The sequence below is a fragment of the Paenibacillus sp. 2TAB23 genome (assembly GCF_052115165.1).
Lineage (GTDB): Bacteria > Bacillota > Bacilli > Paenibacillales > Paenibacillaceae > Pristimantibacillus.
This window is the reverse complement of the sequence record NZ_JBFRGD010000018.1, coordinates 1-166,136: the sequence shown is the minus strand read 5'-3', so window position 1 is coordinate 166,136 and position 166,136 is coordinate 1. Positions and strand designations below refer to the sequence as shown.

Genomic DNA, 166,136 nt, shown 5'->3' with positions numbered 1-166,136 from the left:
TTCGGTGGTTCATCCGAGTGCTCAGTTATCTTTTGCCGAATTCGATCGGTTATTGAGTGTGAACCACTTGCAGCCAGAATGGATCGTCTTTTTGACGAGCGTCTTAAACTTTCCCTAAAACCAAAAATTGGTTAATCAACAGACCTGCACAAAGTGCAATGTACGCCTCAGTGGGTTATTGGTCGATGATTTAACTGGTTACTCAGACTCCCTCTAACCGGCGAACCTAGCTATGTTGCACTTTTAACACTCTAATCGTCGTTTAACTAACCACGCTCTTGCTACGTTGCAGTTTCTGCAACAGATTGGTACTGTTTCATCCCATTAACCACTTTCCAGGGGGATTCTGCTGTACTATCTGCAACGTAGACTCGCGAATTGCCTTTTATGTGTGTTTCTATTGCACAGAGTGCAATGTACGCTGCGTTGGTTGATTGGTTGTGGGTTGGTGGGTTGGCTGGTTACTGGTGGCTGGTGGTGACTAGTTGGTCGTTGGCTGGTAGTTGGCTGATTGGTTGGCTGGTTACTGGTGGCTGGTGGTGACTAGTTGGTCGTTGGCTGGTCGTTTGCTGGTTGTTGGTGGCTTGGCGGCTTGGTGGTTGGTTGGCTGCTGGCTTGGCCGATTGGTCACTGTAAACGATAAAGTTGGTTGGAATCGCTTGGCGCAGCTCTGCCTACGAAAAACAAAAAGACTTTGCATCCTGCCGCGTGACAGTGTACAAAGCCGTATAATACATATCGTGCTAACTGACTGAGGAGTTGATCCTGCCTAACTCATTTTCCACCAATGTCGTTAATTCATCCTCGTAGCCTCCGGTAATCCGGTACTTGCGAATATATTCTTTAACAAACTTACGCGGGTCCTTGGGTTGAAAAATTCTCGTGAGTTCCTTCAGGCTTTCCTTGACTTCATTCTGGCTATGTTTCGCCATGAAATCTCCTCCCCTTTACGTTGGATGGTCGTCCTAAACAGCATTATACGAGACCGCATGCGGCGAGTACTCCGCAAGAACCCCCACTCGGTGCAGGCAACTCCATGGCCAATGAGTCACAATGTTCACATTTTTCTTACTATTATAACATTTTGATTTCGATTATGAAAGTGAACATTTCTTAATCTTGCTGCGTGGCTTGTTCGGGTTTGGCTTCCTTTTTGTGCCCGCCATCCGTTGATTTTGCTGATATAAATACGTTTGGAGGCGAGACATCGTCAGCCTGGTGAGACGTAGAAGATAGCCGATCTTTACGAAACATTCTTAAATATGCGATCACGCCAACGACGGCAACCGCAATTCCGAAACCTAATACCAGTGTCGTTACCCAGCCTTGAACCATGTCCTCGCCTCCTTCCCTATTACATTTATCGGAATATTTCCGTCATTCATTAATCCCTTTGCTAGCTATTAAACTTTCCATATATTAGGTTTTATTATAACGAATCAGAAGCAGGCAAGCAAATGACCAACATCCTCCGCCTATATAATGCGATAAGCACCGATGCCAAGACCAAGCAGCTTCCCGCTTTCATCCTTCACCTGCGCTTCAAGCGTCAACGTCCTTGCCGTACGATGAACCAGCACCGCCTCGCACAGCAGCACCCCACCCTTGCTGCTCGCTAGAAACTGTGTGTTCAAATTCGCTGTTACCGTACGCTGCTCAGGTGCTGCCAGCATCACGCAAAGTCCCATTGCATTGTCTAAAAGCGACATCAAAACGCCGCCGTGAACGATGCCGAGTAAGTTGAGATGCCGCTCTGACGCATCTAGGCAGATCGTCGCTTTGCTGGCGTTTGCCTGCACGACCTCACAGCCGAGCACTCCCCAAAATGTCGCTTGAGCGCGCTCCGCGAGCCTAGTCAGGTGACCGGCCTGATCAGCCTCCTGTACAAACCAGTCCTCATCCAATCCGATCACTCTCCCTTGTCCTCAGCAGCGGCCTTCTGTCCCGTCTCTTCCTCATGAAGCTTGCGGCGAAGCACCTTACCAACCATCGTCTTTGGAAGCGTTTCCCTAATCGCATAATGATGAGGTACCTTGTATGCTGCCAGCCGCTCCCTGCACCAGCGATCGAGCTGACTGCTCGATACTTGCCAGCCCTCTTTGAACACGATAAACGCTTTTACCGTTTCTCCGCGGTACTCATCCTTAATGCCGATAACGGCCGCTTCCCTGACGGCAGGGTGCTCGAACAGCACCTCCTCCACCTCTCGTGGATAAATATTAAACCCGCCGGCAATAATAACGTCCTTAATACGATCCATGATCGTAAAATAACCGTCCTCGTCCATTGTGGCCAAATCGCCCGTATATAACCACCCGTCGCGCAGCACTTGAGCCGTTTCCGCCGGCTTGTTCCAGTAGCCCTTCATTACCTGCGGCCCGCGGACGATAAGCTCTCCAAGCTCCCCGACAGGCAGCCGCTCGCCTGTTTCCTGATGAATGACAACCGCTTCCGTATCCGGAAACGGGACGCCGATCGTACCAATTTTGCGCCGCCCCCATATCGGATTGGCATGCGTGACAGGCGAAGCCTCGGATAGCCCGTAGCCCTCGATGAGCCGGCCTCCCGTCAGCGCTTCGAACTTCTCCTGTACCTCAAGCGGCAATGCCGCGGATCCGCTAATACACACATTAATGGACGAAAGATCTGTTTTGGAAGCCGCCTTGTGGTGTATGAGCGCTACATACATCGTCGGAGCGCCTGGGAAAATGGTCGGCTTCTGCTGGCCGATCGTCTGCAGTACGGTCTCAACCTCGAAACGGGGCAGCAAAATAAGCGTGCCTGCGCGCAGCACCGACATATTCATTAATACCGTTAATCCAAATACATGAAACAGCGGCAGCGCCGCAAGGAAACGCTCTTTCGCATCCTCTGCCTTGTAGCACCACGCTGAGGTTTGCATCGTGTTCGCCACCAGATTAAGGTGAGTCAGCATAACTCCCTTTGGCGTTCCGGTTGTGCCGCCTGTATATTGCAGCGCCGCGAGCTCCGCTCCCTTAGCCGGCTCCGGCAGCTTGGCAGAAGCGTGCTTCCCTGCCAGAAGCTTCTTGTAATTGACCACGCCAAGGCTTCCATATGGAATTTCTGCGCGAAAGCCTTCTTTCCGCTGCTTGAGCGGGTATAGCAAGCTTTTGGGAAACGGCAGCCCATCCTTAATGGATGTGACTATCGCATGCTTCAGCTGCGGCAGAGGACCTTTCTCCGGCTGCTCCCCCCGCACCCGAGACAACCGAGGATAAAGCAAATCTACCGTAATGATGGCGACCGCCCCGCTATCCGCCAGCTGATGCTCCAGCTCCCGCTCCACATATAGCGGATTCGTCTGGACGACTACGCCTCCTGCAAGCAGCACCCCGTAATAGGCAATGACTGCCTGCGGGCAATTGGGAAGCATCACCGCCACTCGGTCACCTTTAGCGACGCCAAGAGAGACAAGTCCCAGAGCAAGCCTGGTGGCCGAGTCATGCAGCTCGCGATACGTTACGATTTTGCCAAGGAAATGAATAGCAGTATGATCCGGATGCTTATTAACCGCATTAACTAAGAATTGAACGATGCTCTGGTCGGGATAGCTCTGCGAAGGAGAAACCTCCTCCGGATAGTGACGAAGCCATGGATACGCATGCTGCTGTGCTTCAATGGACGGCTGGTCTTGCAAAGACGGGTCTTCCGGTCCGAGCGGCTCCATTCATGCTCTCCCCCTTCACACGACATAATGCTCACCGCGAATGACGCGGGCAGCAATCGTTCGTTTCAAAGCAACCGTATCCGACAGCGGCGCACGCATTAGCTTCTTCAGAATGGACAGCTGCATCTGCAGACCGTCTCCTTGCTCAAGCGCGGCAAGCGCAAGCTTAGCCAGTGACTCCACGCGCTCCATCGCTTCCTGTACGAATACAGTCGTCATCGCAATGACGTTTTCTACTTTCTCCGATCCGGCCCCGCCGCTTGCCTTAACGATCTTTTGAGAACGCAGCAGCGCGCTTTCCATAGCAAAAATTTGGATCATTAGATCGGCAAGCGAGCACAGCACCTCCTGCTCCTGTTCAAGCCGAAGGCCCAGCTTCTGGACGGCCAGCCCCCCAATGGCAAGAAAAGCCTTCTTAGCCTGCCCGAGGCGGAACGCCTCTTTGCTGAGCGGCTTCTCAAGCGGCGGTATCGGCATCGGCTGCACGAGCTCGGTTTGAAGCGACCGCACTTTGCGGAGCAGCGGAAGCTCGCCCTTTAGTGCTTTTTTCATCAGCGTTCCGGGTATAAGCATTCGGTTGATTTCATTCGTCCCTTCAAAAATCCGGTTAATCCGCGAATCCCGGTATATCCGCTCCACTTTGTATTCATGGATATAGCCGTATCCGCCATGAATCTGCACCCCTTCGTCAGCTACGAAATCAAGCGCCTCGGATGCGAATACTTTAATAATCGAGCACTCAATGGCATACTCTCCGATCGCCTTCGCAACGGACACGCCGTCCGCAGACTCCGTTGTCCGCAGCATCGCGTCAATCCATCCGGCTGTCCGGTACACCATGCTTTCAAGCACATAAGTACGAATGTTCATATCGGCCAGCTTCGCGCCAATGAGCGGGTAGGAGGAAATTGCCCGGCCGAACTGTTTGCGCGTATTCGCATACGAAGATGCCAGCTCAATCGTTTCCTTCGATGACCCGAGACAAGCCGCCCCAAGCTTGAACCTGCCAATGTTCAAAATATTAAAGGCAATCTGATGCCCTTTTCCGACCTCCCCCAGCACATTCTCGACCGGTACGGACACATCCTCGAAAAATAAAGGGCGCGTTGAAGAGCCCTTGATGCCCATCTTATGCTCCTCCGGACCAATACTGAACCCCGCCATGCCCCTCTCCACAATAAACGCCGTAAAATATTCACCATCGACTTTGGCATACACGATGAACAGATCCGCAAAACCGGCATTCGTGATATACAGCTTGGAGCCGTTCAATACGTAATGCTTGCCATCCGGCGTCAGCCTGGCCGTCGTTCTCGCGCCGAGCGCATCCGAGCCCGATGCCGGCTCCGTCAAGCAATAAGCGGCAATCCGCTCGCCGGTTGCAAGCGCAGGCAGGTAGGCTTGTTTTTGCGCTGGCGTTCCGAAGAATACGATGGGCAACGTACCGATGCCGGTATGCGCTCCGACCGAAAGCGCGAACGACGAAGCGCGGGCCAGCGTCTCCGCAAGCAATGTCGTGCTAACCTTATCCAGGCCAAGACCGCCGTATGCTTCCGGCACATCGGCCCCGAGCAAGCCAAGCTCTCCTGCTTTCCGCATCAGCTCTACCGTCAGATCATAATTCAGCGCCTCCAGCTCCGCATCGCGAGGCGCAATCTCCGTATCTAAAAACTGCCGCGCCGCATCGCCCATCATCCGCTGCTCTTCCGTGAAGTCCTCGGGTGTCACCACCGAATCCGGCGTGCTGTCCTCCATGACAAACCGGCCGCCAAAACGTATCGCTTCCGTCATGCTGCAGGTCTCCCTTCAGTCATTCGTTTATTAGCGCTGTTAATTGTACTCAACCTAAATTATTGACCCCGTCCGTATCGTAACGATCCTCTTGCGCTTGCCCGGTTACCTCGATTACTTCAGCCGCACCGAGTCCTCCTCATTCACCGTAAACTTCGATCACTCCAGCCGCTCCCATCCCGCCGCCTACGCACATCGTAACAACGCCAATTCCGCCTCCGCGCCTGCCTAGCTCATGAATAAGCGACACCGTCAGCTTCGTTCCCGTACACCCAAGCGGATGCCCAAGCGCAATGGCTCCTCCGTTAACATTCACCCGATCAGGCTGAATGCCCAGCTCTCTAATAATTGGAACGCACTGGGCGGCAAAAGCTTCGTTCAACTCGAACAAATCAACCTGCTCAAGCGTAATTCCCGCTCTCCGAAGCGCTTTGGGTACCGCCTCTATAGGTCCTATGCCCATCACTTCAGGAGCGACACCTGCTACGCTGAAGCTTCGGAATACAGCGAGCGGCCGCAGTCCAAGCTCCTCGGCTCGCGCTCTGCTCATTACAATGACAGCAGCTGCGCCGTCGCTCATTTGCGAGGTATTGCCAGCCGTAACCGTTCCTTCTCTGGCAAAAGAAGGCTTAAGCGGCGCCAACGTTTGTACGCTCGTCTCCGGCCGTACGCCCTCATCGGTATCGAACTGAAATGCTTTCGACCAAGGCCTTCCCGCATCATTCACCCCAGAACGACTCGCCGTGATCGGAACGATCTCCGCTTGGAAGCGACCTGCCTCAATTGCCGCTGCCGCCTTGCGATGGCTGGATGCCGCGTACGCATCCTGTTCGCCCCGCGATACGCCGTAGCGGCGGGCAACCTCCTCGGCTGTATGCCCCATGCCCATGTAAACCTCCGGCCGCGAATCCACAATTGCCGGATGCGGCGACAGCTTAAAACCGGTCATCGGCACATGGCTCATGCTCTCCACGCCGCCCGCCGCTATAACATCCGCATCGCCAAGCCGAATACGCTCCGCCGCATACGCAATCGCTTGCAAGCCGGATGCACAGAACCGGTTTATCGTAACGGCTGGCGTCGTTACCGGCAGACCTGCATATAGCGAAATAGTGCGCGCCATGTTAAGCCCCTGCTCGCCTTCCGGCATCGCACAGCCGATAATCACATCCTCAATAAGGTCCGGCGACAGAGCCGGCACTCGCTTGAGTGCGCCTTCCAGCACCGCTCTGCCCAAATCCTCCGCCCTCGTCTCGGCCAGGCTGCCCTTGGATGCTTTGCCGACTGCCGTCCTCACCGCAGCTACGATAACAGCGTCTCGACCGTGATTCTCAAACGGTGATGAAGCTGACATTTCGCCCTCCTCCTTCTGCTTCAAAAGCATTTAATTGCGCAGCGGCTTGCCTGTAGCCAGCATGTGGCTCATACGCTCCTGCGTCTTCCGCTCTCCGCATAAGCTAAGGAATGCTTCGCATTCCAAATCGAGCAAATATTGCTCGCTTACCTCCGCGCCTGGCTGAATATCGCCGCCGGCAAGCACAGACCCAAGCTTGCCGGCGATAAGCGCGTCATGCTTGCTAATATGGCCGCTTAACCGCATCGCCTGCACCGCGACCTTCAGCACCGCGCCGCCCTCGCGCCCGGCAACGCGGATACGCTCCTCCGCTGGCGGCGAATAGCCTGCGCGGTCAAGCGCCAGCACCGCCCGCTTCGCCTCGGCAATTCGCGCTTCCTGGCGCATGATGACGCGGTCCTGCGGCCGCATCAGTCCGATGCGGCTCACCTCGAAGCCGCTGGATGACGTTTTTGCAAGCGCAATCGTCTCGAACAGCGTATTCAAATGCGGCTGCAGGTCGCCTCCAGGCTTGCCGCTGCTCGCGGCCAATGCGCGCTGCGCAGCCATCGCTGCCGCTTCCTTGCAGCCGCCGCCAGCTGGAATGAGACCTACTCCCGTCTCTACGAGTCCGAAGTAGGTTTCCGGGGAATATATGATTTGATCCGCAGGCAAGCACGCTTCAACCCCGCCGCCAAGCGTCATACGGTGCGGAGCCGCTACGACAGGACGATCGAGCCGCTTCAGCTGCAGCATGCTGCTTTGGAAGAAGCGAATAATCTCCTCTACCTCATCCCAGTCTCCGCTCTGCGCTTCCATCAGCAGCAGCAGCAAATTCGCGCCTACGCAGAAATGACGGCCTTCATTCGCAAGCACCAGCCCGCGCCAATTCTGCGATACCTCCTTCGAGCTCTGCGTAATCGCAGCCAAAATATCACCACCGATCGCATTGTTCGGCGAATGAAATTCAAGCAGCGCCACCTCATCTCCAAGATCGATCAGACTCGCGCCGTTGTTCGAAAAAACGGTTTTCCCTGCTTCCTTCAGCGCAGCGAGCGAAATGATATCCGGCTCAGCAGGCTCAGCTTGATAAGCTCCGCTCGCTGCATAGACGCGTTCATCTCCCTGCATGCGATAAAAGCTTTCATTGCCTGCCGCAAGCCAAGACAATACCCACTCCGGTACACGATCGCCCTCCTTCTGCATCCGCTGTACCGAATTCCGCAGCCCTATCGCATCCCAAAGCTCGAACGGGCCCAGCTCCCAATTGAAGCCCCAACGCATTGCACGATCGATGTCCGAAAGCGAATCCGCTATGATGCCAACCTGACCCGCCGCATACAGCAGCGTTTTCTTGATCGTTGACCAAGCGAACTTCGCATACCGGTCACGCGGATCGGTGCCGAGCAGCGCTTTCACCTTTCCTGCTGCCCCCTTGGCAGCCTTCGAAGCATCGATGACCGGCGAGCTTACCGGGCGCTTCGGTCCGTACTCCAGCGTATCGAGCCGCAGCGACTCAATCTCGCTGCCGTTCTTGCCTTTTATTTTGCGATAGAATCCGGCTCCCGTTTTCTCCCCTAGACGCCCATCGGCTACAAGCTGCTCCAGAAGCGCGGGCCTGGCAAATACTGCTTGCTCGGCAGGATCACTGCTCCTCTCCCGTACATTGTCTACGACATGCAGCAGCGTATCGAGGCCCACAATGTCCAGCATGCGCAGCGTTGCCGTCTTCGGCCTGCCCATTGTGGGACCCGTGAGCGCATCCGCTTCTTCTACCGTCAGGCCAAACGCCAGCGTATCCGCCAAGGTGACTAACATCCCATAGGTACCGATCCGATTAGCAATAAAGTTAGGGGTGTCCTTAGCCAGCACAACGCCCTTGCCCAGCCGTTTCTCGCAAACCTCCGTGAGCAGCCGCACCACCTCAGGCGAAGTATCCGCGGTAGCGACGATCTCAACTAGCTTCATGTAACGAGGAGGATTAAAGAAATGCGTAACGCCAAAATGCCTCCGAAACTCCTCGCTTCTCCCATCCGCCATGGACGTCGCCGACAAGCCCGACGTGTTCGTGGACACGATTGAACTTGGAGAGCGTGCCGATTCAATTACAGCAAGCACCTGCCGCTTAATGTCCAGCCGCTCAACAACCGCCTCTACGATCCAATCCGCCTCGCCAAGCGCGTCCAAATGATCAGTCAGGTTGCCTGGGGTTATGCGTGCGGACCAGCTCGGATCATATAGCTGTGCAGGCTGGGATTTGCCCATCTTAGCGACAGCTGCCGCAGCAAGCCGGTTACGAACCTTGGCATCGGCAAGCGTCAATCCTTGCCGCTCCTCATCTGCCGTGAGTGACTGCGGTACAACGTCCAACAGAGTGACACGCATGCCAGCGTTCGCCAAATGGGCCGCGATGCCAGCGCCCATGACGCCTGATCCAATCACAGCGGCTCTGCGTATGGAGCTGGCGCTTTTTTGCAGCGCTTGTATCGTCATTGACAGCCTCCCTATACTTTGTTTTTCCCTTTCTCTCCGCCCGCTATCGGACAGGAGCGTTCCTCATGGCTCATGTCTAATAAATAACCTTACTTTATGCTGTGTAGGCCTTGCCTTTGCCTTGCGCCTCGTACCTCAAACCTCATACCTCATGACGAGTACTCCTTGCTCTGCCTCGTACCTCGCACCTCAAACCTCATCTCATATACTCCTGCCTCTGCCTTGCACCTCGTACCTCAAACCTCATCTCATATACTCCTGCCTCTGCCTTGTACCTCGTACCTTGTACCTCGCAGCTCAAACCTCATCTCATTCAAACCCCACCTCATATACTCCTTGCTCTTCCTCGTACCTCGCACCTCAAACTTCATGTAGCTTAACTGCTTATTCGCCGAAGACGCTCTCTGCCAGCAGCTCTGCCACATCACGCGCAATAACCCGCTCATCGGAACCTAGCGCCTTCAAGCCATCCTCCATCATCGTCAAGCAGTAGGGGCATGCAGAGCTGATAACCGATGGCTTCACCTCCAGCGCCTGCGCGGTACGCGCATGGTTGACCCTCGTTCCGGCATGCTCCTCCATCCACATCAGTCCGCCTCCCGCTCCGCAGCACATTCCGTTTGAGCGCGAGCGCTCCATCTCCAGCGTCTTCACGCCTGGTATGGCACGAAGCATATCTCTTGGCGCTTCATAGGTCTGGTTGTAACGGCCGAGATAGCAGGAATCATGAACGGTTACAAGCTCGTCGATCGCGTGTACCGCTTTTAACGAACCGTTGGCAAGCAGCTTCGCAAGCAGCTCCGTATGATGCTCAACTAAGATGTGCTGCGGCAGCCCAAAATCCGGATACTCGTTTTTGAGCGTATTATAGGTATGCGGGCAAGCGGTCACGATGTGGCTAATCTCGTATTTGCCAATAGTCTCGATGTTCTCGCGGCACAGCTCTTGAAAGAGCAGTTCATTCCCGATCCGCCTTGCGGTATCGCCAGAGCTTCGTTCTTCATGGCCAAGCGTCGCGAAGCTTACACCCGCATGCTTCAGCAGCCGCACAACATCGTACAGCACGCGCCGGCTGCGCATATCATAGGCGCCCATCGAGCCCGCCCAAAGGAGCACATCAGCTTTTCGTCCCTGCTGCTTCAGCTCTTGCATCGTAGGGACACGTATGCCTGTGCGGCTCTCGCACTCGGCAATCCATGCGGCACGCTCGGCACGAGGCAGCCCCCACGGGTTGCTTTGTCGTTCAATATTCTGGAGCGCGCGCTGCCCGTCAGAAGGCAGCCTGCCCTCCATGAGCACAAGGTGACGGCGCATGTCGATGATTTTATCCACATGCTCATTGCCTACCGGGCACTGCTCCTCGCAGTTGCGGCAGGTCGTGCACGCCCAAAGCTCCTCCTCCGTCAGCACCTCGCCAATCAGCTCCACCTCCTTCGGATCGACGCCCTCCCGTACGCTCCAAGCTCCTACTTGAGCAGCCATCGTCGGCTCGATATCGGTCCCCCAATCTGCAGGCGACTCCCATGCGGGAATGACGCCGCCCATGACATGCGCATTTGGCCCGTTTGTTTTGGATTGCCAAAGGCTGGCGGGCAGCCAAGGCGACTTGGACGTAATCGCGGCGCCTTTCTCCGTCAGATGATCCCTCAGCTTCACGATCAGATGCATCGGTGACAACAGCTTGCCGGTGCTTGCGGCAGGACAGACGTTCGTGCAGCGGCCGCATTCCACGCAGGCATATAGATCGAGCATCTGCTTTTGAGTGAAATGCTCTACCTTCCCCGCACCGAACGCTTCCGCTTCCTCATCCTCAAGATTGAGCGGCGTAAGACGCCCAGGAGGGGTACTGCGCCGGAACCAAAGATTAAGGGGCCCGGTCATTAAGTGGAAATGTTTTGACTGCGGCACATAAACGAGAAAACCGAGCAGCACGAGCAGATGCAGCCACCAAAACAGCTCAAAACCAGCATGAGCCAAAGCGCCCCCCGATTGGATGCCGATGTTCTCAAGCAATTGTGCCAGGCTGCTGCTGATTGGCGCATATGACTCGTGAATGGGTTCGATGACAGACGATGCTTCTTCAATAGCCAGCCGTTCGAACGCCAGAGTAAACAACACCGTCAGCATTAGCGAGCCAATGAACCACATGACAAGCGACGGCTTCCATCCTCGTTTCAGGCGCGGCAGCCTTTCGCCGTAGCGCCGAAAAGCACCGTAGAGCACAGCGCCAAAAACGAGTGTAACGGTCAGCTCCTGCGTAAGCGAGAACGCACTATAATAGGGCAGAGGCAGCGGAGATCCGTTGCTCAGCCCTTTCCAGATCAGATCTGCCGCACCGAACTGAAGCACGATAAAGCCGTAAAAATAAACCAAATGCATGCTTCCGCTTCTCACGTCGTTCAGCAGCTTGCGATGGCCGAGCACCTGTGCGCTAAAGCCTGCTTGGCTCCCCCGCTCACGACGGTACCGGGTGAAGGTATACGGTGCTCCGAGCCTCATATACATGATGCGCCTGTGCACAACCATCCCGAACATGGTAACGGCAAGGATTACAACCGCAACAAACAACACCCATTTGCTCCCTGTAATCCAAGGATCGACCTTTCCGGCTGCCAACCATGAAGACATATGCCACGCCCCCCTTAATTGCCCGCTCCTGCAACAGAGCATCAAAACGCAAAGTAGTCGGACAAGCATTAAAGCGCTTCCAAAAATAGCCGCAATGCTCCATGTATATGTCTTTTTGAGCATGAACATGCCGCCCAGCAGGCGATTGAAAACGGTCTATTCATGCCTCAAACCACATATCGTAGCACTGATGGACAGTGTGACCAACATGTCGGTTGAAGTGAGGGAGCTTCTATGCTGAAAATAGTTGTGCTTCTCAAGCAAACGTTTGATACCGAGGAAAAAATCATCGTAAACGCTGGCCGCGTGGATGAATCTGAAGCCAAATTCGTCATCAACCCTTACGATGAATATGCACTGGAGGAGGCGCTCCGCCAGCGGGAGCGCCTAGGCGGCGAAGTCATTGCCGTAACCTGCGGTCCGGAGCGATCTCAGGACGCGCTGCGCACTGCGCTGGCAATTGGTGCCGATGAGGCTATTAGGCTGGACAGCTCGACTCTGCCCGAGGATGGCTCCGCCGTTGCAGCAGCACTTGCTGCCGTTATCGCGCCGCTCGCTCCTGATCTACTGCTTGCCGGACTATTCGCGGTAGACAGCGGGGCTGGCAGTGTCGCCCTGCAAATCGCCGAGCGGCTCGGGCTGCCCCATGCATCGTCTGCCATTAAGCTTACGCTTCTATTCGCAGATGAAATAAACGTATTACCCGCGGACAGCGTGCTGCAAGCCGCAGGTCCCTCCAGCGCTCAACGTTTTGCACTCGTCGAGCGCGACATCGAAGGCGATACTGAAACCGTCGTGATTCCGCTGCCCGCGCTCATCACGGCGCAGCAAGGACTGAATGAGCCCCGCTATCCGTCTCTGCCGGGCATAATGAAAGCGAAGCGCAAGCCGCTTCGTACTGTAACGGCGGCCGAGCTGCTAAGCAGTGGTGCGCTCGATCCTGCGGGCATAGAACCGCGCACCGCCCGCACTGAGCTGCTACCGCCACCGCCACGAGCGGCAGGCAAACGGCTCCCCGGCGAGCCGATATCGCAGGCAGCCGCGCTGGTGTCGCTTCTACGAGAGGAAGCGAAGCTACCTCTCTAATTAGTCTTCTAGCTGGGCTTTTAGCTGGGCTTCTAGCTAGGTTTTTAGCTCGGCTTCTAGCTAGGCAAGTATGAACGCGGGGAGAACTCCAAAGCTACGCCTGAGTGGCTCAAACTCTCCTCAATACTATTAGCCGAGTAGCGTTGCACCTTGCACACTCTATTCGACGTTTAACTAACCACGCTCGGTTTCCGGTTGCCGGTTGGCAAAAGATGAAATTAGTTACCTCAGACCCCTCTCCAACCGGCGAACCTAGCTACGTTGCACTTTGTACACTCTATTCGTCGTTTAACTAACCACGCTCTTGCTACGTTGCAGTTTCTGCAACAGAATGGTCCTTTCACAGCCCATTTCCCACTCATAAGAGTGATTCTGTTGTATTTTCTACAACGCAGCCTGGCGAATTGACGTTTACTTGAGATTCTATTGCAAAAAGTGCAATGTACGAACACATTTAGCGATTGCCTTTTATGCAAAATCCCTTTGCATTAAGTGCAGTACACCTCTACTTCTAAGTGTAAATAACCGCCTATATCATCGTTTATCTTAAGCGACACAAGAGAGGAGCAGCACTCCATGCCCAAAAAGATTCTGGTTTTTGCTGAGAGCCGAGGCGGCGCGCTGCGGCGAGTCGCGCTCGAGGCGCTCGGCGCAGCGCAGCTGCTCGCAGGCAAGGACGGCGCCGTGCATGCCGTCCTTGCCTGCTCCGGCGGCGCGGCGGATGAAGCCGCCGCGCTAATCGCGCGGGGGGCGGACGTCGTGCATATCGCCGACGATCCTTCCCTCCGCGCCTTCGCGCCCGAGGCGTACCTCGCCGCCCTCGGCGCAGCCATCGCTGCGGTGCAGCCGGACGCGCTATTGCTCGGCCACACCGCTATGGGGCGCGAGCTCGCGCCCCGTGTGGCCGCAGCAATCGGCACCGGCCACATCGCTGACGTCATCGCCATCGAAGCATCTGACGACGGCGATGGCGCCTCATTCACTCGCCCGCTCTACGCCGGCAAGGCGTTCGAGCGGCGCAGCTTCGTGCCGGGCCAGCCGTGGGTCGTCACGGTGCGCCCGAATAACATAAAAGCGGCGGATGCGCTCGACGCCGCCGACATTACGGGCACCGTTGCGGAGCTTCCTTTCACGGTGCCGCCGCTCTATACCGCCGTGCGCAGCCTTGTGCGCCGCGCCGGCGGCCAGCTTGACCTAGCCGAGGCCGACGTCGTCGTGTCCGGCGGTCGAGGCGTGCGAAGCGCGGCGGGCTTCGAGCCGCTGCAGGCGATGGCCGCGGCTCTCGGCGGCGCCGTCGGCGCCTCGCGCGGAGCCTGCGACGCAGGCTACTGCGACTATGCTCTGCAAATCGGGCAAACCGGCAAGGTTGTCACCCCGCAGCTTTATATCGCCTGCGGCATAAGCGGCGCCATACAGCATCTTGCCGGGATGAGCCAATCCCGCGTCATTGTCGCGATCAACAAAGACCCCGACGCTCCTATATTCGGCATAGCCGATTATGGCATCGTGGGCGATTTATTCGAGCTTGTACCTTTACTGACAACCGAGCTGCAGCGTGCTCGCACCTAAATCATCCCTACTGCACTCACTACAGCGAGCTCGCACCCAAAAACATCTCTACTGCTACACACTACAACGTGCTCACACCCAAAATCATCTCTACTGCACCCACTACAACGTGCTCGCACCCAAAATCATCCCTACTGCACCCACTACAACGTACTCGTACCTATCATCCCTACTACACCCACCAAAACGAGCCCGCACCCAAAATCATCTCTACTGCACCCACTACAACGTGCTCGCACCCAGAATCATCCCTATCTCTCCCGCTACAGCGAGCTCACACCTAGCATCACTCCGTGATTTATCTCCATCAGCCACACCAAGAGGCTGCCCCAAGAGCATGCCCTAGCTTCGGCCAATCCCATAACATGCACAAAGAACCTACAACTCCACTTTAATTTGGAGTTGTAGGCTCTTTCCCAACCATTCCGTAAAAATCCGGATTTGAAAATATTCAATATCCGACTTTATATCATCCTCATTACCGACGCTCTATCTATGCGAAATCAGGCCGTATCTCCCGGATGCAGTCCGGCGATTCGAACAAATCATCATGCACTGCATTCGTAACGGGATACGCGCGCATCAGATAGGTATCCATCGCCTCCAGATGCTTGCGCAGACCGCTGAATTCGGTAATCCGCGGGTTCAGCCAGTCCTCAATGCCTTCCTCATCGAGAATAACAGGCACTCGCGGCTGCCATACAGACATCGCGCCGGTCGAAGCCGCGGTAATCATCGTGAACGCGCGAACCTCTTTGCCGCTCACGTTTCTCCAGCAGTCATAAATGCCTGCAATGCCCAGCAGTTGCTGGCTCGGAACGACAATATGCATCGCTCTTGGATCACGCTCCTTGCCCACCTGCTTTTGTCCGAAAAAACCGCTGCAAGGCAGCACGCATCTTTGCCTTCTTAGCATGCGTGCCAGGAAAGGCTTCTCGGATAGCGTTTTATGGTCGGCATTCACTGCATCCTTTGCCCAGAACGGAAACAAACCCCATCTGGATTCCTGCATCGTTCTTTGGTCAAAACGGTCATTCATCACAATGGACACCGTCTGCGTAGGCGCTACATTAAATCGATTCGTATGTCCTTTAATCACCTTGCCTACCTGAAACCGATCCACGATATCGCTTATATCTGCCGTTAAGGAAAACCGTTCAATCATCGCAACCACCCTTTTTCACGTTGTTTGAATCCAGTTTCTGTTAAAGGCCGCAAAATTATGCAGGCTGCTTGACGAAAAAAAAGCGGGGACCGAGCATCTGCCCGTTCCCCGCCTTTTATAAGCTAGCTTACATCGTGAACCGTTTGCGGAATTTAAGCGGCGGCATCCCGGTATGGGACGCGAACAGCCTTGAGAAATGAGGCGTCTGACGGAACCCCGTTTCCTCCGCTACCCGCGCGATCGTCCAATCTGTTTTGATAAGAAGCAGTTTGGCTTGATCGAGCCTATAATACAGCAAATATTGCTGCGGCGTACAATCGAATACCTCGGTCATGCAGCGCGTAATGTAATTGGTATGAAGCTGAAGCACATCGCTTAGCATTGTGTTGCTGATTGGGCTCCGATAATTAAGCTTGAGATAAGCAGCCGCCCGCTCTGCAACAGACACTGCTGCTTTGGCGGCATCCGAACGCCAGCCCTCATCAAGCATTTGCAGCAAATGCAGGAAACGCTGCTGCCGATCCCAGAAGGCACCGTGGGAGGAGCTCTTAGCCGCCTCATGCAGCTGCGAGAAAATGAGCTTGGCCTCGTCCGGATAAGTGAGCTTCATTTTTTTGGGCAAACGAATCGCATACGTATAATAATCGCCTCGCAGCGAGCCGCTTTGGTTGCCTACCGTCTCCTCCCAGGCGCCGACTGTCTGAAAATGAATCCAATCGAACACCGTTTCCTCTTCGCAAGGCCTTGTGGAATAATGCCAGCGATCAGGCCGCAGGATAAGAACATCGCCCGGACCAAGCGTCCATCTGCGATTATCCTCTGCCACATGCAGCGAGCCTTGGTTCACGAATAGCAGATCAAATACACCTAGATTCGTCCGGTTCGGATGCTCTTCCCCGGCATGATAGGTTAAGCGGTTGGATTCTATGAAAAAGGGCAACGGCGGTGAACGAAATGTTAGTAATAGCTCTTCTGACAACCTGATCTCTCCTTATTTACGTTTTGCACAGCAAAACGACTTCGAAAGCGAATCAAATCTCCCATGTGTAAATATGCAAAAAATGACTACTGCCCATGTTACTTGAAAACCGTTTCATTTGTCTACAATAAAACAAACCTCAAGCTCTCCTTTTCAGAAGTTTGCATGAGGCTGGCATAACTATTCTATGATATTACCATGACTTACATGACGAATTGAAAAGAGGATCCTGGGTTCACCTTGAACACATCAGCCTCCGGGAGCAAGCTTTTGATCAGATACATATAATCATAGGAACTCTCGAGCGATTCTTCATCGGGAACATATACCACTTTTTTGCCGTTGAGCAAGGACAGTACTTCTATTCGTGTCGGAAGCTTCTCGAAGGCACTCATGCAAAATACCGAGGTCATATGGAACAGTAAGCCCAGCGACTCTTCATCGACATCTACTGCCAGCTTCTGCACAATATAGTCGTCTGCTCCTCCATCTGGATCAACCGCGACCAAATGAAAGATTTGCGATATTTCGAGATCAAGCTCCTCTACGTAAGCCGTAAGCTGCTCATAAAAGATAATCGGCATTTGCGGGCATGAGCCTCCTAGCAGAAAGCTTGTTAACTGCTCCTTAAGCGTCTGTTTCATTTGCAAAAAATGCTCATCCGAATGAAACTTATAATTCCGATTCGTCCACCACTGCTCAACGGATGCTTCTATTGAGGCGCTTGAGCGCGCCGCTGCCGGCAGCCCGTAGAAATCATTTACGCTGTGGCTGGCCGCATACTGGACCATCTGTCTCCAGTTCACATCGTTCTTTCGTTTATGGCCTGCTTTATTATTGGCGAAACGCTCGGGATAACGCAGCAGCTCTTCCAGCTTATAATCCTCTACTCTCAGTACAATCGGTATTTGCTGCATTAGCGCTGCCGCTCCTCTCGTCTCTTTATCCTGCAACAGCTACAAGGCTGGCAATTTGACGCCCCATGCTTCTGCCTTGCTCCTTCTCATCCTCTGATGCGTTGTACTCGAACTYAATGCACGCTGCTGAGATGGTCGCGCCAAGCTCCTTAAGCTTTGCCTCAATCATATCAACAGCCGCGCAATAAATCGGATAGGATGTATCGCCTGAACCGAATGCAGCCGCGATCTTCCCGTTTAAATCAAGTGAAGCCATTTCATCGTAGAAATCAATGAATTCATCCGGAAGCTCGCCATCCCCCCACGTATAAGCCCCCATAATAATAGCGTCGTATTCCGTAAGCTCCGCCGCGCTGGCATCGAAAGCCTCTTTCAGCACAACCTCCGCACCTGCTTGCTTAACCCCCTCTGCAATGGCTTCTGCCATTTCTTCCGTGTTACCTGTCATGCTTGCATAAACGACAAGTACTTTCGACATCCGTCATTCCTCCTCTACCATCTGTGTGAATTGTATATTTAATGTCTTTATTTAATGTCTTTACTCAATTTTCTTTCAATTTCATTTTCAATTTCTTTTTCTATTTCTTTTTCTATTTCTATTTCTATTTCTATTTCTATTTCTATTTCTATTTCTATTTCTATTTCTATTTCAATTTCTATTTCAATTTCTTTTTCTATTTCTTTTTCAATATCATTAATTAATGTCGTTATTTAATGTCGTTATTAATTATCTTTATTCAATGTCTGAATGCCCTGAAAAAGAGTAGCCATATATAAGTTGCCGTCCTGCATATCAATGTCCGTTACCGGGCAGCCGAGCTTGATAGACAACAGCGTTACTTGATTGCAAATGTAAGCGAGCTGGAATAAACCTCGGTCCGTGCAGGCATACACCACGTTGCCCTTCGACATCACCGAAAATATAAACGGCTTGCCGAACCGAATCCGGTCAAATCTTCCTTTTTTGTCGCCAACGAGCAGCTCGCCTTTATCGCTCGTGCCTATCAGATGGCCTCTGAATACAGCTAAGCTAGTTATACTTGTTTCCAGCTCAAAATGCGCCCATTCATCCATGAAACGGTCATATAGAGAGATGCCGCTTTCATGCGCGATGATCAAATATTGCGGCAGGTTTATAAAGTCGAATACTTTCTTGTTCTCGCATGCGATCTGTTCCCAGCGGCTGCTCGCCTTGGACCATAATCCATATTCCGTAGCCGCGTAGCTGCTTCCGCCAATTTTGCGATATTGATAGCATGGAATCGTTAAGCCGTCGTTCTCCCAAGCCTCGCCGTTCCATTCGTACAAGCCGCTGCTCGTGCAGGCATGCAGCAATTCATGCTGCAGCTGCAGCCGATTCACATGGGCACTGCTGTCCATGCCAAGCTCAAGCTTCTCCCAGCTTCCTTCCGCGTCAATTTGATAAATGCCATGCCCGACGGAAGCGGCAAACAAGCAATCAGAGCCTGCTTTAACCGATGAGAACGGAAAGAGCAGCCAATTCCAAGGTCTGCTTGTTTCGGTTTGCATGTATTTCGCTCCTTCCATTCCAATAAAATTAGTAGGTCGTCTGCTGAATCTTCAGCTTTATATGTGTGCTCGCGTCATCGAGCATTTTATGGCTTATGTTCTGGTTTGCAGCCTCGTTTCCTTTGCCAAGCTGCTGCATAAGAAACGCAGATTTGCGTTTTTTCAATACCATTTCGTAAAGCAATCCCACAAGCTTTTCCTCCCGCTAAAGGTAGAGATACTTACCCCTCCCTTTAGTGATAATGATTATCACTTTCGTATACATGATAACCATTCTCAGTATGGATGTCAATGCATTTATTCATTTGATGTTCATCGGTTGCTTGCTCCAATCATCTAGTCATTCAGATAGGCTAATCTCTAGCATCCATTCACACAAATCCGCAAATATAGTTGAAGGTCTATGTCTCTACCTGATACTTACCCAATCAATAGATAGAATTCAAACGTAGAATAACGTATTAAACAAGGAGGTGCTTTCAACTGGGTTGCTCAAATCACAAGAATCGCTGCGTCAGAAAGCCAGCATCGGGTTGCAGACCAAAAAGAAAGAGTCATGGAGATAAAGTAATCATCGTTAAGAAAAAGCTAGTCGTCAATGCCCCTCAAGGCTCAACTGGCCGTAGAGGATTACAAGGACCCGCTGGACCTGCTGGTCCCGCAGGAGTTGCAGGCCCGATAGGCCCAGTAGGACCATCCGGCCCTGGAACTGGCATTACTGGCGCAACCGGTGCTGCAGGTGCAGTAGGAGCCGCAGGTCCTGCTGGAGCAACCGGTGCCACTGGCCCTACAGGTCCTTTCTTTGGCGGAACAATCATTCCTTATGCATCTGGAACAGTAGCTCCAGTGGTACTCGTATCAACAATAGCCGGTTTGGTTGGTACAACAAGCCTTGTCGGCTTTGGCAGCAGCGTTGCAGGTGTAAGCCTCGTTGGATTAGATATTACAGATCCGCTGCTTGCTCCAGGCTTTGCATTTACTATTCCGGAAGCAGGTACCCTTACTTCTATTTCAGCAGACCTCAGCATTTTGATCGCGTTGGCGTTGATTGGCGGCACAGCAACCGTTACTGCACAGCTATATAGAGCACCAGCAGGAAGCAACGTTTTCGCTCCTCTCCCAGGAGCACTCGTAACACTCCCAACTATCACCACCGTTGCTGTAGGCGATGTATTAAGCGGAATTACGACTGGCTTAGCCGTTCCTCTACTCGCACAAGACCGTATCATCTTGGTTTATTCGGTAACCACGACTGGTCTAACAGTCGCAACAACCGTAACTGGCCTTGCCAGCGCAGGCGTGTATATCACTCTCAGTTAATAATTGTTTTGAATCCAGCGGTACAGGAAGCCATTCCTGTACCGCTAATTTTATATTCTAGTCTACGTTTGTGTGAACTTGTTCACATGTCTATATAAGGACGCTTGCTAACCAGCTTGGACATGATAATATTCAAACGACATGAGCTATTTCAGGAATATTAATTTCTAGTGATTCATTTGGTCTTTATCACTAAAGAAGAGGCTACCCCAACAGGTCATTTCTGACCTGCTGAGAAAGCCTCTTCTTTTGCATGCTAGAGTGAAAACTGCAGCTTGAATCCGATTCGAATTCGATCATTCTCGAACTGAACATCCCTTACGGTTACAACATCATGGGCAGGCAGATCTAGCGGAATGATAATCGTATCCAGCATCGTTAACGGCAAGCTGCTCTTTTTCAATGACAAGGCATGCGGCCTAAGCACAATATTCGGCGATTGCCATTCCAGCGCATACACCGCTTCTAATGCAGCTGGCAGCCTTTCTTTATAAGTCACGTTCAAATGCGCCACAAGCCTGTTCTTCTCCAGCTCGAAGCGCGCTCCGTCCAAGCGCACATCTTTCCTCAGCATGATGGCCGATGATCCTGCTTCGCCGTTACCGTACTCGCTCTTCAAGTTTTGTTTGATCAGATGGTCAATATCCGTTTCCGTGAGGACGAGCTCCGGCTTTAAATTTTTGACCATATCCAGCGCTTTTCCCTTAACATCGATCGGAGCGTAGCTGAGATCAAGCTGCTCGTCCGGCGCAATATAGGATATGAGCCACCAAAGCGCTCCGCCAAGCAGCAAGAGCATAACAATGAGAAGCAGCAGCAGCCTTTTTACTATTTTGCCCATTCAACTTCCTCCACTCTATAAAAAATAGCAACTCACCATACATACAGCTGCGTTGATAGTGCTATAATGAATCCATTCATTTACGCTGTTGATCGGCGAAAGACGAGAGGATGATCATCTATGAACACAAATAATACCCCGCTGCACCGGATTGGGCTTGAAGAAATCGTTCAAGCGCAAATGCATTTGAAGGATGTCATTACGCGTACGCCGCTTCAATATAATCGCGTGCTCTCTGAGCGTTTCAACTGCCATGTGCTCTTGAAGCGTGAAGATCTGCAGATCGTTCGTTCGTTCAAAATACGCGGCGCCTACCATTTAATGCGCTCGCTTAGCGAAGAAACACTCGCCAAAGGCGTCGTTTGCGCCAGTGCAGGCAACCATGCGCAGGGCGTAGCTTATTCCTGCCAGACGCTCGGCATTCCGGGCAAGATCTACATGCCAAGCACAACACCGCGCCAAAAAGTTTCACAGGTCAACTTCTTTGGCGGCAATAATGTCGAGGTCATTCTAACCGGCGATACCTTTGACGATGCCTATGCCGAAGCGATTGCGGAGAGCAACCGCAGCGGCATGGCCTTCATCCACCCATTCGATGATGCCAAGATCATCGCCGGGAATGGGACCGTCGGCCAAGAGCTGATGGAAGCAGCCGAATCGGTTCCCGATTTCGTCTTCGTCACCGTTGGCGGCGGAGGGCTTGCCGCAGGCGTATCCTCCTATGTCAAAATCGTCTCGCCGGCTACCAGAGTTATCGGTGTAGAGCCTGAAGGTGCCCAGTCCCTTAGAGCATCGCTCGATGCGGGTAAAGTAACGCCGCTGGATCAGATCGACAAGTTTGTCGACGGGGCAGCAGTCAAACGTATCGGCGATTTGACATTTGAGCTTTGCAGAGAGCTGCTGGATGATGTCATTGCCGTACCTGAAGGCAAGGTATGCACCACCATGCTGGACTTATACAACGAGAATGCGATTGTTGCCGAGCCGGCTGGAGCGCTGCCGATAGCTGCGCTGGAAGCCTACAGGGAGCAAATCGAAGGCAAGACTGTAGTCTGTGTCGTAAGCGGCGGCAACAATGACGTAGACCGGATGCAAGAAATTAAGGAGCGTTCGCTCATCTATGAAGGCTACAAGCATTATTTCATGGTCAGCTTCCCACAGCGCGCAGGGGCGCTTCGTGAATTTCTGGATCGCGTGCTTGGACCAAACGACGACATAACCCGCTTCGAGTACACCAAAAAGTCGAATAAGGACAACGGCCCAGCACTCGTTGGCATCGAGCTCAAGCATAGAGAGGATTATAATCCGCTCGTCGATCGCATGACCAAGAAAGGCTTTCAGTTTCTAGAGCTGAACAAAGACCCTGTGTTGTTCAACCTGTTGATTTGATCAACTTGTTGATTTGTTCAATCTGTTGATTTGATCGACCTTTTGATTTGATCGACTTGTTAATTTGTTCAATCTGTTGATTTGATCGACCTGTTGATTTAATCAACAGGTTAAATTGATCAACTTGCACCATCGTTTTCGATGTTTGATGTTTTCAATGTTTTCAATGTTTTCAATGTTTTCAATGTTTTCAATGTTTTCGAAGTCTAACCTGTCTCCTATTAAACTCGGGGCTATGCCAAGAATCACTTCTGGAAAATTCAGTTCCGCTTTGTACGTAATAGGGGATTAAAAAAATAACCTTCAGCTCCACTTTAATAGTGATGTTGAAGGTTATTTTGTGCATGCACCGGACTATCCCGATCTGTTTAATTCTTTTGGGACAGCCGTGTTTGAATTACCAGGCATATGCGCGCGGCGCGTCCCCGCCAGGACCAGGGAATATTTCATCAATTCGCTTAAGCGCCGATTCATCAAGCGTTAGCTCGACAGCGCGAAGCGAGCGCTCGAATTGATCCAACGTACGAACGCCAATGATTGGTGCCGTTACGGCTGGATTCGCAAGCAGCCACGCCAGTGAAACAAGATCCTCGGGCTCGCCTAGCTCGTCACAGAACGCTGCATAAGCATCCAACTGCTCGCGATGCTGCTCCAGGCGCTTCGAGTCACCGCTGCGGCGTCCTCCGTCCTTCCGGCGGTGGTTGCCTGCCAGCAAGCCTCCGTCAAGCGGACTCCACGGAATTACGCCTAGTCCAAGCTCTTTGGAGGCAGGCAGCACTTCCAGTTCAGGCAAGCGGCATAGCAGATTGTACTTATGCTGCTCGGATACTAAGCCGATAGAGCCTCTTGCTTTGGCTTCGCCTTGTGCCACGGCAATATCCCAGCCCGCAAAGTTGCTGGAGCCTATGTAGCCCACTTTCCCTTGCGCAACGGCCGTTTCGAACGCGCCCCACAGCTCGCTCCAATGAACGCTGCGATCAACGTGGTGCATTTGATAAAGTTCTATGTGATCCGTTTGCAAACGTTTGAGCGATGCTTCCAAATGCCTGCGGATTTTGTAAGCAGACAAACCGGCTTCCCGGTTGGGGCCGTCATGCTTGTCATGCATATCGCCATATACTTTAGTGGCTAGTACGGTGCGTTCGCGGCGCCCATCGCCCTGGGCGAACCATTTGCCGATGATTTCCTCCGTGCGACCGGCATTCTCGCCCCAACCGTAAATGTTGGCGGTATCAATAAAGTTAATGCCTGCATCCAGCGCTGCATCTAGAATACGAAATGATTCCTTCTCGTCCGTATCTACCCCGAAATTCATCGTTCCCAGACATAAACGGCTTACCTGAAGACCTGATCTTCCCAATTTCGTATACTGCACTCTAAACATCGCTCCTTCAATTTTTGAAATAGGATGGATTGCTTTACTATTATACAAAAATTACACAAACTAACCAAATCCCGTTCATGCCTGCATAACAATCCTCCGCTACACTACCCTCAGGAGGTGTATTCATGTTTCATTTCGAGAGCAATTCTCAGCCTAAAATGTTAATTTTGTATGCCTCTTACGGCGACGGCCACCTGCAGGTTGCCCGCGCGCTCCGAAGCTCCATGGAGGAGCTGGGCAATTTCCGCACGGTTATGATCGATTTGATGGCGGAATCGCATCCATGGCTGAATGAGGTGACAAGGCGCTTTTATCAAAAAAGCTATACCAACATGCCTTCGCTCTACGGCTGGATGTACGATTTCACCAAGCCTATGAAGCATGATTCATGGTTTGGTGGGCTGCTGCACTCTTTTGGCAAAGATAAAATCAAGCGCATTCTTCTCGCGGAGCAGCCTGATATCGTAGTTCATACCTTTCCGAGCTTTGCCCTGCCGGAATTAAAACGAAGCAATGGCTTCCATCCGCCTTCCTATGCCGTTATCACAGACTTCGACTTGCATTGCCGATGGGTTCATCCCAGTATTGACCGTTATTATGTCGCAACGGAGGATTTGAAGCAGGAGCTCACAAAGCTCGGCATTCCGAATCAAGCCGTGCAGGTAACCGGCATTCCCCTTAAACGCGGATTTCGCGCAGCTGCGCCCTCAAGTGAGCTCTATCATCGCTACAACCTTAACCCAAATAAACCCATCATCCTCATCATGGCAGGCGCGCAGGGCGTCATGCCCGATGCAGCCCTAATCTGCAGCATGCTGCTGGCTGATGCTAATGTTCAAGTCGTGCTTGTATGCGGGCGGAATGTTCCGCTAAAGAACGCCATACAACAGCTGTTCCAGCATCATAGCGGCAAGTCCCGTTTATGCGTTCTCGGCTATGTCGATGCGATACATGAGCTGATGTCCTTATCAGACTGTCTCGTTACGAAGCCTGGAGGCGTCACGCTCTCAGAAGGCATCACTGCAGGCTTGCCTCTATTCATCTACCGACCTGTACCCGGTCAGGAAAAGCAGAATGCGCAATACCTTGCTGCTAAAGGCGCAGCAACCATTTCGTATGAGGCAGCTGAGCTAACGGGCCAAATTTTGAAACTCGTCCATGATCCTTTACGTCTTACTAATAGCAAGCTGTCCATCAAGCAGCTGCCGTCCTCCCAAATGGCTGCAGATAGCATTATTTTGGATATTTTATCCAACATCCGTATAATAGAGAAAGCATCTACTCTATAGGAGATAAGGAGCCCCGCCGTGCGCAATAGTCACGCTTTCGGAGCGGAGATGCGCCTTATCTCCGTCATATTGTTCCTTGTGGAGTTTTTACGGGGAGCCGTGCTGGTTAGCCTGCTGCCTATTTATGGCGCGAAGACGCTAGGGCTTGCGCCTGATGTCATAGGAGCCGCCATCTCCGCACATTACTTAGTGGATACGATGCTCAAAATCGTGATCGGCTATTTATTAGATCGCTTTTCGATTCGCATTGTCGTGCAAGCTGGGCTTGTCGTATCGCTTGCCGGTGTTTTTCTGCTGCGGTTCGCAGAGCTTCCATGGATGTTCATTGGGGCAGCTGCTCTATATGGCATTGGAATGTCCCCGATCTGGATCGCTTGCTTGACCAAAGTAAGCGCGCAGCAGCGAGCCGCGCAAATGGGTCTGCTGTATACCGTCTGGATGGTTGGTCTCGGGAGCGGACCGATCGTTTGTACTATTTTGCTCGATGTCAGCGTATCGTTTACGTACAACCTGCTCGTCAGCTTGTCTGCCACAGCTTGCCTGCTGACGCTCTTCATGAATCGCACAAGGGCTCAGACGACTGAACGCATACCGCTTGGAAAGCAGCTAACCATTCTTAAAGGGCAGCTTCGGTCCATGCGGCTTCTGCTGCCAGGCATGATCCTGCAGACGGCCGGGGCGAGCATGCTCGTTCCCATACTCCCCGGTTACGCGGAGCAAGAGCTTGGATTATCGGGAGCCCAGTACTCTATCCTCTTGACGACAGGAGGAATTACAGCGGTTGCGAGCCTCATTCCAATGGGGAAATTATCCGATCGGCTGACCAGCAAAAAATGGTTTCTCGTTGCCGGATTCGGGGTGTTCGGAATTGGTTTATGGATGCTGGCTTCGGGACTTGCATTCTGGTATTGTTTACTTATATCTGCCATGCTTGGCCTTTCCTATTCGGCTATTCTGCCCGCTTGGAATGCGCTGCTAGCGACCTACGTCCCACCCAAGCAAGAAGGTGTAGGCTGGGGAATGCTTTCCACCTTCGAAGGGTTCGGCGTCATGATCGGACCTGCTGCCGGAGGCCTCCTTGCCGCACAAAACGGAGAGAGCTCTGTCTTCTGGACGAGCGCAACTCTGTTTGGATTGATTGGCTTATTTTATTTTTGGCTTCCCAAGCAGGCATTTGCAACAACCAATAAAAGCGATAAACAAGTAGAACGGAGTTAAAGCTATGGATGATTGGCATAATTGGCTGGAATACATCAAGCATTTGGATTTGGATTCCATACAGTGGACTCTCGAGAGCTATTCGCAATGGGGGCCATTTCCGGGAATTCTTCTGCCCATGATCGAATCCTTTCTCCCCTTCCTGCCGCTGATTCTTATTATCGCGGCTAATGCCAACATTTACGGTCTCGGATTCGGGTTTCTTTTCTCATGGATCGGCGTTACCGCCGGCGCGGTAACCGTCTTTTGGATTAGCCGCAAGCTCGGCCGCAACGTAAAGGGACGTCTGGAGCGGCGCTTTCCAAAGTCAGAACGGTTTTTTAATTGGGTGGAGCGCCGCGGCTTTACGCCGCTATTTCTGCTCGCTTGCTTTCCCTTTACGCCTTCCGTCATCATTACGGTCGTTTCTGGCCTAAGCAAGGTGCCTTTTCATACGTTTCTGCTGGCAACGCTTCTCGGCAAAGCCGTTATGATTTTCTGTATCTCGCTAATCAGCTTCGATATCGGCAATTTGGTCGATGAGCCTTGGCGTATCTTTGTATCGATTACCGCCGTGCTGGTCATGTGGTTCGGGGGCAAACGTCTCGAATCCCGTTACCAGGTGAATGGATGAGGTGATGCCGCATGCTCTCTTCGCATAGCTTCCTAGCATCACTGCCGCCTGTCCTGCTTACTTGGCTTGATGTTGGCATGGGCACTATCGTACTCTTGATTGCCGGCGGATTTCTCGCCGGCATGTTTATGTTCATACGTATTGCATCGGATGACTCCGACAAATACAAGGACCTCAAAGAGATGGTCGAGACGATATTTGGCACGCCTGCACATCTTAGGCCTTCGGTAGACGACGCCGACAAGAACCGTCATGATCCTGACAAGCTTGGCTCAGCGGCTGCTCCCCCCTTCTCAGAGCCTTGTCCAGCTTGTAGTGAAACCGTCACCGAGCAGGATGCGACCTGTCCATCCTGCGGTCTTCAGCTTTTATAAGCTTCAGATTTCGTTTCATTTTAAGCAGCATCTTTAGCTTCAGATTTGGCTTTATCCTTGGTTTCATCTTTAGATTCTTCTTCAGCTTCATGTTTAGGTTCGTCTTTGGTTTCATCTTTGGTTTCATCTTTGGTTTCATCTTTGGTTTCGTCTTTGTTTTCATCTTTGGTTTCATCTTTGCTTTCAACTTTGGTTTCATCTTTGGTTTCAACTTTGGTTTCAACTTTGCTTTCATCTTTAGTTTCGTTTTTAGTTTCGTATTTTGTCTCATCTTTCGCTATAGCTTCGTCAAAACCTTCCCCATAATCCGAGCTCATACATTTCTTCCTTTTGTGGCACACTGTTGAGGAACTTCTTATGAAGAGAAGGGAGGGTGATGACATGTCAGACCAACAGCCATCCGATCAACAGAAAGCGGCGAGCAAAGCACAGTCGCGGGCTGACCGCAATCAAGCGAACAAACAGTCTGCAAGCGAGCTGCAATCAGATGCCGACCGCGCAGCGGTGCCCAAGCATGGATTATGACTACAGGAAGGTTGGTTAACAACATATGAGCGATTCAAACCACCATGAGATGAACCCTCTATCTGGGGAACCGGTTGAAGTCAAAGGCACTTATCGCAATGAATGGGGACGCGAGGAGCAGTTGGAGCGAGGCGATGTTTTCCCTGCGGACCCGATGCTCGGTTCCACGGAATGGCAGCTTGTCGAGCTGTTCTTCAACAATCACCATGAAGGACATACCGATCCTCGTTTGGTGCCGCATGACGATGATAATAATCCAGAAGCGCATATGCAGCATCCGCGCCGCCATGAAGGAAGCAACAAAACCGACGATGATCAATAGGCAGCAGCCTGCGCGGTTTTGACAAGCTAATCATGCAGCTTCAAACCAAACAGCAGGCCGGAGCGCGCTAATGGCGCATCTCCGGCCTGCTGTATTATTTTATGTTCATCCTTAACGTATCTAAGCTGATTCCTGCGCCTCGTCGATATCTCTTCTCGCGTTTTCTTCGCGCTGCTGCACCTGATCAAGCAGCTTCTCCAAACGTCTAAGGTGATAGGCGTATTCGAATAACCCAGATGCTACAAATATAAGACGCTTATGCTCATCCGGATCCTCCATTACATAGGCGGTTAAATCCTTGACGAACCTAGCTTCACGCTCTTCCTCCGGCTCGATCAAGGCGTTAGGCTTCATCTTATCCTCGGCCTTCAGCAAAATTTGCTCATGATATTTCGATAAGTCTTCGATTTGCCGATCGAAGCGCAGCGCCCACTCCCCCGCACTAGGAGAGGCGAAGTAATGCTCCTCCACGACGTCAAGCAGGTCTGCCCCTTTTTGCAGCGTCTTAATCATTTGCTTGGACACAAGCAGCTGCCTGGCATGACTCGTCTTCGTTCTGGCGAGAACCTTGCGCTCTTCTTCGAATACGGTATGGCGCTCCTCCAGCTTGCGAAGCGTGCCATGCAGCTTGTCCTTCTCCACGCGGAATACCTGCTCCTTCATTTCATTGGACACCGCTGTTCTTAGCAGCAGGGAGAGCTGTGTATAGGCCTGATGGACCTGCTCCGTGAATTGTTTTCTCGGCCTAGGCGGGAACACGAGTACGTTCACCAAAAAGGAAGAGCCGATTCCGGTCAGTACCATTAACAATCTTGAAATCGCAACATCCCAGCCCTGTCCGTTTGCCTCCATAATCGCAACTACGGTTACCAGCGTCAGGCTAATCGTACTCTCCATTTTGAGCCTGATACTAATTAGAATGACCAATATGCACACGAGTCCTGCCGCAATCGGCGTATGGCCGAATAAACGAACCGCAGCAATAGCAATGACCGCACCAAGCAGGTTCGTCTGTACCTGATCCGCTACTCGCTGCCATGAGCGATAGATAGATGGCTGAATGGTAAATATAGCCGCTACCGCAGCAATCAGCGGGGAAGCAAAGCCAAACAGGCTGCTCAAATAAATGGCAAGCGCGACAGCCATCCCCGTTTTTAATACTCTGGCACCGATCGTCATAACGGTTTCGCCTCCGTTACCGTCAGCTCCGCGGAGGCCACCTCTCTCCCGTTCACCCATAGCGTCACGACATGAAGCCCGCTATAGTGCTTTCGCGTTGTCAAATCCGCAAAGCGGTGTGCACGTACGCTGGAAGCAGCAGCGCCTCCTGCATACTCGCGGTCAGAGAGGAGAAAACGTTTAATCGATGTTTTGCCTCCGGACTTTACGAATGCAATGCCATATTCAATGCGAAGCTTGGCGGATTCTCCCTCGCGCAATCGTACGTGGTATCGCAAGGAAATCTCACTTCCGATGGCTATTATGCTTGGAGTGACCTCCAGTTCAGCATAAGCAACAAGCGGCTGATCCGTCTCTTCTGATGCCTCATGCTTCGCGTAGCCAAACAAAGCCATAATCTCAGGAACCGACTTCTTGATTAACGTACGGCAGCCATGCCGCACGATCCAGTCCGTGTGCGGATCCTCGCCGATCCATGCCTCCGCCAGCGAAATGACAAGCTCAGGATGATCCTTCGCAATATCATTCAAATTGTTAGCCACACTCTTGCGAACGTAGAGGGATGGATCCCGTTTCAGCTTCTCCAGTATCGGTACAATAGGCGATGGATCCCGCTTGAATAACGGAAGAGCTTGCGCCCATGGAAGACGCGGCCTGATTCCTTCGCTCGCAAGCCGTCGTACGTGCTCGTTCGGATGCTCCGCCCAAGCAAGCATCTGCGAAGCCATGCGTTCCGGATCATTCAGGATAAATGCCCGAATGGCGAATTCAGCTGTAGAGCGTTCTGTGAAACGTGTCAGCGCCGCTAACGAAAGGTCCCAGTTATGCGGCTCCATGCCATATATCTCTACAAAATCCGAGAAGAATATATAGGGCAGCCCTGTGCATTTCTCATCTATTAGATAAAGGACAGCTAGCGCATCGCCATATGACTGCGGCAGCGCGGCGCCCAGTGCTTCTGTAATTTTTCGAGCGCGAGCCTTCAGCTCCAGCTGCTCCCAATTGCCGTCCCTCACATGCTCCACAAATTCCGATTCGTTAAACGGATTCCATGCGGTCTTCACCAATGCTGCAAATCTTTCTAGAAAAAAGCCATCATACATGGCCTTAAGCGGTTCTGCCAAAGTAAATCCCCTCCTCCAGCTATTATACCGAAAAATGAAAGCCAATCATGCTTTCTCTATCTTAATCGCAAAAAAAAGCTCCGAAACACCCCGCAGGCGTGCTTCCGAGCTTTTTCCAACGATCCAGCGGTTTATGCGTAGCGTGCAATAATGCCGGACAGCTGGTTTGCGATTGCATGTGGTCCTGCAGCCAACTGCTCATTCGTAAAACGGGTACGCACAAAGGATTCATCCATGTTCATGGCCTCCGCGAAAAAGCTTGACAAGCCGCGTGCGCGCCGATCGATTTGGAGCACGAGCTCCAGCTCGCGATCCGACGGATAGAACATCACTTCCAGCTCATCGAGCTGTCCGCGGAATTGCGTCGTCGGTACAAATTCAAGCTCTTGGATAAAGGGCATTTTGCCGCCAAGCTTAGATGAATATTCACACTCCGCCTTCCGCAAGCGGAACCCGAGGACGTTCAAAGCTTCGAGTACCGTATTCATGGCAGCGGTTGGAACAACCTCTATACGGTCGTTATCGCCGGGATCAACGCCGCCTCGCACATCCAGCTCGGTCTTCACCCATACTGGCGCGCGTCCGATCGTAAGCGGTGTTTGGTGTGGCAGCTGGAAGCTGAATGGCACCTCGCGCTGCTCGTTTGCGTTCAACGTGAAAGGAGCGCTCACATGATAGCGTCCAACCTCGCCGTGCTGCGTAATCTTGCTGTCGTTGCTCTCTCGTATATATTCTGTCATGACCGATAGCTGGATCGTTTCGATTCGCTGCTCCACGTTGCCGCCCTGAATTTTCACGATGCCCCGAACCTCTTCGCCAGGCGCATATCGAGGTTTCTCCAGCAGCGTATCAATCTTCGCGGACCCTATGCCGATACTTGCCAAAAAACGATTAAACATCTTTACGACCTCCACCCTCATAATGGTGATGCTGAACTTCTAAAGCATATTACGAGACCTTTCATTTTAGGTTTCACATTGCAGAATCCGATTGCTCAGCCTTTGCAACGGTCATTTCCCTATAAGGCAATTGGATTACAAAAGTCGTTCCCACGCCTAGTTTGCTCTCTGCTGAAATTCGTCCTTGATGGTTGTCGATAATCTTGTAAGTAACCATTAGGCCAAGCCCAGTGCCTTTATCCTTTGTCGTATAGAACGGCTGGCCGATCTTGGCCAGCTGCTCGTCCGGTATGCCTGAGCCCTCATCCTTAATGCGGATCAACACGGCGGATTCCTCTTCAAGAGACATCGTAATCGTGACCACACCGCCATTATGCATCGCTTCAATGGCATTCTTAAGAACATTAATGAACACCTGCTTAAGCTGATTTTCTACGCCAAGCACCCATAATGGGCGATAGTCGGAATGGAACTCAATCATCACATTATGCAGAATCGCTTGCGTTTCGAGCAAATTCACAGTATCCGCCATAATTTGGCGGGAATCTTTATGTACAAACTCATATACTTGCGGCTTAGAGAGCATGAGCAGCTCACTCACGATGGATTCGATGCGAATCAGCTCTGATTTCATAATGTCGTAGAAATTGCTGGTATTGCCGCGGCCCGAAGCGATAAGCTGCAAGAAGCCCTTCAAGGAAGTAAGCGGATTGCGGATTTCATGCGCAATCCCTGCAGCCAGCTGGCCTGCGACGTACAGCTTCTCCGAATTGATCAAGAGCTCCTCGTTCTTCTTTCGCTCTGAGATATCTCGTATAATGACCTGTTTTATTTGCTTTCCGGAGAAGGTTGAGCTGGCGCTTACCATCTCCGTGTGCAGCAATGTGCCCTGCATCGACAACCATTGCAGCTCAAGCGGCTTGGCTGGAACAGCCTCGTGTTCCTGTCCTGTAGCAAGCCATGCACGCATCTCATTATGGTATTGCGAGTCCAATAGGCCGTATACGCTTTGGCCGAGCAATTCCGTCTCGGACTGCGCCTCGAACATGCGCAAGCCTGCGCGGTTCATAAATTCCCATTTGTCATCACTAATCACTGCAATCGTGTCCATCGAATTCTCTACAAGCAGCTTGTATCGCTCATCGATCTGGCTGTATTTATTGGAAGCAAGCCATGTCGTCAAGCTAAAGCTTAGAATAATTAAAGTGGACAGCCCTAACAGAAAGGCAAGCAGCAGCAAATATTCGTTCAGCAGATCGGTCGATAAGATATTATCATATTCGATTTTGAGCGCATGCATGCCAATTTGGTGGATGGCCATATTAGATAACCCTAATGACAAACAGCTTTTTAACTTATAATACGGAGACTTGGAATCCAGCCAATAAAAAGCCAAATAGGCGCCAGCAATGCCGACACCAAAGGAGAGCCAGAAGAGCGGCCAATTCATTTGGAGAATGACTACGGACTCTGATAACATCGATATATACTGAAGCATAGTCGATCCTAGCGCCATTAATAGAGCACTAAAAAGGTAACGTCCTCGTACAAGCTCCTGTTTTTTCAAAATAACCAGCGAAGAATAGACGATAATCGCACAGACGACCAATACGAGCAGCATGCTCCAATCCATGACCATTCGGTAATCAGAAGCAAGCAAGGATACGACATGCATCGTCCATAAGCCAAGCCCATAAACGGAGGCTCCGCCAATAATCCAATTGAATCCATACATGCGTCGCTTAGGCTGCAGCTGCTCTATCATATTCAGCATCGTATAAGAAGCAAAACACATGATGATGACCGATAAAACGAGATAATAGGGGTTTCCAGAAATGATAGAGTCAGCCATAGGGCTCCTTAGATATCCATATATTTACCTACAAATAGTAAATTTCGACAATTATCCAAAAAATCCTCTGTTTTATACATAAAAATTTGTGGGATTTTGGCGTAAAAGCGGTCACTATTTCTCTTCTTCCAAACTTCCGTTATTATGATAGGATGGCTATATTCGAAACAGGCTATACTAGCAGAATAGAAGATCGCCAGCTTGTGTTCGGCATACCTGTTAAGCTGCGCCTGAAGTGCCACCATAGTGTCATCATATTTGCTAGGAGGAACAGAAATGAAGATCGTCAAGGAATTTAAAGAGTTTGCGATGAAGGGCAATGTTATTGACCTCGCAGTCGGGGTCATTATCGGAGGGGCTTTCGGGAAAATCGTAACCTCGCTCGTAAATGATATCATTATGCCGCCGATTGGCAAGATTTTGGGGGAAGTGAATTTTAAAGATTTGAAGCTTTATCTCGGGAAAACAGATACACTGACGGCCGAACAAATAAAAACAGCTCCTGCCATCGCCTACGGACAATTCATCAACGTGATGCTCGACTTTATTATCGTGGCATTCTGTATTTTCATGCTCGTTAAAGTGATAAACGTGCTGCGCCGCAATGAGAAGAAGGAAACGGCTCCTGTGGAAGTAACCGAGAAGGATTGCCCGTACTGCTTGTCCAAAATCCCTGTAAAAGCTACTCGCTGCAAGCACTGCACCTCTCAGCTTGAGGCTGCCGCGCATGGCTGATGAGCTGTTCGATATTTATGACGAGCAGCTTCGTCCGCTTGGCACGGCGACGCGTGCGGAAACGCATGCTCGCGGCTATTGGCATCGCACGTTCCACTGCTGGCTGACCCGCCGCGAAGGCGACCGCAGATTCGTGCGGTTCCAGCTGCGGCAGGACAGTAAGGATACGAATCCAGGCTGCTATGATATTACCGCTGCCGGCCACCTTGCAGCAGGCGAAACCATCCGCGAGGCAATGCGTGAGCTTGAGGAAGAGCTTGGCGTAAAAGCCTCGTTCGAGCAGCTCATCCCTCTAGGGCAAATTCGCGAGGACGCAAGCGGCGAAGTGAACGGCATGCCATTCATAGACAGGGAGGTCAGCGATGTTTTTGGCCTCGTTTGCGAGGTGCCTTTGCTTGAGTTAAAGCTCCAGCCAGAAGAAGTGGCCGGCGTTTACGAGGCTGACCTTGATGCGTTGATTGCACTGTTTCAAGGCTCTTTATCCGAGGTGTCTGCTTCCGGCGTCGAGCTTCGCGAGCCGGACGCTCCGCTGAAGGCCGTACAGCGCTCCGTTCAGGCCAGCCAGTTCGTTCCCCGTGACTTTGCTTATTACGTGAATGTGCTCCAGGCACTGCACGGCTGTACTTAGCCTGTGTCTCGCTCGTATGGGGCTGATCGCGCACTCCCCATGCCCGCTCCCAGTTGGTATACCATTGATCAATCAGCCCATGAATATTATAAAACTCTGTGTGACGCGGGGCGAGGTCGAAATCATTCAGCTCAGGCTGATTGTAAAGACGCGCCCCCATTTCATGGAAGCATCCATGAAGGTTGGTCTCAATAAAGCTGCCAAGCTGATCCAGCGACCCGAAGGATCGCGGGTTCGATTGTACTCTCTGCTCGGCCCCGGCATCGTAGCACGCGGAACGACGTATGCCCTCCGGCACCTGGCTCCATGGTGCAATCCATCGTCTGTCGTAGCCCATCGCATCATACCAGCTGTACACCCGATTAATATAATCGCGATGAAACCGCAGGAATCGCTCGCCATAACCCGGCGGCGGTACCGTCCCTGGCACCAAATGATAGGTGTGATGCCAGATCTTGTGCTCGTCTAACAGCGCTTGCGGAAAATTAGGAATTAACGGCATTTTGCTTTCCTCCTTGCTCGTTCGAACCTCTTAACACTCACTCCTCTACCGTATGCTTCTGTCTCTGCAACTGTGATTCAAATGCCTGCAAACGGCAAAAAGACTGCCTCCTAACAGAAGGCAGCCCTTTCAAAACCATTAAATTAGAACCATACATTGCGACGGCACTCATCTTGAACTCGTTTGACGCAAATGTCGAACGATACAGTCACATCATGGTTTCTTCCGAATGAGCAGCAAATTCTTACACAATCTTTTTCATGCGTACAGAAGAAGCAAACGACGCGGCAATGGCAGTCGAGCAAGCATTGAATGGCTCTAGCGTCGCGGCAGCGGATCGCTCTCACAAATTTTTCTGCTGTTTCCTCGTCTTTTAATTGCTTGAACAGATCGCTTAGTTCTGCTCCTGCAACCTGCATAGCTTCAACTGCTGGTTCAGTACGTCGGCTGCAGCCGCAGCTTTTATGCTCATCTTTGCATTTGCAGCTGGTTGATATACGGGCACGGCTTTTGGATTTGCGATTGGATTTGACGCTGGTTACTTTTACTTTTAATTTGGCGGACATTTCTATCCCCCCTCCCTCTCGAACTTACTCTATTCTATGCAAATTTGAGAGATTGGTATGGACGAGTGCTACCTGACAAGCGCTTGATTCCTTTCTCGCAATTGTTGTATGACCCGTAATTCTTCCGCATACCTATATGAGATACCATTCGAATGGAGGTCATTGGCTTGGCGGAAAATATGATGAATATGGGCAACATCGGAAATATGGGCCATGTAGGGAGCATGCCTAATGTCGGCGGAGCTGGCAGCATGCCGAATATGAACAGCATGCAGAATGTCGGCGGAGCGGGCAGCATGCCGAATATGAACAGCATGCCTAATGTCGGCGGCGCAGGCAGTATGCCGAATATGAACAGCATGCCTAATGTCGGCGGAGCTGGCAGCATGCCGAATATGAACAAAATGCAGAATGTCGGCGGCGCGGGCAGCATGCCAAGTATGAACAAAATGCAAAATGTTGGCGGCGCGGGCACTATGCCGAGCATGGGGTATATGGGGAACATGCCCCACACGGGACATATGGGCAGCATGGAGAACAACGCTCCCATTCTTTATCAAGCAGAGCCTCAGCATACGGAGATGGTCATGCAGGTAAGGGATCGCGTAATGGGCATGTGCGGCGGCCATATGCATAAGCATGTTCGCGTACAGACAGTAGATGGGCATATTTACGAAGGCATGCTGATGCATATGGACCACTGCATCTTGTATTTGCAATGTACCATGCACAATCCGCGCGCCTTCATGAATCCATACAATGCGGTGCTGCCGCTCGTATTGTATGAGCTGCTCGTTATTACGCTGCTGAACACCTAGGCGGAGCAGCGTTCGACAATAGATTGTCCCTTGCGACAAATTCGGTATATGGTTGCACAATCGGTCATACATTGGTTTAGATCGAATCGTCACTGAAATGAGGTGAACAACCCGTGATTGAACGAATAAACAAGCTTCAGGTAGAGCTCCCTCCGTCTCCTTACGCGGATGCAAACGCTGCTGCTGCGGTACAAGAGCTGCTCGGAGGAAAGTTTGGCGAAATGTCCACGTTGAACAATTACATGTACCAGTCGTTTAATTTTCGCGAGAAAAAAAAGCTTAAGCCATTCTACGATCTTGTATCAAGCATAACTGCCGAGGAGTTCGGGCATGTGGAGCTGGTATCGACCGCTATTAATATGGTGCTTACAGGCACGACCAGCCCAGGCGATCCCAACTCAGCACCGCTTAAAGAAGGCGTCAACAAGCGCAACAGCTATTTCTTCATTCAAACGGCGCAAACCTCCTTGCCAGGCGATTCAATGGGCCGTGCTTGGACCGGTGACAATGTGTTCAGCAGCGGCAACCTTGTACTGGACCTGCTGCATAATTTCTTCTTGGAATGCGGAGCGAGGACGCATAAAATGCGCGTGTATGAAATGACAGATCATCCGACTGCTCGGGCAATGATCGGTTATTTACTTGTCCGCGGCGGCGTTCATGTACTGGCTTATGCCAAAGCACTCGAAATTGCGACTGGCGTTGATGTGAAGAATCTTATTCCCATCCCCGACCTTAGCAATAACCGGTTCGAGGCTGCCCGCAAATATGAAGCAATGGGGCTCGGCAACAAGCTGTATACGTTTAGCCAAAACGACTATAAAGACATTGTTCTTATTTGGAATGGCCAGAATCCACTTACAGGCGCGCAGCTAGAGGTTATTCAGGGTGCACCGCAAGGGGCGCCGATGCCTGATTTGAGCGAGGTGCCGGAGGAGTTTGCTCCCGGTATCTCGCAGGAAGACTTTATTCAGATTGCTCGCCGCTTGCAAAAGAACGCCGGTCTTTAGCAACCGTGCCTGCAGCTGGAACTTTCCATTTTAGACCAAGCAGCCCGTCCACGAAGACCTCCTTATCCGCGCTATCGCGGCTCGGAGGTCTTCCTGCTCCCATTCTCTCATATTTCGTATGCTATACTAGAAAAAATAAGAGAGAATGAAGGTGTCCTAATTGCAATTTCTGGCCATGCTGACGATGCTTATTGATCATATCGGCCTATTATGGTTTCCTGAAAGCTCTGCATGGCGAATGGTCGGCAGACTTGCGCTGCCATTTTATGCTTTCACTATGGTGCTTGGCTATTTCCGAACCCGAGATGTCAATCGTTATTTACGAAGAGTCGCATGGATTGCCGTTTTGTCGCAGCTGCCTTACCAGTTCGCCTTTGAGCGGCTGGAGGTCAATACGGTTGGCTCCCTTTTCGCATGTCTCCTTCTCCTGCGGCTTCTGGATCAGTGGAAAGGCAAACAAGTGCTGCAGGTTATCGCTGCGGCTGGCTTTGCAGTCATACTGGAGTTTTTCCCGTTCAGCTATGGCGCATATATCGTATTGCTCGTGCTTATTTACCGTTACGCTCAAATCCAATGGTTTACCTTGTTTCACTTCTCATTGAACGTGGTAAGCTTTTTTATAAAAGGATGGTTCCTTCAAGCCTTCAGCTTGTTTGCTACCTTTCTCATCGTGTATTGGCCTGGGTTCATACGCAGCGCGGACAAAATAAAGGTTCCGCGTCTCGTTTGGCGCAGCTTCTACCCGCTACACCTTGCCGTGCTTGCCATCATCTATCATCTAACGAGCAACCAGGTCTTTATCGATATGCTGCGCGTGCTATGAGGCATCTGATCCATTCTCCAGCTCAAGTACGTCCAGCAGCTCTCTAAGCTCCTGATCGCATTGCTCGGCCGTAACGAAGCTTGTTCCGCTGCATGGAAGAAGCCGGCATACAAATTGCTGTACCGCAAGCGGAAGCTCCAGCTCCTCTTGCCAGCTTCGCTCCGCCTGTCCTTCATCATATTCATAGCCGGCATACATCATGAATAGAAAAAAATGCCCAAGACCATAAAGATCGCTGGCTGTCTCAGGCTGGCGCATCTGCTGCTTCGCGTAGAGCCAGCTTCCCGATTCTGAAGCGGTTTCCTTCATCTGGTTTTGAAGCTGCGGCTCCTTTAAGCTCAAGCGCAGCGATTCCGGGAGCTGTTCACCAATGCGGCACGAGAGGCCGTAATCAATCAAATACAGGCGCTGGCCATTGTCAACGGCATTCGGTATGCGAACGTCGCAGTGCACATAGCCCAATTGATGCAAATACTGCAGCGGGCGGAGAAGCTCCTGCAGAATACGCAGCGCCTCCTGAACCGAGTAGGTCCGGCCTTGCTCCATCAGCTGCTCCACATTCGCGCCTTCAATAAGTTCCATGATGAGTGCTTCATCCCTGCCATGCTTCTCATAGCGAATCCATTGCGGAATTTGCGGATGCTTCAATAACTTCAGAATCTGGCTTTCCCTCTCCAGCAGTTCCTTGCTCAACAGGTTTTTACTTGGGAGATTACGTTTCAACAGAACGCGCTCACCGAGCAAAATATCCGTGCAAGCATAAGTTTGGCCATAGCTTCCCATTCCGATAAAACGCTCGATCCGGTACCTTTTCAGCCACAATACGCCTGTGCGAAGCGGATAGTCCCGCCAATTTTTAATGATTTCCTTGTATTGGTCCGCAATAAACGAAAGCATGATCCTTCTCCCCTAACGCTTGATGGTCATTCAAGGCAGCTACTGCCTACGCATGTTCAGTGAATAAGAAACCTTGATAAAATAAATCCGTACGGTTATGAATAAGAAATCGTACGCTTTGGCCGCATATTTGTTTCAAGATCGGACGAACGCGTTTGTCTACATCATTCGACAATTTCATTTAGGAGGTCTGTTTTATGTTAAGGCATTTGCTTAAACGTTTGTTGTATTCACTCATGGGTCGCAAGCAGCACCGTCGTCGTCATTACAGCAGCAGTGACCATAATAACGGGCATTATCGCCCGCACAACCGTCCACATAGCGGTCATGGCTATTACAAAAAGAAGCGCAGCAGCTATTCCAGCTAAAAAACGCGACATTTGTCGAAAGTATTAGAAAAGTGTAAGTAAAATAAACAAAATCCTGACCACCGTTTCATAAGAGGCTAAAAGGTTTACGTTAGAATGGGGGAAATCGATCGGAGGTGTAATAGGAAATGATGAAAATCGTTACCTTCAAAAGTCGTTCCGTCCCTGTATATTATCCTAACGAACAATCAGCATCCTTAGAACTGCTTAATCATAAATTGCACGAATTGGAATTGGATTTTGATTTCCGCAAAAAATGGAGAAGAATTAAGTCCGTAGAAATGGTGCGCGATGTGGCTATTTTCCAATATAACGACGGCACAAAGCTTTATCTGGAAGTATGTTAAATCCCCCGAGAAAAAAGACCTGACGGCACACAACATGTGCTCCTTCAGGTCTTTTATGTTTTCCGGCATCTCATCCACTAGAAAAGACGGCTTCGCCGTCCTCTGCAAGAGGAGAGTACCAGTTTCCGTAGAAATAGAAGAATGCTTTATCGCGTGAAACATATAAGTCTTATATTTTAAAAATGCCCTGCAGCAATAAGCTGCAAGGCAATTGTCCTTCATCTCTCTTACACTTTAAACTTCGAAATCTCATTCTGCAGACGCTCAGCCATGTTGGCCAGCATCGCGGAGGAGGCTGCAATTTCCTCCATGGAAGCTGTCTGCTGCTGCGCCGCAGCGGCTACCGTCTGCGTACCTGAAGCACCTTCTATCGCAACATCCACAACCTCTTTGATCGTAAGCATGACCCGTTCCGTGCCTGCTGCAATGCCGCTTGCCGCCTGGGAGACTTCATCGATCTGCTGAGCCACTTGGATGACCTCGTCGCGGATCGTTCCGAACATGCTGCCAGCGCCCTCTACGGCTAGAATGCCGCTCGATACGACGCTTCCCGCATCACTCATGGCTACGACTACACGTTCCGTCTCCGCGCCAACAGCTTTTACAATACTCGTAATATGCTCGCTGGATTCCTTCGTCTGCTCTGCAAGCTTGCGCACCTCTCCTGCTACGACCGCAAAGCCTTTGCCATGCTCTCCCGCTCTAGCTGCTTCAATTGAAGCATTCAATGCGAGTAGATTCGTCTGCGAGGAAATGTCGGAGATGACCTGAACCATCTTCACGATTTCTGTAGAGCGTACGCCTAGACCGCGCACTGCCTCCGCCAATCCATCAAACGATTGCTGAATCGATTCCATCTGTACAACTGCCTGCTGAAGCGCGTCGCTGCCTTCCGTTGCTTGAAGAGAGGTTCTTCTTGCCGCATGAGAGGCTTGCTCCGTGCTCACCGCGATTTGCTGTACGCTGGCTGACATGTCATGAATAACCTGATAGCTCTGTTCCGCGCTCGTTGACTGCTTCTCAGCCCCATCAGCGACCTTCTGAATCGTATATGCGATATGCTCACTCGCTTGGCTGGTCTGCTCTCCGCTTGCCATCAGCTCCTCAGACGATGAAGCTACCTGATCCACGCTGTGCCCAACCTCATGGACAAGCGTTCTGAGCTGAACGACCATTTCATTAAAGCTGTTAGCCAATATGCCTGTCTCATCGCGATAATGGCATACGATTGGGTCGATGCGAAGATTGCCCTGCGCAACCTCTTTGGCAAGCTCGGACACCTGCTTAATCGGTTTCGTCATGCGTACCGTGAATAGAATCGTCGCTGCAATTCCGATTACGATCATAATGAGCAGCGTAATGGTCGTAACCTTAATGATTTGCTGAGCGCCTTGGTTGAAATCGTTCATATATGTACCCGCCGCTACATTCCAGCCCCAATTCGGATCCTTCTCGATATACACAATTTTGGATGCGATTTCGTCTTCCGTACCAGGAAGTGTCCAATCGTAATAAACGAAACCGCCGCCTGCCTCCGCTTTTGCAAGAAAGGCATCCGTAACCGGGATTCCCTTCTCATTATCAAGGACAAGCTCCCCCTCGCTGTTTGCCATACCGGCCAAACTGCCGCCTTCGGAAGAAGGATGGGCAATGACGACCATCTCGCTGTCGAACGCAAACGGATATCCGTTTGCGCCTAGATCAATGCTTTTATTAATGGGACGCTTGCCTGCCTCATCCTTCGCGCCAAGCATTGAGATTTTCACGAATTCCTCTGCCGCCTTACGGTCAACCGCTCCAGTCTTCACTTGTGTATCCAGCAGCGCAATTAAGCTGATCGTGCTCCTTACACTATTCTTAAGCTGCTTCTGCCCGCCGGTATTCAGCGCGTCAACTGCAGATTGATAGCTAAACACGCTAACGAGAATACTTGGAATAAGCAAGAGCGATAAACATAAAAGCATGAGCTTTATCTGAATAGTAGGCTTAATCGATCTTAGATTTTTCAGCTTGTTTAATAGAAGCATGGTTTCATTCCCCTTTGGCTGTTACGAAGTTGTGTATTCTGAGCGGCGAATCATCGTTAAATCGAGCACATCCGGCTCTTTGGGCTTACCAAGCAGAAAACCTTGCACATAGTCGCATCCCCACTCGCTTAGAAGCTCATATTGCTCCTTATACTCCACGCCCTCGGCGATTACCTCTAGCCCCAGTTTGTGAGCAAGCGTAATAATACCTTCAACGATAATTCCCTCTGCACTCGGAAGATCCATTTTCTTAATGAATGACTTGTCAATCTTCAAGCATTGAACCGGCAAATGCTTCAGATTTACAAAGGAAGAGAAGCCCGTGCCGAAATCATCCAAAACGACGCGAACACCAGCCGCCCGCAGCCAGCTAAGCGATGCTGCAGCCGTATTCGAATTGTAGATCATCTTGTCTTCCTTGATTTCAAGCTCGAAAGAAGAAGGTGCGATCCCATGCTCCTTCAGCGCATGCAGCACCGTTTGCGAGAATGTGCTGCTCTGCAGCTGCTGTGCGGATACGTTAATAGACATAATCAAATTGCATAAGCCGTACTTGCTCATACTTGCCAGCATTCTACAAGATTCGCGAATCACCCACTCGCCAATCGGCACAACTAACCCGTTATGCTCCGCAATAGGGATAAATTCCGTAGGAGATATCTCTCCAAGCTCTGGATGCTCCCAGCGAATCAACGCTTCAAAACCTCTCAGTTTTCCGTCCGTCATCTGATATACGGGCTGATAGCTTAGCCGAAATTGTCGCAGACTCAAGGCAGGCCGCAGGCCTGCCTCAATAACGATACGACGATTCAACTGAATCGTATCCTCTGTATTATAGAACCTCGCTTGGTTGCCGCCTCGCTCTTTGGATTGATAGAGAGCTGATTCCGCCCGGCAAATCAGCTGTTCACTAGTCCGTCCATCCTGTGGAAACAACGTCGCCCCGATGCTGGAGGTCAAGTACAGCTCCGTTCCCTCAATATCAATCGGCCGTTCAACCGCATTCTTGAGCGCCTCCACAGCCTGAATGCTGTGACAGTCATCATTCTCAAGCGGCATAGCGACCAGAAACCGATTTCCCCCTACTCGGCTCACACTCGTTGCAACCCTTCTTGCCGCTGACAAACGCTCGCTTATCTTGCAAAGTAATAGATTCCCGAATTCCGTCCCTTTGGTTTCATTCACCCGATAGAAGCGATCTACATCGACCATCGCTACCACCATTCGCTTACCTGCCGCACGTACGACATTTACCGCCACTTCGAGCTGTGCAAAAGCTTCCTTGCGGCAAGGCAAACCGGTTAACGCATCCATTTTTTTCGACCACCGTCCCAATCCTTTAATTAAGACTATTGTCCCATACAACCATTAGAAAAATTAATGAGAGAGATTTAGAAGATTGTTAGATATTTTAATATTATTTCCAATACCCCTTACATTTAGGGAAGGAGAACGTACAATAGACCGCCTCCGCCGACTCATTTGTCTCTGTAAACGCAAAAAAAGAACGAATTCGCCGCCGCGAAGTCGTTCTTTAAGGTGAAACGTTAGCCTTTGCTCATACTTGTATGCTGAGCCGTATACTTGTAGCCAAATCCCCAAACCGTTCGAATAAGACGCGGCTCCTTCGGATTCTGCTCGATCTTCTTCCGAAGATTAACGATATGTACGTCGATGGCACGGTCTGTCACAAAGGAATCAAAGCCGCGAATCGTATTTATAAGTTCTTCCCTGCTGAATACTTTGCCTGGATAGGCGAGAAACAGCTTCATTAGCTCATATTCCGAAAAAGTAGTTTCAACCAGCTGTCCTCGTACAAGCAGCAGCCTTCTTTCGAAATCAAGCTGGATCGGATCACCGTCATCGATTACTTCCACCGCGGCGGCAACCTGCTGCTGTGTCGTTTCTGTCTGCATGGAGCTGGAACGGCGAATAAGGGCTTCTACCCTTGCCGTCATCTCATGCATGCTGAATGGCTTACACATGTAATCATCGGCACCTGCCTTTAAGGCCTGAACCCGCTCCGACACTTCACTCTTCATCGACAAAATCATTATCGGTACGTTAGAACGTTTCCTAATGAGTGAGCAAACCTCCATACCGTCTAAATCGGGAAGGATTAAATCAAGCAATACCAAATCAGGATCAAACTCAGACGCGATTCTCAGTCCATCGTCTGCCCTGTAGGCTTGCATGACGGAATATCCTTCTTCTGATAAATACATAGACAGCATATCACTCATCATGACGTCATCTTCAATAACTAGAACTTTATACATTTGTCGTCACCCTTTTTGAGGATAGAAGATTTCTGTCGAATATTTATTGTATCTCTACTATACAATACCGACAATAAAGGGACAACAATTTGTTAGAAATTTGTTAGGATTTTGTGTCGAAAACCTTTTTTGCTTGTCGAAGGCCGGCTAAAAGCTGATTCAGCGCTACTTCCAGCTGATAAATAGCCGCTTGAAGACTCTCTGTCTCCAATTCCGGAAGCTTCACTATCCGCTCTACCTCGCATGCCGCATCTAACAATTCATAAGCTGATAGATAGCCGGCTGCCCCTTTAAGTGTATGGGCCATTCTTTTGACTATGGTCAGCTCCGATTGCTTGACCATCATCCGAAGCTGATCGGCAAAGAAATCGTAATCGAGAACGAATTGATCCATCATATGGAGAAGGATTGGCAGCTTGCCGTTCACTCTTGCAAGCGCGCTCTCGATATCCATGCCCGCTATTGCAGGAAGAGGGCTTTCACTGGCTTCTTCAGGCGCCCGGTAACGTTTGGATTCTCCTTGCGCTTCTTGCGCTGCAGCTGCAGCAGGAGTCCCAATCAGCTTGCAGCCCTCCTTAAGCCAATAGGAGATGACCGTATGCAAGCGCTCCGAGGAGATTGGCTTCGTCACAACATCGTTCATACCCAGCTTCATGTAACGCTCGTGATCATTGCGAAGGACATTTGCCGTTACCGCAATGATCGGAATATCATCATATTCCGCTTGGGCTCTAATTAAACGAACCGCCTCCGAACCATCCATGATCGGCATATGGATATCCATCAGAATGAGATCCCAATGCTCTTCAACGAGCTTTTGGAGCACCTCTTCGCCATTCTCCGCCAACCCTACCTCATAGCCCTGCTCCTTTAGGATTTCGATAGCGACAAGCTGGTTAATCTTATTATCCTCAGCAAGCAATATTCGGGTATTTACGGTATTCAGCTGTGCTGGAGCTGCCGGAGCCTCGCGTTCCTCACTGCCTGCGGCAGTGACCTTCTGCTCCAGCACGCTCTCGATTGCCCGCAGCATTGCTGATCTCATAATCGGCTTAATCAGCAGCGTGACAGGCCGTTGCTCCGCCGAGAGCTGCATCATCTCATCACGGCCGTAAGAGGTTGTCATTGCAATCGTCTTGACGCCCGCAAGCTCAGCATCCCGATGGAATTCCAGCCAGGTTTCTGCACCGTACATATCCGGCATCTCCATATCGAGCACGATCAGCTTCGGCAGCGCTCCCGCACCAATTCGGCGCAAGCGGTCCCTCGCTATTTTCCAAGAATGAAACAGAATCGGGGTCAAGCCATAGGTCTCGATCATATCGCCCCAATGCCCGCGCATCTCATCATCATCCTCAACAATCCATATCGGCTGCTCCAACATGTCCTCGCGAGCCCGCCAGCGCTGCCCCGCATAATTATGCGCAACGGTGAACGGCAGCGTGAAATAAAACTGGCTTCCCACGAATGCTTCACTGGTCACCTCCAGCTTGCCACCCATGAGCTCTACCAAGGATTTGGATATGACTAGCCCTAGTCCGGTGCCGCCGAACTTCCTTGTAGTGGAACCATCAGCCTGAGTGAACGGCTTGAAGAGCTTCTCGACCTGCTGCTGGCTCATCCCGATTCCCGTATCCGAGATCGTGAAGCGCAGGCTTATCACGCTATCCGTTTCATGAACCAGCTCCAGCTGCAGCCTCACCCTTCCCCGGTTCGTGAACTTAATCGCGTTCATGCAAACATTTAGGAGCACCTGTTCCAGGCGCATAGCATCGCCAATAATCGTCTGCGGCAATTCCTCCGGCGTCTCAATGATGAACTCAAATTGCTCCTTGCCGCCCATAAACACGCTAAGCTGATCCGTGATACGGTTCATCATCTCATCGGGCTGGAATGGCAGCCTCTCGATATCAACCTTGCCCGCCTCGATTTTGGAGAAATCCAAAATATCGTTAATAAGCCGCAGCAGTGTCTCGGAGGAGGTGTGCATCTTGTCCATATAGTCTTTCTGCGAAGCGGAAAGCCCCGTTTTCCGCATAAGCTGCGTCAGGCCGGTAATGCCATTAAGCGGCGTACGGATCTCGTGGCTCATCAGGGCGAGGAATCGGCTCTTCGCCTGATTCGCTTCCTCTGCTTCGAGCGTCGCGCGGATGAGCTCCTCCTGCACCATTTTCTGCTCCGAAATATCCCTTGCGATACAGGAGAAGAAGATCTCACCCGTATCTTCGTCATTATGCGCTACAACGACCATCGATACATGAATGGGCTCGCCATTGCTCTTCAGAAGCTGAGCACCGCTCTCCCAATAACCGTATTGGCGCGCTAAAGACGCGCCCTTCACGAGCTCCGCGTACATTTCCGGCTCAGAATGCTGCTTGACGGAGTGCACGTTGTTCCCCGTACTCACCAAGCCCAGCATCTCTCGGCCGGCGCGGTTCATATAAACGAGCTTGCCGTCTGAGCTTACCGAGGCAATCAAATCCTTTGCCGACTCTACGATATTAAGCAGCCGGTTGCGTGCCTTCTCTACATGCTTGCGATCCGAAATATCGAGCACCATGCCGACGACGCCTGAGAAGCGGCCATTGCGGTCACGGAGACCGTTCGAGCTATGTAATGTCGGAATGCGCGTCCCGTCTTTGTGAATAAAGGTCCATTCCCGCTCGTACGAGAAGCTCTCGCTGCGCAGCTCCTTGAATACCTCGAGTCCCGGCTGCACCTCACGCCCGAGACTGATCGTCAGCTTCTCAGCCTCCAAGCGAATTTCGTCCAGATCCATGAACATCAGCGGTGTTGCGACGCCTGCCAGCTCCTCTGTCTTATAGCCCAGCATCTCTTCCGCCGTTTTGTTAAGATAGGTTACCTTATAGTTGTCATCGAGCACGATAAATGCATACTGATTCTGATTAATGATCGCCTCAAGCCGGTCAAACATCTCCTGCAGATGCTCCATCATGCCATTGACGGAATGGCCGAGCTGGCCAATCTCGTCATGAGGTTCGACCTCCAGATGCTCTGCCTCGAATATGCCCGCGGCAGCCTGCTCTGTCACACCCAGAATCCGCTCCAGCCGTTTAACGATACGTTCGAAATAAAGAAAGAAAAAGACGGCAATAATGGCCTCAGCAATCGCAATCATACTGAAAATGCGCCAGAATATCGGCCTTATATTTTCCTGAAGCTTGGACTCCGGCTCCTGGAGCGCGAAACGCCAAGGCGTCTCGGTAACCTTCGTATAAAAGACGGCATACGGCACGCCTTCTATGTTTATATTGGAGACGCCCTGATAAGAGGAAAGCATATCATCTGCGATAGGAAGCAATGGCGACTCCTTGTCGAACAAGCTGGTAGGAGTGAGCAGTTCAGATTCAGAGCTATAGATAAGCCCTCCGGCGTCATTGAACAAACGGATGACAGAATTGTCGTCCGCGAACTCTATGAATGGACGCAGAGTCGAAAAGACGATAGAAGCATATACGATACCCTTAAGCTCATTCGTAGCTCCATAGACGGGTACTAGAATGAGAGACTGCTTCGTATTCGAGAATGACGGTGTGAACGGATCCGTAATGACCACTTTCCCAGCAGCTGCCTGTTGAAAAAAGCTCTCCCCGCTCATATCTCTGCGAGTTCCGTCCGTTCGCAAAGCCAAGCCATTCTCGTCTATATAGCCGATCGAATGATAAATAAATCCGCCCCGTACGAGCTCCCTCCCGAAATAATGAAGGCGTTCCTCATCCGTGCCGAACCTGACCACCTCAGTGCGGCTCATGACGACAACCTCTGCCTTGCGGATTGCCATCCATGCTGCCAAATCATTGGCGCGGTTATCCTGCCTGCTGCCGGTCTTCTCGATCTCCGATTGCAGCATCGCTTTCTTCACTACGGAATAGTTGCCGACGCCGGCAAGCAATAGCGGGAACAAAGAAATAAGCACGATTAAAATTAAGCCTTTGGTCCGCAACGACATCTTTTTCAAGCCGGTTTCCCCTTCCGCTTTTCGTATTCCCGCTGTTGTCGAACTTTGACACTATTATACCTCTTTTAACTGATCATGGGAGTAAAAAAAAGCTGGAGCAATCATGCCGCGTTATAGCGGAATGATTGCTCCAGCTGGTTGTTAATATGGCTTCAAAATACCGCTGCTGCTATTCAGCCGCAAGGATCGTTTCGATGCGGCCAAGCTCTCCGTCGCTGAAATCAAGACGGCTGAGTGCCGCCACATTGTCGTCGATTTGCTCGACCCGGCTTGCGCCGATCAACGCCGACGTTACTCGCCCGCCCCGCAGCACCCACGCTAAGGACATCTGGGCAAGCGATTGTCCCCGTTCCGCGGCTAGCTCGTTAAGCTGTTTGATTTTGTCCAGCTTCCCATCCGTAATATGATCCGCCTTAAGAAACACGCTCGGTCCGCCCGCACGTGAGTCGGCTGGAACCCCGTTCAAATATCGGTTGGTCAGCAAGCCTCCGGCAAGAGGGGAAAATACGATAGAGCCTACGCCTTCTTGATCCAAAACATCCTGCAGCCCATTCTCGATCCATCGATTGAACATGGAATAGGATGGCTGGTGAATAAGAAACGGCGTGCCCAGCTGCTTCAATATAGCGGCAGCTTGAGCCGTCTGCTCTGCGCTATAATTCGAAACGCCGACATAAAGCGCCTTTCCGCTGCGAACCAGGTGATCAAGCGCCCCCATCGTTTCCTCAAGCGGCGTATCCGGGTCTGGACGGTGATGGTAGAAAATATCTACGTAATCCAGGTTCATTCGCTTCAGGCTCTGGTCCAGGCTGGAGACCAAATACTTGCGGGAGCCCCACTCTCCATATGGGCCTTCCCACATATAATAGCCCGCTTTCGTTGAAATAATAAGCTCATCACGGTACGCAGCCAAGTCCTGCTTCAGAATTTGGCCGAACATCTCCTCCGCTGAGCCTGGCGGCGGTCCGTAGTTATTTGCAAGATCGAAATGAGTAATGCCGAGGTCGAACGCACGGCGCACCATGGCCCGTCCATTCTCGATGCGGTCTACGCCGCCGAAATTATGCCAAAGGCCTAAGGATATGGCTGGCAGCTTCAAGCCGCTTCGCCCAACGCGATTATACTTCATGCTCTCATACCGATTATTAGCCGCTAAATAAGTCATGTTCGATATCCCCCAAGCTATTATTAGTTGCGCGCTTTGCCTATATGAAGGCGGTCAGGCGCAATCACTTTCTATTGTACTGCTACCGCGTACGAATTGGAAATATTGCTACCTCACATGCCTCTTATCCAGCTTCAAATGCGGGCTGTTCCTTATCGTTTCCTCGAAGAAAGTCGATTGCTCCAGTACGAGCCGCTCCCATGCCTCTACGCAATACGGATCGAAATGCTTCCCGCTTTCCTTCAGAATAATCGCCATGGCCGCTTCATGCGTCATAGCCTTGCGATAAGAACGCGAGGATGTCAGCGCATCATAGACATCCGCAACGGCAGTGATTCGCGCGAGAAGCGGTATTTGCTCTCCCGCGAGCTGATCCGGATAGCCGCTGCCGTCCCATTTCTCGTGATGGGAACGAATGACCGACAGCTCTTCCGGCATAAATCCGAGCCTCTTGCACAAGTCGTAGCCAGAAACGGGGTGCACCTCGATAATATTGCGCTCCTCCGGCGTGAGCTTGCCCGGCTTGTTCAGAATCGTATCCGGAATGCGCAGCTTGCCGACATCATGAATGAGACCTCCCTGCGCAATTGCCCGAAGCTCCTCAGAGGATAGGGAAAGCTCCTCTCCCAGCTTTAGCGCATACAGCGCAACGCGGTAGTTATGGCCGGCCGTGTAGGAATCACGGGCCTCCGTTGTCATGACAAGTTCCCGAACGCTAGTAGACATATAAGTATTGATCCAGTCGCTCGGGTTCGAGCGAAACATGAGCTTAATGGATGAAGTAATGGATTTGGAGCTGACGTATTGACTGACGATGCCTGCAACCATAATGAGAACAGACGCTAACAGCAGGAAGTGATATAGCCACCAGCTCAAGTTCCACGATTTTCCAGTTACAATTATAATCTGAGCGACGATCATCCAGCCCGCGCTGTAGACGATCGAAAGCTGCAGCGGAAACCGTGAGGATATATAGATCGTCAAATAACGATAGATCGTCCATCCGTTCATTAGAATGATGAATAGGGTAGCCACCCACATCATCGGCATTTCCTTAAGATGGAATCTCATAATCAAATCAGGGAAAAACCACAGCAAGGTACAAACGACGCAAAGCAATACAATCCATATAGGGAGGAGCTGCCTCTGCCACTCTGAGAACCACTTTATAAGAGGCAAATCTACTGATAGTGAAGACAGCCATAGCCATACGACAGCAAGCAGGACGCTTAGCTGAGCAGCGCTTGCTGCAATTCCGGAGTGATGCATAATGAAGCCCGGCGTAGACAGGCCATGCAGAACAAACATACCGGTTAGGGATACATAAGATAACGAAAGAAAACTAATCTTAATATTGCGGAGCTGTATCGCAACGATGCCTACGGCTATGGCTAGTCCCAGAGAGATCAGCGCCACTAGGCTGACGATGTAGAAATGCTCATGAGGCGCGTTGATGCTTTTGTCGAGCGCCGTGCCTCTCACTGCCAAATAAGCCGCAAGCGGTAAAAGCATAGCTGCTGCAAATTGTGTGAATACCCCCGTATTTTTACGCAAATTGCTTCCTCCTACATGACTTTCTTTAATATGAATAGTAACCCTACCGCCAATGGGGGTGTATAAAGAGATGTTGGAGAACGATAGATAACTCGAAATTTGTAGGATAATGTTGGATTATTTCTCCTCTTATCATAACACCCTTGCAGCTTTGTATAAATAGAGAAGTTAATTAGCGGTTGTATAATTGTGATTCGGCATATTATATTTTATTTTAGATTAAGGTTTTTTTAGGCTTGTTTTGTTATAGTAAATGAAGATAGGCAAATCGAAGGGAGTTTATGGAATGGATAACAAAGAATCGCAGTCAAAAAAAGACGCAGAAAACGAATTGACTGCGAAAGAAGAGCGTTACACATTTGATGAAAACGAAGGACAGCAGGACAACCTCTCCGATCAGGATGCAGCGATCGAAGAAGAGCTGCAGCAAGAATCGAATGAAGAGCACGCAGAAGCTGCGAACGAAGAACTTCGCGCAACTTCACTAAGTGCAGAAGGCAATAATCAAGCACCACGAAGCGGAAACGGCAAAATATGGGCGATTGTATCGGCCGTGCTGGCGATCGCGCTCATCATCGTATTGATTAAGCCGCCATTCGGTGGATCTGGCGACGAAACGGTCGCAACGGTCAATGGCGTCAACATAACGCAGGACAGGCTGTATGATGAACTCGTCACAGCAGGCGGGAAAGCAACGCTGGAGAACGTCATTACACAGGAGCTCATCAATCAAGAAGCTAAAGCCAATAATATTGAAGTTAGCGACGCTGACATCGATTCCGAGATCGCCCTGATTAAAAAAAGCTTTGGCAGCGACGAGGAATTTGAAGCGACGCTTGCACAGTACCAAATGACGCTGGAAAGCTTGAAGAAGGATACGAAGATCAACCTGACGATCCGCAAAATTCTAGAGCCTAAAACAGAAGTTACTGACGAGGAAATCCAACAGTTCTACGATGCCAACAAAGGAACGCTTGGCACTCCCGAAGAGATTCAAGCTTCGCACATCTTGGTTGCAACCAAAGAAGAAGCCGACGCTATTCTAGCTGAGCTGAAGCAAGGCGGCGATTTCGCGGCGATTGCGAAGGAGAAATCCATCGACCCAGGCTCGAAGGACAAAGGCGGCGACCTTGGATTCTTCGGCAAAGGCGCAATGGTTGCCGAGTTCGAAACGGCTGCTTTCGCCTTGAAGGTTAATGAAATCAGTGCCGTCGTTCAAACGGAGAACGGGTTCCATATCATTAAGAAAACCGCTGAGAAAGCGGCTGTGATTCCAACATTTGAAGAGAAGAAAGAAGAAATCAAGAAACAGCTAGTAGCTACTGAAGCGAATGAGCTGTCCGAGGCTTGGATGACTGAGATTCGTGCAAAAGCGAAGATCACGAATACACTGTCGCCGGAAGCTTCCGCTGATCCTGCGGCTTCAACTGATCCTGCAGCTACCGAAGCACCAGCTGCACAATAATTTACTTGCAAGAAGACAGCGTTCCACAGGCGGTTATTCGCCTAGAAACGCTGTCTTCTTTTTGTACACCGATAAGAAAAAAAAGCCCCCCAGTCACCTGGAGGGAGAGGCTTAGGGGAGCTTGGCTTCAGATCGCGCAAGCAGGCGGGAACGGTTAATGAGACGGGCTGTATGATGTGGCATGTTAACAGGATGATTCCGGCATCGTGTTCGGTTTCGTTGTCTGGATCGCTGCTGCGGCTGCTGGTCGACTCGCTTGCGTTTCTCTTAAGCTAATATATACTATTCGAATCTCTGTAATTGGAGTAGATGATTGCTTTACTAGATTCGACCATTTTGAAACCTGCAAGCTGAGGCTCGGCAATGGACGGACTATTAGCCGGGAAGGCGATATGACGCGCTAGGCAGAAATCTGGAAGCCGAATATGATATGATGGGACAAGATGGCATTCACCTATTATTGGAGGGACTCAAGTGAGCAATTATGAAGTTCGCAGCTATACAGATACCTATACGTTGTATGAATTAACGGAGGAAAGCACGCAATCGCTCATCCTCGTGTGCCCAGAGCGAGGCGGCATCGTAATCGGGTGCCAGCTGAAGGGCTTGGAGCTATTCTACTTGAATAAGTCCACTTTCGAGCATCCTACAGCCAACATTCGCGGCGGCAATCCGATCCTGTTCCCGATATGCGGACAGCTTGAGCAGCAAGCTTATGAGTGGAATGGCCAAACCTACGCCATGGCCAATCACGGCGTAGCCCGTACAGCCGTATGGGAAGTAGTCGGCACAGGCATTGACGGCGAAGCTTCGATTACGATACGGCTGCGCAGCAATGAAGACACGCTTCGCTCGTATCCGTTTGAATTCGAGCTGCTATTTACATACGCGCTTCAGAACGGCGAGCTGCATACGCGGCAGACTTACAAGAATCTCAGCCAAGCAGACGCTATGCCTTTCTATGCGGGCTTCCATCCTTACTTCGCGATCGACTCCGACAAGAAAATCGCCTATGATATCGATGCGACGCGCTATCTTGATTACAATGATAACGAAGAGAAGCCTTTCAACGGCGTGATCGATTTGGAAAACCTTGTTGAGTCGGTAACCTTGCTTGATGTCAAGACAAGCAAAATTTCTTTCCCTGTTCTACAAGGCGCCAAGGTAAGCCTGACTTATGATGATTGCTTCAAGTACATGGTGCTTTGGTCCGTCAAGGACCGTCCGTTCGTATGCGTCGAGCCATGGATGGCGATGACGGGCGAGCTTAACCGCCAAGAGGAGCTTGTTATGCTCCAAGCAGGCGAAGAGCTGCATGCCAATCTGACGATCAGCTGCGAGCGTTAAGGTTTTTGGGCTCATGCTCATGCAAAGAGGGACTGTCCGTTCACTGCGAGAAATCACAGTAAACGAAGCAGTCCCTCTTTTGGATCATCGGCTTAGTACCCTTCGCCTTGACCGCCCGTAACGATTGCAATGCCTGAGCTTGCGCCGATGCGCGTTGCGCCTGCAGCGATCATTTGGAGCGCTGTTTCACGGTCGCGCACGCCTCCAGATGCTTTCACGCCAATATCAGGTCCCACCGTGCGGCGCATCAAAGCGATATCCTCGACCGTTGCTCCGCCTTTGCCAAAGCCCGTTGACGTCTTCACGAAATCGGCTCCCGCTTCTTTGCATATTGCGCTGGCAGCTGCTTTCTCCTCGTCAGTCAATAGCCCCGTTTCAAGAATGACTTTAAGGATCGCTTGTCCTTTGACGGCTGCTGCGACACCTTCTACATCACGCTGGACGCCTTCCAGGTCGCCTGATTTCATTAACCCGATATTAAGAACCATATCGATTTCCGTTGCTCCGTCCTCAATGGCAAACTTCGCTTCTGCCGCCTTTGATGCCGTAGTCGTCGCGCCAAGCGGGAAACCGACTACTGTCGTAATGCCAACGCCCGAGCCTTTCAGCTCATCTGCAGCAATCCTTACCCAGCCTGGGTTCACACAAACGGTAGCGAACTGGTATTGCTTCGCTTCCCTGCATATTTGGAGAACCTCTTCCCTTGTTGCATCTGCTTTAAGTATCGTATGATCGATCATCGCCCCAAGCTCTGCCGGAGTGTAATTTGTACCGCTGCTCATTATTGATTCCTCCGATTCAGTTCATCGCTTTGTTGTAAACAGACAGCTCTGCTGCCTATGTGTCCCGTTCTATTCCCTGTCGGAAATGGAGGACACCGGATACGTATTATTATACGAAGCTTTGCCCAAAACAACAACAAGCCCCTGCGAGCTAGCGTCGGTTTACATGGACGCTTGCGATACGCTATGATTGTTATGCTCATCAAACTGGCTTGCGCGCATCTTGCAGCCTTAAACTAATCGTGACCACACTTTAGGAGGTTATTCTCTCATGGAAAACATGCTTGTTAAAATAAATGAAGCCGCGGCTTATATCCAGCAGCAGCTAACGGTTCAGCCGCAAATCGGACTTATTCTTGGCTCCGGGCTCGGCGTAATGGCTGACGAGGTTATCGATCCAATTGTCATTCCTTACGGACAGATTCCCCACTTTCCCGTCTCTACGGTAGAGGGCCATTCCGGCGAGCTCGTAATTGGGCAACTGGAAGGCAAAGCGGTGCTCGTCATGAAAGGCCGCTTCCATTATTACGAAGGCTACTCGATGCAGGAGGTTGTATTCCCCGTTTATGTTATGAAGCAGCTTGGCATCCGGACTCTGCTTGTAACCAACGCAGCCGGCGGCATGAACCGCGACTTCGCGGCAGGAGATTTGATGCTGATAACGGATCACATCAACAACACTGGCAGCAACCCGTTAATGGGCGCTAACATTGCGGAGCTCGGGCCGCGCTTCCCCGACATGTCACAGGCTTATAACCGCGAGCTTAGAGCGATCGTGGCTGGCAAAGCGGAAGAATTGAATATCAACTTGCAAAAGGGTGTCTATGTCAGCATATCCGGTCCTGCTTACTGCACGCCAGCGGAGCTTTCGATGATGGCTGGCTGGGGCGCTGACGCAGTCGGCATGTCGACTGCCCCAGAGGTAATCGCTGCGAATTACACAGGCATTCGCGTAGTCGGCATTACCTGTATTACCGATATGGCGATTGGCGACGAGCTGGAGCCGCTTACGCATGAACAGGTTGTCCGTGTGGCCGAGCAAGCAAGACCCAAATTCATTGCGTTGGTAAAAGCATCTGTCGGTGCATTCACCTTTTAAGCACCGTAATACCAAAGGCTGCTCACAGGCCATTGACCTGCGAGCAGCCTTTTTCGATAGATAAGCATTTATATGTTTTCTCATAGAAATGTGCTTATATATCTCCGCGAAACGACTGCTTCTGCCATAGAGGACGGCGACAGCCGTTTACGCTTGTCCCAGCACATTCCAATTAAACCAGTGCCTATTACCCTACTCGAAGGCTAATAAATATGGCATGTGGACAAACCGTAGGTTGTGATCTATTCTTTACTATATACTAACAATCTTATCCTGTACGGACAGCAGAAGAGGTGCGAAGCTTGACCTTGATTTCAAAACCGAATCGCGAAGCCGATTTATTTACCAGCGCTTTCCATTACGCTTCTATTGGCATGGCTTTAGTTGATTTAGACGGTCGAATTATGGTAGCTAACCCCTCCGCGCATGCGATGCTGGGTTACGAGGATAATGAGCTTTCAGGGTTGACCTACGGCGAAATTACACATCCCGATGATCTCGAAGAAGACGACCGTTTTGTCAAGCAATTGCTGGACGGGATCATTGATACGTTCCAATTGCAAAAACGTTATATAACCAAATCGGGTGGTATCGCGACCGCTCTGTTGTCAGTGTCGATGGTGTACGACGAACAGGACAAGCCGCGCCATTTCATCTCGCAAATGATGGACATCACAGAGAAAACGAAAGCTGTCTCGGAAGTGAAGCAGCTGACCAAGCGTATTTCGACCATACTGGAGAGCATCTCTGATGCCTTCTTCTCGCTGGATCATCAATTCCGCTTTATCTATACGAATAAGGCTGCCCAGCAGATGTTCAATCGCAGCGAGGACGAGCTCATCAACCAGTTCATATGGGATATCTCCCCTTGGCTCACCGGCACCGTCAGCTACAATGAATATAAGCTCGCACTCGAGCTGCATGAATCCCGCTGCTACGAGCAATTTATTCCGAAGCTCAACAACTGGTACGAAGGCAATGTCTATCCATCCGACTTCGGATTATCGGTTCATTTCCGCCAAATTACCGAAAAGAAACGAATCGCGGACAAGCTGCTCGAAAGCGAGAAGAGCTTCCGGCTACTCGCTGAGAATTCCAGCGACATGATATCGAAGCACGACCACGAAGGCATGTTCACCTATGTGTCTCCCGCCTGCTATTCGCTGCTCGGCTACCGGGATGACGAGCTGATTGGCCGGTCTCCCTTTGATTTCTATCATTCCGATGATGTTCAGCGCATCAAGGACCATCAGGAGCTCGTCTTCCAGCAGATCGGCGATTATGCCATTACGTACCGAATCAAACGCAAGGACGGCGATTATCGCTGGTTCGAAACGACGACCAGCGTCGTCTTTCACGAAGGCAGCCGGCTGCAAACGCTGGTGGCCGTCTCTCGGGATATAACGCCGCGCAAGGAGATTGAGCTTAAGCTGCTGGAGCAATACCAATTGCTGCATACGCTTTCTCATGTGGATGAGCTGACCAATATCGCTAATCGTCGCTCATTCGACGAATCATGGAACAATGAGTGGGAGGAAGCACAGCGTCACCATATGCCGATCACGCTTATGCTGGGCGACATCGATAATTTCAAAGCCTATAACGATAATTTCGGACATCAGAAAGGCGACGATTGCCTGAGACAAATCGCCGCCGCCATGCGCAGTGCATTGAAGCGCCCGCTTGATATTGTCGCCCGGTATGGCGGCGAGGAGTTTGGCATTATTTTGCCCCAGACGAGCGAGCTTCGGGCAGCAACGATTGCAGAAGCCCTTCTGAAAGCGATTCGAAAGCTTGGCATTCCGCATGCTGAAGCCTCAGGCTGCGAGACAGTAACGATCAGCCTGGGCTCCGCGACCTGGAACCCGGATTCCAGCGCTACGCAGGATGAGCTGTTCACGCTGGCCGACAAAGCCCTTTATCAAGCGAAACGCGAAGGCAAGGACCGATACATTTCCAAATAGTCGACTTTCATAATGGCCGCAGCCGCACCGTGCTGCGGCTTTATTGCGTCTCCAGCTTGCTTTGCCGGCCCTGCTTCAGCTTTCTTTCATACATGAAATAGACAGCCAAATATACGATAAAAAACACGCTTGATACCAAATACATCGTCGCGTAGTTGCTCCATGTCGCTACGAGTCCGAGAAGCATCGCCCCGCTGCCGATTCCGATATCGAACGCATTGTAGAACGTAGCTGTCGCTACGCCTCTGCGTCCAGGCTCGACGCGGTCGATTACCCATGCCTGCAAGCCCGGGAATATCGCGCCAAAACCCGCGCCATAGAATACAGCTGCAAGGAGCAGCGTACCCGTCGATTTCGTCATGTAAAGAATGATACAGCCTATGATGCAAGAGACAGCTGCGGGAAAGAGTACCCAGAACCTCCCTTTCGTATCGAATATCCGTCCGCTAACGAATCGAATTAGAAATTCACTAAGCGCCAGCACCAAGAAGAAAAAACCGATATTTTGAACGCCTGTCTCTTTGCCAAACAACGTAATGAAGCTAATGACCCCGCCAAGCGACAAGCCTACAAGCAGCCCTAGCAGAGATGGCATGAGCGCCTTCGGCTCCACGAACCTCAGCATGAATGACGTTCGCTCCGCGGCAGCTTGTACCTTGACCCGCTCTGCCTTCGTGTCCCCTTTCACAAATGCCGTAAACACGATTGCAAGCAGAAGTATGCAGGCACCTACGATAAACAAGGCGGAGAAGCCGTACTCCTCCATGAGCCAAATGCCCAGAAAGGGGCCTAATGATATGGCAACTGCATTGCCCGTTCCAAAGAAACCCATCCCTTCGCCTCTGCGCGAAGCCGGAATAATGTCGGAGGCTACCGTGCCGTACAGCGTGGTCGAGATGCCGAATCCTACGCCATGGACAATGCGCAGCATAAGCATCATCGTAATCGTAACCGCAGCGTAATAGCTGGCTGTTCCGATTAAGCAGATGGCTACGCCTATTAGCAAGAGCAGCTTTTTGCCGAATTTAACGGAAGCCATACCGACAAACGGCCGCAGCAGCACCGCCGAGAATGTAAATAAGCCGATGATAAGGCCAATCTGCGCATCGGTTCCGCCCTTTTCGGCTGCGAACATCGGCAGCGTAGGCAGCAGCATCTCCAAGGAGAGAAACAAAAATAAATTCGATAAGATCAGTAGAATAAACGGTTTCGTCCAAAGCGTTTCCTTCACAGCTTTTAATTCCTTTCGCGGGGCCTATTGTTATGTGTTTTTAACCATTATAGCTAATATACATTTTTAAAATGCCGATTTATACTATAGATACTTGAACGTTTGAAATTGCTATCGCGGAAATGAGGTCTCATCTTATGCCATTACCTAACAAGCGTGAACAAGCTGGAGACCCCATCTACACCTTTTTTCTTTCTCAGCTCCTTCGCAATTATTTATTCGGTTCTACGGTTGCTGTAGTCGGTGTTGGCGGCGTAGTCGTTTTCTCTACCTTATCCATTCCAGCAAGCGAGCGTATCGTAATGGGAGCCATTATGGGCATCTCCCTTATTGTCATGCTTATCTGCGAGCTATACGTATTCTATCGGCATTTGAAACCGATTCAGGCTAGCTTTAAGGCATCGCTGCCTACGTCAGAGCAGTTGAAAGCCGCCTACATGCAGACGCATAAATTCCCAGTGCTGTCGGTCAGACGCACCTTTGGCCCTCATTTCCTCGGCCTGCTTGTACCTGCGGTTGGCATGGCCTTCTTGTTCATAAAGCTTGACATGCTGCAGGTTCCTTATTTCTATATTGCAATCGCGTCTGCTGTTGCTTTCATGATCGCCAGCATGCATGCGATGATTGAATTTTTTCTCACGACCAAAGCCATCCGTCCCGTCATTACCTATATTCGCGCCAGGCATGTGGACTTATTCAAACAGGATATCACGCTAAGCGGTCATGTGCTCGTATCGATCCGCACCAAATTCCGGCTAAGCGCTTTTCTTATCGGCACGCTGCCACTGCTGCTGTTTGGCTTGGCCTCGCAAATCAGACTCGACAATATGCAGGCAGAAAGCAGCTCAGCCTATTGGCAATGGGCAGGCGTTATCCTGATCATTGGCATCATCTATTCCCTCTTGGGCGCATCGCTGCTCTCACGCAGCATCGAGGATCCCATACATACGATTCAAAGCGGCATGAGCAGTGTGAATCCGGAAACTTTGACGCAAGTGCCGCCGATGTCTATTCCGATGAATTCTCCAAGCTTGTAGCCGGATTCAATCATATGGTGAATGGCCTAAAGGAGCGCGAGCAGCGCAATAACCTGCTCCTGCAAAGCTATTTCATGACGCTAGCGGCCGCACTCGATGCACGGGACACGTATACCGCCGGTCACTCAACCCGGGTAGCGCGCTTCTCCGTTCAGATCGGCCGATTGGATGGATGGTCGGAGAGCCAAATCGACATTTTGCACAAAACAGCGCTCCTTCATGATATTGGGAAAATTGGCGTGCGCGATGCCGTCCTGCTCAAGGAAGGCAGGCTCACGGATGAGGAATTCGATCAAATTAAGAGGCATCCTGTCCTTGGCGAAAATATTCTGAAGCAAATTGAGCCTGCCGATGCGATGGCCGATCTGCTTCCAGGCGTGCGCTCGCACCATGAGCGCTACGACGGAAAAGGTTATCCAGATGGATTGCAGGGCACCGATATTCCGCTATTCGGGCGGGCGATTGCCATCGCCGATGCTTTCGATGCGATGACCTCGGACCGGCCCTACCGGAAAGGAATGACCTACGAACGCGCTATTTCCATCCTAGAAGAGGGCAAGGGGACACAATGGGACCCTAAGCTTACCCAGTTGTTCGTAGCCTCATTGAGCGGCAAATCCCGCACCGATGAAGAAGCCTCTTAACACAAGCGTAAACGGCTGAAGCCGTCCTTTGGCGGCTAAGCTTACATTGAATAAGAGCCGTCAGGGCAAGGAATTTCCTTCACCCTAACGGCTCTTTCTATTATCCGTATCTAAAACAATGAGTGCATTTATCGTTTAATTAGCTTGAAATCATCGTAATGAAAGCCAGGTGCTACCACGCATGATACGAGTACCGGTTCCTCACCGAGCACACGTGTCATCTGCCATTCATTGGCCGGCACAAGCGCCTGCGGCTGATGGCCTGCGAGCACATCGGGGCCGACTATGATTTCTTTTCTCGTCTTCGGATCCGCTTCCGTACCGCCAAGGCTAAGCACAATCGGACTACCCGAATGCCAGAGCCACAGCTCGTCCGAATAAACCTTATGCCAGTCTGAGAATTCTTCCGGATGCAATAGAAAATAGATCGATGATGCCGCAAAGCGAGGTCCAGAATAAGGTGCGCCGAGAACCTCCTGCGGTATTTCAAAGTTAGCCTTCCAAATCTCCTTGTACCATCCGCCCTCTACGTGCGGCTTCAAGCCAAGCTGCTCCACGAGCGGCGACAGCTGTTTTACGGATACTCCCATCCCAATCAACCTTCTTTCTCTCTTATGCATGCGCGTAAACGGGTTATTTCGTTCCCTCATTCTATAATGCATAAGCCAGATCGTCAATTCATTAAACCAGTAGGATTAGATGGTGAATGAAAATAACTTCGTCAATAAATGGAATCCGCTTTAAATTTTTCGATTTATAAGTTATACTTATATTAATAAACGTTGGGAGGTGAACAGATGAACAAAGATGTACTCGAATTAGGACGCATCAGCCGCAAGCGCGCCATGAACTTGCTTATTATTGTTCCGCTGCTGCTAGCAGCACTGTTCGCCTACCAAGCTGGCAATACGTTCGAGCAGACTGCCGGCGCAAGCCGCATGGTTGCATCTGCGAGATTTGCAGGCTCCGCCAACGTAGGCAGAAAAAACAGCACGACCAAGGTTTTTTTGCCGGAAAATGTATTGCTCGTCTCCTACCTGAGCGCGCTTAGGCGCATATTCAGGCATTCTGTTTCCAGGTTTGAGCTCCGTACGACCATTCCGCAGCGTATGCGGGATTTGCTTATGACCCCCATTAAATTCACTTCTCACTTTGTTGGTTAATCCTCTCATTTTGTTCGTATACTAACAACAAATGAGGAGGCACACACCATGAATATTAGAGAATCCGACCTGCCCGGCATTGGGCGCAAATACCAAATTATGACGAGAAGCGGCGACAAGTTTGTCATTATCATTCACGATGACGGACGCCGCGAATTATACCACTTCGAATACGACGACCCGGATGATAGCATTTCTATGGTTACCCTTGAAGATGAGGAAGCTCGTCAGGTAGCTGCTATCGTTGGCGGTATGACCTATAAACCCAAAGCACTCGAAACGATTGAAGTCGCGCTGGATGATTTAACGATAGAATGGTACAAAATCGAACCAAACGCGGCATGCATTGGCAGAACCATCGGTGACGCCGACATTCGCCAAACGACTGGAGCGACCATTATCGCTGCCGTCGAGAAGGAATCCAAGCATATTAATCCAGGCCCCGACTATGTCTTCAAAGCGGATACCACACTTATTGTCGCAGGTGAACGCCAGCATCTGAAGCTTCTTAAGCTCATGCTGCAAAACGGGAGCCGTTAATTATGGATCACATGGTGCTGGAGATCGGTCTTGCCGTTATTCTTATTGCCTTAGTCGGGCTATTAGCTGCAAAAATTCGGTTTTCCGTCATCCCGTTTTACATTTTGATCGGCATGGCCGTAGGTCCGCATGCGCCACACGTAGGCATATTGGACTTTAGGTTTATTCATAGTGCAGAACTAATTGAATTCATGGGGCGGCTAGGCGTGCTGTTCCTCCTGTTCTATTTAGGTCTGGAGTTTTCTGTGGGTCGATTAATGAAATCGGGTCGCTCTATTGCGATTGGCGGAACTATTTATATTCTAATCAACTTCTCGCTCGGCTTGCTGTTCGGCTGGGTCAATGACTTCCCCATCGAGGAAACGATGGTTATTGCAGGTATTACGACGATATCCTCAAGCGCGATCGTAGCGAAGGTTCTTGTTGATTTGAAACGGACTGCGAATCCGGAAACGGAGATGATTCTCGGGATCATCATGTTCGAGGACATTTTCCTAGCCGTTTATATTTCTGTACTTTCAGGACTTGTGCTCAGCGATTCTTCATCGCTCGGAGGCGTGCTTCTGTCCGCTTCTTACGCACTCGGATTTATGCTTCTCTTCTTGATCATAGGCCGCAAAGCAGCCCCGCTGCTCAATAAGCTGCTTAACATCCGGTCGAATGAGCTGTTCCTGCTGCTCGTATTCGGTATCCTGTTCCTCGTGGCAGGCTTCTCGGAAACCATTCATGTTGCTGAAGCGATTGGCGCGCTATTGGTCGGGTTGGTCCTCGCGGAGACGGTCCATATGAAGCGGATCGAGCATCTGATTCTGCCTTTCCGTGATTTCTTCGGAGCGCTATTCTTCTTCAGCTTCGGCTTGACGATTGACCCATTTGCCCTTGGCGGCGCGGTATGGCTGTCGCTAGCCGCGGTTGGCGTTACGTTGTTCGGCAATTTTTTAGCGGGCATGCTTGCAGGCAAAAGCGCAGGATTATCGCCTAAAGCATCCGCAAATATCGGCCTAACGATCGTATCACGCGGAGAATTCTCCATTATTATGGCGAACCTGGGCAAAGCCGGCGGCTTGCTAGAACTGCTGCAGCCTTTCGCGGCATTATACGTGCTCATTCTGGCGATATTAGGGCCGCTGCTAACGAAGGAGTCAAAGCTTGTTTTCAAAGGCTTGAACGGTATCTTCCGATGGGAGAAAGCCAAGAAACCGAAAGAGCCGGCACCTGCCAAGGAACCTTCAGGCGGCAGCTGATGAACGGAATAAGTTGAAAAGAAGGCTTAACGAGGGGTTTCTCGTTAAGCCTTTTTTGCTATCACCGGCTGTACAATCCTGGTTTCATCTCCATTCGATCGGAATATGGATATTCAATGTCCGCCGCTTATGTATAATAATAGGACAGATTCCCAATTCAAATCGGAGAGGACTACCCTACATATGACTATGACTGCATCCATTCTATATATCGAGGATGATCTCGAAATCGGGCGTTTCGTTAACGAGCATCTGCTGGAGCAAGGCTACTCCGTCAATTGGCAGCGAAGCGGCGAGCATGCGCTCGAATCTGCTGCTGGCTGCAGGCTCGTTATTCTAGATGTCATGCTGCCAGGGCTCGATGGCTTCACAATCGGGCAGCGGTTGAAAAAAGCATCGCCTGATCTTCCTATTCTAATGTTATCGGCACGTACATCAATTGACGACAAACTGCAGGGCTTGCAGTTTGCCGACGATTATTTGACCAAGCCTTTTCATCCCGATGAACTAATCGCTCGCATCGAGGTGCTGCTGCGTCGTTCCGGAGCGCGTACGGCAGAACCGCTAGCCATCAAGCATTTACTCGTACATGAGCAGCAGAATCGGATCGAAAACCGGGATACCGGGGAAGAGATTACGTTGACTGGCAAGCAATTTCATATTTTCGGCTATTTGCTTCGCCACCTTGGTCAAATCTTAACGAAGGAACAAATTTATGAGGCCGTATGGGGTGAAGCCTATATCGATGGAGACAAGACGCTGATGGTCCATATCCGCTACCTGCGGGAGAAGATCGAGCGCGACCCCGCTTCGCCAGAAATTATCGAGACGGTGCGCGGCATTGGCTATCGGGTCCGTGCATGAAAAAGCCCAATCTGCGAACAAGGAGCATGCGGTTTCGCCAAACGCTGCTGTCCCGTTATCTGTTAATCGTCATTATTGCTTTTTTGTTTATTCCGATCGTCTTCCCGCTCGCCTCCATCGGCTACGTGATTATTCAAGAAAATAGCAAGCATGCTGATGATGACTTTCTGAAATACGGCAGCAGCCGTGAATTAACAGCCATGTGGCACGGGGAGGCCGCACAGCTGCAAGAAACAGATGCTGCTGAGGTAGACCGCAGGCTGCAGGAGCTTAAGCAGAAATATGCGGAAGCTTCTTTGTTCTGGGTCGATTCCTCCGGCGCAACAAAGCTTCAGCTTCCACCTCAAAGCCTCCATCCGGAACGATGGTCACCGGCTGATGCCGTGCGTTTCATGAAGGACAGCATCGACAGCGATCCATTTACGATCGTTTCTTTTCTCGGTGCAGAGCATAATGGAAGTGCCTTCATGGTCATGCAGATGCCTCGCTCCATCATCCAGCTTGATCGGCCGGTTGGAGCAGGAACGCCTTTCTATATTGCAGCTCTAATTGGCATGATATCCTTATTCTTTCTGATTTCCTTGCTCTTCTTCCGTCACATTCGCAAACGCCTAATTGGACTGCAAGCAGCGATGGCACTCCAAGGCGAGAATGGTCTGCCTCAGCCCATTGCGATAAGCAGGAATGATGAAATTGGGCAATTGGAGACTGCCTTCAACTGCATGGTCGAGCAGCTCAAGGAAAGCGCGGAGCGCGAACGAGCGGAAGCGGAGCTGCGCAAACAGCTGATTGCCAGCTTATCGCATGACTTGAGGACCCCCTTAACGGTCATGAACAGCCAGCTTTATACGCTGCAGAAAGAGCCGTTAAGCGAGAATGCGCAAGCCGCGGTCAAGCAGGTAGAGCAAAAGATCGGCAGCCTGGATAGCCTGATTGAAAACCTGCTCTCCTACACCCTCATGACCAGCGGACGGTATCCGATTAAGCTGGAGCGCCTGGATTTGCTGCGTATCGTAAGGGAAAGCGTCGCTTCTTGGTACCCGTTATGGGAACAAGAAGGCATCGCGGCCGATATCAATTTGCCTGAGGAAGCCCTGCCGCTTTCGCTCGATAAGGCAGGGTTCCGCCGCGTGCTCGATAACTTATTCCAAAATGTCACTAGGCACGCGAAGAATGGCAGCTATATTGGAATACGCATGGAAACGTATGACGGGAGGTCTGCCCTAGTCATCCGCGATCGCGGGAACGGTCTCGCCGCTCATTCTGCAAGCAAGGGAGCAGGTCTAGGGCTCGCAATTGTTGAATATTTGCTGCATGAGATGAAGCTTGGCTGGCATATGGCGAGCAGCGACGAGGGAATGGCTTTCTACATTTTCGAGCTATAAAGGACATAGGATATTTAGCTTTCATCATTACATTCAATTAGCGGAGGGGTAGTCGTTCATAAAACAAATACCGCCTGATCACCCAGCCTGAGTTAAAAATTTAAACCCATTTTAAACTTGGGGAGCCCTTCGTTTAACCTTCAACCGTTACTGTTGATGAAGAGGTGATCAACGTGAAGGAATGGGTAATAGAAACGAAAGGACTCAGCAAACGTTACAAAGGACGTTACGCTGTTTCCAATTTGAATTTGAAAATCGAAAAAGGGGATATCTATGGATTTCTCGGACCGAACGGAGCTGGAAAAACGACGACGATCCGCATGCTGCTCGGCTTGATTAAGCCATCGAACGGCTCCGTTCATATTTTTGGCCAGCCATTGAACAAGGAAAAGCTCTCGATTCTGAGGCGGGTCGGCTCGCTGGTGGAATATCCTTCGTATTACGGGCACTTAAGCGCTACCGACAATCTCGAGGCCATTCGGCGCATACTCGGCGCTCCCGCTGCGAGAATCGCAGAAGTGCTCGATATCGTTGGACTGTCCAAAGAAGCAAGGCGACCGGTGAAGGGCTTCTCGCTGGGCATGAAGCAGCGGCTTGGCATTGCAAGCGCGCTGCTTGGCAATCCCGAGCTGCTGCTGCTCGACGAGCCGACTAACGGACTCGATCCGTCCGGTATTCTCGAAATTCGCGAGCTAATCAAGCAAATGCCGAAGCAGCATGGCATCACGGTTCTCATATCCAGCCATCTTCTGAGCGAGGTAGAGCTGACGGCAGGCACAGTCGGGATTATCCGACAAGGAGAACTCGTATTCCAAGATACGATTGCCCATCTGCATCAGCAGGCACAGGGCAGCATGTCGCTAATGGTCTCCGAGCCGGAGCAGGCGCTCGCAACGCTGCTGCAGCAAGGCATTGAGGCCAAGAAAAAAGGCGACGCCCTGCTGCTTGCCAACTCTGGTGATCATGCGGTAGCCCGAATTGTGAAAAGCTTGGTCGAGCATGACCATGCGATCTACCGAGTCGAGGAAATGAGGAAGTCGCTTGAGGAGCTTTTCCTCCAGATCGTTGGGGAGGTCAAGTCGTCATGATGCTCAAGGCGCTTTCGTCTGATTTCTTGAAAATACGCGGCAAAGGAATGTGGTTCCTAATCTTTATCGGCCCAATTGGCTTAATCGCCATGCAGGYGGTCAACTACGGACTTCGTTACGACTATTTAACGCAAAAATATGCAGGAAGGCTGTGGGAAGCGCTGCTCGTCGATATCCAAATGTTCGTGCCGATCTCGCTTTTTCTTGGGGTGACCCTCATCCCCTCACTCCTATCCCATATCGAGCATAGCACGAATGCGTGGAAGCAGCTTCTGGCGCTGCCGATTTCCAGAGGCGCCGTGTTCCGCTCCAAATTTGCGCTGAGCGTTATTTTGCTGACGATATCCTGTATGGTGCTTGCAGCAGGCACGGTCATACTTGGTTTTTCTTTGCGATTCGAGCTTGCTGACATGCCGGTTGGAGAAATTCTCAAGCTTTGCTTCCTGCCTTTCTTCGCCTCGCTTCCGGCTCTTGCCCTATTCCTATGGCTTTGCATCAATATGAAAAATCAAGCCATTCCCATTACGCTAGGCGTGCTGATTGCAATCAGCTCGGTCTTCACCGGGCTTATTTCCAGCACATGGTCGAAGTGGCTGCCCATCAACTGGCCCATGTTCAGCTTTGCCGGACCGCAGCAGGAGCTGTTCGTCGGGGCAGGCTTCCTGTTCGGCGTAGTCATCTGTCTGCTCGGCACCTTTCATTTCATTCGAAAGGATGTGAGCTAAGATGGCTAGCTTCTTCCGTTTAATCGCAGCGGAGCGATTAAAGCTGTCTAAGTCGTACATTTGGGTGCTCGCTCTGATTAGTCCACTTCTATCGCTTGCGATCGGCATCCTCGTCTCGCCCGATTCGCTTGGCTTGACCAACGACCAAGAGAAATACGCACTGCTCGTATCCTCGATGGCATCCTTTCATGCGATGCTCTTTCTGCCGATTCTGGCCGGCATTCTCTCTGCGTTCGTTTGTCGATATGAGCATGTCGGCGGAGGTTGGAAGCAGCTGCTTACACTTCCCGTATCAAGAAGCGGCCTCTACTTTGCCAAGTTCAGCATCGTTGCTTCGGTACTAGCGCTCACCCAGCTGCTATTCCTCGCTGCTGTATGTACAGCTGCAGCCTATCATGGCTATGCCGGCAGCTTGCCTTGGGAAACGCTGCTTACCGGAATTGGCAGCGGCTGGCTTGCCTGCCTGCCGCTTGCCGCGCTGCAGCTGCTTGTTTCCGTAAGCTGGAGCAGCTTTGCCGCACCGCTCGTCATTAATGTGATGCTCACCATCCCGAACATACTCATCGTCAACTCCGAGAGGTTCGCGCCGTTTTATCCGTGGGCGCAGCCTATGCTGGCCATGCTAAGCTTCAGCGGCGAAGACTTCGGTGCTTTCGCGCTGCCGCTGGAGAACGTACTTATTACCGTGCTGGGCAGCTTTGTTCTGTTTCTCGCTGCAGGGCTGCTTTACTTTAACCGCAAAGAGGTATAGATGCTAGGCAGAAGGGTTTTGCGATGCATTTCAGCTTCATATTGATGCTTGTCGCAGCTGCCTCAAATGGGGAGAATAGCCGCTTCATTTTTCATTAGTTCATCTTATATAGTGGGGTTTATTTGATAAGGTTTCGGTTTTCACTATGTAAAAAAAGGGCAGCCTTTCCAAGTCATTGACCAGGAAAGGCTGCCCTTCATCTTGTAACATTATACCGAGCGTATAAGCGTTGGCACTGCCGCCAATGACAGAAACAAACGTTTATGCTTCTCGTTTTTATTGTACATCATCGCTGATCGTTTCAATCCAGGTTTCGCTTCCATCCTCATTACGCTCAGCTTTATGGGAAATCGTTGCTTCCTGCACATCTCCGAAGCCCCAGTGGCTTTCAGGCATGTCAGGGAACAATGGAGCAAGACCTTTCAAAGGACCTCGATAAACCATATGATTGATCATAGTCACAGCCTCTACACGTTTAATTGCATTTTTCGGCTTAAAGCTGCCATCTGGATAACCGCTCAAAAACTTGCCACTATACAATGCTTCTAGTGTATCGGCTCCCCAGTAACCAGTCGTATCCGTGAAATGCACGGACGTAGGCTTGCTAATTCCAAGCTTCAGGAACCGTGCCATTACAGCTGCAAGCTCTCCTCTTGTCACTGCTGCATCTGGACGGAATGTTCCATCCTCATAGCCGCTGAAATAGTCATGCTTCATCGCAATTTTAATGTAATTCGTTGCCCAGTGACCTGTGCGAATATCATTAAATGACAAGGAATAGTTAATATCCTCATTCTCAGTAAGCCTAGCTACAATCGCCGCAAGCTCAGCACGAGTTAAAGATCCCTCAGCCTTAAACTCTTTATCTGGATAACCCAGAATATAACGATTATGCAACAGCTCACCGAAGCGATCGGAGAACACATTAACTTTTACAGATGATTTGATTGTTTCACTCTTTGTAATAAACTCGCCTAGAATATCAAAAGCTGTATCTGCCTTTTGCATAAGCGGCCATTCGACAACCACTTTATAGCTTCCCGTTTGTCCTCCAAGCAGATTTGTTACTTTCCATACAATTGTGTTGCCTGTTGCCGTACCGCCAGCTGTATCCACAATTGCAGCTCCAGCAGGTATCGTTACCTTTATTTCCCCTTCAGCAATTGTAGTATTGGATACATTGCGGTAATCAATGGAAATGATAGACTTGCTGCCTTCTTTTACTTGGTTCTTATCTACCGAAATAGAAAGTGTCGGGATCACTGATGCCGATGATACGGGAGTCAGCTCCAAATCATGCCTTACAATTTCCCATTCTACAGCAAGATTCGGACTAATATAAGTATTGTATCCAGGCTTCGTTACTACCAGATAATAATCGGTTTCAGGATATACCATGTAAGCATAAAATCCATGCTCATCCGTGAGCTGCACCGGACTTGCATTATCATTTGGCGCAAATCCTACCAATGCAGGCAAGCTTACCTCGCCATTGGCTGCAATGCTTTTAGCTATGTTCCGTGGTGTATTCGCATAATGAAGTACAACCTTAGCATCTTTAATGACCGCTTTTGTGTTCGCATCTGTAATCGTTCCATATGGATCGACCAGCGCTTCAGTAATATTCATTTCCCCCGAAGCTGTTACACTTACCGCAGCATGGCCAAACGCAATAAACTTACCCGGCTCGATCTCATAATTGATCTCCAGCTCATAATCGCCTATGGCTAGACCTTCCGCATTAAATACGCCTGATCCAGATAAGTTAAATACTTTTGGTGCTCCGCCTTCTGTTACGTAGCTGCCATCGGCGTTCTTCAAATAAAGAACCGTACTAGCCAGCATTGCTCCGCTAAACAAAGAGGTTTCACCATCCGGCTGCTTAAGCAGCACGATGCCGGTTACCGTTTTCTCGGAGTCAAAGTTTTCTTCTCCTGTGCCTGTAACCTCACCGACCTGAGCTTTTTGATTATAGACAATTGGCGTAGGAACGCCGCCTACATCAACGATCTGCGAAACCTCCAAATTATAAGAGACATCGCCCTTCGGTACAATGACGTAATACGCACCGCTTGCATCCGTCACGACTGTTTCATCAAAGTCATTGGAATCTATAATGCCGTCTGCATTAAGATCAAGTGTTACTCTGATGCTCGCTCCAGCGACAGGTGTATTCGACTCGCCTTTCGTAATGAACCCTTTAACTGCTGCAGGCAAGAAAGTAATAATGACTTCTTCCTGTGATTTCAAGCCGCGCTCCTTGTCGTAAACATTGGCTTGAACGGGTATAAATTGCTCAGCCACACCTGTAATTTGTTCTGATTTGTAAGTCACAGTCGCAATGCCCTGTGCGTCAGTGACTGCCGTATTCGGCCCCACAAACTGACCTTTACCTACAGGAGCTGTAAATACAACCGTAACACCCGCAATTGGAGTCCCGTCTGCATTTTTAATCATCGCAGAAAGATCGGTAGTCGATTTGCCATCGCCCAGAATTTTATCCGGATTAGCTGTTAGAGTAAGATCTGCCTTCACCACAGTAAAGTAGTTGTCTGTCAATCTGTTCAACCACTCTGATGGTAACGACGCACCCAAAATATCTTCTGCATGGTAAGTAACCATGTATGGATTAGGAAGTGTCTCCGTTGGCAGAAGGTACGTTGAATTTTCCCATAACTTGTAGCCATCGGCAGCAAAGGTAGCTTGGTTTGCAAGCGTTAACTCGACAATTGCACCATTTACATTTGCTGTTACCTTTTCAGCTAGCAAAGTACTTACCGCGGAGAGCTTCAGCTGTTCTCCTGGAATAATATTCAGGATCTCAGATTCACCTTGAGCCTTGTCGCCTGCCCAGCCGTCTAATGCTCTATGAATATTAATCGTTACCGTTGCTGGTATTTTGCTTGTCTGGCCTTTACTATCCGATACACTATATGTGAAGCTATCTTGACCAGAAATAAATTCAGGTCCTGGCGTATAGATCCATGTATCACCCGAAACATCATCGTCCGCCGGACGAATGGTGCCTTTGCTCGGATTACTGTCCAGGCCATATACAATACCAGTAACCGTTTCTGGATCGAGCCCTTTTAAAGTAATAATAATTTCCGTTGAGCCCTCCACTACGTTTACAACGATAGGCTCTGCAACCGGTCTACCATTATAGTCGATATAAATCGCAGCAGGAGCTTCAGAGAATTGCTTGCCGTCGCTTGCTTTCCAATCGAAAGTAACCGCACTGCCTTCCGTCAATGAAGCTGAAGGCATAAATTTCAGGCTGTCCAAACGATCTTTAGCAATGATAGCTGTAGTGAGCGGCGTTACATATACGGATTCTCCTACCGTAGATGTATACCATAGCTTACCGATATCGTTAAAGTTTTCTGGAAGAGTAATGGACACTGAACTTAACAGATCTTTATCCGCATCAGTATAACGAGGTGATTCTGTAAAATCAGAAGCTTTGAAATCAATAACCGCTCCTGACAATCCAGTCTTGTCTATGTCTCCAACAACTGGCGGTGTATTGATGTTAATCGTTACTGTTTTGTTATCCTTTGCATATTGATTGCCATCTGATCCATTCCAATCAAATGTCACAACACCAGTAGCACCAGATGCAGGGATAAACTTCAAATTGGATAAGTCTTCTACATCCATTTCGAATCCGGCCGTTGTAATTTCAATTGCCGCACCCGGACCATTCTGAAGAACAAGCTTGCCTTTGTTCGGATCTGGAAGCGTAACTAGCTTCACCTTATCCAGATTTTCTTCATTCGTGTCACTGTAAGGGGTCGTAAAATCAGCAGCTCCGAATGAAAGCGACTCACCTTTTAGGATGGATTTATTAATCGGCCCTACATTTGGAGCTGCATTTGCTGTAATCGTAACTGCAGCATTAAGCGCTGCGAATTTACCATCTGCATTTTCGCCGTTCCAATAAAAATTAGCAATTCCCGTGAAACCGCTTGAAGCCGGTACAAATGTCAGCTCCGCAATGTCAGCGATGGCAATGAGGTCGCCAGTAGCCACTGGTGATTCATTCAACAATAATACACCTTGCTCAGCATTCGGAAGCGTAATGATCTTAACGTTCTTCAATCCGCCTGCGTCCGCATCACCGTTTTGTTTCGAATAACGATTTTTAAACTCGTCAGCCGTAAAGCTGGTTGTTTCGTATTGAAGACCCGTTTTGGCGATGTTGCCAACGACAGGATCATTCGTGTAGGTAATGCTCACCTGCGCTGGGGCTAATGAATATTGATTACCGTCATACGCTTCCCAATTAAACACAACCGTGCTGTTTTCTGCCAAACTTGCTGCCGGCTCAAATTTCAGCGTATTCAGCATCGTTAGATTGAGAATTGCAGGTGTATTCTGAGCTACCTCTTTCTCTGTTGTTCCGTCTGTGTACTTCAGCTTGCCTTTACTAGCAAAACCTGCCGGCAGCGTGATCCGCACCTGCGTTAAGGCATCATTTTCTGCATCAGCATAAGCAGCAGCATTAGCGAAATCGACCGCTTTAAATGAAATCGATTCGCCAGCAATGTCGGCAATAGCGATGTTTTTCACGATCGGTGCAGCATTGATCGCGATCTTCACCTTTTCATTGTCCTTCGCATACTGCTTGCCGTCTGACGCATTCCATTCGAAGGCTGCTGCACCAACCGCATTCCCGTTAGGAATAAAGCTTAGCTTGCCCAGGTCAGCGGAGTTAATTTCAGTACCAACCGCAACCTCCTCTGCTGGATTCGCGCCGTCTTTATACCAGAGCTTACCTAAATTAGCTGCTGGCAATGAAATAATTTTTATTTTGCTTAGTTCCTCATTCGGAAGCGTTGCATCTGTGTAATGACTCTTGAAATCAGCTGGAGCAAACATCAGAGTTGATCCTTGATTCAATTGCTTCGTAATCTCAGTCACTACAGGAGCTGCATTTGCCGTGATGGCTACTGTAGCGTCAATAGCTGCATATTGCTCGCCATCATAGCCATTCCATTTGAATGAGACTGCACCCGTGATCCCCGATGCATCTGGAACGAAGGCCAATTTATCCAGGTCTGCTTTAAGAATCTCTGCTCCAATTGCAACATCTTCTCCATCCAATTGAAGCTTTCCTCCAGTTGGAAGAGTGGTGATTTTCACCTTATTGAGCTTTTCCGGTTGAGCAGTACCCGCCAAGTTATTATATTTGCTACTAAAATCTGATGCCGAGAAATTCGTTGGCACGTATTGTGCTCCTGCTTTCGCGATATCCTTCACTTCTGGATCAAGGGAGGACAGCGAGTAAATATGCTGTGCAATACCTGTGGCATTGTCAAACAATATGTAATTCACCTTGTATTCTTTGCTTGTACTTGCGCCAGGAACGGTAAATGCAACGTTGCTCCAAGGCTGACTTTCTCCTAGCTTAGCGTTCGAGAATAATTTCTCAGATAAACCTACGTTTTGTTCCACAATTTCAGTGCCATATTTCGTTTCCTGAGTAACACTAACTTCCATACGGAAATTCCCGTTTATTTTTGGTATAAACTCTGTAGCAAGTGTCACCTTATTCGTTTCAATGGTTACACCTGCCTTGGTAATTTCCGCTGCTGTCTTCGGACCTCCATCAATGACAAGCTGTCCCCAATCAATGGTGGTCACCCAGCCAGAATTGAACGAACTAGCAGCTAGAAGATGATGGTGGACAGAAATGCCGACGAATAAATCTTGACCGTCAACGATTTCATCCCATTGATCTTCCTTTATTTCAAATGTTGTCGTATTCCATGTCTCATTTTGTCCAGATAGAGCACCTACTAGCTTTTCTTTAGGAAACTCCTTTTGATACGCAGCCGAACTAAAATTACTTGGCCAAGCTGTTGTAGCAGCCCCTAGTGCAATGTCTGAAGGATCAGATGAAATATATACACGATCCCACTCGCCATTAGCCGCTGTATTCGTCGGATCGTACTCATCTACATCATTTGCACGGATTAGCAAATGAGCACTTTTAGTTGGCTTTTTAACGCCAGCTATTTTAAATTCGATTGGATAAATAGAATCTCCATTTTTTACTGCCAGGTCCATATCACCATCAGCCGTGCTGGTAGCAAGCCCGCCTTTCCAGTTATCGGTACCGGTAAAAAACGCAGCTCCAGTATTTGCCGCTGCAGCAATCGCTGCATAAGGTGCTGGGAAAAGCTGTCCAATCAGTACGGAGAGCGTTACCAGTAATGTCAGGAGCTTTCTCCCTAAACCTTTGTTCCTCTTACGACTTGTAATTCTTGATCTTGTTGCTTCCAAAGCCTTTTCATCTCCCTTAAGCCATTTTCTTCTTCCATCCTCGTACCTTCTGCAATAAAACGATTCGATAGGAAATAAGTCGAACTAAAGCGATTGCAATATGTCTTCTGTCACTAAAATATCGGACCTCTTGACCATTTTAACAATCCATACTGAACAATTTCTGTACACATCCATAAAATCCATGCAATTATATGGTAATTATTATCAAAAAAAGAACGCCAGGCTTTGATTAGCCTAGCGTTCATTTCTGTACTAACTCCCACTTCCATGTGCTGAATCGCAGCAATTACCTTTGCGACTCATGCTGCAGACAAAATCGTGTTTCTCCCGGAGACTACACCGCTATCTGTCCTTTAGCTAGCCGGCACCCACACAAGTCTCCTCCCCCATTCCCTTTATAAAAGTACTACAAAAGATAGAACTACTGCCCTCCCCTATGCGTGCGTTATGCTGAATGAGTAAAAGCACACGACATGCATAGAGGAGGATTCAACGTTGTGAAGCATAAACTGTTCTATGTTTTGGTAGCTGTCACCAGCTATTTTGCAGGCGTGCTCGCCTATCTAAGCTATCTGATCATCGTCTATGACCAAGGCATCGGCAGCGATGCCAGCAAGTTAATTCACTGGACGCTCCCTTCTTATATCTTTCTAATCCTTCCCTGCTATACCCTTATGTTTAGGTGGCGAAAACGAGCCGTTTTGCTGCGAATCACTCTGTTTATCGGTTTAAGCATTATAGCAGCCGCTTCTGTTTTCTTCATGATAGGCTTCGGCATCTGGCGTCTTAGAGATTTATTCATACCTGAAGCCATGCTATTCATGCTGCTATTCGCAAGCTCGTCTGCCATATTTACAATCGGCTCGTTGATATCCAATAGAAAGAAAGGTTACATGCCCTTTATTCTTGCGTCAATCGTAATCATCTATCTTCCCAATCACTTCATTGCTGCTGCAGTTGAGCAAAACAGACCTGTCATTCACCAAATTCCGCAACATTTCCATGGTACGGTCAGCATTTATTACGGGGAGGAGGGCAGCCCGCCTATTCCTAGGATAAAAGGGTATGAGGTCATTCGGATTCCAAATAGCGGTATCTATCACACGTCAAGCACAAGACCGTCCAGGGGCATAAAACACGTGCTTGTTGACGAGCATGGAGCAGAAATACAGCCCATATCCATACCAGGCGAAATGTATAGTCCAGGCGACAAGCCGGCGATTTCCATCAGCAGCTATGAGGTGCCGTAGTTCAGGAGCTTCCTGCCCCTATCTTATGGAACAGAAATAAGGACCGCAGTAGGACTCATGTGTCTTTACGAACGTCCACTCAAAGTTTTGATCTACGATGTATATATCCTGCTCACTTTCGAGCAGATTTGCCGTTAACCGGCCAGCGTCTGCTACGAACAGAGCCAAGTCATGATCTTGGTAAAAAACATAGCAACCCTGCTTGCTTGCATCGTGAAAAGCTTTTATCGCTTCGTCTTCTTTTAAGCAAGGTGTCTTCTTGTAGCTGAACGCATGCCATAAATACTGGTCCATTGCGATTTGGTCTTTCTCGTCGTCATCCAGTCCCGCGGCAAAAATATGTTCCCATGCGAGCTTCAATTCTTGCCCTGGCCTGTCTGCCTCGGCAGCTTGTACATTCTCGGCTTGTAGGATGGGGAGAAGCTTTAAATCGTTAATCGTTACCTGACGATCGCCAAACAAATAGTCTTTCAATGCTTCCTTGAACTCATCGCTCGTATGCTGTAGCATTTCATAGAGCGTGCTCGCATGGCGCATGACAATATCATGGTCCAGCTTACTGTCCGTCTCAAAAAAACCATCCGGATACTGATCCAGCTCACGCTTCCGTACGGCACCGAAATACTCGAACATGTATACGAAGAAGCCATCGACGATGCTTTTATCAATCATTTCCTCGATCTGTGCTCTGTTAATGAAGTCAACAATCAATAGCGGATTGGCCGACCATATAAACCCGCTATCCCCAATGCCTCGATTGTCTTCACGAATGGATTGGATGCATTTCATCGTATATACGTTGGAGTTCCATCGCGAGCCGTCCGGAAACGTAACGATTACCATTGTCTGCGCCTCGTCGTCGCCTTCAAGCCTGCTTTCGTCATCTATCTGGATATGTCTCTTCTTCGAAAACAAACGATCCCGCCTCACTCTTTTAGGTTAGTACTCGCATAGGGAGGATTAGCTCCACTACTCTTATAAAAGGTCATTGAATCACGGTCGACTTGATAAGCAAAGAACCGTGAATTCGTTATGTTTCCTTTCCGCCACGTTTCAGTAAACGTAACAATGCAGCTGCAGCGGTTCCCTGCTGTCTCTTCCACGCTGGTTTCCCTATCGACCTGATAACCTTCAATCGTTCCTCGCCATATGCCGATATGATCAGGAAAGGCTTGAATGGTCGTTCCCTTCCCTTGCGTGGCAAAAGCTACTGCTTCCTCAGGAGAAAACGGGGGTTCAGGCGGGGCCTTCCCGTCCAGCACTCCCCAAGTTACCGCGTACAGCGCAACGGGAAGAAGCATGATAAAAGCGACTCTCTTCCCTTTCAGCATCCTAGCCTCCAGCCACCAATCCAACGCCCCATAGGCTAATGCAATGAGAACGCCGATTAACAAAAGGAACCAGCTTTTTGCAAGCAAACCTAGACCCATCCCAAAAAGACCATGCAGCAATACGCCTAGCCATAACCAGCGTGCAAACCATTTGCAGCGAAACCACTCAATCACTAAAGAAGCCGCATTGCCATAAATGAAAATAACAGTTCCTATACACATGTTGTAAAAAAGTATGGTATAGAAAATGTCTGTCCTAACTTGATTCAGCGCTATCGAACCGTCGTTCCCCAACCAACTAAACAAAGGCAAAACAATAGATGCCAACGTCGATATCACAAAGGTTGTCATTAGCTTTCTAATCATCAGATCCGACATGTCGCTCCCCATATTAACCCACTCCATCCTTAGCTTCTATCAGCTATGCATCCATCATAGCCGCGGCTGCAAATGAACGGCAGTTCTAACTTTCGTAGAACCTAATATTTGGGGCCACGCCGCCGCTTCGGAATATGGATTCGCGAATAAGAACATGCCGCTCAGAATGATGCTTGCTGCGGAAGCCGCCATGCCTACCTATTCTACTTTCATGCCTTGCCTCACCTGCTATTCGCAATTGATGCTCAATCTTTGATCGATGATCCGTCTTTTCCCGTTATCTCATTCATAAATTCTCACGATCTTTTAATAACAATAGATATTTTGTAGTTTGCATGTTCGCTCAATCCATCAAGAAACTGATCTATGTGTTCATTCGAGGGAAATCTACACTCAAGCAGATAACATCCATCTCCACTGATTTTATAGTTATTCAATATGTAGTGCCCTTGCATTTGAATAAAGGCAAGCAATGGCTGATGATTATGGCTATTCGTAAAAATCGTAATAAAGACGTGCATCATGCATCCTAATTTAGCTTGGTTAACTTTAATCGAATACCCCTCAATAACGCCAGTATCCACCAGCTTCGCAACACGGCTTGCGGCTGCTTGTCCGGTCAAATACACTTTACCTCCTAATTCCTTCATTGTGATACGACTATTTTCAGATAACTCAGCCAAGATAAGCATATCGGTTTGATCCATAGTAATCCTCCCTATTGAATGTTTTTCAAATATCAAGTGAAAACGCTAAACGACTTGAATTAAGCTCTGTAAACCCATATGTCTATCCCATACAATACATATATATCAAAACAAAGGGGATGTAATAATGAAAGTTACACTAATTAGAAATGCAACTTTGGTTGTCGAATATGCGGGAAAGAAATTTTTAGTTGATCCATTTTTGGCTGACAAAGGAACTTACCCTCCATTGCCGAACTCGTTGCGACAGGATCAATTCAACCCGCTCGTTAGCTTATCTACTTCCCTTGACAACATTATAAATGTGGATGCTGTTATTGTAACCCATCTGCATTTAGATCATTTTGACGATAAAGCAAAAGAGGCACTGCCAAAGGATATCCCGATGTTTGTACAAAACGAAAAAGACGCTAAGGAAGTTCGAAATGCTGGTTTTGAGAGAGTAGAAGTTCTCAATGAAGATTCACGTTTTGAAAATATCCAGCTAATCAAAACAAAAGGAGAACACGGTCGAGGGGAACTATTAAAACTGACGGGCGATGTATGTGGCGTTGTTTTTAAGCACGAAGATGAAAAAACAATCTACGTAGCTGGAGATACCGTTTGGTATGAAGCCATCCAGGAAGTAATCGAAACCCATAAACCAGAGATTATTGTCGTAAATGGCGGAGATAACCAGTTCCTACAAGGCGGTTCTTTAGTAATGGGTAAAGATGATATTTATCAAGTAACGCAAGCAGCTTCAAACTCCACAATCATTACCGTCCATATGGAAGCAGTGAACCACTGGACCTTATCAAGAGAGGAATTAAAAAGATTCCTTGCAGAAAAAGGGTTATCTACTTCCGTTTTAGTACCGAATGACGGTGAATCTTACACATTCTAATGGCAAGAACGATATACAACCGTTTTGAATATGAAAGGATCCCATTAAACAAATTGAATCGAATAAATAAGTTTAATAAATAAACAGCAGTAGCCCCTTAGAATTGATATCTTTCTAAGGGGCTACTAGTTGTTTCGCGTTATTTATGCCCAGCCAGCCAACTGGCAAGCGCAGCAATTTCCTCGTCCTTCAGCTGTCCTTTATAAGCAGGCATCCCGTTCCCGCCATTGCTTATTTGTGTCGTGATCTGATCAGCAGACATCTCCGCACCTACATGCTGCAGGTTAGGTCCAACCCCTCCGCCAAGATCTACCGCATGACAGCTTACGCAGTTTTTGCCGTACAAAGACTCCGCTTCAGCCGTATTGACCGTCGCGTTACCGTTATTATCGGCTGGCGTTTCGTCTTTCGCTCCGTTATTCGTTTTATTGCCACCGCAAGCAGCAAGCGAAATAAACAACAGGAACACGGTAAGCATCATCAACCATTTGTAGTGATTATTCATTTTTTTGCCTCCTAGGTATTGGGAGATTTATTATTAACTTCCCCTAAAACCCATAGCTTATGCGCAGCTTCCCAATCATTTTCAGAAAAGGCAAGCCTGCGCATAACGGCATGTTTAATGGTTATCCTAAAGAAATGTCATGACCGTTTAAACGAAATAAGCTTTTACTGCGGGGTGGTTTTGTGGATTTACAAGGGGATTTGGTCAACCATCTGACCGAGCTGAGAAAGAGGCTGATCATCGTTATCGCTTGTTTCTTCGTCTCAATGAGCGGTGGACTATACGTTGCCCCCATGATATTGAGGTACATTAAATCAGGCTTGACCGCCAAATCCGTCGAGTGGAATGTTTTTTCGTTCACGGACGGCCTGTTTATCTATTTGCGATGCGCCTTCCTGTTTGCCATTTTGTTCACGCTGCCCGTGCTGCTGTATCATACTTGGGCATTTGTGAAGCCCGGGCTGACGGATACAGAGGCCAAAGGAACTCTTGCCTACGTACCCGTGTCGTTCCTGCTGTTTCTAATTGGCGTATCCTTCAGCTACTTTCTCGTGTTCCCGATGATGCTCGGATTCATGATCGAGATGAACCACAACGTCGGTGCAGTCGAGACCTATGGGATCGATCGATACTTCTCCTTTCTGTTTAGCGTCGTGTTCCCGCTAGGCGTTGCCTTCGAAATGCCGCTCGTCATCCTATTTCTAACCAAAATCGGATTGCTCACTCCCGAGCGGCTGAACGGATCGCGCAAATACGCTTATGTCAGCTTGGCCGTCGTCGGAGCCTGTATCTCTCCGCCCGACTTTGTCTCTCATCTATCCGTGACCGTGCCGCTGCTCCTGCTCTTCGAAATCAGCGTGCTCGTAACGCGGAGATATGCGAAACGGGTCAGCGCGGTTCCAACCCCTACTTGAATCAAAAAGGAGAAATCTACATGTTAAACAATATCGGAGTCTCAGGATTGGTTATTATTCTGCTTATCGCGCTCATCGTTTTCGGGCCGGCTAAGCTTCCGCTGCTCGGACGGGCATTCGGCGATACGCTTCGCGAATTCCGCAGCTCAACGCGTGGCATCGTAGACGATGAACAGCCTGCTTCTTCCGCGGACAAAAAAGAGGACGTGCAGAAGCTGCTGTAACCAGCTGAGCATAAGCTGAACAAAAGCAGAACAAAAAAGGCCGTTCCCGTGTTTTATCGGGAACAGCCTTTTTTGTTTGTGCGCATTTGGCTTGCCTTATCCGAGCAAACCGCCTTTTTCACGATACTTTACAATCCCTTCAGCCGCGCGATAAGCAAGCGCGCCTACCGTGTTGGTTGGATTGTATCCTGCATTCTGGGGGAATGAGCTTGCCCCTACTACAAACACATTTTCCGCGTCCCACATTTGACTATACGTATTTACCGCTGAGTTTCCCGGATTGCTCCCCATTATGACGCCGCCAGTGTTATGGGTCGACTGATACGTCATAATGTCATAGGGACCAAGCTCCTTTAGATAATCAACCTTATCCGCGCCCATCTCTGTTACAATCTTCGAGCAGCGATCAGCAAGAAACTTTGCCAGCTCTCGGTCTTGATCCTCAAAGTCGAACGTAATGCGGAGAAGCGGATCCCCATAAACATCCTTGTAAGCCGAATCCAAATCGAGAAAATGGTGCTTGAACGACATCGATGACCCCTGCGCGCCAACTCCAATTGTTCGGTTCGAATAATGAACGGACTTCGATTTGAATTCAGAGCCCCAAGACGCCGTTCCAGATGGAACAGGATTGTTCTGAATCGGCCTCGATCCTGGCTGGCCAATCGCAATCACGCCCCCATGGATAAAATTCAGGTCGGAGTGGTCAAAGTTGTCGCCGTTATAATCATCAATCGAAACGCCCAGCGCGCCCGCGCCCGCAAAGTTATTGAACTGTTGATTCTCGAAAAAACCGATCGCGCTGCCTTTGGCAACCTGATACGCGTAATTCCGTCCAATCACTCCCGTTCCGGTAGAGGAATCATAGGGCTTGCCAAGCTCGGACATCAGCAGCAGCCGGACATTGTTAAACACATAGCTTGTCACGACAACGATGTCTGCAGGCTGAATAATCTCTTCACCTGTCGTTACGTCAGTGTACATGACGCCTGTTGCTTTGCCGCCCTTATGTAGAATGCGCCGTACATTCGAATGGGTACGGATCTCGAATTTGCCGGTTTTATTCGCAACGGGAATGACGGTTACTACAGGATCTGCCTTAGCCCCATATTCACACCCGAAGCGCTCGCAATATCCGCAGTACTGGCATGCCGCACGGGTAATGCCATCTGGATTCGTGTAATTTTCCGAAAGATTGGCAGATGGCATCATATACGGATTCAGCTTCAGGCGGCCTGCCGCTTCTACGAACATCTGCATCGCAGGAGTCTTCTTCATCGGCGGTGTCGGGAAAGGACTGCTCCGTTTCCCGCCTAGCGGGTTCACTTCTCCAGAAATGCCGGTAAGCTTCTCGAATTTGTCATAATACGGCTCGATCTCGTCGTAAGTAATACCCCAATCCTGGATCGTCATGCCTGCCGGAATTTTGTTTTTTCCATACTTCTCGATGGTCTTGCTGCGAATCTCGAAATCATAAGGCAGAAAACGATAGGTTTGCCCATTCCAGTGCACCCCCGCCCCGCCTAATCCGTCACCGATGAGAAACGAGCCGTATTGCCGCATAGGCAATGCACGAGTTTTCTCGTTACTGCGGAATGTAATCGTTTCTTTGGATAAATCCTGCATCATTTCGTAACGCAAGCCGTAACGAAGCTCGTCATGCACCATGAAATAATCCTCCGTTTTACGCTCCTTGCCTCGTTCAAGCCCAACGACGTTTAGTCCGCTTTTGGTCAGCTCGGCCGCAATAATGCCGCCAGCCCAGCCTACACCTACAATGACAACATCGGTTTTCGGTAATGTTTTGGCCATAATATCCTCCCGATTCGCTAATGAGCAACCAAATGATCCTGTAGGCTGTTCGGCTCGATTTTTGTGAAATCCTTCTCAATGATGGTGAGGTAGCTCATTTGATTCCCCGGATAGTTGCGCATCTTCCAGCCGTTCATATCCATATTGCCACCATACAAGGGATCGCTATATGCGCCTTCCAGCGTACTGCTCCGCAATATTTTGAAAAAACCGCTCGCCGAGATCGTCGTCAGCTTCACCTCGTCCGACTCGAAAGCCTTAAGCAGCTCATCCTGCTGCTCGTCCGTTAATTCCACGAAGCTTTTATCAAATTTCGTCATACTGTAATTTTCAAGCTCGCGCAGCCCGATCTCGAACATTTCCTTTCGCTTGAGCCGTCCTTGATAGCCCTGCACGCTCTCTCCCGTATAAAACGGTGGCATCATATAATCCCGACCATTGAACCCCCATTCCCCGGCAAGCTGATGGTCGATGAAAAAGGCTACGCCCAGCGATTTGGCTCCCGGTCCGGCATCATCCTCCGGGAATATGCGCTCCGTCGCGCTCTCCACGATTCGAAACTGATCCTGAGTCAAAAACATGAGCGCCCGATTGTAGTTTTTCGGTTCGACCGCCTTACCTTCATCATCCTTAACAGGCGCTGTCTCGGCGGCTGGCTTTCGTTTAATCAGGGAACCAAGCGCTCCTCCCACGACGATGCCGCCCAATGCATAACCGCTATTAATTAGAAACTTTCGCCGCGAATTGCCGTCTACCGCACCTTTGCTTGGCTTTTTCCCTTTATCGTCTCGATTCAATCGCTGCACCTCCTGGATATTTCAAATTCCTCTTTTATTATTTTCCAAGAAGCTATGAATATTCATAAGATGGTAATGGTCATCCTAACAGCAAATTGCTACCTATGGAGGATGATCGTTCAATGACCGCTCTCAGCAAGCTGCTTGCCTTATCAATAGCTGCTGCTGCCCTATCCGGCTGCGCCAGTGACACACCCAACACCACGCATTCCAAAGCTTTATCGCAGCAAGAAGCCAAGATGCTTCATGATCCTTCCGTTATTCCAAGCGAAAACGGTCCTAAGCTTCATACGACTAACAAGCATGGCCAAACCACAAACGGCATGGGTACATCCGTATACAGCATGATTGGCAGCTCCAGCCTGCATGCGAGCGGCTTCTCCGCCCATCTCGAATCAAGGCTAAGCGGAATCGGCATTCCCGACGTGCGCGTATTCGTGTTCGACGATACCGTCGTGCTGGCTACGGAGAAGCTGACAGCCTCCGGCTCGAAGTACGATGACGTTCAGCGAAAAGTGCTCGATCCGACAGAAGGCCTGTCGGGTAAAGGCTATTCGCCGGATGACGGGCTTGGCGGTATAAGCGGGACTGACAAGGAAAGCCACGATAATCTATCGATGGCTGCGAGCCAGATCAAAACCTTCATGGGCGGCGATGTCAAAGTATTGACCGTAACTGGAGCGAAGGCGGTGAAAGCGATCGAGAAAATTCGGGCAGATGCTCTTGCCGAGAACTTGTCGCCGGATAGACTGGCCAGCGATATGCGAGAGCTGCTTAGACTAGTGAAGGCGGATCGGAGCAACGCGAAGAGGTAAGCACTCGTTCTGAATGAAAACGGCTCCCGAAATGATTTCGGGAGCCGTTTGGTATATTGCGCTGCATTATTTCGGTATATTGCACAGCATAATAAATGGTACAGAAATCCGTACTGATTACAGAATGCCAGTGTTCCTTATCTCGCTCCGAACTGTGCATGGTGCAGGCGGCTGTAAATACCGCCCGCCGAGACGAGCTCCTCGTGCCGACCCTGCTCGCTAATCCCTTGCTCCGTAACGACGACGATTCTGTCGGCGTTCTTAATCGTGGCAAGCCGATGCGCGATAACTAGCGTCGTGCGTCCTACAGACAATTCTGCCAATGATTGCTGAATCGCGGCTTCTGTCTCCGTGTCGAGCGCCGACGTCGCTTCATCGAGAATGAGGATTGGCGGGTTTTTGAGGAACATCCTTGCAATGGCGAGGCGCTGCTTTTGCCCACCGGACAGCTTAACGCCGCGCTCTCCAACAACCGTATCGAGGCCTTGCGGCTGGGCATGGATGAATTCCTCCAGCTTCGCCCTGCGTGCTGCCTGCCAGATAGCCTCGTCCGACGCTCCGAGCTTGCCATAGGCAATGTTCTCGCGAATCGTGCCTGCGAACAGGAACACATCCTGTTGAACGATACCAATTTGCTTCCTCAGCGAATCCAGCTTCAAATCGCGAATATCATAACCGTCGACAGAGATGCTTCCGCCCTCAATCTCGTAAAACCGCGGCAGCAGGCTGCAGAGCGTTGTCTTGCCCGCCCCGGACGGTCCGACGAAAGCGATCGTCTCGCCTGCGCGAATCGTCAGGTCAATATTCTGGAGCACCTTCGCTTCGCCTTCGTAACCGAACGTTACTTGGCGATACTCAATGTTGCCGGATAGGCGGTCTACCTCGGTCGCATTCGGCTTATCAGCAACGTCAGGAGCCGTTTCCAGCAATTGAACGTAGCGTTTAAATCCAGCGATCCCTTTCGGATAACTCTCGATAACGGCGTTGATCTTTTCGATCGGCTTGAAGAAAATATTCGTCAGAAGCACGAAGCTGATGAACTCTCCGTATTTCAATTCCCCTTTAATAACGAACCATGTGCCCGCAATAAGCACGAACACGGATACGAGTCTCATCAGCATGTACGTGATGGATGAGTTCAACCCAATAATTTTGTACGAAATAAGCTTGGCTTCGCGGAAGCGCAGGTTGTTTAATTTGAACAGCTTTCCCTCATGGCCTTCATTGGAGAACGCCTGAACGACGCGGATACCGCCAACCGTATCCTCCACGCGCGCGTTGAAATCAGCCATATCCGAGAACAGGCGATTCGCGGCTTTCGTCATTTTTCCATTGAATAGGAGCACGAGCCAAATAATAATCGGCACGATTACGAAGGTGAGAATAGCCAGCTCCAGATTAATATACGCCATGATCCCGAAAGCACCTACGAGTGTCATCGCCGCAATGAACATATCCTCCGGCCCGTGATGGGCGACCTCGCCGATCTCGAAGAGGTCATTCGTCAGGCGCGAGATCAGATGACCGGTCTTAGTGTTGTCGAAGAAACGGAAGGATAGCTTCTGCACATGGTCGAACAGCTTTTTGCGCATATCCGTCTCAATGTTAATGCCGAGCATATGTCCCCAATACGTAACAACATATTGCAACAGCGTATTAATGATATAAACAATAAGCAGAATCGCACAGGCCGTTACAATCAGCCCCCAATTCTCGTCCGGCAGCAGCGTATCTATTACATAGCTGACCGCAAGCGGGAAGCATAGCTCAAGCACAGCCAGCAGTACCGCACAGCAGAAATCCAGCAGGAATAGCTTCTTGTAAGGCTTATAATAGGCAAAAAATCGTAAAAGCATCATACACTCCTTCTTCTCTCGTTCTGATAATCATTTTCAAGAAAATGATATACAATCACTACCTTAGTGTCAATCCATCGCCGAAATCAATTCGCTCCGCATGCGTATACACGTTCATCTCTCCGCCCCTAATAAAACCTACGCAGGTGATGCCGAGATCCTCGGCAAGGCGCAGGGCGAGATCCGTCGGTGCCGACTTGCTGAGCATAATGCCGCAGCCAATCTTAGCCGCTTTTAGCACCGCTTCTGAAGATAATCTTCCACTAAAGGCAATTACCTTATCAGAGGTGCGCAGGCGGTGCATCAAGCAGTAGCCGAACAGCTTATCAAGCGCGTTGTGCCTGCCAATATCCGTTCTGACGGCAAGCAGCCCGGATGGCGTACCGATCGCCGCGTTATGGACGCCGCCCGTGCTGCGGAATTCCGCAGAGCTCGCCTGCAGCTCGTGCATGAAACGGATGCACTGCTCAGCCGAGATGCGGGTGCGGGTCATGATTGTTTTGGCCGTAAGCATGTCATTGTGAAAATAAAACTGTCTGCTCTTCCCGCAGCAGGAGCCGATAAACCGCTTGGCATAATGGTCACGGCTGATCGTTAGCTCATGCTCAAGCTCTACGTAAGCAAAGCCTGTATCCTCATGAATGGTGAGCGCCTTTAGCTGGCCCGCTTCGCGAATAACGCCTTCGGAGGCTAGAAAACCGACGACCAGCTCCTCCAGATTGGTGGGCGAGCATACCAGCGTCGCGAACTCTTCGCCGCCAAGCTTCAAAGTGAGCGGGAATTCCGCGGCAATGTCGTCATCCCTCTCTAAAGGCGCAGTGCCATCGTATCTCAATATGCGCCATTTCGTCGTATTCGAAAGCTCCATATGCATCCCCTCCCTGCACCCCACGCGTCTTTGCCAAAAGGCTTTACGGCAAAGAGATTCCTTGCTCCCTTGCTGCTTCGCCCTCGCATCGTCCTAACTTGGCGGCTCCATCTCAAGCTCTACGATCCGCTTCTCCATATATTTCGTATCCTTAAAAGCATGGTAAGTGTCCGCCCGTTCCACAATAACGGACGCATTGTATTCCGGGATGCCGGCAAGCGGCTCATACACGCCTTTGGCAAATAAGCCGTTGCCCTCCGGCCAATAAAGCTCAATGTTGCCTGCCGCTATATCCTCACGCTTCGCTCGTCCATGAAAGCTGCCGCTCCGATTATAGACGACAATTGCTTCGCCTTCCGATATCGCAAGCCTCGTTAAATCTTCTCCGTTCATTAATACGTCATAGCGGCCCGCCGCATTGAAGGCGTCCTTCTCTCCGTAAATCATGGAATTAAATTGCTTCCCGCGTCTCGTCGTCGCGTAGAAATGCCCCTCCGGTATGCGAAGCTCCGGGAGCGCAATCGGCAGCAGCTGGCCTCGTCCGTCTGCGGTTGGACAATATCCGCCCTCGCACAGCCATGCGCCTCCCCATTGAAACACATCGCCTTGCTTGCCCAGCTTCTGGATACCAGCATAGTCTGGTGCTGCCATGGCGATCTCCCTCCTAATGGCATGCGCATCACGAAACACCATGGCTTCTGCCCGCTCCGGGCGAATCCGCGCTGCCAACTCCGCGTATATTTGCCATTCCGCGCGCGCCTCCTCGATCCGGGGACCCGCGATCTCCGGCGAATAATAGACCATTCGTTCCGTCGATGTTGAAGTACCGCCTCCCGGCTGCTCATACCTTGTCATCGCGGGGAGAACGATGACCTCCTCCTCCGCATCCAGCAGCGTCGAGGTATTAAGCACAATATCCTGGTGTACGCGCATATCGACTGCTTCCAAGCAGCGTCTTACGAACTGCGGATCGGGCATCGTCTCGACAAAATTACCGCCTGACGTATAAAACAGCTTCAGCTTTCGTTCATGGCGCTCCGGCAGCATGGCGTTCTCCAGCGACACGCCCACGATATCGCCCTGCCATTCAGGAAGCTTAAAGGCCCAGAGCTTCTCAATCCGCTTAATATCCCCGCCTTTGAATTCGCCGCCCGGCAGACTGAATGGGTCGGCTCCCATTTCTCCCGAACCCTGCACGCCGCTATGGCCGCGAATCGGCATCAGCCCGCAATGCTCTCGACCAAGGAAGCCTCGCAGCAGCGCAAGATTCGCCACCTGCGATATATTGTCCGATCCGAAGCGATGCTGCGTCAGCCCCATGCTCCAGACGAAGACCGCTGAGCTCGCTTCTGCCAGCAGCACGGCGAACTCCCGCATCCTTGAGCGCGTCAGCCCGGAAGATTGCTCCAGCAGCTCCCAATCCTGGTTCCGAACATGTGACTGAAGCTCCTCATACCCATTCGTATGTGCGTTCACGAAAGCATGATCAATTGCCGCCCCCGGCTGCTCCTCCTCCATTTCGAACCAGCTCTTCATAACGCCATGCATAAATGCGATGTCTCCGCCGATGTTCACCTGATAGAAATCGTCAGCCAGCTTCGTACCGAACAGCGCCGACTCCGGTATCGATGGAATCCAGTACCCCTCCATTGCCGGCTCGCGGTAGGGGTTGATGACGATAATTCTCGTCCCCTTGCGCTTTGCCGCATACATGTATTTCGTCGACACCGGCTGATTATTCGCGGCGACGCTGCCCCAGAACACCAGGATGTCGGTACCAATCCAATCCTTGTAATTGCAGGTAGATGCCCCAACGCCTAGGGAGCGTTTCATAGCCGTCTTCGAAGGCGAATGGCAGATCCGTGACGCATTATCGATATTATTCGTACCGATGAGTCTAGCCGCCTTCGCCGCCACATAATAGGATTCATTCGTAATGCCTCTGGCGGTTAAATAGAAGGCCAGCTGCTTCGGATCGATTGCCCGCGCTTTCACCGCGATGCGCCGCAATGCCTCATCCCACGAAATTCTGCGAAAGCTGCGTTCTCCCTTGCTGCGAATGAGCGGGTACGGCAGCCTCCCAAGCTTGCGCAGCTGAGTACTATCCAGCTTGCGCAGCTCGTCAATGTCCGCGTGCAGCATAGACGGCTTGATTGCTGGCATCGTGTTCAGGCGCAGCACGTTGAGCCTTGTCGTGCATACATGCGGTCCTTCCAGCGTCTGGTCATACAAGCCGGATACGCCAAGCGCGCAGCCGTCGCAGACGCCCTGCGTTAGTATGCGGTAGGCATACGGCAAGCTGTCCCGGTTATCCCAGGCCACCTTCAACGTATCCTTTATATGATGCGGCTTAATGCGGCCAAGCCCGAAGGGCGCCTTGCTTACCCATAGCTTCGGATCCGGCAGTCTTGGCAGCTTGATTGGTCCTGTATGTATCGTCTTCTTCAATCGACAACCTCCCTGATCAGCATCATGAAATACCTTAATGTATGGATACGATTCATTCGGTTATGCCAGCCTTTCAAAGAAAGCGCATACAAAAATAGCGATTACTGAAAATCATACGTGATAACTGTTACCTAATAACATACGACATATATGTTGCTGGGAATCATATCAGCTTTGCCTTACTAGATTATCTACGAAATATGCATGACTCCGTAGTCATCCATTCTTGCTGCTCTCCGCCACATCCTTGAACTCTTCGCCACATCTTTTGCTGCTCTCCGCCACATCTTTGAACTCTTCGCCGCTGCAGGCTGCAATACCTTTCGATTGTGTTCATGAACTGCGCAGAATGAGAGAATAGAACTATGGATTAGCTCCATTCCCCCTAGACCAGCTACTTGGCTACAATGGCAATACTTGCACAGCAGCTTGCTTGCCGCTCACCTGGATGCCAGACTGCTTCTTGCCGTTCTCCGCCAAATCCTTCACCATGCGCTCCAGCAGCTCCTTCGCCTTCGGACCTTCCTTGCCCTGAATGCGCACCACTAGCTGGACGCCATTGCCGGAGCCGAGCAGCTTCGCTGCCTGACGAAGCTTCGTATCATAATCATGCTCTTCGATATGCGGGGTCAAACGCAGCTCTTTCACCTTGGCAGGCTGCTCCATCGCCTTCGCGCCGCGTTTTTCTTGCCCCGCCTGCTGCTTGGCTTGTCCCTTCGCTACCAGCTTGCACGGAGGCGGGCTGCTCATAAGCGAGGTGCATACGAGATCCACCTTAAGCTCCCGCGCCTTCGCGAGCGCCTCATCGCGTGTTACAATGCCAAGATCCTCGCCGCGCAAGCCCGTTAGATGGACCTCGGAGGCACGTATTTTTTCATTCATAATGACCATGGATGCCATACCCGCTACACTCTCCCTTACTGTAAATATGAAAAACAGCAGCCTTCACTATCGAAGCCGCCGTTTTCTTTTCTTCTATTATACGCTTTTCTTACGCTTCCAGCGCGGTTTGTTTCCTCAGCGCCGTTGCAGCAATCTCCTGCGACTCGGCTTTGCGAAGAAATTTCTTGCCTCGCCAGCGAAGCAGCGACAAGGTGCCGCGGATGTATTCATCCAGGATCATGCAAGCATAAATGCCGATCAAGCCCCAGCCAAGCTCGATACCTACGTAATAAGCAAGAGCCGTCGCCACCAGCCACATCGAGAAAACGGAGGTCCACATCGTATAGCGCGTATCCCCGACCGCGTTCAACGCATTCCCGAGCGCCATATTAATCATTTTGCCCGGCTGCAGCAGCAGGTTCATACCCAGCAGCGAGACGCCGAGCGCCACGATCTCCTTACTGTCAGTGAACAAGGCAAGCAGCTGCTTGCCGAACAGGAAGATGAGGAATGCATTGACCGTCACGACACCGAGACCGATCCACATCGCCCGGAAAGCGAGACCGTAAGCCTCCTTCACCCTTCCCGCACCGAATAAATGGGCAATCTGGATTTGTACCGCAAGCGCAATCGAATAGCCGAGCATAAAACAGAACGATTCGAGTGTATTCATATACGTTCGTGCTGCCAGCTCATTCGAGCCCAGCATCGCCAGAAACGTGAAGATCAGCAGCTGCGTGAACACCCAGCAGGACATATTGACGCCAAGAGGCCAGCCAATACGGATAATGTCACCGAACAGCTTGCGGTTGAACAGCGAAAAGTCACGCAAGCTGATCGTCCTCTCAAACGAGCTGAGGAACATGATAAACAGTACGATGGTAGCCAGCAATCGGCAGAGCACAGTGGAGACGGCTACGCCCATCAGCCCCCATTTCGGGAAACCGAAAGCGCCGAAGATGAATGCATAGTTGAAAAATACATGGACCACATTCATCCCGATTGCCGTGTACATCGGTCCTTTCGTATTGCCCGTATTCCGAATCGACGTGCTGAGCGCCGACATGACGGCAATGAGAACCATACCGCCGCCAACGATAGAAATATACGTCTCCGCAAGCGGGATCAAATGCTCCGGAAGCTGGAGTATTGCGGCGATTTCCCCTGGAATCAAATAAAGCAGAACGCTGAGCCCAATACCTATAATCGCACTTACCGTTACGGCCATGATAGCGATCGTACGCGCATCCTCGCCATTGCGGGAGCCTATCTTCTGGGCGATAAGGATGCCTGCACCGCTTGCTACAGTAATAAACAAAGTCGTAAGCGCTTGGAACAGCTGGTTGGAGAAGCCGACTACAGCAACCGCATCGTCGCTGATACGGCTTACCATAAGCGTATCCGCGGCCCCTAATAAAAATTGCAAAAACAGCTCGATAAATATCGGCCATGCCAGCATCCAAAGCGAGAATTTTTTATCCGTCAAAGCCATTATGCTTTCCTCCTGCACGAGCTCCCTGCCGGGAGCCGAATCCGTTGTCAATTGATCATTCGTCATTTCAAATTATAGATGCTATACTGAGCCTGATGTATCACTTTTACAACCGAAACTATAACGATTCCAACTTCGAAATAGGGGAGCCAGCAAACCAGTGCCTATTATTCATATGACCATCCCGCCGCTCCCGCATTACATCATCGGCGGGTACACCCTTGCACCCGCAGGGCGCAAGCATCCCAGCAGACGCAATATCGAAGTGTTCGACCTGCTGGTTGTCACGCGAGGCTGCCTCTATATCGGAGAAGAAGAGCAGCACTACGAAGTGAGCGGCGGCCATGCTCTGATCCTGCGTCCTGACGCTTATCATTACGCTACGCGTGCCTGCCAAGAGCAAACCTCTTATTACTGGATTCATTTCCAGACGACCGGTCAATGGGGGATGTCAGAGGAAGCCATAGCGGAGGAACGGATCGTAGGAACAAATGAGCTGATCGAAAAAGCGAAGGAGCGCATGCTTTCCTCTAGTTTTTATACGACGCAAACCTTCACGAAGCAGCTGCCGCAATTCACTAAGCTGCTTCAGCCCTCCAAGATGGAGAGTCTCCTCAACCAGCTGGTGCAGCTTAATATGAATGACCATATTCCGAGCGTCAAGTGGAAGCAGCAGCTTGCATTCCAAGAGGTCATCGAGCATTTGTCCGCGTCCATGGAAACGCAGGGCCCGACGCCCTCCGCCTTATGCGCGGAGCAAGCCGCCTCCTACTTGCGGGAGCATTACCGCGATAACATAACCGCCCAGGAGCTGGGCGAGAGCATCAACTTCCATCCCGTCTATATTGCAAGATGCATGCAGAAGGAATTCGGCTGCGCCCCATTCGATTATTTGATGCGCTTTCGCATTGAACGAGCGAAGCTGCTGCTGCTCCAAACCGACCTGGCTGTTGCCCGTATCGGCGAGGAGGTCGGCTTCAACCATGCAGCCTACTTTGCCTCTTGCTTCGCCAAGTACGAGGGTATTTCTCCGCGCAAATACCGGCAGCGCTTCTCGCATGGATAACAAAAGGGATGCACCCGCATCATGCATGCAGTCGCATCCCTTTATTGCTTAGGCTCTAGCTTCATATTCGAGCTAACGCAGCTCCGACTGATGCTGCTCGTTGTCAACATGCATGGTCATTTGCTTGCTACCTTACACGGTTGTCGGAGCACCTTCAACGTGGCTCACTGTTCCAACAGCCGGTTTCTTGCCCCAATTGGTTAGCCGCTTTCCTAACCGAATCGAAGGCAGCTCGACAAAATAATAGCTCATCGCTCCCGCTCCGAACGAAACCACAAAAGCAATGACGACAATTATTGGCGTGTCTATCTTGCCATCCAGCAGATGTACGAGTGAGAGCAGCACGATCATATGATATAGATAAAGGCTGTACGATATTTTGCCCAAAAACAGCAGCGGCCTTCGCTGCAGCTGCCGCGACAAGCGAACAGAGGAAATCGCGGCTACGATGAAGATCGAAGCCCCAATCGCTGTCATCCAATCACCGCGATGCGGCATGAACATATCGTGAAAGTCCTCGCCGTAGCCGATCCATTTGAATGAATAGCAGCATAGCCCTATCACGAGCAGCAGCGACATCCACCATCCATTCAACCGCGAGAACAGCTTCTTCAGCTCTCCCTGGTACTTTGCTAGTAAAGCACCTGCAATAAAAAAGGAAGCATAGTGCAGCGAGACAACGAAGTTTGTCATATAACGCGTCTCGAGGCTGGCTAGCAAAATTTCGGCCCCGTAAGATAAGAGCAGCGCCAGCGGAAGTCCAAGCTTCCAGCCGCCTTTGACGATAGCAAACATAATGAACGGAAATAATAGCGAGATTCGCATTTCATGTACGAGTGTCCATAGAATCGGATCGTACCGCGTCGTATTATAGTTGCCTACGAAGAGCAAGTGATGAATAAATGAGGACCAGTTCGGCGGGATGACCCAAAGGTTGTTGTAATAGCTTGTCAAATCGGTCAGCTTCGACACGTACACGGCTTCCCTCATCGCAATCGCGATAAGCAGCGCAATGACAAACGGGATATAGATACGACAAATCCGCTTAATCACATACTTCGTGTAGGTCTGTTGACGATTGCTGAAGAATGGCAGCGAAAGCACGAAGCCGCTTAACAGAAAGAACATAATGACAGCTTCGTGGCCGCCCCAAATCGCATGCAAGGGGGTGTATTTCAACAGGTTCAACGGGTAGTCCAGCAGCCCTAGCCCTGATGTGTTCTGCACAATAGGCGTGAACACCATTAAGAAATGTCCAATCATCACGGCCAGTGCCGCGAGCCCTCTAAGTGAATCCAATTGTTCATAGCGCTGCACGCTGCGATTCCTCCACATTTACCGAATCTTTATAATGACCAAAAACAATTATAAGGGATAGCAGGGCGCTTTGTCCGCAACTATTTCATCGCTATAAACCTAGTTGTGAAAGGCTGATAGGATGACCGTCTGCCGAGCCCAATCCCCCTCTTAAACAATGCTCATTCCACCCCCAAAAAAAGAGCCGCCGCCCAGCTGCATAAACAGCTTGAACGGCAGCTCTATGTGCCTGCGCTTGGGTTATGGCCGCTGCATGCTTCAGCATGCACGGAACAGCAGATTTACGTACCTGCGCTTGGTTAATGATCGCCGCATGCTTCAGCACGCACGGTACAGCAGATCTACGTACCTGCGCTTGGTTAATGATCGCCGCATGCTTCAGCATGCACGGATAGACTGGTCAGCGAGATCTGGACCGCCCTCTTCTCCTCCATAGCTTAACGATTCCTAGTAAGCCTATGCAGACCAACAAGCCCGCGCAGCCGCCCATAAAGTCAAGCACGACGTCTGTCGCATTGCCCGTTCTCTCATCAGAGCCTAGTTGATTCCACTCATCCAGAGCTGGAATGGCTACTGCTGCTAGAAGTGTGAGCAGAATGGATACCCATACACGTCCGCGCATCAACGTACGCAAAAACATGAACAGCAATGCCGAGAACGTTGCATACACGAACAAATGCGCACCCTTGCGGAACAGAAACTCAATAAATCGATATGGATTCACGTGTGAATTAATAACACTCGTTCGGTAATGAATCGTGATGTCCGGCAGCCATCTCATAAGCTGGTGATAATTAAAATGGCTTCTTAAAAAAGGCTGGATACTCTGCTCCTCATAGGTTTGCGATGAGAAAACAAACAGCATGCCTAGCCATCCCGCCATTACGATTCCCCAGAGCGCAACCGCTCCCCATCTACTAGTTTTATTCAAACAGCTCGCACCTCCTGCATTGCAAATTCCTCTTTCTATCATACTGGAAAAAATACATACAAACAAAATACTAGGGTGAGTGAGGCAACAGCAGCATACAAAAAAAACGGACACTTGCCTAAGGCAGATGACCGTTTAAGATAGAGTCAAATAATTTGATAGCAAATCCTACTCAAAATTACTTATTTTATAAATACAGTATAAAAGTCCTATAATATTGTAGTCAATATGTCTAAAGTTTGGTATTATAACAAAAAGAAGTGAAGCGAGGCGATTCTAATATCCAGCTATTTAATGTTTACCGAGCTATCCACTCCATTAAAAGTTCTCGGCATACGGCTATTTAAAGATGAGAATGGTCATTTTTGGTACAAATTTAAAGCGAACAAGCGTAGACGTTTTTTCAAATAATCAATATATTTTATGAATAGGAAATGTAAGCGAATTCTTATCTTTAGTTGTACATACGTTGTTACGAGACTAGAAGAATAGCAGTCAGTCAACCAGTCATTTTAGGATGAGTAAAGTCAAGAATTCACCATATAATCCGTATATGCACAATACATTTCACTCCCGCACTCCCGTTCATAACGAACACAATCATAACAATTAAGAATTCGATCCAGTGCTTGACTAGCCCCCAATACTTCGTCAGATTGGTAGGATTGGTTCATTAACAACTTATCGACCATTTCCTGCCGCAGCCGTTCAATTGCTTGTTCCAGCTTTGCTTTATCATGAAGTTGATTAATCGTACTGCACCCCTCCCAGAGGAAGCGTATTATTCTCGATATCGATGAATATCTCCTCGGCAAACCATTTACCCACATTTACATAGCCTGGTTCAGAACAGCAATACCATTAAGCATGCCCTTCGGCCCTCTTGGTTCCCACCTATGTATGTTTTTGGAATAGTTCTTAATGCTAGTGTAAAGCATATTTTAGTACTATGGTAGGGGTTATTCATAAATCGAGCATTTTTTTTACATTTTCTTCACAATCGGGTCCACGGCAGCTATCTATCCATTAGCGATATAACCCTAACAACAATAGACCGTAATGAAGTTTTAGGCTTCAGTACGGTCTATTGATGTAGCACGGGTATTTGATCCTGCACTCATTGTTTAAAATACGTTCTAACCCATGTTCTCCGCTATCTTTCTTCCCGCCTCAAGCTCTTTATTGAAAGCGGTACGATATGTTGCAATAATATCTGTGCTGTACCCATTTCCCACAAGCTTCGCAGACGTATCTGTCATAATCGATTCAAATCTCGAGGAGCAATTATTAACCTCTTGAAGTCCTTTTTCCTTGATCTTAGGTTGATCCGCTGCGCTCGCCGCCAAATATTGCATGCCGATGTCCATCAGCGTCGCCTGACAGCTGTTCTTAAGTGAAGCAAGCTGCGATTCTGCACTAGCAGTTATCTGCTCATAGGAAGGCTTCACTGGTTCGCCAGTTCCTCCTGAATTACCACCAGTACCGCCTGAATTTCCGGAACCGCCCGTGCTGCCGCCGTTGCCGGGCAGTATGATTCCCCCGCCCCCCTGTTCAGCCCGATAAGCAGCTGACTCGCCGCTAACGGTTTTTGTAGTCGGATCATAACCGATCTGAGTACCTGCGGATTCTGACAAGAATCGAATTGGTGCATAGATCGAGCCTTTGTACCCATAGAGCGTTTGTCCGGTCGGTAGAACTACCGTCTTTCCATCAAATACAAGCTTAGCCTGTACTGGCTGGATCGTAATTTCAATGCTTGTTTGGGGCTTTTGCGTGCCTGAAGCTGCCGTCTGAAGGTGCTTTTTCAACGCTGCAAGCTCCTTCTCTGTTGGCTCTGAGACGGAAGCCGTCGCACCATCCCAATTCACAGTCTTTTGGAGTGCATAGGAGATATAGCGGATAGGTACATAGGCACGTCCCTCATGAATAAAAGCATATTGCCCTTCCGGGAGCGTTAACGGTTTTCCATCAAACTTCAATTGGACCGGTTGTGTCTTGGTCTTGATTACTGTTGCTGCAGATGCAGAAGCCGTCCATATAGAAGAAAGCATCATCATAGCTAAAAATACAGATAGTACAGGTGACTTTTTCATAAATCCTCCTTGAAATCGTAGAGCTGATTACTTAATCGAGTCTGCAATAACAGCCAGTGCATCGGCTCTGGCCTGGGCCTTCGCACTCTCGTATTGTGAGCTCCAATCTGGGAAGGCTTGATCCCCTAGGTCGGCGGCCTTATACTCGCTCTTCGCATTGCTCATTAATTCATTAAACTTGGCATCACAATCTGCCTCCGCAGAAAAAACCTTATTCAGATATTTGCTCTGAATATCTGCAAGCGTAGCATCCTTATTACTGCTCAATTCACCTGCGATCTGCTTCACTAGACTATTGCTTGTTGCTTGGCAAGAAGATTTCAGACTACCCAGCTTGGCCGTAACCGAAGCATCAATCTTCTTCTTATCCCGGGACTTTTCTTCCAAATTGGTAGATTCACCCTTGGAATTATCGTCCTTCTCTACGTTATCAGACGTTGGTCCTGGTGTCAAAGTTGCAGATGGGGTTGGAGCAATATTCTCGGGTTGAGTAGATGGGCCTATCTCTGGAGTTTGCGTTGGCTCATTATTCATAGTCGCTTCTGGTTGGTCAGCGGGAGAGGATATGGGAGACGATAATGGAGATGGGGAAACGACTCCTGTATTTCCCTCAGCCGTTTCATCCAACTGCCCATTCAGCTCTTCTACCTTATTCAGCTTGGAAAACAAGCTCATGCTTCCATATATAACGATTCCAATAATAATGAGTGCGCCTGCTAAAATAAAAAGGTACTTTATTCGATTTTTCATAGTTTTGGTTTCATAAGGTCGATTGCACGAGCAAGAGCCACCTACGATTCTCCTTTATAGAATAGGATAAAAAACAAGCTGACGCCTATACGAATACGGCGTCAGCTTTCATTTATGACGTTTTCGACTGAGTAAAGGTTTCGCCAGTCCCCATAAACTAGCTATGAAGGGAGAATAATCATCTAGTTGTGGGTTCTTCAATAGTTGAAGATTGATACCATTCCACAAACTTACTAATTCCATCTTCAAAATGCCAAGAAGGATTGTAGCCTAAAATATTCTTTGCCTTACTTACATCAGCATAAGTACGATTTACATCCCCAGGCTGCATAGGCATTTTATTGATAACAGCTTTTTTCCCGAGCGTATTCTCAATAGCCTCCACCATTCTTCTGAGACTAATGGTATTGGACTCACCCAGATTAAAGACCTCGAATTTCCTCTCGCCTTCCTTAACCCATTCAACAGCCTTAGTCACGCCATCAATAATGTCTTCAATATAGGTATAATCTCTTTCAGAAGAACCATCTCCGTAGTAAGGAATAGCCTCACCTTCAGAGATTAATTTGGTAAACTTATGTATAGCGAGATCCGGACGCTGTCTGGGTCCATAAACAGTGAAGAACCTCAAGCAAGCCATATTAATATTATATAGACTATGGTAGGTGTGACATAGAAGTTCTCCTGCTTTTTTCGTTGCAGCATACGGAGAAATCGGAAAATCGACAACGTCATCCTCTGAAAATGGAACCTTATCATTATTACCATAAACGGATGATGATGAAGCAAATACAAAGCTCTTAATATTGTGTATTTTACTCATTTCTAAAAGGTTTACAGTTCCATTAATATTAACATCCGTATACAATACCGGATCTTGAATAGATGGCCTTACCCCTGCAGAGGCAGCTAGGTGAATAATCGTATCCACCTGATTTTCATTGAAAATACGATTTAAAAATTCAGCATTTCGCAAGTCGCCTTCTTCTACTTTATAGGAATCTCGGGCCAGATTTAATTTATCAACTAAATCTTGTGTTTCCTCTACATTGTTTCTTTTAATTACTGGATCATAATAGTCATTGAAACTATCAATATTAATAACCTTATGCCCTTTTTGCAGTAAAGCATCGCAAAGATGGGAACCAATAAAACCAGCTCCTCCAGTTACTACAATAGTGCTCAATATCCTTTCACTCCTCAACGGCTCTAAGTGCTTATTCAATCAACATGCTACCATTTGAATAACAATTCATGAATTAATCCACTGTACTAACTACTATTCTCTAATTAAAAATAATAGTAATATCAGAAATTTTATTAAATATTACTAATTTATTAGAATTCGAGAATTCACTCTATAAGTTACTGTCTATTTCTTGCCCCAGACTGTAAGGTTCACTATTTTCGTATAACTTTGTATTATTTTAATAACCTTCGCTGAGACATTTGTATCTAAATAATCGTCAGGAAGAACAGCACCTTCGTCATTTTCATACATTGCAATAGCAAGTTCAACCGCCTGTTCAACATCATTACCATCTATCCCACCTATAACAACTGTACCTTTGTCAAGCACCTCCGGTCGCTCTGTCGATGTTCGAATAAGAACGCCTGGAAAACCTAGTAGCGCGCTCTCTTCTGATAATGTTCCACTATCTGAAAGAACACAAAACGCATTCTTTTGTAAATGATTATAATCAATAAACCCAAAAGGACTCATGGTTTGTACAAGAGGATGAAATTCAAATTCACGCTGCTCAATAACCTTCTTGCTTCTTGGATGCATGGAGTAGATTATTGGCATCTGATACTTCTCAGCAATTTTATTTATAGACTGCATTAACGAAAGAAAGTTATCTTCCAAATCAATATTCTCTTCTCGATGCGCTGATAGTAAAATATACTTGTTCTTTTCTACATTAAGTCTTTTCAAGACATCTGAAGCATCTATTTTCTCTTTGTGGTCACGAAGGACTTGCCCCATAGGGGATCCTATTACAAATATCGTCTTTCCATCGATCCCTTCAGATAATAGATAACGTCTACTATGCTCTGTATATGGAAGATTTATATCAGCAATATGATCTACGATTTTTCTATTTATCATTTCAGATACATTCCAGTCCCAGCACCGATTGCCGGCTTCCATGTGAAAGATAGGAATTTTCAGTCTTTTCGCTGATATCGCTGCAAGAGCCGAGTTCGTGTCACCAAGGATGAGGAGCGCATCAGGTCTTTCGCTTTCAAGAACTCCGTAGGACTTTGCTATAATATTCCCCATAGTTTCGCCTAAATCTTTTCCTACACTATCTAAATAGTAATTCGGTGCACGCAATCCTAAATCCCTGAAGAAAACCTCATTTAAATTATAGTCCCAATTCTGTCCAGTATGAACGAATACATGATTAAAATACTTATCACAAGCCTTAATACATGCTGATAGTCTAATAATTTCTGGCCTTGTCCCAATAATAGTCATGACCTTTAATTTATTTCTTCCACCCCTATTTTCCAAGTTCTATACCTCCTCAAAGTACGTGTCTGGTTTATCAGGGTTGAAGCACTCATTTACCCACATAAATGTAACCATATCTGTATTACCTATATTTTCTATGTTATGCGTATATCCTACGGGAATATCCACAACCTCCAACTTTTCGCTATTTACATAATATTCTATTATCTCTTCTTCATTTACTTTGCGAAAGCGAATTACCCCTGATCCACTCACTACTAGGAATTTTTCATTTTTACTGTGATGCCAATGATTCCCCTTTGTAATCCCAGGTTTAGAAATATTTACGGAAAACTGGCCTCTCTCAGCAGTACGAAGAATCTCTGTAAAACTACCCCTATCATCAATATTCATTTTAAGCGGGTAACTAAATAAATCTTTGGGAAGAAAACTTAAATATGTACTGTAAAGATTCTTCTCCAGTTGATCTGACATATCCCCTATGGATAAATTAGTTCTACTCTCTTTAAAACTCTGTATCGTTGCAGCTAATTGTCCAATTTTAATACCATTTGTTACAGGTACAATACAATAACCCTCCTTCATAGTCGGATTACCATTGAGTGCTTTTAAGAATTCTTCTATTACATCATCAATATAACAAAGATTTAAATCTAAATCTTGATTATTAACTTGAATTGGAAGATTTCTCGAAATGTTATAACAAAAGGTAGCTACTACTGTATTATAGTTAGGCCTACTCCATTTTCCGTAAATATTTGTTAAACGATAGATATATACTGGCGCACCAGTGTTCTGACCATATTTAGATAGTGTACGTTCAGCCAGCTTCTTACTTTGTCCGTAGGAATTGTCTCGTTCTACCTGAGTACTCGATGTGAATATAATTGGCACTTTTCTTCCCATTAAGCCATTGGTTAATTTTAAAGTATAGTCTGAATTTCCTTCAAAAAACTCTTCTTCATCCTTTGGTCTATTTACTCCTGCCAAATGGAAAATAAAATCACATTCTACTAAAAAAGTTGCTAACTCATCATCGGTAGTTTCATGCGTTGCCCTTAATAACTCGTATTCTTCAAACCTGTCAAGTGTTGCACACAAATTTTTACCTATAAAACCATTCGCCCCAGTAACTAAAACTTTCAATTTAATTCACCTCATTTGTCTGGAGTTCATTCCTGATGAAATCAAGTGATAACAATTTATCTTTTACTCCATCAACACTTAATCTTGTTGTATTATGCGAATTGTATTCATTCATTGTAGAGAGTGCCTCGTCTCCATTAATAAAATATTTATCATAATTCAAATCACGGTTATCAGCTGGTACTCTATAATAATTGCCCATATCTTCAGCTTTAAAATACTCTTCTTTAGTAAGAAGCGTTTCATATACCTTCTCACCATGACGAGTGCCAATAACTTTTATTTCTTGATCCGGTTTAAAGAGTTGTTTAATTCCTTCAGCTAAATCACCTACTGTGCTTGCGGGAGACTTTTGAACTATAATGTCTCCACTTTGTGCATGCTCGAATGCATATACTACTAATTCTACCGCTTCTTCTAAGCTCATGAGGAATCTAGTCATATCTGGATCAGTGACCGTCATTGGCTCCCCAGACTTGATTTGTTGTACAAATAAAGGAATAACAGATCCTCTAGACGCCATTACGTTTCCATAACGTGTAACACATATTGTAGTTTTCTCAGGAGATACCGTGCGAGACTTAGCCACAACGATCTTCTCCATCATAGCTTTTGATATACCCATAGCATTGATTGGATATGCTGCTTTGTCAGTCGATAGACAAATACATTTCTGAACCCTATAATCTATTGCTGCTGTTAGTACATTTTCTGTACCTAGAACGTTTGTTTTAACCGCCTCAATAGGGAAAAATTCACAACTTGGAACTTGTTTAAGAGCAGCTGCATGAAATACATAGTCAACCCCATGCATAGCATTTCTAACACTGGCCAAATCACGCACATCCCCTATGTAGAATTTGATTTTTTTATTCTGGTACAAGCGTCGCATGTCGTCTTGCTTCTTTTCGTCACGGGAAAAAATACGTATTTCTCTAATATCAGTATTTAAAAAACGGTCAAGCACAGCTCCGCCAAACGAGCCTGTACCACCTGTAATTAGTAGTACTTTATCTTTAAACATAATCTTCATACTCCTTTTTGTGTACAAAATACTTAAATAAATGTTGTGAATGAGGTTCAATTCGTAATTTTCATCATTCCACAATTAAAACACAATTAAAAACAATTAAAACACAATTAATATCTCGTGACATTTTAAAATCCTATAAAACTTTTAACATTAATCTAATATCTCTGGTCAATATACTAAACATATCTAAAATCATTCATTATATATGTTTATATCCAACACTTTAATTATTGTAGCGTCTACATGGTTTCCATTTGGTTCATTCGTCTTCTTAGTATTCTTTTAATAATAATTGGCTGCCCTATTGCAGCAGGCAACATGACTATGATGTTTACAATTATTATTCCTGACCAATTATCTACATAGTTTGAAATAATAACTGCTAGAGGTACTTTTATAACGGCAGCTAATATATTGAATATGATTTGACTCTTCAATTCCCCGATTCCGTTTGCAATGCATGTCACAGACAAGATAAATAGCATGATACTCACTATTAGTGCAAACAAAAGAGACGTCATAACACTTATCGTAATTGTTTCCTCACCAAGCCAGATATTCACAATGGGTTGCATAACCGCAATCAAACAAGCTACCCCTATCACTCCGCATAATGCTATATAGTTTAATAGTTTATACATCTTCCATATCCACATAAATCTCTTTTCAGCATATGCCTTTGTTATCGCTGACCACACAGGATTCGATATTAATGAGAATATAGTCACAAATAGAAAAAAAATCTTCTGATAAATTTGGTATTCTACAACATATTTCGAACCATATAACCAAGTTATTAATATATCATTTGTTGAAGTTATAATCATGAAAGCAATCTGTACCACAAAAAAACTTCCACCAAGTTTAACTATTTCATAAGCATATTTTTTAACATAATATTTATAATGAGGCCTTGAGTCTTTTAAAGATGTTGAAAAGATAATAATAGTGGCAATTAATAAAGGAATATTCACAGTCATCATATATACAGTTGAAAGATTTATTAAATTTTCTGAAACAACGCTAGCATTGAAACACAATACATAAATTAAAACTAACAAACTAGATAAAAGACTTAGAAAATTTGACAATGCCGTCTTTTGTAATGCATGTAAAATTGAGATTACTAACTTCAAAAAAAATTGTATCATAATACCTGTGAATATTAATCGTGTAGCTATAATCAATACTGAGTTAGATAACACATCTTCCGATATATTAAGTAGATAATTCCAATTACCAAGCCCTATTGCTACATTTCCCAAACATACAACAACTAATGAAATAATCCCTATAATTCCGTATGAAGAAGTTATATAAATTTTAGCTTTAGTATAATCATTATCAACAAGAGCTTTGATCAAATTATTTCGTAATCCATTTCCAATTCCAAGATCAAAAGTTAATATCCAAGACAACACTGAAAGTAATGTAAACCATAGACCTAAAACCTCATTATCAGGGAAATATCTGATGTATGCCGGAATCGTAAACAAGCTTACTAATATAGAAAGCCCCTTAACTACATAAGATCCTATAATATTATTAATGAGTTGTTTATTCCCAGAGAATCTACTGAAGTATTTTTTTAATAGTAAATTTATAATATCCCCACCTTTTTATGAAGGGACTCTTTAGTGGCTCGACTACCATAACCATCTTTTAAAAAATAAAACATAATACAATAAGTAGCTACTAAGGAAGTATGAGGTTCTTTATTGAGGATTAATAAACACACTATTAAGATAATAATTTTGCTTAAAATACTCTGATTTCTTAACTTCCAAATACCGAATACCCAAGCTAATGTGAATACTATACCCCCAATCCCAATACTCGCTAAATAATAAGTACTTGTCGAGGTTTGATAGATTCCAAACAACTCTCTTACTATGATATCTATCTTTCCAATACCTACGCCAAAAAAAGGGTTAGAAGCAAATATGTCTATATTCGCAATTGGGGAGGCTAATCTATTTTCATATGATCCTGATTGATTTAAAAACTTTCCAAACATCTTAGGACTCAGTTGAACTAAATATAATAATATACTATTCAAATTTATATAGGTAATCAAAGAACATATAATTAAAAATGAACCTATAATATAACTTTTTACGAATTTAGCATTCCTAGTCAAATGCAAAACAATTATGAAAGGTACTATAGCTATCCCTGCCGTTGACCTAGTACTTAAAAGGCCTATAAATAAAATTATTAGATTTACGTAATTAATCTTTTCGTTTTTAAATGAAATTTCAAAAATCATTGCAAAAATAATAAAACTTGCAAAAAGACCTGGCTCCCAGAAAACCCCTGTATTCCTTATTGTAGAATAAACAAAAACAAAAAAAACTAATCCATTATAATACGAAGCACCATTTACGTTATTCACTATAGGTAAGTTTATTGTGATATTAAAGTAGTTTACCCCTACATAAACCACTAACGAGATAATAACGATATACTTCATACATAATGTAAAATACTTAACAAAATCCTTAAAGCTAACTAATCTAACTACAAAAAATGAAAAAGTAACAATTAATAACATTTTCACATTACTAGTAACATAACCATTATTTATATTCGCAATAAATGAAAGCATAACTGTTATGATTAGCATTAAGTACCATATTGTATATATATCTACTTTTAAGAGTTTTTTGTATTTAAGCATCAGCATCCAGAAAGTTGGTAAAATTAACATATAAGCCCCAATACTCGTTTCTACAGTGGTCATTGCATATCCACTCGTATATATTATGATGAGACATAATATGAATACATTAAGTCGACTTATATTATTCTTTGTAGGCTCTATACTGTTTGTCGAAATAACCATCTGTTTCCTCCAGAATTACAATCTCACTTTGAACGGAATCCTTTTATTCTAGCCTTTATAGTTTTTGAAAAACTATCATATTTGTGTACTTTAAATAATGGTTTTAAAAGTCTAAAGATACTTGCACCAATCCTTATATTTAAAGGGTACAGTATGATATTTCCAACTTTTCTTTCATACACTTTATCTGCCATTACTATTTTGGGATGTTTGAGCGGTAGCTCGAGTGGGTGTGATTTCATTCCACAAAAACGTCTTGTCATAACATTTTTCATCGAGTTCCCACCATGTGTTGAATAATCGTCAACTCCAATGTTTTCTATCTGATTGTTTCGAGGTGAAATACCGTATACCCCGTTTATCCTTAATGTAAAAGCTATTTGAGAATCCCATGATGCAAGGTTTCTATGATTACGAAGTAAATAATGTGTTCTTTTAAATGCGTAAAGTTGCTGCTTGTATAAACTTTTATTTTCATATTGATCACATAGTCTTTTATTTAAAAGAGGATCGTATAGCATGTCCATCTCACCATCATACATTTCCTGAAATTTATTTGCCCACGAAGCCCAACCGCAGGGTAGTAAATGTTTAGTAAACACATAACTCGAATCGTCTTCCGGGCGATATTTTTCCAAATAATTCGTTCCACAAATCCACAATACACGATTATCTTCCTTATACTTTTCCAGCATTTCTTTGCAAAACGAAAAAAAAGTAACTTCTGGTAAATTATCATCTTCTAGAAAAATTGCTTGATTTTCTCTTGTAAATACCCATTTTGCGCCTAGTCCAATTCTGTCATAAACTCCTTTATTTGTTTCTGAGTAGTTTTTAATCACTTCACAATTCCAGGAAATACTCTCTTCTATGGTTTTTCTACAAAATAATATTTCCTCCTTTTCTGATTCATTCCTAGGACCATCCGAGATTAAATATAGCTTACTTGGTTTCACTTGTGCTAATCTCTCTATAATACGGACCACCGTGTCTAATCTTCTAAAAAAAAATAACACTACTGGTATGTCAAAATTAGTCATGCACTCATCTCCTTACATCAATTAAATTAAAGAAAGTTTTTAAATCATTTTCAAAATGGCTAAAATAGAATATATTATTTTCATTACAATAATTCTTCATACTAATTATTTTATGCCTTTCTAATTTGAGTATTTTAACTAACCTAGAGAAGGAATCATCAACATTATCCATATTTAAAAAATACCCATTTTCACCTTCAACTATATAATCTTTCAAATCACTGGTTTGATTGGTTATAACTGGAGTCCCACAACTTATGCTTTCAGATATTTTTGTGGGAAAACCAGCCATAGTCGCTCTATTCACATCTCTAATAAGAATTGTAAAGTCAGATTTCTCCACAAAACCAACAATTTCATCATTATTCTTAAATCCATGAAAAACTATATTCAAACCTAAATAATTTACATATTCTTCCTGTGAAGGAATTGATTTTATATAATCATCTCTTGTAAAACCATACACATTAAATATAAAGCTACATCCGCTTTTTTTAGCTTTCCAAAGTAACAGTATCGTCTTGTCAATTCTATCTTTCATGTAACTAGGATCTACAACTCTACTACCAATCCTAAATGGTAAACCGGCATACATTATAATCACTTGACCAGCATCATTAGTAGTTCTTTCCTGTAACATATCTTTCTTTATAAATGTTGATAGAGGTGGAATGATGACTGTATTACACCCTTTTCCTCTGTAATAATCCGATAAATACTTACTTATCGTAATAATACCATCAGTTCTTTTATTCAAATAGGCTTTTTGATAAGTATTATCAGCCCATTTTATAAGGTTGAACAATATATTATTACTCTTAACAATAAGCCAGTCAACACAGTCTGCAACTATTCTTATATCCCGTTCTTTACAATAACGCATCAACTTCATATTAAACAGTGATAAGCTAGGGCTACCATAATAAATTACAAGATCTAAACCATCTAACAATTCTTCTGACTCTAATAAGTCGACTAGTTTTTTATAAGTCTTATTATAATTCACCCAATCCAAATTGCTCTTGGGGTATGGAAAATTATAATATGTAAAGCCCTCATATTCTGTTTTTGTGTTCTTTAAAGGTAATGAATCAGTGACTTCTTTACTCATTCCAATAAAAACAACTTCACGGCCCATTTTCTGCATTATTTTGCCATTTGCTAAAACCCTTTTACCAGCTGCGTTTCCATTTGGGAACGAAAAGTTTCCTACATAAAGAACAATACTTTTTTTCAATTTGGCTACCACCCAAAATTCCATTTTGTCTATTTTTCACTAATTACTTTTTGGCATAATTCAAACTGCTCACCCAAAATATAATCAAACTCATCTGGTTCAAATGATGTATAACCACTAGCATTATAGAAGGTAAGTTCGCCAAATATAATTTCTCCGTTAATGTTATAAAAATCCACTCTTACATGCGGGAAATCTTCCGAAAGTTTGGTCGCTATTTCGACCATTTTTTCAAAATTCTTTGGTTTAGGCAAATCGATGGTGATCTCTGCAAAATCAGTTCTTTTATAAGGTAATTTAATAAAGTCCACATTATAAAAACTAAGTTTTCCGTTGTCGTGATTATCGGTGTAATCAATCATCGTGTACAAGCAATATACTTTACCATTAAAACAAAAAAACTTATAATCTGGTAGGTCGTTATTAATATCTCTCTCTATTAATTTTTCAATAATAATCTTAGGTTTTATGTCATGATAACACCATTCTCTACCGGGGGAATATTTTTTAGGACGCATCCAAATTTGTAATTGCCTCTTTATTGAATCAACATCCATTACGTCTTTATTATCTACAAAGATATTAGTCCCTGAAGCATTATTAACTTTTATTGCAAACCTTTTAGGTAATGATTCAAAATTAATATGTTCTACGCTTTCATAAACACCATAAAGTTCATTTAAAATACTTCCATATCCTTTTCTCTCAACATAGCTCCTTACCGCATACTTATCAGAACACTGTGTCATTAGTTTATCCCGATAATAGAGCTTATACCATTGGAGTTTCTCGGTGTATCTTTTCGGTTTTTTTAAATTCAAATTCCTACCATTTTTAATTCTATATTGCAATTTAAGCATTTCCTTATCAGGTAAAAAATTCAGCAAATTCAAAAGTTTTAATCGTAAATCTTTACTTTTTATGATCTTCTTATAATCTACCTTCATGCGGTTCACCTTTTACTCTCATAATTTAAATCATTTATTAATTTATTTTTTCGATCTCATCTAAATATGCATTAACAACTATTTTTCTATCAAACTCCTTTTCTACCTTAGCTCTGCCTGCTAATCCCATAGCTATCTTTTGTTCATAGCTCAAATCAATAAATTCTTCTATCTTTTCAATTAAGTCCATACTATTCTTTTGTCCAACGACATAACCATTTATACCGCTGTCAACAATTTCCCGACACCCACTTCTATTAGTAGTAATTATCGGTCTACCACTCGCCGCGCTTTCTAACAAAACATTCGACATTCCTTCAGGATAATAAGTTGGATGTATCGTGCAGTGCGTCTTTTCTAAAAATACACGTACATCCTTTTGCATTCCATGATACTCCACAATATGTTTCATTGCTTGTAGCTTATCTTCATAAGCATCTTCACAGAATCCAAGAATATGAAATTTCGTATTTGGATACTTATTCTTGATATACTCAGCAGCCTCCAAGTATTGATCGATTCCTTTTTCCTTCATTATTCGTGATATAAATACAAACTCTATTGTACCGTCTGGTGGATATTCCAACAGTTCGAAATGTTCAAGATTAACTCCTGAACCAGGAATTAACCTATGCTTATCCTTAGCTATATTTTCATTCTCAAAAAACAATTTGTTCTCGTTGTTCTGAAAAAACAAGCAACTAATGTTCTTAAATGCGACTTTATAAAGCATTACAGATATTTTCTGCATAATTCCCGCATTTTCCACTGCAGTTCCGAGCCCCGTTATATTCGCTATATAAGGAATACCTAAAAATCTGCATACCATTCCGCCATATATATTTGGTTTAATTGTATAAGAGAGCATGACATCAGGTTTTATTCTCTTCAGTATTTTTTTATAGTTCAACAACAATTTGATATCTGTAATGGGGTTAGTTCCTCTTCTATCTAAAGGAAGGTCAATAAACTCACAACCCATTTTTTTTAATAGCTCGACCTTTTCACCATACGGTAGTACAAGATATACTTTAAATCCTTTATCGATTAAGCCTTGTATAATTTCTTTCCGAAAATTATAGGTGTATGCATCATGATTTGTTAATATAACCGCCCTTTTCATACTATGCCTCCGATAATATTATCGACTCTTTTGTAGCCGTCACACAGTATTCCGATGTATCTTGTTCATAAATTAAACTTCCAAATAATTTACTTAATGCATTTATTCTATTCACTAATGGGAATATTAGAAAATTAACCATTTTAGTCAATCTCACATTTTTTCCGTGAGCCTCTGATATAAGTTTTACCATTTCACTAGTATTCATATATTCAGCATTTTGAGGCATAAATACTCCTGATCTATATTCCTTAATCACAAGCATAATAAATTGTGATAGATTGTCGATATATATCATGCTTCTTCTATTTTCAATTTCAGGAAAAACAGGCACAAAGAGCACCATTCTCGCTAATTTCGCATAGTTTCCTTTGCAATTTTTCCCGTATACCATTGGCGGTCTAATGGTTGTAACTATGAAATTTTCATCTTGAAGATGTTTAATCTTCTCTTCTGCTTGTAATTTTGAAATACCGTAGTTGCTCTTAGGATTGGGAATTGTATCTTTACTTATTACACCACTCTCAATACCATATACGCTCATTGTACTAATGAATATAAACTGTTTAACTCCATCTCTTTTAGCTTTTAAGGCCAATTCAATGGTTAGGTCACGATTTACTTGATAATATAATTCCTTGTTTTTCTTAGTTTCATTAACATGAGCAATACCAGCAACGTGTAAGATAACATCATAACTAGAAAATACTATTTTTCTCCAATCATCTGTACGGCAGGAGATAAAGCTAATTGAGTAATTATTATTTGATTTGGCCCAATTTGCAAACGAATTTCCGATATAGCTGTTCTTAGCTGTAATAAGTATATTCTTTTTATCTTTGGTTACTTCGTTCATTTCTTGTCATACTCCTGACTCCTGCTGTATCAGATTTTTATGTATATTAATTAATTCCTTAATTCATTTTTTCTAGATATGTTACCTGTACCACCTTCGACAACACCATCACTCTTTAAGACACTTACTATCGTCCCAAAGAAACACTTTGTATCCATAACTAAGCCCATCTTTTTAACATACTCACCATCTAGCCTTGATTTGACCTCAATAGGCAGTTCATCTCTACCATTAATCTGTGCCCAGCCTGTCAAACCAGGTATTATATCGTTAGCACCATACTTGTCCCTCTCGGCAATCAAGTCGTGTTGGTTCCAAAGAGCCGGCCGAGGACCTATGATCGACATTTGTCCAACAACGATATTCCATATTTGTGGTATCTCATCAAGCGATGTTCTCCTAAGGAATTTCCCAACACGAGTTATATATTGATCGGCGTTAGAAAGCAAATGTGTTGGGGTATCCTTAGGTGTATCTATTCGCATTGTTCGAAATTTCAGAATGTAAAAGTGTCTTTTATTGATGCCTATTCGCCTTTGTTTAAATAAGACTGGCCCTCTAGAGTCCAGCTTTATGGCTGCAATCAGTACTAAAATAACTGGGAATAATACAACTAAACCTATAAAGGAAAAAAGAAAATCTATTAATCGCTTAATCTTTAAATATATCATCCGCTTTAATCACCTGCCTCGAAGCTATATCCTAACTTTCGCAATCTTTTATCCGAATTAATTCCATCCTGTTTCTCACCATATACATTAGATCTTCCAATAGAAGAATATGTAAATCCTTTTTCCCTCATTAAATCCGGTTCAAAGCAGTTTCTTCCATCAACAATAATAGGCTCTTTCAACAATAGTTTGACCTGATCGAGATTCATTCTTTTAATATCTTCCCACTCGGTAAGAATCAAGCAAACATCACAATCCTTTACCGTTTCATATAGGGTTTTCTCGTATATGATTTTATCTCCGAAATGAATTTTCGCTTCTTTAGCTGCAATAGGATCAAATGCCTTTATCTTTGCACCTTGTTGTAGCAACTTTGGAATAATAGATATCGATGGAGCATCACGCATATCATCTGTATTCGGTTTGAATGCCAGACCTAGAATACCAATTGTTTTGCCTTTAAGCTCTCCAACAAGCTCTTTTAGTTTTTGTATTACGACAATTCGCTGTTTCTCATTTGTTTCTATGACTGACTTCATCAGCCTAAATTCATAGCCTGCACTTTCAGCAATATGTACGATTGCATGTGTATCCTTTGGAAAGCAAGATCCGCCATAACCAATACCCGCTTGAAGAAATTTAGAGCCAATTCTGGAATCCAACCCCATTCCTGCTGCTACATCAGTTACATCGGCTCCTACCCGTTCGCAAATATTTGCAATGGAATTAATAAATGAAATCTTAGTTGCTAAAAATGTATTTGAAGCGTACTTAATCATTTCAGCGCTCTCAAGATCGGTAATAAAGATATTCGTATTAAATGGTTCGTGCAGCTCTTCAATGAGCCTCGCAGCTCGATCACTAGTAGCGCCAATAATAGCCCTTTCCATATTCATACAGTCGGCAATGGCAGATCCTTCTTTCAGAAATTCTGGATTTGATACAACGTCGAAGGACAACTTTTTATCTTGCAAATTCTCTCTTATAATTCTCTCTACCAGTCTCCCAGTCCCTACTGGGACGGTACTTTTATTCACGATAACCTTATACTCATTGAGATTAGCACCGATAGTTTGGGCTACTGAGGTTACGTAACGTAGATCAGCCTCACCTGTAATAGACATTGGTGTTCCTACTGCTATATAAATAATATCAGCCGTTTGTATAGCAGAGGCTATATCCGTTGTGAACTGCAATCGGCCTGCCTCAACATTATTCTTTAATAGTTCTTCAAGTCCTGGCTCATATATGGGAATAATCCCACGTTTTAAGTTATTAATTTTTTGCTGATCTATATCGCAGCAGATTATACTATTTCCTATATGGGAGAAGCATGTTCCCGATACTAGTCCCACATAACCGGTACCTATAACTGCAATTCTTTTCATTTTAAATAGCCTCCTTTACATACTATTTACTATTCTCAACATTCATAATTACTCTATCTTATATTTGAATCGTTGCTTCTTTATCGAGTAGTTGCTTAAGATAAACCATAAGCTCATTCCTTAAATCCTCACGTTGCATTGCAAACTCCAGCTGCGTCTTAATGAACCCAATTTTCTCGCCAACATCATACCTTGTTCCTTCAAAATCATAAGCATAAACAATCTCTGTAAGGTTTAACTCAGCAATTGCATCGGTAAGTTGGATTTCACCGCCAGCACCTGGTCTTTGGTTTTCGAGGATTTCAAAAATTCGAGGGCTCAATATGCAGCGCCCCATAATCGCTATATTAGATGGAGCCTCTTCCTTTTTGGGCTTTTCCACCAAATTATTCACACGAAAAAGACGGTCATGAATATCTATCCCGTCTACTATTCCATATCTGGATACTTCATCCGGTAACACGGTCTGTACGCCAATAATAGATGAAATATATCGATCATATTGTTCAGTCATCTGCTTCAAGCAAGGTTTTTCTGCCTGCACAATATCGTCGCCAAGTAGAACAGCGAACGGTTCGTTGCCAATAAACTTCCTAGCACACCATATGGCGTGTCCTAATCCCTTCGCTTCCTTCTGGCGTATATAATGAATATCGACCATTTTGGAAGATTTCTGAACCTCATTCAGCAGCTCAAGTTTCCCTTTCTCAAGCAAGCTTTGCTCCAGCTCGAAGGAGTTGTCGAAGTGATCCTCGATCGCCCGTTTGCCTTTGCCGGTCACAATAATAATATCCTCAATACCCGACGCTACAGCTTCTTCAACAATGTATTGAATGGTAGGTTTATCGACAATAGGCAGCATTTCCTTCGGCATCGCCTTTGTAGCCGGTAGGAATCTAGTCCCCAGACCAGCCGCCGGTATTATGGCTTTGCGTACCCTCAACTACAATTCCTCCTCTATCATTAGCAAGCAGAACTATTTCTCAGTAACTACCTCATCATAAGACTTCCCTTTACTCATTCCATACTTCTTAGCTATCTGAATGAGCTCATCGTATTGCTCTGGTGTTAATTTCTCCAGAATAATACTTCTGGCTTGTTTTTTATCTTCCACACTGAGTCCACCGCTTGCTAGAGCCTGCAATTCTTTAATATCCGACATGCTCAATTCTTTTAAAAATACAGAGGTCAGTTGAGCCTTCTCACTTACCGTAATCTTCTCTTGAACATCCTTCGCTTTATCAATACTAACCTCTGCGTTATACCCTTTATCGGAAGGCTTATCATCCATTTCTATATTTCCACTATTGTCTTTTTCTCCTGTGTTTTCTACATTAGTAGTAGTTTTATCGTCAGGGGGTGTCTCCCCTTTTCCTTCCCCTTCAGTCGGAGCATCTGTTGCATTTGGCTCTGGTTCTGTATCTTCCACGATCGTACCAGTAACGGTTTCATTTAGGATTTCATTCTCAAGGCTCTCTGATAATGAAGAAATAAGCTTATCAACAGCATAGTTCGCTGCGAACAAGCCGCCTATTCCTAATATGACAATGATTGAAGCAACCCAAATGATGACTTTTTTCCATTTTTTCTTACGCATATGTATTCTCCTCCGCTCTCATTAAGTGTCTGTTAAGATACATGTGAATAAAAAGGGACCAGATGCTCAATCACGTCTTTAATGCTTGCTTGGTCTTCACTGATGACTTTTTCTATTCGTTTGAACTGGAGCTCAAGCTCCGCTCTATTGATTTGCGAAGGTTTTCCGATATAGATGCGTTCATGCTGCGTAGAGCTTACCGCCTCTTCTGTCGTCAATAACTCCTCGAACAGCTTCTCGCCTTCACGCATGCCGCTGAAGTTAATATCAATGTCTGCATAAGGCTCATAACCGGACAACCTAATGAGATCCTGAGCCAAATCAAGAATTTTCACTGGTTTGCCCATATCCAGGACGAATATTTCTCCGCCCTTGGCGAATGAGCCTGCTTGAATCACTAGCTGAACCGCTTCTGGAATGGTCATGAAATATCGAACCATATCCGGATGCGTTACGGTGACCGGCCCTCCTGCTGCGATTTGCTCCTTAAACCTTGGAATAACGCTGCCTCTGCTGCCAAGCACGTTGCCGAATCGGACCGCTACGAACTGGGTTTCACTCACTGTATTGATACTCTGTATGTACATCTCTGCTATTCTCTTGGTGGCTCCCATAATACTGGAAGGATTAACGGCTTTATCGGAGGAAATCATAACAAATCGTTCAACACCGTATTTATCTGCAGAGTCAGCGACGTTCTTGGTTCCGAATACATTGTTTTTCAAAGCCTCTGACGGGTTGCGTTCCATCAGCGGTACGTGCTTATGAGCTGCTGCATGGAAGACAACCTGCGGCTTGAATCTACGGAATACCTCTTCCATACGGCTGCGATCTTGAATATCTGCGATGACAGTCTCTAATAGCACATTCGGGAATTTTGTTCTGAGCTCCATTTCAATCGTATAAATGCTATTCTCACCGTGTCCAAGAAGCAATAGACGCGATGGATCGAATGTAGCGATTTGGCGACAAAGCTCGGAACCAATAGAACCTCCCGCACCCGTAACTAAGACCACTTTCTCAGAAACATAACTAGCAATTCCTTCGAGGTCTGCCATAACGGGCTCACGTCCCAGCAGATCCTCAACCTCCACATTCCTTAACGTCTTGACCGCTAATCGTCCTTTAATAAAGTCATTAATGGAGGGAATAATCTTGACCTTCGCACCTGTCAGCTTGCAAATATTAATAATATCGGATATATTCGCCCTTTTTGCGGACGGCATAGCGATAATAATGTCATGGATTTGATATTGCTGTACTAATCGTTCAATTTGGAGACGATTCCCAAGGACGGGAAGGCCATATACCTGCATATTTCTTTTATTTATATCATCGTCTATAAAACCAATAATGCGATTGCCCGTGAAGCTGTTGCTTGTCATGATTTCTTTGGCAATTAAAGCCCCGCAATCGCCTGCGCCAACAACTAAAACATGATTTGTAAATTCTTTCTTCTTCGTTCTATTCACCCGGATTAACCGCCAGAGAAAGCGCGAGCCCCCCATTAACAGCAGCATAAGCTCCAAGGTGCGGCTTGTGATCGACAACGGAACGCGTTCTCCACTCAGTAAATAAGTGGTTGCATAAGATAATACCAGTCCAATAATAATAGCTTTGGCCAGTTCTATGATTTCTCCGATGCTGGCATACTGCCACATCCGCTTGTACATACGGAAAAAGGCTAGGCTGCTGCCACAAATAACGGTAGTGATTAGTGCAAATACAAGCATTTGAAATTCATAGAAGGGAGGGATCTGACTATTAAAGCGAAACAGATAAGAAATCGAAATCGCTACCCATATAATACAAATATCTATTACTAGTATGATTAGCATTCTATTTCTATTGCTAAGCTTACTCATCTTACTCATCCCTCCAGAACAACGTTCACCTACGAATTTATATACGCTATTTGTCTTGAACACCATAATAATAGTAATAGGCTTCTTCATTTGCCTTGCGCTTCACATTGTTCAGTACGACCCCTAAAATACGCGCATTTACGCTTTCTAGATTTTTCACCGCTTTGCTCGCAATCTCGCGTTTCACTCTGCCCTGATCCACGACCAAAATTACGCCGTCACTCTTAGTGGCAACAATCTGTGCGTCAGTTACGGCAAGCAGCGGCGGTGTATCGATCAATATGATGTCATACATTCTTCTTAATTGCTCAATGATTGCCGTCATACGCTTCGAGCCCATCATCTCTGCAGGGTTAGGCGGAATCGCTCCTGAAGTAATGACATCCAAATTCGCAACATCCGTCATCTGTATCACTTCCTCCAATGAGCATTGTTGCGATACAACGGAAGATAACCCCCAACGATTCGATATTGAGAAGGTATGATGTGCGGTTGGCTTACGAAGGTCAGCATCAATGAGAACAACCTTCTTCTCTGACTGTGCGAATGTAACTGCCAAATTCGTAATCGTCGTTGACTTCCCCTCGCCTGGGCCCGCAGAAGACACCATCAACACCTGAAGCTGCTCGTCTATCGATGAAAACTCAATGTTGGTACGGAGTGCACGATAGGACTCTGATATCGGAGAACGAGGACTCGTTAGTGTAATAATCTGACGCTTATTTTTCAATCGAGACACGCTCTAATTCACCTGCCTTGTAGGTTTGGTTTGCACTGCTTTTTTGTTTGGAAATTGCATCCTCCGTATTCATTCTTGAGATCATCGCAAGCGTTGGCTGACCCAAATATTGCAGAACATCCGCTTCTGTCTTTATTGTGTCGTCCATGTATTCGAGTAAGAAGGTGATGCCTACCGCAATCATAAGGGAAACAACAAACGCGATTGCAACATTTAGCGGCACATTAGGAGCAACAGGACTTGGCTCCGCATTAACAACCGCTTCATTTAGAATAGAAACATTCTCGACCTTAAAGATGTGCTGGATTTCTTCCCGGAAAACGTTGGATACCGCATTCACGACCTGCGCCGCCTGCTTGTAGTCCACGTCTTGAACAATTAATGTCATAACCTGCGTGTTATTTACGGAGCTTACTGTTATTTTGCGAGAAAGCTCTTCCGCTGTTAACCCAAGCTCTGCATATTGTGAGGCTACTTTATCTAGAATTGCCGGCGTTTTGATAATCTCTTTATACGTATCAATCATCTTGATATTGGAGTTAATCTGATTGAGGTCGAGCTGGCCGGTCGCCATCTGTGTAGTTGTTTGATTGACAATAATTTTTGTCGAGGCTTCATAGATGGGGTCTTTGAAGAACAAGCTGACAACAGCTGCTGCCGCTGTACAGATAAATACAAATAAAATAATGAGTGCTAATCTCTTCTTAATGATAGCCATATACTGACGTAGATCTAGTTCGTTAGACACTATATATTCCTCCAAAGGATATAGCCTTCAAGTTTCTATCCGATTCTATTGGACTATATTCAATTAAAAATGATCTATGGTTTGACAACATTCTACTGTCTGCGTAAAAAAATCTTCCTCCCACCTTCATGAGAGGAAGATCTCTTTATTTCGTTTGCTTACTTGTCGAATTTAAGCGCTCTGTAAATAATAACTGCCGCTTCAGCACGAGTCGCATTATTCTTCGGCAAGAACTTGCCTGCATTGCCAACTACGATATTGTGTGAAGCCGCAAATGCAACGCCATCCTTCAAGGTAGCATTGATATTGCCTGCATCTGCGAAGCCCTTCAAAGCTGCATTCACATCCGCAACGTCCGTCGCGCCTCTCGATACTTTCAAAGCACGAGCAATCATAGTTGCCATTTCTGCCCGAGTAATGGTCGCGTTAGGATCGAATTTCGTTTCCGAACGACCGTTAATAATTTTCAGTTGAGCCGCAGCAGATACATACGGCGCAAACCAATCATCCGAATCGACATCCGCGAACGTTTCTGTTGCCGAACCATTCTCTAGGTCTAAAGCGCGAATGAGCATTTTTGCGAATTCAGCACGCGTCACTTTATCCTGAGGCACAAACTTGCCTTCAGACTTGCCTTCGATAGCACCTTTGGCAGCTACGACTGTAATCTCACGGCCAGCCCAAGCTTCAACCTTAGCAAGATCTGAGAAAGATACTTTATTCTCTACAACTACGTATGAGGAGAAAGAGTCACGGTTCTCAATAATGGAGTTTCCAGATACGCGTCCGCCATGGAATACTAGCTTGCCGTCTACGATCTTAGCTACTGAAAGCAGCTCTTGATCCAGCCCTGTTGTATCTCCAAGCGGAAGACCGATTAGAATCGGCTTATCGAACGATGTTTTCGCTGCTCCACCAATGGTTAAGCTGAAATCATAAACCTCAGAGACAGCTTTCAAATTACCTACTACCGCTGCAGTCGCATCTGTCTTCTTCACGGTCAAAGCAAGAGCCGATGAGAATGAACCGCCAACCGGCAAGGTAACTTCGAATTTGTTCACGGTAAAGGCTGCACCGGAGATGTGTCCAGCAGCAGCAGCTTTAACAGCTGCATCAGATAGATTAAGCACAACATCCTTCAATGTTACTGTACCTAAATCAATCTTCAAAGTTGTCTTAGGTAGCGCAGAGGCTGGAGCCAACTCATTTACTTTCGCTGCAACTACATTAATTCCAGAAATCAAGGACAATACACTGGTTTCATTAAGCTGAAGAACCGCCTGCCCGTTCACCGAGCTTACATTCGACGAAGCATTAATGGTTGCAAGCTTCGCAATCTCTGCTTGCGCATCTGTTACAAATTTTGTGATAATAGCCGCTTTCTCTGCTTCAGTAGCTTTATCAAGAGCTGCTTTCAGTTCATCAAGCAATTTTGTTGTCGACGCAGGAAGCGCTACAACTGATGTTCCTGTGCCTGAATTCGAATCCGTCGGTGTTTGAAGTGAATTATATGCTTTGAACAAGGCAGCTGCTGCTGCAGTGAACTTGTTATCTTCAACTTCCGTTCTTGCCTCACTGAGAACTGCGATTACATCATTCGTATTCACGCCATAATGAAGGAATACCTTTTGAATTTTGTATTCGTTTTGTGGCAATGCAGCCAACACATCTCTCATCAGCTGTTGAAGGCTTGCGGAATCCGTCATGATATCGAGCAAATCAGACAAATCCTTTGAACCTACTTGATCTACAAGCTCTTTTTGAATATCGAAGAAATACTGAGCGATATCATCTACCGTCATCTCCCCAGCATTCGCTTCCGTAGCGAAGGATTGCAGCAATGAACCGTAGTTCGTACGCAGCGCATCAAGACCTTCAACTGAAGGGTTATACGACAAAGCAACTGCATCATAGAATAGATTCTCCAGCTGCGTTTCTTTCAGATGCAACGGATCAAGCTTATCGACGATTGGCGCAACAATATCGCCCTTCTTATGAATGTCCAAAGCATTCAATGCATTCTGAAGCGCCTTTACTGCATCCAGGCCACCGGTTGATACCAAAGCGTTATACAGCTTTTTGATATCCGTTACAACCTGAGAATTCTCAAGCGATGAGGAGGCATAAGCTATCCCATTTGCGCCAAGTTTTTCCGCTAGGCCTTTGCTGCTAAGCGGAATGCCGGCGAGAGCCGTTAAGGCTACGCTCGCTGCGATTGTGGATACTGCTAGTTTCTTTCTTAATGTCACGTCTTCTCACTCCTATTATATTTAATTAGTGGCACTCATCCGTTGGACGAACGACTAATAACACCCTTTTTCCCCTTCATATTCCATTGATTCAAACGAAGGCTAACTCTTGTAAAAATAGGAAGTCAAACGACGCAGAAACCCCTTGGAAGGAGCACTTACCTGTGGTTGGCTGTGAAATTTTTGGTCTACTATTATGTATTCGGCATTTGCTTGCAAATAATGAACCCACTGTTCTCCCATCCGCCTCTCAATGGCATCATATGCTTCGCGCAAGCGAAAACCGCGGCGAACAACATGATGAGCATCAGATGAAACGATATGGATATGCCCAGCCTTTAATAAGGACCACGCAGATTGCTCGATGCGTTTGCCAAAACCGCCAAGAAGAGAATGGCTGGTTACTTGAGCATATGCTCCGGCTTCAATCAGCTCTGCTAATCTTTCAGGATGCTGTACAACCTCTGCGTTTCTCTCAGGATGCGCTATGATAGGCTTTAGGTTTAAAATGGTGAGCTCGTGGATGAGCTCCATCATCGACTTCGGTATTCGAGAAGATGGCATCTCTATTAATACATAACTAGAGCCGGCTAACGGGAGTAATTCTTTCCTAGACCACGCGTCAAGCAGGTCTTCATGGACACGTATTTCCTGCCCAGACCGAATAGTAACAGGCACACCTTCAGCGATTAACTTCTCGTTAATCGCCTTAGTGTGCTCAGTCACGTATTGTGCGTCGTTCGTATAGGTCCCATTGGCGTGATGCGGGGTTGCAATAATGGTTGTGATTCCCTCTGAAGCGGCTGCCCGGGCCATGTCCAAAGTATCATTCCAATCCGCAGCACCATCGTCCAATCCGGGTAAAATATGTGTATGGATGTCTATCATGCTGATCTCACTTCCTAGTAGAATTTGATCAAAGCCACCTGATAGGCAGGTTTGAAACTATTCTACCATAGGAACTTAGATCTTTCAGCACTTCTCGCTATAATTCGACAGTATTACTTATCACTTATCGAGTATATCCTACAATTCCCAGATGCGTAAGTAAAAAAATGTAAAAATCGAAGGTTTGTTCAGAATTTGTTTAGAATTCTTTAAGTTTTTCCTAGAGAAGTTCCTTACGGAGTTCTGCGGCGGATTTTGGCGAAAGATAGGCAAAAGGGATATCGAACACGGTCTTAGCTCCTACTTGGCCTTCACGAGCAAGCTTGTAGGCAGCCCTAGCATATGCGACCAGGACACTAGCCGTAAATTCAGGATTGCTGTCCAGCTTCAATCCGAATTCGATAATTTGCGTACTGTTCTCGCCCGTCTTGCCGCTGCGAAGAACGGTACCGCCATGAGGCATAGAGGAGTGGTCGGCTTTCATCGTTGCTTCATCAATGAAATGAACCGTCGTATTATAGTCGGAGAAGTAGTTCGGCATGCTGCGGATTTCCTGAGCAATGGCTTCTTGGTCAGCACCTTCGTCAGCTACAACGTAGCAATCACGGATATGCTTCTCCCGCGTAGTCAGCTCTGGATTCTCGCCGCCGCGAACGCGATTGACCGCTTCTTCGCTCGGAATGGTGTATTGAACACCATGCTTAACACCGTTAACGCGGCGGATGGCATCGGAATGGCCTTGGCTCACACCTTTTCCCCAGAATGTATATTCTTTGCCCTCAGGCAGTATGGCTTCTGCAAGCAAGCGATTGAGGGAAAACAATCCTGGATCCCAGCCTGTTGAAATCACACTTACTTTGCCGCTTACTCTAGCCATTGCATCCACTTGCTCGAAGTATTCAGGAATACGCGCATGAGTATCGAAGCTGTCCACCGTGTGGAACATCCGGGCAAAAGCAGGACCCTGCTCAGGCAGATCTGTCGCTGATCCCCCGCAAAGAATCATCACATCGATAGCATCACTGAAACGCTCTGCTTCTTCAATGGAATAAGCTTGGACAGCTGACGGGATCGATGAAGGATCTCTGCGCGTAAAAATAGCATCCAGCTTCATGTCGGGACTTTGCTTGATGGCAAGCTCTACGCCTCGTCCTAAATTTCCGTAACCCACGATACCAATACGAATCTGTTCTGTCATGCTGCCGCCACCTTATCTTAGTTAATTTGATGCTTAGATCCAGCCTCTTGCTTCCATAGCCGCTGCGATCCGTTTAATCGATATCATATATGCTGCTGTACGAAGATCTGTTTTATGCTCTTTGGCAAGATCGCGAACAGCTACATAGGAAAGGATCATGTTCGTTTCAAGCTTCTCAAGCACTTCTGCCTCGCTCCAGTAATAGTTCATCAGGTTTTGCACCCATTCGAAATAGGAAACCGTTACGCCGCCGGCATTCGCCAGAACATCCGGGATAACCGTAATGCCATGGCTTGCAAGGATACGATCTGCCTCAGGCGTTGTTGGGCCGTTTGCAGCTTCTGCTACGATTTTTGCTTTGATGCGATCTGCATTCGCAGCTGTAATAACATTTTCAAGTGCTGCCGGCACAAGAATGTCTACGTCAAGCTCAAGCAGCGCTTCGTTGGAGATGACATACTCTTCTCCATATTCGCGGATAGAGGAGTTATCCTTCAGCTCAGAGATTCGCTCGATATCGATGCCTTCCGGATCATAAATTCCACCTCTGGAATCACTAACCGCTACGATTTTGCAGCCTGCCTCGCTGAGCAAACGAGCTGCAATGCGACCTGCGTTGCCGAAGCCTTGAATAGCGGCAGTCGCGTTCTGGGCCGGGATATGCATATCCTTCAGCGCAGCTAGAATCGTATATACACAGCCCTGCGCAGTCGCTTCATTGCGACCTTTGGAGCCCCCAATGATAAGTGGTTTGCCTGTAATAACTCCTGGCGAATTAACACCCTTCATTCTGCTGTACGTATCCATCATCCAGCCCATAACCTGTGGAGTAGTATATACATCCGGTGCCGGAATATCCTTGTCTGGTCCTACAAAATCAGCAATCGATTCCATGAATGCACGGCTGATCCGCTCAAGCTCGCCTTTGCTGAGAATACGAGGGTCACAAATAACGCCGCCTTTGCCGCCGCCGTATGGCAAGCCGACTACGCCGCATTTAAAGCTCATCCACATCGAAAGCGCTTTTACCTCATCTAGCGTAACATCAGGGTGGAAGCGAATACCGCCCTTAGTCGGTCCGATCGCATCATTATGCTGAGCTCGGTAACCTTCAAACACGCGAATCGAGCCGTCGTCCATGCGAACGGGAAAGCTAACCGACAGCACTCGCTTCGGCTTTTTAAGAATCTGCGTTACATGCTCAGGCAGTTTAAGATGAGCGGCTGCCGTGTCAATTTGCTGTTGTGCGATCTGGTACGGGTTTAATGTTTCTTGCACTATACTCACTGTCATTTCAGGTTCATTCCTTCTTCGTAGAGTCCGACTCCCATTCCATGGGAAGGCCGCTTTTCTGATTTTACCTGTTTCCATTGTATTTTAAAAGAAAAATTTAGCTGAAAAGTGCAAAAAATCTACGGATTTATCCATTGTCATGTTAGGTTTCATTGAGTGGTAGTTACTTTAACATCTGACATGGAACCATTAAAAAACTGTTTTGGAAGCTCAGGCATACAAAAAAGGGAAGGACCAGCTGGAGCTTCCGCTCCTGTCGATCCTTCCCCGCTATGCTATTATGGACTGCTTACTTATGGGAAGCATAAGACTCTTTGAGCGCTCCATAGCTGTCCACGATCTCTTGATGAAAGGCATGCTTATGGGGTATGCCCATATGTGCAGTGATTACGTCATGAATGCCAGAGCTTGCGATTGCAGCTTGCAGCGCAACGGCTTCCTCATCCTTCTCGTAATCAAATAAAAGTGCCGCTGCAATCGCCGACGTCAGGTGCGGTACCGACATTCCCAGCCCATGCGCCTGCAAGGCCGGCCTCACAAGCCGGTCATTCAAAGACAGCTTGCGCATCGGCGAGCGGCCTACACGTATTACGCTATCCGACAGCAGCGGATTCGTGAATCTCACCATCATTTTTTGTACATATCGGTCATGCTTTTTCTTATCCCAATGGTATTTGGAGGTTAGAATTCCGCCCGTCTCGCTTAGCACCTGCGACAATTCAGATCGTATGTGCGAGTCCGCCATCGCCTCTTGAATCGTTTCATAGCCTTCCAGATATCCGTGATACGCTGCGGTACAATGTCCCGTATTTACGGTAAATAACTTACGCTCAATGTAAGGTTCTAAGGCGTCAACATATTTGACGCCAGCGATCTCTTGAAAACCTTCCATCATTGCCGAGCGGTCTACGATCCATTCGAAGTAAGGCTCTACCGTTACTTTTAGCGGATCATCATGCTCCTGTACGGGGACGATTCGGTCGACTGCCGTATTCGGGAACGCGACGCAGCTATCTGCGTCTTGATGCAGTTCCGCAGGCAGATGCTCATACACCCTCCGTTTAAGAAGCGTGCTTCCTGATATGGCATTCTCGCAAGCGATAATATGCAGGGGTCTCTTATTCGTTCCCCGCAGTCGCAGCGCAATGCCTGCGGCGATAGATTCTGCGATATGCTTCAGCGCAGTTACCCCGACTGCTGTCGTAACGATATCGGCCGTCGCGACAGCCGATGCCACCTCCGCTTTATTTTTGCCGCTGATCGCAGTCACATTATTCACGATTTCCGTATCACGCTCTTCGTTCGCCAGCATAACGGAATACTGCTTCTGCTGCTGCAGCAGTCGAATCTTCTTTTCATTCCTCGCTATAAAGGTAACCTCATAGCCAGCATGGGACAGCAGAAGGCCAATAAACCCCCGGCCAATATTTCCAGCTCCAAAATGTACAGCCTTCATTGTCCGAACCCCCTTTGTTGGATGGTATCTTCAGCGGTTTTTGTCTGAATATTCTGATTTATTAGTTCGTGATTATACAGCGGAATTAAAGTCCTCCGGCAGCCATCATTTGAAAATCAATATGAGATAACGACTCTGCATGAAAATACCGATCAGATTGATCAAATGGCAATGATTTCGTAATGGCATTCGGTACGATAATGCAAGACATGCCTGCCGCCAGAGCCGCTCGCGCTCCATTAGGCGAATCTTCAATCGCTATCGCTTCACTCGCTTCCACCCCGAGTGCCGTCAAAGTTTGTACGTAAAGCTCCGGGTCTGGCTTAACCTTTGCCACGTCATCCGCCGTTCGAATTGCCTCGAAATAATGACCGAGCTCAAGCTGCTCCAAATACTTGTCGATCCAAGCGCGGGGCGAGCTGGAAGCAAGCCCGATCTTCATGCCTGAGTCCTTCGCATCTTTCAAATAATCCAAAATTCCGGATCGCACCCGTTCGCTTTGCATGAGATTCGTATGTTGTACATGTACCGAGTCACGGAAGCTGTCTTTATCGATGGCCAGCTTCAGATCCGTCATCAAGTATTCATAAGGGTTAAAGGTGTGCAGACTTGTGCCGATGCAGCCCGAATATTGTTCTAACGTGAGCTCAACGCCATGCTCCAAGTACGCATCTCGAAACGCATGGTACCACGCTGTCTCTGTGTCGATAATCGTCCCGTCAAAGTCAAAAATAATCGCTTTAATCATTCGTCATTCTCCTCCCGCAAAGCAAGTGTCATGTTCTCTAACAAAACCGTAACATGTATGGAAAGTGAGAGTCAAGGCGTATAACCGCCTAAACGGCTGTTTAACGGGTTATCCCTGAGCACTATAGAGTCCGGGATTTCCGTTGCTATGACTGGACATTCGTCATTTTATGCAAACGCTTCGATTGTTTCCGAAAATAATTTTCAAACTATTCTAATCAACCGCTTACATTACAAGCCTCTTACTTCTGCATTCCAATATGCATAAAAAAGAGGTATGTCATGGAAGAATACCTTCCCTTGACATACCTTCTTGTTTCAAAGCTATGATTAAGCGGCTTTTTTCATACGAGCTGACTTCCCGTATTCGCGGATGGAGCAGCTGGCTCAACCCGTTTTTTACGCTCGATGCTGATCCAGATCAAGCCCGCAGCCATACATCCCGCACCGCACATTTGAAGCAGTGCAATCTTCTCGTCGAACATGAAGTAACCGGCGGCCACCGCAGCTGCAGGTACCGCATATCGGAAGAAGTTGGATCTTGTGGCTCCGACTTTGAACATGCAGGCATTCCACATCACGAAGGCAACCACCGTACAGATCAATACATTATAGCCAATGGACAAATAATGGCCGGCATTCAGCGCGGACCAGTTCGTTTGCCCCCATGAGCCGAACGTCAGCGGCAGCATGAATAAAGAGCCGAATGCGATGGTCCAGGTGCTGACGCGCAGCGCCGAATATTTTTTCATAAGCGACATGGAGCTGAGATTGAACAATGGGCCGATAATGCTGACGCCGAATGCCATCGCATTGCCGAGCATATTTTCCGAGGATAGGCTGAAGCCCTCGTCACCGCCGAGAATGACGAAGCACACGCCTACAATCGAAATCGCGCCTCCCACGATTAGCCGCGGCGTAATCGTTTCTTTCATAAACAACGGAGCGAACAAAGCTGCAAAAATCGGCCATGGCGCAACGTTAAGAAGCGAAGCGTTCGCAAGCGTCGTATATTTAATCGAGTACATAACGGTGATCTCAAGCAGCGTAATACCGATAAGACCGATAAGCGCGAGCCTTGGCACGATCCGCCACGGAATGCCAACGCTGCCTTCGGTCAGCTTCAGGATCAGAAAGAAGAATGGGATAGCAAGACCAAATCTTAAAAAAGAGAATACGACCGGATTAAACGACTCCATCGCGAGACGCGATATGCCGAAGTTCGCTCCCCATACGACAGCGATTAGGATCAGCCCGCCGTAGTTCAACCACTTATTGTTCATTCTTTTCCGCTCCATCTATTCGCAATTGTTCACCTGTGCAAATTCCTTAATCATCATAGCATGGGAAATCCGCGAAAAACGCCCCGATATTGGCTCATTTCTTATGCATTTTAAACTCTAGGAACAGCTCGTTGTAATGGGACAGCATTTTTTTGCCGAGATTATCATAAACCTCCAGCCTTCCGGTCAGCTCCTCGTTCGGATAGAAGCGCTCATCGCCCGAAATATCTTCCGGCAGCAGCGACATGGCCGACTGATTCGGCGTAGAATAGCCGACATATTCCGTATTCTGCGCGGCTACCTCAGGATCGAGCATGAAGTTGATGAACTGATGCGCGCCTTCGATATTCCTCGCCGTCTTCGGAATGACCATATTGTCGAACCAGAGGTTCGAGCCTTCCTCAGGCACGACGTAATCGAGCTTATCGTTCTCGCCCATAATTTCGGAGGCATCCCCTGACCATACAAGCCCGACCGCCGCTTCTTCGTTCGCAAGCAGCAGCTTGATTTCATCGCCAACGATCGCTTTGACGTTAGGCGTCAGCAGCTTCAGCTTCGCCTTAGCCTCCTGCAAATGAGCTTCATTCGTATCATTAAGCGAATAGCTTAGAGCGTTCAGCCCCATGCCCATAACCTCCCGCGCACCGTCAAGCAGCAAGATCTGATTGCGCAGCTGCTCATCCCATAGATCATTCCAGCTCGTGAAGGCGAGATCGCCTACAAGCTCGGGATTATAGACAATGCCGACCGTTCCCCAGAAATACGGAATCGAATAGGCATTATCCGGATCAAAGGATAAATTCATAAATTTCGGATCAATATGCTTGAGGTTAGGCAGCTTGTCATGATCGAGCTCGAGCAGCAAGCCTTCCTCTTTCATTTTGCTAATCGCATATTCGGAAGGTACGCTGACGTCGAACGTCGTCCCGCCCTGCTCGATCTTCGTCATCATTGCCTCATTGGAGTCGAAGGTTTGATAGATGACCTTAATGCCTGTTTCTTGCTCAAAACGCTCCAAAAGCTCCGGATCGACATAATCGCCCCAATTATAGATCGTCAGAGTCTTGTCGCCGCTATAGCCTTCGCTATCATTCAAGTAGGCAGTCAAGTAGATGAGCCCGAGGGAGACGGCAAATACAATCGCAAACATGCGTACGAGCTGTTTCATCCGCGTCCCTCCTTCACCGATGATTTGACATTCCGCTGATTAATAAAGTAATAGCCGACTACGAGAATAATCGTAAATAGGAAAATGAGCGTCGACAACGCATTGATGGATAAGGACACCCCTTGACGGGCTCTTGAATAGATTTCGACCGACAGCGTCGAGAAGCCATTTCCCGTTACGAAAAAGGTGACCGCAAAGTCGTCAAGCGAATAAGTCAGCGCCATGAAAAAGCCAGCGAATATGCCTGGTTTGATGAATGGCAGCACGACTCTAGCAAGCACCTGCCAGGAGCTTGCGCCAAGATCCCGCGCAGCGTCGATAAGCGTCGTGCTCATTTCCTGCAGCTTCGGCAGAACCATGATGACGACGATCGGAACGCTGAATGCAATATGCGAGAGCAGCACGGATACAAAGCCAAGCTTAATGCCGATCATCGTGAACAGGATGAGAAAAGACGCCCCGATAATTACATCAGGACTAACAATCAGCACATTGTTCAATGTAAGCAGCGTTTGCTTCGGACGATTGCTTCGCACATGATGGATGGCGATCGCTCCGATGACGCCTAGAATCGTCGAGATCGCGGCAGAAAGCAGCGCGATTACGAACGTATTAAGCACGATAATCAGCAGGCGCGTATCGGCGAATACTTCCTTGTAATAATCGAGCGTAAAGCTCTCGAAGTCACGCATTGACCCGCCGCTGTTGAAGGAATAGAACATTAAATAGAAAATAGGCGCATAAAGTACAGCAAATACGAGCACTAAGTAAATATTCGACCATTTATTTTTTCCGCGCATAGACCGCACCTCGCTTCCGATTGCCAGTGAGCAGCATCATGGCCGCCATCGCAAGGATAAGAAAGACAGCGATTGTAGCTCCCATGCCCCAATCCTGCGTGACGAGAAAATGCTGCTCAATTGAGGTACCGAGTGTTATGACACGGTTCCCTGCGATGAGGCGGGTAATCATGAACAGCGACAGCGCCGGAATGAAGACGGCCATGCAGCCGGACTTCACCCCACTGACGGTAAGCGGGAAGATGACCCTGCGGAACGTCGTCCATGCCGATGCGCCCAGATCTCTCGCTGCGTACACGAGCGTTGGATTCATTTCCTCCAGCGCATTGAAGATCGGGAGGATCATGAATGGAATAAAAATATACACGGAGACGAACACAAAGCTGAAATCCGTGAACAAAATCTGTTGTTTGCCGATGCCGATTGCTTCTAGCAAGCTATTCGTCAAGCCATAGGTGCCGAACAGGCCGATAAATGCATAGGCCTTGAGCAGCAGATTAATCCAGCTCGGCAATATAATGAGCAGCAGCCACAGCTGCTTGTGCTTAGTCCGCGTTAAGAGATAAGCTGCCGGATACGCAGCGAGCAGCGATATCGCGGTAATAAGAAACGCGTACCAGAATGAGCTGAGCGTCATGCGCATGTACACCGGCGTGAAAAACTTCGCGTAATTGCCCAGCGTGAAATGGCCTTCTACGTCGAAGAACGAGTAATACGCAACCAGCACGATCGGCGCCACAACGAACAGCACGATCCAAGCCAGATAGGGGACCAGATAGAAACGGCGAGATCTATTCGACATGGTCAGCCTCGCTGTACGCTTCGAGACGTTTGTCGAACTCTTCTTCCGTCTCGCCGATCCGCATGACGTGAATCGCTTCCGAATCGAAATGCAGACCGATCTGTTCACCGACAACAGCCTTGCGCGTGGAGTGGACTAGCCATTCATTGCCCGCATCGTCATAACAGCAAATCTCATAATGGACCCCGCGGAACAGCTGCGAATCCACCCGTGCCTCCAGCTTGCCGCCACCTGCCGAGGTAATTTCGAGATCCTCGGGCCTGATGACTATATCGACCGCTTCATTCGGCATAAGCCCTTGGTCGACGCACGCGAAGGAGCGGCCGGCAAATTCCACCTCGAAGTCGCGCACCATCCTGCCCGGCACAATGTTCGATTCTCCAATGAAATCAGCGACAAAGCGATTGATCGGCTCATCGTAAATATCCGTCGGCGTGCCGCTCTGCTGAATCTTTCCTTCATTAAGGACAAAAATCTCATCGGACATCGCGAGCGCTTCCTCTTGGTCATGCGTGACAAATATGAACGTAATCCCTAGGCGGCGCTGCAGCTCGCGCAGCTCGTACTGCATCTCGGTCCGAAGCTTCAAGTCGAGCGCGGAGAGCGGCTCGTCCAATAATATAATCTCCGGCTCATTCACGATGGCTCGCGCGATCGCCACACGCTGTCGCTGGCCGCCCGACATCTCGGCAATTTCCCGCGATTCGTAGCCAGGCAGGTTGACGAATTTCAGCGCATCCATCACCTTCGCGGTAATATCCGCATTTTTCATTTTTTTGATGCGCAGGCCGAATGCCACATTCTCGAACACATTCAGGTGGGGGAACAACGCATAATCCTGAAATACAGTGTTCACCTGCCGCTCATTCGCAGGCACGCGGTTAATGACTTTTCCATTGAAATAGATTTGTCCCTCGGTTGGCTCGGTGAACCCCGCAATCAACCGAAGTATTGTCGTTTTGCCGCAGCCAGAAGGGCCAAGCAGCGTATAAAATTTGCCGCGTTCTATCGTAAAGCTAACGTCTTTCAGAACAGCGGCAGCGCTATTGTCATATTGCTTCGTGACGTGCTCAAAGCGAATTATTGTTTGATCCTGCATCTCGCATACCCCTTTGCCTAATTAGAAGAAACAATAGTGATTATACCGCATACCTACAAATCAGCAATAGAAAAAGAAAAATGATGTCAACAGCCTTCATGACGCAACCTGCTTTTCAATTGATTGAACATGTAAGCGCTATACATTACGATTAATTCATGTTCAGTTCGCACACATTATGTTAATTGGAGGTTGAAGCATGAATAAACTGGCATCTGAAAAACCGGTCTCCGGCGGTTTTAAAGTTTCCGTTCAACGGTTTGGCCGCTTTCTAAGCGGAATGGTCATGCCGAATATTGGCGCATTTATCGCTTGGGGTCTTATTACCGCTTTATTTATACCGACAGGCTGGATACCGAATGAGAGCTTGGCAACGCTCGTTGGCCCAATGATTACCTATCTTCTTCCTATTCTTATCGGCTACACCGGCGGTCAAATGATTCATGGCGTACGCGGTGGCGTCATCGGCGCCATCGTCACGCTCGGCGTGATCGCCGGCGCCGAGATCCCTATGTTCCTCGGTGCGATGATCGTCGGCCCGGCTGCGGCTTGGGTGCTGAAGAAATTCGATCAATCGATCGATGGCAAAATCCCGCCCGGCTTCGAGATGCTCATTAACAACTTCTCGTCCGGCATTATCGGCGGCGGGCTCGCACTCATCGCCTTCAAAGGTATCGGTCCGGTAGTCGAGGCGCTGAGCAATGTGCTCTCCTCCGGCGTTCAATGGCTGATCGATACCGGCCTGCTGCCGCTCGTGAACGTATTGATTGAACCGGCCAAGGTATTGTTCCTCAACAATGCGATCAACCACGGCATTCTTGGACCGCTCGCCTTGGACCAAGCAACCGAAACCGGCAAATCGATTATCTATATGCTCGAATCGAACCCCGGTCCTGGACTTGGCATCCTGCTTGCTTATTGGCTGTTCGGCAAAGGCATGGTTAAGCATTCCGCGCCCGGCGCTGTCGTCATTCATTTCTTCGGCGGAATCCATGAGATCTATTTCCCTTACATTCTCATGAATCCACGCTTGATACTAGCAGCAATCGCAGGCGGCGTAGCCGGAACCTTCACCTTCTCCCTATTCGGGGCAGGACTGGTAGCCGCACCGTCTCCAGGAAGCATCCTAGCCTACTTCTCGATGACGCCAAAAGGCGGCGTGCTGGCTATGCTGAGCGGTGTTGTCGTGGCGACAGTCGTATCGTTCCTCGTGTCCGCCGTGCTGCTCAAAACCAGCAAACAAAGCGAGAGTGACGACAATGAGCTGGAGCTTGCGACACAGAAAGTGCAGCAAATGAAGGCGGAGTCAAAAGGTTCAGCTGCTGCGTCTCCTTCTGCAGTGAATGCACAGCGCTCGAAGGAACAGGTTAGCAAGATCGTCTTCTCCTGCGATGCAGGAATGGGCTCCAGCGCGATGGGCGCTTCGATCCTTCGCAAAAAAGTAAATGCAGCCGAGCTGCCCGTCACGGTCATCAACACCGCAATCAACGATATTCCGGGCGATGCCGATATTGTCATTACGCATAAAACGCTCACAGACCGCGCTCGCCAGAAGGCGCCGAACGCCGAGCATATCTCGATCGACAATTTCCTAAAAAGCCCTGAATATGATTTGCTTGTACAAAGACTAAGCGAATAAACGATACCGTTTCTTTTATGTAGACCATACTTAACGCTGACAGTTTACTGTCGGCGTTAAGTCCATTCTTCTGTTAAGGAGGATAACCTATCAAAGCCTCGACTAGGCAACGCCGCATTATAGAGCTGCTGATGGAGCAGAAGCATGAAATTACCGCCGCCGATATCGCTGCAATCGTCGGTACCAGCACGAGAACGATTCATCGCGAGCTGAATGATATCGAGCCGCTTCTTGCTGCAAGCGGGATTCTGCTGCACAAAACCGCGGGGCTCGGCATTCGCGCCGAAGCCAGTCACGCCGCGCTTGAGCGGTTCAAGCATTCGCTTGACCATGCCGACTCAGCGGAATATTCAGCGGATGAACGCAAAATCTTAATCTTCTGCAGCTTGCTAGAGCTCGAAGAGCCCATAAAGCTGTTCTCGCTTGCGCATGAGCTGCGCGTCACTATGCCGACGATTAGCCATGATCTCGATGAGCTCGAACCGTTCATGGCGAGGCAGGGCTTGACGCTCGTAAGGCGCAGAGGCTATGGCGTAGAGATTATTGGCAAGGAAGCGGCCAAGCGCCATGCCATCAGCTTGCTCGCTGCCAACCATCTGGACGATGCCGACTTATTCGGACAATTCAAGGATTTGGCGGTAACCAATCCGATTACGGCGCGGCTGCTCGACATGATCGGCAAAGAAAACTTCAAAAGGCTGGAGCTCGCCCTATGGGAGCTAAGCGACGAATGGTCGAACACCTTGTCGGAATCCGATTATACGAAGCTGCTGATCAAGCTGTCCGTTGCTTTTACTCGCATAGAGCGCGGTTGCATGCTCCCGCTTAGCCCTGCCGGCAAAACAGAGCCTATTCCCTTACTGCTAAGCCTGCTGGATGTTCTTCACATTCAGCCCCCGGCACAAGAGAGAATGTATTTATCCGAGCTGCTGGATAACGAGGCGCTTCCGGAAAGCAGTCTGCTGGTGCTGCAGGAAGACATCACAGCCATCGAGAACGTGAAGCAGCTTATCCGGCATGTGGAATCGAAGCTGCAAATGTCGCTCGCCCATGACCGCTCGTTGGAGGACGGTCTAATCCAGCACATCAAGCCTGCATTTGGGCGCATTCAAGACGGAATTGCCATTCGCAATCCTATGCTGGCGCCTATCAAGAAGGAATATAGCCTACTGTTTTCCATTGTGCGCAGCGGTGTACAAAAGATATATACGGCCCTCCAGATTCCAGACGAGGAGATCGGCTACATCGTCATGCATTTCGGCGCATCGCTGGAGAGACTGAAGCCATTCCCGAGGAAAATTAGAGCTGTGCTCGTCTGCACGAGCGGAATTGGCTCTTCAAAGCTCCTTGCTGTCAAAATCGCCAAGGAGCTGCCGCAAATCGAGCTGATTGGCCATTTCTCCTGGTTCGAAGCGCGGCGGCTTCCGCCTAATCGTTATGATCTGATTATTTCAACGGTTGATTTGCCGCTGGAGCCCGATCGCTACATTAAACTCAGCCCTATGCTCTCGCAAGAGGAAACGACCAAGCTTCGCTCCTATATTGAGGGCACCACATTAAAAAAAGAAAGTCCATCCATCGCTAGCGTGGCCGATGATTTCCGCCAATCGCCGATGGACCGACTGCATCTGCTCCAGCTTTATTCCGGCATTGTCCTGAGGCTGCTGGACGGCATGCGCGTGCATGATTTGCATTTGACCAATGAGCATGATCTGCTTGAGCATCAGCTCCCCTGCATGCTCGCCTTAATCGAAAAACCTGATATCGGCGAGCATCTGGACAGAATCGTTTCGCAGCTGCTCGAAAGAGAGCGGCAAGGCTCGCTGATCATGCCGGATTCGGAGCTCGCTTTGCTTCATACCCGGAGCGAATGGATCGAAGCGCCTCTACTCGCTTTGTACCGTTACGACAGGCCGCTCCTATTAAGCGAGGATGATTCCTCGCACGCCTCTCAACTGCTCTTGATGCTCGGACCTAACAAGCTCGATACGTACAGCCTGGAGCTGCTAAGCGAGATTAGCGCTATGCTGCTGCTGCCGGAGCTGATTGCTGTATTTGCAGAGGGCGATGAGGCAAGCATTAAGCTATTCATCTCCAAACAGCTGGAGAATTATATAAAAACAAAATTGGATTGGAGAGACTAACCATGACTATTCTATCAACAGACAAAGTAAAGCTTAACGTGAGCGTAAAAGATAAATATGAGGCGATCCGCCTTGTCGGGCAGATGCTCGTAGATGCAGGCCATGTGCCAGCGCCTTATATTGAAAAAATGATCGAGCGAGAGGATTCGCTGTCTACCTACATCGGCGGCGGACTTGCCATGCCCCACGGCACGAATGATGCGAAAGCCATCATCCAATCTACCGGTCTCGCCATTATCACCGTTCCGGAAGGCGTAGATTTCGGCGGCGAGGAGCCTGCTCAGCTGATTATCGGCCTCGCTGCGGTCGGCGACGCCCATTTGGATATTTTGACAAGCATAGCTGTGCTCGTATCCGAGGAGGAAGACATGCAGCGCATTCTAAATGCTGCGAATGAACAAGAGCTGATTGCCATTTTCGAATCGGGGATGGAAGCATGAAGGCCGTCCACTTTGGCGCAGGCAATATCGGCAGAGGGTTTATCGGCTTGCTGCTCCACAACGCCGGCTACGAAATAACCTTCGTCGACGTGAACGACAAGCTCGTTTCGGAGCTGCAGGAGAAAGGGCAATATGCGGTAAAGCTTGCTAACGAGCAAGGAGACACCTATCTGGTTGACCACATTTCGGCGATTGACGGCAAAGATGCAGGCCGAGTTGCCGAGGCCATTGCAGGCGCCGATATTGTAACGACTGCCGTTGGCGTAAACATTCTGAAGCATATCGCAGGCGCGATTGCCAGGGGGATTGAGCAGCGTGCGATTGGCAGAGGCAATGAGCAACTGTCGACTGGCGGAAGCAACGAGCATCGTGCCGCTGACGGAGGTAGTGAGCAACTGTCGACTGATGGCAGCAGCGAGCGGCTTGCGACTGACGGAAGCATCCAGCAACGTGCGTTTGACAGAGGCAGCGAGCGGCTTGCGATTAGCAGAGACAGCGAACAGCCGTCGACTGATAGAGGCAGCGAGCGGCTTGCGACAGGCCCCAATCGCGCCTTGCCCTTCATTGCCTGCGAGAATGCGCTTGGCGGCAGTACGCTTTTGAAAAAACTGGTTTATGAGCAGCTGGATGCAGCAGGAAAGTCATTTGCAGACCAATATATTGCCTTTCCGGACGCAGCAGTAGACCGCATCGTACCGCTGCAGCAGCATGAGGATTCACTCCAGGTTACAGTCGAGCCATTCTATGAGTGGACCGTGGAACGTTCTCCTCTACTCGCCTCGCAGACCGAAATCGAAGGCATTCATTACGTTGATCGGCTCGAGCCATATATCGAACGCAAGTTATTTACCGTGAATACGGGCCACTGCGTCGCTGCTTACCACGGAAACCTAAAGGGTTATGCGACTATTCAAGAAGCGATGCAGGACCCGGATGTCATAGCCGAAGTGAAGGGAGCTTTGCTCGAGTCTGGCGCCGCTCTCGTAAGGACCTATCAATTCGACGAGAAGGCTCATGCCGATTATGTGGATCAAATATTGGAACGGTTTATTAATCCCTATTTGGTGGATGAGATTGCTAGAATCGGCCGATCGCCAATTCGCAAGCTCTCTCCGAACGACCGTCTAGTTCGACCGGCCTTATCCGCTTATCAATATGGCATTCCCGTCGATCACTTGACCGCCGCTATGGCGGCTGCCTTATATTTCAACTATCCAGATGATCCTGAATCGGTAGAGCTGCAAGCTTATTTGAGTGAGCATGGGCTTCATGCGACGCTGGTCAAATATACCGGCCTTGCCGAGCAGCACCCCCTTCATATTAGAGCTGCCGAGCAATATCACGAGATCAGTCAGCGTTATAGTCCGGCACAGAAAGGAATGAACTCATAATGACACTGAAGGGTATAGCGGCTTCGCCCGGCATTGCGATCGCTCGCGTGTTTTTCCTATCCGCCGAACGCTTCGTCCCGGATCGGCAAATCGTTCCAGACAGCTCCGCCGAGATATTGCGTTTTCGGTCATCCGTAACCGTAGCGCAGGCAGAAATTGAAGCCATTCGTATTTCTACCGAAGAAAAGCTCGGAGCGGACAAAGCAGAAATATTCGAAGGTCATCTGATGATTCTGGAGGACCCTGATTTCATTGACGCCATTGCGATGAAAATCGAAGAAGAAAACATAAATGCGGAATATGCGCTGCACGAGACAGCCCAATCATTCGTCGAGCTGCTGCAAGCCATGGACGATGAATTGCTGCGCGGACGCGCAGTCGATATCGAAGACGTATCCGGGCGGATCATGAGCCATTTGCGCGGTACGCCGCATATGGATCTGGCGGGCATGTCCGAGGAATGCATTATCGTCGCCCGCGATCTGACTCCGTCAGACACAGCTCAGCTCAATCTGGATTATGTGCGCGGATTTATTACGGAGGTGGGCAGCCGCACTTCCCATTCCGCCATTATGGCGCGTTCACTTGAGATCCCTGCTATCGTAGGAGCAGGCAGCGCCGTTCTTGATATTGCTCCGCATGCGCTTGTTGTGCTGGATGCGAATCAAGGCATCGTTCTAATTAATCCAACGGACGATGAATTGACGGATTACCAAGCCAAGAAACAGGCTGATGATCAAAGGAGAACGGAGCTAAGCAGGCTGAGAGAGCTGCCTACGCTCTCCAAGGACGGCAAACGGGTGGAACTCGCAGCCAACATCGGCAAGCTGGATGATATTCAGCGGGCGATTGATAATGGAGCGGAGGGCATCGGGCTTTTCCGCACCGAATTTCTTTATATGGGACGCAGCTCGCTCCCTACCGAGGAAGAACAGTTCACCAGCTATAAGTACGCACTGGAAAAAATGAATCCGAAGCCCGTCGTCATCCGCACGCTCGATATCGGCGGCGACAAGGAGCTTCCTTACATGGAGCTTCCGAAGGAAAGCAATCCGTTCCTCGGACAGCGTGCCCTGCGCCTATGCTTAGATAGGCAGGATCTGTTCCGGACGCAGCTGCGGGCGCTGCTCCGCGCAAGCCGCTACGGAAACCTGAAAATCATGTTCCCGATGATCGCCGTACTCGAAGAGCTCCACGAAGCAAAGCGCCTTCTTGAGGAAGAAAAACAGAAGCTTATCGCAGAAGGCGTTGAGCTCGCCGAGCATATTGAAATCGGCATGATGATCGAAATTCCCGCCGCGGCAATCGCAGCGGACCTCTTCGCGCCCGAGGTTGATTTCTTCAGCATCGGCACGAACGATCTCGTTCAATATACGATGGCGGCAGACCGCATGAATGAAAAGGTAGCGTATTTGTACCAGCCATGGCATCCTTCCCTGCTGCGCCTCATTCGCTTTGTCATTCAAGCAGCGGAGAAGGAAGGCAAATGGGTTGGCATGTGCGGAGAGATGGCCGGAGATGCGACCGCAATCCCCTTGCTGCTAGGACTCGGTCTACATGAATTCAGCATGAGCGCTGGCGGGATTCTTCCGGCCAGGGAGCTGATTAGCCAGCTTAACCAAGCCGAATGGTCCGGCCATGCCGTCCAAGCCTTGTCGATGCGGAGCACCAAGGACATTACACAATTTGTTGAAGATACCCAAAAAGGAGTGACTCATCATGATTAGCAAAACATTCACGATCCTTAACCCAACAGGCTTCCACGTTCGACCGTCCAAAACCTTTGTTCAAACGGCAACAACTTTCCCCTGCAAGGTGAACGTCATCAATAAAGGCAAGAAAGTAAACGGAAAGAGCTCGCTAAGCATGCTCACGCTTGGCATCGCCGCAAATGAGGAAGTCACGCTGGAGGTCGATGGCGAACAGGAAGAGCAGGCGCTCGAGGCGCTCGGCAAGCTGCTTACTGAAATTCACGAGTAAGCGGTAATGAACCTCATAGTAAAAATGAAAGGGCACCTGAGTAGGTGCCCTTTTATTTTTGGAGATATTATGTTTGCTCGGATTTCTGATTCAATTCCTCCAGCATGCGGATTAATACCGTCACAGCCTCGGCCCTCGTCGCCTGAGCAAGAGGGTTGAACCGATTTTCGTCAGTGCCTTTCATAAGCCCAAGCTCCTTAATCGCAGCTACTGCACCTTTCACCCAAGCCGGGATCGCTCCGTCATCCGCAAATCCAGTGACTGCATTCGCAGGAATAGTCAGCTTCAGCGCGTTTGCGATCATGGCTGCCATCTCCATGCGCGTAATCTCGGCATTGGGACGGAAGGAGCCGTCCGCATAGCCCTTGATGATTCCCGCTTCAACCGCCCGGGCGACTGCTTCCCGTGCCCAAGATCCGATTTTCACCGTGTCTGTGAAGGTTAGTTCTCCGTCCGCTTCCGGAAGCTTCAACGCATGCACGAGCATAACCGAGAATTCGGCACGCGTAATGCTTTTACCAGGCTTAAATGTGCCGTCGTCGTAGCCCTTAACCAAGCCGAGGCTCGCTGCCAGCTTAATGTTCGATTCAGCCCAATTCCCCGCAATGTCGCTGAAGTCCGCCTCCGGATGTGACATAGCCTCCTTATCCACGACGAAGACCGCAAATTTCGTGAAGTGGTCCACCTGCACGCTAATCTCACTGCCAGTTACTACACCGCCGATTTCAATCCATTGTTTCTTCGTTTCGTCGAAATAATAGATTACAGGCTTTTCGGTGTTCTTCACGCTGCCAGGATCGAATGCAAAGGTCAGCGTTATCGGTTTATCGAAGTTTTCCGCAAAGTTTTTCGTAATCTCATAGATCGAGCTGGCCAATGATTCTTTATCTGTTAACAGGCCTTCCGTGTCCAGCACTTTTTCGATTTCCACTTTAAGTTCTCGCTCTGCAGCCCCGCTCGGAATGATCAGCTTCACCGTGTTGTCTTTGCTGACCACCCCGGATTTGCCCACAGGAAGCGTCAACTGACCATTACCCGAAACGATAGGTTCGTTCGAAGGAGACGTCGGAACAGACGGGCTTGGTGAAGGATCTGCCACTGCCGCACGTGTTACGGCTACCGTGTACGTCTTCATTGTTGTGCCGTCCGCCGCCGTGACCACGATCTCAATGATGTTGATACCTTCGTTCAACACGATTGGTGCCGACGCATTTACGCTGGTTACCGCCGCGTCATTCACCTTGACAGACGCCCCGGCATCCGCCGCTGTAGGCATGACCATTAAGCTGCTTATCCCGTTCACTACGCTAACCGTGTAATTTGTTCTGCCTGAGGCAAACGCCGGGTTCAGCGCCGCGCCTTCCGAAAGCGTCAGGCTGCTCAAGTTGGCATTCGTGCTTGCCGACGTCGACGCGCGCACCACCGTTATTAGATAAGTCTGCGTTGTGTTACCGTCCGCCGACACGATGAGGACCAGAATGGAGTTGATGCCCACTTTCAGTGCGATTTCTCCTGATTCCGTGCCGCTTTCTACGAAATTGTCTTCTACGATTATCATCGCTCCTGCATCAGCCGCCGTCGGCGTGACCGTCAAGCTAGTTTGGCTGTGCGGTACGTAAACGACATAGTCTGTCGTAGCTGGATCAAACACCGGGTCCAGCGCCGCGCCTCCCGACAAGACCAGATTGCTTAAGCTCGGAAATGAATCAGCGCGCGTTACCGTCACCGTATATATCTGCGTTATCGTGCCGTCCGCGGACGTTACCGCAACCGGAATCGTATTCGCGCCTACGTCCAATGGAATGGCGTCCGATTCCGCTCCGCTTGCTACGGTCATGTCTTTAACCGTTACCTTAGCTCCCTCGGCCGACACGGTTGGCGTGACCGTTAGCGTACTTACGTCATTCGGTACGTCTGCCGTGTAGCTAATTGTGTCCCACTCAAACGCAGGGCTCAGTGCGACTCCGCCAGACAACGTCAGATTGCTCAAGCTGGCATTCGCGCTTACCTCCGCACGCTTAACCCAAACCGTGTATGTCCTCTTTAAGCCATTCGCTGCCGTCACTTCAATATTGATGGGATTGACACCTGCAATAAGTGTAATGTTGTCGGATGCGGTTCCACTGCTTACGATTGCATCGTTAACCTTGACCGTCGCGCCCCCGTCCGCCACAGTCGGCGTCACCGATAACGTATTCACTTCATAGGCCGCGCTCGCATTGTAGTACAGCATATCCGATGTAAATATTTTATCAAGCACGACTCCGCTAGAGAATGTCAGGCTGCTCAAGTCGGCATTCCCGCTCAAAGGAGGTGCCGCACGCGTCACAGTTACCTTGTAAGTCTGCTTCGCGATCCGGTCCGCTGCCGTCACCTCGATCGTAAGCACGTTATCGCCTACGGTCAGCGGAATCGGGTCCATTTGGTTCGTTATACCGTTAATCAAGATCGTCGCGCCGCTATCTGCAGCGATTGGGGCCACGATGATATCGTTCATGTCATAATCTACATTCATCGTGTAATTCAACGTCCCCGGCGCAAAATTTGGATTAAGCGGCCCGCCGGCTGCAAAACTCAATACGCGCAAGCTCGCGTCCGTACTTGGCGGCGCGGCGGCGCGCGTCACCGTTACCATGTATTCGGTGGCCGTCTTGCCGTCCTCTGCCGTCACGCGAATGGGGATCGGATTGTTACCTTCTCGCAACGCGATCACGTATGGTGCGCCGCTTGCGACCGTACCACCGTATACTTGCAGCCTTGCTTTAGCGTTAGCTACGACTGGCGTAATTGTCATCGTATTCACGTCATGATCGACACTTGCCGTGTAAGCTATCGTACCCGGCGCAAATGTCGGGCTCAGAGCAATTCCGTCAGATAATGTCAGGCTGCCCAAGCTTGCATCCGTGCTTGGCGGCTCCGCTCGCGTCACCGTAACGGTGTATGTCGACCGGTTCACGCCGTCCGCGGCCGTCACTTCAATGATAATGAGGGTTTCGCCTACGTTCAGCGCGATTGCTTCGGACATCCCCCCACTTTGGACACCCTTGCCGTTGACTTTAATCGTCGCTCCTGCGTTGCCAGCGCCCGGTATGACCATTAAAGGATCCGCGTTATAGGGAACACTTATCTGATAGTTATGTATCCCTGGCGCAAATGCCGGACTCAGCGGAGAGTTGCTAGTCAGGATAAGATCGCTCAAGCTGGTATTAGTGTTTGGTTGTGCCGCACGATTCACCGTCACCACATACTTCTGCTTGGTCCTCCCATCTGCCGTCGTCACTTCAATGTTAATCGGGTTATTGCCAACATTCAGCGCAATTTCTCCGGACGCCGTGCCGCTTGTGACCGTCATATCGTTCACGCTTACCGTCGCCCCCGCATCCTCCACGGTTGGTGAGAGCGAGATACGATCTACGCCATTCGCAACGCTAACCGAATACCGGTATACCCCTTTATCAAATGCCGGATTAAGCGTGCCAGCAGAAGACGTCAGCGCGTTAAGATCGGCAACGGTGTATTGAACGATCGTCCCTTTGGCACCAACTGCCGCATACCTTCCATTGCCATACGCAATGCCATTCAGATGATTGGCGGTGATCCAGGTCATATTTCCCCAAGAAACACCATTGGCCGATGACACGATCGCGCCATCATCCCCTACGGCTACGAATTTTCCTTTTCCATATGTTATTCCATTGATCAGGTTACGAATGCCCGATGATTGCTTCGTCCAAGTGATGCCATCGCTTGAGGTTAGAAGGGTACCGAAGTCTCCTGCCGCCACGAACATGCCGTTCCCGTAAGCCACACCCACTAGGCCAGCTGAAGAAGTGTATGTTTTCGTCCATGTTTCTCCATCAGCAGAGGTCACGACTGAACCGTCCGCCCCTACCCCGATAAAGACGCCATTCCCATAGGCAAGGTCCCTTAAGGGGGAGCTCGTGCCCGACTCATGCTCAGTCCAGGTTATGCCGTCTTCGGACGTTTTGATTACGCCTCCTGCGTAGGCAGCCACGAACTTATCATCAGCAAACAAGACATCGTAATAAACACCGTACGTGCAACACTCGCCCGAACGGTCTGTCCATGTTATGCCATCGTCCGAAGTGACAATTTTATCACCGTACCCGACCGCCACAAACCGCGAGTTACCGTAGGCAACGCCTTCCATTTGAGTAGCATCGCCGATATCGCGGCTTGACCAATTGATGCCGTCGGTGGATGTAAGCATTGCGCCCTTTTCCCCTGTCGCCGCGAACATGCCGTTGCCAAAAACGATATCACGCAGTGAAGAGGATGTCGTCGATGATGGATGCGTCCAATTCGATGTTTCATTCGGGCTGATAATCGCTCCGCCTGAACCCGCGACCGTGAACTTCCCATTGGCGAAAATAATGCCTTTGAGATCCGCTAACGTGCCTGCAGTGCGTGCATCCCAGTCGATGCCGTTCTCAGACACTAGGATGACTCCACTTTTGCCGACCGCCATAAAATTGCCGCTGCCATAGGCGACGTCATAGATGATCGAGGTTGCTTCTCCCGAGCCCCGTCTGGTCCATATGGCACCATCCGCGGAAGTCATGACAACGCTGCTGCCACCACCAAAGTAGTACCCTCCGACAGCCACGAACATCCCTTTCCCGTAGCTCACGGAAACAATAGACGCTCCGTCCATTTCCAAGACTTGCTCCGACCAAGTGATGCCATCGCTGGAGGTCAGTATTGCATCGGAACTCACCGCCACATATAAGCCGTTGCCGTATGCAATCTGCCCCATATTTCTCGATGTCCCGGATGACTGACTGGTCCACGCGACCCCATCCGTCGATGTTGTAACGGCTCCATTGCCACCTACCGCCGTGAATTTCCCGTCCTGATAGATAACGCCGACTAAATAATCCGTCACGTCCGAGTCGGCTGGTGACCAGGAACTCCCGTTCTCGGAATTAATTATGCTGCCTTTATCCCCAACCGCTACGAACAAGCCATTGCCGTATGCCACATCGGAATAAGACCATTGAGGTGTTACAGTTGTTCCAGTCCAGTTTTCTCCATCTGAAGAGGTTTTGATTGCACCTCCCTCGCCAACCGCCACGTACATCCCATTACCGTACGCTATAGCCCAGAGATCTCCGGTTGCCGCAGAAGCAGGAGTGGGGGCTGGAAGAAGACCCGCCAGGACAGCGCACACGGCCAGCATGGCCACTAAACGTCTATACATTGTTATCAACACGCACCTTTTCTATAATGTTTTAATAGCAATCATACATTGTAAAATAAGCTATAGAATCATTTTATTGATGACATCTTAATGAAACCCTCGCCTATATGAAAAGCCTCAGCATGAACGCTCTACTCTCCTTGTGTTCGTAAGGTACGACACATGGGTCGTATCTTCTACTATAAAACAAGGCGGGATCGAATTGACCTACCCGGGCGGGTAGGTCGAAGCTGCTAAATAGGGTAGGTATGCCCGGCTTGCACCACCAGATCGAGAGTGATATTTCTGTATCCGTAGCGGATGGGATATCCTCCCGCTGTCTCTTGAATAACGATCAGCTTGCGTTATCCAACTATTCGCCGCGAGTACTCTTATCAGCACCAGATACTCATCGAAATGAAGCATCTTGCCGCAACCCGCTTGGGTTGGTGGGTATCAAAGTCAGCTTGGGTGGATAAGTCATCTTTGGTGGATATCAAAGTTAGTTTTGGTGGATATCAAAGTCAGCTTAGGTGGAGATCAAAGTTAGTTTTGGTGGATATCAAGTCAGCTTGGGTGGATATCAAAGTTAGCGTAGTCTTTAATCCTTCCTCCCGTTTTCGCGTCAATCGCGACCGGGACACCAACAATTTGAGCGCTGGGGGAATAAGAAGGTTTTTAGTTCTAAATTGTGGCTAAAACCTCCGCAAGCAGAATGAATTAAACAAATAATATATTCATCATAGTATTCGACTTGTTTAGACATTTTTCCTTTATCAACCATATGATATTAGCAAAAATCTATTGTTTGTGCATGCAAGGTTGTCTGTTCCTGCAAGGTTGTCTGTTCCTGCGAGGTCGTCTGTTCCTGCAAGGTCGTCTGTTCCTGCAAGGTCGTCTGTTCCTGCAAGGTCGTCTGTTCCTGCGAGGTCGTCTGTTCCTGCAAGGTTGTCTGTTCCTGCGAGGTCGTCTGTTCCTGGAAGGTCGTCTGTTCCTGGAAGGTCGTCTGTTCCTGGAAGGTCGTCTGTTCCTGCAAGGTTGTCTGTTCCTGCAAGGTTATCTGTACTTGGAAGGTTGTTTTCCGCCGCAAGCGTTTGCCTTCTATTCCGTCAGTTCTACTTAAAGGTGATGCCCGTTCATTTATGGAATTTGCGCCGAAAAAGATACTCGAACGACATAGCATCTTTAGCAATATCTTCGTTCTCAATATACGAGTTTAAATGTTGTACCCTTAGTAGAACTAAGATCAGATGTTGTTCCCCTAGTAGGCGATGGTCAGAACAACCACAAAACGAAATGCAAAGCTACCCCCTCGTGTGTCTGAATAAAAAGAGGTTTATTACAACTTATTCCTTTACGAGATTAGAGTGTCGGCCGCTTTATCGACCTGGTACGAGCCGTTATGCCAGTTGTTATTCCAGTTATCGCGAGATAAGTCGATGACGCGGTTATCCCCCATCGTATCCATAGACATGGGCTGATGGCAATAGTTATGGATGGATGTCAAAATCTCCTCTACCAAATCCGGCTCCGCGCCCTACTGCTCTGTGATGTGCTGCTGCCGTAACTGCTCCTGCACGAATTGGTTAAACTGTCCGATAGCCCACAGCTTCTCTAGATTCCTGCCTGCCTTCCACATTTAGAATAATTACTCGACCATCGTACGAAATTGCCTCGGCTGTGTGTTTTATTTCATTCGACCATTCATTAAAGCCGGGAAAAAGGAACCAATCCTTTGAGCGGCTACAATGCATAAAGTGCAACGTTTTTCGCCATACGGAGGTCGCCGGCCGTCTACGTTGCAGTATCTACAACGTAAATGAATGATTGCGGCCATTTACGAAGAAAAGGCATCACTTCTGCTGCATTTTCTACATTGTAGGGAACAGGTTTGTATGCTATGTAAGGTTTAGGTTGTAGAAAGTGCAGCGTAGCTTAATGTTCTGTTCGATATTCGGTTTTTTGTTCGGTTTGTTGTTCGGTTTGTCGTTCTGTCGTTCTGTCGTTCTGTTTATTGCTCTGTTTGTCGTTCGGCTTGTCGTTCTGTTTGTTTCTCTGTTCGTTCTACTGTTTATCGATCTATTTGTTGCTGCGGTTGTGGAAGTATTGGATGTGAGGAAGTGGGGGGTATGCAGATGTCCGTGGAGTTCAAATATTGGGGCAGGAGTAAGGAGAGACGTACGAGCAGAGGAAGGGGATGGAATTTTCGCTCATTCTGCCATTCCATTGCAAGCTTCTCCCAAAATATTTCATTGGTGCGTTGTCGTAGCCATTACCTTCGCGACTCATGTTGCAGGCGAAGACGTGTTTCTCAAGAAGACGTTAGTATTTATTGTTAGCATAGTGAACGCCACGATCAGGATGAATGATCTGACTTTTTATAGCACCCACGCAGCCTATCTGTTTTTCAATGTAAAATATAAGAAATCAGTCCTTATGCAGCTGTCCATCGCCCACTACGATGACGCGGCCATGCAGATCCGTAACTCCCGTGAAAGTACCTACCTTCGTCGATTGAAATAAACGCAATATCCGTCAGCGATTTCCTGCATGGTCTCCTTGTTTCAAAATTTTGATTGAGAAGATTATCGGCAACAGAATGTTTGTTAGGCGTTCTTTTCCGGTATTCATAATTTTCACAGCCGAGAGAACAAGCATAACCACAAACAAAACTACAAACTTAATTAGAAACTTAATTAGAAACTTAATTTAGAAACTTAATTAGAAACATAACAACAAGCTACGCTGCACTTTCTACAACCTAAACCTCACTTAGCACAGAGATCAGTTCTCTACATTGTAAAAAATGCAATAGAATATCTACTTTTCTCCCAAAAATGCCAAAATCATTCATTTACATTGTAGATACTACAACGTAGTAAGCCAATGACCTCCGTATGGTGAAATACGTTGCACTATATGCACTGTAGCCGTTCAAATAACAGCTGCCTTATTTCAGCTTTAAGGTAAGATCGAATTATACAAAACACTTAAGCGTATGCTCGGTCTCTTATACGTAATAATGAACAATGCCATATAATCCATATAACGAGCTTCAAGTAAAAGCACAGTTAAATGGAAAGCACCATTATATAATTGAATTTATCAATACAAGAAGCTTCCCAAGCTGGAAAATGTTTAGCAATTCTCATCGACTTCTTAACTGAGAATTTAAAAAAGCCTCTAAACCCACTTTCACAGCAGGTTTAGAGGCTTAAGAATTCATTACTGCCGCCCATCAGCAAGGATGGCAGCAGGTTTAGATACTTTACAATTCATTACTGCCACCCATCAGTAAGGATGACAGCAGGTTTAGATACTTTAGGATTCATTTCTGCCACCCATCAGCAAGGATCACAGCAGGTTTAGATACTTTACAATTCATTCCCGCCACCCATCAGCAAGGATCACAGCAGGTTTAGAGACTTTAGGATTCATCGCTGCCACCCATCAGCAAGGATCAAATCAAGGTTAGATACTTTAGGATTCATTTCTGCCGCCCATCAGCAAGGATCACAGCAGGTTTATAACCCTATTAACTTCTTACTGCCATCCATCAGCTAGAATCCCAAAAGAATGCTGTTAAATAACCGGGACTACCGGCTGCTCTATGCTTTCTTTTTTGATTTTGCGGTGAGACAGCGTGAAGTAAAGATAGGATAACACGGCGAATAGAAGCGCAATACCTGCAAGAGTCGCAATATCTCTGCCCATTGAGCTGTAATCGCCACTCGATACGATATCCCTAAAGCCCGCTACCGCATAGGTCATGGGCAGGAATGGAGAGATCTTTTGCAGCCAGCCTGGTACAAGCTCGATCGGGAACGTCCCCGCGGAGCTCGTCAACTGGAAGATTAGCAATATTACGGCGATAAAACGCCCGGGATTGCCCATCGATGCAACCAAGAACTGAATGATCATCATAAACGTTAAGCTAGTCAAAATGGAATAAAACACGAATAGTCCCACACTCTGCACTTCAAGCTTCAGTACGAATAGAAGCGCTGCGTCAGCAATTAACGCTTGGATGATGCCGATGAGCGACAAGGTAAGCGCCTTGCTCCAAAACCAGCTCCAGCCGCTGTCCGGACGAACAGCAGGCTCGCGCACGGAGTACACGATCGTTAGCAGCATTGCGCCAACGAACAAGCCCAGCGATAGGAAGTAGGGAGCGAGTCCCGTTCCATAGTTGTCGACCTCGGTTATTTTCTCGACATCGAGCTTAACCGGATCCGAGAACATATCGATCATCGCATCGGACAGATTCAAATCCGCGGTTTTGTCCGATGCATCACCCAGCTTGCCGGAAAGCTCCTGCGTACCGTCTTCCAGCTTCAACAGCCCAGTAGCGACTTGCTTCGCGCCATCCTCCAGAGCTGCAGACCCGTCTACAAATGGAGTTATGCTTGTCGACAGCTGCGAAAGCCCCGCCGTAAGCGTTGATGCTCCGCTATCCAGCTGCTTCGCTCCAGCTGCAAGCTTAGCCGCACCGCCGCTAGCTTCTTTCAGCTTGTCGCCAAACTGAGTCATGCCGCCGGCAAACTTTTCTGCTCCTGCTATGACCTGCTCCGCACCAACACCTAATTGCTTGCCGCCAGCCGCCGCTTCCTGCGTTTTCTCATCGAAGCTTCCTAGGCCTTCCGCGACCTTCACCAGTCCGTCATTAAGCTTGGCAGCACCACCGCTCAACTGATCTTGGCCGGCAGCGGATTTCTCTAATCCTGCAGCCAGCTCGCGGCTAGCCTTCAGCAGCGAAGCAAAGCCGTCGCTCGAAGCCAGCTCCGGATTCGACTGACCAAGCTGCGCCAGCCCATTCGCCAGCTCCGCAGCCCCAGCCTTCAGCTGCTCCTCGCCTGCTGAAGACTCCTTCAGCGCGCCCGCCAGCTGCCCCGCAGCCCGCTGCGCGTCCAATGCCCCTTCCGCCAGCTGCCCGCTTGCTCCAGCCAGCTGCGCCATCCCGTCGCTGAGCTTCGCCGCTCCGGCGCCAAGCGAACCCGCGCCTTCGCCTAGCGATGCTGCTCCGGCGCCAAGCTGCTGCTGCGCAGCCTGCAGCTGCGCCAGGCCGCTCGCCAACCCTGCAGTGCCTGCGCTAAGCTCGGCACTGCCTTTTCCAAGCGCCGCGCCGCCATCGTTCAGCTTGGCGACACCTTCCTTCAGCGTCATCGATCCGCTGACGAGCTTTGCAAGATTGCGCTCGATGAGCACGGCTCCATCCTTCGCTTTCGTCGTGCCGTCGGCAATCACGCCGGCACCGTCGCTCGCCGCCCCGATTCCGTCAGCGAGCTCCTCTATTTGCCCAAATACGGTACGCGTGTACGCCGCCGTCACTTCACGTCCAAGCTCAACCTTCATCGTGTCTACCGCTTTGCTGCCAATTTGGGAGGCTAGAAAGTTGTAGCTCTCGTTAGCCAAGTAAGTCAGCTGTGCAGGCGTAGGCTCATCCGAAGTGAGCGTCGTTGTTTTCTCGGAGAAATCAGCCGGAATCTCAATAGCCATATAATAGCTGTGATCCTCCATCCCCGCTTCCGCTTCTGCCTTGCTTACGAAATGCCATTCAAACTTTTCGTTTTCCTTTAGCTGTTCCTCGAAATCGTCGCCAATATGCAGCGTTTCGTCGTTATACGTATATCCCTTATCGGCATTGACGATAGCTACTGGCATTTTGTCCAAATGTCCGTAAGGATCCCAGAAAGCGCCCAAAAACATCGATGAATACATAAGCGGGATCATAAGTACGCCGATAACGGATATGAGCAGCATCTTGTTGCCTGCAATTCCGGTTAGTTCTTTGCCAAACTGTTTCAATCCTCTGAACTTCAACGCGTCCACTCTCCTCATTACTAATTGACCATTATTGTCATTTAGTCATTTTATGATGTAAAAAAAGGCATCCAGGCTATTCCGGAGCCAATCCTACTTGCATATAAAATCGCAGCTGCTCCGCTACTTGCTGCTTATCCAGCGGTTCATGCGTTTTTTTCCAATCCACCGTCAGTGCCATATACAATCTCAGCATTACAAATGCCGTGATCTCCGGGTTGCATGGTTTAATCTCGCCTTTATCCATCGCCTGCTGCACCTGGTTTTGGATGTAGCCTACAACCGCTCTCTCAATTTGCTGCATGCCTTCCACTGCCATCGGCGTACCGATCTCACGCACCTCATGGGATAGCTTAAGCGCAAGCTCATGCTCCTCGCGGAACTCAAGCAGCTGCTCCAGCGCCGCATGCAAATTCTCGAAAAAACCGCGATTCGGATCGAGAACCTTTTCTGCTACCTGCTTCATTTCCATAATCAGCTTTCTCATAATCTCATGAAACAGCTCTTCTTTATTCGAAAAAAACGTATAGATCGTTCCCTTGCCCACATTCGCGATCTTAGCAACCTGATCCATCGTCGTCGCTTTGTAGCCAAACAACGCAAAAGATTTGGCTGCCGCATCCACAACCTGCTGTCGTCGATCAATTGACACTCCAACACCTCCGACCCGAAACATCTTAAATACTGACCAAAAAACCAAAACGGTCATTTCGACTTATGCCATCATAGCATGCGCCAATTTCAATTGCAACGGGTTCATTTATATATACCGGGAATCCTACAGCTGACGTGTTTATTAAGCTAAAATTATGGCTTTTATAGAAATAGTGCAGCCGATGCGGGAACCGTTCAGGACGCCAAAAAACAAGAAGCAGCCATCCATATGGTTACCTCTTGTTTTTACTTGTTTCGTGATTGTTTGTACTTATTTGTTTGTACTTATTTGTTTGTACTTATTTGTTCTTACTTCGCACTTGTTTCGCACTTATTTCGTACTTGTCTCGCACTTGTCTCGCACTTGTTTCGTACTTGCTTAGGACTTGTTTCATACCATGAATGAATCGTTGTTGCTGAATGGACGATTGCGTTGCAGTCCATGCCAATCATCGCCGTTCACATAACTTATAACTTCACCGTTCACATAACTTCACAGTTCACACACTAAGCATCTTGGTAACCTTGCAAGTGCAGCATTTCCGACACCGTAACAAATGTGTATCCTTTGTCTCGCAATTGTGGAATCATGAGTTCGAGTGCTTCGACCGTATTTTCTCTTTTACCGGTAGAATGCTGTAATACAATCCCCCCGGGATACATTTGTTTGTCCACGATTTTCAATATATCTGATGCCGTATTCCCCGACCAATCCATCGTATCCACTGACCAATTCACAACAGCCATGTTCAGCTCATGTACAGCCTGTACTCTTTCCTCGTTCAATTCCCCATAGGGAGGCCGAAACAACAGAGGTCGCAACCCGGAAATGGCTTCCAATTGATCCTGTGTATCCTTTATTTGCTTCAATGATTCTTCGATGGTCAGTTTGTTGAAATTAGGATGTGACCACGAGTGGTTGGCTATCACATGTCCTTCTTTTACGATTCGTTTCACCATCTCAGGATGGGCCTTCGCTTGTTTTCCCATAATAAAAAAAGTCGCCTTTATCTCATTTTCTTTCAAAATGTCCAAAATTTCGGAGGTGATCTCCGTATCTGGCCCATCATCGAAAGTCAATGCAACTTGCTTTCCATCTTCTGCCGAGCCGTTGTAGTACATCTTCTTATCGATATTAACGCTTGAATCTACATTCGGAAGCTCCTCATCCCTATATTCATGAGAACCATCCAATTGTTGTTCCTCCTGACTAGAGGGATGCTCGCCATATTGTAAGAAATATTGCTTTAAGCCTTCTACGATGCCCTTTGCTGCTGCGTTTTGTCCATCCGTGCTGAGCATTACAGCTTCTTCCCCAGCGTTGGTTAGATAACCGACCTCAACGAGTGCTGCCGGCATTTCGCTAAGCGAAAGTACCTTTAGCCGTTCCTCCTTCACTCCTCGGTCTCGAAATCCTAAAGCTTTGATTACGTTCTTTTGAACGGTTTGGGCTAATAAATTGCTGTCATCATGTGTGTGTAACGTCTCCGTTCCGTTTGCGCTATCATCCGTATACGTATTCCCGTGGATTGCCAATAGGGCATCAGCCTGCCATTCGTTAGCCATAGCTGCGCGATCCTCCAATTCAACGAACACATCTGTCGTTCTCGTCATTCGCGGCTCAAACATCGGATCATCTCTGAGCAAATCGAATACCTTCTTCGCAAGGGTGAGCGTATAGTCCCTCTCGTAATTCCCGCTTGCCCCCGTAGCACCCGGATCTTTTCCTCCATGCCCCGGATCGATCATAATTTTATACTTCTGTGTTTGAGAAGATGAAGGAGGAGATAGCTTAATCGGATATTCATATGAATGTTCGGTCAGTATGGGATTTTTCTCGTCCGAGTTACTGATACTCCAAGCAGCAACACCTCCTACCGTAGTAATGAACAATAGAAAGAAAATAGCGATGGCTTTCACGGTCTGTTTGCGTTTTTTATAAGTTTTCATGGCGCCTCCTAGCGAATGATAGTAGTAGTGGTCATCTCTTAAAATCAACTATAGTTCAGAGATGTCTCACCCACTTCGCTGGCATGTAAACAAGTTGTGTACGCCTTCTATTTTCCAGACTTTTAAATCATAAACACCTACTTATTCATAAAAATTTTACGCACTAAAAAAGCACAGCTTCTGCCGTTAAGCAGAAGCTGTGCTCTTCATCTCCGTTCTTATTTAAATGCAATGACTAGGCTCTGCATGCCCTTTGCTACTTGTGCTTCCGACATAGGTTGAGCAATATCGTACAATTTTGATCCACTAAGCAATAACTTCCCGTTATTTGGACTCCAGGCCATTTGAGCCGGAATGATTCCTTTATAAATCTGTTTCATGTTTAACACATTATTCCCATACAGTCTGGCTGCAAAAACGGAATCTCCATCCTGACAAAAAGCGATAAATTTCCGGTCATCAGATAATCGAAAAAGCCCAATATCCCTTAACAAAAGAGACACCACAGCATTTCGCTGGTCATAAGCGTACAAGTTTCGATCCGATCCGACGAATGCGATCTGATCCTGATGAATCCACTCCACCCATCCATCAGAGCTAATCGGATGCTCGTATTTGCTCTTGAATTTGTCCCCGCTCCATTGGCCGATCACAAGCATCAACTGCTTGGCTTCATATTTTACAATGGCCGCACTTTTCCCATCATCAGAAACATGAACCGAATGCAGTGAAACAAACTCTTTAAAATCAGTCTCATTATGCGCTATAGAATACCACTTTGTATCCCTAGTTTCCATATCAAAAACGCCGATTTTCACCTGCTTATCCACTTCGTTCATAAATGAATAGCTTAGGAAACGACTATTGCTAGACCATGTCATCCGGACAAAACGCAATTGATCGGTTGTGATCGCTCCGAGCAGCTCATTGTTGTCTCCTGTAAGCGAAAACAATTTGAGAGCGAAGGCACCATTCTCCACAACTGGAAAAGCAACCTTCTGACCATCAGGAGATAACGCTATTGAATTATCAAATAGAAATATGCTATTGCTCTCATCCCATAGTTTGGATTGGGATACATAAGGAAACTCCACGCGGTTAATCGTCGATGCAAACTTGTAATTTTTTGCCCCTAGTGTGATTAAGGCGTTTTCATCGCTCCAGCCAAGTGGGTATACGAGGTCAGATTTTCCTTCCATTACAGGATAGATGGTCTTGACTTCAAAAAGGGACAGCTCGTCGTTTGTAGCCTGCTGGTCCTCATGATCTTCAATAATAATCGTCTCGCTTCTCTTCGTCCCCTGGCAGCCTGCCAGCAAACAGCAAATAACGGTTATTAATGCGAGATAGACGGCTCTGCTTCTCATATTCATTTCCTCTCGGCATTCATGAACGAAAGCTCAATTTGCACGCTCGTCTGCCCATTGTTACTTGTGATCCGAATAAGACCTTGGTGCTCGTCCACAATAGACTTACTTATACTGAGGCCAAGACCTGCGCTCACTTCTTCATTAACGACGTTTCCGGCCCTATAGTACGGCTCGAAAATTTTTTCCAGATTACTCGGACTGATCGTTTCCCCTTCATTGGTAACCACGATTCTGACCGCTTGGGCATCCAGATGGGCCGTAACCTCTATTTCCGAGTTTGCAGACGAATATTTAATCGCATTATCCAGCAGATTGATAAAGAGCTGACGCAGCCGGTCTGATTGACCATAAACGAACAAATCATGACTAGCTTTGCAATGAATCGTTTTTTTGTACCGCTTCGCTTTGATCGCCATCGACTCGGATACATCCCGTAATATACGGGCTGCATCTACTCTTTCAAAGTTATTGCCGCCTTCGGATGCCTTGGACATTTCCAGAAGCCTCAAAACCATGTCATGCAGCCTTTTGCTCTCATCCATAATATGGCCCATTCCTTTTCGAAAAATCACCGGATCTTTCGCACCATTCATCAGTATGATTTCGGAGTAACCCATAATCGTCGTAAGTGGTGTTTTCAGCTCATGGGTCACATTATCAAAAAAACGCTTTCGATGATCGATCAGCTCTTCAAGCCGATCCCGGTCCTTCTCAATGGTTAGGAATTGCTCTCTGAGCTTCTCAATCATGCTGCTGAAGTTAGTGGCAAGGCTGCCGATCTCATCCTTTCGCTTGAAAGCGATGCGAACGTGTAGATTTCCATCTTTCACCTCATTCGAGGCTTGCATCAGCTTAACTAACGGAACCGTAACATGGCGCGAGAGGATATAGGAGAACAGAAATGCTGCAGTAAATACCGCTAACGCGATAAAAAATATCGTGCGCTGCATGGCTCTACTTTGCTCGTAAAGCGGAGTGAAATCTTTGGCAAAGCGTATGATGCCTACTTTCGTGCCATTGACAACAACGGGATAGGCATAGAGGATGGAAACTTCCCCGTTAATCTTTGCAATCGTATAGGCTGTTTTTCCCTGCATGGCCTTTGCCAGATCATCTCCGCCTGCTTTAAAGTTGCTCTGATCAGAAGTATAAAGCAGTTCGCCTGCCAGCGAATACATACCGACGCCGCCGGAAGCTGTATGCTGCAGATCCGTTCCCATGTCCTCTGCAATTTGCTCAAAGTAAATCTCATCGCTTGTAAAGTGATGCGTTAAGAAGGATTGACGTATATAGTTGTTGCTGTTTTTTTTCAAATCAATCAAACTATCGGAAATCGCGCTCCGGTTGCCGGCTTCAATATTCCTTGTCACCCACTGATTTAGGATTAAGAAAAAAACAGTGAAAATAACAAAAAAACCGAGGATGAACTTGGCCCTAATCGTGCGGATCATAGGAAGTGTCCACATGCTTGTTGAATTTGTAGCCAATACTGAATACGGTCGTAATCAAGTCCGCTGCATCCAGTTTTTTGCGCAGTCGTTGAATATGCGTATCCACTGTTCTCGTGTCTCCGGTGTAATCGTATCCCCATACGTAATCCAGCAGCTCCGTTCGAGTGAAAATTTTCCCCCTATTTGTATAAAGCTTCAGCAGGAGATCATATTCCTTAGGAGTCAATTCAATCTCCTTTCCGCTTTTCTTGACCACTCTCTCACTAATAGCGATCTCGATCTCCTTAAAGTGAATCACCTGATCTTCTTGTTCGGTATTGCCATCTGCATGCCGATTGGCTTGTGCGACCCGTCTAAGAATGGTACGGATTCTTGCAATGACTTCTCTTAAATCAAAAGGCTTCGTAATGTAGTCATCCGCACCAAATTCGAGCCCTAATATTTTGTCAGTAATATCGGATTTAGCCGTAATCATCAAGATTGGGATATTATAAGCTGCCGTTACTTGCTTACAGATATCTAATCCACTTTGATCTGGAAGCATCCAATCGAGAATGAGCAAATTCGGCTTGAAAGACGCAAGCGCCTTAAGACCGTTCGCACCTGTATAGGCTTTTTCCGTTTCATAACCTTCCATATTTAGACCGTATTCCAGTATATCTGCGATTGCAGCTTCATCTTCAATAATTAAAATTTTAGTTTTCTCCATATCCATTCCTTATAAGTCATATTTATAACAATATAAACCTTGCATGTATCCGTAACGTGATCAACTTGTCACAAACTTGTTAACAACCAATAACGTCGTTTGTTCGTTTCGGTTTGATTGAGGATTTCTCGGCGTTCAGGGCACCCGGCGCCTACTTAGTAGTTGTCTTCTTTTCAAATAATTATTACAGAACGTTTGGATGATCAGGATTCATCGGATTCATTGGATTCATCGACAAGCTTTCATTTTCCACTCGATCAAAGATGACTTTAATCGGCAAAAAGAGCTATAATACATATAGAGTTGTAAGTAACTATCATCTGCAAAGCAGAATATAAGGAGTGTTCCCTATGTCTTTGAAAGAAATTACGTCCATTGAAGAATGGAATAACGTTTACGAAGCTTCCGCTACTCGCCCGCTCGTCGTATTCAAGCACAGCACGACGTGCCCTGTTAGCGCGAACGCTTATACAGAGTTTAACCAATACCTGGACGGCAAGCCGAGAGAGGATGTGGACTACGTGCTCGTGAAAGTAATCGAGTCCCGTCCCGTTTCCAACCAAATTGCCGAAGACACGTCCGTAAAGCACGAATCTCCGCAAATCTTGTATATCGATAAAAAAGAAAAAGTATGGTCCGCTACCCACTGGTCCATCACGAAAGCACATATCACCGCTGTTCTTGACTAAGCATAACAGCAAAGCAGCAGCAAGGTTGTTCCTGACTAAGCTTTTCAACAAAGCAACAGCGACGCTGTTCTTGGCTAAGCTTAACAACGAAGCAGCAGCGAGGCTGTTCTTGGCTTAGCTTATCAACGAAGCAACAGCGAGGCTGTTCTTGGCTTAGCTTATCAACGAAGCAACAGCGAGGCTGTTCTTGGCTTAGCTTATCAACGAAGCAACAGCGAGGCTGTTCTTGAAGGTTTAATACCTTTAAGGCAGCCTCTTCTTATTATCTATAGGGAGGAATTCAAATGGCAGAAATCGTGAATCTGACTACTGAGGAGCAAATTCTCGGCGCATTCCCATTAATCCAGCAGCTTCGCCCTCATTTGACTAAAGAAGACTACTTGGCAAAAGTAAGGCGGATGCAAGCCCTACACGGCTATACTCTCGTCGCCGCCATCGTGGATGGCGAGGCTAAGTCCGCTGCCGGATATCGGATTAACGAATCGCTGGCCTGGGGCAAATATTTTTATGTCGACGACCTGATCACCGACGCGAATAGCCGCTCCAACGGCTATGCCAAGCTGCTATTCGACTGGCTCGAAGCGGAAGCGGCTGCCAATGGCTGCGAGCAATTCCATTTGGACTCCGGCGTCCAACGGCATGACGCCCATCGGTTCTATTTGAATAAAAGAATGGATATTGTTGCTTATCATTTTTATAAACAAACGAAATAGAGTACCATAGGTGTCCAAAACATGACGGTGTTTCTGACATCAATAAACAGGAAAGCCCGGTTCCGCGCCTTAAAGGCGCATGACCGGGCTTTCTATTTTCCAAAAAAGTTTAAGCTTTATTCAGCCAACAAAAAATCTTTTAAATAAAGTATTCCTAACGGAACATCATTGATATCGTAAAACACAATACGGTAAAAAGTCGGCACATCTACTTTCGTAAATTGAGCAAAGGCTTGCTCCGTCCAACCAGCACCAGCCGCTTCATATACCGGTCCATGGTAAGGATCCACCTGACCGCCATACACTGGAATCGTCATAATTCCTGTATGTTCAAATTTTAAATAGGAGAAGTTTTTAATATCCGAAGGCAATTGCTCTTTATTAAAAGTTGCCACAATTCCTTTTCCTGCGCTGTCCGCATTTTGTTCATTGTAATTATTCACTTCTTCAGCGGTCGCAAAACGTAAGGACAAGCCTTCCATTTCATTATCATAAATCGAAAGCTCTCCAGAAGTTATCCTATATGCTTTTTTCAAGACAACTTCTTCGCCCGTGTCATCAAATCTAACGGCTACCCATATTGTCCCTTTTTGAGGCAATCCAATTAAATCAACATATACCGATTTGTACCCAAACCCTCTCGATGGCATTGATGTTCTTGTGGCCAGAAGATGGCTGAGATCGGCCGAATCGTAAACAGAGACTGTCACCGAAGGCGACGTGACGTTGTTCAATAACCGGACGTTCACTCTACTTGAACCAACGGATACGTCCGCAGCGTCAAGCTTTGCATAATCGTCTACCTCTGCTCTAGGTAAACGCCTGACCACTACCGAATAATGCTGAACGACACCGGATGGCAATGCCAATTCAATCGTTACATACTGATGTTTTCCAAGCTGAAGCGGAATTTGGTAAAACGTTTCCCCATCAACATCCGTCTGCGAAGGAACGACGTCATACCCTATCATTTTTTCCAATAACACGCTCACTCTCGCACCCTCGGTGTCTGAGTTCGCTCTTAATTTCACTGCATTTAAATTTGTATCGTTAGGCACCATAATCTCATAATAATTGTATCGCGGATCATAACCTTCGCCAATCGGCTGGTCGGAATATTTTGGCGTTTGATTCAAATCAAATCCATCAACCTCGATCGTTTGCATAAGGGCGTTTTCTGCATTCAACTGCTGAAGCACACTCTCAGCAACAACCGTATTCGTCTCCGCATCTACGATTTGTAATTTAAACGTATAGACGCCTTGCTTGGCGACGATTGTCCAGCTCCAAAACTTAGCTATATCATTCATGAGCGATTCGATAGATTGGCCTTCATTAGGACCAACCCCTGCCTTTACGATGTCTGTAAAGGAGCTATCCTCATTATTATATGCAAACAACTGCAAACCATCGTTAAAGCCACCATCTTGCGTGGATAAATCTTTAACCATTAATCGAACATTTCTTGTATACGGTTTGTTTGCATTAAACTTTGTCTTGAGTTCAACATCAAAGAAGGGAAAATAATTCATATAAAAAGGATCATTTACTTGTTCACCGCTTCTATTAAGCAGCTTGTTCCCCGCATCCACACTCAAAAGTTCATGCGTTGCCATGTATTGACTAGGCATGCTTGATGTAATCTCATAGACATCTTCCGTAGGGGCTGGACTTGGTGAAACGCCCCCTCCGCCACCAGCAACCGGTGCCGCAGCGCCTGCACCTTCGCCTTCGAGTACATTCGGCTGTTTCTCGAATACGGTGCCGGTACCGCCTTTGTTAACGATTGCCTTCTCAATCACACCTTTTCCTGTCACCTTCGCAGCTGCATCTAGCACAAATCTCACAACTTTAAATGAGGAATCCATTGATATAGCCGCTCCCAATGCGTTATCTCGGACAATAAGGTTGTCAATCATGCCTGCTACCGCAAGAAGCTTAACCAAAGCCCCGTAAACCTCTACATCTGTAAAAGATCCTGTAAACGTAATTTCAGCTCCGGCAGGCAGCTCTTTATCCAGCTGCACAGCAGTAAATCCAGCACCGGACAAATTTAATTCTTCTATGATCGAAGTCGACTTAAGCGTGATAAGCTTCACTACCGTTGTTCCGCTTGCAACGATTCGCACAGTACCATTTTGCTTATGCGCAATAATATGTAACAAATTGGAATCTATGAGATGTATGGAATGAGGCCCTCCTCCAGAAATAATCATCTTTCCATTTACTTTTACATTATTTAAATCCACGTCACCTTCGCCCACGGCAGCCGTCAGCGTTAAATCTCCTTCAATAACCATATTACGAAGCGTTACGCCCGGGGAAGACACAACGACACTACCTTTAACCATCTCCGTATTCTTCTCCGGCCCGTACACGCCCGCTTGATTGTAGTTCACCTCAGCTTGCTTGTGCTGTATGGCCTTCTCAAGCACAGTTATACTTTGGGCCCTCGTAAACTTCCCTTTCGGATCAAAGCGGCCATCTGGAAAACCGTTTATTATTTTATTATCTACCAAAGCTTCAACTGATGCTTTACTCCAGCTCCCAATATCGGAAGCATCTTTGAATATCTGCTTACTTGTAACAATTTTCACATCTATTTTAAGCAGTTTCGCCACCATACTCGCAGCTTCTTCTCTTGTAACTTGCTTATTCCAACGAATAGTACCATCCTCATAGCCCTCTACGTACCCTGCTTTGACTGCAATCGCCACCTGCTCAGCAGCCCAGCTTTCGCTCGTAAGGTCAGTAAAGGAGACCGTTTCTTTCTCAATCAACTTGAATGAGCGATTAATGAGTGTCATCAATTCAGCACGAGTCACAGCACGATCCGGTTTAATCATGCCATCTTCATAACCTTCCATTAACCCGCTGGAAACCCATTTGCGTAAATCATCTTGGGCCCAGTGCCCTTGCATATCATCGAATACTTCACTTGCTGCACTCACGATCGGTACGGCCATAATCAGCATAGCCGATACAACCGTCAAACTAACTGCTTTTCTGAATTTTGAAAACACAGACATTTCTCCGCCTCCTATAACCTAACCAAGATTCAATTTTACTAGATCTAAAATACTAGATTTAAGACTCAATTATCATATCAGAAAAAAGATCCAAATGGTTTAATATATGGAAATATTTCAAATAATCTATCTCATAAGCTGCAATGTATCTATTTTCCATTTATTCAATACAAGTAATTATGCTTTTAAAAAATAATATTCTCACATGATTTATCTCCGTTTTTTGTTCGTTATTGTTCTTTCAACTCATTTCCGTTTTCTGTATTTTATTATTATCCATTGTCTTAAGATCCTTACTTCCCTCTTTCAGAATTGACTTTTCCAATAAATTGGGCTCATTACCTATGGACACTGTATGCCGTAAGACCCATTCTCAATAACGCATAAATATGGTTATCTAAAGAATGTCGGAATATATCGTTTTTTATAAATTAGGGGGATATTTTTATGAAGCGTTTCGCTTTAATCGCAGTGATGATCACCATTTTCGGGACCGTTTTTTCAAGCTCATTCACGAATGATCAGGCAACGGCAGCAGCCTCAGCGCCGGTATTCAAGGATATTAAAGGCCATTGGGCGGAGAAAACGATTACCAATATGGTAAAACAAGGGATTTTAGACGGATATCCCGACGGGACCTTCCGACCACAAGAGCCCGTAAAGGTGGACCAATTCATCAAAATGCTCGTTCTTTCGTACACTGACCTGCATCAAAACGGCTCGCGGAGCTGGAACCTTCCGTTCCTTCAATCGCTCAGCGAAGAGAATCAAGCTATTTTAAAGCAGGATTACCGATATTTTGATTTCAAACCGAGCCCTGTCGGCTATTGGGCCAAGCAGTTCATCGACGTAGCCAGCGATCTTCATTTCCTGAACAAGACCAGATATAATGATTTCCAAGCAGATATGACGCGTGAGAATGTGGCCGAGATTGTTTATTATACGCTGCAGGAAATCGAGTTTTTAGAAGACGGCCTATTCGGACAGAAGATGGCTCAAGCCTATGGCGACATCATGGGCGCAACGGAGCGCGAGCAGAAATTTATTGCAGAGACGCTTGTAAAAGGCATTATGCAGGGGTATCCTAACGGCTTCTTCGGCGTTGGCGACACCGTTACCCGCGCGGAATCGCTCGTTATACTGAATCGACTTACCGATAAATCGAAACGATTGGCAATCACAGTCTCTCCCGAGAAGCTGGAGCGCGTAATTCCTACTCTTGGCGGCGGGAAAAAGATCATCGTGTTCCCAGACAAACGGATGTGGGATGCTTATGATGCGCTCATCCAAGCTGGCCAACTACGCGGCTCGAACCATGATCTATACGAAACGACACTCCGTCTATTCAAAGACCAAGCAGAGAAGGACAGCGTGCTGAACCGCCCTTCCGGCGCTGCGGCAGTAGACGAGGAAGCAGCTGTGTGGCTCGATCCGCAATACAATACGTACGGCATTACGATGAGGCTGAGAGAAGGCACGCTCGCACGGAACAAAGAGGTGGTGGAGCAGTTCGCCAACCAGCTGTTCGGCTATAACGCCTCCGTCTTCAAGGAGCTGTTTAACAATATTTGCAAAAAAGTCGAATCAGGCGCTAAGGTCGCCTCGCAGCAGAAGCTGATCGGCAGCGATAATGTAAATATTCAAATAGACGCGGCTGCCAAAACGGTTATTTTCTCCATTGCAACGAAAAAATAAATAAAACTTCCGTTTGAAGAAGCTGCTCTACGGTTAAAAACCTGTAACAGCTTCTTTATTTTATTGACATGTAAGCAGGTGATTATCTCGCTCTTCATGAATTCGAAGGAGGAATAAGATATGGCTCTAACGACCTCTCAATGGAATAAAGCATCCAAACGAAACCGAAAGCTCGTGGCACTAGTCACGGCCGTGCTCCTCGCTTCCACGCCAGCAGCCGGCATTCTACCCGGCGGAGGAACCGCTGCTGCCGCCGAGTCTATGCTGAACGTTGTACCCCAGCCCTTCGTTATAGACGGCATCCGCACTACCGTGCCTACAGCCATCGTCGACGGTGAAACGTACATCAGTCTTCGCGCGCTAAACGAAAAGCTTGGTCTGGCGACTAGCTGGGATGCCAAAGCAAGAACCGCCATCGTTATCGGACGCAATCGAGTTTTCATCGCATCGCCAGACAAGGGAACCTACGAACTGAACGGCCAGCCCGTTTACGGAAGCATGTCCATTCTGTCTAATGGCTCCACCTATATCCCGCTCCGCTTTCTATTGGAGAGGATGGGCTACACGATTTCCTATGACGCGCCTACGCGTACCATCGGCATTCAAACCATTGACGAGAATAAGCTGACCATCGCTAGCAAAACGATCAGCGAGGTGAACAAGTCACAATCCCTCATCATCCATTACCCGGTCATTTCAGGCTACAAGAACGAAGAAGCTGAGGACAGAGTAAATGCCTACTTGAAAAAGGAAGCCGAAACCTTCGCTGTCTCCGCTCAGGAAAGCCTCACTAAGGCGATCCAAGACAATAAGAAATGGCAGGCCGAAAATCCGGACGTGGACTATCCTCCCGTTGCTTATGAGGCTACCTACACGATTACGTATAATGAAAACGACCATTTGAGCCTCTATGTAGACTACTACATTGATCTCGGCGGTGCCCATGGATCAACGATACGCGTACCGTATACGTTCGATTTGAGTACCGGCGAAACCGTCTCTTTGAAGCAAGCCGCGAACAACAACGCAAACTATGTATCCATCATCAATAAAAACATTAATGACCAGATCAAAGCACGAAAGCTTGACTTAATCGCTCCTTTCGAAGGCATTAAGGCTGACCGCCCTTACTATTTAAGACACGGAGCCATCGTGATTAGCTTTGAGCAGTATGAGTACACCGCGTATGCGCTTGGCATGCCGGAGTTTGCCATTCCGCTCAAAGTTTTCGACTAAGGGTAAAGGGTAATCTGCACTGTTTTTTTGATTTAGTGAAAAAAGATCTCCGCAGGCCGCAGCCAGCTGAGATCTTTTTTTGTTTTTGCAATCAAAGTTTAATGGTCTGGATCTAGCTTGCACTCTGCGAGCGTAAGCATACGAGTGCGGTGTTTCCACTTATGTCCGAGAAATATAGCAAGGAATAATGGAATGCCTATATATGAAGCAATGATGTACGCCCAGTCAATTCGGCCGTCATTCAAAGCCCCTATGAATTGGCCGCCGATCACCACGATGCAGAGGAGCATGGCTAGGATGGGACCAAAGGGAAACCACTTGGCGAGATAAGCCAACTCATCCAACCTCCGCCCTTGATACATATAGGCTTTACGAAAACGGTAATGGCTGATCGCAATGCCCAGCCATACGATGAAGCCAGACATTCCTGACGCGTTGAGCAGCCAAACATACACAACCCCGTCGCCAAAAAATGAAGCCAGAAATGCCAGCAGCCCTAGCACTCCCGTTACGAGCAAGGCGGCAACCGGTACGCCGCGTTTATTCAAGCTTGCAAGGAAGCGAGGAGCTTTGCCTTCCTTGGCAAGCACCCAGAGCATGCGCGTCGAGGCATACATGCCCGAATTGCCTGCAGACAGCACGGAGGTCAATATGACTGCGTTCATAATGGAAGCGGCAACCGCCAGCCCTGCCTTTTCAAAAATCATCGTGAAAGGGCTCGTCGCAATATCACTGCTTGCAAGCTGCTCGCTCGAGTATGGAATCAGCATACCGATCAGGAGAATGGCAAGGATGTAGAACAGCAGAATGCGCCAAAATATCGAACGGATCGCTCGAGGGATATTCTCACGTGGGTTCTCGCTCTCACCTGCGGTTACACCGATTAATTCCGTGCCTTGGAAAGAGAAGCCTGCTGCCATAAACACGCCTATCGTAGCTAAGAAACCCGCCGGAAAAGGATTTTCAGTCAGATTCTTTACACCGACCGCCATTCCATTCCAGATGCCGATAACCATCATTAAGCCGATCGCGATAAAAATAATGACGGTGATGATTTTAATCATCGCGAACCAGTACTCGGACTCGCCATACCCTTTCACCGATAGTAAGTTAAGCCCAAGCATTAACAAAAGAAACAGTGCGCTCCATAGTATAGAGGGGCTGTTCGGAAACCAGAACTTCATGATCAGCGTGGCCGCTGACAACTCCGCAGCGATCGTAATCGCCCAGTTGTACCAATAGTTCCACCCAAGCGCAAAGCCGAGTGAAGGATCTACAAACCGCGTCGCATAAGTGCTGAACGTTCCCGATACAGGCATATAGGTGGCCATTTCTCCTAAACTTGTCATCAGGAAATAGACCATTAACCCGATTAGGGCGTAAGCGAGCACCGCTCCACCCGGACCGGCAGAGTGGATAGCCCCGCCGCTTGCGAGAAAAAGCCCCGTACCGATGGAGCCACCTAAGGAAATCATCGTCATATGCCGTGCCTTCAGCCCTCTGCGAAGAGAGCTTGGTGCTTCTCGTTTTTCACTCAAAGGAACAGCACTCCAATCTTCACCTTAATATCCGATCTGCAGCGTAAACGCCTTTCCTCAGTTTGCTGAAATTTTCGTATTTTATCCATTTGGAAGTGTTTAATTCCTACAAATGAACCATCATATTTGACAATTTCTAATATATAATAAGGAAGTATGTAATTAATGGAATGATGAAAGGAATGGTACGATGTTTGGAAAATTAGCTGCAGACGCGCTTGGACTAAGCGATATTGGCGCGATTATCAAGCCGGCAGATTTCAGCAAAGCGGATTCTGACGACTATGTGATGCATGAGGATAACGAGAAGATCTATTTCCTGAYCAAATCGAAGTCCGACGAATACTGTTTTACGAATATCGCGCTTATCCACTTGGACGGCACAAGCGCTCTCAGCAAGAAACGTACGCTTAAACGTTATTCGTACAGCGCCCATCAAATTGCGCAGGTTGCGCTGGAAACAGCGGGAACGGTTGATCTTGACGTTGAGATCAAGTTCACCATTGGCTCCGTGCCTTTCTCGATTGACGTGAACAAAAAGCATATCGAGGAGCTTAAAGACCTCTACAAAGCACTCATCAAAATCTCCGAAATTACACGCGAGAACGAAATCTCGCTTGAATATGCAAGACGCAGCCTTGATCTCGCGTCTACGACTTTGCAGCAAATTCACAAAGGCGACTTCAACGTTGTCGAGCAATTCGACGGCTTGAACAAATCTGCCTTCAATTGGCTCGTAAACACGCACAAACAGTACCGCGTGAAGGATTTCGGCGCGATATTCGAGCGTTATATCAATAACTAATTAATGATCAGATGAGCTTATAATGGCAGCTGAGCATATTAGTGCAGATGAACATATTAGAGCAAATGAGCTTATTAGAGCAGATGAGCTTATCAGAGCAAATGAGCTTATTAGAGCAAATGAGCTTATTAGAGCAAATGAGCTTATTAGAGCAAATGAGCTTATTAGAGCAAATGAGCTTATTAGAGCAAATGAGCATATAAAAGCATTGAACAAGACGAAGAACGCCCGTATGCCCACCAGGCATTCAGGCGTTCTTTTCTTTAGCACAGCACATTTTTTCGCTGCAGAAGTCTCACAACACACTCAACCGTGCCTTTCCAGCAGATTTCGCGCTGAAGCTGCCCATTTTTTCGCGCTGTAGCAACCCATTTCCTTGCGCAGCAATCTGCGTTGATTAACTGGTTGATAAATGAAGGACCTTGTTACGTTACCTCAGCCGTCTCTTCATCCGCCCCCCCTTGCTACGTTGCACTTTGTACACTCTAATCGTCGTTTAACTAACCACGCTCTAGCTACGTTGCAGTTTCTGCAATAGAAAGTAACTTTTGCAGCCCCTGTCTCACTCGTATGACTGTTTCTGTTGCACTTTCTGCATCGTAGTCTGGACAATTACCTTTTTTACGTGATTCTATTGCACTAAGTGCAATGTACAATGCTGTGATTGGTTGACTGTTAGTTGGTTGGTTGGTTGGTTGGTTGGTTGGTTGGTGGTTGGTGGTTGGTGGTTGGTGGTTGGTGGTTGGTGGTTGGTGGTTGGTGGTTGGTGGTTGGTGGTTGGTGGTTGGTGGTTGGTGGTTGGTGGTTGGTGGTTGGTGGTTGGTGGTTGGTGGTTGGT

General features: G+C 47.9%; 143 protein-coding genes. 51 read left to right on the top strand and 92 right to left on the bottom strand.

What is annotated here, in order from left to right:
• Positions 1-743 precede the first annotated feature (743 nt).
• The 8 genes from AB4Z29_RS23225 to AB4Z29_RS23190 all read right to left on the bottom strand — a co-directional run bounded on the left by AB4Z29_RS23225 (position 744) and on the right by AB4Z29_RS23190 (position 11,933).
• Positions 744-932 carry a hypothetical protein gene (locus AB4Z29_RS23225; protein ID WP_054026245.1) on the bottom strand — a complete coding sequence of 63 codons (189 nt, stop codon included), beginning with the start codon at positions 930-932 and terminating at the stop codon, positions 744-746.
• A 181-nt stretch (positions 933-1,113) separates the two neighbouring features.
• Complete coding sequence (locus AB4Z29_RS23220; RefSeq protein ID WP_441945353.1) at positions 1,114-1,335, bottom strand: hypothetical protein; 222 nt, start codon at positions 1,333-1,335, stop codon at positions 1,114-1,116.
• A gap of 140 nt (positions 1,336-1,475) precedes the next feature.
• On the bottom strand, positions 1,476-1,904 hold the full coding sequence (locus AB4Z29_RS23215) for a PaaI family thioesterase (protein ID WP_246431789.1): 429 nt from the start codon (positions 1,902-1,904) through the stop codon (positions 1,476-1,478).
• A gap of 5 nt (positions 1,905-1,909) precedes the next feature.
• A complete protein-coding gene (locus AB4Z29_RS23210) occupies positions 1,910-3,688 on the bottom strand; it encodes a long-chain-fatty-acid--CoA ligase (RefSeq protein WP_441945352.1) in 1,779 nt (592 codons plus the stop codon).
• A gap of 15 nt (positions 3,689-3,703) precedes the next feature.
• Entirely contained in the window at positions 3,704-5,479 is a 1,776-nt protein-coding gene (locus AB4Z29_RS23205; RefSeq protein ID WP_441945351.1) for an acyl-CoA dehydrogenase family protein, read from the bottom strand.
• Between the two features lie 139 nt (positions 5,480-5,618).
• A complete protein-coding gene (locus AB4Z29_RS23200) occupies positions 5,619-6,833 on the bottom strand; it encodes an acetyl-CoA C-acyltransferase (protein WP_441945350.1) in 1,215 nt (404 codons plus the stop codon).
• A 30-nt stretch (positions 6,834-6,863) separates the two neighbouring features.
• Entirely contained in the window at positions 6,864-9,305 is a 2,442-nt protein-coding gene (locus AB4Z29_RS23195) for a 3-hydroxyacyl-CoA dehydrogenase NAD-binding domain-containing protein (protein ID WP_441945349.1), read from the bottom strand.
• A 384-nt stretch (positions 9,306-9,689) separates the two neighbouring features.
• On the bottom strand, positions 9,690-11,933 hold the full coding sequence (locus AB4Z29_RS23190) for a (Fe-S)-binding protein (protein ID WP_441945348.1): 2,244 nt from the start codon (positions 11,931-11,933) through the stop codon (positions 9,690-9,692).
• 237 nt (positions 11,934-12,170) lie between these two features.
• Between AB4Z29_RS23190 and AB4Z29_RS23185 the strand changes: the two genes are divergently transcribed.
• Together AB4Z29_RS23185 and AB4Z29_RS23180 are read left to right on the top strand one after the other, a co-directional pair.
• Complete coding sequence (locus AB4Z29_RS23185; RefSeq protein ID WP_441945363.1) at positions 12,171-13,019, top strand: electron transfer flavoprotein subunit beta/FixA family protein; 849 nt, start codon at positions 12,171-12,173, stop codon at positions 13,017-13,019.
• Between the two features lie 576 nt (positions 13,020-13,595).
• Positions 13,596-14,588: an electron transfer flavoprotein subunit alpha/FixB family protein gene (locus tag AB4Z29_RS23180; RefSeq protein WP_441945347.1), complete on the top strand. Its 993-nt coding sequence runs from the start codon at positions 13,596-13,598 to the stop codon at positions 14,586-14,588.
• A gap of 493 nt (positions 14,589-15,081) precedes the next feature.
• Here AB4Z29_RS23180 and AB4Z29_RS23175 read toward each other — a convergent pair whose 3' ends face one another.
• The 7 genes from AB4Z29_RS23175 to AB4Z29_RS23145 form a co-directional block, all read right to left on the bottom strand.
• Positions 15,082-15,753, bottom strand: a complete 672-nt coding sequence (locus AB4Z29_RS23175) for an SOS response-associated peptidase (protein ID WP_441945346.1) — start codon at positions 15,751-15,753, stop codon at positions 15,082-15,084.
• A 127-nt stretch (positions 15,754-15,880) separates the two neighbouring features.
• Complete coding sequence (locus AB4Z29_RS23170) at positions 15,881-16,732, bottom strand: AraC family transcriptional regulator (RefSeq protein WP_183564793.1); 852 nt, start codon at positions 16,730-16,732, stop codon at positions 15,881-15,883.
• A 203-nt stretch (positions 16,733-16,935) separates the two neighbouring features.
• Positions 16,936-17,649: a hypothetical protein gene (locus AB4Z29_RS23165; RefSeq protein ID WP_441945345.1), complete on the bottom strand. Its 714-nt coding sequence runs from the start codon at positions 17,647-17,649 to the stop codon at positions 16,936-16,938.
• Between the two features lie 25 nt (positions 17,650-17,674).
• The gene (locus AB4Z29_RS23160) at positions 17,675-18,127 is read right to left on the bottom strand and encodes a flavodoxin (RefSeq protein WP_441945344.1); all 453 of its coding nucleotides are present in this window, start codon (positions 18,125-18,127) and stop codon (positions 17,675-17,677) included.
• A gap of 245 nt (positions 18,128-18,372) precedes the next feature.
• The gene (locus AB4Z29_RS23155; protein WP_441945343.1) at positions 18,373-19,179 is read right to left on the bottom strand and encodes a hypothetical protein; all 807 of its coding nucleotides are present in this window, start codon (positions 19,177-19,179) and stop codon (positions 18,373-18,375) included.
• 28 nt (positions 19,180-19,207) lie between these two features.
• The gene (locus AB4Z29_RS23150) at positions 19,208-19,369 is read right to left on the bottom strand and encodes a hypothetical protein (RefSeq protein WP_441945342.1); all 162 of its coding nucleotides are present in this window, start codon (positions 19,367-19,369) and stop codon (positions 19,208-19,210) included.
• A gap of 415 nt (positions 19,370-19,784) precedes the next feature.
• Positions 19,785-19,997 carry a hypothetical protein gene (locus tag AB4Z29_RS23145; protein WP_441945341.1) on the bottom strand — a complete coding sequence of 71 codons (213 nt, stop codon included), beginning with the start codon at positions 19,995-19,997 and terminating at the stop codon, positions 19,785-19,787.
• A 28-nt stretch (positions 19,998-20,025) separates the two neighbouring features.
• Here AB4Z29_RS23145 and AB4Z29_RS23140 point away from each other — a divergent pair, with 28 nt between their 5' ends.
• Positions 20,026-20,499: an exosporium glycoprotein BclB-related protein gene (locus AB4Z29_RS23140; protein ID WP_441945340.1), complete on the top strand. Its 474-nt coding sequence runs from the start codon at positions 20,026-20,028 to the stop codon at positions 20,497-20,499.
• 256 nt (positions 20,500-20,755) lie between these two features.
• Here the strand turns inward: AB4Z29_RS23140 and AB4Z29_RS23135 are convergent, their stop codons facing one another.
• A complete protein-coding gene (locus tag AB4Z29_RS23135; RefSeq protein WP_441945339.1) occupies positions 20,756-21,340 on the bottom strand; it encodes a hypothetical protein in 585 nt (194 codons plus the stop codon).
• A 120-nt stretch (positions 21,341-21,460) separates the two neighbouring features.
• Between AB4Z29_RS23135 and ilvA the strand changes: the two genes are divergently transcribed.
• Positions 21,461-22,729, top strand: coding sequence for a threonine ammonia-lyase IlvA (gene ilvA / locus AB4Z29_RS23130; RefSeq protein WP_441945338.1), 1,269 nt, complete (start codon positions 21,461-21,463; stop codon positions 22,727-22,729).
• 397 nt (positions 22,730-23,126) lie between these two features.
• Here the strand turns inward: ilvA and AB4Z29_RS23125 are convergent, their stop codons facing one another.
• Complete coding sequence (locus AB4Z29_RS23125; RefSeq protein WP_183564772.1) at positions 23,127-24,104, bottom strand: aldo/keto reductase; 978 nt, start codon at positions 24,102-24,104, stop codon at positions 23,127-23,129.
• A gap of 134 nt (positions 24,105-24,238) precedes the next feature.
• Here AB4Z29_RS23125 and AB4Z29_RS23120 point away from each other — a divergent pair, with 134 nt between their 5' ends.
• The 4 genes from AB4Z29_RS23120 to AB4Z29_RS23105 are packed head-to-tail and all read left to right on the top strand — an operon-like array spanning position 24,239 to position 27,607.
• A complete protein-coding gene (locus AB4Z29_RS23120; RefSeq protein WP_441945337.1) occupies positions 24,239-25,402 on the top strand; it encodes an MGDG synthase family glycosyltransferase in 1,164 nt (387 codons plus the stop codon).
• An 18-nt stretch (positions 25,403-25,420) separates the two neighbouring features.
• Positions 25,421-26,620, top strand: a complete 1,200-nt coding sequence (locus AB4Z29_RS23115; protein WP_441945336.1) for an MFS transporter — start codon at positions 25,421-25,423, stop codon at positions 26,618-26,620.
• A 4-nt stretch (positions 26,621-26,624) separates the two neighbouring features.
• Positions 26,625-27,233: a TVP38/TMEM64 family protein gene (locus AB4Z29_RS23110; RefSeq protein WP_183564766.1), complete on the top strand. Its 609-nt coding sequence runs from the start codon at positions 26,625-26,627 to the stop codon at positions 27,231-27,233.
• An 11-nt stretch (positions 27,234-27,244) separates the two neighbouring features.
• Positions 27,245-27,607, top strand: coding sequence for a hypothetical protein (locus AB4Z29_RS23105; RefSeq protein WP_441945335.1), 363 nt, complete (start codon positions 27,245-27,247; stop codon positions 27,605-27,607).
• Between the two features lie 20 nt (positions 27,608-27,627).
• Here the strand turns inward: AB4Z29_RS23105 and AB4Z29_RS23100 are convergent, their stop codons facing one another.
• Positions 27,628-27,924: a hypothetical protein gene (locus tag AB4Z29_RS23100; RefSeq protein ID WP_441945334.1), complete on the bottom strand. Its 297-nt coding sequence runs from the start codon at positions 27,922-27,924 to the stop codon at positions 27,628-27,630.
• 64 nt (positions 27,925-27,988) lie between these two features.
• Here AB4Z29_RS23100 and AB4Z29_RS23095 point away from each other — a divergent pair, with 64 nt between their 5' ends.
• Positions 27,989-28,132 carry a hypothetical protein gene (locus AB4Z29_RS23095; protein ID WP_183564760.1) on the top strand — a complete coding sequence of 48 codons (144 nt, stop codon included), beginning with the start codon at positions 27,989-27,991 and terminating at the stop codon, positions 28,130-28,132.
• Positions 28,133-28,157: 25 nt separating this feature from the next.
• Entirely contained in the window at positions 28,158-28,454 is a 297-nt protein-coding gene (locus tag AB4Z29_RS23090) for a transposase (protein ID WP_441945333.1), read from the top strand.
• A gap of 120 nt (positions 28,455-28,574) precedes the next feature.
• On the opposite strand, the gene AB4Z29_RS23085 is transcribed toward AB4Z29_RS23090, so the two are convergent.
• The 4 genes from AB4Z29_RS23085 to AB4Z29_RS23070 all read right to left on the bottom strand — a co-directional run bounded on the left by AB4Z29_RS23085 (position 28,575) and on the right by AB4Z29_RS23070 (position 33,508).
• Positions 28,575-29,633 (bottom strand): FUSC family protein, encoded by a 1,059-nt coding sequence (locus AB4Z29_RS23085; RefSeq protein WP_441945332.1) that lies wholly within the window; start codon positions 29,631-29,633, stop codon positions 28,575-28,577.
• Positions 29,630-30,757, bottom strand: coding sequence for a DNA alkylation repair protein (locus tag AB4Z29_RS23080; RefSeq protein ID WP_441945331.1), 1,128 nt, complete (start codon positions 30,755-30,757; stop codon positions 29,630-29,632). Before AB4Z29_RS23080 ends, AB4Z29_RS23085 begins: the two co-directional genes overlap by 4 nt.
• A gap of 131 nt (positions 30,758-30,888) precedes the next feature.
• Entirely contained in the window at positions 30,889-31,656 is a 768-nt protein-coding gene (locus AB4Z29_RS23075) for a sporulation protein (protein ID WP_441945330.1), read from the bottom strand.
• Between the two features lie 73 nt (positions 31,657-31,729).
• Positions 31,730-33,508, bottom strand: a complete 1,779-nt coding sequence (locus AB4Z29_RS23070; RefSeq protein WP_441945329.1) for an ATP-binding protein — start codon at positions 33,506-33,508, stop codon at positions 31,730-31,732.
• Positions 33,509-33,784: 276 nt separating this feature from the next.
• On the opposite strand from AB4Z29_RS23070, the gene mscL reads away from it, so the two are divergent.
• From mscL to AB4Z29_RS23055, 3 genes are all read left to right on the top strand, one after another.
• Positions 33,785-34,243, top strand: coding sequence for a large-conductance mechanosensitive channel protein MscL (gene mscL, locus AB4Z29_RS23065; protein ID WP_441945328.1), 459 nt, complete (start codon positions 33,785-33,787; stop codon positions 34,241-34,243).
• Positions 34,236-34,871 carry an NUDIX hydrolase gene (locus AB4Z29_RS23060; RefSeq protein ID WP_441945327.1) on the top strand — a complete coding sequence of 212 codons (636 nt, stop codon included), beginning with the start codon at positions 34,236-34,238 and terminating at the stop codon, positions 34,869-34,871. Before mscL ends, AB4Z29_RS23060 begins: the two co-directional genes overlap by 8 nt.
• Positions 34,872-34,950: 79 nt before the next feature.
• Entirely contained in the window at positions 34,951-35,340 is a 390-nt protein-coding gene (locus tag AB4Z29_RS23055) for a hypothetical protein (protein ID WP_441945326.1), read from the top strand.
• A 176-nt stretch (positions 35,341-35,516) separates the two neighbouring features.
• Here AB4Z29_RS23055 and AB4Z29_RS23050 read toward each other — a convergent pair whose 3' ends face one another.
• A complete protein-coding gene (locus AB4Z29_RS23050; RefSeq protein WP_441945325.1) occupies positions 35,517-35,939 on the bottom strand; it encodes a hypothetical protein in 423 nt (140 codons plus the stop codon).
• Between the two features lie 167 nt (positions 35,940-36,106).
• On the opposite strand from AB4Z29_RS23050, the gene AB4Z29_RS23045 reads away from it, so the two are divergent.
• The 3 genes from AB4Z29_RS23045 to AB4Z29_RS23035 all read left to right on the top strand — a co-directional run bounded on the left by AB4Z29_RS23045 (position 36,107) and on the right by AB4Z29_RS23035 (position 38,590).
• Positions 36,107-36,757, top strand: a complete 651-nt coding sequence (locus AB4Z29_RS23045) for a hypothetical protein (protein WP_441945324.1) — start codon at positions 36,107-36,109, stop codon at positions 36,755-36,757.
• A gap of 113 nt (positions 36,758-36,870) precedes the next feature.
• Positions 36,871-37,767, top strand: coding sequence for a manganese catalase family protein (locus AB4Z29_RS23040; RefSeq protein WP_441945323.1), 897 nt, complete (start codon positions 36,871-36,873; stop codon positions 37,765-37,767).
• Between the two features lie 160 nt (positions 37,768-37,927).
• A complete protein-coding gene (locus AB4Z29_RS23035) occupies positions 37,928-38,590 on the top strand; it encodes a TraX family protein (protein ID WP_441945322.1) in 663 nt (220 codons plus the stop codon).
• Here the strand turns inward: AB4Z29_RS23035 and AB4Z29_RS23030 are convergent.
• On the bottom strand, positions 38,585-39,487 hold the full coding sequence (locus AB4Z29_RS23030; protein ID WP_441945321.1) for a serine/threonine protein kinase: 903 nt from the start codon (positions 39,485-39,487) through the stop codon (positions 38,585-38,587). The two genes, AB4Z29_RS23035 and AB4Z29_RS23030, sit on opposite strands and share 6 nt — an antisense overlap.
• A gap of 197 nt (positions 39,488-39,684) precedes the next feature.
• Between AB4Z29_RS23030 and AB4Z29_RS23025 the strand changes: the two genes are divergently transcribed.
• Positions 39,685-39,855 carry a hypothetical protein gene (locus AB4Z29_RS23025; RefSeq protein ID WP_183564722.1) on the top strand — a complete coding sequence of 57 codons (171 nt, stop codon included), beginning with the start codon at positions 39,685-39,687 and terminating at the stop codon, positions 39,853-39,855.
• 128 nt (positions 39,856-39,983) lie between these two features.
• Positions 39,984-40,202: a hypothetical protein gene (locus AB4Z29_RS23020; RefSeq protein ID WP_441945320.1), complete on the top strand. Its 219-nt coding sequence runs from the start codon at positions 39,984-39,986 to the stop codon at positions 40,200-40,202.
• A gap of 227 nt (positions 40,203-40,429) precedes the next feature.
• Here the strand turns inward: AB4Z29_RS23020 and AB4Z29_RS23015 are convergent, their stop codons facing one another.
• The 6 genes from AB4Z29_RS23015 to AB4Z29_RS22990 all read right to left on the bottom strand — a co-directional run bounded on the left by AB4Z29_RS23015 (position 40,430) and on the right by AB4Z29_RS22990 (position 51,206).
• Positions 40,430-42,229 carry a methyl-accepting chemotaxis protein gene (locus AB4Z29_RS23015; RefSeq protein WP_441945319.1) on the bottom strand — a complete coding sequence of 600 codons (1,800 nt, stop codon included), beginning with the start codon at positions 42,227-42,229 and terminating at the stop codon, positions 40,430-40,432.
• Positions 42,230-42,250: 21 nt separating this feature from the next.
• Positions 42,251-43,543 carry a putative bifunctional diguanylate cyclase/phosphodiesterase gene (locus tag AB4Z29_RS23010; protein ID WP_441945318.1) on the bottom strand — a complete coding sequence of 431 codons (1,293 nt, stop codon included), beginning with the start codon at positions 43,541-43,543 and terminating at the stop codon, positions 42,251-42,253.
• A 233-nt stretch (positions 43,544-43,776) separates the two neighbouring features.
• Positions 43,777-44,508 carry a response regulator transcription factor gene (locus AB4Z29_RS23005; RefSeq protein ID WP_183564712.1) on the bottom strand — a complete coding sequence of 244 codons (732 nt, stop codon included), beginning with the start codon at positions 44,506-44,508 and terminating at the stop codon, positions 43,777-43,779.
• Between the two features lie 103 nt (positions 44,509-44,611).
• On the bottom strand, positions 44,612-48,478 hold the full coding sequence (locus AB4Z29_RS23000; protein WP_441945362.1) for a response regulator: 3,867 nt from the start codon (positions 48,476-48,478) through the stop codon (positions 44,612-44,614).
• A gap of 178 nt (positions 48,479-48,656) precedes the next feature.
• Positions 48,657-49,652, bottom strand: a complete 996-nt coding sequence (gene mgrA, locus AB4Z29_RS22995) for an L-glyceraldehyde 3-phosphate reductase (RefSeq protein WP_441945317.1) — start codon at positions 49,650-49,652, stop codon at positions 48,657-48,659.
• Positions 49,653-49,760: 108 nt separating this feature from the next.
• Positions 49,761-51,206 (bottom strand): HD-GYP domain-containing protein, encoded by a 1,446-nt coding sequence (locus AB4Z29_RS22990; RefSeq protein WP_441945316.1) that lies wholly within the window; start codon positions 51,204-51,206, stop codon positions 49,761-49,763.
• Positions 51,207-51,492: 286 nt separating this feature from the next.
• Between AB4Z29_RS22990 and AB4Z29_RS22985 the strand changes: the two genes are divergently transcribed.
• Both AB4Z29_RS22985 and AB4Z29_RS22980 read left to right on the top strand, forming a co-directional pair.
• Complete coding sequence (locus tag AB4Z29_RS22985; protein ID WP_441945315.1) at positions 51,493-52,671, top strand: peptidylprolyl isomerase; 1,179 nt, start codon at positions 51,493-51,495, stop codon at positions 52,669-52,671.
• A gap of 474 nt (positions 52,672-53,145) precedes the next feature.
• Positions 53,146-54,018: an aldose epimerase family protein gene (locus AB4Z29_RS22980; protein WP_441945314.1), complete on the top strand. Its 873-nt coding sequence runs from the start codon at positions 53,146-53,148 to the stop codon at positions 54,016-54,018.
• A 92-nt stretch (positions 54,019-54,110) separates the two neighbouring features.
• Here the strand turns inward: AB4Z29_RS22980 and deoC are convergent, their stop codons facing one another.
• A complete protein-coding gene (gene deoC, locus AB4Z29_RS22975) occupies positions 54,111-54,800 on the bottom strand; it encodes a deoxyribose-phosphate aldolase (protein ID WP_441945313.1) in 690 nt (229 codons plus the stop codon).
• 271 nt (positions 54,801-55,071) lie between these two features.
• On the opposite strand from deoC, the gene AB4Z29_RS22970 reads away from it, so the two are divergent.
• Both AB4Z29_RS22970 and AB4Z29_RS22965 read left to right on the top strand, forming a co-directional pair.
• Positions 55,072-55,899 carry a purine-nucleoside phosphorylase gene (locus AB4Z29_RS22970; RefSeq protein WP_441945312.1) on the top strand — a complete coding sequence of 276 codons (828 nt, stop codon included), beginning with the start codon at positions 55,072-55,074 and terminating at the stop codon, positions 55,897-55,899.
• A gap of 302 nt (positions 55,900-56,201) precedes the next feature.
• Entirely contained in the window at positions 56,202-57,863 is a 1,662-nt protein-coding gene (locus AB4Z29_RS22965; protein WP_441945311.1) for a sensor domain-containing diguanylate cyclase, read from the top strand.
• Positions 57,864-57,903: 40 nt separating this feature from the next.
• Here AB4Z29_RS22965 and AB4Z29_RS22960 read toward each other — a convergent pair whose 3' ends face one another.
• Positions 57,904-59,094, bottom strand: a complete 1,191-nt coding sequence (locus tag AB4Z29_RS22960) for an MFS transporter (protein ID WP_441945310.1) — start codon at positions 59,092-59,094, stop codon at positions 57,904-57,906.
• Between the two features lie 137 nt (positions 59,095-59,231).
• Here AB4Z29_RS22960 and AB4Z29_RS22955 point away from each other — a divergent pair, with 137 nt between their 5' ends.
• Positions 59,232-60,131 carry a hypothetical protein gene (locus tag AB4Z29_RS22955; RefSeq protein ID WP_441945309.1) on the top strand — a complete coding sequence of 300 codons (900 nt, stop codon included), beginning with the start codon at positions 59,232-59,234 and terminating at the stop codon, positions 60,129-60,131.
• A 14-nt stretch (positions 60,132-60,145) separates the two neighbouring features.
• Positions 60,146-60,775, top strand: coding sequence for an HD-GYP domain-containing protein (locus tag AB4Z29_RS22950; RefSeq protein WP_441945308.1), 630 nt, complete (start codon positions 60,146-60,148; stop codon positions 60,773-60,775).
• Positions 60,776-60,903: 128 nt separating this feature from the next.
• On the opposite strand, the gene AB4Z29_RS22945 is transcribed toward AB4Z29_RS22950, so the two are convergent.
• Positions 60,904-61,365 (bottom strand): cupin domain-containing protein, encoded by a 462-nt coding sequence (locus AB4Z29_RS22945; protein WP_441945307.1) that lies wholly within the window; start codon positions 61,363-61,365, stop codon positions 60,904-60,906.
• A gap of 207 nt (positions 61,366-61,572) precedes the next feature.
• Between AB4Z29_RS22945 and AB4Z29_RS22940 the strand changes: the two genes are divergently transcribed.
• The 8 genes from AB4Z29_RS22940 to AB4Z29_RS22905 all read left to right on the top strand — a co-directional run bounded on the left by AB4Z29_RS22940 (position 61,573) and on the right by AB4Z29_RS22905 (position 68,535).
• Entirely contained in the window at positions 61,573-61,938 is a 366-nt protein-coding gene (locus AB4Z29_RS22940; RefSeq protein WP_441945306.1) for a hypothetical protein, read from the top strand.
• Between the two features lie 48 nt (positions 61,939-61,986).
• Positions 61,987-62,478 carry a cation:proton antiporter regulatory subunit gene (locus tag AB4Z29_RS22935; protein ID WP_183564684.1) on the top strand — a complete coding sequence of 164 codons (492 nt, stop codon included), beginning with the start codon at positions 61,987-61,989 and terminating at the stop codon, positions 62,476-62,478.
• 2 nt (positions 62,479-62,480) lie between these two features.
• Positions 62,481-63,722: a cation:proton antiporter gene (locus AB4Z29_RS22930; RefSeq protein ID WP_441945304.1), complete on the top strand. Its 1,242-nt coding sequence runs from the start codon at positions 62,481-62,483 to the stop codon at positions 63,720-63,722.
• A gap of 189 nt (positions 63,723-63,911) precedes the next feature.
• Positions 63,912-64,586, top strand: coding sequence for a response regulator transcription factor (locus AB4Z29_RS22925; protein WP_441945361.1), 675 nt, complete (start codon positions 63,912-63,914; stop codon positions 64,584-64,586).
• 26 nt (positions 64,587-64,612) lie between these two features.
• Complete coding sequence (locus AB4Z29_RS22920; RefSeq protein WP_441945303.1) at positions 64,613-65,971, top strand: HAMP domain-containing sensor histidine kinase; 1,359 nt, start codon at positions 64,613-64,615, stop codon at positions 65,969-65,971.
• A 173-nt stretch (positions 65,972-66,144) separates the two neighbouring features.
• Positions 66,145-67,059 (top strand): ATP-binding cassette domain-containing protein, encoded by a 915-nt coding sequence (locus tag AB4Z29_RS22915; protein WP_441945302.1) that lies wholly within the window; start codon positions 66,145-66,147, stop codon positions 67,057-67,059.
• Positions 67,056-67,784: an ABC transporter permease gene (locus AB4Z29_RS22910; RefSeq protein WP_441945301.1), complete on the top strand. Its 729-nt coding sequence runs from the start codon at positions 67,056-67,058 to the stop codon at positions 67,782-67,784. The genes AB4Z29_RS22915 and AB4Z29_RS22910 overlap by 4 nt, the downstream gene beginning before the upstream one ends.
• Position 67,785: 1 nt before the next feature.
• Positions 67,786-68,535: an ABC transporter permease gene (locus tag AB4Z29_RS22905; protein ID WP_441945300.1), complete on the top strand. Its 750-nt coding sequence runs from the start codon at positions 67,786-67,788 to the stop codon at positions 68,533-68,535.
• Between the two features lie 276 nt (positions 68,536-68,811).
• Here AB4Z29_RS22905 and AB4Z29_RS22900 read toward each other — a convergent pair whose 3' ends face one another.
• The gene (locus tag AB4Z29_RS22900) at positions 68,812-74,823 is read right to left on the bottom strand and encodes an S-layer homology domain-containing protein (RefSeq protein ID WP_441945299.1); all 6,012 of its coding nucleotides are present in this window, start codon (positions 74,821-74,823) and stop codon (positions 68,812-68,814) included.
• A 500-nt stretch (positions 74,824-75,323) separates the two neighbouring features.
• Here AB4Z29_RS22900 and AB4Z29_RS22895 point away from each other — a divergent pair, with 500 nt between their 5' ends.
• The gene (locus AB4Z29_RS22895) at positions 75,324-76,076 is read left to right on the top strand and encodes a DUF6843 domain-containing protein (RefSeq protein WP_441945298.1); all 753 of its coding nucleotides are present in this window, start codon (positions 75,324-75,326) and stop codon (positions 76,074-76,076) included.
• 18 nt (positions 76,077-76,094) lie between these two features.
• Here the strand turns inward: AB4Z29_RS22895 and AB4Z29_RS22890 are convergent, their stop codons facing one another.
• The 3 genes from AB4Z29_RS22890 to AB4Z29_RS22880 all read right to left on the bottom strand — a co-directional run bounded on the left by AB4Z29_RS22890 (position 76,095) and on the right by AB4Z29_RS22880 (position 78,492).
• A complete protein-coding gene (locus AB4Z29_RS22890; RefSeq protein WP_441945297.1) occupies positions 76,095-76,991 on the bottom strand; it encodes a DUF4275 family protein in 897 nt (298 codons plus the stop codon).
• 11 nt (positions 76,992-77,002) lie between these two features.
• Complete coding sequence (locus tag AB4Z29_RS22885; RefSeq protein WP_441945296.1) at positions 77,003-77,797, bottom strand: hypothetical protein; 795 nt, start codon at positions 77,795-77,797, stop codon at positions 77,003-77,005.
• A 284-nt stretch (positions 77,798-78,081) separates the two neighbouring features.
• Positions 78,082-78,492, bottom strand: coding sequence for an Lrp/AsnC family transcriptional regulator (locus tag AB4Z29_RS22880; RefSeq protein WP_441945295.1), 411 nt, complete (start codon positions 78,490-78,492; stop codon positions 78,082-78,084).
• 127 nt (positions 78,493-78,619) lie between these two features.
• Between AB4Z29_RS22880 and AB4Z29_RS22875 the strand changes: the two genes are divergently transcribed.
• A complete protein-coding gene (locus tag AB4Z29_RS22875; RefSeq protein ID WP_441945294.1) occupies positions 78,620-79,378 on the top strand; it encodes an MBL fold metallo-hydrolase in 759 nt (252 codons plus the stop codon).
• A gap of 139 nt (positions 79,379-79,517) precedes the next feature.
• Here the strand turns inward: AB4Z29_RS22875 and AB4Z29_RS22870 are convergent, their stop codons facing one another.
• Positions 79,518-79,883, bottom strand: a complete 366-nt coding sequence (locus tag AB4Z29_RS22870; protein WP_441945293.1) for a c-type cytochrome — start codon at positions 79,881-79,883, stop codon at positions 79,518-79,520.
• Positions 79,884-80,065: 182 nt separating this feature from the next.
• On the opposite strand from AB4Z29_RS22870, the gene tatC reads away from it, so the two are divergent.
• Both tatC and AB4Z29_RS22860 read left to right on the top strand, forming a co-directional pair.
• The gene (gene tatC, locus AB4Z29_RS22865) at positions 80,066-80,797 is read left to right on the top strand and encodes a twin-arginine translocase subunit TatC (protein ID WP_441945292.1); all 732 of its coding nucleotides are present in this window, start codon (positions 80,066-80,068) and stop codon (positions 80,795-80,797) included.
• A 20-nt stretch (positions 80,798-80,817) separates the two neighbouring features.
• Entirely contained in the window at positions 80,818-81,021 is a 204-nt protein-coding gene (locus tag AB4Z29_RS22860) for a twin-arginine translocase TatA/TatE family subunit (RefSeq protein WP_441945291.1), read from the top strand.
• A 96-nt stretch (positions 81,022-81,117) separates the two neighbouring features.
• Here the strand turns inward: AB4Z29_RS22860 and AB4Z29_RS22855 are convergent, their stop codons facing one another.
• Both AB4Z29_RS22855 and AB4Z29_RS22850 read right to left on the bottom strand, forming a co-directional pair.
• Positions 81,118-82,833, bottom strand: coding sequence for a GMC family oxidoreductase (locus AB4Z29_RS22855; protein ID WP_441945290.1), 1,716 nt, complete (start codon positions 82,831-82,833; stop codon positions 81,118-81,120).
• A 17-nt stretch (positions 82,834-82,850) separates the two neighbouring features.
• A complete protein-coding gene (locus tag AB4Z29_RS22850) occupies positions 82,851-83,630 on the bottom strand; it encodes a gluconate 2-dehydrogenase subunit 3 family protein (RefSeq protein ID WP_441945289.1) in 780 nt (259 codons plus the stop codon).
• A 122-nt stretch (positions 83,631-83,752) separates the two neighbouring features.
• On the opposite strand from AB4Z29_RS22850, the gene AB4Z29_RS22845 reads away from it, so the two are divergent.
• Positions 83,753-84,445 (top strand): hypothetical protein, encoded by a 693-nt coding sequence (locus AB4Z29_RS22845; RefSeq protein WP_441945288.1) that lies wholly within the window; start codon positions 83,753-83,755, stop codon positions 84,443-84,445.
• Between the two features lie 137 nt (positions 84,446-84,582).
• On the opposite strand, the gene AB4Z29_RS22840 is transcribed toward AB4Z29_RS22845, so the two are convergent.
• From AB4Z29_RS22840 to AB4Z29_RS22820, 5 genes are all read right to left on the bottom strand, one after another.
• Positions 84,583-86,301 (bottom strand): ABC transporter ATP-binding protein, encoded by a 1,719-nt coding sequence (locus AB4Z29_RS22840; protein ID WP_441945360.1) that lies wholly within the window; start codon positions 86,299-86,301, stop codon positions 84,583-84,585.
• Between the two features lie 58 nt (positions 86,302-86,359).
• Positions 86,360-87,169 (bottom strand): formate dehydrogenase accessory sulfurtransferase FdhD, encoded by an 810-nt coding sequence (fdhD, locus tag AB4Z29_RS22835; RefSeq protein WP_441945287.1) that lies wholly within the window; start codon positions 87,167-87,169, stop codon positions 86,360-86,362.
• Between the two features lie 93 nt (positions 87,170-87,262).
• The gene (locus AB4Z29_RS22830; protein WP_441945286.1) at positions 87,263-89,617 is read right to left on the bottom strand and encodes an FdhF/YdeP family oxidoreductase; all 2,355 of its coding nucleotides are present in this window, start codon (positions 89,615-89,617) and stop codon (positions 87,263-87,265) included.
• A gap of 402 nt (positions 89,618-90,019) precedes the next feature.
• The gene (gene infC / locus AB4Z29_RS22825) at positions 90,020-90,508 is read right to left on the bottom strand and encodes a translation initiation factor IF-3 (protein ID WP_441945359.1); all 489 of its coding nucleotides are present in this window, start codon (positions 90,506-90,508) and stop codon (positions 90,020-90,022) included.
• Positions 90,509-90,608: 100 nt separating this feature from the next.
• Positions 90,609-91,991 carry an MATE family efflux transporter gene (locus AB4Z29_RS22820; RefSeq protein WP_441945285.1) on the bottom strand — a complete coding sequence of 461 codons (1,383 nt, stop codon included), beginning with the start codon at positions 91,989-91,991 and terminating at the stop codon, positions 90,609-90,611.
• 160 nt (positions 91,992-92,151) lie between these two features.
• On the opposite strand from AB4Z29_RS22820, the gene AB4Z29_RS22815 reads away from it, so the two are divergent.
• Positions 92,152-93,057, top strand: coding sequence for a helix-turn-helix transcriptional regulator (locus AB4Z29_RS22815; protein WP_441945284.1), 906 nt, complete (start codon positions 92,152-92,154; stop codon positions 93,055-93,057).
• A 132-nt stretch (positions 93,058-93,189) separates the two neighbouring features.
• Here the strand turns inward: AB4Z29_RS22815 and AB4Z29_RS22810 are convergent, their stop codons facing one another.
• The 35 genes from AB4Z29_RS22810 to AB4Z29_RS22640 all read right to left on the bottom strand — a co-directional run bounded on the left by AB4Z29_RS22810 (position 93,190) and on the right by AB4Z29_RS22640 (position 130,845).
• Positions 93,190-94,374: an acyltransferase family protein gene (locus AB4Z29_RS22810; RefSeq protein ID WP_441945283.1), complete on the bottom strand. Its 1,185-nt coding sequence runs from the start codon at positions 94,372-94,374 to the stop codon at positions 93,190-93,192.
• Between the two features lie 91 nt (positions 94,375-94,465).
• Complete coding sequence (locus tag AB4Z29_RS22805; protein ID WP_441945282.1) at positions 94,466-94,759, bottom strand: hypothetical protein; 294 nt, start codon at positions 94,757-94,759, stop codon at positions 94,466-94,468.
• 15 nt (positions 94,760-94,774) lie between these two features.
• Positions 94,775-95,305, bottom strand: coding sequence for a VanZ family protein (locus tag AB4Z29_RS22800; protein WP_441945281.1), 531 nt, complete (start codon positions 95,303-95,305; stop codon positions 94,775-94,777).
• 527 nt (positions 95,306-95,832) lie between these two features.
• Entirely contained in the window at positions 95,833-96,135 is a 303-nt protein-coding gene (locus AB4Z29_RS22795; protein WP_441945280.1) for an aspartyl-phosphate phosphatase Spo0E family protein, read from the bottom strand.
• Between the two features lie 306 nt (positions 96,136-96,441).
• A complete protein-coding gene (locus AB4Z29_RS22790; RefSeq protein ID WP_441945279.1) occupies positions 96,442-97,398 on the bottom strand; it encodes a stalk domain-containing protein in 957 nt (318 codons plus the stop codon).
• A 27-nt stretch (positions 97,399-97,425) separates the two neighbouring features.
• The gene (locus AB4Z29_RS22785) at positions 97,426-98,148 is read right to left on the bottom strand and encodes a hypothetical protein (protein ID WP_441945278.1); all 723 of its coding nucleotides are present in this window, start codon (positions 98,146-98,148) and stop codon (positions 97,426-97,428) included.
• A gap of 178 nt (positions 98,149-98,326) precedes the next feature.
• A complete protein-coding gene (locus AB4Z29_RS22780) occupies positions 98,327-99,334 on the bottom strand; it encodes a GDP-mannose 4,6-dehydratase (RefSeq protein WP_441945277.1) in 1,008 nt (335 codons plus the stop codon).
• Between the two features lie 186 nt (positions 99,335-99,520).
• Positions 99,521-100,630 carry a non-hydrolyzing UDP-N-acetylglucosamine 2-epimerase gene (gene wecB, locus AB4Z29_RS22775; protein ID WP_441945358.1) on the bottom strand — a complete coding sequence of 370 codons (1,110 nt, stop codon included), beginning with the start codon at positions 100,628-100,630 and terminating at the stop codon, positions 99,521-99,523.
• A gap of 39 nt (positions 100,631-100,669) precedes the next feature.
• Entirely contained in the window at positions 100,670-101,773 is a 1,104-nt protein-coding gene (locus AB4Z29_RS22770; RefSeq protein ID WP_441945276.1) for a polysaccharide biosynthesis C-terminal domain-containing protein, read from the bottom strand.
• A 1-nt stretch (position 101,774) separates the two neighbouring features.
• Positions 101,775-102,797, bottom strand: a complete 1,023-nt coding sequence (locus AB4Z29_RS22765) for a polysaccharide biosynthesis protein (RefSeq protein WP_441945275.1) — start codon at positions 102,795-102,797, stop codon at positions 101,775-101,777.
• 248 nt (positions 102,798-103,045) lie between these two features.
• Positions 103,046-104,302 (bottom strand): hypothetical protein, encoded by a 1,257-nt coding sequence (locus tag AB4Z29_RS22760; protein WP_441945274.1) that lies wholly within the window; start codon positions 104,300-104,302, stop codon positions 103,046-103,048.
• A gap of 104 nt (positions 104,303-104,406) precedes the next feature.
• Positions 104,407-105,549 carry a hypothetical protein gene (locus AB4Z29_RS22755; protein WP_441945273.1) on the bottom strand — a complete coding sequence of 381 codons (1,143 nt, stop codon included), beginning with the start codon at positions 105,547-105,549 and terminating at the stop codon, positions 104,407-104,409.
• A gap of 125 nt (positions 105,550-105,674) precedes the next feature.
• Complete coding sequence (locus tag AB4Z29_RS22750) at positions 105,675-106,691, bottom strand: hypothetical protein (RefSeq protein WP_441945272.1); 1,017 nt, start codon at positions 106,689-106,691, stop codon at positions 105,675-105,677.
• A gap of 4 nt (positions 106,692-106,695) precedes the next feature.
• On the bottom strand, positions 106,696-107,928 hold the full coding sequence (locus AB4Z29_RS22745; RefSeq protein ID WP_441945271.1) for a glycosyltransferase: 1,233 nt from the start codon (positions 107,926-107,928) through the stop codon (positions 106,696-106,698).
• Positions 107,929-107,957: 29 nt separating this feature from the next.
• The gene (locus AB4Z29_RS22740) at positions 107,958-108,875 is read right to left on the bottom strand and encodes an ATP-grasp fold amidoligase family protein (protein WP_441945270.1); all 918 of its coding nucleotides are present in this window, start codon (positions 108,873-108,875) and stop codon (positions 107,958-107,960) included.
• Between the two features lie 37 nt (positions 108,876-108,912).
• Positions 108,913-109,998, bottom strand: coding sequence for a glycosyltransferase family 4 protein (locus tag AB4Z29_RS22735; protein ID WP_441945269.1), 1,086 nt, complete (start codon positions 109,996-109,998; stop codon positions 108,913-108,915).
• 1 nt (position 109,999) lies between these two features.
• A complete protein-coding gene (locus AB4Z29_RS22730) occupies positions 110,000-110,854 on the bottom strand; it encodes an NAD-dependent epimerase/dehydratase family protein (protein WP_441945268.1) in 855 nt (284 codons plus the stop codon).
• Between the two features lie 50 nt (positions 110,855-110,904).
• Positions 110,905-111,522 carry a sugar transferase gene (locus tag AB4Z29_RS22725; RefSeq protein ID WP_441945357.1) on the bottom strand — a complete coding sequence of 206 codons (618 nt, stop codon included), beginning with the start codon at positions 111,520-111,522 and terminating at the stop codon, positions 110,905-110,907.
• A gap of 8 nt (positions 111,523-111,530) precedes the next feature.
• Positions 111,531-112,913, bottom strand: a complete 1,383-nt coding sequence (gene tuaD, locus AB4Z29_RS22720; protein ID WP_441945267.1) for a UDP-glucose 6-dehydrogenase TuaD — start codon at positions 112,911-112,913, stop codon at positions 111,531-111,533.
• 58 nt (positions 112,914-112,971) lie between these two features.
• Positions 112,972-113,856 carry a UTP--glucose-1-phosphate uridylyltransferase GalU gene (galU, locus tag AB4Z29_RS22715; RefSeq protein WP_441945266.1) on the bottom strand — a complete coding sequence of 295 codons (885 nt, stop codon included), beginning with the start codon at positions 113,854-113,856 and terminating at the stop codon, positions 112,972-112,974.
• Between the two features lie 33 nt (positions 113,857-113,889).
• Complete coding sequence (locus AB4Z29_RS22710; RefSeq protein ID WP_441945265.1) at positions 113,890-114,510, bottom strand: hypothetical protein; 621 nt, start codon at positions 114,508-114,510, stop codon at positions 113,890-113,892.
• 32 nt (positions 114,511-114,542) lie between these two features.
• Positions 114,543-116,375: a polysaccharide biosynthesis protein gene (locus AB4Z29_RS22705; protein WP_441945264.1), complete on the bottom strand. Its 1,833-nt coding sequence runs from the start codon at positions 116,373-116,375 to the stop codon at positions 114,543-114,545.
• A 46-nt stretch (positions 116,376-116,421) separates the two neighbouring features.
• The gene (locus tag AB4Z29_RS22700) at positions 116,422-117,114 is read right to left on the bottom strand and encodes a CpsD/CapB family tyrosine-protein kinase (RefSeq protein ID WP_441945263.1); all 693 of its coding nucleotides are present in this window, start codon (positions 117,112-117,114) and stop codon (positions 116,422-116,424) included.
• The gene (locus AB4Z29_RS22695; protein ID WP_441945262.1) at positions 117,095-117,862 is read right to left on the bottom strand and encodes a YveK family protein; all 768 of its coding nucleotides are present in this window, start codon (positions 117,860-117,862) and stop codon (positions 117,095-117,097) included. Before AB4Z29_RS22695 ends, AB4Z29_RS22700 begins: the two co-directional genes overlap by 20 nt.
• A 158-nt stretch (positions 117,863-118,020) precedes the next feature.
• Positions 118,021-120,111 carry an S-layer homology domain-containing protein gene (locus tag AB4Z29_RS22690; protein WP_441945261.1) on the bottom strand — a complete coding sequence of 697 codons (2,091 nt, stop codon included), beginning with the start codon at positions 120,109-120,111 and terminating at the stop codon, positions 118,021-118,023.
• 102 nt (positions 120,112-120,213) lie between these two features.
• Positions 120,214-120,999 (bottom strand): tyrosine-protein phosphatase, encoded by a 786-nt coding sequence (locus AB4Z29_RS22685; RefSeq protein ID WP_441945260.1) that lies wholly within the window; start codon positions 120,997-120,999, stop codon positions 120,214-120,216.
• A 220-nt stretch (positions 121,000-121,219) separates the two neighbouring features.
• A complete protein-coding gene (locus AB4Z29_RS22680) occupies positions 121,220-122,197 on the bottom strand; it encodes a diaminopimelate dehydrogenase (protein WP_441945259.1) in 978 nt (325 codons plus the stop codon).
• A 33-nt stretch (positions 122,198-122,230) separates the two neighbouring features.
• Entirely contained in the window at positions 122,231-123,490 is a 1,260-nt protein-coding gene (locus AB4Z29_RS22675) for a Glu/Leu/Phe/Val family dehydrogenase (protein WP_441945258.1), read from the bottom strand.
• Positions 123,491-123,779: 289 nt separating this feature from the next.
• Entirely contained in the window at positions 123,780-124,946 is a 1,167-nt protein-coding gene (locus AB4Z29_RS22670; protein ID WP_441945257.1) for a mannitol-1-phosphate 5-dehydrogenase, read from the bottom strand.
• A gap of 85 nt (positions 124,947-125,031) precedes the next feature.
• Positions 125,032-125,694 carry an HAD family hydrolase gene (locus AB4Z29_RS22665; protein WP_441945256.1) on the bottom strand — a complete coding sequence of 221 codons (663 nt, stop codon included), beginning with the start codon at positions 125,692-125,694 and terminating at the stop codon, positions 125,032-125,034.
• A 343-nt stretch (positions 125,695-126,037) separates the two neighbouring features.
• Positions 126,038-126,976: a DMT family transporter gene (locus AB4Z29_RS22660; protein WP_441945255.1), complete on the bottom strand. Its 939-nt coding sequence runs from the start codon at positions 126,974-126,976 to the stop codon at positions 126,038-126,040.
• A gap of 94 nt (positions 126,977-127,070) precedes the next feature.
• On the bottom strand, positions 127,071-128,144 hold the full coding sequence (locus tag AB4Z29_RS22655) for an ABC transporter substrate-binding protein (protein ID WP_441945254.1): 1,074 nt from the start codon (positions 128,142-128,144) through the stop codon (positions 127,071-127,073).
• Complete coding sequence (locus tag AB4Z29_RS22650; RefSeq protein ID WP_441945253.1) at positions 128,141-128,944, bottom strand: ABC transporter permease; 804 nt, start codon at positions 128,942-128,944, stop codon at positions 128,141-128,143. The genes AB4Z29_RS22655 and AB4Z29_RS22650 overlap by 4 nt, the downstream gene beginning before the upstream one ends.
• The gene (locus AB4Z29_RS22645; RefSeq protein WP_441945252.1) at positions 128,928-129,746 is read right to left on the bottom strand and encodes an ABC transporter permease; all 819 of its coding nucleotides are present in this window, start codon (positions 129,744-129,746) and stop codon (positions 128,928-128,930) included. The genes AB4Z29_RS22650 and AB4Z29_RS22645 overlap by 17 nt, the downstream gene beginning before the upstream one ends.
• Complete coding sequence (locus AB4Z29_RS22640; protein WP_441945251.1) at positions 129,736-130,845, bottom strand: ABC transporter ATP-binding protein; 1,110 nt, start codon at positions 130,843-130,845, stop codon at positions 129,736-129,738. The genes AB4Z29_RS22645 and AB4Z29_RS22640 overlap by 11 nt, the downstream gene beginning before the upstream one ends.
• Positions 130,846-131,044: 199 nt before the next feature.
• Here AB4Z29_RS22640 and AB4Z29_RS22635 point away from each other — a divergent pair, with 199 nt between their 5' ends.
• The 6 genes from AB4Z29_RS22635 to AB4Z29_RS22610 all read left to right on the top strand — a co-directional run bounded on the left by AB4Z29_RS22635 (position 131,045) and on the right by AB4Z29_RS22610 (position 138,439).
• Positions 131,045-132,484, top strand: a complete 1,440-nt coding sequence (locus tag AB4Z29_RS22635) for a PTS mannitol transporter subunit IICB (protein ID WP_441945250.1) — start codon at positions 131,045-131,047, stop codon at positions 132,482-132,484.
• Between the two features lie 89 nt (positions 132,485-132,573).
• Positions 132,574-134,628 carry a BglG family transcription antiterminator gene (locus tag AB4Z29_RS22630; protein WP_441945356.1) on the top strand — a complete coding sequence of 685 codons (2,055 nt, stop codon included), beginning with the start codon at positions 132,574-132,576 and terminating at the stop codon, positions 134,626-134,628.
• Between the two features lie 2 nt (positions 134,629-134,630).
• Positions 134,631-135,068, top strand: a complete 438-nt coding sequence (locus AB4Z29_RS22625) for a PTS sugar transporter subunit IIA (RefSeq protein WP_441945249.1) — start codon at positions 134,631-134,633, stop codon at positions 135,066-135,068.
• Complete coding sequence (locus AB4Z29_RS22620) at positions 135,065-136,459, top strand: mannitol-1-phosphate 5-dehydrogenase (protein ID WP_441945248.1); 1,395 nt, start codon at positions 135,065-135,067, stop codon at positions 136,457-136,459. Before AB4Z29_RS22625 ends, AB4Z29_RS22620 begins: the two co-directional genes overlap by 4 nt.
• A complete protein-coding gene (gene ptsP / locus AB4Z29_RS22615) occupies positions 136,459-138,186 on the top strand; it encodes a phosphoenolpyruvate--protein phosphotransferase (RefSeq protein WP_441945247.1) in 1,728 nt (575 codons plus the stop codon). Before AB4Z29_RS22620 ends, ptsP begins: the two co-directional genes overlap by 1 nt.
• On the top strand, positions 138,179-138,439 hold the full coding sequence (locus AB4Z29_RS22610) for an HPr family phosphocarrier protein (RefSeq protein WP_441945246.1): 261 nt from the start codon (positions 138,179-138,181) through the stop codon (positions 138,437-138,439). The genes ptsP and AB4Z29_RS22610 overlap by 8 nt, the downstream gene beginning before the upstream one ends.
• 67 nt (positions 138,440-138,506) lie before the next feature.
• On the opposite strand, the gene AB4Z29_RS22605 is transcribed toward AB4Z29_RS22610, so the two are convergent.
• The 3 genes from AB4Z29_RS22605 to AB4Z29_RS22595 form a co-directional block, all read right to left on the bottom strand.
• A complete protein-coding gene (locus AB4Z29_RS22605; protein WP_441945245.1) occupies positions 138,507-143,660 on the bottom strand; it encodes a cadherin-like beta sandwich domain-containing protein in 5,154 nt (1,717 codons plus the stop codon).
• A 769-nt stretch (positions 143,661-144,429) separates the two neighbouring features.
• Positions 144,430-144,729 (bottom strand): hypothetical protein, encoded by a 300-nt coding sequence (locus AB4Z29_RS22600; RefSeq protein ID WP_441945244.1) that lies wholly within the window; start codon positions 144,727-144,729, stop codon positions 144,430-144,432.
• Between the two features lie 264 nt (positions 144,730-144,993).
• Positions 144,994-145,161, bottom strand: a complete 168-nt coding sequence (locus AB4Z29_RS22595; RefSeq protein WP_441945243.1) for a hypothetical protein — start codon at positions 145,159-145,161, stop codon at positions 144,994-144,996.
• A gap of 401 nt (positions 145,162-145,562) precedes the next feature.
• Between AB4Z29_RS22595 and AB4Z29_RS22590 the strand changes: the two genes are divergently transcribed.
• Positions 145,563-146,162: a hypothetical protein gene (locus AB4Z29_RS22590; protein WP_441945242.1), complete on the top strand. Its 600-nt coding sequence runs from the start codon at positions 145,563-145,565 to the stop codon at positions 146,160-146,162.
• 1,059 nt (positions 146,163-147,221) lie between these two features.
• Here AB4Z29_RS22590 and AB4Z29_RS22585 read toward each other — a convergent pair.
• From AB4Z29_RS22585 to AB4Z29_RS22560, 6 genes are all read right to left on the bottom strand, one after another.
• Entirely contained in the window at positions 147,222-149,459 is a 2,238-nt protein-coding gene (locus AB4Z29_RS22585; protein WP_441945241.1) for a YhgE/Pip family protein, read from the bottom strand.
• Between the two features lie 76 nt (positions 149,460-149,535).
• On the bottom strand, positions 149,536-150,135 hold the full coding sequence (locus tag AB4Z29_RS22580; protein WP_441945355.1) for a TetR/AcrR family transcriptional regulator: 600 nt from the start codon (positions 150,133-150,135) through the stop codon (positions 149,536-149,538).
• A 485-nt stretch (positions 150,136-150,620) separates the two neighbouring features.
• On the bottom strand, positions 150,621-152,063 hold the full coding sequence (locus AB4Z29_RS22575; RefSeq protein WP_441945240.1) for an N-acetylmuramoyl-L-alanine amidase: 1,443 nt from the start codon (positions 152,061-152,063) through the stop codon (positions 150,621-150,623).
• A 218-nt stretch (positions 152,064-152,281) separates the two neighbouring features.
• Entirely contained in the window at positions 152,282-153,430 is a 1,149-nt protein-coding gene (locus AB4Z29_RS22570; protein WP_441945239.1) for a hypothetical protein, read from the bottom strand.
• A 2-nt stretch (positions 153,431-153,432) separates the two neighbouring features.
• Positions 153,433-154,884, bottom strand: coding sequence for a sensor histidine kinase (locus tag AB4Z29_RS22565; protein WP_441945238.1), 1,452 nt, complete (start codon positions 154,882-154,884; stop codon positions 153,433-153,435).
• Positions 154,868-155,593 (bottom strand): response regulator transcription factor, encoded by a 726-nt coding sequence (locus tag AB4Z29_RS22560; protein ID WP_441945237.1) that lies wholly within the window; start codon positions 155,591-155,593, stop codon positions 154,868-154,870. Before AB4Z29_RS22560 ends, AB4Z29_RS22565 begins: the two co-directional genes overlap by 17 nt.
• Positions 155,594-155,943: 350 nt before the next feature.
• Here AB4Z29_RS22560 and ytxJ point away from each other — a divergent pair, with 350 nt between their 5' ends.
• Entirely contained in the window at positions 155,944-156,282 is a 339-nt protein-coding gene (gene ytxJ / locus AB4Z29_RS22555; protein ID WP_441945236.1) for a bacillithiol system redox-active protein YtxJ, read from the top strand.
• A 284-nt stretch (positions 156,283-156,566) separates the two neighbouring features.
• The gene (locus AB4Z29_RS22550) at positions 156,567-156,995 is read left to right on the top strand and encodes a GNAT family N-acetyltransferase (protein WP_441945235.1); all 429 of its coding nucleotides are present in this window, start codon (positions 156,567-156,569) and stop codon (positions 156,993-156,995) included.
• 116 nt (positions 156,996-157,111) lie between these two features.
• Here the strand turns inward: AB4Z29_RS22550 and AB4Z29_RS22545 are convergent, their stop codons facing one another.
• Positions 157,112-160,024, bottom strand: a complete 2,913-nt coding sequence (locus AB4Z29_RS22545) for an S-layer homology domain-containing protein (RefSeq protein ID WP_441945234.1) — start codon at positions 160,022-160,024, stop codon at positions 157,112-157,114.
• A gap of 447 nt (positions 160,025-160,471) precedes the next feature.
• On the opposite strand from AB4Z29_RS22545, the gene AB4Z29_RS22540 reads away from it, so the two are divergent.
• Complete coding sequence (locus AB4Z29_RS22540) at positions 160,472-161,719, top strand: S-layer homology domain-containing protein (RefSeq protein ID WP_441945233.1); 1,248 nt, start codon at positions 160,472-160,474, stop codon at positions 161,717-161,719.
• Between the two features lie 120 nt (positions 161,720-161,839).
• The gene (locus AB4Z29_RS22535) at positions 161,840-162,955 is read left to right on the top strand and encodes a stalk domain-containing protein (protein ID WP_441945232.1); all 1,116 of its coding nucleotides are present in this window, start codon (positions 161,840-161,842) and stop codon (positions 162,953-162,955) included.
• A 98-nt stretch (positions 162,956-163,053) separates the two neighbouring features.
• Here the strand turns inward: AB4Z29_RS22535 and AB4Z29_RS22530 are convergent, their stop codons facing one another.
• Positions 163,054-164,436, bottom strand: coding sequence for an amino acid permease (locus tag AB4Z29_RS22530; RefSeq protein WP_441945354.1), 1,383 nt, complete (start codon positions 164,434-164,436; stop codon positions 163,054-163,056).
• Positions 164,437-164,683: 247 nt separating this feature from the next.
• Between AB4Z29_RS22530 and AB4Z29_RS22525 the strand changes: the two genes are divergently transcribed.
• Together AB4Z29_RS22525 and AB4Z29_RS22520 are read left to right on the top strand one after the other, a co-directional pair.
• On the top strand, positions 164,684-165,298 hold the full coding sequence (locus AB4Z29_RS22525) for a PH domain-containing protein (RefSeq protein ID WP_441945231.1): 615 nt from the start codon (positions 164,684-164,686) through the stop codon (positions 165,296-165,298).
• A 22-nt stretch (positions 165,299-165,320) separates the two neighbouring features.
• Entirely contained in the window at positions 165,321-165,662 is a 342-nt protein-coding gene (locus AB4Z29_RS22520) for a hypothetical protein (RefSeq protein ID WP_441945230.1), read from the top strand.
• A 151-nt stretch (positions 165,663-165,813) separates the two neighbouring features.
• Here the strand turns inward: AB4Z29_RS22520 and AB4Z29_RS22515 are convergent.
• Positions 165,814-166,136: hypothetical protein (locus AB4Z29_RS22515; RefSeq protein ID WP_441945229.1), on the bottom strand; the 323-nt coding region annotated here is incomplete at its 5' end.

Bases quoted from the DNA above. Each gene is read 5' to 3' on its own strand.
- infC (WP_441945359.1), bottom strand. From the start codon at position 90,508: ATGGTCATTATGAATGAAAAAATACGTGCCTCCGAGGTCCATCTAACG.
- AB4Z29_RS22570 (WP_441945239.1), bottom strand. From the start codon at position 153,430: ATGAGAAGCAGAGCCGTCTATCTCGCATTAATAACCGTTATTTGCTGT.
- AB4Z29_RS23195 (WP_441945349.1), bottom strand. From the start codon at position 9,305: ATGACGATACAAGCGCTGCAAAAAAGCGCCAGCTCCATACGCAGAGCC.
- AB4Z29_RS23070 (WP_441945329.1), bottom strand. From the start codon at position 33,508: ATGGCTGACTCTATCATTTCTGGAAACCCCTATTATCTCGTTTTATCG.
- AB4Z29_RS23145 (WP_441945341.1), bottom strand. From the start codon at position 19,997: ATGATTGTTCCGCCAAAGAAAGGACCTGTAGGGCCAGTGGCACCGGTT.
- AB4Z29_RS22805 (WP_441945282.1), bottom strand. From the start codon at position 94,759: ATGCTGAAGCATGCGGCGATCATTAACCAAGCGCAGGTACGTAGATCT.
- AB4Z29_RS22765 (WP_441945275.1), bottom strand. From the start codon at position 102,797: ATGTTTAAAGATAAAGTACTACTAATTACAGGTGGTACAGGCTCGTTT.
- AB4Z29_RS22680 (WP_441945259.1), bottom strand. From the start codon at position 122,197: ATGACAGAACAGATTCGTATTGGTATCGTGGGTTACGGAAATTTAGGA.
- AB4Z29_RS22740 (WP_441945270.1), bottom strand. From the start codon at position 108,875: ATGAAGGTAGATTATAAGAAGATCATAAAAAGTAAAGATTTACGATTA.
- AB4Z29_RS22970 (WP_441945312.1), top strand. From the start codon at position 55,072: ATGGAAAACATGCTTGTTAAAATAAATGAAGCCGCGGCTTATATCCAG.
- AB4Z29_RS23205 (WP_441945351.1), bottom strand. From the start codon at position 5,479: ATGACGGAAGCGATACGTTTTGGCGGCCGGTTTGTCATGGAGGACAGC.
- AB4Z29_RS22530 (WP_441945354.1), bottom strand. From the start codon at position 164,436: ATGACGATGATTTCCTTAGGTGGCTCCATCGGTACGGGGCTTTTTCTC.
- AB4Z29_RS22950 (WP_441945308.1), top strand. From the start codon at position 60,146: ATGGTGAATGGCCTAAAGGAGCGCGAGCAGCGCAATAACCTGCTCCTG.
- AB4Z29_RS22660 (WP_441945255.1), bottom strand. From the start codon at position 126,976: ATGAACAATAAGTGGTTGAACTACGGCGGGCTGATCCTAATCGCTGTC.
- AB4Z29_RS22540 (WP_441945233.1), top strand. From the start codon at position 160,472: ATGAAGCGTTTCGCTTTAATCGCAGTGATGATCACCATTTTCGGGACC.
- AB4Z29_RS23190 (WP_441945348.1), bottom strand. From the start codon at position 11,933: ATGTCTTCATGGTTGGCAGCCGGAAAGGTCGATCCTTGGATTACAGGG.
- AB4Z29_RS22880 (WP_441945295.1), bottom strand. From the start codon at position 78,492: ATGGATCAAACCGATATGCTTATCTTGGCTGAGTTATCTGAAAATAGT.
- AB4Z29_RS23060 (WP_441945327.1), top strand. From the start codon at position 34,236: ATGGCTGATGAGCTGTTCGATATTTATGACGAGCAGCTTCGTCCGCTT.
- AB4Z29_RS22705 (WP_441945264.1), bottom strand. From the start codon at position 116,375: ATGAGTAAGCTTAGCAATAGAAATAGAATGCTAATCATACTAGTAATA.
- AB4Z29_RS23095 (WP_183564760.1), top strand. From the start codon at position 27,989: ATGTCAGACCAACAGCCATCCGATCAACAGAAAGCGGCGAGCAAAGCA.
- AB4Z29_RS22665 (WP_441945256.1), bottom strand. From the start codon at position 125,694: ATGATTAAAGCGATTATTTTTGACTTTGACGGGACGATTATCGACACA.
- AB4Z29_RS22925 (WP_441945361.1), top strand. From the start codon at position 63,912: ATGACTGCATCCATTCTATATATCGAGGATGATCTCGAAATCGGGCGT.
- AB4Z29_RS22655 (WP_441945254.1), bottom strand. From the start codon at position 128,144: ATGAAACAGCTCGTACGCATGTTTGCGATTGTATTTGCCGTCTCCCTC.
- AB4Z29_RS22860 (WP_441945291.1), top strand. From the start codon at position 80,818: ATGTTAAACAATATCGGAGTCTCAGGATTGGTTATTATTCTGCTTATC.
- AB4Z29_RS22920 (WP_441945303.1), top strand. From the start codon at position 64,613: ATGCGGTTTCGCCAAACGCTGCTGTCCCGTTATCTGTTAATCGTCATT.
- AB4Z29_RS22985 (WP_441945315.1), top strand. From the start codon at position 51,493: ATGGATAACAAAGAATCGCAGTCAAAAAAAGACGCAGAAAACGAATTG.
- AB4Z29_RS23100 (WP_441945334.1), bottom strand. From the start codon at position 27,924: ATGAGCTCGGATTATGGGGAAGGTTTTGACGAAGCTATAGCGAAAGAT.
- mscL (WP_441945328.1), top strand. From the start codon at position 33,785: ATGAAGATCGTCAAGGAATTTAAAGAGTTTGCGATGAAGGGCAATGTT.
- mgrA (WP_441945317.1), bottom strand. From the start codon at position 49,652: ATGACTTATTTAGCGGCTAATAATCGGTATGAGAGCATGAAGTATAAT.
- AB4Z29_RS23105 (WP_441945335.1), top strand. From the start codon at position 27,245: ATGCTCTCTTCGCATAGCTTCCTAGCATCACTGCCGCCTGTCCTGCTT.
- AB4Z29_RS22610 (WP_441945246.1), top strand. From the start codon at position 138,179: ATGATTAGCAAAACATTCACGATCCTTAACCCAACAGGCTTCCACGTT.
- AB4Z29_RS23225 (WP_054026245.1), bottom strand. From the start codon at position 932: ATGGCGAAACATAGCCAGAATGAAGTCAAGGAAAGCCTGAAGGAACTC.
- AB4Z29_RS22580 (WP_441945355.1), bottom strand. From the start codon at position 150,135: ATGTTTCGGGTCGGAGGTGTTGGAGTGTCAATTGATCGACGACAGCAG.
- AB4Z29_RS22640 (WP_441945251.1), bottom strand. From the start codon at position 130,845: ATGCAGGATCAAACAATAATTCGCTTTGAGCACGTCACGAAGCAATAT.
- AB4Z29_RS22785 (WP_441945278.1), bottom strand. From the start codon at position 98,148: ATGAAAAATCGAATAAAGTACCTTTTTATTTTAGCAGGCGCACTCATT.
- AB4Z29_RS22945 (WP_441945307.1), bottom strand. From the start codon at position 61,365: ATGGGAGTATCCGTAAAACAGCTGTCGCCGCTCGTGGAGCAGCTTGGC.
- wecB (WP_441945358.1), bottom strand. From the start codon at position 100,630: ATGACTATTATTGGGACAAGGCCAGAAATTATTAGACTATCAGCATGT.
- AB4Z29_RS23110 (WP_183564766.1), top strand. From the start codon at position 26,625: ATGGATGATTGGCATAATTGGCTGGAATACATCAAGCATTTGGATTTG.
- AB4Z29_RS22545 (WP_441945234.1), bottom strand. From the start codon at position 160,024: ATGTCTGTGTTTTCAAAATTCAGAAAAGCAGTTAGTTTGACGGTTGTA.
- AB4Z29_RS22565 (WP_441945238.1), bottom strand. From the start codon at position 154,884: ATGATCCGCACGATTAGGGCCAAGTTCATCCTCGGTTTTTTTGTTATT.
- AB4Z29_RS22885 (WP_441945296.1), bottom strand. From the start codon at position 77,797: ATGGGGAGCGACATGTCGGATCTGATGATTAGAAAGCTAATGACAACC.
- AB4Z29_RS22675 (WP_441945258.1), bottom strand. From the start codon at position 123,490: ATGACAGTGAGTATAGTGCAAGAAACATTAAACCCGTACCAGATCGCA.
- AB4Z29_RS23015 (WP_441945319.1), bottom strand. From the start codon at position 42,229: ATGCTTCTATTAAACAAGCTGAAAAATCTAAGATCGATTAAGCCTACT.
- ytxJ (WP_441945236.1), top strand. From the start codon at position 155,944: ATGTCTTTGAAAGAAATTACGTCCATTGAAGAATGGAATAACGTTTAC.
- AB4Z29_RS22550 (WP_441945235.1), top strand. From the start codon at position 156,567: ATGGCAGAAATCGTGAATCTGACTACTGAGGAGCAAATTCTCGGCGCA.
- AB4Z29_RS22620 (WP_441945248.1), top strand. From the start codon at position 135,065: ATGAAGGCCGTCCACTTTGGCGCAGGCAATATCGGCAGAGGGTTTATC.
- deoC (WP_441945313.1), bottom strand. From the start codon at position 54,800: ATGAGCAGCGGTACAAATTACACTCCGGCAGAGCTTGGGGCGATGATC.
- AB4Z29_RS22870 (WP_441945293.1), bottom strand. From the start codon at position 79,883: ATGAATAATCACTACAAATGGTTGATGATGCTTACCGTGTTCCTGTTG.
- AB4Z29_RS22905 (WP_441945300.1), top strand. From the start codon at position 67,786: ATGGCTAGCTTCTTCCGTTTAATCGCAGCGGAGCGATTAAAGCTGTCT.
- AB4Z29_RS23180 (WP_441945347.1), top strand. From the start codon at position 13,596: ATGCCCAAAAAGATTCTGGTTTTTGCTGAGAGCCGAGGCGGCGCGCTG.
- AB4Z29_RS23200 (WP_441945350.1), bottom strand. From the start codon at position 6,833: ATGTCAGCTTCATCACCGTTTGAGAATCACGGTCGAGACGCTGTTATC.
- AB4Z29_RS22845 (WP_441945288.1), top strand. From the start codon at position 83,753: ATGACCGCTCTCAGCAAGCTGCTTGCCTTATCAATAGCTGCTGCTGCC.
- AB4Z29_RS22820 (WP_441945285.1), bottom strand. From the start codon at position 91,991: ATGGCTTTGACGGATAAAAAATTCTCGCTTTGGATGCTGGCATGGCCG.
- AB4Z29_RS22940 (WP_441945306.1), top strand. From the start codon at position 61,573: ATGAACAAAGATGTACTCGAATTAGGACGCATCAGCCGCAAGCGCGCC.
- AB4Z29_RS22955 (WP_441945309.1), top strand. From the start codon at position 59,232: ATGCCATTACCTAACAAGCGTGAACAAGCTGGAGACCCCATCTACACC.
- AB4Z29_RS22750 (WP_441945272.1), bottom strand. From the start codon at position 106,691: ATGACTAATTTTGACATACCAGTAGTGTTATTTTTTTTTAGAAGATTA.
- AB4Z29_RS22535 (WP_441945232.1), top strand. From the start codon at position 161,840: ATGGCTCTAACGACCTCTCAATGGAATAAAGCATCCAAACGAAACCGA.
- AB4Z29_RS22875 (WP_441945294.1), top strand. From the start codon at position 78,620: ATGAAAGTTACACTAATTAGAAATGCAACTTTGGTTGTCGAATATGCG.
- AB4Z29_RS23135 (WP_441945339.1), bottom strand. From the start codon at position 21,340: ATGGGCAAAATAGTAAAAAGGCTGCTGCTGCTTCTCATTGTTATGCTC.
- AB4Z29_RS23025 (WP_183564722.1), top strand. From the start codon at position 39,685: ATGTTAAGGCATTTGCTTAAACGTTTGTTGTATTCACTCATGGGTCGC.
- AB4Z29_RS22930 (WP_441945304.1), top strand. From the start codon at position 62,481: ATGGATCACATGGTGCTGGAGATCGGTCTTGCCGTTATTCTTATTGCC.
- AB4Z29_RS23075 (WP_441945330.1), bottom strand. From the start codon at position 31,656: ATGTTTAATCGTTTTTTGGCAAGTATCGGCATAGGGTCCGCGAAGATT.
- AB4Z29_RS22710 (WP_441945265.1), bottom strand. From the start codon at position 114,510: ATGCGTAAGAAAAAATGGAAAAAAGTCATCATTTGGGTTGCTTCAATC.
- AB4Z29_RS22730 (WP_441945268.1), bottom strand. From the start codon at position 110,854: ATGAACGAAGTAACCAAAGATAAAAAGAATATACTTATTACAGCTAAG.
- AB4Z29_RS22625 (WP_441945249.1), top strand. From the start codon at position 134,631: ATGACTATTCTATCAACAGACAAAGTAAAGCTTAACGTGAGCGTAAAA.
- ilvA (WP_441945338.1), top strand. From the start codon at position 21,461: ATGAACACAAATAATACCCCGCTGCACCGGATTGGGCTTGAAGAAATC.
- AB4Z29_RS23155 (WP_441945343.1), bottom strand. From the start codon at position 19,179: ATGCAAACCGAAACAAGCAGACCTTGGAATTGGCTGCTCTTTCCGTTC.
- AB4Z29_RS22670 (WP_441945257.1), bottom strand. From the start codon at position 124,946: ATGAAGGCTGTACATTTTGGAGCTGGAAATATTGGCCGGGGGTTTATT.
- AB4Z29_RS23050 (WP_441945325.1), bottom strand. From the start codon at position 35,939: ATGTCCGCCAAATTAAAAGTAAAAGTAACCAGCGTCAAATCCAATCGC.
- AB4Z29_RS22840 (WP_441945360.1), bottom strand. From the start codon at position 86,301: ATGCTTTTACGATTTTTTGCCTATTATAAGCCTTACAAGAAGCTATTC.
- AB4Z29_RS23085 (WP_441945332.1), bottom strand. From the start codon at position 29,633: ATGACGATCGGTGCCAGAGTATTAAAAACGGGGATGGCTGTCGCGCTT.
- AB4Z29_RS22645 (WP_441945252.1), bottom strand. From the start codon at position 129,746: ATGTCGAATAGATCTCGCCGTTTCTATCTGGTCCCCTATCTGGCTTGG.
- ptsP (WP_441945247.1), top strand. From the start codon at position 136,459: ATGACACTGAAGGGTATAGCGGCTTCGCCCGGCATTGCGATCGCTCGC.
- AB4Z29_RS22605 (WP_441945245.1), bottom strand. From the start codon at position 143,660: ATGTATAGACGTTTAGTGGCCATGCTGGCCGTGTGCGCTGTCCTGGCG.
- AB4Z29_RS23165 (WP_441945345.1), bottom strand. From the start codon at position 17,649: ATGCAGCAAATACCGATTGTACTGAGAGTAGAGGATTATAAGCTGGAA.
- AB4Z29_RS22935 (WP_183564684.1), top strand. From the start codon at position 61,987: ATGAATATTAGAGAATCCGACCTGCCCGGCATTGGGCGCAAATACCAA.
- AB4Z29_RS22635 (WP_441945250.1), top strand. From the start codon at position 131,045: ATGAATAAACTGGCATCTGAAAAACCGGTCTCCGGCGGTTTTAAAGTT.
- tuaD (WP_441945267.1), bottom strand. From the start codon at position 112,913: ATGAAAAGAATTGCAGTTATAGGTACCGGTTATGTGGGACTAGTATCG.
- AB4Z29_RS23020 (WP_441945320.1), top strand. From the start codon at position 39,984: ATGATGAAAATCGTTACCTTCAAAAGTCGTTCCGTCCCTGTATATTAT.
- AB4Z29_RS22520 (WP_441945230.1), top strand. From the start codon at position 165,321: ATGGCAGCTGAGCATATTAGTGCAGATGAACATATTAGAGCAAATGAG.
- fdhD (WP_441945287.1), bottom strand. From the start codon at position 87,169: ATGGAGCTTTCGAATACGACGAAATGGCGCATATTGAGATACGATGGC.
- AB4Z29_RS23175 (WP_441945346.1), bottom strand. From the start codon at position 15,753: ATGATTGAACGGTTTTCCTTAACGGCAGATATAAGCGATATCGTGGAT.
- AB4Z29_RS22795 (WP_441945280.1), bottom strand. From the start codon at position 96,135: ATGTGGGTAAATGGTTTGCCGAGGAGATATTCATCGATATCGAGAATA.
- AB4Z29_RS23005 (WP_183564712.1), bottom strand. From the start codon at position 44,508: ATGTATAAAGTTCTAGTTATTGAAGATGACGTCATGATGAGTGATATG.
- AB4Z29_RS23000 (WP_441945362.1), bottom strand. From the start codon at position 48,478: ATGTCGTTGCGGACCAAAGGCTTAATTTTAATCGTGCTTATTTCTTTG.
- AB4Z29_RS23010 (WP_441945318.1), bottom strand. From the start codon at position 43,543: ATGGATGCGTTAACCGGTTTGCCTTGCCGCAAGGAAGCTTTTGCACAG.
- AB4Z29_RS23090 (WP_441945333.1), top strand. From the start codon at position 28,158: ATGAGCGATTCAAACCACCATGAGATGAACCCTCTATCTGGGGAACCG.
- AB4Z29_RS23055 (WP_441945326.1), top strand. From the start codon at position 34,951: ATGAATATTATAAAACTCTGTGTGACGCGGGGCGAGGTCGAAATCATT.
- AB4Z29_RS22575 (WP_441945240.1), bottom strand. From the start codon at position 152,063: ATGAAAACTTATAAAAAACGCAAACAGACCGTGAAAGCCATCGCTATT.
- AB4Z29_RS23210 (WP_441945352.1), bottom strand. From the start codon at position 3,688: ATGGAGCCGCTCGGACCGGAAGACCCGTCTTTGCAAGACCAGCCGTCC.
- AB4Z29_RS22735 (WP_441945269.1), bottom strand. From the start codon at position 109,998: ATGAAAAGGGCGGTTATATTAACAAATCATGATGCATACACCTATAAT.
- AB4Z29_RS22560 (WP_441945237.1), bottom strand. From the start codon at position 155,593: ATGGAGAAAACTAAAATTTTAATTATTGAAGATGAAGCTGCAATCGCA.
- AB4Z29_RS23120 (WP_441945337.1), top strand. From the start codon at position 24,239: ATGTTTCATTTCGAGAGCAATTCTCAGCCTAAAATGTTAATTTTGTAT.
- AB4Z29_RS23030 (WP_441945321.1), bottom strand. From the start codon at position 39,487: ATGCTTTCGTTTATTGCGGACCAATACAAGGAAATCATTAAAAATTGG.
- AB4Z29_RS23220 (WP_441945353.1), bottom strand. From the start codon at position 1,335: ATGGTTCAAGGCTGGGTAACGACACTGGTATTAGGTTTCGGAATTGCG.
- AB4Z29_RS22755 (WP_441945273.1), bottom strand. From the start codon at position 105,549: ATGACCACTGTAGAAACGAGTATTGGGGCTTATATGTTAATTTTACCA.
- AB4Z29_RS22855 (WP_441945290.1), bottom strand. From the start codon at position 82,833: ATGGCCAAAACATTACCGAAAACCGATGTTGTCATTGTAGGTGTAGGC.
- AB4Z29_RS22650 (WP_441945253.1), bottom strand. From the start codon at position 128,944: ATGCGCGGAAAAAATAAATGGTCGAATATTTACTTAGTGCTCGTATTT.
- AB4Z29_RS22685 (WP_441945260.1), bottom strand. From the start codon at position 120,999: ATGATAGACATCCATACACATATTTTACCCGGATTGGACGATGGTGCT.
- AB4Z29_RS22790 (WP_441945279.1), bottom strand. From the start codon at position 97,398: ATGAAAAAGTCACCTGTACTATCTGTATTTTTAGCTATGATGATGCTT.